The organism is Leisingera sp. UBA4491 (assembly GCF_002388965.1).
Lineage (GTDB): Bacteria > Pseudomonadota > Alphaproteobacteria > Rhodobacterales > Rhodobacteraceae > Leisingera > Leisingera aquaemixtae.
The window spans coordinates 1-218,217 of record NZ_DGNN01000016.1 but is presented as its reverse complement, the minus strand read 5'-3'; the positions used below and the strand labels follow the sequence as shown (position 1 = coordinate 218,217).

Annotated in this window: 226 protein-coding genes, 1 tRNA gene, 1 other RNA gene, 1 pseudogene and 1 riboswitch (1 of these 230 only partly in view); of the genes and pseudogenes, 96 read left to right on the top strand and 133 right to left on the bottom strand. The window is 65.3% G+C overall.

The genetic code is table 11. The features are described from left to right. The 3 genes from B2P87_RS08935 to B2P87_RS08925 all read left to right on the top strand — a co-directional run. Window positions 1-151: the 3' end of an ABC transporter permease gene (locus B2P87_RS08935; RefSeq protein WP_141891039.1), read on the top strand. It extends 815 nt beyond the left edge of the window; the window shows 151 of its 966 coding nt (coding positions 816-966); its start codon lies off the left edge, out of view; it ends in the stop codon at window positions 149-151. Between the two features lie 407 nt (window positions 152-558). Then, on the top strand, window positions 559-1,482 hold the full coding sequence (locus B2P87_RS08930; RefSeq protein WP_141891040.1) for a sulfite exporter TauE/SafE family protein: 924 nt from the start codon (window positions 559-561) through the stop codon (window positions 1,480-1,482). A 2-nt stretch (window positions 1,483-1,484) separates the two neighbouring features. Then, a complete protein-coding gene (locus B2P87_RS08925) occupies window positions 1,485-2,270 on the top strand; it encodes a TIGR02186 family protein (RefSeq protein WP_141891041.1) in 786 nt (261 codons plus the stop codon). 216 nt (window positions 2,271-2,486) lie between these two features. Here B2P87_RS08925 and B2P87_RS08920 read toward each other — a convergent pair whose 3' ends face one another. The 7 genes from B2P87_RS08920 to B2P87_RS08890 all read right to left on the bottom strand — a co-directional run bounded on the left by B2P87_RS08920 (window position 2,487) and on the right by B2P87_RS08890 (window position 10,617). Further along, a complete protein-coding gene (locus B2P87_RS08920) occupies window positions 2,487-3,224 on the bottom strand; it encodes an SDR family oxidoreductase (RefSeq protein WP_141891042.1) in 738 nt (245 codons plus the stop codon). Then, window positions 3,221-4,759, bottom strand: a complete 1,539-nt coding sequence (locus B2P87_RS08915) for an ATP-dependent DNA helicase (protein ID WP_141891043.1) — start codon at window positions 4,757-4,759, stop codon at window positions 3,221-3,223. Before B2P87_RS08915 ends, B2P87_RS08920 begins: the two co-directional genes overlap by 4 nt. A gap of 63 nt (window positions 4,760-4,822) precedes the next feature. Next, window positions 4,823-5,464, bottom strand: a complete 642-nt coding sequence (locus B2P87_RS08910) for an acyl-homoserine-lactone synthase (RefSeq protein ID WP_141891044.1) — start codon at window positions 5,462-5,464, stop codon at window positions 4,823-4,825. A 94-nt stretch (window positions 5,465-5,558) separates the two neighbouring features. Continuing rightward, entirely contained in the window at window positions 5,559-6,278 is a 720-nt protein-coding gene (locus B2P87_RS08905; protein WP_141891045.1) for a helix-turn-helix transcriptional regulator, read from the bottom strand. Between the two features lie 371 nt (window positions 6,279-6,649). Then, window positions 6,650-7,930, bottom strand: a complete 1,281-nt coding sequence (gene ccrA, locus B2P87_RS08900) for a crotonyl-CoA carboxylase/reductase (protein WP_058285208.1) — start codon at window positions 7,928-7,930, stop codon at window positions 6,650-6,652. Window positions 7,931-8,043: 113 nt separating this feature from the next. Continuing rightward, window positions 8,044-9,474 carry a 1-acyl-sn-glycerol-3-phosphate acyltransferase gene (locus B2P87_RS08895; RefSeq protein ID WP_141891046.1) on the bottom strand — a complete coding sequence of 477 codons (1,431 nt, stop codon included), beginning with the start codon at window positions 9,472-9,474 and terminating at the stop codon, window positions 8,044-8,046. A gap of 30 nt (window positions 9,475-9,504) precedes the next feature. Beyond that, window positions 9,505-10,617 carry an acyltransferase family protein gene (locus B2P87_RS08890; protein ID WP_208764492.1) on the bottom strand — a complete coding sequence of 371 codons (1,113 nt, stop codon included), beginning with the start codon at window positions 10,615-10,617 and terminating at the stop codon, window positions 9,505-9,507. A gap of 210 nt (window positions 10,618-10,827) precedes the next feature. Here B2P87_RS08890 and B2P87_RS08885 point away from each other — a divergent pair, with 210 nt between their 5' ends. From B2P87_RS08885 to deoD, 3 genes are all read left to right on the top strand, one after another. Next, complete coding sequence (locus tag B2P87_RS08885) at window positions 10,828-12,795, top strand: protein meaA (protein WP_141891047.1); 1,968 nt, start codon at window positions 10,828-10,830, stop codon at window positions 12,793-12,795. A 121-nt stretch (window positions 12,796-12,916) separates the two neighbouring features. Beyond that, window positions 12,917-13,234 carry an H-NS family nucleoid-associated regulatory protein gene (locus B2P87_RS08880; RefSeq protein WP_058285205.1) on the top strand — a complete coding sequence of 106 codons (318 nt, stop codon included), beginning with the start codon at window positions 12,917-12,919 and terminating at the stop codon, window positions 13,232-13,234. An 18-nt stretch (window positions 13,235-13,252) separates the two neighbouring features. After that, entirely contained in the window at window positions 13,253-13,957 is a 705-nt protein-coding gene (deoD, locus tag B2P87_RS08875) for a purine-nucleoside phosphorylase (protein WP_141891048.1), read from the top strand. Window positions 13,958-14,164: 207 nt separating this feature from the next. Here the strand turns inward: deoD and B2P87_RS08870 are convergent, their stop codons facing one another. From B2P87_RS08870 to B2P87_RS08800, 15 genes are all read right to left on the bottom strand, one after another. Further along, window positions 14,165-15,022 (bottom strand): urea carboxylase-associated family protein, encoded by an 858-nt coding sequence (locus tag B2P87_RS08870; protein ID WP_141891049.1) that lies wholly within the window; start codon window positions 15,020-15,022, stop codon window positions 14,165-14,167. A 102-nt stretch (window positions 15,023-15,124) separates the two neighbouring features. Continuing rightward, complete coding sequence (locus B2P87_RS08865) at window positions 15,125-16,294, bottom strand: type III PLP-dependent enzyme (protein WP_208764493.1); 1,170 nt, start codon at window positions 16,292-16,294, stop codon at window positions 15,125-15,127. Between the two features lie 352 nt (window positions 16,295-16,646). After that, entirely contained in the window at window positions 16,647-16,844 is a 198-nt protein-coding gene (locus B2P87_RS08860) for a hypothetical protein (protein ID WP_141891051.1), read from the bottom strand. Between the two features lie 64 nt (window positions 16,845-16,908). Next, window positions 16,909-17,094 (bottom strand): hypothetical protein, encoded by a 186-nt coding sequence (locus B2P87_RS08855; protein ID WP_141891052.1) that lies wholly within the window; start codon window positions 17,092-17,094, stop codon window positions 16,909-16,911. 105 nt (window positions 17,095-17,199) lie between these two features. Continuing rightward, window positions 17,200-17,910 (bottom strand): ZIP family metal transporter, encoded by a 711-nt coding sequence (locus B2P87_RS08850; protein ID WP_141891053.1) that lies wholly within the window; start codon window positions 17,908-17,910, stop codon window positions 17,200-17,202. 45 nt (window positions 17,911-17,955) lie between these two features. Then, the gene (locus tag B2P87_RS08845) at window positions 17,956-18,225 is read right to left on the bottom strand and encodes a hypothetical protein (RefSeq protein ID WP_141891054.1); all 270 of its coding nucleotides are present in this window, start codon (window positions 18,223-18,225) and stop codon (window positions 17,956-17,958) included. 112 nt (window positions 18,226-18,337) lie between these two features. Beyond that, window positions 18,338-19,117 (bottom strand): succinate dehydrogenase iron-sulfur subunit, encoded by a 780-nt coding sequence (locus B2P87_RS08840; RefSeq protein WP_058285199.1) that lies wholly within the window; start codon window positions 19,115-19,117, stop codon window positions 18,338-18,340. Between the two features lie 11 nt (window positions 19,118-19,128). Then, window positions 19,129-20,934 carry a succinate dehydrogenase flavoprotein subunit gene (sdhA, locus tag B2P87_RS08835; RefSeq protein ID WP_141891055.1) on the bottom strand — a complete coding sequence of 602 codons (1,806 nt, stop codon included), beginning with the start codon at window positions 20,932-20,934 and terminating at the stop codon, window positions 19,129-19,131. Between the two features lie 19 nt (window positions 20,935-20,953). Continuing rightward, the gene (sdhD, locus tag B2P87_RS08830; protein ID WP_058285197.1) at window positions 20,954-21,325 is read right to left on the bottom strand and encodes a succinate dehydrogenase, hydrophobic membrane anchor protein; all 372 of its coding nucleotides are present in this window, start codon (window positions 21,323-21,325) and stop codon (window positions 20,954-20,956) included. A gap of 18 nt (window positions 21,326-21,343) precedes the next feature. Continuing rightward, on the bottom strand, window positions 21,344-21,727 hold the full coding sequence (gene sdhC / locus B2P87_RS08825; protein ID WP_058285196.1) for a succinate dehydrogenase, cytochrome b556 subunit: 384 nt from the start codon (window positions 21,725-21,727) through the stop codon (window positions 21,344-21,346). A 194-nt stretch (window positions 21,728-21,921) separates the two neighbouring features. Next, window positions 21,922-22,623, bottom strand: coding sequence for a DUF1194 domain-containing protein (locus B2P87_RS08820; RefSeq protein ID WP_141891056.1), 702 nt, complete (start codon window positions 22,621-22,623; stop codon window positions 21,922-21,924). A 124-nt stretch (window positions 22,624-22,747) separates the two neighbouring features. Then, window positions 22,748-23,779 (bottom strand): MaoC family dehydratase, encoded by a 1,032-nt coding sequence (locus tag B2P87_RS08815; protein WP_141891057.1) that lies wholly within the window; start codon window positions 23,777-23,779, stop codon window positions 22,748-22,750. Then, the gene (locus tag B2P87_RS08810; RefSeq protein WP_019297062.1) at window positions 23,779-23,982 is read right to left on the bottom strand and encodes a DUF1737 domain-containing protein; all 204 of its coding nucleotides are present in this window, start codon (window positions 23,980-23,982) and stop codon (window positions 23,779-23,781) included. The genes B2P87_RS08815 and B2P87_RS08810 overlap by 1 nt, the downstream gene beginning before the upstream one ends. A gap of 22 nt (window positions 23,983-24,004) precedes the next feature. Next, window positions 24,005-24,553 (bottom strand): NnrU family protein, encoded by a 549-nt coding sequence (locus B2P87_RS08805; RefSeq protein WP_141891058.1) that lies wholly within the window; start codon window positions 24,551-24,553, stop codon window positions 24,005-24,007. Between the two features lie 34 nt (window positions 24,554-24,587). Next, window positions 24,588-25,442, bottom strand: coding sequence for an HpcH/HpaI aldolase/citrate lyase family protein (locus B2P87_RS08800; protein WP_141891059.1), 855 nt, complete (start codon window positions 25,440-25,442; stop codon window positions 24,588-24,590). Between the two features lie 349 nt (window positions 25,443-25,791). Between B2P87_RS08800 and B2P87_RS08795 the strand changes: the two genes are divergently transcribed. Next, complete coding sequence (locus B2P87_RS08795; protein ID WP_058285191.1) at window positions 25,792-26,106, top strand: hypothetical protein; 315 nt, start codon at window positions 25,792-25,794, stop codon at window positions 26,104-26,106. A 77-nt stretch (window positions 26,107-26,183) separates the two neighbouring features. Here B2P87_RS08795 and B2P87_RS08790 read toward each other — a convergent pair whose 3' ends face one another. After that, window positions 26,184-26,939 carry a sulfite exporter TauE/SafE family protein gene (locus B2P87_RS08790; RefSeq protein ID WP_141891060.1) on the bottom strand — a complete coding sequence of 252 codons (756 nt, stop codon included), beginning with the start codon at window positions 26,937-26,939 and terminating at the stop codon, window positions 26,184-26,186. Window positions 26,940-27,097: 158 nt separating this feature from the next. Here B2P87_RS08790 and mdh point away from each other — a divergent pair, with 158 nt between their 5' ends. The 13 genes from mdh (at window position 27,098) to B2P87_RS08725 (ending at window position 40,499) form a co-directional block, all read left to right on the top strand. Further along, window positions 27,098-28,060, top strand: coding sequence for a malate dehydrogenase (gene mdh, locus B2P87_RS08785; protein WP_008557495.1), 963 nt, complete (start codon window positions 27,098-27,100; stop codon window positions 28,058-28,060). Window positions 28,061-28,363: 303 nt separating this feature from the next. Next, entirely contained in the window at window positions 28,364-29,557 is a 1,194-nt protein-coding gene (gene sucC, locus B2P87_RS08780) for an ADP-forming succinate--CoA ligase subunit beta (RefSeq protein ID WP_141891061.1), read from the top strand. A gap of 37 nt (window positions 29,558-29,594) precedes the next feature. Then, the gene (locus B2P87_RS08775; RefSeq protein ID WP_141891062.1) at window positions 29,595-30,125 is read left to right on the top strand and encodes a hypothetical protein; all 531 of its coding nucleotides are present in this window, start codon (window positions 29,595-29,597) and stop codon (window positions 30,123-30,125) included. Then, on the top strand, window positions 30,122-30,949 hold the full coding sequence (locus B2P87_RS08770) for a glycosyltransferase family 25 protein (RefSeq protein WP_141891063.1): 828 nt from the start codon (window positions 30,122-30,124) through the stop codon (window positions 30,947-30,949). The genes B2P87_RS08775 and B2P87_RS08770 overlap by 4 nt, the downstream gene beginning before the upstream one ends. Before the next feature lie 12 nt (window positions 30,950-30,961). Next, window positions 30,962-31,846 carry a succinate--CoA ligase subunit alpha gene (gene sucD, locus B2P87_RS08765; protein ID WP_141891064.1) on the top strand — a complete coding sequence of 295 codons (885 nt, stop codon included), beginning with the start codon at window positions 30,962-30,964 and terminating at the stop codon, window positions 31,844-31,846. A gap of 1 nt (window position 31,847) precedes the next feature. Beyond that, window positions 31,848-32,642, top strand: coding sequence for a hypothetical protein (locus B2P87_RS08760; protein ID WP_141891065.1), 795 nt, complete (start codon window positions 31,848-31,850; stop codon window positions 32,640-32,642). Window positions 32,643-32,673: 31 nt separating this feature from the next. Further along, window positions 32,674-35,625: a 2-oxoglutarate dehydrogenase E1 component gene (locus B2P87_RS08755; RefSeq protein ID WP_141891066.1), complete on the top strand. Its 2,952-nt coding sequence runs from the start codon at window positions 32,674-32,676 to the stop codon at window positions 35,623-35,625. A 12-nt stretch (window positions 35,626-35,637) separates the two neighbouring features. Then, window positions 35,638-37,170, top strand: coding sequence for a 2-oxoglutarate dehydrogenase complex dihydrolipoyllysine-residue succinyltransferase (gene odhB / locus B2P87_RS08750; RefSeq protein WP_141891067.1), 1,533 nt, complete (start codon window positions 35,638-35,640; stop codon window positions 37,168-37,170). Between the two features lie 146 nt (window positions 37,171-37,316). After that, window positions 37,317-37,769: a hypothetical protein gene (locus B2P87_RS08745; RefSeq protein ID WP_286852452.1), complete on the top strand. Its 453-nt coding sequence runs from the start codon at window positions 37,317-37,319 to the stop codon at window positions 37,767-37,769. Continuing rightward, complete coding sequence (locus tag B2P87_RS08740) at window positions 37,766-38,176, top strand: MAPEG family protein (protein ID WP_141891069.1); 411 nt, start codon at window positions 37,766-37,768, stop codon at window positions 38,174-38,176. The genes B2P87_RS08745 and B2P87_RS08740 overlap by 4 nt, the downstream gene beginning before the upstream one ends. 166 nt (window positions 38,177-38,342) lie before the next feature. Then, window positions 38,343-38,612 carry a hypothetical protein gene (locus tag B2P87_RS08735; RefSeq protein WP_058285181.1) on the top strand — a complete coding sequence of 90 codons (270 nt, stop codon included), beginning with the start codon at window positions 38,343-38,345 and terminating at the stop codon, window positions 38,610-38,612. 70 nt (window positions 38,613-38,682) lie between these two features. Next, on the top strand, window positions 38,683-40,074 hold the full coding sequence (gene lpdA / locus B2P87_RS08730) for a dihydrolipoyl dehydrogenase (protein WP_141891070.1): 1,392 nt from the start codon (window positions 38,683-38,685) through the stop codon (window positions 40,072-40,074). Between the two features lie 116 nt (window positions 40,075-40,190). After that, window positions 40,191-40,499: an EthD family reductase gene (locus B2P87_RS08725; RefSeq protein WP_141891071.1), complete on the top strand. Its 309-nt coding sequence runs from the start codon at window positions 40,191-40,193 to the stop codon at window positions 40,497-40,499. A 114-nt stretch (window positions 40,500-40,613) separates the two neighbouring features. Here the strand turns inward: B2P87_RS08725 and B2P87_RS08720 are convergent, their stop codons facing one another. Genes B2P87_RS08720 through B2P87_RS08705 form a run of 4 tightly spaced genes read right to left on the bottom strand, consistent with a single transcriptional unit; the run spans window position 40,614 to window position 43,516 of the window. After that, complete coding sequence (locus B2P87_RS08720) at window positions 40,614-41,219, bottom strand: pyridoxamine 5'-phosphate oxidase family protein (RefSeq protein ID WP_141892103.1); 606 nt, start codon at window positions 41,217-41,219, stop codon at window positions 40,614-40,616. Next, entirely contained in the window at window positions 41,197-41,946 is a 750-nt protein-coding gene (locus tag B2P87_RS08715; protein ID WP_141891072.1) for a lysophospholipid acyltransferase family protein, read from the bottom strand. The genes B2P87_RS08720 and B2P87_RS08715 overlap by 23 nt, the downstream gene beginning before the upstream one ends. Then, entirely contained in the window at window positions 41,943-42,842 is a 900-nt protein-coding gene (locus B2P87_RS08710; RefSeq protein ID WP_058285176.1) for a cell division protein FtsX, read from the bottom strand. The genes B2P87_RS08715 and B2P87_RS08710 overlap by 4 nt, the downstream gene beginning before the upstream one ends. Then, a complete protein-coding gene (locus B2P87_RS08705; RefSeq protein WP_058285256.1) occupies window positions 42,839-43,516 on the bottom strand; it encodes a cell division ATP-binding protein FtsE in 678 nt (225 codons plus the stop codon). Before B2P87_RS08705 ends, B2P87_RS08710 begins: the two co-directional genes overlap by 4 nt. A 220-nt stretch (window positions 43,517-43,736) precedes the next feature. On the opposite strand from B2P87_RS08705, the gene B2P87_RS08700 reads away from it, so the two are divergent. After that, window positions 43,737-44,660, top strand: coding sequence for a zinc-ribbon domain-containing protein (locus B2P87_RS08700; protein ID WP_141891073.1), 924 nt, complete (start codon window positions 43,737-43,739; stop codon window positions 44,658-44,660). A 63-nt stretch (window positions 44,661-44,723) separates the two neighbouring features. On the opposite strand, the gene B2P87_RS08695 is transcribed toward B2P87_RS08700, so the two are convergent. From B2P87_RS08695 to argH, 4 genes are all read right to left on the bottom strand, one after another. Continuing rightward, window positions 44,724-47,336, bottom strand: coding sequence for a TIGR02302 family protein (locus B2P87_RS08695; protein WP_141891074.1), 2,613 nt, complete (start codon window positions 47,334-47,336; stop codon window positions 44,724-44,726). 48 nt (window positions 47,337-47,384) lie between these two features. Beyond that, complete coding sequence (lysA, locus tag B2P87_RS08690) at window positions 47,385-48,650, bottom strand: diaminopimelate decarboxylase (RefSeq protein ID WP_141891075.1); 1,266 nt, start codon at window positions 48,648-48,650, stop codon at window positions 47,385-47,387. Between the two features lie 800 nt (window positions 48,651-49,450). Beyond that, window positions 49,451-49,630 carry a hypothetical protein gene (locus tag B2P87_RS08685; protein WP_141891076.1) on the bottom strand — a complete coding sequence of 60 codons (180 nt, stop codon included), beginning with the start codon at window positions 49,628-49,630 and terminating at the stop codon, window positions 49,451-49,453. 36 nt (window positions 49,631-49,666) lie between these two features. Then, window positions 49,667-51,061 carry an argininosuccinate lyase gene (gene argH / locus B2P87_RS08680; protein WP_208764494.1) on the bottom strand — a complete coding sequence of 465 codons (1,395 nt, stop codon included), beginning with the start codon at window positions 51,059-51,061 and terminating at the stop codon, window positions 49,667-49,669. Window positions 51,062-51,083: 22 nt separating this feature from the next. Between argH and B2P87_RS08675 the strand changes: the two genes are divergently transcribed. The 9 genes from B2P87_RS08675 (at window position 51,084) to B2P87_RS08635 (ending at window position 59,132) form a co-directional block, all read left to right on the top strand. Beyond that, entirely contained in the window at window positions 51,084-51,656 is a 573-nt protein-coding gene (locus tag B2P87_RS08675; RefSeq protein WP_244940731.1) for a TlpA disulfide reductase family protein, read from the top strand. A 167-nt stretch (window positions 51,657-51,823) separates the two neighbouring features. Beyond that, the gene (locus B2P87_RS08670) at window positions 51,824-52,165 is read left to right on the top strand and encodes a hypothetical protein (RefSeq protein WP_141891078.1); all 342 of its coding nucleotides are present in this window, start codon (window positions 51,824-51,826) and stop codon (window positions 52,163-52,165) included. Between the two features lie 75 nt (window positions 52,166-52,240). After that, the gene (locus B2P87_RS08665; RefSeq protein WP_141891079.1) at window positions 52,241-52,639 is read left to right on the top strand and encodes a hypothetical protein; all 399 of its coding nucleotides are present in this window, start codon (window positions 52,241-52,243) and stop codon (window positions 52,637-52,639) included. Beyond that, window positions 52,636-53,568 carry a sterol desaturase family protein gene (locus B2P87_RS08660; protein WP_141891080.1) on the top strand — a complete coding sequence of 311 codons (933 nt, stop codon included), beginning with the start codon at window positions 52,636-52,638 and terminating at the stop codon, window positions 53,566-53,568. The genes B2P87_RS08665 and B2P87_RS08660 overlap by 4 nt, the downstream gene beginning before the upstream one ends. Window positions 53,569-53,706: 138 nt before the next feature. After that, window positions 53,707-54,546 carry an EAL domain-containing protein gene (locus tag B2P87_RS08655; RefSeq protein ID WP_141891081.1) on the top strand — a complete coding sequence of 280 codons (840 nt, stop codon included), beginning with the start codon at window positions 53,707-53,709 and terminating at the stop codon, window positions 54,544-54,546. A 622-nt stretch (window positions 54,547-55,168) separates the two neighbouring features. Then, window positions 55,169-56,344: an acetyl-CoA C-acetyltransferase gene (locus B2P87_RS08650; protein WP_286852451.1), complete on the top strand. Its 1,176-nt coding sequence runs from the start codon at window positions 55,169-55,171 to the stop codon at window positions 56,342-56,344. 193 nt (window positions 56,345-56,537) lie between these two features. After that, window positions 56,538-57,260: an acetoacetyl-CoA reductase gene (gene phbB / locus B2P87_RS08645; protein ID WP_058285166.1), complete on the top strand. Its 723-nt coding sequence runs from the start codon at window positions 56,538-56,540 to the stop codon at window positions 57,258-57,260. A 143-nt stretch (window positions 57,261-57,403) separates the two neighbouring features. Then, window positions 57,404-58,894 (top strand): S8 family peptidase, encoded by a 1,491-nt coding sequence (locus tag B2P87_RS08640; RefSeq protein ID WP_141891083.1) that lies wholly within the window; start codon window positions 57,404-57,406, stop codon window positions 58,892-58,894. Further along, window positions 58,866-59,132 (top strand): hypothetical protein, encoded by a 267-nt coding sequence (locus B2P87_RS08635; protein ID WP_058285164.1) that lies wholly within the window; start codon window positions 58,866-58,868, stop codon window positions 59,130-59,132. The genes B2P87_RS08640 and B2P87_RS08635 overlap by 29 nt, the downstream gene beginning before the upstream one ends. 90 nt (window positions 59,133-59,222) lie before the next feature. On the opposite strand, the gene B2P87_RS08630 is transcribed toward B2P87_RS08635, so the two are convergent. Continuing rightward, a complete protein-coding gene (locus B2P87_RS08630) occupies window positions 59,223-59,372 on the bottom strand; it encodes a hypothetical protein (RefSeq protein ID WP_167510261.1) in 150 nt (49 codons plus the stop codon). A gap of 112 nt (window positions 59,373-59,484) precedes the next feature. Here B2P87_RS08630 and B2P87_RS08625 point away from each other — a divergent pair, with 112 nt between their 5' ends. Together B2P87_RS08625 and B2P87_RS08620 are read left to right on the top strand one after the other, a co-directional pair. After that, the gene (locus B2P87_RS08625) at window positions 59,485-60,432 is read left to right on the top strand and encodes a transcriptional regulator GcvA (RefSeq protein WP_141891085.1); all 948 of its coding nucleotides are present in this window, start codon (window positions 59,485-59,487) and stop codon (window positions 60,430-60,432) included. After that, window positions 60,429-61,307, top strand: coding sequence for a DMT family transporter (locus B2P87_RS08620; protein ID WP_141891086.1), 879 nt, complete (start codon window positions 60,429-60,431; stop codon window positions 61,305-61,307). Before B2P87_RS08625 ends, B2P87_RS08620 begins: the two co-directional genes overlap by 4 nt. 67 nt (window positions 61,308-61,374) lie before the next feature. On the opposite strand, the gene B2P87_RS08615 is transcribed toward B2P87_RS08620, so the two are convergent. The 3 genes from B2P87_RS08615 to B2P87_RS08605 form a co-directional block, all read right to left on the bottom strand. Continuing rightward, the gene (locus tag B2P87_RS08615) at window positions 61,375-61,548 is read right to left on the bottom strand and encodes a YdcH family protein (RefSeq protein ID WP_008557220.1); all 174 of its coding nucleotides are present in this window, start codon (window positions 61,546-61,548) and stop codon (window positions 61,375-61,377) included. A gap of 236 nt (window positions 61,549-61,784) precedes the next feature. Then, window positions 61,785-62,552, bottom strand: a complete 768-nt coding sequence (locus B2P87_RS08610; protein WP_141891087.1) for a tRNA1(Val) (adenine(37)-N6)-methyltransferase — start codon at window positions 62,550-62,552, stop codon at window positions 61,785-61,787. Further along, a complete protein-coding gene (locus B2P87_RS08605) occupies window positions 62,549-62,764 on the bottom strand; it encodes a DUF2007 domain-containing protein (protein WP_141891088.1) in 216 nt (71 codons plus the stop codon). The genes B2P87_RS08610 and B2P87_RS08605 overlap by 4 nt, the downstream gene beginning before the upstream one ends. A 57-nt stretch (window positions 62,765-62,821) precedes the next feature. Here B2P87_RS08605 and B2P87_RS08600 point away from each other — a divergent pair, with 57 nt between their 5' ends. Then, window positions 62,822-63,820, top strand: coding sequence for a polyprenyl synthetase family protein (locus tag B2P87_RS08600; RefSeq protein WP_141891089.1), 999 nt, complete (start codon window positions 62,822-62,824; stop codon window positions 63,818-63,820). A 90-nt stretch (window positions 63,821-63,910) separates the two neighbouring features. Here B2P87_RS08600 and B2P87_RS08595 read toward each other — a convergent pair whose 3' ends face one another. The 4 genes from B2P87_RS08595 to soxR all read right to left on the bottom strand — a co-directional run bounded on the left by B2P87_RS08595 (window position 63,911) and on the right by soxR (window position 68,868). Next, complete coding sequence (locus B2P87_RS08595) at window positions 63,911-64,732, bottom strand: 4-(cytidine 5'-diphospho)-2-C-methyl-D-erythritol kinase (RefSeq protein WP_141891090.1); 822 nt, start codon at window positions 64,730-64,732, stop codon at window positions 63,911-63,913. After that, window positions 64,722-66,434: a tetratricopeptide repeat protein gene (locus B2P87_RS08590; protein ID WP_141891091.1), complete on the bottom strand. Its 1,713-nt coding sequence runs from the start codon at window positions 66,432-66,434 to the stop codon at window positions 64,722-64,724. Before B2P87_RS08590 ends, B2P87_RS08595 begins: the two co-directional genes overlap by 11 nt. Before the next feature lie 136 nt (window positions 66,435-66,570). Then, a complete protein-coding gene (locus tag B2P87_RS08585) occupies window positions 66,571-68,220 on the bottom strand; it encodes an electron transfer flavoprotein-ubiquinone oxidoreductase (protein ID WP_058285157.1) in 1,650 nt (549 codons plus the stop codon). Window positions 68,221-68,388: 168 nt separating this feature from the next. Beyond that, window positions 68,389-68,868 carry a redox-sensitive transcriptional activator SoxR gene (gene soxR / locus B2P87_RS08580; RefSeq protein WP_058285156.1) on the bottom strand — a complete coding sequence of 160 codons (480 nt, stop codon included), beginning with the start codon at window positions 68,866-68,868 and terminating at the stop codon, window positions 68,389-68,391. A gap of 96 nt (window positions 68,869-68,964) precedes the next feature. Here soxR and B2P87_RS08575 point away from each other — a divergent pair, with 96 nt between their 5' ends. The 3 genes from B2P87_RS08575 (at window position 68,965) to B2P87_RS08565 (ending at window position 71,123) form a co-directional block, all read left to right on the top strand. Further along, window positions 68,965-69,345, top strand: coding sequence for a VOC family protein (locus tag B2P87_RS08575; protein ID WP_141891092.1), 381 nt, complete (start codon window positions 68,965-68,967; stop codon window positions 69,343-69,345). Window positions 69,346-69,596: 251 nt separating this feature from the next. Further along, complete coding sequence (greA, locus tag B2P87_RS08570; RefSeq protein ID WP_008555606.1) at window positions 69,597-70,067, top strand: transcription elongation factor GreA; 471 nt, start codon at window positions 69,597-69,599, stop codon at window positions 70,065-70,067. Between the two features lie 21 nt (window positions 70,068-70,088). Continuing rightward, entirely contained in the window at window positions 70,089-71,123 is a 1,035-nt protein-coding gene (locus tag B2P87_RS08565; RefSeq protein ID WP_141891093.1) for a hypothetical protein, read from the top strand. A 147-nt stretch (window positions 71,124-71,270) separates the two neighbouring features. Here B2P87_RS08565 and glp read toward each other — a convergent pair whose 3' ends face one another. The 4 genes from glp to B2P87_RS08545 form a co-directional block, all read right to left on the bottom strand. Then, window positions 71,271-73,403: a gephyrin-like molybdotransferase Glp gene (gene glp / locus B2P87_RS08560; protein WP_141891094.1), complete on the bottom strand. Its 2,133-nt coding sequence runs from the start codon at window positions 73,401-73,403 to the stop codon at window positions 71,271-71,273. Beyond that, window positions 73,400-73,891 (bottom strand): molybdopterin-guanine dinucleotide biosynthesis protein B, encoded by a 492-nt coding sequence (mobB, locus tag B2P87_RS08555; protein WP_141891095.1) that lies wholly within the window; start codon window positions 73,889-73,891, stop codon window positions 73,400-73,402. Before mobB ends, glp begins: the two co-directional genes overlap by 4 nt. After that, window positions 73,888-74,532, bottom strand: a complete 645-nt coding sequence (gene mobA, locus B2P87_RS08550) for a molybdenum cofactor guanylyltransferase MobA (protein ID WP_141891096.1) — start codon at window positions 74,530-74,532, stop codon at window positions 73,888-73,890. The genes mobB and mobA overlap by 4 nt, the downstream gene beginning before the upstream one ends. 61 nt (window positions 74,533-74,593) lie before the next feature. After that, complete coding sequence (locus B2P87_RS08545; protein WP_141891097.1) at window positions 74,594-75,484, bottom strand: formate dehydrogenase accessory sulfurtransferase FdhD; 891 nt, start codon at window positions 75,482-75,484, stop codon at window positions 74,594-74,596. A gap of 49 nt (window positions 75,485-75,533) precedes the next feature. Between B2P87_RS08545 and B2P87_RS08540 the strand changes: the two genes are divergently transcribed. Then, window positions 75,534-76,262, top strand: a complete 729-nt coding sequence (locus tag B2P87_RS08540; protein ID WP_141891098.1) for an AzlC family ABC transporter permease — start codon at window positions 75,534-75,536, stop codon at window positions 76,260-76,262. Then, on the top strand, window positions 76,259-76,588 hold the full coding sequence (locus B2P87_RS08535) for an AzlD domain-containing protein (protein ID WP_141891099.1): 330 nt from the start codon (window positions 76,259-76,261) through the stop codon (window positions 76,586-76,588). The genes B2P87_RS08540 and B2P87_RS08535 overlap by 4 nt, the downstream gene beginning before the upstream one ends. A gap of 22 nt (window positions 76,589-76,610) precedes the next feature. Here B2P87_RS08535 and B2P87_RS08530 read toward each other — a convergent pair whose 3' ends face one another. From B2P87_RS08530 to B2P87_RS08510, 5 genes are all read right to left on the bottom strand, one after another. After that, entirely contained in the window at window positions 76,611-77,231 is a 621-nt protein-coding gene (locus B2P87_RS08530) for a hypothetical protein (protein WP_058285149.1), read from the bottom strand. A gap of 23 nt (window positions 77,232-77,254) precedes the next feature. Then, window positions 77,255-77,389: an aa3-type cytochrome c oxidase subunit IV gene (locus B2P87_RS08525; protein ID WP_008557812.1), complete on the bottom strand. Its 135-nt coding sequence runs from the start codon at window positions 77,387-77,389 to the stop codon at window positions 77,255-77,257. 183 nt (window positions 77,390-77,572) lie between these two features. Next, window positions 77,573-78,025: a DUF6173 family protein gene (locus B2P87_RS08520; protein ID WP_141891100.1), complete on the bottom strand. Its 453-nt coding sequence runs from the start codon at window positions 78,023-78,025 to the stop codon at window positions 77,573-77,575. A gap of 23 nt (window positions 78,026-78,048) precedes the next feature. Next, window positions 78,049-79,116 carry an MBL fold metallo-hydrolase gene (locus B2P87_RS08515; RefSeq protein ID WP_141891101.1) on the bottom strand — a complete coding sequence of 356 codons (1,068 nt, stop codon included), beginning with the start codon at window positions 79,114-79,116 and terminating at the stop codon, window positions 78,049-78,051. After that, window positions 79,100-80,803: an acyl-CoA dehydrogenase gene (locus tag B2P87_RS08510; RefSeq protein ID WP_141891102.1), complete on the bottom strand. Its 1,704-nt coding sequence runs from the start codon at window positions 80,801-80,803 to the stop codon at window positions 79,100-79,102. The genes B2P87_RS08515 and B2P87_RS08510 overlap by 17 nt, the downstream gene beginning before the upstream one ends. Window positions 80,804-80,944: 141 nt before the next feature. On the opposite strand from B2P87_RS08510, the gene B2P87_RS08505 reads away from it, so the two are divergent. Beyond that, a complete protein-coding gene (locus B2P87_RS08505; RefSeq protein ID WP_141891103.1) occupies window positions 80,945-81,895 on the top strand; it encodes an L-threonylcarbamoyladenylate synthase in 951 nt (316 codons plus the stop codon). Window positions 81,896-82,187: 292 nt separating this feature from the next. Here B2P87_RS08505 and B2P87_RS08500 read toward each other — a convergent pair whose 3' ends face one another. Further along, window positions 82,188-82,745, bottom strand: a complete 558-nt coding sequence (locus B2P87_RS08500; RefSeq protein ID WP_141891104.1) for a YqgE/AlgH family protein — start codon at window positions 82,743-82,745, stop codon at window positions 82,188-82,190. 179 nt (window positions 82,746-82,924) lie between these two features. Between B2P87_RS08500 and B2P87_RS08495 the strand changes: the two genes are divergently transcribed. Together B2P87_RS08495 and B2P87_RS08490 are read left to right on the top strand one after the other, a co-directional pair. Next, window positions 82,925-83,746, top strand: coding sequence for a protein-disulfide reductase DsbD domain-containing protein (locus tag B2P87_RS08495; RefSeq protein WP_244940732.1), 822 nt, complete (start codon window positions 82,925-82,927; stop codon window positions 83,744-83,746). Beyond that, on the top strand, window positions 83,743-84,204 hold the full coding sequence (locus tag B2P87_RS08490) for an NUDIX hydrolase (RefSeq protein WP_141891105.1): 462 nt from the start codon (window positions 83,743-83,745) through the stop codon (window positions 84,202-84,204). The genes B2P87_RS08495 and B2P87_RS08490 overlap by 4 nt, the downstream gene beginning before the upstream one ends. Here B2P87_RS08490 and B2P87_RS08485 read toward each other — a convergent pair. From B2P87_RS08485 to B2P87_RS08465, 5 genes are all read right to left on the bottom strand, one after another. Beyond that, window positions 84,174-87,569 (bottom strand): efflux RND transporter permease subunit, encoded by a 3,396-nt coding sequence (locus tag B2P87_RS08485; protein ID WP_141891106.1) that lies wholly within the window; start codon window positions 87,567-87,569, stop codon window positions 84,174-84,176. The two genes, B2P87_RS08490 and B2P87_RS08485, sit on opposite strands and share 31 nt — an antisense overlap. 5 nt (window positions 87,570-87,574) lie before the next feature. Beyond that, complete coding sequence (locus B2P87_RS08480) at window positions 87,575-89,029, bottom strand: efflux RND transporter periplasmic adaptor subunit (protein WP_141891107.1); 1,455 nt, start codon at window positions 89,027-89,029, stop codon at window positions 87,575-87,577. A gap of 129 nt (window positions 89,030-89,158) precedes the next feature. Continuing rightward, the gene (moaB, locus tag B2P87_RS08475; protein ID WP_141891108.1) at window positions 89,159-89,701 is read right to left on the bottom strand and encodes a molybdenum cofactor biosynthesis protein B; all 543 of its coding nucleotides are present in this window, start codon (window positions 89,699-89,701) and stop codon (window positions 89,159-89,161) included. Between the two features lie 92 nt (window positions 89,702-89,793). Further along, window positions 89,794-90,393, bottom strand: a complete 600-nt coding sequence (locus B2P87_RS08470; RefSeq protein ID WP_141891109.1) for a metallophosphoesterase family protein — start codon at window positions 90,391-90,393, stop codon at window positions 89,794-89,796. 9 nt (window positions 90,394-90,402) lie between these two features. Continuing rightward, window positions 90,403-91,167: a uracil-DNA glycosylase gene (locus tag B2P87_RS08465; RefSeq protein ID WP_141891110.1), complete on the bottom strand. Its 765-nt coding sequence runs from the start codon at window positions 91,165-91,167 to the stop codon at window positions 90,403-90,405. A 205-nt stretch (window positions 91,168-91,372) separates the two neighbouring features. On the opposite strand from B2P87_RS08465, the gene B2P87_RS08460 reads away from it, so the two are divergent. The 6 genes from B2P87_RS08460 to B2P87_RS08435 are packed head-to-tail and all read left to right on the top strand — an operon-like array spanning window position 91,373 to window position 95,426. Beyond that, window positions 91,373-92,323, top strand: a complete 951-nt coding sequence (locus B2P87_RS08460; protein WP_058285136.1) for an aspartate carbamoyltransferase catalytic subunit — start codon at window positions 91,373-91,375, stop codon at window positions 92,321-92,323. A gap of 5 nt (window positions 92,324-92,328) precedes the next feature. Beyond that, a complete protein-coding gene (locus tag B2P87_RS08455; protein ID WP_141892106.1) occupies window positions 92,329-92,862 on the top strand; it encodes a hypothetical protein in 534 nt (177 codons plus the stop codon). Continuing rightward, entirely contained in the window at window positions 92,862-93,245 is a 384-nt protein-coding gene (locus B2P87_RS08450) for a hypothetical protein (RefSeq protein ID WP_141891111.1), read from the top strand. The genes B2P87_RS08455 and B2P87_RS08450 overlap by 1 nt, the downstream gene beginning before the upstream one ends. Continuing rightward, the gene (gene pyrC / locus B2P87_RS08445; protein WP_141891112.1) at window positions 93,242-94,552 is read left to right on the top strand and encodes a dihydroorotase; all 1,311 of its coding nucleotides are present in this window, start codon (window positions 93,242-93,244) and stop codon (window positions 94,550-94,552) included. Before B2P87_RS08450 ends, pyrC begins: the two co-directional genes overlap by 4 nt. Further along, entirely contained in the window at window positions 94,552-95,157 is a 606-nt protein-coding gene (plsY, locus tag B2P87_RS08440) for a glycerol-3-phosphate 1-O-acyltransferase PlsY (protein ID WP_141891113.1), read from the top strand. The genes pyrC and plsY overlap by 1 nt, the downstream gene beginning before the upstream one ends. Beyond that, a complete protein-coding gene (locus B2P87_RS08435; protein WP_141891114.1) occupies window positions 95,154-95,426 on the top strand; it encodes a hypothetical protein in 273 nt (90 codons plus the stop codon). The genes plsY and B2P87_RS08435 overlap by 4 nt, the downstream gene beginning before the upstream one ends. Here B2P87_RS08435 and B2P87_RS08430 read toward each other — a convergent pair. Next, complete coding sequence (locus B2P87_RS08430; RefSeq protein ID WP_141891115.1) at window positions 95,416-95,769, bottom strand: hypothetical protein; 354 nt, start codon at window positions 95,767-95,769, stop codon at window positions 95,416-95,418. The genes B2P87_RS08435 and B2P87_RS08430 overlap by 11 nt on opposite strands. Before the next feature lie 240 nt (window positions 95,770-96,009). Here B2P87_RS08430 and B2P87_RS08425 point away from each other — a divergent pair, with 240 nt between their 5' ends. Next, window positions 96,010-96,486 carry a YHS domain-containing (seleno)protein gene (locus tag B2P87_RS08425; RefSeq protein ID WP_141891116.1) on the top strand — a complete coding sequence of 159 codons (477 nt, stop codon included), beginning with the start codon at window positions 96,010-96,012 and terminating at the stop codon, window positions 96,484-96,486. 165 nt (window positions 96,487-96,651) lie between these two features. Continuing rightward, window positions 96,652-97,524 carry a DUF805 domain-containing protein gene (locus B2P87_RS08420; protein WP_286852445.1) on the top strand — a complete coding sequence of 291 codons (873 nt, stop codon included), beginning with the start codon at window positions 96,652-96,654 and terminating at the stop codon, window positions 97,522-97,524. Window positions 97,525-97,575: 51 nt separating this feature from the next. Here the strand turns inward: B2P87_RS08420 and B2P87_RS08415 are convergent, their stop codons facing one another. The 4 genes from B2P87_RS08415 to B2P87_RS08400 all read right to left on the bottom strand — a co-directional run bounded on the left by B2P87_RS08415 (window position 97,576) and on the right by B2P87_RS08400 (window position 101,585). Beyond that, window positions 97,576-98,946 carry a glutamate--cysteine ligase gene (locus B2P87_RS08415; RefSeq protein WP_141891118.1) on the bottom strand — a complete coding sequence of 457 codons (1,371 nt, stop codon included), beginning with the start codon at window positions 98,944-98,946 and terminating at the stop codon, window positions 97,576-97,578. A gap of 65 nt (window positions 98,947-99,011) precedes the next feature. Beyond that, window positions 99,012-99,539, bottom strand: coding sequence for a hypothetical protein (locus tag B2P87_RS08410; RefSeq protein WP_058285127.1), 528 nt, complete (start codon window positions 99,537-99,539; stop codon window positions 99,012-99,014). A 340-nt stretch (window positions 99,540-99,879) separates the two neighbouring features. After that, window positions 99,880-100,860, bottom strand: a complete 981-nt coding sequence (locus B2P87_RS08405) for a hypothetical protein (protein ID WP_141891119.1) — start codon at window positions 100,858-100,860, stop codon at window positions 99,880-99,882. Next, on the bottom strand, window positions 100,860-101,585 hold the full coding sequence (locus B2P87_RS08400; protein WP_141891120.1) for a 16S rRNA (uracil(1498)-N(3))-methyltransferase: 726 nt from the start codon (window positions 101,583-101,585) through the stop codon (window positions 100,860-100,862). The genes B2P87_RS08405 and B2P87_RS08400 overlap by 1 nt, the downstream gene beginning before the upstream one ends. A gap of 12 nt (window positions 101,586-101,597) precedes the next feature. On the opposite strand from B2P87_RS08400, the gene ubiA reads away from it, so the two are divergent. From ubiA to B2P87_RS08385, 3 genes are read left to right on the top strand one after another with little or no spacing between them, the layout of a single operon-like run. Then, complete coding sequence (ubiA, locus tag B2P87_RS08395; protein ID WP_141891121.1) at window positions 101,598-102,560, top strand: 4-hydroxybenzoate octaprenyltransferase; 963 nt, start codon at window positions 101,598-101,600, stop codon at window positions 102,558-102,560. Window positions 102,561-102,620: 60 nt separating this feature from the next. After that, window positions 102,621-104,525, top strand: a complete 1,905-nt coding sequence (locus B2P87_RS08390) for an OmpA family protein (RefSeq protein WP_141891122.1) — start codon at window positions 102,621-102,623, stop codon at window positions 104,523-104,525. Beyond that, a complete protein-coding gene (locus tag B2P87_RS08385; RefSeq protein ID WP_008556394.1) occupies window positions 104,525-104,839 on the top strand; it encodes a hypothetical protein in 315 nt (104 codons plus the stop codon). The genes B2P87_RS08390 and B2P87_RS08385 overlap by 1 nt, the downstream gene beginning before the upstream one ends. Before the next feature lie 332 nt (window positions 104,840-105,171). Here B2P87_RS08385 and B2P87_RS08380 read toward each other — a convergent pair whose 3' ends face one another. From B2P87_RS08380 to B2P87_RS08330, 11 genes are all read right to left on the bottom strand, one after another. Then, entirely contained in the window at window positions 105,172-105,618 is a 447-nt protein-coding gene (locus tag B2P87_RS08380) for a molybdenum cofactor biosynthesis protein MoaE (protein WP_141891123.1), read from the bottom strand. 4 nt (window positions 105,619-105,622) lie between these two features. After that, entirely contained in the window at window positions 105,623-105,868 is a 246-nt protein-coding gene (gene moaD / locus B2P87_RS08375) for a molybdopterin converting factor subunit 1 (RefSeq protein WP_141891124.1), read from the bottom strand. After that, entirely contained in the window at window positions 105,868-106,539 is a 672-nt protein-coding gene (pgsA, locus tag B2P87_RS08370) for a CDP-diacylglycerol--glycerol-3-phosphate 3-phosphatidyltransferase (protein WP_008554844.1), read from the bottom strand. The genes moaD and pgsA overlap by 1 nt, the downstream gene beginning before the upstream one ends. A 137-nt stretch (window positions 106,540-106,676) precedes the next feature. After that, entirely contained in the window at window positions 106,677-108,578 is a 1,902-nt protein-coding gene (gene uvrC / locus B2P87_RS08365; RefSeq protein WP_414671958.1) for an excinuclease ABC subunit UvrC, read from the bottom strand. Window positions 108,579-108,877: 299 nt separating this feature from the next. Next, window positions 108,878-109,705, bottom strand: coding sequence for an SDR family oxidoreductase (locus tag B2P87_RS08360; RefSeq protein ID WP_286852453.1), 828 nt, complete (start codon window positions 109,703-109,705; stop codon window positions 108,878-108,880). After that, window positions 109,686-110,648, bottom strand: coding sequence for a calcium/sodium antiporter (locus B2P87_RS08355; protein WP_141891125.1), 963 nt, complete (start codon window positions 110,646-110,648; stop codon window positions 109,686-109,688). The genes B2P87_RS08360 and B2P87_RS08355 overlap by 20 nt, the downstream gene beginning before the upstream one ends. Next, the gene (locus B2P87_RS08350) at window positions 110,645-110,818 is read right to left on the bottom strand and encodes a hypothetical protein (protein WP_058285119.1); all 174 of its coding nucleotides are present in this window, start codon (window positions 110,816-110,818) and stop codon (window positions 110,645-110,647) included. Before B2P87_RS08350 ends, B2P87_RS08355 begins: the two co-directional genes overlap by 4 nt. A 1-nt stretch (window position 110,819) precedes the next feature. Next, window positions 110,820-111,617, bottom strand: coding sequence for a S49 family peptidase (locus B2P87_RS08345; protein ID WP_141891126.1), 798 nt, complete (start codon window positions 111,615-111,617; stop codon window positions 110,820-110,822). 207 nt (window positions 111,618-111,824) lie between these two features. Then, entirely contained in the window at window positions 111,825-112,586 is a 762-nt protein-coding gene (locus B2P87_RS08340) for an ABC transporter permease (RefSeq protein ID WP_027244650.1), read from the bottom strand. Continuing rightward, the gene (locus tag B2P87_RS08335) at window positions 112,583-113,542 is read right to left on the bottom strand and encodes an ABC transporter ATP-binding protein (RefSeq protein ID WP_141891127.1); all 960 of its coding nucleotides are present in this window, start codon (window positions 113,540-113,542) and stop codon (window positions 112,583-112,585) included. Before B2P87_RS08335 ends, B2P87_RS08340 begins: the two co-directional genes overlap by 4 nt. A gap of 122 nt (window positions 113,543-113,664) precedes the next feature. Then, on the bottom strand, window positions 113,665-114,186 hold the full coding sequence (locus tag B2P87_RS08330) for a CoxG family protein (protein WP_141891128.1): 522 nt from the start codon (window positions 114,184-114,186) through the stop codon (window positions 113,665-113,667). 201 nt (window positions 114,187-114,387) lie between these two features. Here B2P87_RS08330 and B2P87_RS08325 point away from each other — a divergent pair, with 201 nt between their 5' ends. Then, window positions 114,388-115,062 (top strand): NAD(P)-dependent oxidoreductase, encoded by a 675-nt coding sequence (locus B2P87_RS08325; RefSeq protein WP_141891129.1) that lies wholly within the window; start codon window positions 114,388-114,390, stop codon window positions 115,060-115,062. A 204-nt stretch (window positions 115,063-115,266) separates the two neighbouring features. Here the strand turns inward: B2P87_RS08325 and B2P87_RS08320 are convergent, their stop codons facing one another. Together B2P87_RS08320 and pobA are read right to left on the bottom strand one after the other, a co-directional pair. Further along, the gene (locus B2P87_RS08320) at window positions 115,267-116,127 is read right to left on the bottom strand and encodes a crotonase/enoyl-CoA hydratase family protein (protein WP_141891130.1); all 861 of its coding nucleotides are present in this window, start codon (window positions 116,125-116,127) and stop codon (window positions 115,267-115,269) included. Between the two features lie 90 nt (window positions 116,128-116,217). Then, on the bottom strand, window positions 116,218-117,399 hold the full coding sequence (gene pobA / locus B2P87_RS08315) for a 4-hydroxybenzoate 3-monooxygenase (RefSeq protein ID WP_141891131.1): 1,182 nt from the start codon (window positions 117,397-117,399) through the stop codon (window positions 116,218-116,220). Window positions 117,400-117,503: 104 nt separating this feature from the next. Here pobA and B2P87_RS08310 point away from each other — a divergent pair, with 104 nt between their 5' ends. Together B2P87_RS08310 and B2P87_RS08305 are read left to right on the top strand one after the other, a co-directional pair. Further along, window positions 117,504-118,364, top strand: coding sequence for a helix-turn-helix domain-containing protein (locus tag B2P87_RS08310; protein ID WP_141891132.1), 861 nt, complete (start codon window positions 117,504-117,506; stop codon window positions 118,362-118,364). A 46-nt stretch (window positions 118,365-118,410) separates the two neighbouring features. Next, a complete protein-coding gene (locus tag B2P87_RS08305) occupies window positions 118,411-119,496 on the top strand; it encodes a CaiB/BaiF CoA transferase family protein (protein WP_141891133.1) in 1,086 nt (361 codons plus the stop codon). Between the two features lie 2 nt (window positions 119,497-119,498). Here the strand turns inward: B2P87_RS08305 and B2P87_RS08300 are convergent, their stop codons facing one another. Next, window positions 119,499-119,636 carry a hypothetical protein gene (locus tag B2P87_RS08300; RefSeq protein ID WP_008554039.1) on the bottom strand — a complete coding sequence of 46 codons (138 nt, stop codon included), beginning with the start codon at window positions 119,634-119,636 and terminating at the stop codon, window positions 119,499-119,501. A 114-nt stretch (window positions 119,637-119,750) separates the two neighbouring features. Further along, window positions 119,751-120,785, bottom strand: a complete 1,035-nt coding sequence (hemE, locus tag B2P87_RS08295; RefSeq protein ID WP_141891134.1) for a uroporphyrinogen decarboxylase — start codon at window positions 120,783-120,785, stop codon at window positions 119,751-119,753. Window positions 120,786-120,983: 198 nt separating this feature from the next. On the opposite strand from hemE, the gene hemC reads away from it, so the two are divergent. Then, the gene (hemC, locus tag B2P87_RS08290; protein WP_141891135.1) at window positions 120,984-121,943 is read left to right on the top strand and encodes a hydroxymethylbilane synthase; all 960 of its coding nucleotides are present in this window, start codon (window positions 120,984-120,986) and stop codon (window positions 121,941-121,943) included. A 130-nt stretch (window positions 121,944-122,073) separates the two neighbouring features. Here the strand turns inward: hemC and B2P87_RS08285 are convergent, their stop codons facing one another. From B2P87_RS08285 to clpS, 5 genes are all read right to left on the bottom strand, one after another. Next, the gene (locus B2P87_RS08285) at window positions 122,074-122,889 is read right to left on the bottom strand and encodes a GH25 family lysozyme (protein ID WP_141891136.1); all 816 of its coding nucleotides are present in this window, start codon (window positions 122,887-122,889) and stop codon (window positions 122,074-122,076) included. A gap of 177 nt (window positions 122,890-123,066) precedes the next feature. Beyond that, window positions 123,067-123,960 (bottom strand): oxygen-dependent coproporphyrinogen oxidase, encoded by an 894-nt coding sequence (gene hemF, locus B2P87_RS08280; RefSeq protein WP_141891137.1) that lies wholly within the window; start codon window positions 123,958-123,960, stop codon window positions 123,067-123,069. Between the two features lie 15 nt (window positions 123,961-123,975). Then, window positions 123,976-124,779 carry an SDR family NAD(P)-dependent oxidoreductase gene (locus B2P87_RS08275; RefSeq protein WP_058285107.1) on the bottom strand — a complete coding sequence of 268 codons (804 nt, stop codon included), beginning with the start codon at window positions 124,777-124,779 and terminating at the stop codon, window positions 123,976-123,978. A gap of 83 nt (window positions 124,780-124,862) precedes the next feature. After that, window positions 124,863-125,852, bottom strand: coding sequence for a methyltransferase (locus B2P87_RS08270; RefSeq protein WP_141891138.1), 990 nt, complete (start codon window positions 125,850-125,852; stop codon window positions 124,863-124,865). A gap of 12 nt (window positions 125,853-125,864) precedes the next feature. After that, window positions 125,865-126,188 (bottom strand): ATP-dependent Clp protease adapter ClpS, encoded by a 324-nt coding sequence (gene clpS, locus B2P87_RS08265; RefSeq protein WP_036761102.1) that lies wholly within the window; start codon window positions 126,186-126,188, stop codon window positions 125,865-125,867. 106 nt (window positions 126,189-126,294) lie between these two features. Between clpS and B2P87_RS08260 the strand changes: the two genes are divergently transcribed. The 3 genes from B2P87_RS08260 to B2P87_RS08250 all read left to right on the top strand — a co-directional run bounded on the left by B2P87_RS08260 (window position 126,295) and on the right by B2P87_RS08250 (window position 129,313). Further along, window positions 126,295-127,008 carry an HAD family hydrolase gene (locus B2P87_RS08260; protein WP_141891139.1) on the top strand — a complete coding sequence of 238 codons (714 nt, stop codon included), beginning with the start codon at window positions 126,295-126,297 and terminating at the stop codon, window positions 127,006-127,008. 79 nt (window positions 127,009-127,087) lie between these two features. Beyond that, the gene (locus B2P87_RS08255) at window positions 127,088-127,414 is read left to right on the top strand and encodes a hypothetical protein (protein WP_141891140.1); all 327 of its coding nucleotides are present in this window, start codon (window positions 127,088-127,090) and stop codon (window positions 127,412-127,414) included. Window positions 127,415-127,675: 261 nt separating this feature from the next. Next, entirely contained in the window at window positions 127,676-129,313 is a 1,638-nt protein-coding gene (locus B2P87_RS08250) for a D-alanyl-D-alanine carboxypeptidase family protein (protein ID WP_141891141.1), read from the top strand. Between the two features lie 239 nt (window positions 129,314-129,552). Here B2P87_RS08250 and ccoS read toward each other — a convergent pair whose 3' ends face one another. From ccoS to B2P87_RS08225, 5 genes are all read right to left on the bottom strand, one after another. After that, window positions 129,553-129,711 (bottom strand): cbb3-type cytochrome oxidase assembly protein CcoS, encoded by a 159-nt coding sequence (gene ccoS, locus B2P87_RS08245; protein ID WP_027235212.1) that lies wholly within the window; start codon window positions 129,709-129,711, stop codon window positions 129,553-129,555. A 30-nt stretch (window positions 129,712-129,741) separates the two neighbouring features. Next, window positions 129,742-131,919, bottom strand: a complete 2,178-nt coding sequence (locus tag B2P87_RS08240; protein WP_141891142.1) for a heavy metal translocating P-type ATPase — start codon at window positions 131,917-131,919, stop codon at window positions 129,742-129,744. 5 nt (window positions 131,920-131,924) lie between these two features. Beyond that, complete coding sequence (locus B2P87_RS08235; protein ID WP_141891143.1) at window positions 131,925-132,389, bottom strand: FixH family protein; 465 nt, start codon at window positions 132,387-132,389, stop codon at window positions 131,925-131,927. A 3-nt stretch (window positions 132,390-132,392) separates the two neighbouring features. Continuing rightward, entirely contained in the window at window positions 132,393-133,955 is a 1,563-nt protein-coding gene (gene ccoG, locus B2P87_RS08230) for a cytochrome c oxidase accessory protein CcoG (RefSeq protein WP_244940733.1), read from the bottom strand. Window positions 133,956-134,185: 230 nt separating this feature from the next. Next, entirely contained in the window at window positions 134,186-135,061 is an 876-nt protein-coding gene (locus tag B2P87_RS08225) for a LysR family transcriptional regulator (RefSeq protein ID WP_141891144.1), read from the bottom strand. A gap of 98 nt (window positions 135,062-135,159) precedes the next feature. Between B2P87_RS08225 and B2P87_RS08220 the strand changes: the two genes are divergently transcribed. Together B2P87_RS08220 and B2P87_RS08215 are read left to right on the top strand one after the other, a co-directional pair. Further along, on the top strand, window positions 135,160-135,360 hold the full coding sequence (locus B2P87_RS08220; protein ID WP_141891145.1) for a hypothetical protein: 201 nt from the start codon (window positions 135,160-135,162) through the stop codon (window positions 135,358-135,360). Between the two features lie 254 nt (window positions 135,361-135,614). Continuing rightward, window positions 135,615-136,364 carry a DUF2270 domain-containing protein gene (locus tag B2P87_RS08215; protein WP_141891146.1) on the top strand — a complete coding sequence of 250 codons (750 nt, stop codon included), beginning with the start codon at window positions 135,615-135,617 and terminating at the stop codon, window positions 136,362-136,364. Here the strand turns inward: B2P87_RS08215 and B2P87_RS08210 are convergent. Then, window positions 136,334-137,320, bottom strand: a complete 987-nt coding sequence (locus B2P87_RS08210; RefSeq protein ID WP_141891147.1) for a calcium/sodium antiporter — start codon at window positions 137,318-137,320, stop codon at window positions 136,334-136,336. The genes B2P87_RS08215 and B2P87_RS08210 overlap by 31 nt on opposite strands. 394 nt (window positions 137,321-137,714) lie before the next feature. Here B2P87_RS08210 and B2P87_RS08205 point away from each other — a divergent pair, with 394 nt between their 5' ends. Beyond that, complete coding sequence (locus B2P87_RS08205; RefSeq protein ID WP_141891148.1) at window positions 137,715-140,216, top strand: Hint domain-containing protein; 2,502 nt, start codon at window positions 137,715-137,717, stop codon at window positions 140,214-140,216. Between the two features lie 322 nt (window positions 140,217-140,538). On the opposite strand, the gene ccoP is transcribed toward B2P87_RS08205, so the two are convergent. The 4 genes from ccoP to ccoN are packed head-to-tail and all read right to left on the bottom strand — an operon-like array spanning window position 140,539 to window position 144,006. Next, window positions 140,539-141,408 carry a cytochrome-c oxidase, cbb3-type subunit III gene (ccoP, locus tag B2P87_RS08200; RefSeq protein ID WP_141891149.1) on the bottom strand — a complete coding sequence of 290 codons (870 nt, stop codon included), beginning with the start codon at window positions 141,406-141,408 and terminating at the stop codon, window positions 140,539-140,541. Then, window positions 141,405-141,641, bottom strand: a complete 237-nt coding sequence (locus B2P87_RS08195; protein ID WP_141891150.1) for a cbb3-type cytochrome oxidase subunit 3 — start codon at window positions 141,639-141,641, stop codon at window positions 141,405-141,407. Before B2P87_RS08195 ends, ccoP begins: the two co-directional genes overlap by 4 nt. A gap of 11 nt (window positions 141,642-141,652) precedes the next feature. Beyond that, window positions 141,653-142,381: a cytochrome-c oxidase, cbb3-type subunit II gene (gene ccoO / locus B2P87_RS08190; RefSeq protein ID WP_058285092.1), complete on the bottom strand. Its 729-nt coding sequence runs from the start codon at window positions 142,379-142,381 to the stop codon at window positions 141,653-141,655. 14 nt (window positions 142,382-142,395) lie between these two features. Then, entirely contained in the window at window positions 142,396-144,006 is a 1,611-nt protein-coding gene (ccoN, locus tag B2P87_RS08185; RefSeq protein ID WP_141891151.1) for a cytochrome-c oxidase, cbb3-type subunit I, read from the bottom strand. A 204-nt stretch (window positions 144,007-144,210) separates the two neighbouring features. On the opposite strand from ccoN, the gene B2P87_RS08180 reads away from it, so the two are divergent. Then, window positions 144,211-145,050, top strand: a complete 840-nt coding sequence (locus B2P87_RS08180; protein WP_058285090.1) for a universal stress protein — start codon at window positions 144,211-144,213, stop codon at window positions 145,048-145,050. A 79-nt stretch (window positions 145,051-145,129) separates the two neighbouring features. Here the strand turns inward: B2P87_RS08180 and B2P87_RS08175 are convergent, their stop codons facing one another. Next, a complete protein-coding gene (locus B2P87_RS08175) occupies window positions 145,130-145,387 on the bottom strand; it encodes a GlsB/YeaQ/YmgE family stress response membrane protein (RefSeq protein WP_058285089.1) in 258 nt (85 codons plus the stop codon). Between the two features lie 366 nt (window positions 145,388-145,753). Then, window positions 145,754-146,494 (bottom strand): transcriptional regulator FnrL, encoded by a 741-nt coding sequence (gene fnrL, locus B2P87_RS08170; RefSeq protein ID WP_058285088.1) that lies wholly within the window; start codon window positions 146,492-146,494, stop codon window positions 145,754-145,756. A gap of 62 nt (window positions 146,495-146,556) precedes the next feature. Here fnrL and hemN point away from each other — a divergent pair, with 62 nt between their 5' ends. Beyond that, the gene (hemN, locus tag B2P87_RS08165) at window positions 146,557-147,912 is read left to right on the top strand and encodes an oxygen-independent coproporphyrinogen III oxidase (protein WP_141891152.1); all 1,356 of its coding nucleotides are present in this window, start codon (window positions 146,557-146,559) and stop codon (window positions 147,910-147,912) included. A 272-nt stretch (window positions 147,913-148,184) separates the two neighbouring features. Here the strand turns inward: hemN and B2P87_RS08160 are convergent, their stop codons facing one another. The 5 genes from B2P87_RS08160 to B2P87_RS08140 form a co-directional block, all read right to left on the bottom strand. Beyond that, on the bottom strand, window positions 148,185-148,913 hold the full coding sequence (locus tag B2P87_RS08160) for a helix-turn-helix domain-containing protein (protein ID WP_058285086.1): 729 nt from the start codon (window positions 148,911-148,913) through the stop codon (window positions 148,185-148,187). Window positions 148,914-149,029: 116 nt separating this feature from the next. Then, the gene (locus tag B2P87_RS08155; protein WP_141891153.1) at window positions 149,030-150,625 is read right to left on the bottom strand and encodes an ABC transporter ATP-binding protein; all 1,596 of its coding nucleotides are present in this window, start codon (window positions 150,623-150,625) and stop codon (window positions 149,030-149,032) included. A gap of 100 nt (window positions 150,626-150,725) precedes the next feature. After that, window positions 150,726-151,832, bottom strand: coding sequence for an ABC transporter permease (locus B2P87_RS08150; RefSeq protein WP_141891154.1), 1,107 nt, complete (start codon window positions 151,830-151,832; stop codon window positions 150,726-150,728). Between the two features lie 3 nt (window positions 151,833-151,835). After that, window positions 151,836-152,921 carry a microcin C ABC transporter permease YejB gene (locus tag B2P87_RS08145; protein WP_141891155.1) on the bottom strand — a complete coding sequence of 362 codons (1,086 nt, stop codon included), beginning with the start codon at window positions 152,919-152,921 and terminating at the stop codon, window positions 151,836-151,838. A 9-nt stretch (window positions 152,922-152,930) separates the two neighbouring features. Next, window positions 152,931-154,844 (bottom strand): extracellular solute-binding protein, encoded by a 1,914-nt coding sequence (locus B2P87_RS08140; RefSeq protein WP_141891156.1) that lies wholly within the window; start codon window positions 154,842-154,844, stop codon window positions 152,931-152,933. Between the two features lie 229 nt (window positions 154,845-155,073). Between B2P87_RS08140 and B2P87_RS08135 the strand changes: the two genes are divergently transcribed. Continuing rightward, window positions 155,074-155,298, top strand: coding sequence for a DUF333 domain-containing protein (locus B2P87_RS08135; protein WP_244270153.1), 225 nt, complete (start codon window positions 155,074-155,076; stop codon window positions 155,296-155,298). 85 nt (window positions 155,299-155,383) lie between these two features. On the opposite strand, the gene B2P87_RS08130 is transcribed toward B2P87_RS08135, so the two are convergent. Beyond that, window positions 155,384-155,890 (bottom strand): c-type cytochrome, encoded by a 507-nt coding sequence (locus tag B2P87_RS08130; RefSeq protein WP_141891157.1) that lies wholly within the window; start codon window positions 155,888-155,890, stop codon window positions 155,384-155,386. A gap of 118 nt (window positions 155,891-156,008) precedes the next feature. Here B2P87_RS08130 and B2P87_RS08125 point away from each other — a divergent pair, with 118 nt between their 5' ends. Continuing rightward, window positions 156,009-156,842 (top strand): prephenate dehydratase, encoded by an 834-nt coding sequence (locus tag B2P87_RS08125; RefSeq protein ID WP_141891158.1) that lies wholly within the window; start codon window positions 156,009-156,011, stop codon window positions 156,840-156,842. Window positions 156,843-157,034: 192 nt separating this feature from the next. Here the strand turns inward: B2P87_RS08125 and ffs are convergent. Continuing rightward, window positions 157,035-157,133, bottom strand: an RNA gene (gene ffs, locus B2P87_RS08120) — signal recognition particle sRNA small type. 63 nt (window positions 157,134-157,196) lie between these two features. Continuing rightward, window positions 157,197-159,053, bottom strand: coding sequence for a 5'-nucleotidase C-terminal domain-containing protein (locus B2P87_RS08115; RefSeq protein ID WP_141891159.1), 1,857 nt, complete (start codon window positions 159,051-159,053; stop codon window positions 157,197-157,199). A gap of 334 nt (window positions 159,054-159,387) precedes the next feature. On the opposite strand from B2P87_RS08115, the gene nudC reads away from it, so the two are divergent. Together nudC and B2P87_RS08105 are read left to right on the top strand one after the other, a co-directional pair. Then, complete coding sequence (nudC, locus tag B2P87_RS08110) at window positions 159,388-160,374, top strand: NAD(+) diphosphatase (RefSeq protein WP_141891160.1); 987 nt, start codon at window positions 159,388-159,390, stop codon at window positions 160,372-160,374. Between the two features lie 52 nt (window positions 160,375-160,426). Next, the gene (locus B2P87_RS08105) at window positions 160,427-160,894 is read left to right on the top strand and encodes an SRPBCC family protein (protein ID WP_141891161.1); all 468 of its coding nucleotides are present in this window, start codon (window positions 160,427-160,429) and stop codon (window positions 160,892-160,894) included. Between the two features lie 24 nt (window positions 160,895-160,918). On the opposite strand, the gene B2P87_RS08100 is transcribed toward B2P87_RS08105, so the two are convergent. Next, window positions 160,919-161,797, bottom strand: coding sequence for a serine aminopeptidase domain-containing protein (locus B2P87_RS08100; protein ID WP_141891162.1), 879 nt, complete (start codon window positions 161,795-161,797; stop codon window positions 160,919-160,921). A gap of 70 nt (window positions 161,798-161,867) precedes the next feature. Between B2P87_RS08100 and B2P87_RS08095 the strand changes: the two genes are divergently transcribed. Together B2P87_RS08095 and B2P87_RS08090 are read left to right on the top strand one after the other, a co-directional pair. Beyond that, window positions 161,868-162,476, top strand: coding sequence for a TetR/AcrR family transcriptional regulator (locus B2P87_RS08095; protein WP_141891163.1), 609 nt, complete (start codon window positions 161,868-161,870; stop codon window positions 162,474-162,476). 18 nt (window positions 162,477-162,494) lie between these two features. Next, window positions 162,495-162,717, top strand: a riboswitch (cobalamin riboswitch). A 107-nt stretch (window positions 162,718-162,824) separates the two neighbouring features. Next, entirely contained in the window at window positions 162,825-163,229 is a 405-nt protein-coding gene (locus B2P87_RS08090) for a hypothetical protein (RefSeq protein ID WP_141891164.1), read from the top strand. Window positions 163,230-163,359: 130 nt separating this feature from the next. Here the strand turns inward: B2P87_RS08090 and B2P87_RS08085 are convergent, their stop codons facing one another. After that, window positions 163,360-163,902 carry a protein-tyrosine phosphatase family protein gene (locus B2P87_RS08085; protein ID WP_058285072.1) on the bottom strand — a complete coding sequence of 181 codons (543 nt, stop codon included), beginning with the start codon at window positions 163,900-163,902 and terminating at the stop codon, window positions 163,360-163,362. A gap of 193 nt (window positions 163,903-164,095) precedes the next feature. Between B2P87_RS08085 and B2P87_RS08080 the strand changes: the two genes are divergently transcribed. From B2P87_RS08080 to B2P87_RS08070, 3 genes are read left to right on the top strand one after another with little or no spacing between them, the layout of a single operon-like run. After that, the gene (locus B2P87_RS08080; RefSeq protein WP_141891165.1) at window positions 164,096-165,901 is read left to right on the top strand and encodes a DNA polymerase III subunit gamma/tau; all 1,806 of its coding nucleotides are present in this window, start codon (window positions 164,096-164,098) and stop codon (window positions 165,899-165,901) included. Next, complete coding sequence (locus B2P87_RS08075) at window positions 165,877-166,275, top strand: hypothetical protein (RefSeq protein WP_141891166.1); 399 nt, start codon at window positions 165,877-165,879, stop codon at window positions 166,273-166,275. Before B2P87_RS08080 ends, B2P87_RS08075 begins: the two co-directional genes overlap by 25 nt. A gap of 10 nt (window positions 166,276-166,285) precedes the next feature. Beyond that, complete coding sequence (locus B2P87_RS08070) at window positions 166,286-166,630, top strand: YbaB/EbfC family nucleoid-associated protein (protein WP_008556296.1); 345 nt, start codon at window positions 166,286-166,288, stop codon at window positions 166,628-166,630. A 79-nt stretch (window positions 166,631-166,709) separates the two neighbouring features. Here the strand turns inward: B2P87_RS08070 and B2P87_RS08065 are convergent, their stop codons facing one another. Continuing rightward, a complete protein-coding gene (locus tag B2P87_RS08065; RefSeq protein ID WP_141891167.1) occupies window positions 166,710-167,213 on the bottom strand; it encodes a GNAT family N-acetyltransferase in 504 nt (167 codons plus the stop codon). A 134-nt stretch (window positions 167,214-167,347) separates the two neighbouring features. On the opposite strand from B2P87_RS08065, the gene recR reads away from it, so the two are divergent. Further along, complete coding sequence (gene recR, locus B2P87_RS08060) at window positions 167,348-167,947, top strand: recombination mediator RecR (RefSeq protein WP_058285067.1); 600 nt, start codon at window positions 167,348-167,350, stop codon at window positions 167,945-167,947. A gap of 54 nt (window positions 167,948-168,001) precedes the next feature. On the opposite strand, the gene B2P87_RS08055 is transcribed toward recR, so the two are convergent. Further along, window positions 168,002-170,137: an ATP-binding protein gene (locus tag B2P87_RS08055; RefSeq protein ID WP_141891168.1), complete on the bottom strand. Its 2,136-nt coding sequence runs from the start codon at window positions 170,135-170,137 to the stop codon at window positions 168,002-168,004. A gap of 308 nt (window positions 170,138-170,445) precedes the next feature. Then, entirely contained in the window at window positions 170,446-171,213 is a 768-nt protein-coding gene (locus B2P87_RS08050; protein WP_141891169.1) for a DUF1013 domain-containing protein, read from the bottom strand. Between the two features lie 144 nt (window positions 171,214-171,357). On the opposite strand from B2P87_RS08050, the gene B2P87_RS08045 reads away from it, so the two are divergent. After that, window positions 171,358-172,002 (top strand): ribonuclease T2 family protein, encoded by a 645-nt coding sequence (locus B2P87_RS08045; protein WP_058285064.1) that lies wholly within the window; start codon window positions 171,358-171,360, stop codon window positions 172,000-172,002. Window positions 172,003-172,311: 309 nt separating this feature from the next. After that, window positions 172,312-173,169, top strand: coding sequence for a DUF2189 domain-containing protein (locus B2P87_RS08040; RefSeq protein ID WP_141891170.1), 858 nt, complete (start codon window positions 172,312-172,314; stop codon window positions 173,167-173,169). A 62-nt stretch (window positions 173,170-173,231) separates the two neighbouring features. On the opposite strand, the gene B2P87_RS08035 is transcribed toward B2P87_RS08040, so the two are convergent. Together B2P87_RS08035 and B2P87_RS08030 are read right to left on the bottom strand one after the other, a co-directional pair. After that, window positions 173,232-174,215, bottom strand: coding sequence for an NAD(P)H-quinone oxidoreductase (locus B2P87_RS08035; protein WP_141891171.1), 984 nt, complete (start codon window positions 174,213-174,215; stop codon window positions 173,232-173,234). A 124-nt stretch (window positions 174,216-174,339) separates the two neighbouring features. Then, a complete protein-coding gene (locus B2P87_RS08030; protein ID WP_141891172.1) occupies window positions 174,340-175,041 on the bottom strand; it encodes a COQ9 family protein in 702 nt (233 codons plus the stop codon). Between the two features lie 116 nt (window positions 175,042-175,157). Here B2P87_RS08030 and rpsU point away from each other — a divergent pair, with 116 nt between their 5' ends. Both rpsU and B2P87_RS08020 read left to right on the top strand, forming a co-directional pair. After that, window positions 175,158-175,364 carry a 30S ribosomal protein S21 gene (rpsU, locus tag B2P87_RS08025; protein ID WP_005614280.1) on the top strand — a complete coding sequence of 69 codons (207 nt, stop codon included), beginning with the start codon at window positions 175,158-175,160 and terminating at the stop codon, window positions 175,362-175,364. Between the two features lie 713 nt (window positions 175,365-176,077). Then, entirely contained in the window at window positions 176,078-177,121 is a 1,044-nt protein-coding gene (locus B2P87_RS08020) for a CAP domain-containing protein (RefSeq protein WP_141891173.1), read from the top strand. 82 nt (window positions 177,122-177,203) lie between these two features. Here B2P87_RS08020 and ppk2 read toward each other — a convergent pair whose 3' ends face one another. After that, the gene (ppk2, locus tag B2P87_RS08015) at window positions 177,204-178,121 is read right to left on the bottom strand and encodes a polyphosphate kinase 2 (RefSeq protein ID WP_058285059.1); all 918 of its coding nucleotides are present in this window, start codon (window positions 178,119-178,121) and stop codon (window positions 177,204-177,206) included. A gap of 333 nt (window positions 178,122-178,454) precedes the next feature. Continuing rightward, window positions 178,455-178,913 (bottom strand): Lrp/AsnC family transcriptional regulator, encoded by a 459-nt coding sequence (locus B2P87_RS08010; protein ID WP_058285058.1) that lies wholly within the window; start codon window positions 178,911-178,913, stop codon window positions 178,455-178,457. A 139-nt stretch (window positions 178,914-179,052) separates the two neighbouring features. On the opposite strand from B2P87_RS08010, the gene ald reads away from it, so the two are divergent. The 3 genes from ald (at window position 179,053) to B2P87_RS07995 (ending at window position 182,449) form a co-directional block, all read left to right on the top strand. After that, window positions 179,053-180,171, top strand: coding sequence for an alanine dehydrogenase (gene ald, locus B2P87_RS08005; RefSeq protein WP_058285057.1), 1,119 nt, complete (start codon window positions 179,053-179,055; stop codon window positions 180,169-180,171). Between the two features lie 288 nt (window positions 180,172-180,459). Further along, the gene (locus tag B2P87_RS08000) at window positions 180,460-181,344 is read left to right on the top strand and encodes a hypothetical protein (RefSeq protein ID WP_141891174.1); all 885 of its coding nucleotides are present in this window, start codon (window positions 180,460-180,462) and stop codon (window positions 181,342-181,344) included. Window positions 181,345-181,642: 298 nt separating this feature from the next. After that, a complete protein-coding gene (locus tag B2P87_RS07995; protein WP_141891175.1) occupies window positions 181,643-182,449 on the top strand; it encodes a mechanosensitive ion channel family protein in 807 nt (268 codons plus the stop codon). Between the two features lie 96 nt (window positions 182,450-182,545). On the opposite strand, the gene B2P87_RS07990 is transcribed toward B2P87_RS07995, so the two are convergent. From B2P87_RS07990 to B2P87_RS07970, 5 genes are all read right to left on the bottom strand, one after another. After that, window positions 182,546-183,082 (bottom strand): hypothetical protein, encoded by a 537-nt coding sequence (locus B2P87_RS07990; RefSeq protein WP_141891176.1) that lies wholly within the window; start codon window positions 183,080-183,082, stop codon window positions 182,546-182,548. Between the two features lie 244 nt (window positions 183,083-183,326). Further along, window positions 183,327-183,857 carry a GNAT family N-acetyltransferase gene (locus tag B2P87_RS07985; RefSeq protein WP_141891177.1) on the bottom strand — a complete coding sequence of 177 codons (531 nt, stop codon included), beginning with the start codon at window positions 183,855-183,857 and terminating at the stop codon, window positions 183,327-183,329. After that, entirely contained in the window at window positions 183,854-184,303 is a 450-nt protein-coding gene (locus tag B2P87_RS07980) for a YtoQ family protein (RefSeq protein ID WP_141891178.1), read from the bottom strand. The genes B2P87_RS07985 and B2P87_RS07980 overlap by 4 nt, the downstream gene beginning before the upstream one ends. Then, a complete protein-coding gene (locus B2P87_RS07975; RefSeq protein WP_141891179.1) occupies window positions 184,294-184,956 on the bottom strand; it encodes a phosphoribosyltransferase in 663 nt (220 codons plus the stop codon). Before B2P87_RS07975 ends, B2P87_RS07980 begins: the two co-directional genes overlap by 10 nt. 51 nt (window positions 184,957-185,007) lie before the next feature. Continuing rightward, the gene (locus B2P87_RS07970; protein ID WP_141891180.1) at window positions 185,008-185,643 is read right to left on the bottom strand and encodes a class I SAM-dependent methyltransferase; all 636 of its coding nucleotides are present in this window, start codon (window positions 185,641-185,643) and stop codon (window positions 185,008-185,010) included. Between the two features lie 87 nt (window positions 185,644-185,730). On the opposite strand from B2P87_RS07970, the gene B2P87_RS07965 reads away from it, so the two are divergent. After that, on the top strand, window positions 185,731-186,609 hold the full coding sequence (locus B2P87_RS07965; protein ID WP_141891181.1) for a LysR family transcriptional regulator: 879 nt from the start codon (window positions 185,731-185,733) through the stop codon (window positions 186,607-186,609). A gap of 90 nt (window positions 186,610-186,699) precedes the next feature. Here B2P87_RS07965 and pheT read toward each other — a convergent pair whose 3' ends face one another. The 3 genes from pheT to pheS all read right to left on the bottom strand — a co-directional run bounded on the left by pheT (window position 186,700) and on the right by pheS (window position 190,964). Then, a complete protein-coding gene (gene pheT / locus B2P87_RS07960) occupies window positions 186,700-189,096 on the bottom strand; it encodes a phenylalanine--tRNA ligase subunit beta (protein WP_141891182.1) in 2,397 nt (798 codons plus the stop codon). Window positions 189,097-189,466: 370 nt separating this feature from the next. After that, window positions 189,467-189,817 (bottom strand): DUF2513 domain-containing protein, encoded by a 351-nt coding sequence (locus tag B2P87_RS07955; RefSeq protein ID WP_058285047.1) that lies wholly within the window; start codon window positions 189,815-189,817, stop codon window positions 189,467-189,469. A gap of 73 nt (window positions 189,818-189,890) precedes the next feature. Next, on the bottom strand, window positions 189,891-190,964 hold the full coding sequence (pheS, locus tag B2P87_RS07950; protein ID WP_141891183.1) for a phenylalanine--tRNA ligase subunit alpha: 1,074 nt from the start codon (window positions 190,962-190,964) through the stop codon (window positions 189,891-189,893). A gap of 182 nt (window positions 190,965-191,146) precedes the next feature. Between pheS and B2P87_RS07945 the strand changes: the two genes are divergently transcribed. Continuing rightward, entirely contained in the window at window positions 191,147-191,782 is a 636-nt protein-coding gene (locus B2P87_RS07945) for a DUF1326 domain-containing protein (protein ID WP_141891184.1), read from the top strand. 6 nt (window positions 191,783-191,788) lie between these two features. Here the strand turns inward: B2P87_RS07945 and B2P87_RS07940 are convergent, their stop codons facing one another. Beyond that, window positions 191,789-192,553 (bottom strand): MauE/DoxX family redox-associated membrane protein, encoded by a 765-nt coding sequence (locus tag B2P87_RS07940; RefSeq protein WP_141891185.1) that lies wholly within the window; start codon window positions 192,551-192,553, stop codon window positions 191,789-191,791. 311 nt (window positions 192,554-192,864) lie between these two features. Between B2P87_RS07940 and B2P87_RS07935 the strand changes: the two genes are divergently transcribed. Together B2P87_RS07935 and B2P87_RS07930 are read left to right on the top strand one after the other, a co-directional pair. Then, the gene (locus B2P87_RS07935) at window positions 192,865-193,911 is read left to right on the top strand and encodes a PAS domain-containing sensor histidine kinase (RefSeq protein WP_244940734.1); all 1,047 of its coding nucleotides are present in this window, start codon (window positions 192,865-192,867) and stop codon (window positions 193,909-193,911) included. Window positions 193,912-194,056: 145 nt separating this feature from the next. Then, entirely contained in the window at window positions 194,057-195,058 is a 1,002-nt protein-coding gene (locus tag B2P87_RS07930) for a hypothetical protein (protein ID WP_141891186.1), read from the top strand. An 88-nt stretch (window positions 195,059-195,146) separates the two neighbouring features. Here the strand turns inward: B2P87_RS07930 and rplT are convergent, their stop codons facing one another. From rplT to pyk, 3 genes are all read right to left on the bottom strand, one after another. Beyond that, a complete protein-coding gene (gene rplT, locus B2P87_RS07925; RefSeq protein ID WP_008557989.1) occupies window positions 195,147-195,512 on the bottom strand; it encodes a 50S ribosomal protein L20 in 366 nt (121 codons plus the stop codon). Window positions 195,513-195,527: 15 nt separating this feature from the next. Further along, window positions 195,528-195,728, bottom strand: a complete 201-nt coding sequence (gene rpmI / locus B2P87_RS07920) for a 50S ribosomal protein L35 (RefSeq protein WP_008557770.1) — start codon at window positions 195,726-195,728, stop codon at window positions 195,528-195,530. A gap of 285 nt (window positions 195,729-196,013) precedes the next feature. Then, window positions 196,014-197,459: a pyruvate kinase gene (gene pyk / locus B2P87_RS07915; RefSeq protein ID WP_141891187.1), complete on the bottom strand. Its 1,446-nt coding sequence runs from the start codon at window positions 197,457-197,459 to the stop codon at window positions 196,014-196,016. A 119-nt stretch (window positions 197,460-197,578) separates the two neighbouring features. Between pyk and B2P87_RS07910 the strand changes: the two genes are divergently transcribed. The 3 genes from B2P87_RS07910 (at window position 197,579) to B2P87_RS07900 (ending at window position 199,099) form a co-directional block, all read left to right on the top strand. After that, on the top strand, window positions 197,579-198,316 hold the full coding sequence (locus tag B2P87_RS07910; protein WP_141891188.1) for an N-formylglutamate amidohydrolase: 738 nt from the start codon (window positions 197,579-197,581) through the stop codon (window positions 198,314-198,316). Window positions 198,317-198,464: 148 nt separating this feature from the next. Beyond that, the gene (locus B2P87_RS07905; protein ID WP_141891189.1) at window positions 198,465-198,704 is read left to right on the top strand and encodes a DUF6868 family protein; all 240 of its coding nucleotides are present in this window, start codon (window positions 198,465-198,467) and stop codon (window positions 198,702-198,704) included. Between the two features lie 80 nt (window positions 198,705-198,784). Next, window positions 198,785-199,099: a DUF1244 domain-containing protein gene (locus B2P87_RS07900; RefSeq protein ID WP_141891190.1), complete on the top strand. Its 315-nt coding sequence runs from the start codon at window positions 198,785-198,787 to the stop codon at window positions 199,097-199,099. Window positions 199,100-199,191: 92 nt separating this feature from the next. On the opposite strand, the gene B2P87_RS07895 is transcribed toward B2P87_RS07900, so the two are convergent. Further along, window positions 199,192-199,680: a winged helix-turn-helix transcriptional regulator gene (locus tag B2P87_RS07895; protein WP_286852407.1), complete on the bottom strand. Its 489-nt coding sequence runs from the start codon at window positions 199,678-199,680 to the stop codon at window positions 199,192-199,194. 74 nt (window positions 199,681-199,754) lie between these two features. Here B2P87_RS07895 and B2P87_RS07890 point away from each other — a divergent pair, with 74 nt between their 5' ends. Then, window positions 199,755-200,579, top strand: coding sequence for a dienelactone hydrolase family protein (locus B2P87_RS07890; RefSeq protein WP_141891192.1), 825 nt, complete (start codon window positions 199,755-199,757; stop codon window positions 200,577-200,579). Between the two features lie 36 nt (window positions 200,580-200,615). Here the strand turns inward: B2P87_RS07890 and B2P87_RS07885 are convergent, their stop codons facing one another. From B2P87_RS07885 to B2P87_RS07855, 7 genes are all read right to left on the bottom strand, one after another. Then, window positions 200,616-201,452: an alpha/beta hydrolase family esterase gene (locus B2P87_RS07885; protein WP_141891193.1), complete on the bottom strand. Its 837-nt coding sequence runs from the start codon at window positions 201,450-201,452 to the stop codon at window positions 200,616-200,618. 197 nt (window positions 201,453-201,649) lie between these two features. Further along, the gene (locus B2P87_RS07880; protein WP_141891194.1) at window positions 201,650-201,853 is read right to left on the bottom strand and encodes a hypothetical protein; all 204 of its coding nucleotides are present in this window, start codon (window positions 201,851-201,853) and stop codon (window positions 201,650-201,652) included. A gap of 328 nt (window positions 201,854-202,181) precedes the next feature. Beyond that, on the bottom strand, window positions 202,182-202,940 hold the full coding sequence (locus B2P87_RS07875) for a hypothetical protein (RefSeq protein WP_141891195.1): 759 nt from the start codon (window positions 202,938-202,940) through the stop codon (window positions 202,182-202,184). A 186-nt stretch (window positions 202,941-203,126) separates the two neighbouring features. Next, window positions 203,127-203,987 carry a D-amino-acid transaminase gene (locus B2P87_RS07870; RefSeq protein ID WP_141891196.1) on the bottom strand — a complete coding sequence of 287 codons (861 nt, stop codon included), beginning with the start codon at window positions 203,985-203,987 and terminating at the stop codon, window positions 203,127-203,129. A 10-nt stretch (window positions 203,988-203,997) separates the two neighbouring features. Continuing rightward, a complete protein-coding gene (gene dgcA / locus B2P87_RS07865) occupies window positions 203,998-204,963 on the bottom strand; it encodes an N-acetyl-D-Glu racemase DgcA (RefSeq protein WP_141891197.1) in 966 nt (321 codons plus the stop codon). Window positions 204,964-205,115: 152 nt separating this feature from the next. Next, window positions 205,116-206,117 carry an N-acetyltransferase DgcN gene (dgcN, locus tag B2P87_RS07860; protein ID WP_141891198.1) on the bottom strand — a complete coding sequence of 334 codons (1,002 nt, stop codon included), beginning with the start codon at window positions 206,115-206,117 and terminating at the stop codon, window positions 205,116-205,118. 110 nt (window positions 206,118-206,227) lie between these two features. Beyond that, the gene (locus B2P87_RS07855) at window positions 206,228-207,499 is read right to left on the bottom strand and encodes an MFS transporter (protein ID WP_141891199.1); all 1,272 of its coding nucleotides are present in this window, start codon (window positions 207,497-207,499) and stop codon (window positions 206,228-206,230) included. 174 nt (window positions 207,500-207,673) lie between these two features. On the opposite strand from B2P87_RS07855, the gene B2P87_RS07850 reads away from it, so the two are divergent. Both B2P87_RS07850 and B2P87_RS07845 read left to right on the top strand, forming a co-directional pair. Continuing rightward, entirely contained in the window at window positions 207,674-208,633 is a 960-nt protein-coding gene (locus B2P87_RS07850) for an L-malyl-CoA/beta-methylmalyl-CoA lyase (RefSeq protein WP_058285031.1), read from the top strand. Window positions 208,634-208,699: 66 nt separating this feature from the next. Continuing rightward, a complete protein-coding gene (locus tag B2P87_RS07845) occupies window positions 208,700-209,302 on the top strand; it encodes a hypothetical protein (protein ID WP_141891200.1) in 603 nt (200 codons plus the stop codon). Window positions 209,303-209,731: 429 nt separating this feature from the next. Here B2P87_RS07845 and B2P87_RS07840 read toward each other — a convergent pair whose 3' ends face one another. Beyond that, entirely contained in the window at window positions 209,732-210,184 is a 453-nt protein-coding gene (locus tag B2P87_RS07840) for an Lrp/AsnC family transcriptional regulator (RefSeq protein ID WP_058285029.1), read from the bottom strand. A 73-nt stretch (window positions 210,185-210,257) separates the two neighbouring features. On the opposite strand from B2P87_RS07840, the gene B2P87_RS07835 reads away from it, so the two are divergent. From B2P87_RS07835 to B2P87_RS07825, 3 genes are all read left to right on the top strand, one after another. Next, window positions 210,258-210,854, top strand: a complete 597-nt coding sequence (locus B2P87_RS07835) for a LysE family translocator (protein WP_141891201.1) — start codon at window positions 210,258-210,260, stop codon at window positions 210,852-210,854. Window positions 210,855-211,014: 160 nt separating this feature from the next. Continuing rightward, window positions 211,015-211,977 carry an acetyl-CoA carboxylase carboxyltransferase subunit alpha gene (locus tag B2P87_RS07830; protein WP_058285028.1) on the top strand — a complete coding sequence of 321 codons (963 nt, stop codon included), beginning with the start codon at window positions 211,015-211,017 and terminating at the stop codon, window positions 211,975-211,977. A gap of 169 nt (window positions 211,978-212,146) precedes the next feature. Further along, the gene (locus tag B2P87_RS07825) at window positions 212,147-213,019 is read left to right on the top strand and encodes a DUF1206 domain-containing protein (RefSeq protein WP_141891202.1); all 873 of its coding nucleotides are present in this window, start codon (window positions 212,147-212,149) and stop codon (window positions 213,017-213,019) included. A 9-nt stretch (window positions 213,020-213,028) separates the two neighbouring features. Here B2P87_RS07825 and B2P87_RS07820 read toward each other — a convergent pair whose 3' ends face one another. From B2P87_RS07820 to B2P87_RS07810, 3 genes are all read right to left on the bottom strand, one after another. Continuing rightward, window positions 213,029-213,691 carry a GntR family transcriptional regulator gene (locus B2P87_RS07820; RefSeq protein WP_008556941.1) on the bottom strand — a complete coding sequence of 221 codons (663 nt, stop codon included), beginning with the start codon at window positions 213,689-213,691 and terminating at the stop codon, window positions 213,029-213,031. An 81-nt stretch (window positions 213,692-213,772) separates the two neighbouring features. Next, a complete protein-coding gene (locus B2P87_RS07815; protein ID WP_286852397.1) occupies window positions 213,773-215,578 on the bottom strand; it encodes an adenylate/guanylate cyclase domain-containing protein in 1,806 nt (601 codons plus the stop codon). Between the two features lie 124 nt (window positions 215,579-215,702). After that, window positions 215,703-216,389 (bottom strand): M48 family metallopeptidase, encoded by a 687-nt coding sequence (locus B2P87_RS07810; protein WP_141891204.1) that lies wholly within the window; start codon window positions 216,387-216,389, stop codon window positions 215,703-215,705. 100 nt (window positions 216,390-216,489) lie between these two features. On the opposite strand from B2P87_RS07810, the gene B2P87_RS07805 reads away from it, so the two are divergent. Both B2P87_RS07805 and B2P87_RS07800 read left to right on the top strand, forming a co-directional pair. After that, the gene (locus B2P87_RS07805; protein ID WP_058285024.1) at window positions 216,490-216,816 is read left to right on the top strand and encodes a TIGR02300 family protein; all 327 of its coding nucleotides are present in this window, start codon (window positions 216,490-216,492) and stop codon (window positions 216,814-216,816) included. A gap of 185 nt (window positions 216,817-217,001) precedes the next feature. Continuing rightward, window positions 217,002-217,077 (top strand) — tRNA-Ala (locus B2P87_RS07800). A gap of 490 nt (window positions 217,078-217,567) precedes the next feature. Here B2P87_RS07800 and B2P87_RS20050 read toward each other — a convergent pair. Beyond that, window positions 217,568-217,951 (bottom strand): annotated as a pseudogene (locus B2P87_RS20050) (recombinase zinc beta ribbon domain-containing protein); the annotation flags it as partial. Window positions 217,952-218,217 lie beyond the last annotated feature (266 nt).

Here is a 218,217-nt window from a genome sequence, read left to right as displayed (position 1 = left end):
CTTCCAGAACATCGAGCTTGGCGGCATCGTGATCCCGGTTCAGGCCATGGATGCGCTGCCCTATGTGCTGACGGTTGTGATCCTGGCCGGCTTCGTCGGCAAGGCGATCCCGCCCCGCGCCGGCGGCGAGCCTTACGTCAAAGAGCGCTGAGCGCTGCAAGTAACACCCCGAACGCCCGGCCCTGCGCCGGGCGTTTGCTTTTCCCAGCATGCGTTTGTTCCGGGCCAAGGGCCGCGGCAGCGGCCGCGCGCAGGCGCCTTCCCCCCCTCGACGCGGCAAAGACGCAGCTGCACTCAAACGGCCGCCTGAGGGGCAGCCCTGCCGCACTGGGGCCTCCCTCAGCAGAAAGACCTTTGCGCCGCCCGCAGGGCGGCGCCCGGCCCAAGGCCGCCAAGGCAACTGGCGCAGCCAGCCGCCTGCGGGCGCGGGAGCCCCTACGCCTCAGCCAGTGCAGGGCGGCCACAGTTAAGTCCAGTTTGCCGCCTCAAATCAGTCCTGCACGCTGCACAGCGGCATAGATCATTGATTTTCAGGCGGTCTGCGGTCTAACAAAGATCATGCAGATATACCTTCCCATAGCTGAGGTCTCGGTCAATGCCTACCTTCTTCTGGGCCTCGGAGGAATGGTGGGTGTTCTCTCAGGCATGTTCGGAGTCGGCGGCGGCTTCCTGATGACGCCGCTTCTGTTCTTCATCGGCATCCCGCCCGCGGTGGCGGTGGCCACGGAAGCGAACCAGATTGTTGCCTCCTCCTTCTCGGGGGTGCTGGCGCATTTCCGGCGGCGCACGGTCGACATCAAGATGGGGCTGGTGCTGCAGGCCGGCGGCCTGATGGGGGCGGCGCTGGGGGTGGTGGTGTTCAACTATCTCAAGGCGCTGGGGCAGGTCGATCTGCTGGTCAAGCTGTGCTACGTCGTCTTCCTTGGCGTCGTTGGCGGCCTGATGTTCATCGAAAGCCTGAACGCCATCCGCAAGGCCAAGAAGGCAGGCGGTGCCGCGCCCGCCCCGCGCCGCCAGCGCGGCTGGGTGCATGCGCTGCCGTTCAAGATGCGCTTCCGCACCTCCGGCCTCTATATCTCGGTGATCCCGCCCGTTCTGGTTGGCGTGGCCGTGGGGATTCTGGCCGCGATCATGGGCGTCGGCGGCGGTTTCATCATGGTTCCTGCGATGATCTACATCCTCGGCATGCCGACCAAAGTGGTTGTCGGCACCTCGCTGTTCCAGATCATCCTGGTCACCGGTTTCACCACCATGCTGCACGCCACCACCAACTATACCGTGGACATCGTGCTGGCGGTGCTGCTGCTGATCGGCGGCGTGATCGGTGCCCAGATCGGCACCCGGATCGGTGTGTATCTAAAGGCCGAACAGCTCCGCATCCTGCTGGCGCTGATGGTCATCGCGGTCTGCGTCAAACTGGGCCTCGACCTCCTGCTGCAACCCTCCGAGATCTACTCGCTGGGTGAGCCTGGGGGACACTGACCATGCGCAAGCTGCTGTTGTCCGCCCTGAGCGCCGCCGCCCTGGCCCTGCTGCCGCACGCCGCGGCCCAGGCCGGCAAGGAAGAGGTCGTGCTTGGCCTTAGCCAGGACCGGGTGGCGATCACCGCCACCTTCGACGGGTCGGAAATCCTGGTTTTCGGCGCCGTCAAACGCGAAACCCCGATCCCGCAGGACGACCCGCTGGAGGTGGTGGTCGCCGTGTCCGGCCCGGCGCCGTCCGTCATGGTGCGGCGCAAGGAAAAGAAGCTGGGGATCTGGATCAACGTCGACAGCGTTCTGGTCGACTCCGCGCCGGCGTTCTATGCGGTGGCCACCAGTGCCCCGTTCAAACAGGTGCTGACCGACACCGAGGACCTGCGCTACCGGATCTCGATCAAGCGCGCGATCCGCTCGGTCGGCGCCGCGATGCATATCCGCGGCGCCCAGGCCTTTGCCGATGCGGTGATCCGGATCCGCGAGAAGAACGGGCTTTACTCCCTGCGCGAAAACACGGTGGCGGTGGATGAGCAGACCCTGTTCCGCACCGCCATCGAGATGCCCGCTGACCTGACCGAGGGCAGCTATCTGACCCGCATCTTCCTGACCCGCGGCGGCAAAGTTGTGTCAAGCTATGAGACCGCCATCGACGTGCGCAAGGTGGGGCTGGAGAAGTTCCTGTACGCGCTCTCGCGCGAGCAGCCGTTCCTTTACGGCCTGATGTCGCTGGCGATTGCCATTGCGGCCGGCTGGGGCGCGTCCGCAGCCTTCAGCCTGCTCAGGAACCGCTAAGGGGCCAGCGCCTTCTGGCGGAGCGGAAAAGGGGCGCTGCCCCTCTTGGCCTTTCGGCCAATTCACCCCGGAGTATTTTGCGAAAGATGAAGGCCCGCGTTTCGCTGCCCGGCAGGCGGCTGTGCCGCCGGGAGAGCTGGCCCGCTACGCGCCAGCGCAGCGCCACGCCCAACGGGAGCGGCGCATGAGTAATGCGCCTGCGACGGGCGGGAGCGCTTAGCCGCGGCCGATGTAGGGCATCTTGGTGGCCATCACCGTCATGAACTGCACGTTGGCCTCCAACGGCAGGCGGGCCATGTGCAGAACCGATTTCGCCGCGTCCTCCACCGCAAAGGTGTGCATCGGTTCGGCACCGGGATTGGCCTCCGCGTGGCGCTGGCCCAGGTCTTCGACCATCGGGGTGCGGGTGTTGCCGATGTCGATCTGGCCGCAGGCGATGTCAAAGGCGCGGCCGTCCAGCGACAGGCTTTTGGTGAGGCCGGTGATGGCGGCCTTGGTGGCCGCATAGGGCGCTGAATGGGGCCGCGGCACATGGGCGGCGATGGAGCCGTTGTTGATGATCCGGCCGCCCTGCGGCGCCTGCTGGCGCATCTGCCGGAAGGCGGCGCGGGCCGCCAGGTACATGCCGGTGAGATTCACGTTCACCGAGGCAAACCAGTCCTCCAGCGGGATCTCGTCGATGGTGCCCGGCGGGGTGAAGATGCCTGCGTTGTTGAACAGCACATCCAGCCGCCCCGCCGCCATCACAAAGCTGTTCACCGCATGGTCCACCGCCGCGGGGTCGGTCACATCCGCGGGCAGCACATGCGCGTTCGCGTGGCCCTGCGCCGCCTCCTCCAGCTTGTCCGCGCGGCGGGCCAGCAGGCCGACCTGCCAGCCCTCGGCCAGAAACAGCTCCGCCACGGCACGGCCGATGCCGGAGCTGGCGCCGGTGATCAGGATCGAAGAGCTCATGCGGGGGTGTCCTCCTGTGCTTCCAGTGTCAGCGCCGCGGCCGGGATGGCCTTGAGGTCGTCCACCGGCAGCGGGCCGGAAGGTTTGGCCAGCCGGTTCCTGACCACCCAGATCAGCCGTTCCTGGGCGCGGGTGATGGCGACATAGGCAAGCCGCTTCCACAGCGGCTGGCCTGCCTCCACCCGGCCCATGCGGGCGGCGGCATAGATGTCGGGGGCAAAGACCTGGGCGGTGTCCCACTGCGAGCCTTGCGCCTTGTGGATGGTCACGGCCGCCCCATGCAGGAAGGTTGCGCCCATGCGCGCGGCATAGGGAATGAAGGGTTCTTCCTCATCCGGTTTCTCGATCTTCACGATCGAGGCGGCAGAGACCTGCGGATCCTCTGCCCCGATCACATGCAGGCGGGAAAACCCGGGCTTGCGGCCGGCCCCGAGGTAGATCACCTGCGCGCCCTTGATCAGGCCGCGGGCCTCCAGGTCCAGGCGCTTCTTGCGGTGCTTCGCCGGCAGTTCGATACCGTCGCAGATCAGCGGTTCGCCGGCAATCAGCGCATCTTCCGGCGCGCCATGGACGGCGCGGAAGGCGTTGATCAGGCGGATGCGGGTGTTGTTGCGCCAGACCAGCACCGGCGAGCGCGCCATCAGGTCGACCTCCACCCGCTGGCCCCAGACCACCCTGTCGTCGCGCCGGGCGGTGTCCTCCACCATGCGCTCGAAATCCTCAAACCCCAGCTGCGGGTCGGCCAGCGCGTGGGCCAGGTCGAGGATCGGGTTGCCCGCCTCCTGCCGGTGGATGCGGTTGAGGATCAGCTGGCGCGGCTCCGGCAGGGTTTCGAACACCATGGAGCCCGACTGGTTGACCGGCGCCAGCTGCGCCGGGTCGCCGAACAGGACCAGGTTCGGGAAGATCTCCTTCAGATCCTCGAACTGGCGGTCGTCCAGCATCGATGCCTCGTCAATGAAGCCGATGTCGAGAGGATCCTCGCGCCGCTTCCAGCCGGTGATGAAGTCGGAGCCGCGCAGGCCCGCCGCCGCCAGCGCGCCGGGGATCGACTTGTTCCTTTCGTAAAAGGCCGCGGCCCGGGCCAGCGCCTCCTCGCTCAGCCCTTCGATGTCGGGCTGCTCCCCCTGCCCCGCCAGCCATTCGGCGATTTTCTCGAATTCAGGATCGTAAACCGGCGTGTAAAGAATACGGTGGATGGTGGTGGCCGGCACCCCGCGCAGGCGCAGCACGCTGGCGGCCTTGTTGGTGGGCGCCAGAATCGCAAGCGTGCGGCGGTCTTCGCCCTTCTTGCGGCTTTCGTAATCGCCGGAGACAACTTCAACCCCCGCCTGTTCCAGCGCCTTGTAAAGCTCGGCCAGCAGCAGCGTCTTGCCGGATCCGGCCTTGCCGATCACCGCCATCACCCCGGCATCGCCGCGGGGCGGCTGCAAAAGCCCGTCGTCAAGGTCCACCCCCGCCTGGCGCAGGAGTTCGGTCACGCTGTCATAAGCGGCGGCCTGGTCATCGGAAAACTGTACGGGCAGAGCTGTCATGGCGCGACCCTACAGCCGCGGAGCCGGGTCCGCCAGAGGATCCGGCCCCGGTGTGCGCATTGATCAGGCGCTGAGCGCCACCGGACCGGAGGCGCCGGCGCCGCCGAAGGAGCGGTCGAACCACAGCTGCGACAGCTCCGGCGGGATGCCCGCCTTGCGCGACACGCTGTGATAGGTCTCTTCGGCATATTCCCAAAAGCCCATGCAGATGGGATTGCGCCCCTCGCCCTGGGTGCCGGTGATCTCAGGCGCGAAGCCCAGGTTGCGGAAGGCGCGGGCCGTGTGGCGGTAGAACACGCCTGTGTAATGAGGAACGTCGAAGTTGCGCATGATTTCCAGGCTGCCAAGCATCAGCCCTGCTGCGATCCTGCCGTGCGCCTTGCGCGACAGGCAGAACCGGGTGCATTCCCAGATCAGCGGGCTGCAGATGGGGACGCCGCCGCAGAGATCCAGGAAGATCTCGTTCACCATCACCCGGCCGGTGGTCGGCAGAAACCGCATGGAGCCGCCGTGGCTGCCGTCCGGCATTTCCCAGATCATGTAGAGCGGGTCCAGTTCGTCGTATTGGTCCCGCTCTTCGCCGTTGGCGTCCACCTGCACATCCCAGCCGAGCCGCGTCTTGAACTGATCGGCCCGGTCCAGGAACATTGAATGAGCCAGATCGGAATGCGTGTGAAGATCGTGACCGTAAACATACCGCAGCATGATGTATTCCCCCTTTGGTAGAAAAGCAGGGGAATAGTACGACCATTGGGTTCAATGCCCGAGAGAATTTACACGCATTGAGGTATATCTACCGCTAAACCACAATCAAACCGAGACTTACAGCCCGGGCAATGGCGTGCGTGGTGTTGATCGCGCCCAATTTGAACCGGGCGCTTTCGATATAGACCCGCAGGGTGTGCTCCGAGATGGCCAGGGTTTGCGCCACCTGCGCGCGGCTGTAGCCGATCGCCAGCAGCGTCAGGGCATCCACCTCCCGCGGCGACAGCGGCTGCGCTTGCTCCGCCGTCCGGGAGGGCTCCAGCTCCAGCACCTTGCGGTTGAAGTAGTGGGCCACCAGAATGAAATCGCGGTTGTACCGTGCGATAATCTTTTCCCACGCCGCATCGTCGCAATTGTGGCTGAGCGTGAAGAGCGCGAACTGGCCGTTCGGCCCCCGGATGGGGATCGCATAGCCCTGGTTGCCCACACCATGCACCATCGCGTCTCTCAGGAACTCGCGGGCCGGTTTGGGATTCCAGTCCAGCCGCTTCCAGTCGACCGGGTGAAAGCGCTGGTAGCAGCCCACCACCACCGGATCGACCCGCGAGTAGGCCTTGTCCAGATAGCGGTCCGTCCAGGCCTTGGAGTAGGTGCCGAAATAATAGTGGTTCCCGGCGGTTTCGACCCAGAGGTACATGGCATGATCGACGGCGAACACTTCGCAGACCTGCTCAACGATCAGCTGAAGGCCTTCCAAGGTTTCAGTGGCGTCAAGCGCCTCCAGAATGCGGTCGAGTTCTGCTTTGTATGCCATGAATTACGTGCTGCTGCCCTTTAGGTCCGGCCCCGTTCTGAGGGAGGCCCGTGGCAAAACATGCTGCCGCGGGCTGGCCGGTCGTTCATGCTCTTTTGCAGTGGGGACCTCCCGGAGGTCAATGCGAAGGTTCCGCTTTCGTTCATTTTGGGTGAACAGTCGTGCGAAGCCGCAAAAAAACGCCGCAAAAACCGGAGCGTAGAGAGCCGCCTTTTCCTGCCGGCGGCTGGCGCCTCCCCTGAAATAGCGAGGCCGCATCCGGCAACCGGCTGAAATTCTTCGCTGCAATCCGTTAAATCAGCAAAAACCCGCGAACCACCGATGTGATTCGCGGGCTTGGTCTCAGCTTGATAGCGATGCAGCCTGCAGGATCAGGCCTCCAGCACGTCCTGCAGCGTGCGCAGGCCGGTTTTCGGCGCCTGCACCAGAACCGACATGTTGCCGGGCAGGTGCTCGTTGCGCAGCATCTTCATGTGCGCTTCCGGCAGGTCGTTCCAGGTGAAGACCTCGGACATGCAGGGGTCCAGGCGGCGCTCGACCATCAGCTTGTTGGCGGAGGCGGCCTGCTTCAGATGGGCAAAGTGCGAGCCCTGCAGGCGCTTCTGGTGCATCCACATGTAACGCACGTCAAAGGTCAGGTTATAGCCGGTGGTGCCCGCGCAGATCACCACCATGCCGCCCTTCTTGACCACGAAGGTGGAGACCGGGAAGGTCGCCTCGCCCGGATGCTCGAACACCATGTCGACGTTCACGCCCTTGCCGGTGATGTCCCAGATCGCCTTGCCGAACTTGCGGGCTTCCTTGAACCACTCGGCATATTCCGGGGTGTTGACCGTGGGCAGCTGGCCCCAGCAGTTGAAGTCCTTGCGGTTCAGAACGCCCTTGGCGCCGAGGCCCATGACGAAGTCGCGCTTGCTCTCGTCCGAGATCACGCCGATGGCGTTGGCGCCGGCGGTGTTGATCAGCTGGATAGCGTAGGAGCCGAGGCCGCCCGAAGCGCCCCAGACCAGCACGTTCTGGCCCGGCTTCAGGTCGTGCGGCTCATGGCCGAACAGCATCCGGTAGGCGGTGGCGAGCGTCAGCGTGTAGCAGGCGCTTTCTTCCCAGGTCAGGTGCTTGGGGCGCGGCATCAGCTGCTGGGCCTGCACGTTGGTGAACTGAGCGAACGATCCGTCCGGCGTCTCATAGCCCCAGATCCGCTGGCTGGGCGAATACATCGGGTCGCCGCCGTTGCATTCCTCGTCGTCGCCGTCATCCTGGTTGCAGTGGATGACCACCTCGTCGCCGACCTTCCAGCGGGTGACCTTCGAGCCGACCGCCCAGACGATGCCCGAGGCATCGGACCCGGCAATGTGATAGGGTGCCTTGTGGCCGTCAAAGGGCGAGATCGGCTTGCCCAGCGAGGCCCAGACGCCGTTGTAGTTGACGCCGGCCGCCATCACCAGGACGAGCACCTCGTTGCTGTCCAGCTCCGGAACATCGACCACTTCCTGCTGCATCGCAGTATTCGGCTCGCCGTGGCGCTCCTTGCGGATGGCCCATGCGTACATCTTCTTGGGCACATAGCCCATCGGGGGAATTTCCCCCAGCTCATAGAGATCTTTCTCCGGCGCCTCGTACGACATGACGTCAGTCTGGGTATCCAATGCCATGATGGCCTCCTTTGTAGCCTGTGCTTTTGCCGCGGTGCAGAATCGCAGCGGTTATCTGAGGGATAGGATTGGCAGAGTAATATTGCAACCACTTTTGCGCTGTATGGGTAATTTTATGACCCAGCGGATGCAGCATTTCCCTTAGCAGGTGCAGAAAAATCACGGTTTCCACCCGGCTGCGCGCCATCCTGGGGCATCAGGTGGCGGATCGAATTGGCGTAAAACACCAGCAGGTCGCGGCGGTCTTCGACCGGGGCGAACCGGCCGCCGGATTCGGCCACCAGCCCGCGGCGCAGCAGCTGCTGCAGGCCGCCGCCGGCCGCATAGGACAGATTCTCGCGGGGCATATGGGCATGCGCCAGCGGCATCGCCGCGATCAGATCTTCCAGCCGGTGCTCGATGGCGGCCCGGCTGAGGGCGCCGTGGCGCAACAGGAGCGCCGCGATAAGCGGCACCGGCAGCACCGGAACAATGGCGCTGATCCGCTGCATCAGCTCCCGCGCCAGCGGCTTGGTGATGTCGCCCTGCCGCCCCGCCCCGAAACCGGCCAGGCTCAGCGGGCGGCCGAAGTTCACCGCTGCATAGCCCGCGCGGCGGTGGCGCCCGGTCATCCACAGCCACAGCTGCCGCAACAGCCGCAGCGCCACCAGCCCGATCCCGGCCCGGAACCGGCGCTCGCCCGCCTTGGCGGCAGAGGTCAGGATCCGGTCCTCCAGCACCCGGTCATAGTTCAGCGCCACCGGCACAAAAACCACGTCGCGCCCGTCCGGGTCATAGCCCTCGACGATGTATTTCAGCAGCCCCAGCCTGGGCGGGGCCAAGGCGCCGTCCAGGCTGAGGCCGCCCTCGGGGAACATCGCCTGGGTGGAGCCGCCGCGGGTGGCGAGGCGCACATAGGCGGCCAGCACCTTGCGGTAGAGATCATTGCGCGAGCGGCGGCGGATGAAATAGGCGCCCATCGCCCGGATCAGACGGCTGAGCGGCCAGACCCGCGCCCACTCCCCCACCGCATAAGACAGCGCAGAACGCTCTGCCGCCAGATAGGTGACAAGCACATAATCCATGTTGGAGCGGTGGTTCATCACGAAGACCACGGTGGACTTGGGGTCGATGGCCCGCAGCGCCTCCTCGTCCTGGTGGCCCAGCCGCACCCGGTAGACCGCGTTGGACAGGAGCCGGGCGGCGCGGATCGCCAGCCCGAAATAGGCGAAGGCGGAGAACCCGGGCACAATCTCGCGCGCATAACGGCGGACCTGCTCAAACGCCACGTTTTCCGGGATGCCTTCCGCTGCCGCGTGATCCGCTGCCGCCTGCGCCACCTGCGGGTCGTGGATCAGGCGCTGGATCATGTCATGGCGGCGGGCCAGTTTGAACGGCTCGATGGGGCGCTCCAGCCGCTTGTTCAGCCGCGCCACCGCGCGCTCCAGCCGCCGCCGGAAGAACCAGCGCACCGAGGGAAACAGGAAATGCGACGCGAAGGTCACCGCGGCAAAGCCCACGATCAGCACAAAAAGCCACAGCGGCAGTTCCACGGTTTGCGTCATCCCGCAAAGCCTTGCCCAAGCCTGCCCGGTTTACAAGCCTTTTGCCGCGGCTTGCGGCCCTGGCGCGGGTAGCATCTCGCGGCCGCGATCAGCGCGGCGCTCAAGAAGGGACCGGACGGCCTGCTGCGCCGGCAGTTCGACCAGATGATGGACAGCGTTCGACAGCAGCAGAATGCCTGCCATAACCAGGCCCGCGGCCAGCACGTAGATCGCGTCTGCCAGCCCCGGCGGCAGCAGCGACAGCAGGGTCACCCCGATGTAGTTGTGCAGCAGGTAAACCGGATAGCTGATCACCCCCAGCGCCGCCAGCGGCCGCCACGCCAGCACGCTGGCCGCCCGCAGGCGCCAGGCACAGGCGGCAACCGACAGGAAGATCAGGGCAAGGACCACGGCCTCCCCCCAATCCTCTGCGCGGTAGAAGGCGACCGAAAAGCTCCAGAAGATCAGCGCTGCCTGCCGCTTGCTGCGCGCCCCGCCATAGACCGCGGCAAAGGTGATGCCCGCCGCAAACAGATGCGCATAGGCCAGAAAGAGCGTCTCAATCAGCACCTGCGGCACCAGTCCCGGGACCGCGAACTGAACCGCTGCAAACAGGGACTGCATCAGCAGCAGCACCAATGGCGCCACCTCCGCAAAGCGTCCGGCGGGCGCCAGCCAGCAGATCACCGCTGCCAGCAGGTAGAAGCGGATTTCAATGGCGAGGGTCCAATAAACGACATCGACATAGCCATCGAACCCGAAGGCGCTGTGCCAGAAGCGCTGCGACGTGAAGGTCCAGGAGGCGGCAAAGCCGCTCAGCCCGCCCTGCACCTCCCGGCTGAAGCCGCTGTCAAAGCTGTGCACGACGGCAAAAGTGATAATGGAGCAAACCGCCAGCGCAGGCCACAGCCGCGCCAACCGTTTCAGCGCAAACCGCCAAAGCCCGGGCTGGCCGGCAAGCGACAGGGTGATGACAAAGCCGGAAATCACGAAAAACAGCGCAACCCCCAAATCGCCGTATTTCGCCAAAGGCAGCAGGCCCGCGCCATAGGGATAATGCTGGGGATACGCCTGAAAATAGTGGTACAGCACAACCGCCAGCACGGCGACGGCGCGCAGGCCGTCGATCTCGGCAAGGCGCTGCCCGGTTAATGAGGTCTTCAAAGCAGTATTCTTCTAAAAATCGATTCAACTTAAAGGACTTTAGTCCGCATCCAGCTCCATCTCAACCGCGCGCTTGCTGATGGTTAACCGCGCAACCGGGCATCAGCCCTGCAAATGCCGCAACGCAGCGAATTGACACGGGTTGAAAATTGCAGTTTACATCAGCTTGACGAAATAAAATTACCGACACTCTGACTCGCGAGGCCCGACATGCCGCAGATGCAAAAAGACCGCCCCTGGCTGATCCGCACCTACGCCGGCCACTCCACGGCCAAGGCGTCTAACGCGCTTTACCGCGCCAACCTGGCGAAAGGGCAGACCGGGCTTTCGGTCGCCTTCGACCTGCCGACCCAGACCGGCTATGACAGCGACCACGTGCTGGCGCGCGGCGAGGTCGGCAAGGTCGGCGTGCCGGTTTGCCACCTGGGCGATATGCGGGCGCTGTTCGACCAGATCCCGCTGGAGCAGATGAACACCTCGATGACCATCAACGCCACGGCGCCGTGGCTGCTGGCGCTGTATATCGCGGTGGCCGAGGAACAGGGCGCGGATGTGTCCAAGCTGCAGGGCACGGTGCAAAACGACCTGATCAAGGAATACCTCTCCCGCGGCACCTATGTCTGCCCGCCCAAGCCCAGCCTCAAGATGATCGCGGATGTGGCGGAGTATTGCTACACCAACGTGCCCAAGTGGAACCCGATGAACGTGTGTTCCTACCACCTGCAGGAGGCCGGGGCGACGCCGGAGCAGGAGCTGGCCTTTGCCCTGGCGACCGCGCAGGCGGTGCTGGACGAGCTGAAACCGCGCATCGCACCGGAGGATTTCCCGGCCATGGTCGGGCGCATCTCCTTCTTCGTGAATGCGGGCATCCGGTTCGTGACCGAGATGTGCAAGATGCGCGCCTTTGTTGACCTGTGGGACGAGATCTGCCGCGACCGCTATGGCGTCGAAGACCCCAAGTTCCGCCGCTTCCGCTATGGCGTGCAGGTGAACTCGCTGGGCCTGACCGAACAGCAGCCGGAAAACAACGTCTACCGTATTCTGATCGAGATGCTGGCAGTGACTCTGTCGAAGAAAGCCCGCGCCCGCGCCGTGCAGCTGCCCGCCTGGAACGAGGCGCTTGGCCTGCCCCGCCCCTGGGATCAGCAATGGTCGATGCGGATGCAGCAGATCCTGGCCTATGAGACCGACCTCCTGGAATACGGCGACCTGTTCGACGGCAACCCGGCGGTCGATGCCAAGGTCGAGGAGCTGAAGGACGGCGCCCGCGCGGAGCTTGCCAATCTGGAATCGATGGGCGGCGCTGTCGCCTCGATCGAATACATGAAGGGCCGGCTGGTCGAGTCCAATGCCGACCGGCTGAACCGGATCGAGAAGAACGAGACCATCGTGGTGGGCGTCAACAAATGGACCGAGGGCGAGCCTTCGCCGCTGCAGACCGAGGACGGCGGCATTATGGTGGTCGACCCCGCGGTGGAGCAGGAGCAGATCAGCCGCCTGAACGCCTGGCGCAGCGAGCGTGACAATGACGCGGTGCAATCGGCCCTGGCCGCCCTGCGCGCCGCGGCGCAAAGCGGCACAAATGTCATGGAACCGTCGATCGCCGCGGCCAAGGCCGGCGTCACCACCGGTGAATGGGCCGAGGAGATGCGCAAGGTCTATGGCACCTACCGCGGCCCGACCGGCGTGTCGGCCTCGGTGTCGAACAAGACCGAAGGGCTGGACGATCTGCGCGATGCGGTCAATGCGGTCAGCGACGTGCTGGGCCGCCGCATCAAGTTCGTGGTCGGCAAGCCGGGCCTCGACGGCCATTCCAACGGCGCCGAGCAGATCGCCTTCCGCGCCCGCGACTGCGGCATGGACATCACCTATGACGGCATCCGCATGACCCCGGCGGAACTGGTGGAAGCGGCGCAAAAGGATGACGCCCATGTGGTTGGCCTGTCGATCCTGTCGGGCAGCCATCTGCCTTTGGTCGAAGAAATGATGCAGCGCATGCGCGACGCCGGTTTGGCGCATATCCCGGTGGTGGTCGGCGGCATCATCCCGGACGAGGACGCGCAAAAGCTGAAGTCAATGGGTGTGGCTCGCGTCTATACGCCCAAGGATTTCGAGCTCAATTCAATTATGAGCGACATTGTGGACCTGGCAAGGCCACCGGAAATTGCAGCGAATTGACTTTTTACCGGCAGTTTTCTGCAAACCGATAAAAAAGATGCTGAAATGCGTCTGGTATTCAGTCCATAAGGAATGACATACCGGTTTTTCCGGTGTGTCATTTTTATATATGGAGTTCAGAATGACCTTCGACCTTTCGGCAATGAGCAGAAAAGAGCTTCTGCAGCTTCAAAGCAATGTTGAAAAAGCACTGCAGGAAGCAGAACTGCGCGAACGCCAGGAAGCCTTGAAAGCCGCCGAGGAGGCTGCCGCAAAATACGGTTTCTCGCTGGACGAGATCGCCACTGCGTCGCGCCAGGGCGCAAAAAAGGCCAAGGCCGCTCCGAAATACCGCAACCCGGAAAATCCGGAAGAAACCTGGACCGGGCGCGGCCGCAAACCGCATTGGGTCCATGCCGCGCTGACCGCCGGCAAAGATATTTCCGATCTGGAAATCTGATCTGTCTGGAGCTGAGCGATGACCATTCACATCGGCGCCGCCAAGGGCGATATTGCAGAAACCGTGCTGATGCCCGGCGACCCCTACCGGGCGAAATGGGCGGCTGAGACGTTTCTGGAAGATGCCAAGCTGGTCAATGAAGTGCGCGGCATGCTGGGCTATACCGGCACGTGGAAGGGGCACCGGGTGAGCATTCAGGGCAGCGGCATGGGGATGCCCTCGCTGTCGATTTATGCCAACGAGCTGATCCGGGACTATGGCGCCAAGACGCTGATCCGCATCGGCTCTTGCGGCGGCATGCAGGACAAGGTCAAGCTGCGGGACGTGATCCTGGCGATGACCGCCACCACCCTCAACAGCCCGTCCAGCGGTATTTTCCGGGAGCTGAATTTCGCCCCCTGCGCCGACTGGGGCCTGTTGCAGGCGGCTGCCCAGGCGGCTGCTAAGCGCAGCGCCGACACCCATATCGGCGGCATCTACTCCTCGGACGTGTTCTATGACGAACGCCCCGACCTGAACGAGCAGATGGTGCGCCACGGCATTCTCGGCGTGGAGATGGAAGCGGCGGAGCTTTACACGCTGGCGGCCCGTCACGGCTGCCGGGCGCTGGCAGTGCTGACCGTGTCCGATCATCTGGGAACTGGCGAGGCGCTGCCCTCCGATCAGCGCGAGCGCAGCTTTGGCGACATGGTGGAAATTGCCCTTGAAGCCGCGTTCGGCTGAAAGTTTTCATTTTGATAATTAGTAAGGGCAGCGGCTTTCGCCCTGCCCTTTTTTCCGCCTGAAAGACCCGGCTTCATTTTGTACGCTGGGAAAATCCCCCTGCGAATGGCGTTTTTGGACAGAATAAATACGTGACCCTTCTGCCCCTTATGCAGATTTGGTGCCAAATTTGTCCACTTACCGGAATTCCAAACCCTTATTGCCCGCTCAGCCAATGCCGTGGCTGCGGTCATAGCCATTTCGCGGCGGGCTTTTCCAATCGCCTAGGGCGCCTTTGGCCGGGGCAAAGATTTCGACCAGCAGCGGATGGCACGCCGCCGTATCGCTGGAATGCTCCGCCGAGCAGTCCCCGCCCGGGCAAGCGCTGAGCGCCCCCAGCAGGCCGATCTCGGCAAAGAACTCCAGATAATCGCCGGGCCGCACCGGGCTCGCTTTCATGAAATACTGGCCGGTATCGCGGGTAAAACCGGTGCACATAAACACATTCAGCACATCATGCACATGCGGCTCCGCCTCCGCCAGCGGCAGCCCCATATGGCCTGCCAGCGCCCGGGTCAGGTTGGAGTGGCAGCAGTGATGGTACTGGCTGCCCGCCAGCAGGTTGCCGGTGTAGGGGTCGCAGCGGGTGCCGATCACGTCATGCACGGAGCCGCCGTACGGGTCGATGCCGTACCAGCCCAGCGTGTCTTCCGTGATGGTTGCCATCGGGCGCAGATGCGGAAAGCTGGTCCACATCCGCTCTCCCGCGGTGATATGGGTGCCGTGCAGGGCGCGGGTCTTGCCGGAGTAGAACCGCTCGCTGAGGTCGGCCCTGTTCCACAGGTTCAGATCGCCCACCTGCGGCCCCTCCACCGAGGTGATCCGGAAGAAATGCCCGGCGGGCACCTCGAAACAGGCGGCATCGCGAGGCTGCACCAGCACCTCCCCGGTCTTCACCGCCGCTTGCCGCGCTTGCCGGTACAGCGGCAGATCCGGAACCGGCAGGGTGTCGTTGGGGTAGCAGATCACCGGCTTGACCGCGCGGCGGGCGTCCGCGTCGGCGGGGGCTTCGGGGGAGATCGTCATCGGGCAAACCTTCTCGTCCGTTTGCCCCATCAAGACGGCAATGCCGCAGGGTTTCAAGCCCTGCGGCGGCCGGAACAGATCACAAGCGCCGGAAGGCGAAGATCAGATCACCACCACGTCCAGCGGCGGAAAGCCGTTGAAGCCGACCGAGGCATAGGTCGAAGTGTAGGCGCCGCAGGAATGGATCACCACGCGGTCGCCGGCCTTCAGGCCCAGCGGCAGCTGCACCAGCTGCTTTTCGTACAGCACATCGGCGCTGTCGCAGGAGGGGCCTGCCAGCACGCAGGGGCCGGTCGGCTCGTGGTCGCGGCTGGTGGAAATCTGGTAGCGGATCGCCTCGTCCATGGTTTCGGCCAGGCCGGAGAACTTGCCGATGTCCAAATAGACCCAGCGGAACATGTCATCGGCATGCTTACGGGACACCAGCAGCACCTCCGCCGCAATCGCGCCGGCTTCGGCCACCAGGCCGCGGCCCGGCTCTGCCATCACTTCAGCGGCATCGGGGAAGCGCGCGTTCACCTGCTCCATCACCGCGCGGGCATACTCCTCGGCGCCCATCACCTCGGTCTTGTAGGAGGCCGGGAAGCCGCCGCCGATGTTCACCAGCTTCAGGTCGTGGCCGGCCGCGCGGCCCGCGGTCCAGACCTCTGCCACCTGATCCAGCACCGGCGCCCACATCAGCGGGTCGCGGGTTTGCGAGCCGACGTGGAACGACAGGCCATGCACGGTGAGGCCCAGCCCGGCGGCCGCGTCCATCAGGCTCAGCGCCATCGAAGCCGACGATCCGAACTTGCGGCTGAGCGGCCAGTCGGCGCCCGAGGCCTCGACGATCACCCGCAGGCAGACATGCGCGCCCGGTGCGAATTCCGCCAGCTTTTCCAGCTCTTCCTGGGCGTCGGCGGCAAAATGGGTGATGCCGATGTTGTGGGCAAAGGCAATGTCAGAGGGCCGTTTGATGGTGTTGCCGAAGGTGATCTGCTCAGCCCGCGCGCCGGCGGCCAGGCACATCTCGATCTCGGTGCGGCTGGCAGCGTCGAAGTTGGAACCCAGGCGCACCAGGGTTTCCAGCACTTCCGGCGCCGGGTTGGCCTTGACGGCATAGTGGATGCGCGCCCGGCCCAGGCCGCGGTCCAGCGCCTGGTACTGGCGGGCCACCGCCTGGCTGTCGATGACCAGAGTCGGCCGGTCGAAGTGGTTTTGCGCAATGTGCTGCAGGTGACGGGATACAGATACGGAATCGCGAGCAGTCTGCCCGGCTACGTGTACGTTCATGGTCATCTCCAAAAGACCCGGCCATATATGACCGCTCAGTTCAGTCAGAGACGTTACCGTCGCTACGTAACCTTAGGGGAGTAACCCCTTTCGACAGAGGCGCGTGCGTTGGCGTCTTGTCCGCCCATATCGGGCAAAGAGGTGAGTCTTTCAAGCATTATTTTTTGCGGGTCTGCCATGCACGGACCGAAGGGCTCCCGCCTGCTCCGCCGCCTTTTGACAAGGCGTCCCGCAGTTGGGCCCGGCACCGCGCCCGGCGCGGTGCCGGGCCCAAGGCCGCACGGAAGGCGTTCCGGCGCAGCCGGGGCGCCTGCGGGCGCGGGAGATCACCGCTGCGGGCTGCAAGTTCCGGCTAAGGCGCGCGGCGCGGATCGCGGCAGAGGCGCGGGGCGGCCTCTCCCGGTTCCGCGGCGCCGCAATAGCTGCAGCGCCACTGGCCCTGGGCGCGCTGCTGGCGCCAGCGGCAGTTGCGGGTCAGGCTGGTGGCGTGGCGGCGCCAGAGGAAATAGGCGAACACGCCCGCCAAAAGGACAAGCAGCAGAACAGGCATGCCCCTGTCTACGCCGCAGCAGCCTCCGGCTCAACCGGTTTGCCGCCTGCGCATCAGGCTGCCCTCAGGCAGCCTGGTAATACTCGACCACACCGTCCACGGCGCTGGGTTCTGCTGCCGCGGGCAGCGGCTCCGGGGTGTAGTAGGCAAAGGCCTGCTCCAAGGCCTCAAGCGCGGCCTGACGGGCCTTGTCTTTCGGGTCTTGCTGCAAATTCACCGGGTTCATCGGGTTGCCTCCATAGTCTGGCACGATCCTCCCTCAAGCGCCAAACTACCCCCTGCCTGCCGCGGGCGCAGCCGCCGTTTCTGCAAAGGCGCCATGCACTTGCTGCATTGCAGCAACCAAGGGTGCGCGTCACACCGTCAGCAGGTGCCCGGCCAGCCCCAGGGCAAAGCCCGCAACCGCGCCCAGTGCAGGCACGCTGCTGCGGCTGGAATGCGCCTTGGGGGCGATGTCCTGAAACAGCAGATAGAGAATGCCGCCCGCCGCAAAAACCATGATCGCCCCCAGCACCGCGTGGGCCTCTGCCAGCCAGACCAGCCCTGCCAGAGCGCAGACCGGCCCCAGCGCCGCCAGCCCGACAAAGGCCAGCAGCACATGCCAGGCCGGGCTGTCACCGCTCCAGACATCTCGGAAGGCGGCGAACCCCTCCGGCAGGTTCTGCAGGAAGATCATCAGCGCCAGCAGCCAGGCGGTGGCAGCATCCGCCACCAGCATCGCCCCCAGCGCCATCGCTTCGGGCACGTAGTCCAGCAGCATCGCCAGCAAAAGCGCGCCGCTGCCGCCGCGCTTTTGCAGCACGGTATCGGCGAGGTAGAACACGCCGCCGCCCGCGGCGAACAGCAGTACCGCCAGCACGGCAGACAGCGCTTGCGCCCCCTCCGGCACCAGCACCAGCGCCACCGCAGAGGTGAGCGCGCCGCCGCCAAAGGCCGCGACGGCGTGCAGCACCTCGTCGCGCAGCGTCGGGTTGCGGATGTGCTCGCACCAGGCAAGAAACCCGCCCAGCGGCATCGAAAGCCCGGCGAGCCCGGCTAAAAGAATGGCAAAAACATACGGTTGCATACCGGCACCCTATGGCCGCCGCAGCCGCACCTCAACCGCTTTGCGTCAGGTGTTGATACAGCTCGTCGCCTGTGCCGCCTGCGCCTCAGTGACATTCAGTCCCGGCTGCACCATGCGCAGAACCGTCGCCCCAGCCCCATGGCCCAGAAACTCCGTACGCACCCGGTATTCCCCGGTGATGCCCGCAGCCGCGATACAACCGGGGATCTTGGCGTCCGTTGCTGCCAGCTGGCCTCCGATGCGGTCGTGGTCGGTGGCTGTCATACAGCCCGCCAGCACGGTCAGCACGCCCGCGGCAAGTCCCATCAGTTTCATGCCCGAACTCCAATGCCAGCGAAAAACATACCCCCGGTTTCGCAGGAAACCGGGGGCCATGCAAATTTCATTGCGCGGGGCGGCGGATCCTTGCGGATCAGCCCTGCCGCGATCAGACGGTGCGCTCGATCATCATCTTCTTGATATGCGCAATCGCCTTGGCCGGGTTCAGGCCCTTGGGGCAGGTTTTGGCGCAGTTCATAATGGTGTGGCAGCGGTACAGCTTGAACGGGTCTTCCAGCTGGTCCAGACGCTCGGGCGTGGCTTCGTCCCGGCTGTCGATAATCCAGCGATAGGCGTGCAGCAGCGCGGCAGGCCCCAGGTAACGGTCGCCGTTCCACCAGTAGCTCGGGCAAGAGGTCGAACAGCTGGCGCACATCACGCACTCATAAAGCCCATCGAGCTTCTTGCGGTCTTCGATGGACTGCTTCCACTCTTTCGCCGGTCGGTTGGTCTTGGTCTCCAGCCAGGGCATGATCGAGGCGTGCTGCGCATAGAAATGGGTGAGGTCCGGGATCAGGTCCTTGACCACCGGCATATGCGGCAGCGGGTAGATCGCCACATCGCCCTTGATCTCATCCATGCCATAGATACAGGCCAGCGTGTTGATGCCGTCGATGTTCATCGCGCAGGAGCCGCAGATCCCCTCGCGGCAGGAGCGGCGGAAGGTCAGGGTCGGGTCGATCTCGTTCTTGATCTTGATCAGCGCGTCCAGAACCATTGGGCCGCAGCTGTCCATGTCGACGAAATAGGTGTCGACCTGCGGGTTTTTGCCGTCATCCGGGTTCCAGCGGTAGATCTTGAACTTGCGCACATTGCTGGCGCCCTCCGGCTTGGGCCAGGTTTTGCCGGTGGTGATCTTGGAGTTCTTCGGGAGGCTGAATTGAACCATGATCTGTCTCCTTAGAACGTCCGCGCCTTGGGCGCGATTTTGGCGAGGCTGATGCCGCCTTCAGCTTCGGTCGACAGCGGGTCGGTGATCACCGGGCGGTAGGACAGATCAACCTTGTTGCCCTCCACGCGGGACACGGTGTGGACACGCCAGTTCTCGTCGTCGCGGGAGGTGAAGTCCTCATGCGCGTGGGCGCCGCGGCTTTCCTTGCGGGCTTCGGCGCCCACGATGGTGGCCAGCGCGTTCGGCATCAGGTTGGTCAGCTCCAGCGTCTCCATCAGGTCGGAGTTCCAGACCAGCGAGCGGTCGGTCACCTTGAGGTCATCGAGCTTGGCCGCGATCGCGGTCATCTTCTCAACGCCTTCCGCCATGGTCTTGGAGGTGCGGAACACCGCCGCGTCGGCCTGCATGCACTTCTGCATTTCCAGCCGCAGATCCGCGGTCGGGATGCCGCCCTTGGCGTTGCGCAGGGTGTCGAACCGATCGAACGCCTTGTCGACGGAGGCCTGGTTCAGCACCGGGTTTGCCGCCTCCGGGTCCACGACCTTGCCCGCGCGGATGGCGGAGGCACGGCCAAAGACCACCAGGTCGATCAGCGAGTTGGAGCCAAGCCGGTTGGCGCCATGCACAGAGGCGCAGCCCGCCTCGCCCACGGCCATCAGGCCCGGCACCACAGCGGTCGGATCATCCGCAGTCGGGTTCAGCACTTCGCCCCAGTAGTTCGTGGGAATGCCGCCCATGTTGTAGTGCACGGTGGGCAGAACCGGGATCGGCTCCTTGGTGACATCCACGCCGGCAAAGATCTTGGCGCTTTCGGAGATGCCCGGCAGCCGTTCCGCCAGCGCCTCTGCCGGCAGGTGGGAGAGGTTCAGGTGGATATGATCGCCCTCGGCGCCCACACCGCGGCCTTCGCGGATCTCCATGGTCATGGAGCGGCTGACGTAGTCGCGCGGCGCCAGATCCTTGTACTGGGGCGCATAGCGCTCCATGAAGCGTTCGCCTTCGGAGTTGGTGAGGTAGCCGCCCTCGCCCCGCGCGCCCTCGGTGATCAGGCAGCCGGAGCCGTAGATGCCGGTCGGGTGGAACTGCACGAACTCCATGTCCTGCAGCGCCAGGCCTGCCCGCGCCACCATGCCGCCGCCGTCGCCGGTGCAGGTATGCGCCGAGGTGGCAGAGAAATACGCACGGCCGTAACCGCCGGTCGCCAGGACAACCATCTTGGCGTTGAAGACATGCATGGTGCCGTCGTCCAGCTTCCAGCAGACAACGCCCTGGCACTGCCCGTCCTCGGACATGATCAGGTCGATGGCGAAATACTCGATATAGAATTCCGCGTTGTTCTTCAGCGACTGGCCGTAAAGCGTGTGCAGGATCGCGTGGCCGGTCCGGTCAGCGGCGGCGCAGGTGCGCTGCACCGCGGGGCCTTCACCGAACTCGGTGGTGTGGCCGCCGAACGGGCGCTGATAGATCTTGCCCTCTTCGGTGCGCGAGAAGGGCACGCCGTAATGCTCCAGCTCGTAAACCGCCTTGGGAGCCTCGCGCGCGAGGTATTCCATCGCGTCGGTGTCGCCCAGCCAGTCGGAGCCCTTGACGGTGTCATACATGTGCCACTGCCAGCTGTCCGGGCCCATGTTGCCCAGGGACGCAGCGATGCCGCCCTGCGCCGCCACCGTGTGGGAGCGGGTCGGGAACACCTTGGTCACACAGGCGGTGCGCAGACCCTGTTCCGCCATGCCCAGCGTCGCACGGAGGCCAGCCCCGCCGGCGCCAACCACGACCACGTCATATTCATGTGTTTCGTATTCGTAAGCAGCCATTGATGGAAACCTCGGAGCGTTACAGGGCCAGGCGGATCAGCGCATAGGCGCTGGTCGCGGCGACGGCATAAGACAGGCATTTGACCAGGATGATCGCCAGGCGGCCTTTCAGGCCATGGACATAGTCCTCGATCATGATCTGGGCGCCGGATTTAAAGTGCATCATGCCCACCCACATGGTCAGCACGGCCACCAGTGCCGGGAACGGGCGGGAGTAATAGGCGGTGATCTCCTCGTAAGAGCCGCCCAGCGCAGAGCCGAAGGTGAAGACAAACAGCGGCACCAGGATCAGCAGCGCCACTGCGCTCACCTGCATCGACCAATGGTGCGCGGTTCCGGATTTTGCAGCGCCCATGCCAACGGCGCGTTTGCGGTCAGTCAGATATCGCATCGCGTGTGTCCTTTGAGCTTAGACGATGATAATGGTGAGGACGGTCAGAACCGCCGAGCCGATCACCACGATCCAGCCCAGCTTCTCGGCCTGCTCCAGGTCCAGCATCATGCCGTTGTCCCAGATCAGGTGCCGGATGCCGGCCAGCGTGTGATACCACAGGCCCAGCACCGACAGCGTCATCACCAGATCACCGAACCAGCTGGTCAGCAGGCCGTTGGCGGTGGCAAAGTAGTCGGCAGAGGTTGCCGCGGCCAGGAACCACCAGGCGATCAGCAGCGCGGAAACGATCAGCGCGTTGCCGGTGATCCGCGTCAGGATCGACGTCACGGAGGTCAGCTGCGGGCGATAGACCTGCAAATGCGGCGAAAGCGGGCGGTTGCCCCGATTGACATCGGCCATGTTGGCTCCTTTTCAGGTTGGCTGACGACGTTTTAGCCGATTTTTACGGCGTGTCACCCGACCGAACGGTTAAAAACAGCAGGTTTCCGTGCTGTTGGCGCTAAAACGTCACGTGTTGTGATCACAGCAAATATTTAGTGATCACAAAACACCTTTTTGGAAATCTTTTGCAGAATCACAGCCCTTTCTGCAAATCACTGCAAAGCTGCCACGGTCCCGGCATCCCTATGCGGTGCCATGGCCGTCTGCCGCGCCACCTCCCGCACCAGCTTCTTGCGGATGCGCGACGGGTAATCGGCAAAGCTGGCGGCCGTTACCACAAAAGCCCCCTCGCCGCGGATCACGTTTTCAAAGAAATAGGCGGTCAGGTCCGGCTCGCTCTGTTCGATGGCAATGGCGTTCACGGTCACACCCAGCGCAGACAGCGCGCCATGCGCCTCGCGCGGCTCGACCCCCTCGTTGGAAAACCCGTCGCCGGAAATGTCGATCACCCTGCGCGTGCACTCCGGCACCGCGGCAAACTGCTCCACCGCCAGAAACAGCGCCTCGCCCACAGCGGTGGAGTAATTGCGCCAGGGCCGCGGCGCCTGTTCGATCCGCTGCGCCAGCGCCTCGGCATCGGTAAAACTACGCACCTCGGCCCAGGGCAGCGTCACCTCCTGGCGCGACTGGCCGGACCACTGCATCAGCAGCACCCGGGCGCGCGCCTTGACCAGCGCCTCGGACACCACCCCGTCGCGCAGGCCCGCTGCCAGCCCGTCCATCTGAATGCGGTATTCCTCGGCATCGACAGAACCGGAGACGTCTACGGCCAGCACCAATGCCAGATCGCAGGCCGCTGCGCGCAGCGGCCAGAGGGAGAGCGTGGAGAATACCAGAAGCTGCAAAACCCGCATGAAGCCAGCTTAAGCGGCAATCGCACCAAGGGTCATCCCTTTTCTGTCGGCCCCCTGTTCCCCTGGCTGCAAATATCCTGGGGGTGAGCGCCAAGGGCGCGAGGGGGCAAAGCCCCCTTCCCGGTCACTTCGGCATCAAGGCCCAGTAATCCAGATCCAGCAGCACATCCGGCAGGTACTTGCCGTCTTCGCCCTTCAGCTCAAACGGCGCGCCGCCCTTGGCCGCCACCAGCCGCAGCCGGATCGCACCAACGCCCGGCGCGTTTGTGTCGGCCTTGTCCAGCACCTCCGACCAGGCCCGCACGGTCATGCCCGACAGGCAGGGGTTGGCATGCGCCCCGCCGTTCAGGCCGACGATCATCTGCGCGTTGGCGAGGCCATTGAACGACAGCGTCCGCGCCAGGGAGATCACATGACCGCCGTAGATCAGCCTTGTGCCATCGGGGCGCGCGGTATTGTCGAAATGCACCTTGGCGGTGTTCTGCCACAGGCGGGTCGCCATCATATGCTCGGCTTCCTCGATGGTGACGCCGTCCACATGGTCGATAGTCTCGCCCGCCTCGTAATCGCCCCAGCGGTGCGGTTCGCCCGCCAGGGTGAAATCGTAATTGCTGAAATCCAAGCCCGCCGGGATTGCCAGCTGCTCCGCCGGGATCACCTTGTTCAGCTCCGGGATCACCGTCTCCGGCGCCGGCGCCTCCAGGTCGCGTTTGCGCACCATGACCCAGCGCACATATTCCATCACGCATTCATCGCGCTGGTTCAGACCGCGGGTGCGCACATAGACGACGCCAGACTTGCCGTTGGAATTCTGCTTGAGGCCGATCACCTCGGATTCCGAGCGCAGCGTGTCGCCGGGATACACCGGCAACAGCCAGCGCCCCTCGGCATAGCCGAGGTTCGCCAGCGCATTAAGGGAGATGTCCGGCACCGTCTTGCCGAACACAACGTGGAAGGCCGCCAGATCATCCAGCGGCGCCGAGGGCAGACCACAGGCCCGGGCAAATTCATCCGAAGAATAGAGCGTATGGCGCGCCGGGTAGAGCGCATGATACAGCGCGCGCTCGCCGCCCGACACCGTGCGGGGCACTGCATGGCGGATCACTTCGCCGACGGTATAGTCTTCGAAAAACCGGCCCGGATTGGTCTTGGCCATCAGTGTTCTCCCAGTTTGGTCTCAGGGGTGTAGGTTCCGTCCACCTCTTTCACCACCGCCTGGCCGCAGCGCATGATCCCCTTGACGGGATCGAAGGCCTGGGTCGGGCTGCCGTGCAGCTCCCAGCCCTTGTTCAGCGCATCGGTCACCTTGTGGCAGAAGGCAGAGGTGTCGTCCTCGGACAAAAATCGGTACAGTTTCATGGTGTCCTCTCCTGCTGTGGGCTCATCCCGGAAACGGCGACGGCCCGATCAGCCCGTGGACGTAGCCGATCACCGCCAGCAGCACAATCGAGGCCAGGAAGAACATCCCGTCCTTGGCGAGCGTGCCCTTGGGACCCGGCTGCCACTCCGGCTCGGACCGGTTGATCACGATGACCTCAGCCACCGCCCAGGCCAGCAGCCCGCCGAACAGGATGATCGAGGCCAGATCGCCATTGACCAGGAGATGCGCCACCGCCCACAGCTTGAAGCCTGCCAGCATCGGATGGCGCATGCCATTGAGCAGCGCGCCTTTCTTGGGCGCCGGGCTCATCATCCAGATGGCGATCAGCACCAGCAGGTTGTTGATATGCACCATGAAGGAGGGCGGCGCCCACACGTGGATGAAGTCCATCCCGCGGTAGCCCAGCACCATCAGCACGATGCCGGCAATCAGCACCAGCGCCACCGCGCCGCGCCCGGCATTACCCATCGCGGCGCGCATGTCCGGCGCCGCACGTTTGAACAGGTGGCCGCCCCACCACAGCAGAAGTCCCAGGATCAAAAGCGCCATATCAGCCCCTCTTAGATGTTAAACTTGTTAACACCTATGCGGAAAGCGCGGCGATTGCATCCGCTTTTGCCAGGATCTCACGCGCCGTCGCCACATGCAGGTTCTCGACTATCTTGCCGTCGACCACGGCAACACCCTGGCCTGCGGCCTGCGCCTCTTCAAACGCGGCAATCTGGCGGCGGGAGGTGTCGATCTCGCGTTCGGTCGGGGCAAAGGCGGCATTGGCCACCTCCACCTGCGCCGGGTGGATCAGGGTCTTGCCGTCAAAGCCCATGTCGCGGCCCTGTGCGCATTCCGCAGCCAGCCCCTCAACGTCCTTGAAGGCATTATAGACGCCATCGACGATCACCAGCCCCTCGGCCTTGGCCGCCAGCAGGCACAGGCCGAGCCCCGCCATCATCGGCAGCCGGTCCGGGCGGTAACGGGTCTGCAGCTCCTTGGCGAGGTCATTGGTGCCCATCACCATGCCCTGCAGCTTGGGGTGCGCGGCGATGGCAGCGGCATTCAGCATCCCGCGCGGCGTCTCCATCATCGCCCACAGCGGGATGTCCCCGGTGATATCTGCCAGCGCGTCCAGATCGGCAGGGGAGTTCACCTTGGGCAGCAGAATCGCGTCGCAATCCATCTTGGCCGCCGCAACCGCATCCTCGCGGCCCCATTCGGTGTCCAGCCCGTTGATCCGCACGATCTTCATCCGCGCGCCAAAGCCGCCCGCCTCCAGCGCCTGCGCCAGGGTCGCGCGGGCATTGGGCTTTTCATCCACCGACACCGCGTCTTCCAGATCAAAGATCACCGCGTCCACCGGCAGGGTCTTGGCCTTCTCCAGGGCGCGCGGCTTGGAGCCGGGAATATACAAAACCGAACGGTAAGGGCGCGCGCGCGGGTCCATGCAAGCTCTCCTGAAGTTATTTTATTGCGTAAAGCGGTACAGATTCGATTGTATACTTTCAAGTACAATTCCGCCGCAGCGCAGCGTAAACTTCCCCGCAATCGCAGCAAGCCTCTGATAAAGCGTGTGCTTTTACGGCGCACGCTGGGTTAACCACTTATCAGCACCTGACAGGCACAGTTAAGGGTACCACGGCACAGGATCTCCGCCGCCCCTCAGGGCCGCCCCTGCTGCCCGCAGGCATGGGGCCTGCAGCACGAATTGCGTCACACACCGGCCCGCTCAGGGATACGGGGGCTGCCGTCCGGCGCCCTGCTCTGTCCGGCCGTTCCGGAAAGGGTAAAACGGGATGAAAAGGACAACACTTGCACTGCCGGCGGCCCTGGCCGCCCTGACACTGGCCGCAGCCCCCGCTGCCGCGCAAAGCCGCAACTGCGCCCCACGCGACACGGTGGTCAAACGCCTGGCGGAGAAATACGGCGAAAGCCGCCAAAGCATAGGGATGGGCCAGCAGGGCATGGTGATGGAGACCTTTGCGTCGGACGAAACCGGCAGCTGGACCATCACCGTGACCACTCCCAACGGCATGACCTGCCTGGTCGCCTCCGGCCAGTCCTATGAAGTGCTCGCAGAAGCATTGCCAAACACAGACAGCGACGTCTGAGCAGGTATTGAGGCAGGTTTCCAGGCTGCGGTGACAGCGGCCGGGGCCGCCGCGGCGGGCTGCGCCTGAAGGGGGCTTCAGGCCAGCCCGTCCCAGATCAGCTTGCTGCCGGTCACCACAAGCAGCACATAGGTCAGCGCAAAGAACCAGCGCTCCGGAATGCCGTGATGCAGCTTCACCCCCAGCCAGGCGCCGAGCAGCGCAAAGGGCGCCAGCATCAGATCCAGCATCAGCGTTTCACGTGTGAACATCCCCAGCCCGGCATAAGGCACCGCCTTGGCAATGTTGATCGCCCAGAAAATCAGCACCGTGCTGGCCTGGTATTCAGTCTTCCGCAACTTGAGGCTGAGGAGATAGACCGCGGCAGGTGGCCCGCCCGCATGGCTGACAAAGCTGGTGAAGCCCACCGCCAGCCCCGCGGCAAGACCCGCCGCGCGCGGCAGCGGCCGCGCCGCCGCGGCCCGCAGGCCCAGCCGGGCGCGCAGCTGCCACAGCACAAACCCCACCGCCACCGCGCCGATCAGCACCCGCATCGCATCAGCATCAACAAGGGTATAGAGCCACGCCCCCAGCGCCACCCCCGGCAGACCGCCCGCGATCAGCAGCAGCGCGGCGTTCAGATTCCAGCGGCCCCAGTAGGGTTTAAGCGCGGCAACATCGATCAGCATCAAAAGCGGCAGCATCAGCGCCAGCGCCATGCCCGGCTCCACCACCAATGCCAGAATCGCCGCCGATGCAAAGGCCGCGCCGGACCCGAAACCGCCCTTGGAGACGCCCGCAAAAACGACCGCAGGAATGGCAAAAACGAAAAACATCGCATCAAACGCCGCCATAGCCCGCCCCTGAAAGCCCTGAATTAAAGACCGTTTAGCGGTACCACCTCGGCATACGGAAGTATACCGCACCCTATGCCGCAGCGCAGAACCCTTGCACGGCCCGGGTTTACGCCGTAGGCATCAGGAAATTTCAACCGGACCGGAGACATTTTCCAATGGCACGACCCAAAATCGCCCTCATCGGCGCAGGTCAGATCGGCGGCACCCTCGCGCACCTCGCAGCCCTCAAGGAACTGGGCGACGTTGTTCTCTTCGACATCGCCGAAGGCATCCCCGAAGGCAAGGCGCTGGACATCGCCGAATCCGGTCCGTCGGAAGGCTTCGACGCCTCCCTCAAGGGCACCCAGTCCTATGAGGACATCGCAGGCGCCGATGTCTGCATCGTGACCGCAGGCGTGCCGCGCAAGCCGGGCATGAGCCGCGACGACCTGCTGGGCATCAACCTCAAGGTGATGAAATCGGTGGGTGAAGGCATCCGCGACCACGCGCCGGACGCCTTTGTGATCTGCATCACCAACCCGCTGGACGCGATGGTCTGGGCCTTGCGCGAATTCTCCGGCCTGCCCCACAACAAGGTCTGCGGCATGGCCGGCGTGCTGGACTCCGCCCGCTTCCGCCACTTCCTGGCCGAGGAATTCGGCGTCTCCATGAAAGACGTCACCGCCTTCGTGCTGGGCGGCCATGGCGACACCATGGTGCCGTCTGTGCGCTACTCCACCGTGGCCGGCATCCCGCTGCCCGACCTGGTCAAGATGGGCTGGACCACCCAGGACAAGCTCGACGCCATCGTGCAGCGCACCCGTGACGGCGGCGCCGAGATCGTCGGCCTGCTGAAAACCGGCTCCGCCTTCTATGCGCCGGCGACATCGGCGATCGAAATGGCCGAGGCCTACCTGAAAGACCAGAAGCGCGTGCTGCCCTGCGCCGCCTACTGCACCGGCGAAATCGGCGTCAAAGACATGTACGTGGGCGTGCCCACCGTGATCGGCGCCGGCGGCATCGAGAAGATCGTCGACATCCAGCTGACCGAAGAAGAGCAGACCATGTTCGACAACTCGGTCAATGCGGTGAAGGGTCTGGTCGAGGCCTGCAAGGGCATCGACAGCTCGCTGGCGTAAGCGCCGAAGCAACCCGGCATTCAAGGGGCCCGCGTCTGGCGGGCCCTTTTTTATTGCCGCAGCGTCCCCGGTCCGGCGGCTGACGCTTTTGGTCTATGATGCGGCGGGCACAGCCCCTGGGCCCAGCCTCGAATCACCGCCGTTAAGCCTCCGGTAAATTGTGATCACACCCCCAAAACCTGTGATCACAAAACCTGAAAATCTTCCCCATTTCCCTGCTTCCCGTCAAATAAGCCTTTAACACTTGGCTTTAACACGGCCTATTGAACGACAGACAATTGCAGCCAGACGGGACAGTTTCAGATGAACATCCACGAATATCAGGCCAAAGCCCTTCTTCGCAGCTACGGCGCGCCGGTGTCCGACGGACGCGTGGTTCTGCGGGCCGAGGAAGCCAAAACCGCCGCCGGTGAGCTCGACGGCCCGCTGTGGGTCGTGAAGGCACAGATCCATGCAGGCGGCCGCGGCAAAGGCTCCTTCAAGGAAGCCGATGCCGGCGAGAAAGGCGGCGTGCGCCTGACCAAATCGGTGGAGGAAGCTGCCGAAGAAGCCAAGAAGATGCTGGGCCGCACTCTGGTCACCCATCAGACCGGCCCCGCGGGCAAGCAGGTGAACCGCATCTACATCGAGGCCGGCTCCGGCATCGAGCGCGAGCTGTACCTGGCTCTGCTGGTGGACCGCCAGACTTCGCGCATCTCTTTTGTCTGCTCCACCGAGGGCGGCATGGACATCGAGGAAGTGGCCGCTGCGACCCCTGAAAAGATCCTGTCCTTCTCCGTGGACCCGGCCACCGGCTACCAGCCCTACCACGGCCGCCGCATCGCGTTCTCGCTGGGCCTCGAAGGCCAGCAGGTCAAGCAGTGCGTCAAGCTGATGGGCCAGCTCTACAAAGCCTTCGTCGAGAAGGACATGGAGATGCTGGAGATCAACCCGCTGATCATCGCCGATGACGGCAACCTCAAGGTGCTGGACGCCAAGGTCGGCTTTGACGGCAACGCGGTCTACCGCCACGCCGACGTGGCAGAGCTGCGCGACACCACCGAGGAAGACCCCAAAGAGCTGGAAGCCTCCAAGTACGACCTGAACTACATCGCGCTCGACGGTGAGATCGGCTGCATGGTGAACGGTGCGGGCCTGGCGATGGCCACCATGGACATCATCAAGCTCTACGGCGCGGAGCCTGCCAACTTCCTCGACGTGGGCGGCGGCGCCACCAAGGAGAAGGTGACCGAGGCGTTCAAGATCATTACCTCGGACGAAAACGTCAAAGGCATCCTCGTGAACATCTTCGGCGGCATCATGCGCTGCGACGTGATCGCCGAGGGCGTGGTTGCCGCGGTCAAGGAAGTCGGCCTGAAGGTGCCGCTGGTGGTCCGTCTCGAGGGCACCAACGTCGAGAAGGGCAAGGAGATCATCAACACCTCCGGCCTGGACGTGATCGCCGCCGACAACCTGAAAGACGGCGCCGAGAAAATCGTGAAGGCAGTGAAGGGCTAAAGGCGTGAAACCGGCCCTGCTCCTAGCAGCTCTGACGGTGGCACTGGCCGCCGGATGCGGCAGCCAAGGGCTGGGGCCGGATGCCTACGAGCTTGCCAATATCAGGGGTAGCAATATCGTGCCGAAGAGCAGCCCGACAGCCTTTGTCAAAGCTTTTGACAAATTCTGCGCCAAGGGACCGCGCGACCCGCAGTCGGCTGATCGTCTGCTGCGGGCATCCAGCTACGTGCCTTTGCCGCGGAAAGCACGAAATGACGGACGAATCTACGTGGTCGATGACAAACGACCCGCGGTTGGGCTTTCCAGTCAAGGCTGCATGGTTCAAGCCTATTCCAGAACAGGTCAGACAGAACGGGTACGTCGCTACGTCGCCGCGAATTTCCCGTCTGCGACACCGGTCACAGCGAACCTTCTAGCCCGCCACAAGCTTGAACAAGCTTGGGTCATCTCTGGCGATCAGCACGGTATCGTTGCAACCCGCCGGACACTGGATGGTGGCAACCATAGCAGCTACACGCTGCTGCTCTACCGGACTAACGGCCCCGTACAGTGGAATTCGCCCCAATGAAAGCCGCCGTCTACCTCATAGGCTTGCAGCAGGCCACCGGCCGGGCAGCGCTGATGCAGCAGGAGCTGGATCAGGCCGGGCTTTCGGCTGTGCGCATTGATGCGGTAGACAGTACCCAAGTCAGCCGCGAGGAAATGCTCAGGCAGTGCCGGCCTGAGGGCAACTGGGGCTATTTCCAGACCAAGGACATGGCCTGCACCCTCAGCCATGCCAAGGCCTGGGAGGCGTTTCTGAGATCAGATGCCGATGTGGCGCTGATCCTGGAAGATGACGTCTTTTTGTCGCCCGACACCGGTGCCTGGCTGGCGGATCTGTCCTGGTGGCCTGCAGACGCCGGCATCGTCAAGTTTGAACGCTGGCGGGCCAACAGGCTGCAGGTGGCGCTTGGCAAGGATGGTTTCACCCATCTGGGCCGCGAGGTGCGGCAGATGCTGTCCCGCCACGCCGGCGGGGCGGCTTACGTGATCTCGCGCAAGGCTGCACAGCACCTGCTGGACAGCCGCCCGTTCTGCATCACGCTCGACAACCTGCTGTTCAACTTCGACGCCTCGCTGCCTGCACGGGGCATCACCGTCTACCAGGTCCAGCCCGCATTGGCCGAACAGGGCAATGAGGCACCGGGCGAGGTTGGCGTCGGCCCGCCACGCCACCGGCCCAGGGGCTGGCCGCTGATCCGCCAGAAACTCCGGCGCGGAATCTGTGAATTCCGCGGCGGCTTCCGAATACTTCCCCATGTGGTCCTGGGGCGGGCCACCCTCGAAAAAATCCGCTTCGACGGCCAGGCACTGGCCACCCCGCAGACCCAACACACACATACCGCTTGAAGGAACCGAAACATGGCAGTCCTCATCGACGAAAACACCAAGGTCATCTGTCAGGGCTTTACTGGCTCGCAAGGCACTTTCCACTCCGAACAGGCCATCGCCTACGGCACCAAGATGGTTGGCGGCGTGACCCCCGGCAAAGGTGGCCAGACCCACCTGAACCTGCCGGTCTTCAACTCCGTGCACGAAGCCAAGCACGTGACCGAGGCCAATGCCACGGTGATCTACGTGCCGCCGCCGTTTGCCGCCGACTCGATCCTGGAAGCGATCGACGCCGAGATGGAAGTGATCGTGGCCATCACCGAGGGCATCCCGGTTCTGGACATGATGAAGGTGAAACGGGCACTGGAGAACTCCAAGTCGATCTTGATCGGCCCGAACTGCCCCGGCGTGATTACGCCCGATGCCTGCAAGATCGGCATTATGCCCGGCCACATCCACAAGCGCGGCACCGTCGGGGTTGTATCGCGCTCCGGCACGCTTACCTACGAGGCCGTGAAACAGACAACCGACGTTGGCCTGGGCCAGTCCACCTGCGTCGGCATCGGCGGCGACCCGATCAAGGGCACAGAGCATATCGACGTCTTGGAATGGTTCCTGGCGGATGACGAAACCGAGAGCATCATCATGATCGGCGAAATCGGCGGCTCTGCCGAGGAAGAGGCCGCGCAGTTCCTGGCCGATGAGGCCAAGAAGGGCCGCAAGAAGCCGGTTGCAGGCTTCATTGCCGGCCGCACCGCCCCTCCGGGCCGCCGCATGGGCCACGCGGGCGCGATTGTCGCCGGCGGCAAGGGCGGCGCCGAGGACAAGATCGAAGCGATGAAATCCGCAGGCATCGTGGTCGCCGAAAGCCCGGCCGGCCTGGGTGAAGCGGTGCTGAAAGCGATCGGCAAGTAAGATGTCCTGGTTGCGCGTTCCTCAAAAGAAAAACACCCGCCAATCGGCGAGTGAGGAGGAATGCGCACTCCATTCCGCAGGTGACCCTTTTTGGGTCGCAGCATCATTGGCTCGCAGAATAGCAAACTCCCATCCTGCGAGTTCATTCCGCGAATTGCCTGTAGAAGATCTTCAAGAAGCCGGGTTTACGCGTGACGACGACCCCGTTTGGCAGGCAATTATGAGGGACGCGGTCTACTATGCAGACGAGCATTTGCTGCCGAATGTCCGTGGAAGATTGCTAAAGGACATCACCGACGAGAACAATCCCAGCTCACACCGGACGCGGAAGTCGAATCCGACGGAAGGCAATGCAACGTCACGACAGTTCCTCAGTGATTTTGAAGACCCGGGCAGTTCGCTATGGCGGGACAAATGTGGCAAGACACTTGCTCTGTTGAAGCCCAATACTGAGCGAACTGTCTCCGGTGAGGCTTTTGCATGGGTAATTTCTTTGCATGACTATTCCAGTTCGGAAACCCGAAACAATGCTGAGAAACTGGAAACCTTCGGGCTCGCATCCTCTTTGTCAGATACTGAAGCGAACTCAGTTTCGGACTGCATTCTGTTAACGGAGGGCAACTCCTGCCACGGAGAAAAGATGCTGTTTGGGCGAATGACAAAGGGATTACCCCGAGAGCACTCCAATGTTGCAATGAAAGCCGCCGCCTTCGGAGATCCCTCCGGATATTATCAAAGCATCAATTCACTGCCATCATTGTTCGTGTGGGTTGAGCACAACTATATCGCAGCTTGAAAAGACCGCCAGTCTGTAAAGGCCGAATGACATGACCGATCAAAGCCCCAACGACCTCTTCCACGCCTCCTCTTTCATGCAGGGGCACAATGCGGAGTATCTGGAGCAGCTCTATGCCCAGTACGCCAATGATCCGAACGCGGTGGATGCCGCCTGGGCGGAGTTTTTCCGCCAGATGGGCGATGCCGAGCTGGACGTGAAGGCCGAGGCCACCGGCCCCTCCTGGGCGCGCAAGGACTGGCCGCCGGCACTGGATGATGATCTGACCGGCGCGCTGACCGGTGAATGGCCGGCCCCGGCCGAAGCCAAGGGCGCGGGCAAGAAGATCCGCGACAAGGCCGCCGCCAAGGGTGTTGAGCTGACCGACGATCAGGTGCAGCGCGCGGTGCTGGATTCGATCCGCGCCCTGATGCTGATCCGCGCCTACCGGATCCGCGGCCATCTGGCGGCAGACCTCGACCCGCTGGGCATGCGCGCCGCCACCCCGCACCCCGAGCTGGACCCGAAATCCTACGGCTTCACCGGCGCCGACATGGACCGGCCGATCTTCATCGACAACGTGCTGGGCCTGCAGGTCGCGACCATGCGCCAGATCGTCGAGATCGTGAAGCGCACCTACTGCGGAACCTTCGCGCTGCAGTACATGCACATCTCCGACCCCGAGCAATCCGCCTGGCTGAAGGAGCGGATCGAGGGCTACGACAAGGAAATCACCTTCACCCGCGAAGGCCGCAAGGCAATCCTCAACAAGATGGTCGAGGCCGAGGGCTTCGAGAAGTTCCTGCACGTCAAATACACCGGCACCAAGCGGTTCGGCCTGGATGGCGGCGAGAGCCTGATTCCGGCGATGGAGCAGATCATCAAGCGCGGCGGCGCCCTTGGCGTCCGCGACATCGTCATCGGCATGCCGCACCGCGGCCGCCTGTCGGTGCTCGCCAATGTGATGCAGAAGCCCTACCGCGCCATTTTCAACGAATTCCAGGGCGGCAGCTTCAAGCCCGAGGACGTGGACGGCTCCGGCGACGTGAAATACCACCTCGGCGCCTCCTCCGACCGGGAATTCGACGGCAACAGCGTGCACCTCAGCCTGACCGCCAACCCCTCGCACCTGGAGGCGGTGAACCCGGTGGTGCTGGGCAAGGTCCGCGCCAAGCAGGACCAGCTGGGCGACGGCGAGCGCACCCAGGTGCTGCCGATCCTGTTGCACGGCGATGCCGCCTTTGCCGGCCAGGGCGTGGTGGCGGAATGCTTCGCGCTGTCCGGCCTGCGCGGCCACCGCACCGGCGGCACCATGCATATCGTGGTGAACAACCAGATCGGTTTCACCACCGCACCGCATTTCTCGCGCTCCTCCCCCTACCCCACCGACAACGCGCTGGTGGTTGAGGCGCCGATCTTCCACGTGAACGGCGACGACCCGGAGGCAGTGGTGCACGCCGCCAAGGTGGCCACCGAATTCCGCCAGAAGTTCCACAAGGATGTGGTCATCGACATCTTCTGCTACCGCCGCTTCGGTCACAACGAAGGCGACGAGCCGATGTTCACCAACCCTTTGATGTACAAGAAGATCAAGGGCCACAAGACCACCCTGACGCTCTACACCGACCGGCTGGTCAAGGACGGGCTGATCCCCGAGGGCGAGATCGAGGACATGAAGGCCGCCTTCCAGGCCCATCTGAACGAGGAATTCGAGGCCGGCAAGGATTATAAGCCCAACAAGGCCGACTGGCTGGACGGGCGCTGGTCGCACCTCAACAAAAAAGACGCCGACTACCAGCGCGGCAGCACCGCCATTGCGCCGGAAACCATGGCCGAAATCGGCACCTCCCTCAGCCGGGTGCCGGACGGCTTCCCGCTGCACCGCACGGTGGGCCGCTTCCTGGACGCCCGCGGCAAGATGTTCGAGACCGGCGAAGGCTTTGACTGGGCCACCGGCGAGGCGCTGGCCTTCGGCTCGCTGCTGCTGGAAGGCTACCCGGTGCGCCTGGCGGGCCAGGACGCCACCCGCGGCACCTTCTCGCAGCGCCATTCCGGCATCGTCGACCAGGAGACCGAGGAACGCTACTACCCGCTCAACAACATCCGCGCGGGCCAGTCCCAGTACGAGGTGATCGACTCGGCGCTGAGCGAATACGCGGTGCTGGGCTTTGAGTACGGCTACTCGCTGGCCGAACCCAACGCGCTGACCCTGTGGGAAGCCCAGTTCGGCGATTTTGCCAACGGCGCCCAGATCATGTTCGACCAGTTCATTTCGTCCGGCGAGTCCAAATGGCTGCGGATGTCGGGCCTGGTCTGCCTGCTGCCGCACGGGTTCGAGGGCCAGGGGCCGGAGCACTCCTCCGCCCGCCTCGAACGCTTCCTGCAGATGTGCGGCCAGGACAACTGGATCGTCGCCAACTGCACCACGCCGGCGAACTATTTCCACATCCTGCGCCGCCAGCTGCACCGCACCTTCCGCAAGCCGCTGATCCTGGTGACCCCGAAATCGCTGCTGCGCCACAAGCTGGCGGTCAGCAGCACCGAGGACTTCACCACCGGCTCCAGCTTCCACCGGGTGCTGTGGGATGACGCGCAGAAGGGCAACTCCGACACCCAGCTGGTTGCGGACTCCAAGATCAAGCGCGTCGTGATGTGCTCGGGCAAAGTCTATTACGACTTGCTGGAAGAACGCGACGCCCGTGGCATCGACGATATCTACCTGATGCGGGTGGAGCAGTTCTACCCGTTCCCGGCGATCTCGATGGTGAAGGAGCTGGAACGCTTCAAGGGGGCCGAGATGATCTGGTGCCAGGAAGAACCCAAGAACCAGGGGGCCTGGACCTTCATCGAGCCCAACATCGAATGGGTGCTGACCCGGATCGGCGCCAAGCACACAAGGCCGATCTACGTTGGCCGCGCCACCTCGGCCTCGCCTGCAACCGGCCTGGCCAGCGAACACAAAGCCCAACAAGCAGCCCTCGTGAACGAAGCGCTGAGCATCTGAGGATAAAGAGACATGACAACCGAAGTCCGCGTACCCACCCTGGGCGAATCCGTGACCGAGGCCACCGTGGCCACCTGGTTCAAGAAACCCGGCGACTCCGTCAATGCCGATGAAATGCTCTGCGAGCTGGAAACCGACAAGGTGACCGTCGAGGTGCCCTCGCCCGCGGCCGGCACCCTGGGCGAAATCGTGGCCGGCGAAGGCGAAACCGTCGGCGTCGATGCGCTGCTGGCCACCCTGACCGAGGCCAACGGCACCGCCGCAGCCCCGGCCGCAGCGGAAACCAAGGCCGCGGCAGCACCGGCTCCGTCTGATGCGTCCTCCGGCGGCGGCAGCGCCCCGGTGCCGGTCATGGTCCCCGCGCTTGGCGAGTCGGTCTCCGAGGCGACCGTCTCCTCCTGGTTCAAGAAGGTGGGCGACAGCGTCGCGCAGGACGAGATGCTGTGCGAGCTGGAGACCGACAAGGTGTCCGTCGAAGTGCCCGCGCCCGCGGCCGGCGTGCTGACCGAAATCCTGGCCGAAGAAGGCGCAACTGTGAACGCAGGCGGCAAGCTGGCGGTCATGTCGGCGGGTGAAGCCGGCGCTGCGGGCGGCACGGATGCCGGACCCGCCGCAGAAGCTGACGGCGCGACCCGCACCGGACAGGGCACAGGCGCCAAAAACGCCCCCTCGGCGGAAAAGGCAATGGCGGAAGCCGGCATTGACGCCAGCCAGGTCAAGGGCACCGGGCGCGACGGGCGCATCATGAAGGAAGACGTCGCGGCCGCCCTCGCCGCTGCCAAATCCGCACCGGCGTCTGCCCCGGCGCCTGCCCAGGTGCGCGGCCCGGTCACTGCGGATGACGCCGCGCGCGAGGAGCGGGTCAAGATGACCCGCCTGCGCCAGACCATCGCCAAGCGCCTGAAGGACGCCCAGAACACCGCCGCGATCCTGACCACCTACAACGAGGTGGACATGACCGAGGTGATGGCGCTGCGGAACCAGTACAAGGACCAGTTCGAGAAGAAGCACGGCGTCCGCCTAGGCTTCATGTCGTTCTTCACCAAGGCCTGCTGCCACGCGCTGAAGGAAGTGCCCGAGGTCAACGCCGAGATCGACGGCACCGACATCGTCTACAAGAACTTCGTGCATATGGGCGTCGCCGCGGGCACTCCACAGGGCCTGGTGGTGCCGGTGATCCGCGACGCGGATGCGATGTCCTTTGCCGAGATCGAAAAGGCGATCGCCGAGAAGGGCAAGCGCGCCCGTGACGGCAAGCTCAGCATGGCGGAAATGCAGGGCGGCACCTTCACCATCTCCAACGGCGGCGTCTACGGCTCGCTGATGTCATCGCCGATCCTGAACCCGCCGCAGTCAGGTATTCTGGGCATGCACAAGATCCAGGACCGCCCGATGGTGATCAACGGCGAGATCAAGATCCGCCCGATGATGTACCTGGCGCTGAGCTATGACCACCGCATCGTCGACGGCAAAGGCGCCGTGACTTTCCTGGTCCGCGTCAAGGAAGCCCTCGAGGATCCGCGCCGCCTGCTGATGGATCTGTAAGTCAGAACCGGCTTCAGTTAAGTGGTGCAGCTTTGTCTCTAGACGTCTACCAACCATCTGAACACCGCTTCCGGTTCGCTGCTTGGGCAGCGGGCCGGGCAGCGAGCCGTCAGATGCAGGGATTCACTGGCAAAATAGCTGCCTCTTTGCTTCAAGCAACCGGCTTTAAAAATTTTTGCGACGGATCCAGCAGCTTGCCCGAACCGTCGCATTTCGATGCCTGCCACGCCCGCTGGCGGCAGCAGGTGATCGACAGCGCAGAAATAGCTGGCTTGACAGGTTTCTCCCACGGTCGAGCAGCCAAATTGATTAACGTATTTTTGAAGTCGATCTATCTAACCGACTTCCAACGCCCCGTAGAAGGTGTGCATCAAGAGCTTTCTAAGGTTGACGCCATACACCCGCCAATTGACCGAGTGCTGCTTTCTGCTCTGGAGACGTGCGGATCTCCCGGCCTGCAAATCGCCCTGCGCACATGCGGGAAATGCAGTTGGACCAAAATGGGCTCGGATACTTACCAGCACCTCATCGACGCGATCAGGGAAGAGACTGCAGGTCGCCTCTGGACGATTGAGGCTTACTGGCAAGGGTACCAATGACCCCCGAACTCACCGCCCTCACCCTCGCCGCGCTCCTGCAGGTCTTCCAGATCGCCCTGATGGCGGTGCCTGCCAACCTGGAACTTGGCCAGGGCAAGACGCTCGGCCCCCGCGACCGGGACCGGCTGGGCGGCGACTTGCAGGATCAGGTCTCCACCCGCACCGCGCGGCTCTACCGCGCGATGAACAACCACTTCGAAGGGCTGATCCTCTTCACCATCGCCTGCCTCGCGGTCACGCTGGCGGGTAAAAGCTCGCCCCTCACCGCGGCCTGTGCCTATGCCTACCTCGGCGCGCGCCTGCTCTATATTCCGGCCTATGCTTTCGGCTGGGTGCCCTGGCGCAGCCTGATCTGGAGCGTGGGCTATCTCGCCACCGCGCTCATGCTGCTGGCGGCGCTCATATGACCATTCACCTTTGCCCAAATACTCCGGGGGAGGCCCGCCAGGGCCGGGGGCAGCGCCCCCATTTCGCAAACTTCACCGTTGAAGCCGCCCTTATTGAGGGGAATCAAAGCATTCTCCAGCCGCTTCAGGGCATCCTGCCGGCACTGAGATTAAAGGAGTAACACCGATGGCAACCCACGTACTCTGGCAGGCCGATGTGGCCGATTTCGACGCCTGGCTCACCGTGTTCCGGCAGGACAAGCGCAACCGTCAGGCCTCTGGCATCACCGACATGAACGTCTGGAGCGACCCGGACAAGAAGAACCACGCCGTGGCGCTGTTCGCCATCACCGATCTGGACAAGGCCCGCGCCTTCTTCGGTTCGGAGGAACTCGCCATGCATCTTGAACGCGACGGGGTCACCAATATCTCGATCAAGATGTTGACCCCGGTCTGATCATAAAACAACCATCCCCTAGCGCGTGTTCCGGCAAACGGAACCGGGGAGAAAAGAGGAAAACCGACCCATGTCCCAATATGACGTCATCGTAATCGGCGCCGGCCCCGGCGGCTATGTCTGCGCCATCCGCTGCGCCCAGCTGGGACTGAAGACAGCTGTTGTCGAGGGCCGCGAAACCCTCGGCGGCACCTGCCTCAACGTGGGCTGCATCCCCTCCAAAGCGCTCTTGCACTCGACCCACCTGCTGCATGAGGCAGAGCACAACTTTGCCCATATGGGCCTCAAGGGCAAATCGCCATCGGTCGACTGGGACCAGATGAAGGCCTACAAGGACGAGGTGATCGGCCAGAACACCGGCGGCATCGAGTTCCTGTTCAAGAAGAACAAGATCGACTGGATCAAGGGCTGGGCCTCGATCCCGGCAGCGGGCAAGGTGCAGGTCGGCGACGACGTGCATGAGGCCAAAAACATCGTGATTGCCTCCGGCTCGGTGCCGTCCTCCATTCCGGGCGTCGAGATCGACGAGAAGATCGTGGTCTCCTCCACCGGCGCGCTGGAACTGCCGAAGATCCCCAAGAAACTGGCGGTGATCGGCGCCGGCGTGATCGGACTGGAGCTGGGCTCAGTCTATGCCCGCCTCGGCTCGGAAGTCACCGTGGTGGAATACATGGACGCGGTCTGCCCCGGCATGGACAAGGACGTGCAGCGCTCCTTCAAGCGGATCCTGGAAAAGCAGGGCCTCAACATCATCCTGGGCGCCGCGGTGCAGGGGGTCGAGACCTCCAAGACCAAGGCCAAGGTCAGGTACCAGCCCAAGAAGGGCGGCGGCGAGGAGACGCTGGACGCCGATGTGGTGCTGGTCGCGACCGGCCGCAAACCCTATGCCGAAGGGCTGGGGCTGGATGCCCTGGGGATCAAGATGACCGAGCGCGGCCAGATTGCCACCGACACCCACTGGGCCACCAACATCAAGGGCATCTATGCGATTGGCGACGTGATCGAAGGCCCGATGCTGGCGCACAAGGCCGAGGATGAGGGCATGGCGGTCGCCGAGGTGATCGCGGGCAAGCACGGCCATGTGAACTATGGCGTCATTCCGGGTGTTGTTTACACCACGCCGGAAGTGGCCACCGTGGGCGCGACCGAGGACGCGCTGAAGGCCGAGGGCAAGAAGATCAAGGTCGGCAAGTTCATGTTCATGGGCAACGCCCGCGCCAAGGCTGTGCACCAGGCCGAGGGCGGCTTCGTCAAGATCATCGCCGACAAGGAAACCGACCGCATTCTCGGCGCCGCGATCATCGGCCCGGCGGCGGGCGACCTGATCCACGAGCTTTGCGTGGCGATGGAATTCGGCGCCTCTGCCGAAGATGTGGCGCTGACCTGCCACGCGCATCCGACCTACTCCGAAGCCGTGCGCGAAGCGGCTCTGGCCTGCGGCGACGGTCCGATCCACAGCTAAGCTGGGCTGATCAGGGTACGGAAAAGGGCAGCTGGCCGCAGCTGCCCTTTTTCAATTGGCAAGGCACTCCAACCCCGCTCTACTGCCCCAAAGTTTATAACCCGCAGGAGACACCCATGCCCGTCACGTTGCAAGTCATCTACCCCGTCACAGAGGGAACCAAGTTCGACCACGCCTATTACGCAAAGACCCACATGCAGATCGTGGACCAGCACATGGGGCCGCATATCCAGTCCTCTGTGGTGGCCAAGGGACTGGCCGGCGGGCCGCATGTCCCGGCGCCGTTTTACGCCATTGCCACTTTTGTCTTTGCCGATCAGGCGGCGCTGGACGCCGCGATGCAGGCGGCGGGGCCTGCGCTGGAGGACATTCCGAACTTCACCGATGTGCGGCCGCAGATCCTGATTGGCGAGGTCATCAACTGACCGCCGCCGCGGCCCGCCGGCCGGGTTTCCCCGGGCTCAGGCCGCGCGGCGGTGAAAGTCTTCAAAGACTTTTGCCAAGGACGTCTGCACGTCCTTGACCGCCGCGCCGCCCGCTCACCACATGGTTTCGGCGGCGCGGGCGTTCCAGCTTTGATCGTATCCGGCACCGCCCTCCTCGCCTGCTGTCTGCTCCGCCAGGATGTCGCCCAGGGTCGGCAGGCCTGCGCTTTCGTCAGCACCGCTCCAGGTGCCCGCCCGCAGCATCGCGCGCGCGCATTGGGAATAGATCTCGCCGATCGAGACCACGATCACCGTGGCCGGCAGCTTGCCTTTCTTCTCGAAACGCGCGCGCAGATCCGGGTCGGCGGTCAGCCGGGCGGTGCCGTTGACCCGCACCACATTGTTCGATCCCGGCACCAGAAACATCAGTGACACCCGCCCGTCGCGCACGATGTTTCGCAAGGAGTCCAGCCGGTTGTTGCCGCGCCAGTCCGGCAGCGCCAGGGTGCCCGGGTCCAGCTCTTGCACCACCGGGCCGTCATCGCCGCGCGGGCTGTCGTCGGTCCCTTCCGGGCCGACAGAGGCCAGCATGCACAGCTTCGACGCCATGATCCACTTGCGGTAAAGCGGCGTCATCTGCCGCGCCACCTTACGTAAAGAAGGCGCTCCCGGTTCCCCGTAAAGCGCCTCTAAGTCTTCAATGCTGCTGAGGTATTGCATCTGGTTCAAATCCCGCTTCTCTCATCAATTCGTCCGAGCGCCGCTCGACCCGGTTTTCCAATTGCACCATGAATTCGTCGCGGTCCATCCCCGGCAGCATCGGCTCCAGGAACTCCACCACCGCCAGCCCCGGCTTACGGTAGATGCCGGTGCGCGGCCAGAACACGCCCACATTGGTGGCGGCCGGGACGCAGGGCTGGCTCAGGCCCTGGTACAGCACCGCGGTGCCGATCTTGTAGGGCTTGCGGGCGCCGGGCGCCACGCGGGTGCCCTGGGAGTAGATGATCAGCTGGCCCGGCTCACGGCTTTGCAGCGCCACATCCTTGACCATCTTGGCAATCGCCGCGCCGCGCTTGCCGCGGTCCACCGGCACGCAGCCCAGGCGTTTGGCATAAACCCCGATCACCGGCGTCCACATCAGCTCGCGCTTCATGATGAAGCGGGCGGACGGCACCGCGTTGAAGATGATCAGGATGTCCAGGAAGCTCTGGTGCTTGGCCGCGACGATCACCTCGCCGGAGGGCACCTGGCCGCGCACCTCGGAGCGGATGCCGACCATCCAGCGCGCGGTCCACAGCACCCAGCGGGCGTAGGACTTGCAGGCCAGCCGCGCCCCCTTGGGCGAGACTGCGGCCCAGGGGGCGAAGACCACACCCAGCACCAGCATCGCCAGATACATCTGCACCAGAAAGACCGCCGAGCGCAGCCATTGGACCGGGTTCTTCAAGACAGCTCTCCCAAACGTTTGGTGGCGGCACGGGTGGTGGCGGCAAAGGCCACCAGCGCGCCCAGCGGCGGGATCAGCAGCGGCACCAGCCAACCCCAGCCCTGAAAACCGAGGCCGGTCAGGAAACCGCCCTCATCCGAAGCTTCCGGCATCAGCCAGACCCCAATCATGCCCAGAACCACACCCGCCGCGGCGCCGGTCAGCGCCCGCAGGGTGAAGCGGCGGATGAAGGCCTGGGCGATATAGCTGTCAAGCGCGCCGACCAGCCGCAGCACCTCGATCACCTGGGCATTGGCCGCAAGCGCGGCGTTGGCCGCCAGGGTGATCATTGCCGCGGTGGCGCCGCCGATCAGCAGGATCGACACCCAGGCCAGGCGCCGCAGCGAGCGTGCCGCGTCCACCAGCGGCTCGCGCCAGCGGGTGTGATCGTCCAGCACCGCGCCGGGCACCTCGGCCTGCAGCCGCAGCCGCAGCCCCGCCGGGTCATAGCCGGGATCATCCGCGGTGACCTCGATCAGCTGCGGCAGCGGCAGGCTGCCCGCAGGCAGGCTGGAGCCGAACCAGGGCGCCAGCAGCGCCGCCTGCTCCTCGCCGCTCAGGGCTCGGGCGGTTGCGACGCCCGGCGTCTGGCGCAGGATTTCCAGCGCCGCCTCGGTCTGCGCCACGCGCTGCTCTGCCGGGGCGTTGATGCGCAGGGTGGCGGCGCGCGCCAGCTCCGAGGCCCAGCGGTCGGCCAGGCGGCCGGAGGCCATCGACAGTGCCAGGGCAAACACCGCCAGAAACCCCATCGCACCCGCCACAAACAGCGTCAGCTGGGCGGTGAAGCCGGTGGGCGGCACCACCCGGTTGGCCTGGGTGTCGCCCAGGATCAGCTTGTGCAGCTTGCTGTCGGTCATAGGTCCGCCCCCGCCAGCTGCAATTGCCGGTTGGAGATCCGCAGCACCCGCGCCTGCACCTGGTTCTTGGCGGCCCGGATCAGCGACAGGTCATGGGTGGCGACCAGGATCGTCTTGCCCATCCGGTTCAGCTCCACCAGAAGCTGCAGCAGCCGCTGCGACATCTCCCAGTCGACGTTGCCGGTGGGCTCATCCGCGATGATCACATCCGGCGACAGGATCACCGAGCGCGCCAGCGCGGCCCGCTGCCGCTCGCCGCCCGACAGCTCCGGCGGCAGCGCATGGGCGCGCTCGCTGAGGCCGACCCAGTTCAGCAGCTCATGAAGGTTGGCTTCCTCGTGGCCCAGCTCGCGGCCCGACACCAGCAGCGGCAGGGCGATGTTCTCGATCACCGGCAGATGGTCCAGGAACCGGCAGTCCTGATGCACCACGCCGACGCGGCGGCGCAGATAGGCCATCTGGTCGCGGTCCAGCCCGTGCACATCCATATTGAAGGCGCGCACCCGGCCCGAGGTCGGGGTCAGCGCGCCGTAGCAGAGTTTCAGCAGCGTCGTCTTGCCCGCGCCGGACGGCCCGGTCAGGAAGTGGAACGAGCCCGGTGCCAGCTGCACCGACACGGCATCCAGCAGCTCGCCGCCGCCGTAGTTGTAGCCCACATTTTCCAGCTCGATCACTGCCGCCCCCTGAATGCGCCCCGGTTTGGCGCCCCGGTATTTTGCTCCGGTGTTTTGCCCCAAGGGGCCGGCAGTTTCAATGGGGGCTCTGTTGCCGGGAAGCCAAGGGCTGCGGCGTCCGGCCGATTGTCTCTTTCGCCGCCGGACGCGGACCCATATAATCCGTTGAAAAACAACCCGCCCGCCCGCCGGGCGGCGGGATGGTGCCGAGGAGAGCATGATGCGCCTGACCTGCCCGAATTGTGCAGCCGAATACGAAGTGCCGGAGGATGTGATCCCTGCGGAAGGGCGGGATGTGCAATGTTCCGACTGCGGCCAGACTTGGTTCCAGGCCGCCGCTGCGGAAACGGCGGCTGCCCCGTTGGCAGAGGACGCCGCCGCCCCGGCTGAGGCCGCAGAAGAGCCGGAGCAGCACGCAGCGGTCAGCGCCCTGCAGCAGGCCGCTGAAGAAGCCGCCGAAAATGCCGCGGAACCTGCCTCAGAGCGCAGCGGCATCGAAGATGAGGCGGCAGACTTTTTCGCAGGCAGCCGCGCAGACACTCCGGACGGTTTTGCGCAGGACGCAGCCGAGGACACACCGCCTCAGCAGGCCGAACCGCAGCCGCAGCGCGCGCGCGCACTTGATCCGGCCCTGAGCGGCATCCTGCGCGAGGAGGCCGAGCGCGAAGCCTCGCTGCGGGCGGCAGAAAGCCAAAGCCTGGAGACCCAGCCCGACCTGGGGCTGGAGGAGGCCATCGCCCCCGAAGACGAGACCGCCCGCCGCAGCCGTCAGGCCCGCGACCGGATGGCCCGCATCCGCGGCGAGGATCCGCGCCAGCTGGCCGCCGCCGAGAGCGGCTCCCGCAAGGAGCTGCTGCCGGACATCGAAGAGATCAACTCCACCCTGCGCTCTGCCGGCAGCGGCGCGCCGGCCCAGTATGCGGCCACAGAAGAGCTGCCGCTGCGGCGCAAGAACAATTTTGCCCGCGGCTTTTCGCTGTCGCTGATTGCGGCGCTGGTGATGGTGATTGTCTATGACAATGCCAGCCTGATTGCCGAGAAACTGCCGCAGGCGGAGCCCGCGCTCAGCGGCTATGTCAGCTGGGTGGATCAGATGCGGCTGTGGCTGGATGCGCAGGTGAAAACCCTGACAGCCGCGCAGTAACGCAGCCGGCCTCTTATATACCCCTCTTGAACTGACAGATTCTCCGGCGCGCCCGCCCGGCTCTCAGAACCGGTCCAGCAGCCGCTGCAGATAGCTGCGCTCGCGCTCGGTGCGCTCGCGCTCGCCGGCCCGGCGGCGGATATCCTCCAGCAGGTCCCAGGCCCGGCGGTAGGCGTTGCCCTCGCCGACCTTGCCGCCGTCATCGACCGAGCCGTTGCTGCGGCCCAGCGGGTCCAGCCGGTCGCCCTGCGCCGTCGACGACGGCTGCCCCTGGCCGTTGCGCTGGCCGTCGTCGCGCTGCGCCAGCGCCTCGCCCAGACTGCGCATCCCTTCGCGCAGCGCCTCCATGGCGTCCGACTGGCGGTCGATGGCCTCGGCATTGTCGCCGCCGCGCAGCGCGTCCTCGGCGCCCTCCATGGCGCGGCCAGCACGGTCCAGCGCCTCGCGCGCGGCCTCTCCGGCCTCGCCGCTCAGATACGGCAGCCCGTCGCGCTGCTGCTGCAGCTGCTGGCGCAAGGCCTGCTGACGGTCCGCCAGCGAGCCGCCCTGCCCCGGCTGTTCGCGGCCGCTGCCGCCCTGGCCGCCCTGTCCATCCGGGTTGCGGCTGTCCGCCCCCTCGCCGCCTTCACCCGCGCCGCTGTCGCCGCCCTGGCCGCCCTGGTGGCTCTGGCCGCGGCCCAGGCCGCCGTCACGGCCCTCGTTGCCCTGGCTCTCGCCGCTACGGGCGCCGGGGTTGAACTGTTCCTGCAGGTCGCGGAAGGCCTGATCCGACAGGCCTTGCTGCTCGCGCAGGGTCTCCGCCAGCCCCTCCATCGCCTCGCGGCCCTGATCGCCTTGCCCCTGGCCCTGCTGCGAGCGGGTCATCCGCATGTTTTCCATCATTTGCTGGAATTCGCGCAGCGCCTGCTCGGCCTCGGCCATGCGGCCCTGCTCCATCAGCTCCTGGATGCGGTCCATCATCGCCTGCAGATCATCCTGGCTGAGCGTCATCATGTCCTCGGGCATGTCGCCCTGGTCCATCATCTCGCCATTGGATTCCGCCATCCGGCTCAGCTGGCGCAGATAATCCTGGGTCGCCTCGCGCAGCTCCTGCATCAGGCGGGCGATCTCCTGCTCGCTGGCACCGTCGCGCATCGCCTGGCTCAGCCGCTCCTGCGCCCGCCGCATCCGCTCCAGCGCATCGCCCACGTCGCCCTCTTCCAGCTGCATCGCCAGATCCCACAGCGCGGCGGCGATCTCCTCCTGCCGCGGTTCGGGAAGGGAGCCCTGCACGGTGTAGCTTTCCAGCCGCCGCAGGATGGTGCGCAGCCGCAGGTAATCGCCATAATCGCGGAACAGCCCGTCCGGGCGGTGCGACAGGGTGCGCAGGATCTGCGCCACCCGCACCGCATTCGCGCGCGCCCACAGCAGGTCGCGGCGCTGTTCGATCACCGCCGCGGCCAGCGGGTCAAAGAAGCGGCGGGACAAGAGCTCTGTGCCAAAGCCTGCGGCGGCGGAGGACTGCCCGGCCTCATCCATGGCCGACAGGGTGAACACCACCGGCAGGTTGGCCCAGGGATGGCGGGCAAAATCCTCGATCAGCTTTTCGGTGAAGTCCTCGCGCGAGCCGGACAGGGGCAGCGGCAGGTCCAGCACCAGCGCCTCGCGCGGGTCCGGATCGGCGGCCAGCCCGTGCTGCCGCTCCACCGCGGCCAGATCCAGGGTGATCCGCACCTGCCCGCCTGCCACGCCGTAATCATCCCGGGCGCTGAAGGCCAGCGAGGTGAAGCCGTCAGTCTCCAGCTCCGGCGGGCCGGCCACCGCGATGCCGGGCGGGTGATCCGGGACCACCTCCACCCGCCAGCTGCGCCCGCCGTTCCCTTCGATGGCAAAGCCGCCGTTGCGGGTCACATCGAAGGCCATTGCGCCCTCCGGCGCCGGCGGCTGCTCCGCGGCGGGGTCAGAGATGGCTTCCGACAGGGTTAAAGCTCCCGTTTCGCCATAGAACCGCAGGGTGACACGGCTGCCTTCGGGCAGTTTCAGTACCCCCTCGGGCTGATCGTTCAGGTATAGCACCGGCAGGCGGGTATAGGCGGGCGGCTCCGCCCAGCCCTCCCAGGCCGGACCGCTGAGGGCCGCCGGGCCGCCGGTGCCCAGATCCTTGACGGTGGCCACCTGCCAGATCGATCCGAACAGGAGCGCAACCGCCAGGAACAGCATCGCCATATAGCGCAGCGCATAGGGGTCGGCGGACGCGACGTTCAGGTCGGGCGCAGGGGCGCGGGCCTGCGCGGCGGCGGCGGCCATCCGGCGCTGGTGCGCCTGCCACAACGCGACGGAGGCGGCGTCCTCAGCGCCAATGGCCTGTGTGTCCAGCAGGGCGCTGACCGGACGGCCCGGCAAGGCGGCGTCCAGCCGCTCCAGCGCCGCGGCCCGGCTGGGCCAGCGGAACCGCCAGGCGCCCCAGCCGCAGGCGGCCGCGGCGGCTAGCACAGCCGCAATCGCACCCATCCAGACCGCGCTGTCCGGCAGCAGCTGGTGCAGCCCCAGCATCAGCGCCGCCAGCGCCGCCATCAGCACCGAAACCAGCGGCCAGAAGGCGCGCACGGCCCGTTCGGCCACAAGCCCCGCCTGCGTCAAAGCCACAGGCCAGCGCAGTTTCCTCAGGACCGGATCGGCACGTCTGTCAAAGGGCATTCGGGCCTCATGCTGTGATGGCCCGCGCCGGATCGCGTCCGGACCGCTTCAGAGCCACTCCGGGATGGTATCGCGGTTTATCATCTCTTCATAGTCCGGCCGCCGGCGAATAACCGCGAATTGATCCCCGTGCACCAGCACTTCGGGGATCAGCGGGCGGGAGTTGTACTCGCTCGCCATCACCGCGCCGTAGGCGCCGGCGCTGCGGAAGGAGACCAAATCGCCCGCGGCAAGCGGCGGCAGATCGCGCTGCTTGGCAAAGGTGTCGCCGGTCTCGCACACCGGGCCGACGATGTCATAGGGCCGGCTTTCCACGCCCGCTGCGGGCTCCTCGACCGGGATGATGTCGTGATGCGCCTCATACATCGCCGGGCGGATCAGGTCGTTCATCGCCGCATCGAGGATCACGAAATCGCGCCCCTCGCCCGATTTGACATAGATCACTTTCGACACCAACTGGCCTGCGTTGCCCGCGATCAGGCGGCCCGGCTCAATCTCGATCTCGCAACCCAAGTGGCCAAGCGTTTCCTTGACCATTGCGCCGTATTCCACCGGCAAGGGCGGCGCGGAGTTCGAGCGCTCGTAAGGAATGCCCAGGCCGCCGCCGAGGTCGAGGCGGCGGATGTCGTGGCCGTCGGCGCGCAGGGCGTCCGTCAGCTCCGCCACCTTCTGGTAGGCCAGACGGAACGGCTCCAGGTCGGTCAGCTGCGAGCCGATGTGGACGTCGATCCCCACCACCTCCAGTCCCGGCAGCGCGGCGGCGCGGGCATAGACCTCGCGGGCGCGGGCAATCGGGATGCCGAACTTGTTCTCGGATTTGCCGGTGGCGATTTTAGCGTGGGTCTTGGCATCCACATCCGGGTTCACCCGGATGGTGATCGGGGCCTTGGTGCCCAGCTCCTCTGCCACCGCGCTGATCACCTCCATCTCCGGCTCGGATTCGACGTTGAACTGGCGGATGCCGCCAGTGAGCGCCACGCGGATTTCCTCTGCCGTTTTGCCGACACCGGAGAAGACGATCCTGTCGCCCGGAACGCCCGCCGCCCTGGCCCGCAGGTATTCGCCCTGGCTGACCACATCCATGCCCGCGCCGGCCTGCGCCAGCGTCTTCAGGATCGCCTGGTTGGAGGCCGCTTTCATCGCAAAGCAGACCAGGTGATCGGTGCCCTCCAGCGCCTCGTCGAACAGGCGGAAATGACGCAAGAGAGTGGCGGTGGAATAGACATAGAACGGGGTGCCCACCGCCGCGGCGATCTCGGAGATGGGAACGTCTTCGGCGAAAAGCGCGCCGTCGCGGTAGAGAAAATGGTCCATGGCCCAGCGTTTAGGGCAAAAGGGGCAGATGGATCAAATGATTCCGCCCAGCCCTCCGGCGTCCTGCCAGCGGCCGCGCCGGGATTTTTGAGTATTTGGAAGAAAGATGAAAACAGGATGCCGCGCCTTCATCTTTCCCCAAATACTCACTGCGCAACCGCGGCCTCCGGGTGCCGCGGCCCCGGGGGTTGCGCCCCCAGCGCACGCTGCCCTCACCCGATCTTAAGCGGCGTGCGGCATTCTTTTCCCTGATCGCGGTCACTGCCGGGCCTGACACCCCCGGCATCCTGGAACAGGGCCCTTTGGCACGGGCACGCAAAGACGACGTTCAGCGTGCGGGAGGAAGCTCCCGTCCCGCCTCCGCCCCTTGGCGGCGCCGCCATTCCTTACGTCTGACAGCTGCAGAACCGGCAGCAGGTCAGGACAGGCAGAATAAGACTGGCAGATCTAGGCAAGCAGATCAGGGCTGGCAGAACAGCAACGCAGCAAAGCGCACCCGCCCGGGCCGGCTGGCCGGACGGGCAAAAGCCGTGCGCCTAGAAGCTATGAGACACCCCAACCCGGGCCGAGCCGGACACTTTCACACCGGGTTTGGCAGGCGCACTGGACTTGGCGGTGTCATGCTGTTGCGGCCGCCCCGCTGCCGGCGCCCCGGTCTCGCAGGCTGCAAGTGCAAGCAATGCCGCAAACATAACAACAGGCTTCATCGCGCAATCTCCAAAGAAAAACCGCCCCGGCTGTTGCAGAGGGGCGGTTCTCAGATGGTGGCTGAGCGGTTGCGCATCAAGGGCACGGCACCGCTAGAACCCCAGATAGACGCTGACCGGCCCCTTATGCAGCCCGACCGCGCCGCCGACATGAACACCGCCTCCGCCGCCGACACCAACGCCGGCGTTCAGCGTCGGCTGCACCGGCTCGCCGTCGACGCCGCAGGCGGCCAGCACCGCCAGCCCGATCAAGGCAAAAATCACGTTGCGCATTGTCTGCCTCCTTGCAGCAGCCCCGCCCGGACGGCCTCAGCCGCCCAGAACCTCTTTCCAGCGGGCAATCTGCGCGCGCACCTGGGCGGGTGCGGTGCCGCCATAAGACATGCGCGAGTTTACCGAGTTTTCGACGCCAAGCACAGAGAAGATGTCCTCGGTGATGCCGGCATGCACGCCCTGCATATCCGCAAGCGAAAGATCCGGCAGGTCGCAGCCGCGCTTTTCGGCCATCGCCACAAGGGTGCCGGTCACGTGGTGCGCATCGCGGAACGGCACCTTCAGCACCCGCACCAGCCAGTCGGCCAAGTCGGTGGCGGTGGAGAAGCCGGAGCCTGCCGCGGCCGCCAGCGACTCGCGGTTGCCGGTCATGTCCTTCACCATGCCCTCCATCGCCGCCAGCGCCAGCATCCAGTTGTCGGCGGCGTCAAAGACCTGTTCCTTGTCTTCCTGCATGTCCTTGGAATAGGCCAGCGGCAGCCCCTTCATCACCATCATCAGCGCGGTATTGGCGCCAAAGATCCGGCCCACCTTGGCGCGGATCAGCTCAGCCGCGTCCGGGTTCTTCTTCTGCGGCATGATGGACGAGCCGGTGGAGAAGCGGTCGGAGAGCGTCACGAAACGGAACTGGGCTGAGGACCAGATCACCAGCTCCTCGGCAAAGCGGCTGAGGTGCATGGCGCTGATCGAGGCACAGGACAGGAACTCCAGCGCGAAGTCACGGTCAGAGACGGCATCGAGCGAATTTGCCGCCGGACGGTCAAAGCCCAGCGCCTTGGCGGTCATTTCCCGGTCGATCGGGAAGGAGGTACCCGCCAGCGCCGCCGCGCCCAGGGGCGATTCGTTCATTCTTGCGCGGGCGTCGCGCACCCGGCTGAGGTCGCGGCCGAACATCTCCACATAGGCCATCATGTGGTGGCCCCAGGTGACCGGCTGCGCGGTCTGCAGGTGGGTGAAGCCCGGCATCACCCAATCGGCGCCGGCCTCGGCCTGCGACAGAAGCGCGCGGATCAGCGCCAAGAGGCCCGATTCCGCCGCGTCCAGCTGGTCGCGCACCCAGAGTTTGAAATCGGTCGCCACTTGGTCATTGCGCGACCGGCCCGTGTGCAGACGGCCCGCAGGCTCGCCGATGATCTCTTTCAGGCGGGCCTCCACATTCATGTGGATGTCTTCAAGTGCCGTGGAAAACTGGAAGGTTCCGCCCTCGATCTCTGACAAAACGGTGAGCAGCCCTTCCCGAATGGCCTCGGCATCATTATCCGTAATGACGCCTGTTGCGGCCAACATCGCCGCATGGGCCCTGGAACCGGCAATGTCCTGCGCCGCCATCCGCTTGTCGAACCCGATCGAGGCATTGATTGCCTCCATGATCGCGTCCGGGCCAGCGGCAAAGCGGCCGCCCCACATCTGGTTCGAGGATTGATCTGTCATGGTGTGGAACCCCGGAGATAATATGCGTCTGTTTCGTCAGCTTTCCCTTTATATGGCCCTCGCCTTGGGTGCAAATGCCGCTGTTGCGGCGGATCAGGCGCAGCTGGAGGCTCTGCGCGACGGCTCGATGAAGAAGCTGGTGGTGCATGCCGAGCCGCGCGATGTGTCCGCGGCCGCGTTTGACCTGGCCGACGGCGCGGGCACCGCGACCCTGGCCGACTACAGGGGCAAGATCGTGCTCTTGAACTTCTGGGCCACCTGGTGCGCCCCCTGCCGCAAGGAGATGCCGCAGCTGGAAGAACTGCAGCAGGAGTTCGGCGGCGCGGATTTCCAGGTGCTGACCATCGCCACCGGGCGCAACTCGCCCGCGGGCATCCAGAAATTCTTTGATGAAAACGGCATCAACAGCCTGCCCCGCCACCAGGACCCGAAACAGGCGCTGGCCCGCGAAATGGCGGTGATCGGCCTGCCGATCACGGTGCTTTTGGACCGCGACGGCAAGGAGGCCGCGCGGCTTTTGGGCGATGCCGAATGGAACTCGGACAGCGCCAAGGCGATTATCGCGGCGATGATCGCTGATCCGGAAGGCAGCTGAGCGAAGCACCCGGGACGCTTGGGCTGAGGGCTGGCCGGCGCTGCAAACGAGAGAGTTTCTTTGCCGCGCCGCCGCTCACCCCGTGGCCCTGACCCAGCAGAGATTCGCACTATTTCACTCCTGAGGGACGCCCCGGTAAGGCGCCCGCGTTTAGGGTGGAGCGTAATATGAAACCTGTTGTGTTACTGATCGGCAAGCTGCCGAATGTGATCGGCAATGTGGCTGAACAGCTGGACCATCTGCCGATCCAGTGGCTGGGCGCGCATGACCAGCCCGAAGTGGTGCGCCAGCTGGAAACCGAGCCGCGCATCGAATGCGTGATCATGGGCGCGGGGCTGGACGACCAGATCCGCGGCGATCTGATCGGCATCATTGCCGCCCTCAGGCCGGACGTCTGCATCCACCTCAAGGACCGCGCCTCCGGGCCGGAAGGGCTGGTGCCCTTTGTCGAGCGGGTGGTGCAGATGGAGGTTCTGGCCCGCCCGGGCAGCACCGCAATGGCGGGATAGCGGCAGCCGGGCTTGACCCCACGCCACCTTTGACAGCCTTCCGGCGGGCCGCCAGTCTGCCTGCGGGAGGACGTGATGCCGCTGGAACTGCTGCTGGCCCTGGTCGTGGGCGGGATATCCGGAATTGCCGTGCTGCTGCACTTGACGGGGCGGTCCCGGCAGGCTGTTCTGACCGCCGGCAGCGCCCGCTCCGCCTGGCTGCGCCATTTCCCCAACGACTGCGTCACCAAGGTTCTGCCCGCCGCCAGCGGGCAGGCGGCGCTGGTGCTGACCGAGGGCGGCATCGGGCTGCTCTGGGCCTTTGGCGCCGATACGGTGGGCCGCCCTCTGGCCGCGGCCCGGGTTCGCGAAACCGCCAGCGGGCTGCGGTTTGAGTTCAACGACTTTTCCGCCCCCGGACTCTCCCTGTCCTTGCCAGACGGCGAGCGCCGGCAGTGGCTGGAGCTGATCAACACCCCGGCGGAGGCTGCATGACCGGACAGATTTCCTTTCCCGACGTGACCCAGCTGGCGGTGCCGTTTTTCATCGCCGCGATCCTGGCCGAGTTCTTGTGGATCGCCCTGAAAAAGCGCGGCGGGCGGTATGAGACCCGCGATGCCGTCACCTCGCTGATCATGGGCGCGGGCAGCGTCGCCGAGGGGCTGCTGCTGGGCTTCATCGCCTGGGCGCTGCTGATGTTCCTGTGGGAGCTGACGCCGCTGGACATGGGCACCTCGCTCTGGGCGGTGCTGGCCTGTTTCGTGCTGGACGACCTGCGCTATTACTGGGTGCACCGCCTGGGCCACCGGGTGCGCTGGGTCTGGGCCTCCCACGTGAACCACCACTCCAGCCAGCACTACAACCTGACCACCGCGCTGCGGCAGACCTGGACCGGCACCTTCACCTTCATGATGGTGGTCAAGGCGCCGATGGTTCTCTTGGGATTTCACCCGGCGCTGGTGCTGTTCTGCGGCGGTCTGAACCTGATCTACCAGTTCTGGATCCACACCGAGGCGGTTGGCCGCCTGCCGCGCTGGTTCGAGGCGGTGATGAACACCCCCAGCCACCACCGCGCCCACCATGGCCGCAATCCGCGCTATCTGGATTGCAACTATGCCGGGGTGTTCATCATCTGGGACAAGCTGTTTGGCACCTTCGTGCCGGAACAGGACCACGACCGGCCCGATTACGGGCTGGTGCACAACATCGCCAGCTTCAACCCGCTGCGCGTGGCCTTTCATGAATGGGCTGGCATCTTCAAGGATATGGCCCAGCCCGGCCTGACCCTGAAACAACGGCTGCTCTATGCCTTTGCGCCGCCCGGCTACAGCCACGACGGCAGCCGCGAGACCTCTGCCGGGATCAAGGCCGCCCACTTGGCCCGCCACCCCGAAGATGCGGGCACTCCTGGCTTTGGCGGTTGAGCCGGACCTGGGCCGGACCTGGGCCAGCAGCCCGATAGCTCAAATTTGAATTTTAATCCCGGCTCAACCCTTTTGCGCGACGCTGCCGGGAGCATCATATTGAGTCAAATCTTTGCCGGAACAGGGCCCCAGCAGCACATGAACAGACGAAACGCGATGGCAGATCTGCCCGAAGGATCCGATAACCCGCTGAGCGCGGCCGTGGCAGGCCGCGACCGGTCCACTTTGGAAATGGTCGGCGAAGCGGTTAAGCACGGTCAGACCGTATTAGCCTATCAGCCCGTCATGCAGGCGATGGCGCCGCATGGCGTCGCCTTTTACGAGGGTTACATCCGGGTGCTGGACCCGACCGGCCGGGTGATTCCCGCCCGGGAATTCATGCATGTGGTCGAGGATAAGGAAATCGGCCGCGAGATGGACTGCCTGGCGCTGCAGCACGGCTTGCGCGCGCTGGAGAAATTCCCGCAGATCCGCCTGTCCGTCAACATGTCCGCCCGCTCCATCGGCTATCAGCGCTGGACGCAGGTGCTGCACCGGTTTCTGAAAGGCGACGCCACGCTGGGCGAACGCCTGGTGCTGGAACTGACCGAGGCTTCGGTCATGGCCGCGCCGGAGCTGGTGCTGGATTTCATGGGCCGGATGCAGCAGCACGGGATTGCCTTTGCGCTCGACAATTTCGGCGCCGGCACAACGGCGATCGGCCATTTCCGCCAGTTCTTCTTCGACGCGGTGAAAATCGACGGCCAGTTCGTGCGCGGCATCCACGCCAGCCATGACAACCAGTCGGTTGTGCGGGCCCTGATCGGCATTGCCAAACAGTTCGACATGTTCACCGTCGCCGAGTCGGTGGAAAGCCAGGAAGATGCCGCCTTTCTGGTGGATAACGGGGTGGATTGCCTGCAGGGCTACCTGTACGGCGCGCCGTCAGTGTCGCCGCCCTGGATCGAGGACATGAAGCAGCGCCAGCAGGCCGGATAAGAACAGGGGCGCGCACAGGTCCCGCCCGCTGACGCCCTGCCAGCGGAATACGCTCCGCCGCCCGGCGCACGCGCGCGGCTCCCCGGGGGCTGGGCGGCAGCAATCGTTCTGACCGCCGCAGCCGTCAGCGGCCGGCCCCGGCATGCCGCGCCGGTCCAGCGGCCTCCAAGCGTTTACCCGACTCAACCTCGCCTTGTGTCACGAGACAGGCCGGATGCGGATCAAAGGCGGGCCGCGGTCCTGCACGCCGCCGCCTCTGCGGCCCTCCGCGCCGGATGCCGGCGGTGCCGCACCGCAAATCTCCCCGGCCGCAGACCGGCTGCCCCTGCGTTAGCGCGTTGTCTTTGCAGCCGCTTTCCAGCCCGCCCCGCGCCGCGGTCCCGCGTCCGGGTCCGCGGCCCGCAGCCCCCCGCCCCGGCGCTGACGGAAATCCTCCGGCAGAGGACGTTTCTGGCGGTTGACTCTTGCGCTCCGACTGGGACACCCTGTCAATTGCTGCACGCGCAGCAATAGATTATGCCGGGACCCGGAGGATACGGGAAAGATTGTTGCGCAGGCACGGCCCGGCCGTTTGCGCGGCGCTTTTCCGAAGACCAAAATGATGGCAGAGGACCAGAAATCAATGACCAATGTTGTAATCGCATCGGCCGCACGCACCGCCGTCGGCTCCTTTGGCGGCGCGTTCGCCAATACCCCTGCCCATGATCTGGGCGCCGCGGTGCTGGAAGCCGTGGTGGAGCGGGCCGGTGTCGACAAATCCGAGGTGTCGGAAACCATTCTGGGCCAAGTGCTGACCGCCGCCCAGGGCCAGAACCCGGCCCGGCAGGCGCATATCAACGCGGGCCTGCCCAAGGAAAGCGCCGCCTGGAGCATCAACCAGGTCTGCGGCTCCGGCCTGCGCGCCGTGGCGCTTGGCGCCCAGCACATCCAGCTGGGCGACGCCTCCATCGTGGCCGCCGGCGGCCAGGAAAACATGACCCTCAGCCCCCATGCCGCGCACCTGCGCGCGGGCCACAAAATGGGCGACATGCAGTACATCGACACGATGATCCGCGACGGCCTGTGGGACGCTTTCAACGGCTACCACATGGGCCAGACCGCCGAAAACGTGGCCGAGCAGTGGCAGATCTCCCGCGACATGCAGGACGAGTTTGCTGTCGCCTCGCAAAACAAGGCCGAAGCGGCTCAGAAGGCAGGCAAGTTCGCCGATGAGATCGCTGCCTTCACCGTGAAGACCCGCAAGGGCGAAACCGTAGTGGACCAGGACGAATACATCCGCCACGGCGCCACCATGGAAGCGATGCAGAAGCTGCGCCCGGCCTTCACCAGGGACGGATCGGTCACTGCGGCCAACGCTTCCGGCCTGAACGACGGCGCCGCCGCCACCCTTCTCATGAGCGCTGACGAGGCCGAACGCCGCGGCATCGAGCCGCTGGCCCGCATCGCCTCCTACGCCACCGCCGGCCTGGACCCGGCGATCATGGGCGTCGGCCCGGTCTATGCCTCCCGCAAGGCGCTGGAGAAGGCCGGCTGGTCGGTCAATGACCTGGATCTGGTCGAAGCCAACGAAGCCTTTGCCGCCCAGGCCTGCGCGGTGAACAAGGACATGGGCTGGGATCCGGCCATTGTGAACGTGAACGGCGGCGCCATTGCCATCGGCCACCCGATCGGCGCCTCGGGCTGCCGGGTTCTGAACACGCTTCTGTTCGAAATGAAGCGCCGCGGCGCCAAGAAAGGCCTGGCCACGCTGTGCATCGGCGGCGGCATGGGCGTTGCCATGTGCGTGGAGCGCCCGTAAGTGGCGCAAATCCGCTGATATCGCAGGGCGCCCTTTCGGGGCGCCCTTTTTCTTTTACAATTCAGCGGTATTCCGCGGGTGCGACAATTTAATTGCGGCAATGCAGAAATTTCATGACGCAATAATGTTGCGCCCGCATAAGCAAAACTGTAGCAAGATTACCAAAGCAAAAACTCATCTGGAGGATTCTTGAATGGCACGTACTGCACTCGTCACCGGCGGTTCCCGCGGCATCGGCGCAGCAATTTCCCAGGCGCTGAAGGCGCAGGGCTGCAATGTGGCCGCGACCTATGCCGGCAATGACGAAGCCGCGGCGAAATTCACCGACGAAACCGGCATCAAGACCTACAAATGGAATGTTGGCAGCTACGAGGAAAGCGCCGCCGGCATCGCCAAGGTCGAAGAGGAAATGGGCCCGATCGACATCGTTGTGGCCAACGCCGGCATCACCCGCGACGCGCCCTTCCACAAGATGACGCCGCAGCAGTGGCAGGAAGTGATCGACACCAACCTGACCGGCGTGTTCAACACCGTTCACCCGGTCTGGCCGGGCATGCGCGAGCGCAAGTTCGGCCGCGTCATCGTGATCTCCTCGATCAACGGCCAGAAGGGCCAGTTCGCGCAGGTGAACTATGCCGCCACCAAGGCAGGCGACCTGGGCATCGTGAAATCGCTGGCCCAGGAAGGCGCGCGCGCCGGCATCACCGCCAACGCGGTCTGCCCCGGCTATATCGCCACCGAGATGGTGATGGCAGTGCCGGAGAAGGTGCGGGAATCGATCATTGCCCAGATCCCGGCCGGCCGCCTGGGCGAGCCGGAAGAGATCGCCCGCTGCGTGGCCTTCCTGGCGTCTGACGAGTCGGGCTTCATCAACGGCTCGACCATCTCCGCCAACGGCGCGCAGTTCTTCGTCTGACACGCTGAACCGATGACAGCCCGCACCCCGCCCCGGCGGGGTGCGGGCCCCCGCTTAGGCGGCGGCAACCGCCTTGAACCGCAACTGGTTGCGGGCGCGAAAAGCACTACCCTCATACGTGCAGCAAGGAGGGAGTGCAGATCATGCAATTCGTGATGTCCAACCGGCGCGCCGGCAAATTCCAGGACGCCGAAAAGACCGCCTCGCGCGCGGCGCTGGCCGAGGCGCTGACGGTGCTGCCCGCCACCGCCCATATCCGTTCGGAATCCCGCCCTGCCGATGATCTGGCCCGGCGCAGTGTGATCCTCGAAGGCACCCCGGCCGAAATGCTGGCGCTGGATGCGGCCACCTCCAGCGACGTGATCGTCGAGCCGCTGATCCTGCACCAGCGCGAGGGCGCTCTCTCTATGTTCAATCACGCCCGGGTGCCGCTGGCGGGGCTGATGCGGGCCGCGCCCGCAGGTGCTGCGCCGCTCGAATTCCACGTGCGCGGCGGCGGCGCGCCGCTGGCGCAGGCCACCGTCATCCTGTTCCTGCGGCGGCTGGACGGCGAGGTGATGCGGGAGGAGAGCCTGACAGGGGCAGACGGTATCGCCGCTTTCCCCAGCAACCCGGCCTTCCAGCCCCTGGCCGCCATCGTCAAACCCTATGCGGGCTTCTGGGCGCGGTGGGCGCAGGTGTCGGGGCAGAAGACCACGGTGGTCTGCAGCAAGCTGCCGGGGAACCGGCGGCTGGACTGGTGGCACCATGCCAGCGGCATCAGCAGTTTCGCTCCGGACGCAGGCGCAGGCATCAGGGTGGGCGTCATCGACACCGGGCTTGGCCCGCATCCGCATCTTCAGGGCACCGATCATGGCGCCTTTATCCTCGGCATTCACGACCCCGATGGCGGGGCGGATGCGGATGTGCATGGCACCCATGTGGCTGGCACAATCGCCGGGCGCCCGGGGGAGGTGCTGGCGCATGGCGGCATCGCGCCGGGCGTTGAACTTCACACGGCCCGGGTGTTCCCGCCCGGCGAAGGCGCCGCGAATATCGACATTGCCGATGCAATCGACAGCCTCAGCCGCGCGGGCGCGGATCTGATCAACCTGTCGCTGGGCGCGCCGGTCAAGTCAGAGGTGGTCCAGGATGCGGTGCAGGACGCAGCCGAGCGCGGCACGCTGTGCCTGTGCGCCGCTGCCAATTCCTTTGAGTTCGTGCATTTCCCCGCTGCCCTGCCCGAAACCGCCGCGGTTTCCGCCGCGGGCAAGCTGGGCACCGCGCCGGAGGATTCCGTTTCCGGCGGCCAGCTGCCGGATCAGCCGGAGCTGTTCGGCCTTGACGGGTTCTACTTTGCCCGCTTCTCCTGCTTCGGGCCGGAGATTGACGCCATCGCGCCGGGGGTCGGCATCATCGCGCCGGTCCCGGCCCGGCACGGGCTCGCCGTGCCTTATGCGGCGCTCGACGGCACCTCGATGGCGACACCGGTGGCCTGCGGCGTGCTGGCGCGGATGCTGGCGGAAGATGCGTCTTACCTAGCGATGCCGCGCAACATCTTCCGCAGCGACCTCGCCCGCCACCGGCTGCGGGAAATTTGCAGGACGATCGGTCTTGCTGCCATATATGAAGGGCACGGAATGCCCCGAAGCTGAAGCGGAGGCCGGGCCGATGGCCGATTATGTGATCGCGGTAAAACGCACGATGCGGGAGGAGCTGCCGCAGAACTGGCAGAGCCAGCTGGAAGACATTGACGGGCTCACGCTGCTCAGCCCGCCTGCCCGGGAGCGGGTGCTGGTGTCTGCCAGCCCGGACGCCTTGCGCCATCTGGACGCGCAGCTGGGCCGCTACCTCAGGATCGAGCCGCTGATCCGCCACCAGACCTCCCGCTGAAGCGGCTCGTGGCAGAAACGGCAAGGGCCAGCCCCGCAAGGCCGGCCCTCTTCCTATCCCGTAAGAACCTTTTCTCGAATTAGAGCGCGCTCAGGCCCAGCGGGAAACCTTGGGGCGGAGGGACGGCACCGGCTTCTTGCCGAACAGCCATGTCCAGGCCAGTTTCAGCACCTGACCGCGTTCGGCGTGGGCGCGGGCCATGGCAGACCTCACGGCGGCATCAGCAGAATATTCCAGCATCTTCGGCCTCCTTTCGGATCAGTATCCTTTGCCTGCATCCAATATGAGGGTATGTCCGGAAACGCACAAACGAGACTTTTCCAGCGTTCAGTTAAGGTATACTTATGTGGTCATGTCTGACCGCCTGCCCCCCCTCACCGCCTTGCGCGCCTTTGATGCCGCCGCCCGCCACATGTCCTTTGCCAAGGCAGCGGAGGAGCTGAACGTGACCCCTGCGGCGCTGTCGTTTCAGATCAAATCGCTGGAGGAGCATCTGGGCCAGCCGCTGTTCCGGCGCCTGAACCGCGCGGTGGAGCTGACCGAAGCGGGCGAGACGCTGGCGCCCGGCGCCGCCGAGGGCTTCCGGGCGCTGGGCCAAGCCTGGCAGAGCACCCGGCGGCTGCTGGATGAGACCACGCTGACGGTAACTGCCGGGCCTGCGCTGACGGCGAAATGGCTGGCGCCGCGGCTGTTCGAATTCGCCCGCAGCCACCCGGAAATCGAGCTGCGGCTGTCGGCCTCGCTCAAGGTGGTGGACCTGCGCCGCGGCGGTGTGGATGTGGCGATCCGCTTTGGCGTCTCCGACGATGCCGGGCTGGCGTCCTACGGCACGCGCCCCGACTGGCTGACACCTGTGATGACGCCGGAGATGCACGCGCAGTTTCCGACCCCGGAGTCGCTGCGCCGCGCGCCGCTGATCTTCGACGATTCCCTGAGCACCGTTGCGCCGGGCTGCGACTGGCCTGCGTGGTTTCAGGCAGTGGGCGTGGAATTCGCCCCCGGCACCGGCACCCATTTTTCGGCGCCCGATCACGCCATTGACGCCGCTTGCGCGGGCCTGGGCGTGGCGCTGGGGCGGCGGCCGCTGATCATCAAGGACGTCCGGGAGGGGCGGCTGGTGGCGCCGTTCAAGGTGGCGATCCAGACCGATGCGCGGTTCCGCTTCCTGTGCCTGCCGGAAGCCAGGGACCGGCCCCAGATCGCAGCCTTCCGCGACTGGTTCTTTGCAGAAATCGAGAAAACCGCGCATATGTGGGGCGATTTCGACATTATCCCTGTTCAGGATCTGCAACCCCAATGACCAAGACCCGCGCAACCGCCATTGGCTTTATCGCTGTTTTGCTGTGGGCGCTGCTGGCGCTGCTGACCGTCGGCTCTGAACCTGCCCCGCCGCTGCTGCTGAACGCGCTGTGCTTCACCATCGGCGGCACCCTGGGGATCATCTGGACCGCAGCGTCGGGCAAACTGGGCCAGCTGCGCCACGTGCCGGTCAGGGTCTACATCTTCGGCACCCTGGGGCTGTTCGGCTATCACGCGCTGTATTTCTCGGCGCTGCGGCTTGCGCCCGCGGCGGAGGCCGGGCTGATCGCCTATCTGTGGCCCCTGCTGATCGTGCTGCTGTCCGGCCTGCTGCCCGGCGAGCAGCTGAAGGCGGGGCATCTGATCGGCGCCGGCTTGGGGTTTGCCGGGGCGGCGACCATCATCTCAGGCGGCGGCGGCGGGTTTGAGGCGCAGTATCTGCCGGGCTACGGGCTGGCGCTGCTGTGCGCGCTCACATGGTCCGGCTATTCGGTGCTGTCGCGGCTGGTGGGCGGCGCGCCGACCAGTTCGGTCGCGGTGTTCTGCCTGGCGACCGCCGTGGCCTCCTGGGGGCTGCATTTTTTGCTGGAGGAGACGGTGTGGCCCGCAGGCACGCTGGGCTGGGTGTCGACCCTGCTGCTGGGGCTCGGCCCCGTGGGGCTGGCGTTCTACGTGTGGGACATTGGCGTCAAGCAGGGCGATATCCAGATGCTTGGCACCAGCTCCTATGCGGCGCCGCTTTTGTCAACGCTGATCCTGGTGCTGGCGGGGATTGCCGCGGCCTCCTGGGGGCTGGCGCTGGCGGCGGCGCTGATCACCGGCGGCGCGCTGATTGCCGCCCGGGCCAGCACCGGTGCCGCAAAGCCCCGCAACTAAAAAGAGGGCCGCCGCAACCGGGCAGGCCCTCCAAACCTCATGCCGGGCAAGGCCCCGGCAAGCCCCCTCAGACCGCTTCGGCCGTCAGGCGCTCAATCTCTTCCTTCAGTTTGAGCTTCTGCTTTTTCATCGCTGCAATCTGCAGCCCGTCGGTACTGGGTGACCGTTGGGCCTGTTCCACTTCCATGCTCAGGTGCTCGTGCTTCTTCTTAAGTTCGGTCAGATGCGAGCTGAGGCTCATGGCAACCCTCCTTCTTTGAGCTAGATGTGTTTGACGAATATGAGTGGAGCACAAGTTCCCGCATCTGTCACGCTGCAGCCGCAGTATTTTTGTCATGAAATTTTCATATCGGCTATGCGCCGCGCATTTTGCCGCAGACGCCGGCGCATAGCAGCAGAAACCCGCGGATCTGGATTCGCCAAAGGTTGAAACCAGCCGGCCGCGCCCCTAAGTTCGCGCCGCTGGGAAACGGCGCCTCAGCCCGGCCAGGGCAAGGCGGCGCCGTCGCGCAGAACCGCGCGGATTTCCGGCCGGTAGCTCTCGCCATCGCGTTCGTGCCGGTCGCCTTCATGCAGAATCAGCGGTGCATGCAGACGGAAGCCGGCCCGCCCGCCCTTGCGCGCGCGCAGGATCACCAGTTCCGCCGCGCGGGCCTGGCGCGGGGCCAGCGGCAGAACCTCCAGCGAGCCAAGCACACCGGAGCAGCCTGCCAGCATGTCCGGCAGCCGGTCGGCGCGCTGGATCATGTGCAGATAGCCCTTGGGCGCGAGGCGCCGGGCGGCGGCGGCGATCCAGTCTGCCAGCGGCGTGCCCTCCCCCAGGGCAATCTTGCGGCCCGCGTCGCGGGCCTGGCTGTGGGCGCCTGCCCTGTAATAGGGCGGATTGGCGATGACGTGATGAAACTGGCGCTGCTTCAGCGCCTCCGGCATCGCAGCGAGATCGGTCTCATAGACATCAATCGCCTGCCCGCTGGCGGCAGCGTTGCGGCGGGCGAGGTCCGCATAGGGCGCTTGCAGCTCCACGCCCGCCAGGGCCAGCCCCGGCACCCGCGCCGCCAGGCACAGCAGCGCCTGGCCGGCACCGCAGCCCAGCTCCAGCACCGCCTCCCCGGCCCGCGCGGGGACCGCCGCCGCCAGCAGCACCGGATCCACCCCGGCGCGGTAGCCGCGGGCGGGCTGCCACAGCTGCACCCTGCCGCCGAGAAAGCCGTTGCGGGTCAGCTCGTCTTCGCGGAAGCCGCTCATCTGCCCAGCGGGATTTCATTGTCGCGCATCACCACCACGGCGGCGTCGTAATCGTCGGTGCGAACCATCAGACGGCGCGGGAAAATTCCGATCCCGCCTTCCAGGACGCTCATATTTACGTCCATTTGAAAGCAGTCTATATCCTCTCCCTCAAGGAGGGCGGAGGCAAAGGCGATGATCGTCGGATCGGTGCTGCGCAGAAGCTCTTTCATGGATTTGGATCTAAGGGCAAGGCCCGCGCCTTGTCGAGCCTTGCAAGCGGGAAAGTGATGGACCAAGTGATGACCCGGAAGCCGCATGAGATGCTGGCCGCCACGCTGAGCCAGGAGCTGGAGGCGGTGAATGCGCTGATCCGCACCCGGATGGCCTCCGAACACGCCCCGCGCATCCCTGAGGTGACCGCGCATCTGGTTGAGGCGGGCGGCAAGCGGCTGCGGCCGATGCTGACGCTGGCGGCGGCGCGGCTGTGCGGCTACGAGGGCGACCACCATCTGAAGCTGGCCGCCACGGTGGAGTTCATCCACACCGCCACCCTGCTGCATGACGACGTGGTGGACGAAAGCGCCCAGCGGCGCGGGCGGCCCACGGCAAACCTGCTGTGGGACAACAAAAGCTCTGTCCTGGTGGGCGACTACCTGTTTGCCCGCAGCTTCCAGCTGATGGTGGAGACAGAGAGCTTGCGGGTGCTGGACATTCTCGCCAACGCCTCCGCCACCATCGCCGAGGGCGAAGTGCTGCAGATGACCGCGGCGTCGAACCTGAAGACCGATGAGGGCATCTATCTGCAGGTGGTGCGCGGCAAGACCGCGGCGCTGTTCTCGGCCGCGACCGAGGTGGGCGGTGTGATTGCCGGCGCGCCGGAGGCACAGGTGAAGGCACTGTTTGAGTATGGCGATGCGCTGGGGATTGCCTTCCAGATTGCCGATGACCTGCTGGACTACCAGGGCGACAGCAAGGCGACCGGCAAGAACGTCGGCGACGACTTCCGCGAGCGCAAGCTGACCCTGCCGGTGATCAAGGCGGTGGCGCAGGCGACGGACGAGGAGCGCGCCTTCTGGACCCGCACCATCGAGAAGGGCAAGCAGCAGGACGGCGATCTGGAAGAGGCGCTGGCACTGATGGCGAAATACGGCACGCTGGAGGCCACGCGGCAGGATGCGCTGGGGTGGGCGGCCAAGGCCCGCGCGGCGCTGGAGGTGCTGCCCGATCACGAGATCCGCACCATGCTGAGCGATCTGGCCGATTACGTGGTGGCGCGGCTGAACTGATGCCCGGAGGGGCTTTGCCCCTCGCGCCTGCGGCGCTCACCCCAGAGTACTTTTGCAAAGATGAAAAGGCGAGCCCGCGGAGTGCGCCCGTCAGGTCAAAGTGACGGCGCTGCACCACCAGTCGGGATGCTCCGCCCCGATCTCATAGGCCGCCATATGGGCGGCCTTTTTCGTGGGGTAGAGCGCAAAGCAAGTGGCGCCGGAGCCGGACATGCGCGCAAGCATAGCCTGGCGGGAGCTGCGCAGGTCCGAAAGCACCCGTTCGATGTCCGGTGCGGCGGTGATGGCCGGGGCCTCCAGATCGTTGCGCTGTTCGCCAAGCCAGGCGGCGCAGTCTTCGGCAGAGGCGAAGGACGGGATGTCTGGCGGCATCGGCGGGTTGTCACGCGAGGCAAGCGCGGAGAAGACCGCGCCAGTGGGCACATGCACGCCCGGATTGACCAAGAGCGCGTGCAGTTCCGGCAGCGCCACCCGCGTGACCTGCTCGCCGATCCCCTGCATCCGTGAGGCCCGCGCCGCCATGCAGACCGGCACATCGGCGCCAAGCGACAGCGGCAGGTCTTCGGGGATACCGGTGCCCTGTCCGGCCAGTGCGCGCAGGACGGCAGCGGCATCCGATGACCCGCCGCCGATGCCGGCGCCGTGGGGCAGCTGCTTGTCCAGGCTGATGCGCCCGGTCCAGCCCGCTCCGGCAGCGGCCTGCCACACCAGGTTGCGCTGATCGGCGGGCACGCCGTCCGCAAACAGGCCGGAGACCTCCAGCGCCAGCTCCGGGCCGGGCTCAAGCCGCAGCCGGTCGCCGGTGTCCGCAAAGACCACCAGCGAATCCAGCAGGTGATAGCCGTCCGCGCGGCGGCCGGTCACATGCAGGGTCAGGTTGATCTTGGCAGGCGCAAAGACCTCAGCCGCCATTGGCGACCTTCAGGGGTTCTGCGCCCTCTTCGGCCAGAACCGCGTCCAGGCCGATGTCAAGCTTGCGGCGGATGCGCTCAGGGTCGGCCTCGCCGTCGGTGTCTTCCGGGTCGATGAAGGAGAGGGCGCGCTTCCACTGGAACTCCGCCTCGCGCGCGCGTCCCACGGCCCAGTAGACATCGCCCAGATGGTCATTCACCACCGGGTCCACCGGCATCAGTTCCACCGCACGCTCCATATGCGCCACTGCCTCGTCAAAGCGGCCCAGGCGGTACAGCACCCAGCCAAGGGAGTCGACGATATAACCGGAGTCGGGCCGCGCGGCGACCGCGCGCTCGATCATGTTGAGCGCCTCATCCAGCTTGCTGCGCTTTTCTACCAAGGAGTAGCCCAGGTAGTTCAGCACCTGCGGCCGGTCCGGCTCCAGCGCCAGAGAGGCACGGAAGTCCGCCTCTGCCTGCTCCCACTGGTTCAGCCGCTCGTGGCAGATGCCGCGGGCATACAGCAGGAACCAGCGGCTGCCGTCATCCTCCGGCGTGTTTGCCAGCGCCTTGTCATAGGCGCGGGCCGCCCCTGCATAATCCTCCTGCTGGCGTAACAGGTCGCCGAGGCTGACGTAGACGCCGGGCTGGTCCGGGAATTGCCGCGCCAGCTGCTCCAGCACCTCGATTGCCGCATCCGGCTTGGCCGCGCGGCGCAGTGCCTCGGCGCGCCCCAGTTCCGCGGCGTGGTAATCCGGATGGCTGCGCGGCACCTGCTTGTAAGTCGCCACTGACAGCTCGTAGCGGCCCAGCTGGTCCAGCAGACTGGCGCTCAGCAAAATGGCGTCCACGTGGTCGGGCCGCACCGACGCCGCCATGCGGGCATACATCAGCACGTAATCATTGGCGGTATCGCCATTCAGCGCCGCCCCCAGGGTAAAGAAGACCTCGGCAATGCCTTCGCGCGGGCCCGGCGCGATGGTGTAGGCCAGGGTCTTGCCGTCCTGCAGCTGCGCATCCAGCGCTTCCAGCCCGGGGTCAAGGCGGCTGCCGAAAGCCGCCTGCAGCGTCTCGCGGGCCTCTGCGTTGCGGCCCAGCTGCGACAGTATCTGCACCCGCGCCACCGCAGCGCGGCGGCTGAGGCTGGCCAGGCGCCCGTCCTCGGCGGCGAACAGCGCCTCGGCGCCGCCGTAATCGCCGGCGGAGGCCAGCGCCAGCGCCCGGTGATAGAGCACGAAAGGCTTCAGGCTGCTGTCCTTGGCCATCCGGTCAAAAGTCTTGAGCGCGCTGGACACCGACCCGGTGCCGATATGCGCCCAGCCTTCCAGCAGCCCGTCCACCAGCGGGTGGATCGCCTCGCGTTCGAGATCGCGCTCCAGCAGCGCCTGGAAATTCCCGCCGGAAGCATGACCGCCGGCAATGACGATGCTGGCCACCTGGCTGCGCGCGCCGATCTGGCGCAGGCGCTCCGCCACCGGCACGGCGAGTTCCGCCTTGCCCATGGCGAGCTGGGCAAACACCACGTTTTCCATCAGCAGCGGATTTTGAGGGTCGCGCGCCAGCGCCTGGGTGTAATAAAGCGCCGCCGCGGCAAAATCGCTGTCATAGGTCGCGGCGCGCCCGGCCAGGTAGGATCCTGCCAGCCCCTCTGCCTGCACGACAGGGGCGGCGGCGGCCATCAGGGCCGCACAGGTCAAGCTGCGAAGAATGGATACGGGCACGCGGGGACCCCCTTACGATTTACTGCTCTTGCTCTTCTAAGAAAGGGTAGTGCGGCGGCCGTCAACACGCAATGGGGCGGCCCGGCGGCCGCCCCATAAAATCCGGCGAAAGCGCGCCGAAAATTTAAACTTCCCGTTACATGTTGGGGTAGTTCGGGCCGTCGCCGCCCTGGGGTGTGGTCCAGGTGATGTTCTGGGACGGGTCCTTGATGTCGCAGGTCTTGCAGTGGACGCAGTTCTGGAAGTTGATCACGAACTCCGGCTGGCCGTCCTTTTCCACCACTTCGTAGACACCGGCCGGGCAATAGCGCTGCGCCGGTTCGGCGTATTTCGGCAGGTTGACCCGGACCGGGGTGTCCTCGTTGCCCAGGCGCAGGTGGCAGGGCTGGCTTTCCTCGTGGTTGGTCATCGAGAAGCTGACGTTGGTCAGGCGGTCAAACGACAGCACGCCATCGGGCTTGGGATAGTCGATCACCTTGTGCTTGGAGGCTTCCTCGGTCGCCTCGGCATCGTTCTTGCCGTGGCCCAGGGTGCCGAAGAAGGAGAAGCCGAGGAGGTTGTTGGTCCACATGTCGAGGCCGCCCAGCGCCAGCGAGGCAGTGAGGCCCCATTTGGACCACATCGGCTTCACGTTGCGGACCATCTTGAGATCCTTGCCGATGGCGCCGTCGCGCACGTCGGCTTCATAGGCGGTCAGCTCATCACCGGAACGCTCTGCCTTGATCGCGTCAAAGGCGGCTTCGGCTGCGGCCTTGCCCGACAGCATCGCGTTGTGGTTGCCCTTGATGCGCGGCACGTTGACCATGCCCGCGGAGCAGCCCAGCAGCGCCACGCCCGGCGCCACCAGTTTCGGCATCGACTGCCAGCCGCCTTCGGTGATGGCACGGGCGCCATAGGCCACGCGCTTGCCGCCCTTCAGCAGCTCGGCCACCACCGGGTGGTGCTTGAAGCGCTGGAATTCCATGTAGGGGAACAGGTGCGGATTCTTGTAGTTCAGGTGCACCACGAAGCCCACGTAAACCTGGTTGTTGTCCAGGTGGTAGATGAACGAGCCGCCGCCCGCATTGGAGCCCAGCGGCCAGCCCATGGTGTGGGTGACGGTGCCTTCCTTGTGCTTGGCCGGGTCGATCTCCCAGATCTCTTTCATGCCGACGCCGTATTTCTGCGGCTCCTTGCCGTCAGACAGGCCGTATTTGGCGATCACTTCCTTGGACAGCGAGCCGCGCACGCCTTCGCCCAGGAAGACATATTTGCCGTGCAGCTCCATGCCGGGTTCATAGGCCGGGCCGGGGGTGCCGTCGGGGTTTTTGCCGAATTCGCCGGCAACCACGCCCTTCACTTCGCCATTGTCGCCATAGACCAGCTCGGAGCACGCCATGCCCGGGAAGATCTCGACGCCCATTTCCTCGGCCTGCTCCGCCATCCAGCGGCAGACGTTGCCCATGGAGACGATGTAGTTGCCATGGTTGTTCATCAAGGGCGGCATCGGGAAGTTGGGGATGCGGACGTGGCCCGCCTCGCCCAGCATGTAGAAGTTGTCTTCCTTGACTTCCACGTTCAGCGGCGCGCCCTTTTCCTTCCAGTCGGGGATCAGCGCATTCAGGCCGCAGGGATCCAGCACCGCGCCCGACAGAATATGCGCGCCCACCTCTGAGCCCTTTTCCAGGACCACGACCTGCAAGTCGGCGTCCAGCTGTTTCAGGCGGATGGCCGCAGACAGACCAGCAGGGCCGGCCCCGACGATCACCACGTCGTATTCCATCGCTTCGCGTTCAATCTCGGCCATCTGCGGCGCTCCTTGGCTAACTTTTGCTACCGGCCCCGCAACAGACTGCGGGCGCAATATTCTTTCGCGGTTGCTTAGCGTTCGGCGCCCCCATGGGTCAATCCAAACTCCGCGTCAAACACCTGTAAAACAGGCAACTGAGACAAAAAGTGCGTCCATTATCGTCACTCAAGGATCATTTTCCGCCGCCATCTCTGTCTCGGGCCGGTCTCCCATCAGGTACCGGGGTCCCTGCCCCTTCTGTGCCGCCCGGTCCTCGGGGTTGTAAAGCTTGCAGTTCGGCAGCGACAGGCAGCCGCAACCGATACAGCCGTCCAGATTGTCGCGCAGCTTGACCAGGGTCTCGATTCGCTGGTCCAGGTGGCTGCGGAAGTTCTCGGAAATGCGCGCCCAGTCGTCTTTGGTGGGGGTGCGGCTGCCCGGCAGGCTTTTTAGGAAGCCGCGGATTTGCGGCAGGGAAAAACCGAACTGCTGCGCGATCATGATGAAGCTGAGCCGCCGGATGTCGGCCCGCTGGAACCGCCGCTGGCCGCCGGCGTTGCGCCAGGGCTCCACCAGGCCTTGCGCCTCGTAATAGCGGATGGCGGACACCGCGAGGCCGGTGCGTTCGGCCAGATACCCGATGGAAATCCCGGCAGACTGGGGCATGGGGAACTCCCTGAAGAAATCTCTTGAGCTAAAGTTAGGTTTAGGACCTAGGGTGAGTCGCATCAACAGGTTTGCTCAGGCAAAAGGAGATTTCCGATGAGCGCAGTTCTGGAACATGCAAATGTCACCGTCGCAGACCCCCATGGCACCGCGGCCTGGATGGAAAATGTTTTCGGCTGGCATGTGCGCTGGCAGGGCGAGGCCAAGAACGGCGGCTACACTGTGCATGTGGGCGGGGAAAACAGCTATCTGGCGCTCTACACGCCGCGCACCTCTGCAGGCAAAGCGCCGGAAAGCTACGGCATTATCGGCGGGCTGAACCACCTGGCGGTGATCGTGGAGGATCTGGACGCCACCGAGGCCGCGGTGAAGGCTGCAGGCTTCACCCCGATGAACCACGGCGACTACGAGCCGGGCCGCCGGTTTTATTTCCACGATGAAAACGGCATCGAATACGAGGCGGTGCAATATGATTGATCTCCTGTGGCAAGCGGGGCTTCCGCGGCTGCCCGCGCACGGCATTTTCTTGCGCATTCCTGTGGAAAAGCCGGCCAAAGCACGCAGTTAGGCGGATTTGCGGGCCAGCAGCCCCCGCGGCCACTTGAAATCAGGCACCGGATTGGGTCAGGTAATTGTCAACCGGACCGGACGCCCCGCGGCACATGCTGCGGGGCTCCGGCTTTCGTACTGACAAAAACAAAACATAAAGAGCGACCTGGACCAACCACATGGAAAAGATCCCGATGACCCCGGCGGGTCACGCTGCCCTGGAAAGCGAACTGAAAACCCTGAAATCCGTCGAACGCCCGGCCATCATCCAGGCGATCGCCGAAGCGCGCGAGCTGGGCGACCTGTCGGAAAACGCCGAGTACCACTCTGCCCGCGAGAAACAGTCCTTCATCGAGGGCCGCATCAAGGAGCTGGAGGGCATCCTGTCGCTGGCCGATGTGATCAACCCGGCCAAGCTGAACGGGGCGATCAAGTTCGGCGCCAAGGTGACCGTGGTGGACGAGGACACCGACGAGGAAAAGACCTGGCAGATCGTCGGCGAGCATGAGGCCAACATCGAAGCGGGGCTGTTGAATATCAAATCCCCCATCGCGCGCGCCTTGATCGGCAAGGACGAAGGGGACAGTGTCGAAGTGCGCACGCCCGGCGGCGAACGGTCCTACGAGATTCTCAAGATCGTCTATTCCTGATCTGCAAGGCGGTGAATGGTCATGACAGGCTCCAGCAGCAGCCCGGGCTCCAGCCCGACCTCCGCAGGCGGACGCCCGCTGCGCAGCTATGACGCGCCCGCGGGCAGCGGGCTGGGCGGGGCCGAGCTGGTGGCCATCGGGCTGGGGGCGCTGTGGCTGCTGGCGGCAGTGGCGTTCTATGTCTTTGCCCCGGATGGCGCGGGCCTGTCGCAATGGACCGATCTGATCACCGGTGTGCTGGCGGTGGTGCTGCCGCTGGCGATGCTGTGGGTCGCCGCCTCTGCCGCGCGCTCGGCCCGGGTGATGCGGGAGGAGAGCGAACAGCTGCAGGCCGCCATCGACGGGCTGCGGCAGACCTATTTGGCCCAGGCCCAGCAGCATGCCGCGGTGGCCGAGCCGTCGATGGCCAAGCGGCTGGAGGAGATCGCCGAGGCGACCCGCAAGACCGAAACCGCGCTGGCCACCTTCCACACCAGCCGCCGCGCCAATCCGGTGCGCCCGGCAATCCCCGCCGAGGCCGCCGAGATGACTGCCGCCGGCCAGGGTTCGCTGGCGCTTGGCACCCAGGCCACGGACACCGCGCCGCCGCTGCCTGCGGATCAGTTCATCCGCGCCCTGAATTTCCCGGAAACCGCCGAGGATGAAGAAGGCTTTGCCGCGCTGCGCGCCGCGCTCAAGGACCGCAAGGCGGCGCAGGTGATCCAGGCCTCGCAAGACGTGCTGACGCTGCTCAGCCAGGACGGCATCTATATGGACGACCTGCGGCCCGACATGGCCCGGCCCGAGGTCTGGCGCCAGTTCGGACAGGGCGCGCGCGGCCGCGCGGTGGCGGCGCTTGGCGGCGTGCGCGACCGCACCTCGCTGGCGCTGACCGCAGCGCGGATGAAACAGGACCCGATCTTCCGCGACGCGGCGCACCACTTTCTGCGCCGGTTCGACCAGATGTTTGCGGAATTCGAGGCCGAAGCCACCGACGGCGAGATTTCCGCCCTAGGCAACACCCGCACCGCCCGCGCCTTCATGCTGCTGGGCCGGGTGGCCGGGACGTTTGATTGATCGGGCGGCCCTGACGGGCCGCTGCCTGCGGCGCGAGTATTTCTGGAAAGATGAAAGAGCGGAGCGGCGCCGGGCGTCAGCGCGGCGCCGGGCCCAACGGCGGGCAAGCATCTTTGATGCGCCGGGCCGCGGGCGGGAGGGCGCCGTTCACATCGCAAAGCTGCCGTAGGGGAGGAAGCGGACCAGATCGCCCGGCTTGATCTCCGCGGCGCTGTCGCCAAGCTCCACCAGCCCTTCCGCCCAGCTGAGGCCGCTGATGCGGCCGGAGCCTTCGGATTTGAACACCTCGGCGCGCCCGTCCCGCACCCGCGCCCGCAGGTATTCGCGGCGGCCCGGTTTCTTGCGCTTTTCAAAACCGGCCGGGACTTCAAACGCCTGCGGCTCCTGCCAGCCGGCGCCTGCCATCAGCCCCATGGCGGGGCGGGCGAAGATCAGCGTGCAGACCAGCGCCGCCACCGGGTTGCCCGGCAGTCCGAACACCGGCGTGCCCTGCCACATGCCCAGCGCGAGCGGGCGCCCGGGTTTCAGCGCGATGCGCCATTCCTGCAGCGCGCCCGCCTCGCGCAAGAGCGCCGACATATGATCCTCATCCCCCGCCGACGCGCCGCCTGATGTCAGGATCACATCGGTTTGCGCCGCGGCGCCGTCCAGATGCGCCCGCAGCGCCGCGCGGTCGTCTGCGGCTTTGCCCAGATCCACCGGCACAAAGCCCAATTGGCGGATCAGCGCCAGCAGCATCGGGCGGTTGGCGTCGAAGATCTGCCCCTTGCCTGCGGTTTCTCCCGCCTCGACCAGCTCATCGCCGGTGGAGAGCACGCCCACCCGCAGCGGCAGCCGCACCGTCAGCTGCGCCAGCCCGGTGGCGGAGGCCAGGGCCAGATCGGCCGGGGTGATGACCCGGCCTGCGGGCAGGATGCGTTCGCCCGCGCAGACATCCTCGCCCGCCTTGCGGGTGTTCGCCCCCTGTTTCAGCGGGCCGTTGAAGGCGATCCGGGTGCCGTCGGTGTTGACGTCTTCCTCCAGGATCACGGTATCCACGCCATCGGGCAGCGCGGCGCCGGTCAGGACGCGGACGGCGCTGCCTTTGGGAACCGTGCCGCCGAACGGCACGCCGGCGGCGGCGCGCCCCGGCACCAGCGGCAGCTCATGCGGCCCCTCTGCCCTGCCGCCCACAAAGCCGTAGCCATCCACCGCCGTATTCGGCAGCGGCGGGTTGGCGCGTTTGGCCAGCGCATCCTCTGCCAGCACCCGGCCTAGGGCGTCTGCCAGCGGCACGGTTTCAGCACCGGTGACCGGCCCCAGCCTGTCCCGGAGCAGGGCCAGCGCATCATCCACCGGAGTCCAGTCGACGCCTGCGGGCAAGGCAAAACAATCGTTGCTGAGCGGCGGCGGTGTCAGCCCGCCCGGCTTATCCCAGGCCAGCGCGTTCAAGCGGTCATCGTGTCCCGTGCCCAAAATCCAAGCCTCCTCTTGCGCTTCCTCAGGCACTGCGGCCAGCATTTCACTCAGCTCATCCGCCGGCACGCGGCTGAGCGCTTGCGACAACAGCCGCATCTGCACCCGGTCGCGGATTTCCTCCGGGCCGGAAGCAGCCATGGCAGCCTTCACGGCGGGTTCGATCAAACCTGGCCAAATTTCCGCGAACACAATTTGCGCGGCCGCAATGTTTTCGAAAGGCCAGACAGCCGCCTTGTGCCGAAGACGCAGCCGCTGCAGGACCGGCAGCCCCATCAGCACCTGGCTGCCAACCGTCGGATTGAAAAACAGCTGAAAGCAGGAGGAGGCCGCCTTGGCTGCCAGATCCGCGCGGCGCCGTTCCGGCACGTCTTTGTAAGCGATACCGGCCTTGCGGTAGGGAATATCCGGCCAGCGTGTCTGGTGCGGCTTGCCCCAGAACGGGCCGGTGCCGGCAAACAGCCGGTTCATCTCGGAAGCGACGTCAAACCGGTTGTTGCTGCCGTCCTCAGCGTCTTCGATGCGCTCTTCCAGCCAGTGCCAGACGGCGAAGGGGTCATCCGATCCAGTGATCCGGCGCGCGAAACCGCGCGGATAGCCGAAGGGAAAGTCAAAGGCTGCAAGCACCCGCCGCCGCGCGGCCTGCTCTTGCTCCAGGAAGCGGCTGATCCAAGCCTCCGCCTCCTGCCGGCTGCGGCAGTAAATTTGCTGTTCCGCGACGCCGCCGCGTGCCACGCCGAGCCAGATCGCGTCCTTGCTTTCCCGCGGCGGTTTACGCTTGGCGGCAGACCAGTCGACGGCCAGAACGGTGTCGAAAACGCTCACAGATCCAGTTCCGCCTGAATGAAATCAGCTATCGCGGCGGTGCCGTCCAGATCGAAGACAGGGCGGTCCAGCTCTAGCGCCGTGTCGCTGGCAACGGCACGGATGCTGGGATCCTGCGGCGCAATCAGATCGGTGCCGGCAGACTGCCGGTAGGCCTCGATCTTGGGGTGCGGTTCGCGTTTGTAGCCCTCGACCAGCACCAGGTCGACCGGGAGGAGACGGGCCAGCAGCTCCGCCAGCGGCGGTTCTGCTGCGCCGCGCAACTCCTGCATGATGGCCACGCGCCCGGCAGAGGCCAGCACCACCTCCGCCGCGCCGGCCTGGCGGTGGCGGTGGCTGTCGGTGCCGGACTGGTCCACGTCCGTTGCGTGATGGGCGTGCTTGATGGTGGAGACGGTGTATCCGCGGGCGCAGAACTCCGCCACCAGCCGCTCCATCAGCCCGGTCTTGCCGTTGTTCTTCCAGCCGGTGACGCCATAGATCTTCACTTCAAGAGCGCCTCGGCGCGGGCCAGGTCCTCTGGCGTGTTGATGTTGAAGAAGGGGTCGAAGGGATCGGCCTCAAACAGCGCCTCGCGGCCACCGTGCTGGTCGGTCCACAGCACCACCTTGCGCAGCCCGCCGTTCAATGCGGCGCGCAGGTCGTCGCGCAGAGCGACGGGCCAGAGGCCAAAGGCCGGGTGCCGGTTCACTTTGCTCCGCCCGCCGGATTTCAGCGCCTCATCGCCGGTGCGTGGGGTGGTGGCGAGGACCAGAGGGTGCTCCATGCCCTGTGCAGCGGCGGTCAGCCGGGCGACCAGATCCTGCGGGAAGAACGGCGTGTCGGCGGCGGCGGTGACGATGGTTTCAACGCCCTGCTCTGCCGCCCAATCGAGACCTGCCAAGACACCCGCCAGCGGACCTGCAAAGCCCTCGATCGAGTCGGCAATGACCGGCAGGCCCAGGTCGGCGAACCGCTCCGGGTCGCCATTGGCGTTCAGCGCCAGGCCCGCGACCTGAGGGCCGAGCCGGTCGACCACGCGGGAGAGGAGGCTCTGGCCGCCGACCTGCAGCCGCCCCTTGTCGCCGCCGCCCATCCGGGTGGCGAGGCCGCCTGCGAGGATTACGCCCAAAGGCTTCTGTTCTGTCATGCCTTCTCCTCCTGCGGCGGAAAACACGTGTTTTCCGGGCCGGATTTCACGCGAAATCCGGTTACCCGTCCGCACCCTTCCGCCGGTGCTTCTTCTCTTCCACCGGCGCGTCCTTCGGGTCCATGTCCCGCACCAGCCGTTCCTCACCGGACAAGCAGATGAACCGCTGGCCGCGCATCCGGCCGATCAGGGTGAGGCCAACCTCGCGGGCGATCTCCACGCCCCAGGCGGTGAAGCCCGAACGGGACGCCAGCACCGGAATGCCCATCATTGCCGTCTTGATCACCATCTCCGAGGTGAGCCTGCCGGTGGTATAAAGGATCTTGTCCGCGGCCTCCGCCTGCTCCGACAGCATCCACCCGGCGATCTTGTCCACTGCGTTATGGCGGCCGACGTCTTCCATATAGACCAGCGGGCGGTCCTGGCGGCAGAGCACGGTGCCGTGGATGGCGCCGGCCTCCAGATACAGGGACGGCGTACGGTTGATCTTATGGGCCAGCGTATAGAGCCAGGAGGTGCGGACTTTGGCCTCGGGCAGGCGCACGTCCTCCAGCCCCTCCATCATGTCGCCGAAGACGGTGCCGACCGCGCAGCCGGAGGTGCGGGTCTTCTTCTTCAGCTTTTCCTCGTGGCTGGTTTCCACCGCAGTGCGCACCACCACGGTTTCCAGGTCCTCGTCATAATCGACGCGGGTCACCTCGTCCCCGTCGCGCAGCATCCGCTGGTTGCGCAGGAAGCCAAGCGCCAGATATTCCGGGTAATCTCCAATGGTCATCGCAGTGACAATTTCCTGCGAATTCAGGAAAATGGTCAGCGGGCGCTCCTCGACCACGGCGATCTCAGCCGCTTCGCCGTTCTGGTCGGTGCCGGTGACGGCGCGGGTGAGCCGCGGGTCTGCGACGCCGGGGGCGATCAGATATTCTGACGTGATATCAATGCTCACCAATTGCATTCCTTCTGCGTCCGCCTTAGGGCGGTTCAACGCAATCTAGGACGCGCAGATGGCAATCACCACCACCAAATCGGCCTTCTGGAAGGGGTTTCGCGACAGCGCGCCTTTCATTTTCATGGCCTCGCCCTTCGGTTTTCTGTTCGGGGTGCTGGCGGCAGAGGCCGGGCTGATCGTCCCGGAGGCGTTCGCCTTCTCCCTCGCGGTCTTTGCAGGCGCCGCCCAGTTCACCGCGCTGCAGCTGATGCAGGAGAACGCGCCGCTGATCATCATCCTGATCTCGGCCCTGGCGGTGAACCTGCGGATGGCGATGTATTCGGCCTCGCTGACGCCATACCTGGGCGATGCGCCGATGTGGCAGCGGGCGCTGGCGGCCTATTTCGTGGTCGACCAGTCCTATGCGCTGTCGATCGTCAAATTCGAGACCGAGCCGGAAATGCCGCTGGCGCAGCGGGTGGCGTATTTCTTCGGCACCAATGGCATTGTGGCACCGGCCTGGGTGATTGCCACGGCGCTTGGCGCGCTGGTCGGCACCCGCATTCCGGAGAGCTGGGGCGTGGATTTCGTGCTGCCGCTGGCGTTTCTGGCGATGATCGGACCGATGCTGCGCACGCCGGCGCATATCGCCGCCTGTTTCGTGGCGGTGGCCGCATCGCTGCCGGCGGCCGCCCTGCCCTATAACCTGGGGCTTATCGTGGCGGGGATTGCCGGCATGGTGGCCGGCGCCCAGGCGGAACTGTGGCTGGACCGGCAGAAGGTAAAATCGGAGGCCGCGAAATGAGCAGTATTCCCGCACCGCTGCTGTGGACCGTGATCATCGGGCTGGCGCTTGGCAGCTACGCCCTGCGGTTCGCCTTCATCGGCTTCATGGGCGGGCGCGCGATCCCGGAATGGCTGATGCGGCATCTGCGCTATACCGCGGTGGCGATCATTCCGGCGCTGGTGGCGCCGCTGGTGGTCTGGCCTGCCCCCGCCGGAGGCGAGCCCAGCCTGATGCATTTTGCTGCCGCGGCCGCGACCTTTGCTGCGGGCTATCTGACCAGAAACGTGCTGTTTGCCCTGGGCACCGGCGGGCTGTCGCTGCTGCTGTTGTATATCGCCGCCTAGCGCTGCGCGCCGGGCGGCACGATCACTCTGAAGCGGCGCTGAGCGTGGCGTTGCTTTTGGCGAGGCCCGCCTGCAAATCGCCGCTGTCGTTTTCATAATAGCGCTCTGTCACCACCCCCGGCAGCTGGCCGAACTGCTCTGCCAGTTTTTCCGGATAGAAGGTGCGGTCCAGGCTTTCAAACCCCGGAACCTGCTGCAGAATGCCAATCGTCGCCTGCGCGCAGAATGCCCCCGGAACCCGGCCGTTGCTTAGGGCAAGCCGGTAGGCTTTCTCCGCCTGTTCCGGTGTGACCTCAATGCGCTGGATGACAACGTGATAGGTGCTGCGGGCGTGGGCGCCGCGGTAGGCCTTCTCGACAGCGGGCGTGATGCCGTGGATGACATCGTCCCGCTCGGGCACCACGGAGGCATAGAAAGACCCTGCAGGATCGAAAATCACCCGCTCAGAAGCGTTGATCATCAGCGACGTGTGGCCACCCCGCCCGGTGCGGTTGTTGATCATCGTATAGAGGGTGAGCGCGGGCGGTCCGGGGTGGCGGTAGGCCACCCGGGCCAGGGTTTCAGCATCCGCGTTGGGCTGCTGCGGCGCAGCGCAACCCGCGAGCGCGGCCAGGACCGCGCCAAGGCAGAGCAGATTGCGCATCGAAGCAATCCCCGTTCAATAAATCAGGACGCGAAGACCGCCAGGAAAATGGCAAAGATGACCAGCGCAATGCTGAAGCGGGTCACGAAGGTCAGGAAACCGGAATAGGTCTTTTCCTGAACGGTGGTATCCATGGTGCCGTGCTGATGTTCAGCCATGTGAGTTTTCCCTCAATTCACGTGCATTTTTCCGGTGATTACTGGATTTGCGCCGCTCTGTCACCACGTCAATCGGGCGCATCTGACAGAAATGAGACGCGAATCCTGCTGCCGCAGCGGCAATCCGGGCCGCTGCTGCGCTGCGTCCGGTTGCGGCGCCGAATCGGCGCCGGGGCGCGGGCCTCAGTCCTGCTGCAGGTCGGAGGCCAGGCGGAAGCCGATCCGGTTGGCGGGGGCCTCCTGGCGCGCCTTGGGCACCGCGCGCAGCATCACGTTCAGCTGGCTGACATGCTGCACCAGCTGGGTCCGGGAGCCGCTGCCCTCGCTGCCGTAGAAGGTGATGATGTCGGGATCGAAATAGCCCATGCCCTCGATCCGCAGCACCCCGGCATTGCCGCCGGCAAAGCCCATCGCCACCTCGTGTTCGGCATCCAGCTGTTTCTCGAAGTTCTGGATATAGAGGATCAGGCGCTCATAGGCCCAGCGGGCGGGGCTTTTGGAGGCATCGGGTTTCTGCAGTTTCTCGGGCACCTCGGTCAGCCCTGCGCAGGCATCGGGATCGGAGTGAACTTCATGCACGCACGGCAGCACCGCCGCTTCCGCTGCCTCGGCGCTGGTTGAAATCTCGTCGGTCATGCTTCCCCCTTGTCCGGGGTGCGTCACCCCTTGCGCTGGTAGAGCCAGGCGCCGTCTTCGCGCTCCCAGCGCGTCACCTGACCGGTATGGTACAGATGATTTACATGGGCCACCGCCTCCACCAGTGCAAGGCCATACTCGCCTTCGCCGATTGTGCGCTTGAACAGGGGGGCAAAGCAATCTGCGGCCGTGCGCGGCTCTGACAGGTGGTCCATCAGCCGGTCCAGCGCGCCGTGGTGGTTGCCGATCAGCTGCTGCATCCGAAGCGGCAGGCGGGTGAACGGCAGCTTGTGGCCGCCCAGGGCGAGGTGATCGGGGCGCGCCAGCTTCGACAGCCGCTCGCAGGACTCCAGCCATTCGCCCAGCGGGTCCGCCATCGGCTCGGTTGCGTAGACGCCGATATTGGGGCTGATGGTCGACAGGATCTGATCGCCGGAGATCACCAGATTGTCATCGCGGCTCCAGAAGGTAGCGTGCTCCGGCGCGTGGCCGTTGCCGATGTGCACATCCCAGTCGCGCCCGCCCATGCGGATCACGTCGTCCTGCTTGATCCGGGTGAACCCCAGCGGCATCGGGTGCACAGTGTCGGCAAAGTTGAAGGGCCGGTCATTGACGCGCTTTTCATAGAACTCCGGCGCCATGCCCGCGCTGCGGTAATAGGCGAGGGTTTCTTCCGGCCAGACCTCCTGCACGTCCAGCGTCAGCATCCGGGCAAACAGCCAGGCGGTGCGGGTGGTGACCAGCTCAGCCCCATGTGCGCTTTGAAACCAGCCGGCCAGTCCGATGTGATCGGGATGGTGGTGGGTGCCGACGACACGCCGCACCGGCTTGCCCTGCAAGGGGCCGGCCATCAGGCTGTCCCAGATCGCGCGGCTTTTGCGGGTGTTGAAGCCGGTGTCGATCACCGTCCAGCCGTCGCCGTCATCCAGCGCGTAGATGTTGACGTGGTCCAGTTTCATCGGCAGCGGCTGGCGCATCCACAGGACGCCCTCGGCCACCTCGATCGCTTCGCCCTGCGCAGGCGGCTCCTGCCACGGAGTGCGGGGCGAAACGTCGGGGATGTCGGTCACGGCGTCAGCCTGCCAGCTCATCAAGGCTGAGGGCAAAGGTGCCCGCGGCCCCCGCCTGAGCGTGCGCCAGAAGCGAGGCATGTTCCGGCAGCATCCGGGTGATGTAGAAGCGGGCCAGTTTCTCGCGCGCACCGCCCTGGTCCGCCATCGCCGCCGCCAGATGGTAATGGCCGCCCAGCACCCGGGCAAAGGCCCGCAGATACGGCACGGAGCCGGCAAAGCGGTCCTGCATGTCCTCTTGCGCCACCAGCCACTCGGTGGCCTCACGCAGGGATTCGCAGGCCTGCCAGACGGATTCGGCCATGTTGGGATGCGTGGCGCGGGCGCGCTCGGCCTGCTCCTCGATCTCGTCGATGAGGGCAAAGGCGGTCTCGCCGCCGTCCATCATCTTGCGCGCCACCAGGTCCATCGACTGGATGCCGTTGGTGCCCTCGTAGATCGCCGTCACCCGCACGTCGCGGTAATACTGCGCGGCGCCGGTTTCCTCGATAAAGCCCATGCCGCCATGCACCTGCACGCCGGTTTCCGAAACCCGGATGCCGGTGTCGGTGCCAAAGGCCTTGGCAATCGGGGTCAGGAACGCAGCGCGGGCGGCCCAATCCTTTTCGCCGGTTGCGGTCTGCAGGTCGATCGCCTGAGCACAGGCCAGAAGGATCGCGCGGGAGGCGAACAGGTCCGCCTTCATCTCCATCAGCATCCGGCGCACGTCGGCGTGGTCAGCGATGAAACCGCTGGCGGTCTTGCCCTGCTTGCGCTCCAGCGCATAGGCCAGCGCGTGCTGATAGGCACCCTCACCGGCGCCAACACCCTGCCCGCCGACGCCGAGGCGCGCGTTGTTCATCATGGTGAACATGGCCGCCATGCCGCCATGCTCCTTCCCGACCAGCCAGCCGGTGGCGCCGTCATACTGCATCACGCAGGTGGGAGAGCCGTGCAGGCCCATCTTGTGCTCCAGGCTGACGACCTTCAGGCCGTTGGCCTTGCCCGGGTTGCCATCAGCGTCCGGCAGGAACTTCGGCACCAGGAACAGCGAGATCCCCTTGGTGCCCGGTGCCCCGTCCGGCAGCCGCGCCAGCACCAGGTGGCAGATGTTTTCGCAGAAATCATTGTCGCCCCAGGAGATATAAATCTTCTGGCCGGTGACCGCATAGGTGCCATCGCCGTTCGGCTCTGCCTTGGAGCTGAGCGCGCCCACGTCGGAGCCAGCCTGCGGCTCGGTCAGGTTCATGGTGCCGGACCATTCGCCGGAAATCAGCTTGGGCAGGTACAGTTCCTTGATCGCGTCGGAGGCGTGATGCTCCAGCGCCTCGATCTGGCCCTGGCTCATCAACGGGGCCAGCTGCAGCGACAGGCAGGCGCCGGCCATCATTTCGTTCACCGCGGTTGCGACCGTCAGCGGCAGCCCCATGCCACCGTGCTCTTCCGGCGCGCTCATGCCGATCCAGCCGCCTTCGGCGATGGCCTTGAAGCCGTCGGCAAACCCCGGGGAGGTCCGCAGCACGCCGTTCTCCAGGTAAGCGGGCGTCAGGTCGCCGTTGCGCTGCAGCGGCGCCAGCACCTCGTCGCACATTTTGCCCGCCTCGTTCAGGATGGCGCTCACGACATCCGAAGGGGCCTCGGCAAAGCGGTCGGTGGCGGCGATTTCGTCATATCCGGTCACGTTGTTCAGCAGAAACTCGTACTCGGAAACGGGGGCACGGAAGGTCATGGGCGTCCTTTAGCGGTGTTTCGGGGGCGTCCTGGCGCGGGCAGCCTTGGCTTCCCGGCACGGGCCTATTATGGTCAGTGGCTTGACCGATTACCTAATCGCACGCCTGTTCCAATCAACCAAAACGCCGCGTCACCCGGAATGCCCCAGCACAGCACCGAAATCCTTGCCGCAACGGAAGCGGGCATCGCCCGTGCCGCCCAGCTTTTGCGGGAGGGCAAGCTGGTCTCCTTCCCGACCGAAACGGTCTATGGGCTTGGCGCCGATGCCCGCCAGGGCGAAGCGGTGGCAGCGATCTATGAGGCCAAGGGGCGGCCGTCCTTCAACCCGCTGATTGCGCATGTGCATTCGGCGGAGGCCGCGCAGCGCTATGTGGAGTGGAACGGCATGGCGGAGACGCTGGCGCAGGCGTTCTGGCCCGGCCCGCTGACCCTGGTGCTGCCGCTGCGCGAGGGCCACGGCATCTCGCCGCTGGTGACGGCCGGGCTGGACACTTTGGGCGTGCGCGTGCCTGCGCATCCCGCGGCCCAGGCGCTGCTCAGGGCGCTGGACGGCCCGGTGGCGGCGCCCTCGGCCAACCCCTCCGGCAAGATCAGCCCGACCACTGCGGCGCATGTGAAGGCCGGTCTGGACGGGCGCATCGCTGCCATTCTGGACGACGGCGCCTGCGGGGTCGGGCTGGAGTCGACGATTATCGGCCTGGCGGGGCCAGAGCCGGTGCTGCTGCGCCCCGGCGGATTGGCGGCGGAGGAGATCGAGGCGGTGCTGGGCCGCAAGCTGGCGGTGCGCGATGTGCATGATCCGCTGACCGCGCCCGGCCAGCTGCTGTCGCACTACGCCCCCGGCGCGCCTGTCCGCCTTGATGCCGCCGCGCCTGCCGAGGGCGAGCTTTACCTCGGCTTCGGCCCCGGCGCGTGCGACCTGAACCTGTCCGAGCGCGGCGACCTGGCTGAGGCGGCGGCCAATCTGTTCGGCCACCTGCACCGCCTGGACGCGCTCGGCAAGCCGATCGCCGTGGCGCCAATCCCGGAGCACGGGCTGGGCGAGGCCATCAACGACCGCCTCCACCGCGCCGCCGCGCCGCGGGATTGAACGGCGGGTTTGCAGCCCCACGCGGGGCTCCCGCCCCTTTGAGGCCCATCCCAGATGGGCCGCAAAGCGTTGGGCCAAGCGCCGCGCAAGCGCGGCGGGCGTTGCGGCCTGTCCAAGCGTTGCCTCATGGGCTGGAAGGCCGGCCGCCAGTTGGAATTGGAAACCGTCCTTAAGGCTCCGGGACGCCAGCCGCTGCGCCGGGCCCAACCTTTTTCCGGTCATCTTTGATGATTGGAACAAAGGGCGGGAGCACTCCCCCTGCCCTGAAGCACATCGCCCTTTCGACCGCGGGTCAGGCGTGGCCCGCGCTGGCCGACAAGGTCAAGGGATCGACGCCCAGCGTCTTCAGCGCGGCTTCCCATTTGCTGTCATCAGCCAGGCTGAAGACCAGTTCAGGGCTCGCCTCTGCCGTCAGCCAGCCGTTCAACGCAATCTCCGACTCCAGCTGCCCCGGCCCCCAACCGGCATAGCCCAGCAGCACCAGCAGGTCCTTCGGCCCCTTGCCGCCGGCAATATCCTCCAGGATGTCCAGCGTCGCAGTCATCGAAAAGCCGCCCGGCACCTTCAGCGAGCTGACATCCGATTCGTAGTCCGGCGTGTGCAGCACGAAGCCGCGCTGTGTCTCCACCGGGCCGCCAAAGCGCACCGGCAATTCTGCCGCGGCGCTGCCTTCGCCGCCCATGTCCAGCTGTTCCAGCAGATCGCCCAGCGCCACGCCGTCGGCGGGCTTGTTGACGATAAGCCCCATCGCCCCCTCTTCGCCGTGCGAACAGAGGAATACCACTGCGTGCTCGAACCTCGGGTCGCCAATTCCAGGCATTGCAATCAAGAGCTTGCCGGTCAGATCCATGAACTTCCATCTTTCTGCTGCCTGTCCCCACCATGACGCGCAGCCGCCCGGCACGCAAGGGGCGCAAACGCGCAGGGCGGTGAAGCCTCCAGCAAATTTGCCGCAAACACAGGGTGATGAGCGGCGCATGACCGGATCGTGACTTGGCAAACCGCGCTGCCGGGCGCATGTATTTGTGCATGAGGAAGACACTGACCAAAGCGGCTGCCTGCGCGGCCTCCCTTCTGGCCCTTGCCGCTGGCTCCCCGGCCCTGTCCGGCGCCGCCGAAGGCGGCATCGTGGAGATCGAGGTGCTGGACGGCGGCATGACACCGCGCGGCACCTATATGGGCGCGCTGCGGGTCAAGCTGCAGCCCGGCTGGAAGACCTATTGGCGTGCGCCCGGCGATGCCGGTATCCCGCCCAGCTTTTCCTGGCGCGGCGCGCGCAACGTGGGCGCGCTGTCGATCACCTGGCCTGCTCCCGAAGTGTTCCTGACCTCCGGCTACCGCACCATCGGCTATCACGATCAGCTGGTGCTGCCACTGGAGATCACACCGGAGACCCCGGGCAAGCCGGTGCGGCTGAAGGGGCGGATGCAGCTGGGGGTGTGCAAGGATGTCTGCGTGCCGGCTGAGCTGAAATTCGACCATCAGCTGGACGCAAGCGCGGGCCGCAACCCGGCGATTGCCGCCGCGCTCGCGAGCCGCCCTTGGTCGGCCAAGGAGGCTGGCGTGCGCCAGGCGGCTTGCAGCCTGCGCCCGTCTGAGTACGGCATGAAGGTCACCGCCCGCATCTCGATGCCCCCGGCCGGCGGCGAGGAGATCGCGGTGATCGAGCCCGGCAACCCCAAGCTTTACGCCGGCGAAACCACCACCCGCCGCGAGGGCGGGCTGCTGGTGGCGGAAACCGAGTTTCTGCCTGCCGACAACAGCGCCTATGCCATTGACCGCTCGAAACTGCGGATCACCGTGCTGGGGCAGAACCACTCTGTCGACATTCAGGGCTGCAGCGCCGGATGAGCTCAGCTGACAGCCCGCAGCGCCCGGTGCTTGGCACCATTGCCGTGGTCTGCCGTCATTTCGATGGCCAGGACCACGTGATCCTGGTGCAGCGCGGCAAGGAGCCGAACGCAGGCTGGTGGGGCTTTCCCGGCGGCCATGTGGAGATGGGCGAGACCGCCCTCCAGGCCGCCGCGCGCGAACTGATGGAGGAAACCGGCGTCTCCGCCCGGCCGCTGGAATATCTCACCAATGTGGATGTCATCGTCCGCACCGCGGCGGGCGGGGTGGAGCGCCAGTATCTGCTGACCGTGGTCCTGTGCGCGCACGCCAGTGGTGATCCGCTGCCGGATGATGACGCCGAACAGGCGGAATGGATCCCCATCGCGGAGATCGAAAACCGCGGCCTGCAGCTGCTGGATCAGGTGGGCGAGGTCGCCCGGCTGGCTCAGGCCCGCTGGCGGGCGCTGAACCGGTAGGCCGCGCCGCCAGCCAGATAGGCCAGCAGCGCCAGCACCAGCGCCCCGGCCAAACAGGCCAGCAGCCCGGCCCGCACCGGCTCCATCGACGCCAGCGCAGGCACTGCCCGCAGCAGCGGATGCAGCGCCCCCGTGGCCATCGCCCAGCCCAGCGTCAGCACCAGCCAGCCCAGCTGCGCCAGCGCGGTGCCCAGCACCAGCCAGCGCAAACGCCCTGCCCCGCGCCGCAGGGCCCGGCGCAGCGCTGTCATCGGCCGCGACAGGTCCCGCTGCATCGCCACCAGGGCAGGCACCACCAGCAGCACCAGGAACATGCCAAAGCCCAGGCCGTAGACCAGGGTGATCACCGTCGGCTTCAGGAACTGTGCTTGCTGCGCGCGTTCGAACAGCAGCGGCGCCAGTCCCAGCACCGTGGTCATCGTCGTCAGCATCACCGGCCGCAGCCGGTCCGCCGCCGCGTCGATGATCGACGGGATCAGCCCGCGGTCTTTGGCATACTGGTCGATCGTGGTCACCAGCACGATGGAATCGTTGATGATGATGCCGGTCATCCCCAACAGGCCCACCACCGTGAACATGGACAGCGGCACCTCCCAAATGTAGTGGCCCCAGATGGTGCCGACGAGGCCAAAGGGAATGATCGCCATCACAACCAGCGGCCGGGTCCAGCTGGCGAAGATCCAGGCCAGCACCAGGTAAATCCCGGTGAGGCAAAGGATCAGGCCGGTACCCGCCTCCTGCAAAAAAGTCTGCTCCTGCTCCGCCAGCCCCGACAGGCGCCATTCGACCTGCCGCTCGCTGGCGATCTTCGGCAGGATCTCCTCCTGCAGTGCCTGCATCACCGCCTCGGCGCGGGCCGGATCGTCCTCGGAGATGTCGCCGGTCACGCTGATCACCCGGATGCCGTTCTCGCGGCGCACGGTGGAAAACCCGGTGCGCTGCGTGACCGAGACGATATCGGCCAGCGGCACGTAGATCCCGCTGGGCGCCCGCATCAGGGTGCGTTCCAGGAAATCGGCGGTCAGTTCATTTTGCGGCAGCTCCACCCGGATCGCTGCGCTGCGCGGCCCGTCGGGATAGGTTGCTGCCTCAATCCCATTCAGCCGCGCCCTGAGCGCACGGCCCAGGCTGCCGATGGTGAAATTCAACGCCTGGCCGTGCGGGGTGAGGTCCAGGATCACCTCCTCCTTGTCGTAGGCCAGGTTGTCCTCAACCGCGGACACCTCGGGGAAGCGCAGCAGCGCAGTTTTCAGGTCCTCTGAGGCGGTCTTGAGCGTCTGCACGCTGGCGCCCGCGAACTGCACGTCCAGCGCATCGCCGCCCGGGCCAGAGCGCCAGCTGCGGAAGGACACCGTCTCGACCATTGGGTGGCGCGCAACCCGTTCCTGCAATTCCGCCACAAAGGCGAAGCTGGAATAGGGGCGCAGGTCGGCGTCGATCAGCTCGATCGAGATCCCGCCCAGCAGGTCGGCTTCCTTGCCTTCAACCCCCGACAGGCCGCGGCCCGCATTGCCGCCGGTCTCGGCCATCACGAAATCCAGCGGGTTGCGGCCGTAGCGTCCGGCGTATTCGGCGCCCAGCGCCTCTGTCGCGCGCTGCATCTCCCGCATCATCGCAAGGGTATCGGTGCGGGTAGCCCCCTCGGCCATGACGAAATTGCCGGTGATTGAGCCGCGCTCCGGCGCGTTGAAAAAGCGCCATTGCACATCGCCGTTGATGAACAGCGCCGCCTGGCTGGCCAGGATCGCCAACGCCCCGGCCAGCACCGCATAGCGCGCGGTGACGATCAGCCCCATCAGCGGGCGGAACGCATGGTCGCGCAGCCAGCGGAAGCCGCGGTTCACCATCCGGTTCGGCCAGTCGTACCAGTGCCGCGCCTGCGCATGGGTCAGCGCATGGGCCAGGTGGTTGGGCAGGATCAGGAAGCATTCGACCAGCGAGGCCGCCAGCACCGCGATCACGGTGAAGGGGATGTCGCGGATCAGTTCGCCGAACCGCCCGCCCACCAGCGTCAGTCCGAAGAAAGCAATGATCGTGGTCAGGGTCGCCGCAAAGACCGGCATCGCCATCCGCCGGGCGGCATTCTCGGCGGCCTGCACCGGATTTTCGCCGAGTCGGCGCACCCGGAAATCGGCGTGCTCCCCCACCACGATGGCATCATCCACCACGATGCCCAGTGTGATGATCAGGCCGAACAGGCTGACCATATTGAGGGTGATCCCGGCCGCATACATCAGAGCCACCGCGGCAAACATCGAGGCCGGTATCCCCACCGCCACCCAGAACGCAATGCGGGTGTTGAGGAACAGGAACAGAAGGCACAGCACCAGCGCAAGCCCCATCAGCCCGTTGTCGACCAGCAGGTTCAGCCGGTCGGTGATGTGTTCAGCGCGGGTGCGGATCAGCTGCGCTGTGACCCCTTGCGGCAGGCTGGCCTGCATTTCCGCGACCACGTCCTGCACCTGGCCCTGCAGGCGGATTGCATTGCCCTGGTCAGAGCGGTCGACCCGGATCGACATCGCCGGATGGTCACCTACGAAGTAAGAGCGGTTGCGGTCCACCCCCTCGACCCGCACCGAGGCCACATCATCAATGGTCAGGACGGAGCCGTCGGGGTTGGTGCGCAGAACGATGGCTTTCAGCTCATCCGGCTGGCGTTTCTCGCTGCCGGTGCGCACCCGGGCATTGGCGCCGCTCACGTCGCCTGCAGGATCCGCGTCGACCTCGGCGGCAATCGCTTCGGCGATTTCGCGCATGGTGATGTCATGGGTGATCAGCTGGGCGGTCGGCACCTCGACGATGGTTTCCGGCGCCGCCACCCCGCGGATGGTGGTGCGGGTCACACCGGCCTCGAACAGCCGCACCACCAGCTCATCCGCAAAGAGGCCCAGCTGACCAGGCCCCACCGGGCCGGTGATCACCACATCTGTCACCCGGTCGCGCCAGGCGCCGCGCCGCACCTCCGGCTCCTCCGCCTCTTCCGGCAGCGAGGTGATGCCGTCCACGGCGCTTTGCACGTCATCGGTAGCCTGCCCCATGTCGGAGCCCGGCTCGAACTCCAGCGTCAGCGTTGCCAGCCCTTCGCGCGAAATGGAGGACGTCTTCTCCACCCCATCGACCGCCAGCAGCACCGGCTCCAGCACCTGGACGATGGCGTTGTCCACGTCCTCCGGCCCGGCGCCCTCCCATTCAACCGAGACAGTCACCCGCTCGACGATAACATCCGGGAAGAACTGCGCCCGCATATTGGGCATCGCCGCCGCCCCCAGCACCAGCATGATCACCAAGAGCAGGTTTGCAGCGGTGCGGTGGCGGGCGAAGTAACTGAACAGCCCGCGGGCCGGACGGGGGAGCTTGCGGACCACGGCCCTCAGCCTCCCATCCGGGATTCAATGCGGGTGACCAGCTGCGCGGGCACCCGCGCCTCGGCCAGCTGCCGCAGCATCTGCGCCTTCACCTCTGTCGGCATCGCACTGCTGCCCTCGACAAAGGCCACCAGCCGGGCGCGGCGCTCGTCGCTCAGCTCGATCAGCTCGGGCAGCGCCTGCACCCCGGCGCCCTGGCGCAAGGGGCGCACCTTAATGCCAGCGCCCAGCAGCGGCGTGCGGCCGGTAACGACTTCGCGGCCCTCCAGCCCGGCGCCGCGGATCAGCACATCATCGCCCTGGCGGCGCACCAGCTCCACCGGCAGCGCCTCCAGCCGCCCCTCCTCGCCCAGCACCAGCACCTTGCCATCGGCGCCCAGCGCCGAGGCGGGCACACGGGCCACCGCCGCGACCTCTGGCTCAGTTACCTTGACAGTGACAAAATCCCCGGGCTCGAACCCCGGCGCGGTTTCCAGGCGCGCGTAGACCAGCCGCCCGGTTTGCCCGTTGCCCGCCGCGCCGCTGGCGCGGGAGATCCGCCCGGCGGCGCTCAGCCCCGCCCCGTCGGCATCCAGCGACACCCGCACCGGTGCTTGCAGCAGATGCCCTTCGGCGTCCAGCAGCCGGGCGTATTGCGCGGTCGAGACCCGGAAAGCCACCTCCAGCAGGTCCGGATCGACCAGATCCGCGAGCTTCTCATTGGCCGAAACCAGCCGTCCCTGCACCAGGTTCACCGATTGCAGGGTGCCGTCGAAGCGAGCCTTGATCGTGGTGTCGTCCAGATCCCGCTGCGCCTCATCCAGCGCGATCTGCGCCCGTGCCACCCGGGTTGCGGCCTGATCGGCGCGGGCCTCTGCCTGGTTCACCGCCTGCCGGCGCGAAATCACCGCCTGGCGCGCCTGCACCGAAGCCAGTTCTGCCGTTTCCACCGCCGCCGCGGTGCCGACGCCCCGGCTGGCCAGATCCACCTGCCGCTGAAAGGCGCGTTCGCGCAGCTGCGCCTGATCCTGAGTGGCTTGCAGTTCATCCTCGGCCAGAACCAGCGCGCGGCCTGCATCGCGCTCCTCGGCGCGGGCGTCCATCATGTCGGCCTCAGCCCGGTCCAGCGCCGACTGGGCATCCGCCGGGTCAATCTGCACCAGCACCTCGCCCGCGCGGACCGTGCCGCCGTCCTCGAAATCCTCAGAAAGCTGCACCACCCGTCCGCCGACCGCGGTGCGCAATTCCAGCGCGCGGCGGCTCTCAACCCGGCCAAAGGCAGTCAGCTCCGGTGCCACTGTCTGCAGCTCCGCCGTCACCACATTGACCGCGAAAATCCGCTCCCGCGCCGGGGGGGCTGCCTTCTCCGCGTTCAGCTGCGCCTCGATTGCGCCGAAGATCAGCTGCCCGGCATAAAGCAGCAGGGCCGCCGTGACCGCCGCCAGGAAAACCCCTGTCACACTCTGACGCAAAAAGCGCATGTTTCTCCCTTCCGGTGGCGGCTGCTGCCGGGACCGCGCAGGCGGCCTGCCAAAGCGTAAAATGCCTTGTGCCCGCTTGGAAATATATGAATTTCCGCACGGGTTTGCGAGGTTACACGCCGCGCGCGCTTACTTCCGGCGCAGATGTTCCTCCAATCTGGGCATGATTTCCACGAAATTGCAGGGCCGGTGGCGGTAATCGAGCTGTTTTGACAGGATTTCATCCCAGCCGTCCTTGCAGGCGCCGGGGCTGCCGGGCAGCGCAAACAGGTAGGTGCCGCCCGCGACCCCGCCAGTGGCGCGCGACTGCACCGCGCTGGTGCCGATCTTCTGCATCGAGACCCAGGTAAAAACGGTGCCGAAGGCCTCGATCTCTTTCTCATAGACGTCGCGGTGCGCCTCCACCGTCACGTCGCGCCCGGTCAGGCCGGTGCCGCCGGTGGAGATCACCACATCCACTTCCGGATCGGACACCCAGGCGCGCAACTGCGCGGCGATCTCCGCCCGCTCGTCGGGGATTATCTTGCGCGCGGCCAGCACGTGGCCCGCCTCGCCGAGCCGGTCGACCAGCACCTGACCGGAGCGGTCATCCTCCAGCTTGCGGGTGTCCGAGACCGTCAGCACCGCGATGCGGACGGGGATGAAGTCCATGTTTTCGTCAATCCGGGACATTGCCTGTCACGTCCTCTCCGTAATCGCCTGCCGCATGGCCAGCGCTGCAAAAATTCCCGCCGGGGCGCACGCCGGCAAACCTGCACCAGCACTCATGGCGCCACCTCGAACCAGCTTACGCCTGGGCCCAGATTGGCCACCTGCGTCTTGCCTAATGTGCCGCGAAAGCCCCAGCAATCATGCACATGGCCGCAGAGCAGCAGCTGAGGCCGGATCCGCTCCGCCGCGGCCCGGATGGCGGTGGAGCCGACAGACTGCCCGCCGGAGGTCAGATCCCCCAGCCCCTTGGGCGGGGAATGGCAGATCAGGATGTCCGCGCGCTCACAGGCCGCCAGCATCGCTGCCGCCTGCGTCTCGCTCAGGTCGCAGGACCAGCTGCCGAAAGGCGTTTCCGGCACGCCGTAGCCCAGCCCGAACAGGCGCAGGCCTTCGAACACCCCGCCTTCTCCATGCAGCACCGTGGTATCCGGCAAGCCCGCCGCCCGCAGCTCATCCGCGCTTTCGCCGTTTCCGGGCACCGCGGCCATCGGCGCCTGCAAACCGGCCAGCATCGCCACTGCCCGGTCCATCCCCTGCCGGCAATTGCAGAAATCGCCCGCGCCGATCACCAGATCCGCACCGGCGCTGGCCGCCACGATATCCGCCGCATGGGAGGCCGAGAGATGCAGGTCGGAGAACGCCAGGATTTTCATCGCTTTACCTCAGGACAAACTGCCCAGCCGCGCCTTGAGCTCCAGCAGGTCTGCCCAGGCCAGCCGTTTCTGCGCTGGCTGGCGCAGCAGATAGGCGGGGTGGAACATCGGGATCACCGGCCTGTTCCAGGCCTGGTCCCATTTGCCGCGCAGCCGGGTGATGCCGCGCTTGCCCAGCACCGCCTGGCAGCTGATATTGCCCATCAGCACCAGAACTTCCGGTTCCGCCAGCGCCACATGCCGCTCCAGAAAAGGCGTCAGCATGGCAATCTCTGCCGGCAGCGGGTCGCGGTTCTGCGGCGGCCGCCAGGGCAGCACGTTAGAAATATAAACGCTTTCGGCGCGGCTGAGGCCGATCGCCTCCAGCATCCTGTCCAGAAGCTGCCCGGCCCGGCCCACAAACGGCTTGCCCTGCAAATCCTCGTCCCGGCCCGGCGCCTCGCCGATGATCATCACCCGGGCTCCCGGCTGGCCGTCCGAAAACACCAGATTGCGCGCGCCGCGTTTCAGGTCGCAATGATCGAAACCCGCCAGCGCATCCCGCAAGGCGGGCAGCGACGCCGCCCCCTTGGCGGCCCTCTGCGCCACCTCCACGGGATCCGCTTCCTTGGGCTTGGGCGGCGGCGCGGGGGCAGCGCCCGGCTTCGGCTTGGGGGCCGCCTGCTCCAGCGCATAGCGGTCGACCGGCGCGTCGCACAGCGCTTCGGTCGCGCCAAGCTCCGCCTGCCACTCCAACAGCGCCCGCGCGCTCCAGTAATCCAATGCCGATTCCATGCGCCCAAGCTACTCCGCCCAGCCGGCAAGCGGAACACCTCACCGGCCCTGCCCTGCAAATTCAAGCCATTCATCTGTCTGAAAATACTCCGGGGAGCGCGAGGGGCCGGCCCCTCGCCTGCGCGCCGCCAGCCCCGCGGCTACGCCTTGCCGCAACCGCGCACGCCGCCTATAAGAACCTGCAAATCAAGCGGAGCCGCCCCCTATGTCCTTCGAACACCGCCATTTGCTTGGCATCGAACCGCTGAAACCGCATGAGATCACCGCGATCCTCGACCTGGCCGACGACTATGTGGCGCTGAACCGCCGTCCCGAGAAGCACTCCGACGTGCTGGCGGGCCTCACTCAGATCAACATGTTCTTCGAGAACTCGACCCGCACCCAGGCCTCGTTCGAGCTGGCGGGCAAGCGGCTGGGCGCCGATGTGATGAACATGGCGATGCAGGCCTCCTCGATCAAAAAGGGCGAGACCCTGATCGACACCGCGATGACGCTGAATGCGATGCACCCGGATCTGCTGGTTGTGCGCCACCCGCATTCCGGCGCCGTGGACCTCTTGGCGCAGAAGGTGAACTGCGCGGTGCTGAACGCGGGCGACGGCAAGCATGAGCACCCGACCCAGGCGCTGCTGGATGCGCTGACCATCCGCCGCTCCAAAGGCCGGCTGCACAGGCTGAACATCGCGATCTGCGGCGATATCGCCCACAGCCGTGTGGCGCGGTCCAACCTGATCCTGCTCGGCAAGATGGAAAACCGCATCCGCCTGATCGGCCCGCCGACGCTGGTGCCCGGCCAGTTCGCCGAATTCGGCGCCGAAATCTATGACGACATGCGCGAAGGGCTGCAGGACGTCGACGTCGTGATGATGCTGCGCCTGCAGAAGGAGCGGATGGACGGCGGCTTTATCCCGTCGGAGCGCGAGTATTACCACCGCTATGGCCTCGACGCCGAGAAGCTGGCGCTGGCCAAGCCCGACGCCATTGTCATGCACCCCGGCCCGATGAACCGCGGGGTGGAGATCGACGGCACGCTCGCCGACGACATCAACCGCTCGGTCATCCAGGAACAGGTGGAAATGGGCGTCGCGGTGCGGATGGCGGCGATGGACCTGCTGGCCCGCAACCTGCGCGCCGAACGCCAGGCGGAGGCAGGGTGAGCGGCATGGACGGCGTGATCCATATCCCGGCAGGCGAACGCGGCGTGATCCGGCTGTTCGAACTCGCCATGCGGCCGGAGCAGGCGGCCTTCCTGAAGGAACCTGGCGCGCTGGCGCAGGTGCTGGGGGCCGAGACGCTTGACATGGAGCAGGTGGAAATCTTCCCGGTCTCCGATCTGGAGGACATCGGTCTGACCGGTTACCTCACCGAAGGCTGCGGCGTGCCGCGCGCGCAGGTCGAGGCGGACCGGGAGGTTCTGCAGGCCCAGGAGGGCCATGTGCTGCTGATCCGCTCCCGCGCGTTTGACGGCAAGGAGACCCGGCTGACCCCGGCGGATCAGATCAAGCTGATCGGCACCTATGGCGAGCGGCAGACCAATTGGAGCGCGCCGCCCGCAACAGCTGAGAGCGCCAAGCCTTATTCTGCCCCGAAACTGACGCCGCGCGCGGCGCGGGCCCAGTCCCGCCGCATCGGGGCTGTGCTGTTTACCGTTGTCATGCTGCTGATTGCGCTGCTGATCTGGGTGCTTGTGAGCTGATGGCGGCACGCGAATTCAAACCGGACCGCGGCGCCTATGTCCGCGCTCACGCCTGGATGGCGGCCATCGGCATGGGCGGCGCCATGGCGGTGCTGTGGGTGATGGGCAGCCCGCACATCTGGACCGGAGCCATCGGCGGCCTGGCGGCAATCGCCCTGCGCGGCTGGTACATGGCCAGCGAGGAGCTGGCGGTGGTCTGGACCCTGACGGAAGATGCCCTCAGCGGCCCGGCCGGGCGCGGCGTCGCGCTCTCTCAGATCGGCACTGTCCGCACCATGGGCAGCTATGTGCAGGTGGTCACCAAAGGCGGCGACAAGCACCTGATAAAATACCAGGCCGACCCGGCCGCGACTCTCAACGCTATCGAAAGAGCCAAGGCATGAGCACTCTCTTCATCAACGCCCGCCTGATCGACCCGGAGGCAGGCACCGATACGCTGGGCATGGTTCTGGTGCAGAACGGACGGATCGCGGCGGTTGACAGGAATGGCACCGGCGCCGCCGCGCTGCTGAGCGCCCGTAACATCGGCCAGGACGGCGTGACCCAGGTGGACTGCGGCGGCAAATGCCTGGCGCCGGGGATCGTGGACATCGGCGTCAAGGTTTGCGAGCCCGGCGAGCGGCACAAGGAAAGCTATAAATCCGCGGGTCTGGCGGCCGCTGCCGGCGGCGTCACCACCATCGTGACCCGCCCGGACACCGCGCCCGCGATCGACAGCCCGGAAACGCTGGAGTTCGTGACCCGGCGCGCCCAGGCCGACACGCCGGTAAACGTGCTGCCGATGGCGGCGCTCACCAAGGGGCGCGAAGGCCGCGAAATGACCGAGATCCGGTTTCTGATGGATGCGGGCGCGGTGGCGTTTTCCGATTGCGACCACGTGGTGCAAAACACCAAGGTGTTCCAGCGGGCGCTGACCTATGCCCGTTCCTGCGGCGCCCTGGTCATCGCCCATCCGCAAGAGCCGGGCCTGAGCGCCGGTGCGGCCGCCACCAGCGGCAAGCTAGCGGCGCTGTACGGTCTGCCCTCGGTCTCGCCGATGGCAGAGCGGATGGGGCTGGACCGCGACATTGCGCTGCTGGAAATGTCCGGCGCGAAATACCACGCGGACCAAATCACCACCGCCCGCGCCCTGCCCGCGCTGGAGCGCGCCAAGGCCAATGGGCTGGATATCACCGCAGGCACCTCTATCCACCACCTGACTCTGAACGAGCTGGACGTGGCCGGCTACCGCAGCTTTTTCAAGGTGAAGCCGCCCCTGCGCTCTGAGGAGGACCGTCTGGCGGTTGTCGAGGCGGTGCGGACCGGGCTCATTGACGTCATTTCCTCGATGCACACACCGCAGGATGAGGAAAGCAAGCGCCTGCCGTTCGAGGAAGCTGCGGCCGGTGCGGTGGCGCTGGAGACGCTGCTGCCCGCCGCCTTGCGTCTGTACCATGACGGGCTTCTGGATATGCCCGTGCTGTTTCGCGCGATGGCGCTGAACCCGGCGAAACGGCTGGGGCTGGACAGCGGCCGCCTGGCCAAAGGCGCGCCGGCCGACCTGGTGCTGTTCGATCCGGATGTGCCCTTTGTGCTGGACCGCTTCAAACTGCGCTCGAAATCGCAGAACACGCCTTACGACGGCCAGCGGATGCAGGGCCGGGTGGAAGCAACCTATGTGGCCGGTGAGCCGGTTTACCGGAGGACCTGATGCCAGTTATCGACAGTTCCGCCGCCGTTCTGATCCTGTGGGCGGTGATCGGCTACGGCCTTGGTTCCGTGCCGTTCGGGCTGGTGGTCACCAGGGCCTTCGGTCTCGGCAACCTGCGCCAGATCGGGTCCGGCAATATCGGCACCACCAACGTGCTGCGCACCGGCAGCAAGGCCGCCGCGGCACTGACACTGCTTCTGGATGGCGGCAAGGGCGCGGCGGCGGTGCTGCTGGCCCGCTCCCTGGCCGGCGAGGATGCGGCGCAGGCGGCGGGGCTGATGGCCTTCTTGGGCCATTGCTTTCCGGTCTGGCTGGGGTTCAAGGGCGGCAAGGGCGTGGCCACGTTCCTCGGCCTGCTGCTGGCGCTGGCCTGGCCCGCGGGCATTGCCTGCTGCCTGACCTGGCTGGCGGCGGCGGCGGCCAGCCGGATTTCCTCGATGGGGGCGCTGGTCTCGGCCCTGTCAGCGCCGGTTTGGGCGTTTGTGCTGGGGTATCAGGCGGTGATTGGCCTGTCGGTGCTGCTGGCGGCGATTGTCTTTGTCCGCCATTCGGCCAATATCGCCCGGCTGCGCGCAGGCACCGAACCCAGGATCGGGCAGAAGTGACCACCGCAGAGCTGCAAGCCTTCCTTGCAGCTTTTGACGCGCTGCCGCTGGGGGCCTTCACCGGTCTGGCCGGCGGGCGCAAATACGCGGTCATCCGGCAGGATCTGGCCGCGGGCAAAGCGCAGAAACTGGTGGCGCGCGAACTCGGCGGCGGCGATTACATCAGCCTCAACCTCTACCGGCTGGCCTCGGGCGCGCGTCTGAAACCCTGCGAGATGCCCGCGGAGAAGGTGGTCCGCTTCGTTCTTGATCTGAACGTTATGGAATAAGACGCTTCAGCGCCCGGCCGTTGGACCAGGTGCCATGCAGCTCTCCGCTGGGCATCCGCACATAGACCACCGGATAGGTATCGCCCCAGTTCACCCAGACCACATCGCCATTGCGTGTGCCGCTGCCGGCATAGGTCTGGGTGCCGACCTGCCAATGCACCTCGATCATCCCGCCGCTGTCACGGATCTGCACGGTGCCGGAATAGCTGCTGCCGTCCGGGTTGCGGCCCTCGGCACGGTAACTGCCGCTGATGCCTTGGGCGCTGACCGGCACTGCCGCCGCCATCAAGGCCGCGGCCAGCCCGCACAGCAGCGCGCGGCGGGCGGGGAATGGGTGTTTCATGTTTGCCTCCGGTTTGCCTGCCCCTACCCTGCCCGCCGCATCGCGGCCTGTCACCTAGTCTGCGCAGGAATGCACAGCCCGCTGCCGCCCGGTGCACAGTCAAATTGAGTTGTTTTGAACGTGATCGCCCGGGTCTCCACATCGGTGCCGTGACCCGCAGGATTCCTCGGCGCACATGGTGAAACACCGGCCGGGCAAGCATTTGGGAACGCCGCGGCCAGGATTTGAAAGGACGGGACCATGAACAAAGTAAAAGCACTGATCAGCGGTGTGGCATTGTCGGTTGCGATGGCAACCTCAGCCCTGGCGGCGGGGGTTGAGATCAACGCCTCCTCCACCGGTCTGGCGCTGCAGGGCTATGACCCGGTAGCCTATTTCACGGTTGGGGAGCCGACTCCGGGCAACTGGAAAATCACCGCCACGCACAACGACGCGCTGTACCGTTTCGCGTCTGAAGAGAACAAAGCCCAATTTGAAAAGAACCCCGAAGCCTACCTGCCTGAATACGGCGGCTACTGCGCCTTTGGCGCGGCCATGGGCTTCAAATTCGACGGCGACCCGACCCTGTGGAAGATCGTCGACGACAAGCTGTATTTGAACCTCGCCAAGGATATTCAAACCCGCTGGGAAGGCGACATTCCCGGTTTCATCGAAAAAGCCGACTCCAACTGGGACGGCATCGCGGACAAGGATCCGGCGGAACTGCAGACCCAGTGAGGCTAAAGCCACCACTCACAAGCGAGCAGCCGGCGGCAGGACATCCTGCCGCCGGGTTTTTGATGAGCGGCCGCGGCTGATACCACGGGCCTGCCCTGCCCGGGCCCCAATTCCGCCGCAGTTTCCTGCGCAACCCAAGGGAGATTAAAATACAGCAGGTTTCCAATGATTTCCCGTATTCTTCCCGCCTTTGAAAGCTTTGCTTTCAAGTTTCTCGACTTTGACGGCCGCACCACCCGCCTGGAGTACTGGTGCGTTATCCCGCTGGTCTGGCTGTTTATTTTCCTGATGCTGCCTGGTGATGCCTCGGAAGTCTGGGGACACCTCTTGCGCCGCGAAGTACCGCCGCTGAACCCCTTCCACTATGGCTCGCTCGGGTTGTTCCTGTTCACCTTCATTCCGCGGCTGTCGCTGACCGTGCGCAGGCTGCATGATGCCGGGCGCAGCGGCAGATGGGCCAAGCTGCCGTTCACTGCAGTTTCGCTGGGGCTGGTGTTGAGCGTTGGCCTTCTGACAGCAATTCCGATGAGTGATCCAAGCGGCCTTGGCCCCGGGCTGATGGTCGCCGGGGCAGTGACGGCTTCCCTGTCCGGCAGCTTCTGGGAGGCGCTGTTCAATCTGGCAGCCATCGCCAATGCACTGGACTGGGACGCCATTCTGGCCATGCTGCTGGGCGTTGCAGCGCAGGCCGATCCGGGCGGTGTGCTGGATCAGACCGGCGTTATAGCGGCGCATGATCCCGTCCTGGCGTTTCAGTACTTGTTCCACTTCACGCTGATCGCGCTTGGGCCATTCATCGCGCTGTTGCTGCATCTCTATTTCATGCTGCTGCCCTCGGAGCGCGGCGGCAATACACACGGCACCAGCCCGGTGCCCCCCCGCACGCGCGAGGCCCGCGGCGGTGAAGGAAACGCCTATGCGGGCTATGCCTGTCTGGCCAAGCGCACGGAGGAAGAGGAAAGGAAGCTGCAGGCGGCGCGCAAGGCGCAGGTCCGGGAATTGTATCAGCGCCGGGTGCTGGGCAAGCCGGGCAGCTGAGCCCGGCTTTGGAAACCAAAGGACCGCGTCGTGAACGCGGCCCTTGCAGTCTTAATAAGCGAATTCGCTGTAAATGCGGTTGAGGTCCCCGTCCCAGGCGCCGTGATAGCGCTCCAACAGCTCATCTGCCGGGACCTTGCCGCTTTCGAGGCTGTCTTTCAGGGCATTCAGGAAATGGGTCTCATCCGGCACCAGGCCGCCCGCGCCGGGCTTGTGCCGCGCCTTGAGGCCGCTTTCCGAAATCGCCACCACCTCCCGCGCCAGTTCATGCATGCTGATGCCGTTCACCTTGGCCTGCAGCCCTTGCTCGGAGGCCGCCACGCGCAAGCCCTCGCGGGTCTCGGCGTCCCAGCCCTTGACAAGATCCCACGCCGCGTCCAGCGCGCTCTGGTCGTAGGTCAGGCCGACCCAGAAGGCGGGCAGCGCGCACAGGCGGCGCCAGGGGCCGCCGTCGGCACCGCGCATCTCGATGAACTTCTTGATGCGGGCCTCGGGGAAGATGGTGGTCAGGTGGTCCGCCCAATCGCTCAGCGTCGGGGTTTCCCCCGGCAGCGCGGGCAGCTCGCCCTTGAGGAAATCGCGGAAGGACATGCCTAGCGCGTTGATGTACTCGCCGTTGCGGTAGACAAAGTACATCGGCACATCGAGCGCATATTGCACCCAGGCCTCGAACCCGAAGCCGTCCTCGAATACAAACGGCAGCATGCCGGTGCGGTCGGCATCCAGCGAGCGCCAGACGCGGGAGCGCCAGGATTTGTGGCCGTTCGGCTTGCCGTCCAGAAATGGGGAATTGGCGAACAGCGCCGTGGCGACGGGCTGCAACGCCAAGGCCACCCGCAGCTTCTGCACCATGTCGGCCTCGGAGGAGAAGTCGAGGTTCACCTGCACGGTGCAGGTGCGGCGCATCATGGTGGTGCCCATGGTGCCGACTTCCTGCATGTAGGCGTCCATCAGCTTGTAGCGGCCTTTGGGCATCAGCGGCATGTCTTCATGGTGCCAGACCGGAGCAGCGCCCAGTCCGATGAAACCGACGCCGATCTTATCGGCGATGTCCTTGACGTCGCGCAGGTGGGCGTTCACCTCGTCGCAGGTCTCGTGGATGGTTTCCAGCGGTGCGCCCGAGAGTTCCAGCTGGCCGCCCGGCTCCAGGCTGATGTTGGCGCCGCCTTTTGTCAGGCCGATCAGGTTGCCGCCCTCGATCAGCGGCGCCCAGCCGTGGCCGTCGCGCAGGCCTTCCAGCACCGCCTGGATCGAGCGCTCGCCGGCATAGGGCAGCGGCTTCAGCGTGTCCTTGCAATAGCCGAACTTCTCATGCTCGGTGCCAATGCGCCAGGCGTCCTTGGGCTTGCAGCCGTCGGCAAGGTATTCGGCAAGCTGCTCATGACGTTCGATCGGCCCGCCGCCGGACTGGGGAATGGACATGCCTGGCACTCCGTCCTGTTAGGTCTGTGTTGAAGGGTCAGTCGTGGGCGGAATCGCCGCCGGTGTCAATGCAGGCGCAAATGTTCCGGCCGGCTGGATCTGCGCTCCCAGATCACGACCTGGTGAGCACCTTTGCGCCGCAGCTCGGTCAGCATGCGCTCGGTTTTGAGGCCCGGCAGCGCAGCAAAGACGTCAAACAGCGCCTCATAGCCTTCGGCATTCACCGGAATTGCCAGCGGCGGCTGGCCCGGCTGCTCCAGCAGCCAGTGCGGCGGTTTCGAGGAATGGTCGAGCGCCAGCCGCTCCAGCTCGGAGGCCGCCACCGCACCGCCGGTCAGAGGACCGAAATAGGCAATCTGCCCCTCGTCCACCTGCACCACGCCCGGCCCGGCTGTGCCGCGCCGGAACCGCATCCGCTGCGCGCCGATCACTGCGGTCACCAGGCCGGTGGCCACAAGGGCCCAGCCGGTGATGGCTGTGAACCCGGCCGAGGAAAACGCCCATTTCAGCCCGAGCAGGAACATCAGCACGGCGGCCAATACTTCGCGCCATTGCCACAGGGTGGCACGGGCTTCGGGGCGGATGAAACTCATTTGCTTCGCCTTATTCCAACGTCGGGCGGGGCAGCGTCCCGCCACACCCTTCTTATTTGAGCAGCCAAGCCGGCGGATGCAATGGGCAACGCACCGATCGCCGTGCGGTTTTAGCCGCAGCTGCCCGTGACGGGCTCCTGAAACCCGGCAATCCAGTACTCGTCGCAGGCAGTCCTGCCCCTCTGGCCGGCTCGCACCACGCATTTTCGCCCGGCCCGGCACGCTGAACCGGAAGCTGCAGCCGGTATAACAGGATCCGGTTAGCAGAATCTGATCTTGGGGCAGACGAAAGCGATCCGCACGCCATGCAGGAAAATGCGGGGTTCGGGGCTGATGAAAGTCATGCTCTGATTCCAACGCCTCGCCTCAGGTCGTTGAGATAAGCCCGGATTCTGCGGCGCCTCATCTTCATGGGCCGCCCGCGCCTCGGTTTGGTAGAGTACATTCTGAGAAGAGTGAGACCGATAAAGAAAATCAGAACTGTATTGGTTTCGTCCTCTGGCACGCTCGATTGGGCCAGAAACTGCAGCATCTCACTTTGGTCCAGCCCGAATAGCAGCGCGCCGTCTGCGCTCTCGCTCTGGAAGTCTTTGGACACGAGAAATATGGCCGCCTGACGGGACTGGAAGAAGGTGCCGCTGCGATGGATATCGACTGCCGTAACGCCGCCGTCCGGGCGCAGAATCAGGTTGCGGGGGGCGAAGTCGGGATGCCCGGGCGCCCGCGCGGCCGGCTGGCCGTCGAGCAGCGGCAGCAACCGCAGCAGCTCATTGCCTAGCTCGGCCAGCAGCGCGGCGTCCGGGTGCCGGGCACTGGCGCCGAGAATGGTGTGGATTTCAGCTTCGATCAGGTTCGAAGGCAGGGCGGTACGAATGATTTCGCCCTGTCCCGCCCAGCTCTGCCACGCGCAGCATTGCCGCAGGATTTGCGGCCGGTTTGCGGCGGTCTGCTTGAGCAGCTTGTCCACCGGCGTTCCGGCCTCGAAACTTACCACCACAAGGCCCAGATGGCCGGAACTGGCGAAACACCTGTTGACGGAGAAGTCCGGATGGGCGCCAAGGCGCTCAAAGCGGCGGAGCGCTTGCACAGTGCCGCCGACAAAGCCGCGCCGTGCGCTGAGATCCCAGAATTTCTTCACGACCACCGGGTCCTCGCCGCGATAGCCGCGGAAGACCGAGGTCTCTTCGGAGACTTTCAGCGCAGTTTGCAGCCTGATGCCGGCGCCGGGCCATTTCAGCTGCGCCTGAAGTTGCACCCGTGCCATTTGGCGGGCGGCGCCCTTTGGGCGGGCAAAAAACGGCAGCGGTTCAAGATATCCCATTACCAGTCCCCCAGTGCCTGCTGCCACAGCGTCATGGCCGCCACCGCCGCCGTATCGGCCCGCAGGATGCGGGGGCCAAGGCTGACGACGTGGGATTGCGGCAGCGCGTGCAGGCGCTTGCGCTCAGCCTCCGAGAACCCGCCCTCCGGGCCGATCAGGATGGCCCAGGGCGCGTCCTTCTGCGTCTGCGCCGCCAGTTGCAGGGCATTGCCCACCTCAGCCTCGTCGCAGAACATCAGCTGCCGCCCGGCGGGCCACTGGTCCAGGACGCGGGGGAGCTTTTGCAAGTCCGCCACTTCCGGCACATAGGTACCACCGCATTGTTCCGCGGCTTCGACCGCATGGGCCTGCAGCCGGTCCTGGCGGATACGCTCGGAATTGGTGAATTCGGTCTGCACCGGCAGGATGCGGGCAGCGCCCATCTCGGCCGCTTTCTCGACAATGAAATCAGTGCGCGCCTTCTTGATCGGCGCGAACATCAGCCACAGGTCCGGCGGCAGCTGCAAGGGCTTGGTCTGCTCTTGGCAGACCAGCGTGCCGCCGCGTTTGCCGGCCTCGGCCACTTCGGCCAGCCATTCGCCATCCTTGCCGTTGAACAGCGCCACAGCAGCGCCCGCTGCCAGCCGCATCACCCCGAACAGGTAATGCGCCTGATCCCGGTCCAAAGGAACCGTTTGCCCTGCCCCCAAGGGGTGCTCTACATACAGTCTGATTTTTGCACTCATGGGGTCCTACATATGCAAGGCCAGAAGCCAGCGCCAGAGGGTCAGGTCGCGGATGCGGTTACCGGAAACTGGGTCGACACACATGCCCCGGAATGGACGCGCCCCTACCTGCGGCTCTCCCGCGCCGACCGGCCGATCGGCACCTGGCTCTTGCTGATCCCCTGCTGGTGGGGGCTGGCCTTGGCGATACTGGCGGATCAGAGCCTGCGCTGGCAGGATCTGTGGATCGCCATCGGCTGCGCCGCCGGCGCCTGGCTGATGCGCGGCGCGGGCTGCACCTGGAACGACATCACCGACCGCAACTTCGACGGCCAGGTGGAGCGCACCCGGTCGCGCCCCATCCCTTCCGGCCAGGTGACGGTAAAGGGCGCGCTGGCCTGGATGGCGCTGCAATGCTTGGCTGGACTGATGATTCTGCTGACCTTCAACCAGGCGGCCATCGCCATGGGCATCCTGTCGCTGCTGCCGGTCGCGGTCTATCCCTTTGCCAAGCGGTTCACCTGGTGGCCGCAAGTGTTTCTGGGTCTCGCTTTCAACTGGGGCGCCATGCTGGCCTGGGTGGCGCATAGCGGCTCCTTGGGCTGGCCGCCGGTGCTGCTGTATCTGGCCGGGATCGCCTGGACGCTGTTCTATGACACCATCTATGCCCATCAGGACACCGAGGACGACGCGCTGATCGGGGTGAAATCCACGGCCCGCTTGTTCGGGACGCAGACACCGGTGTGGCTGCGCCGCTTCATCGTGGCCTTTGTCAGCCTGATGGCGCTGGCAGTCATCGGAGCGGTGCTGGAGAGCGCTTCGGTGCTGGCCCTGGTGCTGGCGCTGGCCGGGCCTTGGGCGATGGGCTGGCATATGACCTGGCAGCTGCGCGCCTTTGACGCAGAGAACAGCCAGCGGCTTTTGCAGCTGTTCCGGCTCAACCGCGATACCGGCCTGATTCCGCTGATCTTCTTTGTCCTGGCCATGTTCGTGTGATTGAATCGCGGCCGCTCGCGGGGTAAGAGCCTGTAACGCAAACTGGGAATGTGCCGCCATATGCGCTTGTCTAAGCTGATGATCCCGGGCCTGGCCTTTGCCGCCGCAGCCGGGCTGAGCCTTGTTGCCGCCGGATTTGCCGTCACCGCCGTGGAAGAGAGCACTGAGCGCGGCGTGCGCGCGGCGCTGGACGGCGGCCGCTATACCTGGGCGGAGGTGACGGCAGACGGGCTGCAGGTGCTGCTGGAGGGCACCGCCCCGGATGAGGCCACGCGGTTTTCGGTCAAATCGCTGGTGGGCACAGTTGTCGACGCGGCCCGGATCGTGGACGGGATGGAGGTTCCGCCTGCCGATGGCCTCGCGCCGCCGCGGTTCTCGGCGGAAATCCTGCGCAATGACGGCGGCATTTCCATCATTGGACTGATCCCCGCAGGCTCCGGCCGCGCCGCGCTGGTTGAGGAGCTAGAGAGCCTGGCCGGGCCGGAACATGTGGCCGACTTCCTGGAAACCGCGAAATACGGCATTCCCGAAGGCTGGCCGGAGGCGATGGGCTTTGCTGTGGAAGCGCTGAAACTGCTGCCGCGCGCCAAGATTTCCGTTGCGGCGGGAGAGGTCTCGGTGACGGCCATTTCCGGCAGCGAGGAGGCCAAGGCGCAGTTGGAAGAGCGGCTGGGCCGCACCGCGCCGCCGGGACTGCGGCTGGCGCTCGACATCGCCGCACCGCGGCCGGTGATCACCCCGTTCACCCTGCGTTTCCTGCTGGACGGCAACAGCGCGGAATTTGACGCCTGCTCTGCCGAAAGCGAGGAAAGCCGCGACCGTATCCTGGCCGCCGCCCGCAAGGCCGGGCTGCAGGGGGATGCGGATTGCGTGATCGGCATGGGTGTGCCCTCGCCCAACTGGGCCCGGGCGGCAGAGCTGAGCATTGCCGGCCTTGCTGAGCTGGGCGGCGGCTCGGTCACTATCGCCAATGCGGATATCACGCTAGTGGCCGCCGAAGGCACCCCGGAGGCGCGCTTTGATCACGTGGTGGGCGAGCTGGAAGGCGCCCTGCCCCGGGTGTTTGCCCTGCACGCGGTGCTGCCGGTGCCAGAGGCGCAGGATGCCGGCGGCGTGCCGGAATTTACCGCCACCCTCAGCCCCGAGGGGCAGGTGCAGCTGCGCGGCCGCCTGTCCGATGCCGCCCTGCGCAAGGTTGCGGACAGCTACGCAAAGGCGCGGTTCGGCTCCGGCAATGTGCATACAGCGGCGCGGGTCGCCGCCAACCTGCCCGCTGACTGGCCGGTGCGGGTGCTGGCGGGGCTGGAAGCGCTGTCTTATCTGCAGCGCGGCGCGGTCACGGTGACACCCGGCAACCTGGAACTGCGCGGCATGAGCCACCGCAAGGACGCACCGGCGGAAATCGCCCGCTTCCTGTCGGCCAAGCTGGGCGAGGCCGAGACTTATGGCCTCGACATCACCTATGAGAAGCCGCCGGAGCCGACGGACAAGCCGCTGCCGCCGGAACTCTGCGAGGCGCAGCTTGCCAGCGCCCAGAGTGACGGCAAGATCACATTCGAGCCCGGCTCCGCCACCATTGCGGCGGACAGCGCCGGGACAATGGACCGGATCGCGGACATCCTGGGCCGCTGCGGCCCGGTGCGGCTGGAGATCCAGGGCCACACCGACAGCCAGGGCCGCGAGGCGATGAACCAGAACCTGAGCCAGGCGCGGGCGCAATCGGTGCTGAACGAGCTGCGGGCGCGCCGGGTTGTGACCTCGACCTTTGCCGCCAAGGGCTATGGCGAGAGCACCCCGATTGCCGGCAATGACACTGAGGAAGGCCGCGAGGCCAACCGCCGCATTGAATTCAAGCTGATCCGCCCTGCCGCACAGGCGGGGAGCGCAGAAGACAGCACCGGTGACGAGAGCGCCGGCGGCGAGGACGCCGAAGGCGCAGAGGACGCACAGGAGACCACAGAGTAATGAACAGAACCGAGTTCATCATCACCACCGCGATCATCCTGTTTGCGGCCTTTGCCATCGGCTGGTTCGCCAACTGGCTGGTGCACCGCTTCACCCGGGTGCGCCAGAGCGACGTGGCCGACCTCGACCGGATGAGCCAGGAGCTGCATGAGGCAGAGGAGACCCGCGACCAGGCGATCACCTATCTGCAGCAGCGCGAGGCGGAGCTGACCAACCAGCTGACCCAGACCGAAGCCGAGTTGCGCGCGGCAATGGACGGCCTGCGCGAGGCCCGCCGCGAGGCCGAAGAACTGCGCAGCCAAATCCCGCACTAAGGGTCCAAGCGGGGCACTCCCGCGCCTGCAGGCCGTGATGGCTGCGCAATCACAGCCTGAGAAGCCTTGGGCCTGGCGCCGCGCTGACGCGCGGCGTTTTCATTATGCTAAGAAGGCCTGAACGGGCAGGTCTGCCCATCTCGGCCTCATTCGATTGTATTTGAAGGTTGGCGCGTCAAGGTCAAGCCGCTTCGCGGGGCCTGCGGCCTCCTTGACCCGCCGGCTGCTGCAGGCGGCCGCCGCCGCGCGTCAGCGCGGCGCCGGGCCCAACAGGTGGAGATCATCTGTGATGATCGAACAACTGGCGGGAGCTCCCGCCTTGGTTCTGCAGACTACCAGCGCTTCAATGCGTCTTCGTCGGCGTCCTTGGCAGCCACCCAGTCCGAGCCGCCGCCTGCCAGGATTTCCTTCTTCCAGAACGGCGCGCGGGATTTTAGGTAGTCCATCAGGTATTCCGCTGCCTCAAAGGCATTCTTGCGGTGCCGGGCGGCGGTGGCGACCATCATGATCCGCTCGCCAGGGGCCAGGCGGCCGTGGCGGTGGATCACCAGCGCATCGGCCAGCGACCAGCGCTTCATCGCCTCTTCCGCGATGGCGGTCAGGGCTTTTTCGGTCATGCCGGGGTAATGCTCGATTTCCATCGCGGCAAGCCCGCCCTGATCGGCGTCCCGGACAACGCCGGTAAAGGTCACCACCGCGCCGGCCCCCGCAACGCCCGCGGCGAAAGCGTCGCTCTCGGCGCCCAGCTCAAACGGGGCCTCCTGGACGGAAATCCGCATCGCCTCAGCCCCCGGTCATCGGCGGGAAAAAGGCCACCTCGCGCACACCAGCCAGGGGAGCGTCGAACTCCGACAGTTCCTGGTCCAGCGCCACCCGCAAGGCGGAGAGGTCCGCAAAGGCGGCAGCATAGCGTTCTTCCCGCGCGCGCAGTTCATCGACCAGATCCGCCACCGTGGCGGCAGAAGTCTCCACCTGCTCGCGCGGCAGTCCGATACGCTCGCGCACCCAGGCAAAATACAGAATGTCCATCAATGCGCCTCCTTCAGATGCGGCATCGCCTTGCGCAGATAATCCAGTCCGGTGATCGCGGTCAGCGCCGCGGCGATCCACAGCAGCCACAGGCCGATGCGGCCGGTCCAGAACACCCCGGCCTCCTTCCAGCGCAGTCCGAACAGATCCTCCAGCTCGCCTGCAATGACCTGGCTGTAGATCTGATCATCCATGCCAAAGGAGGACATCACCAGGTAATGCTCGAAGATGCCCTGCGAGAACAGCGTGGCAATAGCGAGCATCTGGGCGGTGGTCTTCCACTTGGCCAGTTTGGTGACCTTGAGCGTGCCGGCGGTGTCGCCAAGATATTCGCGCAGGCCGGAGACAAACACTTCGCGGAACAAGATCACGGTCGCGGGCAGCACCAGCCAGGGGGTCCAGTGCTCAGCCGAATAGCCCACCAAAATCATCAGCGCGATCACCACCATCGCCTTGTCGGCAATCGGATCCAGCATCGCGCCAATCTTGGTTTCCTGCTTCCAGGCCCGGGCCAGATAGCCGTCAAACCAGTCGGTCACCGCGGCGGTGATGAACAAAAGCAGCGCAAACCAGTCTGCATAGGGCCGCGAGAAGTAAAGGAACATCACCGCAAGGCCGGGCGCAGCGACAAGCCGCAGCAGGGTGAGGATATTTGGCAGGGTCCATTTCATGCGGGCACATTATCCGGCTGGCTGGCGTGTGGAAAGCAGATGGCAGACAAAAATCCGCCCCCTGGGGGCGGATGCCTCCGGCGGGGATATTTCCGGCCAGATGAACAAGGGAGTGGTCCGGTTTTCAAGGGCTTATTTCACCCGCTGCCGTGGAAGTGGTCATAAATGCGCTCCGCCAGCGCCTCGGAGATGCCCTCCACCGCCTTAAGGTCGGACAGATTTGCGCGGCTTACCGCCTTGGCGCTGCCGAAATGGGACAGCAAAGCGCGTTTGCGCGAGGCCCCAACGCCGGGCACTTCGTCCAGGGGCGTGGCACTGACCGCCTTGGCGCGTTTGGCGCGGTGGGTGCCGATCGCAAACCGGTGCGCCTCATCCCGCATCCGCTGGATGAAATAAAGCACCGGGTCGTTGCGCTGCAGGGCAAAGACCGGCGCGCCAGGGCGGTAGAACTCCTCCTTGCCGTGATCACGGTCGACCCCCTTGGCCACCCCTACCATCGGGATGTCCTGCACGCCGTGCTTCTCCATGATCTCTGTCACGGCTGACACCTGGCCTGCGCCGCCGTCGATCAGCAGCAGATCGGGCCACAGCCCCTTGTCCCGGTCCGGGTCTTCTTTCAGAAGGCGCGAGAAGCGGCGATGCAGCACCTCTTTCATCATGCCGAAGTCATCGCCCGGCACCAGGTCATCCCCCTTGATATTGAACTTGCGGTAGGCGTTTTTCATGAAGCCTTCCGGCCCCATCACGATCATGCCGCCTACGGCATTGGTCCCCTGGATATGGGAGTTGTCGTAAACCTCGATCCGCTGCGGCGGGCCTTCGAGGCCAAAGGCCTCTGCCAGCCCGCGCAAGAGCTTGGCCTGGGTGGCGCTTTCGGCCATCCGGCGGGCCAGGCTTTCGCGGGCGTTGCGCACGGCAAAGGCCACCAGTTCGGTCTTTTCGCCGCGCTGAGGCACCAGCAGTTCAACCTTGCGGCCTGCCGTCCCGCTCAGCGCCGCCTCCATCAGGTCGGCGTTTTCGATGGCGTCGGACAGGATCAGCTGCCGCGGTGGCTCCTTGTTGGCATAGAACTGGCCGAGGAAGGCCTCCATGATCTCTGCCGGGCTGTTGTCGGCATCCACCCGCGGATAGAAATCCTGGTTGCCCCAGTTCTGGTTGGCGCGGATGAAGAACACCTGCACGCAGGCCTGGCCGCCCTCCATGTGCAGGCCGATCACATCGGCCTCGGCGACGCCGCGGGGGTTGATGCCTTGGGAGGACTGCACCTGGGTCAGCGCCTTGATCCGGTCGCGCAAGGCGGCGGCGCGCTCGAATTCCATCGCCTCGGAGGCGGCCATCATCTGCTCTGCCAGCTCCTCCTGCACTTTGGTGGAACGGCCGGACAGGAATCGCTCGGCGTCGCGCACGCTGGCGGCATAGTCCGCTTCAGAAATCAGCCCGGTGCAAGGCGCCGAGCAGCGCTTGATCTGGTACTGCAGGCACGGCCGGGTGCGGGTTTCGAACATCGAATCCGAGCAGTTGCGCAACAGGAACGCCTTTTGCAGCTGGTTCAATGTCCGGTTCACTGCGCCGGCGCTGGCGAAAGGGCCAAAATAGCTGCCCTTCTGCTTGCGGGCGCCGCGGTGCTTCTTGATCTGCGGAAAGGCGTGATCCTTGGCCACCAGAATATTCGGGAAGCTTTTGTCGTCGCGCAGCAGAACGTTGTACTTGGGCTTCAGCTGCTTGATCAGGTTCTGTTCCAGCAGCAGCGCCTCGGTCTCTGTCCGCGTGGTCAGGAACATCATCGAGGCGGTGAGCGCGATCATCCGCTCGATCCGGGGACTGTTGCCGGGGCGGGTATAGTTTGACACCCGCGCCTTGAGATTGCGCGCCTTGCCCACATAGAGCACCCGGCTGTCCGCATCCAGCATCCGGTAAACCCCGGGCGAGGCGTCCAACGTCTTCACGTAATCCTGGATCACGGCATAGCCGGTTCTGGGCTTTGTGGCGGGCGAATCCGGGGATGTTTCGGCAGGCTGGTCGTTCATGTGCTCAGACATATGATTCCCCGCTCCTGGCTGCAATGTTTGCCTGTCCGGATCAAGAGCGGTAAAATCCACGGAAGTTGTGGATAACTACGAAGATATCTTTGGGCTATCCCGCGTTTTTCCTTATTTCGAGATGGTTTCGGACGGATGCCTAAAATTTAGGCACATTGTTAAGGTGCTGATTTGACTATTTATTTTTTAGGCAGCCTGTCAAGGTTCTGAAAAGAAAGGCACTTTTGTAACGCTTCCGTGACGGCAGGCACACCGGTGCAAAACTTGCGGCGAAAGGTATGGTTTCGCCCCTGTTTGCGTCACTCCAGCCCGTCACTGTCGGGTGTTTGCCAGGCCAGGTGCTGGCCGCCGTCCACACAGATCATCTGGCCGGTCACCGCCTTGGCCTGCAGTAGATACGACAAGGCCGCGGTGATGTCCTGCGGGTCGGCGCCGCGCTGCAAAATCGTGGCCTGGCGCTGGCGGGTAAACTGCTCCGCGCTTTGGCGCGGCCCCTGCAGCGTCGGCCCCGGACCGATGCCGTTGACGCGGATCTGCGGCGCCAGCGCCTGGGCCGCGGTGCAGGTCAGGGTCCACAGCGCCGATTTCGCCAGCGTGTAGCTCATGAACTCCGGTGTCAGCTTGCGCACCCGCTGGTCGATCATGTTGACCGCCAGTCCCCAGGCACAGGGCTCGCCCCGGGCGTCTGTCTCCAGCGGCACGTCCTGCGCCGCCATCGCCTGCAGCAGCACGAAAGGCGCCCGCAGGTTGCTGCCCATGTGTCGGTCCCAGCTGTCCCGGGTGGCGCTGGCCAGCGTGTCATGCTCGAAAATGGACGCGTTGTTGACCAGGCAGGTGACGGGCCCGCCCAGCGCCTCAGCCGCCCGGGGCAGCAGCGCCTGGGACTGCGCCTCGTCCAGGAGATCCGCCTGCAACACCGCCGCCCGGCGGCCCTGTGCGCGGATTTCCACGGCAGTTTCCTCGGCATCCTGCGCGGATGTTGCATAGTGGACGGCGACGTCATGGCCGCGCGCGGCCAGTTCCAGGGCCATCGCCCGGCCCAGCCGCCTGCCCGCTCCTGTCACCAATGCCCGCATCTGCGCCTCCCCTGCTGCTGCCGGCCTAGAGTTAGAACAGGACGACCATATAAGCCAGATAGAGCGCGCTGAGAATGACACCCCAGGTCCGGGTGATGTCCTGCTTGAAGAAGACAAAGGGGATCAGCAGCAGCGAGGCCGAGAGCATCACCCAGAGGTCGAACTGCAGGAACTCCGGATCGACGCTGATCGGACCGACAAAGGTGGCAATGCCGATGATGGCCAGGAGGTTGAACATGTTGGAGCCGATCACGTTGCCCAGCGCCACATCCGCCTGGCGGCGCATCGCCGCCATTGTGGTTGTGGCCAGTTCCGGCAGCGAGGTGCCCACCGCCACCAGCGTCAGGCCGATCACGGTTTCGCTGATCCCGTAAAGACGCGCGATGATCGAGGCGTTGTCCACCAGCAGGTCGGCGCCCAGCGGCAGGCCGATCAGGCCCAGCAGCAGGTAAATTCCGACACGCCAATACGGCATGTCTGGGTCGGCCTCTTCGATCTCTTCCAAGTCCGCATCCGTGGCGCAGCCATTGCCTTTGCCATTGCGGCGGTGTTTGCGGGCATCGCGGAAAGCTACACCCAGCACCCCGGCCAGTGCGGTCAGCAGGATCAGGCCGGACCAGACCGTGAAGGTACCGCTGAAAGCCAGACCGATAAACAGCACCGATGCGCCCAGCATGAAGACATAGTTCCTGCGGGTGCTGCATTCGCTGGTGTGCAGCGCCCGCAACAGCGCGGGGATGCCAAGCACCAGCAGGATATTGGCGGTGTTGGACCCGACCACATTGCCCATCGCGATGCCGTCTGCGCCTTCATGCACTGCACTGACGGCAATCAGCAATTCCGGCGCCGAGGTGCCAAAGGCAACGATGGTCAGGCTGACGATCAGCGCAGGCACCCCCAGCCGCAGGCTGAGGTTTACCGCGCCGCGCACCAGCGCATCGCCCGCCAGCAGCAGGATCACCAAACCAAGCGCCGAATACAGCCATGGCATCATTTGCCACGATCTCCTTTTTTACAGGCGCACGGCCCCTTGCCGATCCGGAAGCGGCCGCAGGCCGGGCAGCGCCTGGAATTGATGTGCTTCTGGCCGGGAAACCGCAGCTTGCCGAACATCGCAAGCACAGCCATCACCACCAGAAAGAGGGCAACGATCTTGAACAGCACGTCAGAGCCCGAAACGCGCGTATTCGGCACGTTCCTCGATCCCGGCCAGCGCGTCCTGGGCAACCCGCATGCCGAACCGGCTCCAGAACGGCTTCTTCAGGCCGTAGCGGCGGAAGCGGACCTTCTCGCCGAACCGCTCCTGCATCTTGGGTTTGAGGTGGCCGATACCGTCGATCAGGCCCAGCTCTTCAGCTCTGCGCGCCAGCCAGATCTCGCCGGTGAACAGATTTTCATCGTTCTTCAGCTTGGCGCCGCGCCGTTCTGTGACGTGGTCGATGAAATTGGCGTGGATGTCGTTCAGGATCACCTTGAGGCGCTGCACGTCCTCGGGATTTTCCGGACGAAACGGATCCAGCATGGATTTGCTTTCGCCCGCGGTGTAAACCCTGCGCTCCACACCCTGGCGGGCCAGCAGCACATGGGCGCCGAACCCGGCGGAGATCACCCCGACCGAGCCCAGCACCGAGCTGGCGTCGGCCCAGATCTCATCCGCAGCGGCGGCCAGCCAGTAGCCGCCGGAGGCCGCAACGTCCTCGACAAAAGCATAGACCGGGATGCCCAGTTCCTCCGCCAGGAGGCGGATGCGGGCACCGATCAGCGAGCTTTGCACCGGCGAGCCGCCGGGGGAGTTGATTTCAAGCGCGACGGCGGCCGGCTTGCCCTTGCGGAAGGCGCGCTCCAGCACCGGGGCCAGGGCGGCATCGCTGAGCGAACCGCGCCCCGGCATGCCAATGGCGCCGTTGAGGCGCACCACCGCCACCAGCGGCTGTCTTTTCAGGAAAGGCAGGTGAATTCTCATGGCGCCGATGTAGAGGGCCGCCCGGGGTGAAACAAGATGCACCCCCCGGGGTTTTCCCGCGAAACGCAAAAACCGCCGCCTCCACGGGCATAAATGCAACGCTGATTTGAGCTGGGAAAATGGGTTCCGACGACTGCGGAGGAGGCTCCCGCCGGGCAGAACAGCAGCTTGCAATTGCGGCCGTCCCGCCCTGCTTCCGGCCCCCGATCAGGCCCGGATGCGCCAGCCGGTTTTGAAGATCCACCAGATTACTGCCATGCAGGCCAGGGTAAAGCCGCCAATGGCACACAGGCTCAGCAGCACCGGCACATCCGCCTGACCGAAGAACGCCCAGCGGAAGCCCGACACCAGATAAACCACCGGGTTGAACAGGGTGATGGTCTGCCACACCGGCGGCAGCATGGAGATCGAGTAGAACGACCCGCCTAGGAACACCAGCGGCGTCACTACCAGCAGCGGCACCAGCTGCAGCTGCTCGAAATTCCCGGCCCAGATGCCGATGATGAACCCCATCAGCGAAAAGCTGAGGCAAGTCAGCACCAGGAAGGCGACCATTGCAACGGGATGCTGGATCGGGAGGTCCACAAACAGCGAGGCGGTGCACAGGATCACCACGCCGATGAACAGCGACTTGGTCGCTGCCGCCCCGGCAAAGCCCGCGACCACCTCCAGGAAGTTGATCGGCGCCGACAGGATTTCATAGATATTGCCGATGAATTTCGGGAAATAGATCCCGAAGGAGGCATTGGATATGCTCTGTGTGATCACCGACAGCATCACCAGTCCCGGCACGATGAAGGCACCGTATTCGACCCCGTCGACCTCCTGGATGCGGCTGCCGATGGCGCTGCCGAACACCACGAAATAGAGCGAGGTGGACAGCACCGGCGAGATGAAGCTTTGCAGAAAGGTGCGCCAGAACCGCGCCATTTCAGCCTTGTAGATGGTGGCAACCGCTGTCCAGTTCATGCCGCGTCCCCCTCGGCTGCGCCCTTCGAATCCCCGCCCGTCGAAACGAGGCCGACAAAAATGTCTTCCAGGCTGGATTCGCGCGTCTGCACATCCGACAGCACCAGACCGGCCTGCGCCACATCATTCAGCAGCGTGGTGATGCCGGTCCGTTCCGCCCTTGTGTCATAGGTGTAAAGCAGCCCGCCGCCGCCGTTGACCAGCTGCAGGTTGTGCTGCGACAGCGCCTCCGGAACCGCCTCGACCGGCTTGGCCAATTGCACTTCCAGCTGTTTCTGGCCCATCCGCGCCATCAGCTGCTCCTTCGCTTCGACCAGCAGCAGCTCGCCGCCCGTGATCACCCCCACCCGGTCGGCGATGGCCTCTGCCTCCTCAATATAATGGGTGGTCAGAATGATGGTAACGCCGCCGGCCTTCAGTTCGCGCACGATTTCCCACATGTCCTTGCGCAGTTCGACGTCCACTCCGGCGGTGGGTTCATCCAGGAACAGGATGCGCGGCTCATGCGCCAGCGCCTTGGCGATCAGCACCCGCCGCTTCATGCCGCCTGACAGGTCCATGATGCGGCTGTCGCGCTTCTCCCACAGCGACAGCTTGCGCAGAATGCTCCCGATCAGTTCCGCATTGGCGGGCTTGCCGAACAGGCCGCGCGAGAATGTGACCGTGTCGAGCACCTTGGTGAAGGGCTCCAGGGTGATCTCCTGCGGCACCAGCCCGATCAGCGCCCTGGCTGCGCGGAACTGGGAGACGTTGTCGAAACCGCCCACCCTGATGCTGCCCGAGGTCGCAGTGGTGATGCCGCAAACGGTTGAAATCAGGGTTGTCTTGCCCGCGCCGTTGGGGCCGAGCAGGGCCAGGATTTCGCCCTCTTCGATATCGAGCGAGACGCCTTTCAGCGCCTCGAAACCGCCATCGTACATTTTGCGCAGATCGCGGATGGACAGGATGGCCGCCATGATGCCTCCGGGATGGTCTCAGATCCCGGCTACCCTAGCGGCGGTGTGCCGCGTCTGCCAGCCCCGTGCCGCACATCGGGCCGCAGATTGGCCTGTGCGCTTGCGCAGAGTTCCGGGCAGGCTCAGCCGCGGCCGGTCACCTTGCTGAACCAGCCCTTCTTTTCGCCGTCCTCCGGGGCATCGCCGCCGTCGTCTGCCGCGGCCTCCGGCGCCAGATGCGCCTGCAGGTTGGCAAAGAACTGGTCCGCCATCTTCTTGGCAAAGCCGTCGATGATCCGGCTGCCCAGCTGCGCCAGCTTGCCGCCGACCTTGGCTTCGACATCATAGGACAGCAGCGTGCCGGAGCCCGATGGCGCCAGGGTCACGATGGCGCCGCCCTTGGCAAAGCCGGCCGCCCCGCCCTTGCCCTCGCCGCTGATGGTCAGTTTCTCGTTTTCAACCAGGTCCGACAGGGTCACCTGCCCCTTAAAGGTGGCTTTGACCGGGCCGACCTTCTGGGTGACCGTGGCCTGGAACCCCTCCTCGGGTGTGCCCGTCACGTCCTGCGCGCCGGGCACGCAGGCTTGCAGCACCTCAGGCGTCAGCAGCGCCGCGTAGACGGTTGCCGGATCGGCGGCGATTTCCTTCTGGTCACTCATCTGCATGGGCTGGGCCTCCCTGGCGCTGTGTCGTTGGCTCCCCAAGACCTAGCCGCCCGGCTCCGCCCTGCCAAGTCCGCAGTGGCCCAGAGGGCGGCGGCGGGTACCCCGGGGCAAGGGACCGCCGCAGGAAATCTTGAAATTCATCTTGACGTCAAGATTTATTGTGAACTATCTTCACGTCAAGATAAATGAAAGGACCCACCCATGAGAATCATCCTCTTTGGCGCAACCGGCGATGCAGGCAGCGCAGCCCTGAGGGCCGCGGTAGCGCGCGGCCATCAAGTGACGGCGGTGTCCCGGCAGCCGCAGGCGCTGGCGGGTCTCAGCCCCCTGGTCACCCCGCAGCCCTTGGACTTGATGGCGGACCCCCAGGCAGCGGCAGAGACCGCCCGGGGACACGACCTAGTGATCAGTGCCCTGCGGCCGCTCGCGGGGCGGGAAGCCGATCTGGTGCCGCTGACCCGTGCCGCGCTTGATGCGGCCCGGCTGGCCGGCATTCCGGTGCTGGTGACCGGCGGTGCCGCGACATTGAAGCTGGCCGACGGCAGCGGCTACACAGTGCTGAGCGCGCCGGGTTTCCTCCCGGAAAGCGTCCGCCCGATTGCCGAGGCCTGCGCCGCGCAGGACGCGCTGCTGGAGGCGGAGACCGAGACAGAATGGACCTGCCTGCGCCCGCCTGCGCTGCTGACGGAAGGCCCGCAGACCGGCCGCTACCGGTTCGGCACCGATACGCTGGTAACGGATGCGGATGGCGCTTCGCAGATCTCCTTTGCGGATTTCGGTGCGGCTCTGCTGGATCTGGCGGAGCACCCGCGCGGCAGCCGGCAAAGGCTGACCGTCGCCTGGGGCGCTCCCGCCCCCGCCCTGGCGGCCGGCTGACGCCGGGCCTTGGCCGGCGTTGGGCCGGGCAGCGCGCCTTGCGCGCTGCGGCCGCGCAGCAGCGCATGCGCTGCCCTGTCACACGAAGCGTTACCGTGCCCCAAACGCCCCGGCGCCGCGCGTCAGCGCGGCGCCATGCCCAAGGCTTTGCCTTGCATCTGCGATGCATGGCACAGGCGCGGGAGCCCTCCCGCCTTGCTCCGGTCAGCGGTTGCGCTTGGGGAGCGTCTCATTGGCTGTCCAGTCGAAAGTGCCCTGATCCCGCTCCTGCACCGCTTGCTTCCAGCCCGCCTCCTCCGCTCTCGCCTTGAAGTTCAGCCCCTCGGGCGAATGGCGGCTGATCCCGTCAAAGACCGTGGCCAGCCGCTGGGTCTGCATCAGCCCGGTCTGCTCAATCGCCTGGTTGATCACCAGTTTCTGCATTGCCAGCTGATTGATGGGCACCGAGGCCATCCGCGCCGCCATCTCCTCGACCGCATCGTCCAGCTGCTCCGCCGGCACAGCCTGCAGCACCAGCCCCATCTCCGCCGCCCCCCTGCCGCTGATCCGGTCGCCGGTGAACAGCATCCGCTTGGCCCGCTCCGCGCCCAGACGGTAGACCCACATCGCCGTGGTCGGACAGCCCCAGACACGTGCGGGCATGTAGCCGATCTCCGCATCCTCCGCCATGAACGTCAGGTCCGCGCACAGCGCGATGTCCGACCCGCCCGCCACCGCAAAGCCGTGCACCTTGCAGATCACCGGCTTGGCCGCCCGCCACAGGGACATGAAGGCCTGGGTGTTCTCCCGCATGAAGCGGTAATCCTTGATGGGGTCCCAAGGCATCGGCTGGGTCACCTCGCCGCTGCCGTTGCCCTCGGCGTAATAGGTCAGATCATAGCCCGCGCAAAACCCTTTACCCGCGCCGGACAGGATCATCACATGCACCTGCGGGTCCGCATCCGCCTGCGCCACCGCCGCGGCCAGATCCCGCGGCATTTCGTCATTGATGGCATTCATCACGTCTGGCCGGTTCAGCGTGATCCGCGCGATCCGGCCGTCTTTCTCGTACAGTACCGTGGACATGGGCTCCTCCTCCGCTGCGCAAAGGAGATCACAGGCCGCGCCCCCCGCATAGACGGGCCGACGCAGCGTCAGCCTGCCCAGCTGCGGCGCCTAGTACGGCAACCCGACGTAATTTTCGGCCAGCGACGCCTGCGCCGCATCCGAGGAGAACAGGTAGTCCAGATCTGCACGCTGCAGCCGCAGGTCGGTCTCGCTGCCCTCCGGCGCCCGGTGCAGCAGGTTTGTCATCCACCAGCTGAAGCGCTCCGCCTTCCAAACCCGCGCCAGCGCCTTTTCCGAATAGTCGTCCAGCCCGGCGCTGTCGCCTTTCAGATAGTGATCCAAGAACCCGTGATAGAGGTAATAGATGTCCGAGGCGGCCAGGTTCAGCCCCTTGGCACCGGTGGGCGGCACGATGTGGGCGGCGTCGCCTGCCAGGAACAGGTTGCCATAGCGCATCGGCTCCGCCACGAAACTGCGCAGGGGTGCGATGGATTTCTCGATCGACGGACCGGTCTGCAGGCCAGCCGCAACCTCATCCGGCAACCGGCGCTTCAGCTCTTGCCAGAACGCCGCATCGCTCCAGTCCTCCACCCGGTCCGTGAGCGGCACCTGGATGTAGTACCGGCTCAGCACCCGGCTGCGCAGCGAACACAGGGCAAAGCCGCGCTCATGCCGGGCATAGATCAGCTCCTCAGAGACCGGAGGCGTTTCCGACAAAACCCCAAGCCAGCCAAAGGGATAGACCTTCTCGTATTCCTTCAGCACATCCGAGGGAATCGACTTGCGGCTGACCCCGTGAAAGCCGTCGGCGCCGACGATGAAATCGCACTCGGCCCGCTGCGCCTCGCCGTCCTGCTCCCAGGTCACAAAGGGGCGCGCCTCGGTCAGCGCATGAGGCTGCACGTTCTGCGCTTCGTGGATCACGACACCGCTCATCGCATCGCGCGCTTCATACAGGTCGCGGGTCACTTCGGTCTGGCCGTAGACCATCACCGTGTCGCCGCCGGTGTGCTTCGCCAGGTCGATCCGGTCCAGCTGCCCCTGATGGGCGATGTGGAAGCCTTCGTGGATCTCGCCCTCCCGGTCCATCCGCGCGCCGCAACCCGCCTCGCGCATCAGGTTGACGAAACCATGCTCCAGCACGCCCGCCCGGATCCGGCCCAGCACATGGGCGCGGGTGCGCTTTTCCAGCACGATGGAGCTGATCCCCTTGCGGTGCAAAAGCTGCGACAGCAGCAGCCCGGACGGCCCGCCGCCAATGATAACAACCTGCGTCTGATGCGTGGACATGCGCGCTCCCCTGATCGTTCGGTATATTCGTGCAAGGGGGATTATGCGCCGGGCGCACCTGATTGCGAATGGACCAACCGTGCCATCTCTTGTATATTTCGCACATGCATTCCTCAGCCCGCATCGACAGCTACAACCTGTTCGGCGAGACCGCCGAATTGGCCGATGTGCTGCATGTCGAGACGATTCGCGCCCGATCAGAGCTGCATGACTGGGAATTGCGGCCACACCGGCACGCCAGGCTGCATCAGCTGCTGGTGCTGACCAGCGGCGGGGGAGAGGCGGATCTTGACGGAAACAGACCTAACCTGGCCCCGCCCTGCCTGATCAATGTGCCCCGCGGCGTGGTGCATGGCTTCCGGTTTGGCAATGGCACCGGCGGCTGGGTGATCACCCTGACCTCCGATCTGCTGGACCAGAACCTGGCTCCGGGTGAGGGGATCCGCGCGCCGCTGGACCTGCCTGCCGTGCTGCCGCTGCCAGAGGGGATGCAGGACTTGGCGGAACGGCTGTTCCATGAATACCGCGCCAAGGCGTTCGGGCGGGCGCAGATGCTGCGCGGGCTGGCACTCAGTCTCACCGCGCTGGCCGCCCGCGCCGCGGCGGCCGGGCAGGAACCCAGTGTGCAATCCCAGACCGGCACGCTGTTTGCCCGGTTTGAAGCGCTGGTCGAGCGCGATTTCCGCCTGCGCCGGCCGCTGGCGGACTACGCGGATGAACTGGCGGTGTCAGCGACCCATCTGAACCGGATCGCCCATCAGGCCACGGGCCAGCCGGCCTCGGCGCTGGTCGGCGCCCGGGTGCTGCGGGAGGCGCGGCGGCTGCTTATCTACACAAACATGACCGCGGCGCAGATCGGCTATGAACTGGGCTTCAACGACCCCGCCCATTTCAGCCGCGTCTTTGCCAAGGGCACCGGAATGCCGCCACGGAAATTCCGCCAGCAGCTTGCCGGAAGCGGCTGAGCCGGAGCAGACTGGCCTTTGCAAAGACATCGCAAGGGGAACGCAAATGCTGCAGGGGATCCGCATTCTGGAGGTCGAGGGACTGGGCCCCGGCCCCTTTGCCGCGATGACACTGGCCGACCTCGGGGCGGAGGTGATCTGCGTGCACCGGCCGTACACCGGGCGTACACCGGGGATGCCAGACAACTCGCTGCTGGACCGGGGAAAGCGGTCGATTACGCTGGACCTGAAGGCACCCGAGGACGCCGAAACCTTCCTGAAACTTGCCGAAACCGCACATGGGCTGATCGAAGGATTCCGCCCCGGTGTGATGGAGCGTTTGGGCCTGGGGCCGGCAGAGTGCCACGCGGTCAACCCGGCCCTGGTCTATGGCCGCATGACCGGCTGGGGCCAGGACAGCCCTCTGGCGCATGCGGCGGGGCATGACCTCAATTACATCTCGCTGTCGGGTGCGCTTTGGTATGCCTCAAACCCTGGTGACGTGCCACTGACGCCCGCCACACTGGTCGGCGATATCGGCGGCGGCGCGATGTATCTGGTGGCAGGGATGCTGGCGGGTATTCTCAAGGCCAAGTCCACCGGCGAGGGCTGCGTTGTCGATGCCGCGATCTATGACGGCTCGGCGCATATGATGAACCTCTTGATGAGCATCCGCCAGGCCGGGAACTTCGGCGTCACACGTGGAGCAAATCTGCTCGACGGGCCGCATTGGAGCCGCACCTATGCCTGCGCCGGCGGCGGCTATGTCTCGGTGCAATGCCTGGAGCCGAAGTTCTATGCGCTGTTTCTGGAGAAGCTGGGGCTGGCGGAGGAAGCGGAGTTCCAGCAGCAGTTCAACAAGGCGCTCTGGCCAGCCTTGACCGGCCGCCTTGCGGGAATCTTTGCCAGCCAGCCGCGCGATCACTGGGAGGCGCTGTTCGACGGGAGCGATGCCTGCGTCGCCCCGGTGCTGAACCCGGAGGAGGCCCAGGCGCATGCGATGAACGCCCGCGGCACCTGGGTCGAAGACCAAGGCGTGCTGCAAGCCGCCCCTGCCCCGCGGTTTTCCGGCCAGCCAGAGTGGGTGCCGCCGGAAATCCCGCATCGCGGCCAGCACACAAGGGAAATCCTGGCGGAGCTGGGCCGGAAATAGGGTCAGTCTTCTTTCTTGGCCTTTTCGGCGGCAGCTTTCATCCGCTTAAGCAGCTCAGTCTTGTCCGCCTGCTTGCCAAAGGGGTTCTTCTTGGTGCCCTTGGCGTTATGTTCGGCGTGACGAGGTTTATTCTTGCCCATTTTGGGTGCTCCAGATTTACCGTAATCCACCGTTATGTCCTCTTTCGCGGCGCGTCGTTCTGCGCTGATGCCTGAAACAGCCACCCGGCACAAGGCCGGGCAGCGCGCAGCAGGTCAGCCGCCCCTGACCGTGTCGATCATCAGCTGCACATTGTCCGGGTCCGCGTCCGGCGTGATGCCGTGGCCCAGGTTGAAGATATGCGGGCCGTTCTTGAACGCCTCGACAATGCGGCGGGTGTCATCCACAAGATCCTGCCCGCCTGTCACCATGTGGCGGGAGGCCAGGTTGCCCTGCACGCAGCCGTCCACCTGCACATTGGCGGCGGCCCATTCCGGATCCACCGAGTTATCGAGTGCCACGCAATCCACACCGGTTGCCTTTGCGAAACCCACGTATTTCTCACCCGCCTCGCGCGGGAAGCCGATGACGGGGATGCCCGGGTGGCGTTCCTTCAGCGCCGCGGTGATCTGGCGGCAGGGCTCCAGCGCGTATTTGTCGAAGTCCGCGCCTTTCAGCGAGCCGGCCCAGCTGTCGAAGATCTTCACCACCTCGGCGCCCGCCTCGATCTGCTTGGAGAGATAGTCGATGGTCGCCTCTGTGATCCGTGCCAGCAGCGCCTCGAACAGGGCAGTGTTTTCTTCGCGCAAAGCGTGGGCAGGCCCCTGATCCGGCGTGCCGCGGCCCGCGATCATATAGGTCGCCACGGTCCAGGGCGCACCGGCAAAGCCGATCAGCGTGGTCTCGGACGGCAGTTCGCGCGACAGGATGCGGACCGTTTCATAGATCGGGTTCAGCGTCTCGTGGATATCGGACGCAGGGCCCAGCTTGGCGAAGTCTGCCTCCGTCGTGATGGTGGATAGCCGCGGGCCTTCGCCGGTCACGAACCACAGGTCAGCACCCAAAGCCTGCGGGATCAGCAGGATGTCGGCAAACAGGATGGCCGCATCAAAACCGTAACGGCGGATCGGCTGCAAAGTCACCTCAGCGGCGAGGTCAGAGTTATAGCAGAGCGACAGGAAATCCCCGGCCTCGGCCCGTGTGGCGCGGTATTCCGGCAGGTAGCGGCCCGCCTGGCGCATCATCCAGATCGGCGGCACATCCTGTTTTTCACCCGCCAGTGCGCGCAGCAGCTTCTTTTGTCCGGCCATGATTTTCCTCGCTATCTTTCGCCCACATAGGTCGCCCTCTGAGGTCACGCCTGCGGGGGCGAATGTCAAGAGCAGGGGCGATCTGCCGCGCACTGGCCCTTTGCGCTTTGTCCTATATCAAAGCCCGCGCGCGATGCCCGTGGGAGATGCGCAAAAACCGGTTTCCACCGGGCCGCAAACTGATTTATGGCTTCTTCCATGACACTGACCCTGCCCTCCCCCGCTTCGCCCCTGAAAATCGGCACCCGCGGATCGCCGCTGGCGCTGGCCCAGGCGTATGAGACCCGTGCGCGCCTCGCCGCTGCCTTCGATCTGCCGCTGGAAGCGTTTGAGATCGTGGTGATCAAGACCACCGGCGATAATCAGGCGCTGATCGCGGCGGACAAGCCGCTGAAGGAGCTGGGCGGCAAGGGGCTGTTCACCAAGGAGATCGAAGAGGATCTGCTGTCGGGCGCCATCGACATTGCGGTGCATTCGATGAAGGACATGCCGGTGGCCCAGCCTGAGGGGCTGGCGCTGGACACCTATCTGCCGCGCGAGGATGTGCGCGATGCCTTCATCTCTCCAGCGCTGACATCGCTGCATGAACTGGCCGAGGGCGCGGTGGTCGGCACCTCGTCGCTGCGCCGCCGGGCGCAACTGCTGAACCGCCGACCCGACCTGAACGTGGTGGAGTTCCGCGGCAACGTGCAGACCCGCCTGCGCAAGCTGTCCGAGGGCGTGGCGGACTGCACTTTCCTGGCGATGGCCGGCCTCAACCGTCTGGCGATGGCGGATGTGCCTGCCAATCCGATCGAGACCGGCGACATGCTGCCCGCGGTGGCGCAGGGCGCCATTGGCATAGAGAGGCGCGCGGCTGACGGCCGCGCGGCGGAGATGCTGGCGGCAATCCATGACGGCGAGACCGGTTTGCGGCTGGCGGCGGAACGGGCCTTCCTGGCGGCGCTCGACGGCTCCTGCGAGACTCCGATAGCAGGCCTTGCCGAGTTGCATGGCTCCACCCTGCGCCTGCGCGGCGAGGTGCTGCGTCCCGATGGCTCGGAATCCATCAGCGATGATCAGACCTGCCCGGTCGAAGACGGTGCGGAACTGGGCCGGGAAATGGCGGCAAAGCTCTTGGAGAAGGCCGGCAAGGGCTTCTTTGACTGGAAGTCCTGAGCGAGGCTCTGCCTCGCGCTCCGGGATATTTGGAACCAGATGAATTAAGGATCCTCTCTTCATCTGGCTGAAAATATCCTGGGGGTGAGCGCCGATGGCGCGAGGGGGCAAAGCACCCTTTCAGTCTCCGCTAGATCTGCCCCGACCACCTCAGCCAGCTTTGCGGGCTGCCGCCGAAGGTGTTGAGATCCACATCACCCGCCACCCCCGGCACCTGGCCGGTGCCGGAATACTGCCAGAAGCTCCAGCTTTCACCCGGGTAGACCTTTTGCGGATGGCCCGCGACGGAGCGCAGCCAGAATTCGGTGCCGCCGAGCTGCCCGATGCCGGTGTCGCGGTAGAAATCCACTGTCGTATAGACCACCGGGCGCTTGCCGTAGTGGCGTTCCAGAATGTTCAGGAACTTGCGCGCCTCCGCCCGCACGGTTGCGCCGTCCGGCCGCGTCCGGCAGGTGCGGGAGCGGTGGTTCCATTCCATGTCCAGCACCGGCGGCAGCGCGTTCGGGTCTTTCGGCACGTGGCGGATGAACCAGCGGGCCTGCTCTGCCGCCGGGCGGCAGAAGTAATAATAGTGATAGGCGCCGCGCTTCAGCCCCGCGGCGCCCGCCCCGCGCCAGTTGTCGCGGAACTTGGCGTCGGTGTGATCACCGCCCTCAGTCGCCTTGATATAGGCAAAAGACACGCCGGAGCGGCGCACCTTGAGCCAGTCGATATCCCCCTGATAGCGCGAGACGTCGATGCCATGCACCGGGTAGGACCAGGGCGTGCGCCCGTCCCAATCGTGCGGGTCGCGGTCGCCAAAGCGGGGATAGGTGGACAATCCTGCCAGCCGCGCATTGGCAGGCTCGGTCCGGGTGACCTGCGGCGCGCTCACCTCCCTGTCCGGCGCCCTGCCGCAGCCTGCTGCCAATGCCAGCGCCAATACCCCCAGAACCAGTCTGCGCATGTGATGTGCTCCCTGCCTCAACCTTTGAATACTGCTGTTGTCTTTGCCTGTTCTGTCCCACTCTAGCGCAGCCAGGCGCAAAGTCGCGCGCCCGGAAAGGTTGTCAGCAAAAATCCGCCAAAGGAAAACGCGCCGCTGTGGGGGCGGCGCGCTGGCGGTGTCACGGGTGCGGCAGGGTCAGACCCATTTGGCCAGCGGCGGCAGGCTCATCAGCACCGCATTGGCATCATGGCCGGTTTCCAGCCCGAACTTGGTGCCGCGGTCATAGACCAGGTTGTATTCGGCGTAGAGACCGCGGTGAATCAGCTGGGCGTCCTTGGCGGCCTCATCGAAGTCCTGCACCCGGCGTTTTTCAACCAGCGGCACAAAGGCCGGCAGGAAGGCGCGGCCGATGTCCTGAGTCAGGGCAAAATCCGCGACCCAATCGCCGGAGTTCTGGTCATCCATGAAGATGCCGCCCACCCCGCGGGCGCGTTTGCGGTGAGGAATATAGAAATACTCGTCCGCCCACGCCTTGAGCCGCGGGTACTGGTCTTCACCATGCGGGTCCAAGTGCTGTTTTTGTGTGGCGTGGAAATGCGCGGTGTCCTCGCCGTATTCGATGCAAGGGTTAAGGTCCGAGCCGCCGCCGAACCACCAGGCGTGCGGGGTCCAGAACATGCGGGTGTTCATGTGCACGGCCGGCACATGCGGGTTGCGCATATGGGCGACCAGCGAGATGCCCGAGGCCCAGAACCGCGGGTCGTCTTTCATGCCCGGAATGCCCTTGCGCGCCGCCATGGCGGCTTGCGCGCGGTCGCCCAGGGTGCCGTAGACTTCGGAGATGTTGACGCCGACTTTCTCGAACACCCGGCCGCCGCGCATTACGCTCATCAGTCCGCCGCCGGCATCAGAGCCGTCGTCTGAGGTGCGCTTGGTCTGCGTCACCTCGAACCGGCCCGGCGCCATCTCCGCAAACGGGCCTTCGCTGTGGCTGTCCTCCAGCCCCTCGAACGCCGCAACAATCTCGTCGCGCAACTGGCGGAACCAGGCGGCGGCCCGGGTTTTTTCCTCGATCATCTCTGCGGTCATGCCAAATCTTTCCAATCAGTGCATCGGCGCGGACACCGGGTCCAAGAGGGTGCGGCCGCCGTCCAGCGTCACCACCTGGCCGGTCATGAACCCGGAGGCATCCGAGGCCAGATACTGCGCGGTTTCGGTCAGCTCGGTCGGCGAAGCGACCCGGCCCAGCGGCGTGTGCGCCTCGATATCCTGGCGGAAACTGCGGTTTTCCTTAAGTGTGTCCCGCATCGACGCGCTCATCACCGAGCCGAAGGCGATGGAGTTCACCCGGATCCGGTAGGGCGCCAGCGCAACGGCCAGCGAGCGGGTCGCCTGATCCAGCGCGGCAGAGGCGACCGAATAGGCCATCAGGTCGGGATGGGTGCGCCGCGCGGCAATCGACGACAGGTTGATGATGCTGCCGAGAGGGCTGTCGCTGCCGCGCTCCTCGCCCTGTTTGATCATCCGCCGGGCCACCTGCTGCGACAGGCGCACCGTTGGCAGCAGGCTTTGGTTCAGCAGCTGGTCCAGGGTTTCGTCCTGCGCATCCAGCGCGTCGGTTGCCACCACCTGGCGGGCGCCGTTGACTAGAATGTCGATGTCATCAAAGGCGTCGATGGTGGCCGACAGCAGATTGGCGATGGTCAGACGCTCCCGCAGGTCGCCGGCGAAATAGCGGATGTTGCTTTCGTCGGCCTGCTCGCCCAGCTCGGCAACCAGCTGCGCCTCCTGGGTGTCGGCGAACATGACATTGGCGCCGGCATCGGCGAACTGCTTGCCGATCGCCAGGCCAATGCCGCTGGCGGCGCCGGTCACGATGGCAGTCTTGCCGGAGATGGAAAAGGACATGCGAGATCACTCCCTGGGCCGTTTGGCAGGCACGTTAGACCGGGACTGCCGGATTGGAAACCGGCATTGCGCCCGGAGCGCGGTTACTTGCGCCCGCGCTTTGGTCTGGCCGCGTGCAGAATCTTGAAGCGGTTATCGCCGCCTTCTTCGCGCACCTGGGCAAAGCGGTCCGCCAGCGCGGTTTCATATGGCAGGTGCCGGTTGGCCACCATCCACAGGCTGCCGCCTGGCGCCAGCATCGCGGCCGCGGCGGCGATGAACGCCTGCCCCAGCGACGGCTCCGCCGCGCGGCCGGTGTGGAACGGCGGGTTCATCACCACGGTGTTCACCGGGCCGGGCGCCTTCCAGCTGCGGGCATCGGCCCAGTGAAACTGCGTCCGCGGGTCCGCCGCATTCAGGCGGGCGCAAGCCAGTGCGGCATGGTCCGCCTCAACCAGGTGCAGTTCCTCAACGCCTTCATGCTTCAGCACCTGCGCCGACAGATAGCCCCAGCCGCCGCCCAGATCGGCCACGCAGCGGCCCAGTTTCTTGGGCAGCGCCGCCGCCAGCATGCGGGAGGCCGGGTCGATCCCGTCTGCCGAAAACACTCCGGGGGCGGTGATGAACCCCTCAACCTGCTGCGGGCCTGCGGGCAGCCAACCGGACAAATCGGTGCCGCCCTCGATCCAGAACACCTTGCCATGCGCCTTGGACACCGGCGCAGAAGGCTCGCAGCGCTTGCGCAGGTCCTTCAGGACCGAATCGATGCCTTCGGTCTTGGCGCCGTCGATCAGCACCTGGCCCCGGGTGGCAGCGGCGGCCTGCGCCACCAGCATCCGCGCCAGCGCCTTGGCCCGCGGCAGAAAGACGACGGCGGCTGAATACTCTGCCCCCGCCTCAGGTGCCGGAACGCAGCCGTACCCCTGCGCAGCGAAGTGATCGTGGTCGGGGCGGAACGGCTGAATGATCAGCAGCTGCTCCTTGGGCAGCGCCGACAAGTCGTGTTCGGCGCGCGGGTGGAACACGGCGATGCGGCCCTCGGACGGCACAGCAAAGCCGCCCGATTGGGCGGCCAGGGACAGGCGTACAGACATATAAAGGCCTCTTCAGTCTTCTTTTTCCATGGTGCACTGCAGCGGGTGCTGGTGGCGGCGGGCGAAATCCATCACTTGGCCCACCTTGGTCTCAGCCACCTCATGGCTGAACACGCCGACCACCGCCACGCCTTTTTTGTGCACCGTCAGCATGATCTCGAACGCCTGCGCGTGGGTCATGCCAAAGAACCGTTCCAGCACCATCACCACGAATTCCATCGGGGTGTAGTCGTCATTCAGCAGCAGCACCTTGTAGCGCGGCGGACGCTTGGTCTTGGGGCGCGTCTTGGTCAGGACGCCCGCTTCTGTGTCGTCGTCTGAATGATCCGTCATCATGATGGGCTGCAGCGGCATAAGCAATTTGATCCAGTGATGCATGGAATTTCCTGTGCCGCTTATATAGCCTCTTACCTGTTCAGGAAAAGAGACTGAGACCCGCAGATTGACACGTAATTTGACAACAATCGGCTTTGATGCCGACGATACCCTTTGGCACAACGAACGGTTCTTCCGCGTGACGCAGGAGAGATTCGCCGAATTGCTGATGGATCACACATCGGATGACATCGGCCCGGGAGAGCTGGAGCGGCGGCTGCTGGACGCTGAGAAGCGCAACCTGGGGCGCTATGGCTACGGGGTGAAGGGCTTTACCCTGTCGATGATCGAAACCGCGCTCGACGTGACGGAGGAGCAGGTTCCCGGCGCCGTGATCAAGGAGCTGATCACCGCGGGCCAGATGATGCTGTCCTACCCTATCGAACTGCTGCCCCATGCGCGCGAGGCGGTGGAGGCGGTGGCGGGCCGTTACAAGGTGGTGCTGATCACCAAGGGCGACCTGCTGGATCAGGAGCGCAAGCTGGCGCAATCCGGCCTGGGCGAGCTGTTTGACGGGGTTGAGGTGGTCTCGGAAAAAACGCCCGAGGTCTATCTGGACATCTTTGCCCGCCACGGCGACGGCGCCGCGCGGGCGATGATGGTCGGCAACTCGATGCGCTCGGACGTGGTGCCGGTGATCGAGGCCGGCGGCTGGGGCACTTATGTGCCGCACGGGCTGGTCTGGGAGGTGGAGCACGCCGAAGCCCCGGAGCACAGCCCGCGTTACACCGAGATTACCGACCTCGGCAGGCTGGCGGATCTGGTGGGGCGTCTGGGCTAACCGGCTTACCCGGTGGATGCTGGACGGGCCGCTGCGCGGCCGTTATCCCATTGGCAAACCGCGAAGGAGACACCGGGACATGCCGCACGCCGAGCTGAAATACTCCAGCGATCTGGAGATCGACGCCGCCGCCATCCTCGCCACGATTGAGGCGGTAATTCTGGAGCACGACGCCGGTGCGGGCGCCTGCAAGGGGCGCGCCTATCCGGCGGATCAGTTCCGCCACAGCCATATCGCCGTCAGCGTTGCGCTGCTGAGCAAGCCGCACCGGGACGAGGCGTTTTCCAAGGCGCTGCTGGCCGATCTCGAATCCCGCATCAAGGCGCAGCTGGGCCAGCCTTGCGAATTCTCGCTGGGCCTCAGCTATTCCACGCCCTTTTATGTGACCCATTTTCACCCCGGCTAAGGGCTTTGCAGCCCTTGCAGCCCGTCTTGAGGCCCGCCCCGGGCCGCTTTAGATTGCTCAATTGCAAGTTTTTTTAGTAACCCTTTATTAGCACATCCCGCATCTAGCGGCCCGGCGTACAAAACCCACTACATGCCGGCAGTGCTTAACGGCTGCGCCGAACACGCGCGTTTCGCCGCTGTTTATTCCTCGTAAACCCTGTGTTACGCTTTAACCAACAGGCAGAAACGTCAGCCGGACAACCGGCGGCACGAGGCAAACATGGCAGTGATCACGCAGGACACTCCGGCGTCTGGCCGGTATTTCCGCACCCGTTTCCTCTGGGCAGCGGCAGGTATTCTTCTGGCAGTTCTGGGACTTGGGCTGGGGCTGGCTCCGCAAAGGGCGCAGGCCGCGCCCTATGCGGCGATGGTCATTGATGCCAGGACCGGCGAGGTGCTGCACTCGCGCAATGCCGATACCCGGCTGCACCCGGCCTCGCTGACCAAGATGATGACGCTCTACATCGCGTTCGAAGCTGTGCGGAACGGCGAGATCACGCTGGACACCAAGGTCAAGATCTCGCGTAACGCGGCTGCCGAACCGCCCTCGAAGCTGGGGCTCAAGTCCGGCCAGCGGATTGCCTTCCGCTACCTGATCCGTGCCGCGGCGGTGAAATCCGCCAATGACGCGGCCACCGCCATCGGCGAGACGCTGTCGGGGTCCGAGGCCGCCTTTACCCGCCGGATGAACCGTACTGCCAAGGCGCTGGGGATGACCCGCACCACCTTCAAGAACGCCCATGGGCTGACTGCCAGCGGGCATTTGTCGACCGCCAGCGACATGACCACGCTGGGGCGGCATCTGCTCTATGATTACCCGGAGTACTACAACCTGTTCTCGCGCCGCTCGACCAATGCCGGCATCCGCGAGGTGCCCAACACCAACCGCCGCCTGCTGGCCGCCTACCGCGGCGCCGACGGGATCAAGACCGGCTATACCCGGGCGGCGGGCTTCAACCTGGTGGCCTCCGCCAAGCGCGGCAACGAGCGGATCATCGCCACCGTGTTCGGCGGCAAGTCCACCACCTCGCGCAATGCCAAGGTGGCGGAGCTGCTGGATCTCGGCTTCCGCCGCGCCCCCTCTCGCGCCGCGCTGCGCAAACCGCAGCGGCCCGCCTATCAGGGCGCTGGCAATGTTGTGGTGGCCGAGGCCGATGACGGGCCCGCGCACGCGGTTGCCGGCAAGACCATCCGGGTGAGCGGCCAGGTGGAAACCAGCCTGCGCCCGAAACTGCGCCCCGGCGCCAGCGAGTCGCCGGTGCTGGTGGCCGCGCTTGAGGAAGCGCTTCAGACGCCGCCCGCGGAAGCTGCGGCAGCGGAGGCAGAGACAGGGGCCGCGCCGGAAAAGACGGCTCCAGAGCAGATCGAGAACGTGCAGACTGTCAGCGCAGACGCGGCACTGCAGCGGGATGCCGTGCGCGACAGCATTGCCGTTGCGCTGGCCGAAGCGGAAGCGGAGCCGGCGCCCCTGGAAACAGCTGCGGCCGCCACGGTCATCGCCGCGGTGCAGCGGGTGCCCTTTACCGGCCTTCGGCCCGCCGCCCGCCCGGCCAGCTTGGCGCTGGCAGAGGCCTCGCCGGAGCCGGAACCGGTTGTGGTCACCCGCCTGTCCACCTCCGGCGGGCGCTACTGGGGCATCAATGTCGGTCTCTACAGCAGCCGCTACCAGGCTGAGAAGGTGCTGCTGCGCACCGCGCTGTCGGAGCTGGAGACACTGGACGGCTCCCTGCGCAAGGTGGCCAACACCCGGCGCGGGTTTGAGGCGAACTTCCTCGGCATGAGCCAGGAGCAGGCGGAACTGGCCTGCCGCCGCCTGAACGCCCGCAACGTGACCTGCAACCCGATCGGCCCGTCCTGACGACCGGCGTAGCTTCAGATCAGCAGCAAAGAGGCGCCCCCGCGGCGCCTTTTTCGTGACCTGCGCCCAGTCTCCGCCAGCCGCTCCCGCCCGTCGTCAGGCTTTTCTGACGAAAACCCCTCCTCCCGTTGGGCGTGGCACCGCGCCATGCGCGGTGCCACGCCCAACGCCGCCAAGGGGCTCTGGCCTCAGCCAGGGCACCTGCGGGGGCGGGAGTTTTTTGGGTGCTAAGAACCCGCTCAGGGCTTGGGCTTGTCGTCCCACTCGTCGCTCAGGATGCGGCGGGCGTCGCCTTCGGGGTCGTCATACTGGTTGCTGCGCACCGTGTAGATGAAGGCCGCCAGACCCACCGCACCGAGGATCAGCGAAATCGGGATCAGGTAGGTGAGGACGCTCATAGGGTCGGTTCCATGCTTTCAGGCGCGCCCTCAGCGCAGCCGCAGCGCGTTGAGGGAGACGGTAATGGAAGAGGTAGACATCGCCAGCGCCGCAATCAAGGGCGTGGCCAGCCCGGCAATCGCCAGCGGCACCGCGATCACGTTATAGAGCGTGGCAATGCGGAAGTTCTCGCGGATGCGGCGGGTCGCCTTCTGCGCCACGCCGCAGGCCTCGGCAATCGGGCTGAGGTCCTGGCCCAAGAGCACGATGTCGGAGGCCACCCGCGCCGCATCCAGCGCCGAGGCCGGGGAGATCGACACATGCGCCGCTGCCAGTGCTGCAGTGTCGTTAAGGCCGTCGCCCACCATCAGGACCTTCTTGCCCTGATCCGCCAGCAGGCGCACCCGGGCGGATTTATCGGCAGGCAGCGCCTCTGCCACCCATTTGGCGATGCCCAGCCGCCGGGCCAGATCCTCGACCGCGCCGGTGGTGTCGCCGGAAATCAGCAGTACGTCCTTGCCGACCTCCTTCAGCGCCTGCACAGCCTCTGCCGCGCCGGGGCGCAGCGCATCGGTGAACAGGAAGGGTTTGGCCGACCCCGCCCCGCTGTCCAGCCAGGCCGCGGTCTGGCTGCCTTGTTCAGCGCCGACCCAGGCCGCGCGGCCCAGCCGCACGCGGGCGCCGCGGTACAGGCCTTCGGCGCCATACCCCGGAACCTCGGTGATCTCCTGCACTGCGGCAGGCTTGACCCCGGCCTCACGTGCCGCACGGGCCAGCGCCACTGACAAGGGATGCGAGGAGCCTTCGGCCAGCGCCAGCGCAATCTCCAGATCCGCCCGGGCGTGGCCGCCCAGGTTGGTGACCTCCGGCGTGCCGGCGGTCAGCGTGCCGGTCTTGTCGAACACCACCGTGTCCACCTCTGCCAGCCGCTCCAGTGCGGTTGCGTGTTTGATCAGCATACCCTTCTTGAACAGCCGGCCTGAGGCGGCGGTGGTGACCGCAGGCACCGCAAGGCCCAGCGCGCAGGGGCAGGTGATGATCAGAACCGCGGCGGCGATATTCAGCGCCGTGCGGATGTCGAAGGTGTAAAGATACCAGCCCGCAAAGGCGAGCGCCGACAGGATGTGCACCCCCGGCGCATAGAGCTTGGCCGCGCTGTCCGCCAGCGAGGTGTAGCGCGAGCGGCCCGACTCCGCGATCGCAACCAGATCGGTCATGCGGTGCAGCGAGGTATCCTCGCCCACTGCCGTGGCGCGGATGGTCAGCGGGCCGGTCAGGTTCACTTCACCGGCGGAAACCGCCAGGCCCGGTGCGGCAAACACCGGCAGGGTTTCGCCGGTCAGCAGCGAGCGGTCGAGCTCCGACTGGCCTGCGACGATTTCGCCATCCACCGGCATCCGCCCGCCGGGGCGCACCAGGATCAGATCGCCGATGGCTAGATCCGCCACCGGCACCTCATATTCATCGCCGTCCAGCAGCCGGACCGCCCGGGGCACCTCCAGCGCCGCCAGTTCCTCTGCCGCGGAGCGCGCCACGGCGCGGGTGCGGTAATCCAGGTAGCGGCCCGCCAGCAGGAAAAAGGTCAGGGTCAGGGCAGCGTCGAAATAGGCGTGCTCGCCGGACAGGAAGGTCTCCCACAGCGAGGTCAGCAGCGCCAAGACCAGCGCCAGCACGATCGGCACGTCCATGTTGAGGCGTTTGACCCGCAGGGCGGTCCAGGCATTGGCAAAGAACGGCTGGGCGGAGAAGACGATCGCCGGGAAGGTGATCGCGGCGGAGATCCAGTGGAACATGTCCCGGGTCGCGTCCGAGGCGCCGGACCAGACCGACACCGACAACAGCATCACGTTCATCGAGGCAAAGCCCGCGACCGCCAGCCGCATCAGCAGATCGCGGCCCGCCTTGTCGTTCTGGGTCGCCGCAAGCGCCGCCAGATCCAGCTCATGCGCCTCATAGCCGATGCGTTCCAGCACCGGGATCAGGTCGGCGGCGCGCACGTCCGGGTCCGCCTCGATCAGCGCCCGTTTCAGGGTCAGGTTCACCCGCGCCGAACGGATTCCGGGCTCGGCGTTCAGCTCCCGCTCCACTGCCGAAATGCAGGCCTGGCAGTGAATGCCCGGCAGCGAAAGCGCCAGCCGCGCCTCCGTCGGCGCCTGCTCCGCACTGTCATGCGGGGCGGCGACGCAGGCCGGGCAGGCCGCAAGCGAGGGGCGGAGCTGGGCGGTCATGGCGGTCAGCCTTTCACGTGCAGGATCACCCGCTGGGTGAATTCGGTGCCGTTCTTGGCCCGCGCCACCATGCGGATGTTCCAGTTGCCCGGGCCCAGATCGGCCGGCGCAACATAGGCCTGGCCGTCAAAGGCGAACTCCGGCTGCTGATCGTCCTGCACATGGGTCGCCCGGCCCAGGGTAGCGGTCAGCTTGGCCACCTCCACCGGGTTGCCATCGGCATCGGTGATCTCCAGCTTGACCTGGTCCCCGGCTGAGGAGGCATAGACCGACCAGCCCAGCGCCTCCTGCGCGTTCCGGCGCTTGTCGAATTCCTGGCTGGCGACATAGGAGTTCTTCACCTCCAGCCCCGGAAAGGTCTTCACCGCGCTGACGGCCAGGGCGATATTCACCCCGATGATCACCGCAAAGGCGCCGCCGAACAGCATCAATGCGTGCTTGCCGGTAAATTCCCGTTCGCGCTTGGCCATGGTTCAGTTCCCCTTGCCGTTAAAGCTGGTGTCCTTATGGGCGCGTTCGCCGCTGTCCAGATCTTCCACCCAAATGCGCACCGGAGTCGAGGCCGCTTTGGACGGCGCAGCGTCCTTGGGCGTCACGATATAGACCCGCTGCAAGAGCGCGGTGTCAGCGGGCACTGCCACGGTTGATCCATCGGTGCCCTCCAAGGCGATCTGCATTGCCGGATCGCCCTTGATCGACAGCTGGAATGGGCGTTCTTCGCCATGCTTGTTGCGCAGACGCACGTCGTAGGTGTTGCGGATCGAGCCGTCGGACAGCGTTACATAAGTCGGGTTGCGTTCCGGCGCCACGGTCAGCTCGATGTCAGAGCGGATGAACAGGGCAAACAGCAGCCCCAGGCCAACCAGCGACCACAAGGTGGTGTACATGATGGTGCGCGGGCGCAGGATGTGCTTCCAGATGTTCTTGGGCGGCTTGCCCTCGCGCTCCTCCGCCTCATCCGACAGGGCCATATAGTCGATCAGGCCGCGCGGCTTTCCGATCTTGGCCATCACGTCGTCGCAAGCGTCGATGCACAGCGCGCATGTGATGCATTCCATCTGCTGGCCGTCGCGGATGTCGATCCCCATCGGGCAGACGTTGACGCAGGCCATGCAGTCGATGCAATCGCCGGGCCCTGCGGCCTCGGCAGTGCCGGTTGCGGCGGTAGGGTCCGCGTCCGGGGAGAGGCCGGGATACGGCGTGCCGGCATAAGCCGCCTGGCCGGGACCTGCCGCCTGTGCGGCCTGCTCAGCCGCTTCCGCCTCGGCCTTGCTGCGGCGGCGAACGTTGCCCTTGCCGCGCGGCTCGCCACGCCATTCGCGGTAGCCGACGGTCAGCGTGTCCTCATCCATCATTGCCGCCTGGATGCGCGGCCAGGGGCAGGCGTAGATGCAGATCTGTTCGCGTGCAAAGCCGCCGAACAGGAAGGTTGTCGCGGTCAGCACCAGCATGGTGGTGTAGGCAACCGGATGCGCATTCAGCGTTACCAGATCATAAGCCAGCGTCGGCGCATCGGCGAAATAGAACACCCAGGCGCCGCCGGTGGCCAGCCCGATCAGGAACCAGGCCACCCATTTGGTGACCCGCAGCCGGACCTTGCGGAAATCGAGCTTTTTCTGCCGGTGCAGGCGCAGGCGGGCGTTGCGGTCGCCCTCGATCCATCGCTCCACCAGGATAAACAGATCGGTCCAGACGGTCTGCGGGCAGGCATAGCCGCACCAGACCCGGCCCAAAGCGGAGGTGAACAGGAACAGCCCCAGCCCCGCCATGATCAGCAGGCCAGCGACAAAATAGAATTCGTGCGGCCAGATCTCGATCCAGAAGAAATAGAACCGCCGGTTCGCCAGATCCAGCAGCACCGCCTGATCCGGCAGCGAGGGCCCGCGGTCCCAGCGGATCCAGGGAGTCAGGTAGTAGATCCCCAGCGTCACCGCCATGATGTACCACTTCAGGTTTCGGAAGGGTCCGGAGACGCGCCGGGGAAAAATCGGTTCCCTGGCGGCATACAGGCTCGGGGCTGGGTTGGAATCGCTCACGGACTCTCTCCGTCTTGTGGCTGTCTGGCGCCCTTGTCACAGATGCAAAGTGCCAGAACTTTGACGTGGATCAAAAAGCGTATCGGACAATCATGTTTTCGCGCCCGGTACAGCGTCTTGTGAAGGCAAAAGGCCACCTATGCCTGCGTGCAGCGGCCTGCCAGAGGCAAGTTGCCGCAGCGCAGAGATTACGGCAATGCACAGCCGGTTTCCGTCGGGAAACAGCGGTTTCAGAACGGCTGCCGCTGCCGCCTGAGCCAGGCGATGAACTTGCGCGCCTCCGGGCGCAGCACGCCCGGGCGGGTGGCGATGTGGTAGCCGCGGCCCTCGCCTTCGGTGAACAGTGCCAGCAGCCGGCCTTCTGCCAGCTCCTCCTCGACAAAGGCGCGGACGCTGACCGCAACCCCCTGCCCGGCCTTCACAGCCTGCATCAGCAGGTTGCCCGGCAGCCGGGTGCGCGGTCCGCGCAGGCCTTCGCTGACGCCGCGCGATTGCAGCCAGAGGCCGGCCTCAGACGTGCCCAGCTCCTCCAGCCAAGGGAGGTCCAGCAGATCCTCGGGCGCGCTCACCTGCCGCCCGCCCAAAAGCCCCGGCGCGGCAACCACCACCATCGGCGAGGCCAGCAGCATTTCCGTTTCCAGCCCCGGCCAGCTGCCGTCGCCGTAGCGCAGGGCGATGTCGATGCCGCCGGGCTTCAGCTCAACCAAGCTGCCCGTGGGGTCGAGCACCAGGTCAATCCCGGGATTGTCCGCCTGAAACCCCGGCAGCCGCGGCATCAGCCAGTGCGCGGCAAACATCGGCGTGCAGGTGACATGCAGCGGCCGGGCGGTGCCCGCTTGGGTGATTTCCTGCACAGCCGCCTGGATTGCGCCAAAGCCCAGCTGCAGCGCCCGCGCCAGATGGGCACCTTCTGAGGTCAGCGCCAGCGCCCGGCCGCTGCGGTCCAGCAGCGCCACGCCCAGATGCGACTCCAGCGCCCTCAGCTGCTGGCTGATGGCAGCGTGGCTGACATTCAACGCCGCGCCTGCCTGAACCACATTTCCGGCCTCCGCAAAGGCTGAGAAGGCACGCAGTGACGCAAGCGGCGGCATGTGCAACCAATCCATATGTAATTCCAACTTACACGATGCGATTTTTCTTAACTCGCAGGAATCGCCCGCTCGCGCAAGGATCAGAGACAGACAGCAAGATAGGAGGCTGACCCATGCTGACCGATATCTACGCCCGCTCGATGCTGACCGCGACGCGCCAGGACTGTGTGAAGCTGCGCGATCTGCCTACCGCCAAACCGCTGCCCCGCGCCTATGAGGCACCGCCCCGCCGCAAGGGGCTGCTGAAACGGCTGGCCGGCTGGCTGCGCCGCCGCCCGGTCAAGACGCGCTGCATCCATCCGCAGAACATCTGAGGGATTGATCCTGAAGAGAGAAAGAAAAAGCGCCGGTTTTCCAGGAAACGCGCGAACAGATCGGAAAACCGGCGCATGACCCGTTCGGCCTGCACGTCGGCCTAGCGGGATGTCATGCTGCTTTGGCGGGGATGTCTGCCAGGCAGCAATGTCTTTCACTTGCCTGTGTAGCGCGGTTCGCGGCGGCGCAGTTTGACACGGATCAAACAGCCGCAAAAATTTGCCCGTCTCTAGCAAAAAACTATTCTCATCCCATGGCCAACGGAGAGAACAGACAGGCAGACGCCGGGAACCGCGCTCCGCTGTCGGCGGCCGAGGTCGGCGCTTTGGCGCATTTGTACCGCGGCGAGGTTTACCGCAGCGTGATGTGGCGCACCCGGCTGGACATCACCACCAACTGGGCGGTGGTGACGCTGGGGGTTGCGCTGTCGATTTCCTATTCCTCGCCCGAAGCCTCGCCGCTGCCGCTGATCCTGGTCGGCATCCTGATCATCTTTTTCCTGATGCTGGAGGCGCGGCGCTACCGGTTCTACAACGTGTTCCGCGCCCGCGCGCGCTGGCTGGAGAAACATTTCTACGCACCGATGCTGTATGACGGCGATCTGCATCTGGAGGAAAACTGGCAGAAGGTGCTGGCGCAGGATTACAACCGGCCGGACTATCACATCAACCTGCTGCAATCGATCGGGCGGCGGATCAAGCGCAACTATCTGTGGGTGCTGCTGATCCAATCGCTGGCCTATGCTGGCAAGATCGCGGTCCATCCCCGCCCCATCGAGTCCTTTGATCAGGCGCTGGAGCGGGCGGAGATCGGCCCGCTGCCAGGCGGCGTGGTGATCGCGGCAGGCGTTCTCTATGTGGTGAGCTGGAGCTGCATTGCCATCTGGAGCAGCCTTTACGACCAGCAGGGGCTGGGCATCCACCCGCCGGCATCGGGGCGCAAGCCCAAGACCCTGGCGGCTTCAGCGGCGGCTCAGGCCGCCGGCCAGAGCCACCAGAGATAGGACGCATAGCCTGCCAGCAGCACCGCCCCCTCGCGCCGCGACACCCGCAGGCCGGTCCAGGCCAGCGCCAGGAAGCCCAAGGTCACCAGCACCATCACTGGGTTATCAAAGCCCGCAATCCGCCCCGGTACCTCAGAGGGCGCGATCAGGGCCGTTGCACCGCCGATCCCCATCAGGTTGTATATGTTGGAGCCGATGATGTTGCCGAACGCCATTTCGCCCTGACGCCGCAGCGCCGCGGCGACAGAGGTCGCCAGTTCGGGCGCGGAGGTGCCCACGGCAACGATTGTCAGGCCGATCACCGTTTCGGAGACCGCCATCGAGCGCGCCAGCTCCACCGCGCCATCCACCAGCAGGCCGCCGCCGCCGATCACCAGGGCAAGCCCGGCCAGGGCGGTTGCCAGCGGCCGCCACATTGGCAGCCTGGGCTGGCTTGCAGGCACAATCGCCGGATCGACGCCTTCCAGCGCGGCGGCCTTGTCATACAGCGCGCCGTGGTCTGCGGCGGTTGTCCGCTCCTGCCGGACGGCCAGCCAGATATAAGCTGCCAAAGCCAGGACAAACCCTGCCCCCGCAGCCCGGGTCACCGGCACCGTTGCGGCAAGTACGGCAAAGACCAGCGTCGCGGCCAGCATGACACCGCCGTCGCGCCGCAGCGCTGCCGACTGCACCGCCATCGGGGCAATCAGGGCGGAAACGCCGGCAATCAGCAGGATATTGGCAATGTTGGAGCCTGTGATGTTGCCATAGGCAATCCCCGGCGCCCCGGCCAGCGCTGCCCGCACCGACGTCACCAGCTCCGGCGCCGAGGTGCCGAAACCGACTAGCGTCAGCCCGATCACCAGCGGCGAGACGCCAAAACGCTCTGCCACACGCACGGCACCGCGCACCAGAAACTCGCCGCCCAGGATCAGCAGAACAAGCCCGCTCAAAAGCGGCAGCCAAATATCAAACACGCAAAACCTCTCCGGAAATGCGCCTTTGGAACTGCCAAGGGCGCGCAGACAGCGCCCCTGCTGCCTTCCCTTTGCGGCTCGGCGCAGAAACGTCTAGCGCGGAAGTGAGCGTTCACCGCGTGGCTTTCAAGATGCGGCGGCGGTCATTTCTGCAAGCCTCTCCCGCTTGCGGACCGCAGTGCAGCAGGCAGGCCGCTGGCGCGGTGCAGGCAAGGCCGCCACAGGATCCGGGCGCCTGCCCGGACGCCCAGAACCTGCGCGGAATTTACGTTTCCTTATCGGCACTCGTGTAACGGTTCCCGTCATCACGCCTCTCCCATTGGCGGTGCAACCGCGAAAAATTGTTCCTAACGCGTGCTGACGCCCGCGCCAGATAGAAAGTCAGATACAGCTCATGGCAATCTTGGATTGGGTAAAAGACCTTATCGCCAGCAAGAAAGGCACAAAAGGCGACGATTTGATGGACGGAACCACCGGTGACGACACGATCGACGCGGGTGCGGGCCAGGACACCGTCGCCGGTGAAGAAGGCAGCGACATTATTGATGCCGGCGAGGGCGATGACGTTGTCTATGGGGACATGGGCGACGGATTCGAGCAGGGCGCGGACGCCTCGCCGCTGGTGCTGGACATCAACAACATCCAAACGGTGTCGCACGACGGCTACACCGGGTCGGCGGGCGATTACGCCGTCTTCAGCGATATCGCCGTTCTGGAAGACGGCACCAGTGTCTGGGGCAGGCTGGTTCTGGTCGAAAAGTCCAACGATTACATGTCGGTGCAATTCGGGTACGACGCTGGCGCGGAAATCCTGCTGAACGGCGATTCTCCCGGGGACCGGGCCACGTTCCGGCTGGAGTTCTTCGATCCCGCCACCGGAGAGCCGGTCTACCTGAACTCTACCGCCACCTTCAACGACGTTGATGACAACAGCAGCTATGGCGATGCCGAGGCGGTCATTATCGACGGCAACAGTTTCACCAGCTTCGGGGTAGCGGAGGACACCTCGCTTGGCACGGCAATTGACGGCAGCATGGTCACGGCCACCGGGTCGGAGAAGAATGACTACACGGATCAGGACGCCTGGTTCTCCGCCGCCTTCGAAGACCGGTCCTCGATCGAGTTCACGCTGCAGACGCGCGACGGCCTGGCCGGTTTCACGCTGTCCGGCGATGTGATCGAAGACGCCGTTGTCACGCCCATCGAACAAGGCAACGACACCGTTCTGGCGGGGGATGGCAACGATGTGGTCTACGGCCAGGGGGGCAACGATGTCCTGTATGGCGAAGACGGCGACGACAGCATGGAAGGCGGCGCCGGTGACGACATCCTGGAAGGCGGTGCCGGCGCCGACACGCTGATCGGCGGCGACGGCGGCGACACTCTCTCCGGCGGCGATGGCGACGACTATATCGAAGGCGGCGCCGGCAATGACAGCCTGACCACGGGCCTCGGCAACGACACGCTGATCGGCGGCGAGGGCGACGACACCCTCAGAAACTCTGCCGGCGACGACAGCCTGGTCGGTGGCGTCGGCAATGACAGCATCATCGCGACCGACGGCAATGACACGCTGGAAGGCGGCGACGGCAACGACACCATGTACGGCGGCAATGACAACGACCTCTTGGTTGGCGGCGCCGGCGATGACCTGATGTATGGCGAAGCCGATGCCGACACCTTCAAGATGTCGGACGGGTTCGGCAATGACACGCTGGAAGGCGGGGAGGCGGGGAACGACTACGACACCGTCAACTTGTCCGATGTCACCACCGGCGTGACCGTCACTTACACCGGGGATGAGGCCGGCACGATCACCGATGGCACCGACACGATCACCTTTTCCGAGATCGAGTTGCTGAACCTGACGGATCAGGGCGACATCGTGAATGCCTCGGCTGACAGCGCCGGGGTGACGATCGACGCCGGCAAGGGCGACGACACCATCACTATGGGCGCCGGCGACGACCTGATCACAGGCGGCGAAGGCTATGACCAGCTGATTTTGACCGGCGGCGGCGGCACCGACACCGTCAGCGACTTCAGTGTTGGCGATGACGACGCCGACGGTTTTTACAACGACCAGCTTGATGTGTCCGGGCTGACCGGCGGCACCGGCCCCGGCGGCGCCATCCGCGCCTGGGACGTTTCCGTCACCGACGACGGGTTCGGCAATGCGCTGCTGACCTTCCCCACAGGCGAGAAACTGGTTCTGCAGGGGGTTGCGCCGGCGCAGCTCTCCACCGCGCCGCAGCTTTACTCCGCGGGCATCCCCTGCTTCACACCCAATGTTCTGCTGGCCACCCGGCGCGGTGCGGTTCCTGCCGGGCAGATCCAAGTGGGCGACATGCTGCAGACCGCTGACAACGGGTTCCAGCCGGTCATCTGGACCGGCAAGCGCACCCTCAGCCCGGCGGAACTGGCGCTGCGCCCTCATCTGCGGCCCTATTGCGTCCGCCCGGGCGGCCTGCTGCGCCCGGAGCGGCCGATGCTGCTGTCGCCGCAGCACCGCCTGCTGACGGGGCCGCAGGCCTTTGACCGGGAAACCCCGTTCGGCGAAAGCTTCCTGTCCGCGAAACTGCTGGCGGAGATCGACCCGAACTGCTCCCGGCAGCCGGTTGCGGACAGTCCGGTCACCTATGTGCATCTGATGACAGAGCGGCACGAGGTGATCTTTGCCGAAGGCATCGCAACGGAAACCTTCTGGCCCGGCCCCGAGGCAATGCGCGGGTTGTGCGCTGCGGACAAACGGGAGCTGTTCAGCCTGTTCCCCGAACTGGCGGCAGTTCACGGCCTGACAGGCGAACAGGGCCGGGAGCAGGTGCGCGGTGTCTACGGCGGCCTTGCCCGCCTCCCGCTCAAGCGGCGCGACCTGAAAGATCTGCAGGCCGCCTGATCCCAAGTCATTTGGCTTGCTTAGCCCTCTGCCGGGCCGGGGCACTGTGCCCCGCCCGGCCCTGCCTGCCCCCTGCCCCTTCTGCTTTGCACCCAGCAGCCTGACCTGAGCCAGCGGCCCGAGGCGGCGGCGCCGTCGTGACGGCCGCAGCCGACAAGCGCAGGCGCGAAGATTGCGAAGCCTCACGCGGTTTTGCCGGCCGCCTCTGTGGTGTTTCAGCGGCGCGGCTGCATAGCTCCCCCTTGCGCACAGCCTGCCCCAAAACGGAGAAGGGCCGCCCGCCGGGCAGCCCTTTCCTTGTTCTTCTATTACCCGGTCCGGCTTATTCGCCGCCGCCCAGCTGGTGGACATAGGCCGACACGGCGCGGATCTGCGCTTCGGTCAGGCGGGTGTTCCAGGCCGGCATCACGCCATAGCGCGAATTGGTCACGGTCTCGGTCAGGGTGGCGTAGTCGCCGCCATAAAGCCAGATCGCGTCGGCCAGGTTCGGCGCCCCCTGCGCGCGGTCGCCGGTGCCGTCTTCCATGTGGCAGGAGGCACAGTTGTCAGCGAAGATAACCGACCCGGCCTCAACCTTGGAGGCGTCCTGCGGCTCACCCGACAGCGACATCACGTAGTTGACCACCTGGGAGATTTCTTCCTTCTCCAGAAGCTCATCGCGGCCGAAGGCAGGCATCTCGGAATAGCGCGCTTCATCGCTGTCCTCGTTGCGGATGCCGTGGGCCACCGTGGCGTGGATGTCTTCCACCGAGCCGCCCCAGAGCCAGTCGTCGTCCAAGAGGTTCGGGTAGCCCTTGGCGCCGGCAGCACCGGAGCCGTGGCACTGGGCGCACCAGGTCTTGAACACGGCGGAACCGGCAGAGACGGCATAGGTGTTCAGTTCCGTGTCGTCCGCGATGGCGACCAGCTCAGCCGCTTCCAGCTTGGCGTTGACTGGCGCGTTGGCTTCTTCCACCGACGCGATTTCAGCCGCCACGTCGCCGCGGGTGGACCAGCCCAGAATGCCTGCCGTGGCCGAGTTGACCAGCGGCCAGGCCGGATAGGCGATGGTGTAAAGAACACCCCAGATGATGGTGGCGTAGAAGGTCCACAGCCACCAGCGCGGCATCGGGTTGTCGAATTCCTCGATCCCGTCCCACTCGTGGCCGGTGGTCTTCGGATCGCCCTCGAACTTTTGCGATTTCTTGCTCATACCCTCGCCTCCTTAGTCGCGGCGGGTTTGTCGCCCTTGCGGGGCGCGGCTGTCTCGTCGCCCTTGCGGGGCGCAGGTGCATCGACGTGGCGGAACGGGATGTTTGCGGTATCCTCGTAAGCCTTGGTGCTGCCTGGGCGGAACGCCCAGACAATGATGCCGATGAAGACGGTGAACAGGAACAGCAGCATCCAGCTGTCTGCGAATTCCCTGAGGAGCGTATAGAGTTCCATCCTATCCTCCCTTACCGGCTTGCATCCGGGGTGAAGGTCGAGAAGTCGACCAGCGTGCCCAGCATCTGCAGGTAGGCGATCAGCGCATCGGCCTCGGAGACCCCCGGCTGACCATCGAAGTTGCGCACGTTGACCTTGTCGCCATAGCGCTCCAGCAGCCCGTCATAGTCGCTGTCCGGATCCGCCTGGGCGCGGAAGTCGGCCTGTGCGGTTTCGATCATGTCCTCGCTGTAGGGCGTGCCCAGCAGCGCGTTGGTGGCCATGATGTCGCCGATGTATTTGCCGTCGATCTTCTTGTCTTCGAGGAAGCCGTATTTCGGCATCACCGATTCCGGCACCACGGCCTGCGGGTCGCGCAGGTGGTCGACGTGCCAGTCATCCGAGTAGCGGCCGCCCACCCGGGCCAGATCCGGTCCGGTCCGCTTGGAGCCCCACTGGAACGGACGGTCGTACATTGACTCCGCCGCCAGCGAGTAGTGGCCGTAGCGTTCGACCTCGTCGCGCATCGGCCGGATCATCTGGCTGTGGCAGACATAGCAGCCTTCCCGGATGTAGACCTCGCGGCCCGCCAGTTCGAGCGGGGTGTAGGGACGCATGCCCTCCACCTCCTCGATGGTGTTTTCCAGGTAGAACAGCGGTGCAATCTGCACCAGTCCGCCGATGGTCACGACCAGGAAACTGCAGATCAGCAGGAGGGTCGCGTTGGTCTCGAGGATCTTATGTTTGTCGAGAATAGCCATTGCTCCGGCCCTCCTTATTCAGCCGGGACCTGAACCGACAGGCTGGCCTCTTTGGCCGGGGCCCGGCGGACGGTCATCCACAGGTTGTAGCACATGATGAGGGAGCCCGCGAGGAACATGACCCCGCCCAGACCGCGCACCACATACATCGGGAACTTCGCTGCCACGGTGTCGGCAAAGGAGTTCACCAGGAAGCCGTTGGCGTCCACTTCGCGCCACATCAGGCCTTCCATGATACCGGTCACCCACATCGACGCGGCGTAAAGAACGATGCCGATGGTGGCGAGCCAGAAGTGCCAGGACACGAGGCTGAGCGAGTACAGGCGCTCACGCTTCCACAGCACCGGCACCAGATAGTACAGCGCGCCGAAGGTGATCATGCCGTTCCAGCCGAGCGCGCCGGAGTGCACGTGGCCAATGGTCCAGTCGGTGTAGTGCGACAGCGAGTTCACCGCGCGGATCGACATCATCGGGCCTTCGAAGGTGGACATGCCGTAGAAGCCGACGGAGATCACCATCATCCGGATCACCGGGTCGGTGCGCAGCTTGTCCCAGGCGCCCGAGAGCGTCATCAGGCCGTTGATCATACCGCCCCAGCTGGGCATCCACAGGATCACCGAGAACACCATGCCGAGGGTCGAGGCCCAGTCAGGCAGCGCGGTGTAGTGCAGGTGGTGGGGACCCGCCCAGATGTACAGGAAGATCAGCGCCCAGAAGTGGATGATCGACAGCTTGTAGGAGAACACGGGACGTTCGGCCTGCTTCGGGATGAAATAATACATCATGCCCAGGAAGCCTGCGGTCAGGAAGAAGCCCACGGCGTTGTGGCCGTACCACCACTGCACCATCGCATCTTGCACGCCGGGCCAGACGATCACGGACTTGGAGCCCCAGATCGACACCGGGATGGTCGCGTTGTTGACCAGGTGCAGCATGGCGACGGTGACGATGAAGGACAGGTAGAACCAGTTCGCCACGTAGATGTGGGGTTCCTTGCGCTTGATGATGGTGCCCAGGAAGACGGCCAGATAGGCGACCCAGACAATGGTCAGCCACAGGTCAACGTACCATTCCGGCTCCGCATATTCCTTGGACTGGGTGCCGCCCAGCAGGTAGCCGGTTGCCGCCAGCACGATGAACAGCTGGTAGCCCCAGAACACGAACCACGCGAGGTTGCCGCCCCACAGGCGCGCCGCGGAGGTCCGCTGCACCACGTAGAAGGAGGTTGCGATCAGAGCGTTGCCGCCAAATGCAAAAATCACTGCGGAAGTGTGCAGCGGGCGCAGACGGCCGAAATTGGCAAACCCTTGCGCCCAATCGAAATTCAGCGCCGGAAAGGCCAGCTGGAACGCAATGAAGGTCCCGGCCAGAAACCCGACCACGCCCCAAAGGGCGGTTGCAATTGCACCAGCGCGCACAACGCTGTCGAAATACTCATTTTCCACACCTGCAACTGCCTTTTTCGGCTCATTGGTGTGGCGCAAAGTATAGAGGAACAGCCCGCCAGCCACGATCATCACGATGACCGCATGCACCTGGTAAGCCAGATCCCGCGCGTAATTGGTACCGATCATCGCAAACAGCGTGACCAGACCAAGCGCTATCAGCTTGATATAGTTAGACATCTTGCGTCCCTTTGCCGTGCCCCCGCGAATCCTGCGGATACGGGGACGTTAATAGACCGCGCTCTTCTTGCAAAACGCGCCTCTCTCCTGCCTTGATCTGCATCAAGACGCTTCCCGCCGACATGTGACACTTCTTCCCGTGCTTTGAAAATCCCTTCGCCGGGGCCATGGGGGCCCGCGGCGCAGACCCCGCCGGGAGGTGTCATGTCCTACAAATCCTTGCTTACTGTCCTTACGGCTGCGGAAACCGCAACCGCGCCTCTGGCGCAAGTTGCGGCTTTGGCAGAGGAATTCGGTGCCCATGCCGATGCGCTCTGCCTCGGCGTCGACCGCACCCAGACAGGCTATTACTATGCAGGCGCCAATGCGATGGTGCTGCAGGAAACCCTGGCCCGCGCCCAGGAAGAGGCCGAAGCGATCCAGGCCGGCGCCGTGGAAACGCTGCAGCGCGCAGGCGTGCCTTTTGCCACCGACAGCGGTGTTGCGCAGATCGCGGACCTTGGCCGCCACGTGGCGCGCCACGCGCGGTTCTCCGACCTGGTGGTGCTGGGCAAGCCCTATGGCAAGGAGAAGCGCGCCGAGGCCGAGCCGATTGTCGAATCGGCCCTGTTCGAGGGCCGCGCACCGGTGCTGGTGGTGCCGGACAAGGGCGAGCCCCTGCGCCGGCCCAAGACCGTGCTGGTGGCCTGGAACGAAAGCATCGAAGCGATGACCGCGATCCGCAGGTCGCTGCCCTTCCTGACCGGTGCCGACCTGGTGCGCATTGCGGTCATCGACCCGCCGCAGCACGGGCCGGAACGCTCCGATCCGGGCGGCATGCTGGCGCAGATGCTGTCCCGCCACGGCGTCACCTGCGAGATCGACGTGCTGAGCAAGACGCTGACCCGGGTGTCGGACATCCTGAACCGCCATGCGGCCGATACAGCCGCTGACCTGATCGTGATGGGGGCATACGGCCATTCCCGCTTCCGCGAGGCCATTCTTGGCGGCGCCACCCGCAACATGCTGGAACAGGCGGCGGTCCCGGTGCTGATGGCGCATTGACGCCCTGGCCTTTCCAGCCGGATGCAGCGGCAAAAGGCGCCCCCGCAGGGCGCCTTTTCCAGTTCCGTGCGCCAGCAGCCTAACGGGCCTTGCGGATGAGGCCGATCAGGAAGAGCAGGATCACCGCCCCGATCGTGGCATGGACCAGCGACCAGAAAAATCCGCCTCCCGCCGCAAAGCCCAGCGCCGGAAAGATCATCCCGGCCAGAAAGGCGCCGACCACGCCGACGATGATATTGCCCAGGAGGCCAAACCCCCGCCCCTGCATGATTTTGCCCGACAGCCACCCGGCCAAGGCTCCGATGATCAGCATCCCGATCAGGCTTCCAAACTGCATTGCCGCCTCCGTTTTTGTGGTGCTGCCAGTAGATCACAGTCCTTTTGCCGGGTCACGCCCTGGCTTCAGGTTGCCGGGGTCCGGATTTCTGCCAAACGCCCCCGTGGCTCTCCCGCCCGTCGTCTGCCCTTCCTGTTGGAAGGGCTTCCTCCCGTTGGGCATGGCACCGCTGCGCGGTGCCGGGCCCAAGGCCGCCAGCGGGTCCGGCACAGCCGGGTATGCGCGGGCGCGGGAGATCCCCGCCTGCCCTCTTGCATCAAACGTATTAGGTCACGCGGGTTTGGCCGCAGCGCAGACCCGCGCCGACGGGCCGCCCGCAACCGGCGGCAGGTGAATCAGGGAATGCTCAGAATGCCGCCCGCGCCCTTAGCCCAGGAAGCCGCCGTCGCTGTCGTCGCCGGCCTCTTCCATCAGGCGGCGCATGTCGGGCACGGTCACATGCCGCTTGCCCTCCAGTTCGATGATGCCGTCCTTCTTGAGCGCCGAGATCTGGCGGCTCACGGTTTCCAGCGTCAGGCCCAGGTAATCGGCCATCGCCTCGCGGGTCAGCGGCAGGTCGAACACCATCCGGTTGGTGGCGCCGCCCGGCGTCAGAGTGGCATCGCGCCGCGCAATGATCGCCAGCAGGCTCGCGATCTTTTCGCGCGCGGTCTTGCGGCCCAGCACCAGCATCCACTCCCGCGCCGCGTCCAGCTCGTCCAGCGTCATCTCCAGAAGCCGGTGCGCAATATGCGGCGTGCGCTCCATCAGCTCCTCGAACGGCTTCTTGCGGAAGCAGCACATCACCACATCGGTGGTCGCCGCCACATCGTAGGCCGCGCCTTCACGTCCGGGGCGGCCGACAAAATCGCTGGGCAGCAGCAACCCGACCATCTGGGTGCGCCCGTCCTCCATTGTCTGGGTCAGAGACGCAATGCCTGACACCACCGAGCCGACGAAATTCATCACGTCGCCCGACCAGATAATCGGCTGCCCCGCCTCATAGGTGCGGTAGTATTTGATGGCATCCAGCTCCTCCAGCTCATCCGCATTGCAACGCGCGCAGACGGCACGGTGGCGGATCGGGCAGTCCCCGCATCTGGACTGTGACAGGATAGGAGCGTTCATTTCGGGGGTCCGGTTGATCTGGGTCAAGGATTGGGCTCGCGCGTACCCTTAACGGTAATGGAATGGATCAGAAAGCTCAATTGGCCAAACTCGGATTGTTTGACGCCAGAGTGCCGCGCTATACGAGTTATCCAACAGCGCCGCATTTTGGCAAAGCAACCGATTCCGCCCAATTTTCCAATTGGATATCCAGTGTTCGCGCGGGCAGCAAAATTTCCTTGTATGTGCATGTGCCTTTCTGCCGCAGATTGTGCTGGTTCTGCGCTTGCCGCACCCAGGGCACCCAATCGGACGCGCCTGTAGCGGCCTATGTGGAGGTTCTGAAAGCGGAGATCGCCTTGCTCCGCCGGCAGCTGCCAGAGGGTATCACCCTGTCGCGCCTGCATTGGGGCGGCGGCACCCCGACCCTGCTGAACGCCAGCCAGATCCGGGATCTGGCCGCAGCGATTACCGGCGCATTCCCGCTGGCGCCATATGCCGAGTTCTCGGTCGAGATCGACCCGAACGAGGTCGGCGACCGGCGCCTGGATGCGCTGGCCGGGGCGGGCATGAACCGCGCCTCTGTCGGAGTGCAGGATTTCGACAGCACCATTCAGCAGGCGATCGGCCGGATCCAGAGTTTCGAGACCACCAAGCGGGCCATCGACATGCTGCGGGCACACGGGATCGGCAGCCTCAACGCCGATATCCTGTTCGGGCTGCCGCATCAGACCCCGGAGCGAATGACCGAAAGCGTGCAGAAGCTGCTGTCGCTCACCCCTGACCGGGTGGCCGTCTACGGCTATGCCCATGTGCCCTGGATGGCCGGGCGCCAAAGCATGATCCGCTCCGACACGCTGCCAACGCCGGAGGCGCGGCTGGAACTGTTTGAGACCGCCCGCCAGCTGTTCCTGTGGGACGGCTACCGGGAGATCGGCATCGACCATTTCTCGCGGCCCGCGGACGGGCTGGCCATTGCCCAGCGCAGCGGCCGGTTGCGGCGCAATTTCCAGGGCTATACCGACGATCCCTCAGACGTGCTGATCGGCATCGGCGCCTCCGCCATTTCAAGATTCCCGCAGGGCTACGCCCAGAACGCCCCAGGCACCTCGGATTACATCCGGGCCATCCGCGCAGGCCAGTTTGCCACCGCCCGCGGCCACGTCTTTCAGGGCGAGGATTTGCTGCGGGCGCGTCTGATCGAAGCGCTGATGTGCGATTTCCGGATCTGCCGCCAGGAGATTCTGTCCCGGTTCGATGTTTCCCCGGACCGTCTGGACGCGCTGCTGCGCAGCACCGCAGAGGCGTTTCCCGGCATGCTGGAACTGTCGCCTGCGGGTCTGGCCATCATGCGGGAGGCCCGGCCGCTGACCCGGATGATCGCCCGCAGCCTTGATGCCTATGAGCTGAGCAAAGCAGGGCACAGCCCGGCGATCTGAGCTCCCGGCCAGAGGTCCATATCGGTATCGATAGCTGGCGCAGGCTGCTGTCTGATTGCATACTGGATTTGCGTTCCGGGATTCCCCATCGCAGCGCAAACGCAGGCCTTTCCGCGTTTGCAAGCGTTGTTCCTCCCGGAACGCGACGAGGCTGCAGACGCAGCCGTTTCCAGCGGTCCGTTTCAACCCGCTCTGGTACTCGGGTACGGGACGGGACCGGAATTTCAGAACCGAACCATTTGAGAAAGGCCGGGATGCCAGTCCCGGCCTTTTCAAAAGTCCAGAAGGCCGGACCTGACGGCAATCGCCAGCGCCTCCTCGCGCGTCTTCGCGCCCAGTTTGCGGCGGGCGGACAACAGGGTCTTTCGGACGGTGACCTCAGCGATTCCCAGTTCGTGCGCGATGCGGGTGTTCAGATAACCCGCGGCCAGCAAGGCCAGCATCTGTTTTTCCCGGCTCGACAGAGCGCTGCCTCGATCCTGAGCTGGGAAGGCCGGATACTCTTCCCCAAAGCCCGGCGCGCCGATAAAGGCAGCAACAGCCGTTCCTGCCTGCCGGATCTTCTCAAACTGCTCCGCGGTGAACTCCGATGCTGTTTCGCCAGCACAAAACACGACCGTCTTGCTGGTGCCCGGACAAGCCCCCGCAAACCGCATCGCATACCCCAAGGTGTAGCCCATATCCCAGGTCGTCCAATTGAAGTCCAAATGCCGCTGGCTTGGCGCCGTTGCGCGCTCCAGCGTGCCGGTTACGTGCAGCGACGGGTAGAACGGCAGACCGATTCCCGAAACAAACTGGTCCACTTCGTAGAATTTCTGCTGCGCATATTCGGCAAGGAATGCCCGGGTCATGCTGCTTCTCAGCCAAAGCAGCCTGCGGGTTTTTATTTCAACTTCCGCCACGTTCAGCGCAATAGCTCCGAGCGAGGCCATGACCTCGTTTGCAATACGCCACCTGTCAGCGCTGGTCCGTGCTGACATGAATCTTTCATAAAGATCCATTCCACTCTTTTGCATGGCGGTATTTTTGCATAATTTTACGCAGTTTTAAACTGATTATCATTTATGCACTCTATGCGCGCACCGTTAACGCTCATTATACCCGCAACCCCAAGAGTTTATCCGGCGGCGGCCAAAAGCCTTCTGGTATAGTCCTGCTGCGGGTTGCGGAACAGGGCATCTGCAGGCCCGGCTTCGACCACATCGCCCTGGTTCATCACCAGCACGCTGTGCGACATTGCCCGCACCACATTCAGGTCATGGCTGATGAACAGATACGCCAGCCCGTAGCGTGCCTGCAGATCGCGCAGCAGTTCGACAATCTGCACCTGTACCGTCATGTCCAGCGCCGAGGTCGGCTCATCCAGCACCACCAGCTTGGGCCGCAGCACCATGGCGCGGGCAATGGCGATGCGCTGGCGCTGGCCGCCGGAGAACTCATGCGGGTAACGGTCCATTGCCGCCGGGTCCAGCCCCACCTCGCGCATCACCTCGGCCACCAGTTCGCGGGTGTCGCGGTGCTGGTCCACCTTGTGGATCGCCAGCCCCTCCGCGATGATCTGGGCGCAGGTCATCCGCGGGCTGAGCGAGCCGAACGGATCCTGAAACACAATCTGCATATCCTTGCGCAATTTGCGCAGGTCGCGGGTCGACCATTTACGCAGGTCCTGGCCCTGAAAGGTGACCTGCCCTTCAGAGCCGATCAGCCGCATGATCGCCAGCGCCAGCGTGGTCTTGCCGGAGCCGCTTTCACCCACGATCCCCAGCGTCTCGCCCGCGCGGACAGAAACCGTCACCGGGTTCACCGCCTTCACATGGCCCACAGTGCGTTTCAGCAGCCCCCGCTGGATCGGGAACCAGACCTTGAGATCACGGGTCGCAACCAGCTCTTCGGCGCCCTGCGGCACCGGCGGCGGGGTCCCGGACGGTTCGGCGGCCAGCAGTTTCTGCGTATAGGGGTGTTTTGGGGCGGCAAAGATCTCCGCCGCCGGGCCTTCCTCGACAATCTCGCCGTCTTTCATCACGCAGACCCGGTCGGCAATGCGGCGCACGATGCCAAGGTCGTGGGTGATGAACAGCAGCCCCATGCCCTCGCTTTCCTTCAGCTCCGCCAGGAGGTCGAGGATCTGCGCCTGGATGGTCACGTCCAGCGCCGTGGTCGGCTCGTCCGCAATCAGAATGTCGGGCTTGTTGGCGAGCGCCATGGCGATCATCACCCGCTGCCGCTGTCCGCCCGACAGCTGATGCGGATAGGCGTTGAGCCGGCTTTCCGCATCGCGGATGCCGACCTTGTCCATCAGTTCCAGGATACGCACCCGCGCCGCTTTGCCGGTCAGGCCTTGGTGCAGCGCCAGCGACTCCTCAAGCTGCCGTTCGATGGTGTGCAGCGGGTTGAGAGAGGTCATCGGCTCCTGGAAGATGAAGCTGATGTCATTGCCGCGCACCCGCATCAGGTGCTTTTCACTGGCCCCGACCATCTCGGTGCCGTCATAGGTGACGGAGCCTTCGACGATGGCGCTGTCGCCCAGCAGAGAGACTGTGGACAGCGCCGAGACCGATTTGCCGGAGCCCGACTCGCCCACCAGCGCCACGGTCTCGCCGCGGCCCACCGAGAAGGACACGCCGCGCACGGCCGGGGTGATCTTGCCGTCCTGCCGGAAGGAGACGCGGAGGTCTTTAACGTTCAGGAGGGGGGCTTTGGGTGTGTTGCTCATTATGTTTTGCCTCTGGCACGCCGCTCAAAACCCGGGCCGCTTGCGGCCCGGGTCGCGCCTGCCTGCCCCCCGGCAGGCGCAACCCTGGTATTTTTCTCAATCATGAAAACGTCTTCCTCGGATCGAACGCATCCCGCACGCCCTCAAAGATGAACACCAGCAGCGACAGCATGATCGCGAAGGTGAAGAAGGCGGTGAAGGCCAGCCAGGGTGCCTCCAGGTTCTGCTTGGCCTGCAGCGTCAGCTCGCCCAAGCTGGGCGCCGAGGACGGCAGGCCGAAGCCGAGGAAGTCCAGCCCCGCCAGCGCAGATATGGTGCCGGTCACGATAAACGGCAGCATGGTCAACGTCGCCACCATCGCATTGGGCAGCATGTGGCGGAACATGATGGTCATGTTACCGACCCCCAGCGCCTTGGCCGCGCGGACGTATTCCAGGTTCCGGGCACGCAGGAACTCGGCCCGCACCACCCCCACCAGCGCGGTCCAGCCGAACAGCACCATCAGGAACACCAGCAGCCAGAAACTGCGCCCCAGGATCGCAAACATAATGATGATCACATAAAGCGTCGGAGTGGAGCTCCAGATCTCGATGATGCGCTGGAACACCAGATCCAGCCAGCCGCCGAAATACCCCTGCACCGCGCCGGCGAGGATGCCCAGCACCGTGGCGGCGCCGGTCACGATCAGGGTGAACAGGATCGACAGGCGGAAGCCGTGGATCACCCGCGCCAGCACATCGCGCTTGGTGTCATCTGTGCCCAAAAGGTTCTGGCCATTGGGCGGCAGCGGTGCCGCGCCGGGGCGGTCGACGGTGGTGTTGAAGCTGTAGGGGATCGGCGGCCAGAGGGTCCAGCCTTCCTCGAACCCATCGGCGGCATAGGTGCCTGTAGCAATCTCCTCAAGGATCACTTCAGGCTCATCAAAGCAGTCCTCGATCCCGCCGGAGCGGATCAGGCATTCCACTTCCGGGTCACTGTAAATCGCCTCGGTCCGGAAGTCACCGCCGAATTGGGTCTCCGGGTAGAACTTGAAGACCGGCGTGTAAAGCTCGCCACGGTAGCTTACGAGGATCGGCTTGTCGTTTGCGATGAACTCGGCAAACAGCGATAGCGTGAACAGCACCGAAAAGATGATCAGCGACCAGAAGGCACGCTTGTTTTTGCGGAAATTGTTCCAGCGGCGCTGGTTCAGCGGGGAAAGCGCCATTCCTCAGCCCTCCCGCTTTTCAAAGTCGATGCGCGGATCGACCAGCACATACATCAGGTCGGAGATGATGCCGACCACCAGGCTCATCAGGCCGAAGATGAACAGCGTGCCGAAGATCACCGGGTAATCCCGCGCCACCGCGGCCTCGAACCCCAGCCGCCCCAAGCCGTCGAGCGAGAAGATCGTCTCGATGATCAGCGAGCCGGAGAAGAAGATGCCGATGAACACTGACGGGAAGCCCGCGATCACGATCAGCATCGCGTTGCGGAACACATGGCCGTACAGCACCCGGTTCTCGCTCAGGCCCTTGGCGCGCGCTGTCATCACGTATTGCTTCTTGATCTCATCCAGGAAGGAGTTCTTGGTCAGCAATGTCAGCGTCGCAAAGGCGCCGATGGTCGAGGCCAGCACCGGCAGCGCGATATGCCAGAAGTAATCGCCGATCTTGCTCAGCAGGCTCAGCTGTTCCCAATTGTCCGACGTCAGCCCGCGCAGCGGGAAGATCTGCCAGTAGGAGCCGCCGGCAAACAGCACCAGCAGCATGATGGCAAACAGGAAGGACGGGATCGCATAGGCGGCAATGATCACGCCGCTGGTCCAGGTGTCAAAGCGCGAACCGTCCCCCAGCGCCTTGCGGATGCCCATCGGGATCGAGATCAGATAGGCGATCACCGTCGACCACAGGCCCAGCGAAATCGACACCGGCATCTTTTCCAGCACCAGGTCTGTCACGTCGATCTTGCGGAAATAGCTCTCGCCGAAGTCGAACTGCACATAGTTCCACAGCATCGTCAGAAACCGCTCCAGGGGCGGCTTGTCGAGGCCGAACTGCTGCTCCAGTTCCTTGATCAGCTCCGGCGGCAGGCCCTGGCGGCCGGCATAGTTCTCATTGGCGCTGATCGCCTCGGTGCCAGCGTCGCCGCCGCCGCCGGCAAAGCCCTCAAACACGTCGCCGCCGCCTTCAAGCTGGGCGATGATCTGCTCCACGGGGCCGCCGGGCACAAACTGCACCAGGGCAAAATTCACCAGCAGGATGCCGAACAGCGTCGGTATCACCAAAAGCAGGCGTCGGAAGATATAAGCTGCCATGTCTGTGTCTTACCGCAGAGCGCCAGCGGCCTTAAGTTCGGCCTCCCGGGCGGCGTCGATCCACCACAGATCCAGCATCCCCGTGTTATACGGCGGCAGATTTTCCGGGTGGCGGTACATGTCCCAATAGGCGATCCAATTCACGTCCAGATACCAGGTCGGGACCATGAACCGCTTGGCGCGCAGCACCCGGTCCAGCGCGCGGGCGTTGGCGCGCAGCTCCTCCTGGGTGGTGGCGTTGACGATATTGCCGATCAGCGTATCCACTGCCGGATCGGCCAGACCTGCCGGGTTGAACACGGAATACTCATGCGCCTCGGAGCCGAAGTACTGATAGAGACCAGTCGAGGGCTCCAGCGACATCGGATAGGCATGGGAGATCATGTCGAACTCCTTCTCCCGGCGGCGGCTGGTGTATTGGGCGTAGTCCACCCGGTTCAGCACCGCATCCACCCCCATGGAGCGCAGGTTGCTGATATAGGGCTGCACGATCCGCTCGATGGTCGGGCTGTCGGCCAGGAACTCGACCTTCAGCACTTTGCCTTCGGCGTTGCGGCGCACCCCGTCATCGCCAACCGTCCAGCCGGCCTCTTCCAGCAGCTTCATCGCCCGGCGCAGGTTCTTGCGGTCGCCGGGCCGCGACGCCTTGGAGCTATGCGCCATCACCGGTTCCGAGGTCAGGATCGACGGGTCGATCTGATCTCCCAGCGCCTCCAGAACCTCTTTCTCACGCCCCTCAGGCAGGCCCTTCGCCGCAAGCGGAGAATCCTGCCAGAAGGACGAGCGGTGGCGGAACAGCCCGTATTGCAGGCTATCGTTGGTCCATTCGAAGTTGAACGCCAGCTGCAGCGCCTCGCGCAAGCGGATGTCCTGGAACTTGGGTTTGAGCAGGTTCATCACAAACCCGTTCGCGGCCGGCACGTTGCCGTCGGGGATTTCACCCTTGACCACCTGGCCCTTTTCCACCGCGGCAAAATCATAGGCGGTTGCCCAGCTCTTGGAGTTGTTTTCCGGCCGCAGGGTATAGACCCCCGCCTTGAACCCTTCCATCGCGGCAATCGCGTCGCCGAAATACTCCACCCGGATGCGGTCATAGTTGTGGCGGCCCGCATTCACGTTCAGGTCCGCGCCCCAATAAACGGGGTTCCGCTTGTAGGTGATGCGCTGGTTCACCTCGGCGCTTTCCAGCATGTAGGGGCCGGAGCCGATGCCCGGATCCAGCCGCGGCTCATCCAGGCGGCGGTTCTCCGGGTCGGCCTCGAACCAGGCCTTGGAGAACACCGGCGTGCCGCCCACCTGGGTGATCATCGCCCGGCGCGGGAAGTCCGGGCTGAAATGGAACTTCACCCGGTGCGGGTCCAGGGCCTCGGCCTTGGGAATGCGTTTGCGCACCGCCTCGGCATAGGATTTCAGCCCCTGGTCCAGCAGGATGTTGTGGGAAAACACCACGTCATCGGCAGTGACCGGGGTGCCGTCGGAAAACTTTGCTTCAGGCCGCAGGTTGAAGATCACCCAGTCCTGGCTCTCGGGGTATTCCAGGCTCTCGGCGATCAGCCCGTAGTAGGAGCCCGGCTCATCATAGGATTCCACCAGCAGGCTTTCGAAATGGTCCGAAGACAGCGCCCCGGCCCGCCCCTTGCGGGTGAAGGGGTTCATGCTGTCAAACGTGCCGACGGCAGAGATCGACAGCTCGCCGCCCTTGGGCGCCTCCGGGTTCACGTAATCGAAACGGGCAAAGCCTTCCGGGTATTTCAGCTCACCGAATTCGGCGAAGCCGTGGCTCTTGATGACGGCTTCTTCCGCCTTGGCCAGCGTGGCCGCCGCCAGTGCCAGAACGAACCCCAAGGCCAGCGCCGCCGCGGCCTGCAGCGGGTTCGCCCTGTCTTTCACGCGCACGCGTGCCGCAGCTCGAGCGGTTTTCATCTGCCATGACCTCCTTTGCCCGGAACTTCGGCCCGGATTTCTGCCCTCAAGCTAATGTCCGGGGGCGGTAACATTCAAGTTGAGATTGGGTGATTGGCAAAGTGTTCTGGGCATAAAGCAGCCGAAACAATGACCTGCGCGCGCCCGCGCTTGCGCGAAATAAAATTACCTGCCAGCCTCATATCACAATTGCGTTAAAGAACGAGGGAGTCTGCCGATGCTGAAATCAATGAAATTTGCTGCTCTTGCGGTTGCCGGAGCCGCCGCGCTCAGCGCCTGCGCCCAGCAGGAAGAGGAAGTGGTCTATACCAGCCCGGAAGAGGCCTATTGCGTGCAGGCCGGCGGCCAGTACGTGCTGCGCAGCGGCAAGTCCGGCACGATCGGCGTCTGCATTCTGCCCGACGGCCAGGAGCGCGATGCGCTGGCCTATTACCGGGAAAACAACCCGGCCTGAGCCAGCCCCGCCCTGCCAGGCGCGAAAAAAGCCGCTGCAAATCGCAGCGGCTTCTTTTTGTGGATAGCTGGGACAGCGGTCCGGATCAGTCGTCCAGGCTGTCCAGATAAGCGATAAGATCCACCCGGTCGCTCTGCTTCTTCAGGCCGGAGAACGACATGGTGGTGCCGGAGGCATAGGCCGACGGCTTGGCCAGAAACGCGTCCAGTTCTTCCGGGGTCCAGGCGCCTTCGAGGCTGGTCAGTGCGCCGGAATAGCCAAAGCCCGCCGCGGCGGCGATGTCGCGGCCAACCACGCCGTACAGATACGGGCCGGTTGCGTTGGCGCCATCTGCCAGCTTGTGGCAGGCGGAGCATTTCTTGAACACCTTGGCGCCTTTGGCGGGGTCGGCGGTGGCCATCAGCTCTGCAAAGCTGACTTCCGGCTCATCGCTGCCGGCGCCATCGTCGGTGGCAACTTCGATCACATAGGAAGCCTCACCGTGGCTGTCCATGTGATACAGTACTTCTGCGCCCCATTTGCCCAGAAGGAATACCAGGAACGCGCCGCAGACGCCTGCGGTCGCTTTGGTGAGGGTCATCGTGTCAAACATGATCGCGAGTCCATTTAGCTGTCTGCTGGGGTGTCTAAGGCTTCCCCTTGCAAGTGGCAAGGTATAGACAGCGCGACGAAACGCCCAAATCTTGAAGTTTTGCACGGGGAACACACCCATGAGCCGCAAAATCGCCATTCAGGGGGAGCTTGGCTCCTATAGCCACGAGGCTTGCCGCATTGCCCGCCCCGGCATGGAGGTGCTGCCCTGCCGCACGTTCGAGGACATTCTGGAGGCCGTGCGCAGCGGCGAGGCGGAACAGGCAATGCTGCCGGTGGAGAACTCCACTTATGGCCGTGTCGCCGACAGCCACCGGCTCTTGCCGCACAGCGGGCTGCACATCGTCGACGAGGCGTTTGTGCGGGTGCATATCAACCTGCTGGCAGTGCCGGGGGCCAAGCTGGAAGACATCCGCGAGGCGCATTCGCACCTGGTGCTGCTGCCGCAATGCGCCAGCTTCCTGCGCGAGCATGGCATCCGGGGCCGCGTCAGCCCCGACAATGCCCGCGCCGCCCGTGACGTGGCCGAAGCCGGCGACATCCACTCTGCCGCGCTGGCGAGCGAGCTGGCGGGCGAGATCTACGGGCTGGACGTGCTGGCCCGCCATATCGAGGACAACGGCGACAACACCACCCGCTTCCTGATCATGGCGAAAGATATTGATTACACCCGCCGCGGCGCCCACAACATGATCACCAGCTTTGTCTTTCAGGTGCGCAACATCCCGGCGGCGCTGTATAAGGCGATGGGCGGCTTCGCCACCAATGGCATCAACATGACCAAGCTGGAGAGCTATATGGTCGACGGGTCGTTCACCGCCACCCAGTTCTATGCCGACATCGAAGGCCACCCGGATGATGCCAATGTGCAGCTGGCGATGGATGAGCTAAGCTATTTCACCACCAATGTGGAAATCGTCGGCGTCTACCCCGCCGACAACGGCCGGTTCTGAGCGCAAAAAAGGCTGAGGGGCTTTGCCCCTTTTGGCCTCACGGCCAATTCACCCCAGGATATTTTCAGCCAGATGAAGCAGCGGACCCCGCCGCGCGGCAGCGCGGCGCCGGGCCCAACGGCGGCGGAGCAATCTTTGATTGCTCCGAAGCGGGCGGGAGGCATCCCGTTCTGCATTCTGTGCGGGGGAGTAAAGTGAGAGGCTGGACATCGACCCAAGCGGGGCTCGTTGTGGCTGCTTCCTTCCGGACCTGACCAGGTTGGCGAGGCGCCTGCCCGCGCCAACCTCTCGAATCCCGATATAAGGACCGCCGCCGGGATTGGCAAGGGCCGTGCCCGGCCTGCGGTCACAGGCTCAAAGGTTCAGTTCAATCTCCCAGAAGCCGCCGCTGCCGAAGCCGCGCGGCTCTGCCAGACCGGCGGGCAGCTCGTCCAGGTGAGCAGCCGCGCCCGGCCCGGTCACAGCCACCGCGCTGGTGCCGGGCATCGGCGCCAGCTGCCAGGGATAGGGCGCCTCCGCCAGCGGGTCCGCAGGCAGCTGCCCGGCGATATAGTCGCGCACCGCCTGGCGGATCCGCATCGGCGCCAGCGGCAGCTCCTCCGCCGCGTGCAGCATCCGGAAGCTGCCGCCGCCGCTGACCCGGTAACTGTTGGCGGCAACCGCAAAGCGCTGCTCCGGTGCCACCGAACGGCCGTTCCAGCTGAGATCCAGGATCCGCTGCGCCGAGGGATTGATGCACTCTCCGCTAGCGGAATAGCGCGGCGGCTGCGACAGGCAGATCTGATAGGTCAGCCCGAAGATCACATCGAAGTGGTGCCCCGCCCGCTGCGGATCGGCCAGCAATGTGCCGCGGCTGCCGGGCGCGATCCGGTTGAACAGCCCTGCCGACATCTCCAGCCACTCCCGCAACTGCGCGCCGGTGACCGCAACCACCCGCAGCTCGTTCGGGAACACCTGCAGATCGGCAATATTTCGGGCGCACAGCTCCCCGGCTGCGATGTCGGTATAATAGTGAGGGCCGGAGCGGCCGCCGAACTTGCAGGGTGCCGCCGCAGACAGCAGCGGCAGGGCTTCCGCCGCGGTGCCCCGCAGCAGCGGCCGCACCGCAGCCGCCTGGGCGCTGGCGACCAGCGCGAGCCCCCGGTCGGGCGCAAAGAAGGTGAAATAGGAATGCATCGCTACCGGGCTGTAGCCCGCAGGCTGCCGCATCCGCTCCAGGGTGCGGGCATGATCCGCGGCCAGCGCCCGGGTGAAGCTTGGCTCCTCCTCCGTCAGCGGCACAGCAGCACCGGAGCGCCCCGTCTGCGCCACCGGCCGCAGGCTGGCGCTGCCGCCGGCGGGCCGCCAGCCCGCATCGCCGTACTCCAGCTCCAGGCTGATCACCCCCAGATGCGATCCATGCGCCCCCGGCATCACCACCGGTTTGGCAAAGGCGTGCTCCGGTCCAGGCAGCGTCAGATGGGTATGGCCGCCCACCACCGCGTCAATCCCGGGCAGTGCCGCCAGCTGCTCCAGCGCGTTCTCGCTGCTGTCCGCACCGGTCCCGGCAGCAATCCCGGTGTGCGCCAGCGCCAGCACCAGATCGCAGCCCTGCTCCCTCAGCCGCCGGGCCTCCCCCTCGGCGGTCTCCACGATGCCCGTTGCGGCCAGTTGAACCTCCAGCGCCCGGCCGCACCAGATCAGCGTCTGCGGCGGCAGCACCGACAGCAGCCCGATCCGCACCGGCGGCAGCCCGGGGCAGCCTGGGATCTGCCGCTCCAGCACCGCCGTATTCGCAAAAGGCAGGTCAATTTCCGCCTGCACGGCGGTCAGGTTGGAGCACAGCACCGGGCACGGCATGTCCCGCAGCACCCCCGCCAGCGCCGCAAGGCCAAAGTCAAAGTCGTGATTGCCCAGGCCCGCCGCGTCATATTCCAGCACCTGAAAGGCCCGCGCTAGCGGATGCGGCCCCGGGGCACCGGGCACGATGTCCCCCAGCGGCGACCCCTGCAGACCGTCGCCATTGTCGACCAGGATGCAGGCCGCGCCCTGTTCCGCCGCCTCGGCCCGCGCCCGGCGGATCAGGCTGGCCACCCGGGACAGGCCAATGGCCGGATCCGGACGGTCGGCATAGTAATCGTGGCTCAGCAGGTTGCAGTGCAGGTCCGTGGTCGCCAGCACGCGCAGTACCCCAGCGGGCCGGGTCTCCGGAGCCCCTGCCCCGCCTGTCATGTCCGAATCTCTGCTGACACCGCCTGCCCGCCGCTCCTGTCGCACCATTCGGCGCCATTCTTGATTAGCGGCTATTTGAATCAGCGATTTAAGGATTTGCAATAACTCCTTTAAGCACTCTGTTAACTTTTTCCGCCCGCCCATGCGCTGCGGCTCGGTTGCACCATGGTTTGCTGGCAATAGCCCCCGCGGCGGCCGGGCAGGTGTGGCGGTGCAGCGACAGGCAAGCGCAGATCGCAGCGGAATGCTGGCACCGCCTGCGGCACACTGTCATGGATTGCATCATTTCACCCGGCAGCCACGGCGTCCTGCCGCCAGCCAAAGGAGAGCCGCCATGAAACGCGCAGAACAGGTGACTTTCGGCGGCGGCGGCGGGCTGGACCGCGCCGCGCATCTGCGCACCGACGCGGCAGCGCTGGACGCCGCCTGGACCAGCCCGCAGACCCAGGTGCTGCTGATGTGGCGCGGCAAACCACTGGCCCGGCGCGCAGAAGACGCAAACCTGCCCTGCGGCCTGGCCTGGACCGCGCCGGACCATCCGCTGGCCGCCAGCCGCCGGGACACGGCGCTGTTCCTTGGCCTCACCCCCGGCGGCGCCCCCTGCTTTGCCTGCGATCTCAGCGGCTGGCAGCCCGAAGGACTGGACCCGGACGCGCTCAACAGCTTTGCCGATGCCAGCGAACAGCAGCACCCGGATCTGCCGCCCGCCCATGTGTTTGCCGAGCTGCGCCGGGTGATGACCCGCCTGACGCCGCTGGAGGCCGAGCTGGCCTCCACCGCCAAGGCGATGCTGGCCTGGCACCGCAGCCACCGGTTCTGCGCCTGCTGCGGTGCGCCGAGCGATGTGGCGCAAGCAGGCTGGCAGCGCATCTGCCCGGCCTGCAAGGCACCGCATTTCCCGCGCACCGATCCGGTTGTGATCATGCTGATCACCCATGGCGATTCAGTGCTGATGGGCCGCTCGCCCGGCTGGCCCGAAGGGATGTATTCGCTGCTCGCAGGCTTTGTCGAACCCGGCGAGACGCTGGAGGCCGCGGTGCGCCGCGAGGTGCTGGAGGAAACCGGCGTCAAAGTCGGCCGCGTCAGCTACCTCTCCTCGCAACCCTGGGCCTTTCCGATGTCGCTGATGTTCGGCTGCGCAGGCGAGGCGCTGAGCCGCGGCATCACCATCGACCCGTCCGAGATCGAAGACGCGCTGTGGGTCAGCCGCCAGGAGATGATGACCGTCTTTGCAGGCGAACACCCGGTGCTGAAGCCCGCGCGGGAAGGGGCGATTGCCCATTTCCTGCTGAAGAACTGGCTTGCGGACACGCTGGACTAGGGCGCATATTGCCCCAAACCGCAGCCGGACGGCGCAGCTGAGGCAGGCAGACATGAAGATAAAAAGCAAAGAAGATATCGAAGCCCCGATTGCAGAGGTGTTCGGCGCAATCTCCGATTTTGAGCTGATGGAGCGCTCCGCCCTGCGCCGCGGCGTCGAGCTGCAGCGCACCGGCGACCTCTCACAGCCTGAGAGCGGGCTGGCCTGGGATCTGAATTTCAGCTTCCGCGGCAAGCCGCGCGAGATCCGGCTGACGCTGGCGTCCTATACGCCGGAGACCGGGCTGGCCCTGACCGGCAGCGGCAGCGGCATCGACGGCCGGATGGAGATCGAACTGCTGGCGCTGTCGCCGCAGCGGACGCGGATGGCGGTACAGCTGGAGCTGTCACCCACCAATCTGACCGGCCGCCTGCTGGTGCAGTCGCTGAAGCTTGCGCGCAGCAAGCTGACCAGCCGGTTCAAGCTGCGGCTGGCGGAATTCGCCAAATTCAGCGAAGAGCGGCTGAAACGCACCGCCTAAGCCGCTGCGCCGCGCCGCAACAGGTCAGGGCTGCGGCAGCAGCCGCGGCCACAGCGCGGCATTCTCGCGGGCAAACGCGCCCAGATGGCCGATTGCCTTCAGCCCCAGATCCTGCGGCGCCAGAACCGTGCGGCGCTGGTTTGCGCCGCCAAAAACCTCGCCCAGCCGCCAAACGGCCGGCGGCGGCACGACGTCGTCATCTGCCAGCGCAAACAAATCCACCGGGATGCCGGTCTCTGCCCAGCGGGGCAGCGGCAGGCTTTGGCCGGTCTCCGGCAGATAGCTGCCCCGGGTGGTGCACCAGCGCCGCCATTGCCAGTAAACCCCCGCCGGCAAATCGGCCCCGAACCCCACCGCACGCCCGGGAAGATACCCCAGGGCACGGACCGCCAGCGGCACATGGCCGAACCAGAAAGCCAGTGCCAGCGCACGGTAGGGCCAGGGATGATCGTGGTGATGCACCAAGCCGCCCGCAACCACGATCATGCGGGCGACGTCCTCAAGATCATTCTGCAGGGGCATCAGCATCGCCCCCAGCGAATGGCCGATCACCCACAACGGCACGCCCGCATAGTGCCGCCGCATTTCGGCCCGGGCAGCAGGCTGATCCGCCAGCGCCCAATCGGCCATTGTGATCTTGGACCGGCGCGGATGTCCCCGCGCCGAGTCCCCGGAATCCGTGTAGTCAAAGGTCAGGCAGGCAATCTGCTGCTCCGCTGCCAGCCAGCGCGCAAAATGCCGGTAAAACCGCTGCGGCACCCCGGTTGCGCCGTTCAGCACCACCGCCGCCCGCGCCGTCCCGCCCGGATGGTACAGCCGCCCCGCCAGCACGGCCTCCCCGGACGCAAAGCGCAGCGCTTCCTCCCGGATACCGGCGGTATGTTCTGCGTGTCTGTCCAGCATGGCAGCCTCCTAGACCAATTGGTCCACTTCCTGACTGGACCAATTGGTCTAATGCTGTCAAGCTGCCGCCATGACTGACGTGACGACAGCCAGCCCGCCTGCCAGCAGCCAGGCTCCGGCCCCGACCCGGGACCGGCTGATCCGCGCTGCGGCCGAACTGTTCCGCAACAAGGGCTACAACGGCACCGGGCTGGCGGAGCTTCTGGCCGCAGCCGGGGCGCCCAAGGGCTCGCTCTACCACCATTTCCCCAACGGCAAATCCGACCTTGCGCTGGCGGCGTCCACCTGGGCCTCGGACCAAATGCTGGCACTGATCGACGCCGCCTTCGCCCCGGCGCCCAGCTTTCGGGCCGGGGCCAAGACGGTCTGCTACAAACTGGCAAAACTCTTTGACAAGCAAGGCAAGTGGAGCGGATGCCCGGTCTCTGCAACCCTGTTCGCCGGGCCGGAGAACAACGCCTTCCGCCAGCACGCCGCGGATCTGTTCGAAAGCTGGATCGCCGCCACCGCCCGCCACGCCCAGCGCCTGGGCCTGCCGCAGGAGGAGGCGCGCGCAGCGGCGGAGAATTTCTATATTCTGCTGCAGGGCGGCTGGCAGCTGGCGCGGGTGCGGCGCGACTCGGATGTGATCCGTGCCCTGCACACCCAGATGCAAATGCCGCCGCAGAAAACCGATTGACGACTCACGGAACCAACCGCTACCGCTTGTGGTGATGGTTCCCGTGCCACAGAATCTTGTGTCCGGGATGAAAAGGGAACACGGTGCGGCCCCGCCCCAGGCAAGGCCAATTCCGCGACTGCCCCCGCAACTGTAAGCGGCGAGCGACCCCGATAGAGCCACTGGCCCGTAAAGAGGCCGGGAAGGATCGGGACAGCGACGACCCGCAAGTCAGGAGACCTGCCATCGAATGTGAAACTCGAACCCGGGCGGGGTGTCCGGACAGGGTCTGATGGCACCGCGGGACTCCCGCTTTCTCATCCGGTCTCTTGTCTTCTGCCCCCCGCACCACGCGCGGAGGGCGCAAATATGATGTGGACGGACACAACGCATTTCTATGCGGCAACGGATTGCAAGTATCTGGGGCGCCCCTGCCCCGCCGCAGAGCGGATGATCGGCAAGCTGGCCGAGGCGATGACCAAGGCCAAGCCCCTGACCCAGGAGGATTTCGAGATCACCGGCACCACTGCGCTGGACGGCTGCCCGCGCAATTGCCCGGCGCAGTTCGTGGCCAGCCACGACCGGATCCGCCTGTTCTGCGGCGTTGGCGAGGACGTCCCGCGCGAGGGCCTCGACCGTTTTGCCGATGCCATCCTCAACCGCGACGGCACCGGCTTTGCGGCGTCAAAACTGGACGCCCGCCCCTGCGCGCTGATGGAAGCGCTGCCGAAAACCGCGGAGGCGCGGCAGGCTGAGCAGATGATGGCGTTTTGAGCACAAAATTATCTATGCTCTAAGGGCTGCGCCCAAGCCTGTGAGGGGGCGAATGCGCCCTCCCTTGCGGAAGCCCGGTTGCAGCCCGGCCTATCGGCCGGGCGAAAGTCAATTTGGATGACCCTGCGATCTAACCTGCCACCTGCCCCGCGCAGGCCCAATCCAGCTGCGCCTCGGTCTCCACCGCACAGGGCCTGACCGCCCGCAGCCGCGTTAGCGCCAGCGCTGGATCCTCGCCGCATTCGATCATCAGCCGCAGCACCGCCATGCCGGACCGCCCGCAGCCGCCCCGGCAATGCACCAGCACCCGGCCGCCGCCCGCCAGCGCCTGCCGCGCCGACTGGCTGGCCGCAGGCCATTTCGCCGCCACCGCCGGCGGCGGCACCTGGAAATCCGGCACCGGCAGATGCACCCAGCGGCAGGCCATGCTCTGGATATCCACCCCCAGCCGTGGCGCACCGGCGGCCACGTGCTCGGCCTCGGTGGTCATTGAAAACACCAGCCCCGGCTTCCATTGATAGATCTGGATCAGGTCGCCCCGGTAATCGCCCTCCGCGCCGGGAAGCCGGCACAGCGCCAGAATACCGCCGCCCGCAGACAGCGCGTGGATGGTCAGCCCGACCGGCGCCGCCGTGTCCGGCGCTGCTGGTTCAGAGGTTTCTTCAGATCGCATACCGCCTCCTTAGCCGCTGCGCTCCTGCTGTCCCCCGCGTTGCCCCGCCCCAGCAGCCTAGCCGTTAACCGCGCAATGCCAAAGCCCTTTTGCGGCCCTGGATTGCGCCCTTCTGCGGTGGACGAACGGGCTGCGGTTCAATACCCTGCGCGCAACGCGGGGCGCCCGCAATCCGAATCCGGCACGAGAGATCATGAACGACATCCCCAGCGGCACCACCGGCGGCACCGGCCAATCCCAGTATCAGGTTCTGGCCCGCAAGTACCGGCCCGAGACCTTTGCCGATCTGGTGGGCCAGGACGCCATGGTGCGGACGCTGAAAAACGCCTTCGCCGCCGACCGCATCGCCCAGGCCTTCATCATGACCGGCATCCGCGGCACCGGCAAAACCACCACCGCGCGGATCATCGCCAAGGGCATGAACTGCGTCGGCGAGGACGGCCAGGGCGGCCCCACCACCGATCCTTGCGGCAAATGCGAGCACTGCACGGCGATCATGGAAGGCCGCCATGTGGACGTGATGGAGATGGACGCCGCCAGCCGCACCGGCGTCAACGACATCCGCGAGATCATCGACTCGGTGCAGTACCGCGCCGCCTCCGCCCGCTACAAGATCTACATCATCGACGAGGTCCACATGCTGTCGACCAGCGCATTTAACGCGCTGCTGAAGACGCTGGAGGAGCCGCCTGCGCATGTGAAGTTCATCTTCGCCACAACCGAAATCCGCAAGGTGCCGGTGACAGTGCTGTCCCGCTGCCAGCGCTTCGACCTGCGCCGGATCGAGCCGGAGGTGATGATTGCCCTCTTGCGCAAGATCGCAACGGCTGAGGGCGCCCAGATTGCCGACGACGCGCTGGCGCTCATCACCCGCGCCGCCGAGGGCTCTGCCCGCGATGCGACCTCGCTGTTGGATCAGGCGATTTCCCACGGCGCCGGCGAGACCACCGCCGATCAGGTCCGCGCCATGCTGGGCCTGGCCGACCGCGGCCGGGTGCTGGACCTGATGGACATGATCCTGCGTGGCGATGCGGCGGCGGCGCTGACCGAACTCAGCGCGCAATACGCCGAGGGCGCCGACCCGCTGGCGGTGCTGCGCGATCTGGCGGAGATCACCCATTGGGTGTCGGTCGTCAAAATCACCCCCGATGCGGCAGAAGACCCCACCGTCAGCCCGGATGAGCGTGCCCGCGGGCAGGCGATGGCCGGCGCGCTGCCGATGCGCGTCCTCACCCGCATGTGGCAAATGCTGCTGAAAGCGCTGGAGGAAGTCGCCGCCGCCCCGAACGCGATGATGGCGGCGGAAATGGCGGTGATCCGCATCACCCATGTGGCCGACCTCCCCTCGCCCGAGGAACTGATCCGCAAACTGCAGGACACCCCGCCCCCGCCGCTGCCGCCATCCGGGCCCGGCGGCGGTGCGCCGATGCAGGGCATGGGCGCTCCGGCGCTTGGCGGCACCGCGCCCGCCAGCGCCCAAGGCGGTCCGGCCGACGGCGCACCAATAGCCCGTGGCGGCGGCGGCACGGTGATGGCGCTGGCGCCGCAGGTCAGCTCCGCGCTGGCCCGCTACCCGAGTTTTGAGCATGTGGTCGAACTGATCCGCACCAACCGCGATGTGAAACTGCTGGTCGAGGTCGAAACCGGCGTGCGGCTGGTCTCTTACCAGCCTGGCCGGATCGAATTCACCCCTTCGGCACAGGCGCCGCGGGATCTGGCTGCCCGGCTTGGTTCCGCGCTGCAGAACTGGACCGGCGCCCGCTGGGTGGTCTCCATCGCGCCGGATGGCGACGCCCCCACCATTGCCGAAATCCGCGACGCCGCCGAGAACGCCCTGCGCGAGAAGGCCACCGCGCATCCGCTAGTGCAAGCGGTGCTGGAAAGCTTCCCCAAGGCCAAGATCACCCGCATCCGCACGCCGGAGGAACTGGCCGCCGAAGTTGCCGCCGACGCCCTGCCCGAGGTGGAGGATGAATGGGATCCGTTCGAGGAAGAGTAACGGTTTGCCTGACGGCCCTCTCGCTCACCTTGCCGGCGGCCGCCTTCGCCAACACCTGCTTTGCACCGGACGAAACCATCGACAGCGCGTGGGAAGTGCTTCTGCGGCTCTCGGTCAAGCCTGTTGCATTGACCCTTTTCGCCCTTGCCGGATTCGCGCTGTACAGCAGAAAGCGCCTGCCGTTTGCACTCGCGGGCGCGTTTTGGGGCGTTCTGGCATTCGTCATAGCCGTCGATAATCATGAGCTTTTCTTTGACGATAAGAACGTCCTCGGCATAATCCAGGACTGCACAGCCTCCCCCCACTTGTTCATTGCGCTCGCAATTGCGATATGTGCGGGCATGACTTACGGCGCCCTGCGCCCCCGCACTTAGGAGAACACAGATGCTTAAAGGCCTCGGCGGTCTTGGCGACATGGCCAAGATGATGAAATCGGCACAGGAACTGCAGACCAAGATGGCGCAGATGCAGGAAGACCTGCACAACGTCATGGTGACCGGCGAGGCCGGCGCAGGCCTGGTCAAGGCAACCGCGTCCGCCAAGGGCGACCTGAAAGGCTTGGACATCGACCCGTCGATCTTCAACGGCGACGACAAGGAAGTGGTCGAGGACCTGATCCTGGCCGCGATCAAGGACGCTCAGGCCAAAGCGGCCGAGAAAGCGCAGGAAGAGATGACCAAGCTGACCGAAAGCATGGGCTTGCCCAAGGACATCAAGCTGCCGTTCTAAGCGGCACAGATATCCCTTTGCAAAAGGCGGCCCGGCGACGACCCGGAGCCGCCTTTTCTTTTGCCTGTACAGGCCCGCCTCACCGCGTCTCCAGCCGGAACTTCAGGAACCGCTGCCCCTGGTACTGGACTTCCCCGGTCTGAACCGCGCCCAGCCGCGCCAGCGGGCGCATGTGGCGCCGCGTCGGCGGCAGCAGGAAGGTGACAAAGGGGATACGCGGATCCTGGCGGGCAAACGCCAGCGCCTTGCGGGCAATGGCCGGCCCCAGTCCAAAACAATCCGCCCGCAGCACCAGACCGAAATCCCACTCGGCTCCTTCTTTCTGAAACCCGCCCCAGCCGAGGTAATCCTCGCCGCGCAGAAACGCCCAATGGCCCAGCCCGTCGCGCCGCCAGCAGGATTCCTTCGCGGCCACGAAATCCCTGGCAGCGGCGGCGTCCCAGGCCCCTGTCAGCAGCGGCATATGCTCTGCCATCCGCAGGTCGCTCATATGGCGGGCAATCTCCTGCGGCGGCACCTCCGTCAGCCGGGCAAACCGCAGCTGCCGGACCCCGTTATCCTCCCGCGATACACCGTTTTCCATGCCGCCCCTCCCTCAGTCATGCCAGGGCATAGACCCGGCCCGCGGAAAAACAAACCCCGAACATTTTCCTGCCCGGCCCTTGCGCTTCCCTGCCCCGATCAGCCTATATGGCTGGGAAGAAAAGGGCCCGCGGCATGATCAAGAACTCCACCAGCGAAATCGAAGACCTGATTGCCCTGATGGCCAAGCTGCCGGGGCTGGGGCCGCGCTCGGCCCGGCGCGCGGTGCTGCATCTGATCCGCAAGCGGGCACTGCTGCTGACGCCCCTGGCCGACGTGATGAGCGAGGTGGCGGCAACGGCGCGCGAATGCCTCAACTGCGGCAATGCCGGCACCAGCGAGATCTGCCCGATCTGCACCGACGAACGGCGCGCCAACGGCGAGCTGTGCGTGGTCGAGGATGTCGCCGACCTCTGGGCGATGGAGCGCGCGGGCGTGTTCAAGGGCCGCTACCATGTGCTGGGCGGCACCCTGTCGGCGCTGGATGCGGTGGGGCCGGAGGATCTGCGCATTCCCCGGCTGGTGGACCGGGTCGCCACCGAAGGCGTCAGCGAGGTGATCCTGGCCTTGAATGCCACCATCGACGGCCAGACCACCGCCCATTACATCGCCGACCAGCTGCAGGGGCAGGTGAAACTGACCTCGCTGGCGCAAGGGGTGCCGATCGGCGGCGAGCTGGATTACCTGGACGACGGCACCATCTCCGCGGCTCTCAGCGCGCGCAAGGAAATCTGACGGCGCGGGAGCGTCCTGCCCGCAGCACCACGGCACTGCGGATCAGCCCACCCTTTAACGGAACAGCGCCTTGTACAGCTTTTCCTTGGTGAAGGGCTTGTCCAGCACCTGCACATCCGCAAGGTCCGGAAACCCGGCCGCCGCCGCGCTGATCGCAAAACCGCTCATCATCACAGCCATCAAGCCGGGCTGCGCCGCCCGCAGGCCCGCCAGCGTTTCCCAGCCGCCGCGCCCCGGCATGCTCATGTCGATCACCGCACCGTCAAACGGCCCCTTCGCGTCCAGCAGGGCCAGCGCCGCGTCATACCCGTCTGCCTGCGCCACCTCGCAGCCGCGCAGCTGCAGCAGCCCCGCCACCGCGCGGCGCACGGTGTCCTCGTCATCCACCACCAGAATCCGCCGCACCGCGGCAGCGCGCCCTGCCGCAGCCGGCGGCACCGCCGCCGCTGCCGCCGCACAAGCCGGGAAATAGCAGCGGATGACACTGCCCGCGCCTTCGCGGCTCTCCACCGACAGCCCGCCCTGATGGCGGCCGATGATGCCCAGCGCCACTGCCATGCCCAGGCCGCGGCCGCCGGGCTTGGTGGTATAGAACGGGTCAAAGATCCGGGTGAGCATGTCCGGCCCCATGCCGCCGCCGGTGTCGCTAACCTCCAGCAGCAGGCAGTCGCCCGCCGCCATCCTGCGCCCCTTCAGCAGCCGCCGCCGCTCAGCGGCGTCCAGGCAGGTGCGCCGGGTTTTTACCGTGATGGTGCCCGCGCCTGGGCCGATGGCCTCCGCGGCGTTCAGCACCAGGTTCAGCAGCAGCTCGCGCACCTCCTCCGGGTCCAGATGCGCCGCCTGCACGCCTTCGGCCAGATCCAGCACCACCGCCTTGCCCTTCCGGCACGCCAGGGGCACCAGCTCCATCGCCTCTTGCACGATAGCGTTGAGATCACAGGGCGCAGGCACCGGACCGCTGGCGCCCCTGACAAAGCCTGTCAGCTGCCGCACCAGCCCGGCTGAGGCCCGCAGGCCCTGCTCCACCGCCTGCAGATGCTGCTCCGCCGGATGCGCGGCCTCCAGATTCGCCATCGCCAGCTCAGCCCTGCCCTGCATCCAGGCCAGCAGGTTGTTGTACTCATGCGCGATGGCCCCCGCCAGCCGCCCCAGGCTCTCGGCCTTGTGCCGGACCAGCTGTGCCGCCGCCGCCTGCTGGCGCCGCTGCCGGGCGGCGCAGCGGCGCAGCTCCTGGCCGCAGCGGGCGGCAATCAGCGCCGTCAGATCCGGCTCCAGCGCCTCCGCCCCGATGCCGCGGTCATGCAGCAGCCCAAGCCATCCCGTCACCGCGCCGTCCGCATCCCGCAGCAGATAGCCAAAACAGAATTGCAGGGAACGAGCCCGGTTCTGCGGCTGTTGCGGCAGCGCCTGCCGCAGACCCTCGGGCAGCTGAACGGCCTCCCAGCCATTCGGCAGCCGCGCTCCGGCGGCATCATAGCGCACAGCCCGGCCTTCAGCCGCATCCGCCAGCCGCCCGCCGATGCAGCACGCCGCCACCCGGCCTCGGTCCGGCCTGCCCGCGCTGCATTCAGCAACAAAAGCCCCCCGCACCCGGAGCGCGCCCTGCAACACCTGTGCAATCTGCCGCACGGCCGTCCGCGGACAGCTGCTGCCCGGCCCCGCCGCCAGCGCCGCCAGGGCTGCCAGCCGCCGCAGGCCCGCAATCTCCGCGCCCAGCCGCGGTGCAAACTGCTGCATCACCGCCACCGCCTGCTGCGCCAAACCGTCGCCGATGTTTTCGCGCCAGGCTGCCTGCACCAGGCCGCAGGCCGCGCCGCCCGGGTCCTTCAGGGCCACCCCCGCATAGCTGCGCAGGCCTTCCTCGATGAACATCCCGCCGTCGGGATACAGCTCCGGCACCCGGCCAGGATGTACCTGCGGCGCAGCGCTCAGCACCACGTCGCGGCACGGCGCCCCGCGCATGGCGTATTCGAAATCCCCCAGCGGCAGCCCGTCGAAACTGCTGGCCAGCACCCTGATGCGCCGGCTCTCCCGGACCCTCAGCTCGCCGACGGTCACCAGATCCGCGCCCGTTCCCCGGGCCAGCTGCCCCGCAAATTCCTGGCAGAAATCCAGCCCGTGCAGGCCTGCCAGCGCCCCCAGATTCAAGCCGCAGCTGTCCCCCAGCTGCGGTACCCCCGATGCGTCCATATCCCGTACTCCTGCCATCCCCGTGCAGGCTGGCGTCCTGCACCGGCCCGCTGGCAACACTCGTTAACATTCGTCCCTGACACAGTGGGAAACCGCCCTTCTTGGCGAGGGCGCCCCCAGACTTCACTGACCGCAGGCAACCTGGAACACGATTGCCCCGCAACATCATGCTGCGCAAATCGGCGGCGCATAGTCAACATCTTGTAACTTAGAGACTCGATTCTAACAGAAAAAGCCGCAAATCCGGAGCACCGGATCTGCGGCTTTTTAATGATTTTCCCGAACCGGGGCGCGGAGCCCCCGCAGGATCAGAGACGGGAGTCTTCGTCCTCGTCCTCGTCGTCGCCGCCTGAGGGCAGGTTGAAGAAGCTGTCGGCGTCGCGGATATCCTCTTCCTTCTTCTCGTCCTCATCGGAGGAGCCGCCGCCCAGGGTGAAGGTCTCCAGCCCTTCGATGGCGCTCGGAATCTTTGGTTCCGCGTCCATTTCCAGCGACTGCTCGGTGGACACCAGCTTGCGGCGCTCGTCGTCGCTCATAACGCCGCCTTCGGCTGCTTTCTTGGCCGCCGCCTTCTGCACCGCGGCGTCCAGCTCGGACTGCTTGCACAGGCCCAGCGCCACCGGGTCGATCGGCTGCATGTTGGCGATGTTCCAGTGGGTCCGCTCGCGGATCGACTGGATGGTCGGCTTGGTGGTGCCCACCAGCTTGGCGATCTGACCGTCGCTCAGCTCCGGGTGGAACTTGACCAGCCACAGGATCGAGTTCGGGCGGTCCTGGCGCTTGGACAGCGGAGTATAGCGCGGGCCGCGGCGCTTTTCCTCGCCGGCCGCCGCCGGGTTGAACTTGAGCTTCAGCTTGTGCAGCGGGTTGCCTTGTGCCTTGTCGATCTCGTCCTGGGTCAGCTGGTTGTTGGCCACCGGGTCAAACCCCTTGACGCCCACCGCCACTTCACCGTCGGCGATGCCCTGGATCTCCAGCTCGTGCATGCCCACGAAATCGGCGATCTGCTTGAAGCTGATCGTGGTATTGTCCACCAGCCACACGGCGGTTGCCTTGGCCATCAACGGTTTTGCCATGTGCTCATCTCCTTAAAACACCTTGATCCCCGGATACATCTCTCCCGCCGCCTGAAAGGGCGTCCCCGGCTGGCGGGGCAGGTTTCCGTTGTCGGGGAACTTCTGCCCTATATAGTCAGCTTGATTTCATAAGGAAAGAGGCCAATGCGCAAGTTATTGCTGGGTTTGGCGGCTGTTTTGACCGGTTTTGCCGCCCTTGCGGCGGCAGAGGGCGAGCCGGCGGGAGAGTTCGACTATTACGTGCTGGCGCTCAGCTGGTCGCCGAACTGGTGCGCGCAGGAGGGCGACGCCAAAGGCGCGGACCAATGCGATGCCCGCCACGATCACGGATGGACCCTGCACGGGCTCTGGCCGCAGTACCACCGCGGCTGGCCCAGCTATTGCCGCACGGCTGAGGCGCCGCCGAGCCGCGCCATGAGCCGGGAGATGGCGGACATCATGGGCAGCGCGGGCCTGGCCTGGCATCAGTGGAAGAAACACGGCACCTGCTCGGGCCTCAGCGCGCGGGACTATTACGGCGCGATGCGCGCGGCTTATGCCGCTGTCACCCGCCCCGCCGTGTTCCGCAAGCTGGACAAACCCGTCAGCCTGCCCGCATCGGTGGTTGAAGATGCGTTTCTGAAGGAGAACCCCTCCCTGTCGCGCGACAGCCTGACCATCACCTGCCGGGACGGCGCCATCCAGGAGGCCCGCATCTGCCTGTCCAAAACGCTCTCCCCTGTCCCCTGCGGACGCGATGCGATCAAGGACTGCACTCTGAAAAACGCCCGCTTCGCGCCGGTACGCTGACCCTGCGTGCAGGCCAGGCAGGGGCGCTGCCCCTCTTGGCCTTTCGGCCAATTCACCCCGGAATATTTCGGCGAAAGATGAAGCTGGCGCCGCAGTGCTGCAGGGCACGCGGCCTGAGCCGCCGCCGTTTCATCTTTCCGCAAATACTCCCGCCGGAGGCCGGCGCCGCAAGGCGGCCTTCTTCTCGCGCAGCAGTAAAGGCGCTGTGAAGCGGACTTTGCCGCGTTTCGTGCTACAATAAACCCACGTGCCGCGCCCGGCCCTGCCTGAACGGCACTTCCGTTTTGGTCAGCGAGGAGGAGGAAGCGCATGGCAAAGACAATCGGTAACCCGCTCAGCTGGCTTCTGCAGGGTGCAGAAACCACCGGGCACCATATCAGTGAAACTGTTGGCGAAATGGGCAGCGAGGGCGTCCGGGACCTGCCCCAGGCACGCGACCTGAGCATGGATGACATCATCCATTCTTTGGCCGCGGGTCTGGAGGACTTTGCCGCCTGCCGCAGCGACGCGATGTTCCTGGTGCTGTTTTATCCGCTCATCGGCATCGCGCTGATCGTGATGAGCCTGTCGATGAACTTGCTGCCGCTGATCGTGCCCATGATCATGGGCTTTGCGATCCTCGGTCCGGTCGCAGCAATCGGCCTCTATGAAATGTCCAAGCGCCGCGAAGAAGGTTTGGAGCCACGCTGGGTGGATGCCTTCAGCGTCATCCGTTCACCGGCCTTTGGCGCCATTTTGGTGCTGGGGCTGTATCTGGCGGCGCTGTTCGTCATCTGGCTGGTGGCGGCGGACATGATCTACAGCCGCACCCTGGGGCCGGAGCCGCCGGCCTCGATCGCAAGCTTCGCCACCGACGTGCTGACCACCCGCGCAGGCTGGATCATGGCCATTGCAGGGGGAGTTGTAGGCGCAGTGTTTGCCTTTGCCGCACTGGCGATGAGCATCGTGTCCTTCCCGCTGCTGCTGGACCGCCACGTGGGCCTGCCGGTGGCGGTGGCCACTTCGATCAGGGTGATGCGCAAGAACCCCGTGGTCTGCATGACCTGGGGCGCGCTTGTCGGATCCGCGCTGGTAATCGGCGCGATCCCGTTCCTGGCCGGGCTGATCATCGTGGTGCCGGTGCTGGGCCATGCCACCTGGCACCTGTACCGGCGCGCCGTGCAGTAGCTGCTGCCGCGCAACAAAAAGGGCCGGCGGATCTGCCGGCCCTTTCGCGTGCCCCCAAGGCATCACCCGGCTTTCAAAACGATCTTGCCGATATGGCCGGAGCTTTCCATCCGGGCGTGCGCCGCGGCCGCGTCCTCCAGCGCAAACTCGCTGTCCATCACCGGCGCCACCTTGCCAGCCTCAATGAGCGGCCAGACCGCCTCGCGCAGATCCTGCGCAATCCGCGCCTTGGCCAGGTCGCTTTGCGGCCTGAGCGTCGAGCCGGTCAGCGTCAGCCGCTTCACCATCATCAGGGCAAAGTTCAGCTCCACCTTCGGCCCTTGCAGAAAGGCAATCTGCACCAGCCGCCCGTCCTCGGCCATGGCCTTGACGTTGCGCGGAATGTAATCGCCGCCGACCATGTCCAGCACCAGATCGGCACCGCCCGCGCTTTGCATCACCTTGACGAAATCCTCGTCGCGGTAGTTGATCGCGCGCTCGGCGCCCAGGTCCAGGCAGGCCTGGCACTTTTCATCCGAACCGGCCGTGGCAAACACCCGCGCCCCGAACTCCCGCGCCAGCTGGATCGCGGTGGTGCCGATCCCGGACGAGCCGCCATGCACCAGGAACCGCTCGCCCGCCTTCAGGCCGCCGCGGGTGAAGACATTGGACCAGACGGTAAAGAAGGTCTCCGGCAGGCAGGCCGCCCGTTTCAGGTCCAGCCCCTCCGGGACGGCCAGGCAATGCGCCGCAGGCGTCGCCACATATTCCGCATATCCGCCGCCGGGCAGCAGCGCACAGACCTGATCGCCTTCGCTGATACCGCTAACGCCCGCGCCCACGGCCACCACCTCGCCCGAGGCTTCCAGCCCCGGCAGGTCGCTGGCGCCCTTGGGCGGATCATAGGCGCCCGCGCGCTGCAGCGCGTCGGGGCGGTTCACCCCGGCATAGGCCACCTTGATCACCACCTCGCCATGCCCCGCCTGCGGCACCGGGCGTTCACACAGCTGCAGCACCTCCGGTCCTCCGGGCTTGCTGATCTCCACGGCGCGCATCATCTCTGTCATCGGAAATATCCTCCTGATCCTTGCCCCTTGCCTAGCACCCGCCCGGGCATGCGCAAACAGCAAAGGCGCCGCAGCCGGCGCGCTTTGCGGACAGGTCCGTCCGGCCAGTCAACCTGTGTCCGGCTCAGCGCCGCGGGGTCAGCGACCCCGGCAGATCATCACGGTCTTTCGGCGGCTTGATCTGCTCCGCCAGCCAGTTCGGCCCCACCAGGAACGGCTTCAGCAGCGGGTTCTTCTGCAGCCCCGCTTTAAGCTTCTCGAAATCCATCACATTGTCGATGCGCCGGTCCAGGAAATCCCAGGTTGCCTGGTGGTTCAGGCTGTCGTCGCCCAGCCAGTAGAGCACCGTGGCGGAATAGACCCCGGCCAGCGAGGCGCGCTTGGTGTACCAGTTCAGATCGTCCGAGCCGTCGCCCAGCGCCTCCCAGATCAGGTCGCAGGTGTTCCAGATCGCCTTGACCCCGTCGCCGGCATACTGCGGCAGCGTCAGCAGCGTGGTGCCGCGGCGCACCGCCTCCTTGTCGTCAACCGCCTCCAGCCTGAAGCGCACCGCCGCCGCCACCTTGTCACGGAACCGCAGGCCGGACAGATCCTCGGCCTCCAGCCGTTCCAGCATCCGCGAATCGCCGCGCGCGTGATAGGCCAGCGCCAGATCCACTCCGCCGCGCGGGCAGACCGCATGGGCCAGCACCTCCGGCACATCCGCGTCCTGGCAGGCGGCGCGGAACGTCACCTCCGTCCAGCCGTCAAACGGCACATGCAACAGTGCCGCATCCAGCAGTTTTTCCCTGATATCGCCCTGCGCGTGATCCTGGTCTTCGGTCATCTCACCCTCCAGCTGGCAGTGTTCTGACACCCTACTAGACAAAATAAGCGCGCTTTGCTATACGGCCACTTCCTGCAAATCCTTGCAACTCAACTTAGAAAGGTGGTGAAAACCACATGCAGGTTAGTGTTCGCGACAACAACGTCGATCAGGCGCTTCGTGCCCTGAAGAAAAAGCTGCAGCGTGAAGGCGTCTTCCGCGAAATGAAGCTCAAGCAACATTTCGAGAAGCCGTCCGAGAAAAAAGCGCGCGAGAAAGCTGAAGCGATCCGCCGTGCCCGTAAACTGGCACGCAAGAAAGCCCAGCGCGAAGGTCTGCTGTAAGCATACCTTGCTCTCCAGCTTTGGACAGCACTACGGCGGTCCCCGGACCTGCCGGAACATAAGATCAGACGACCCCCGCGGCCCCGCCCGGGGGTTTGTCATTTGTACCGGCTGCACGCACGGCCCGCGCAATTTGCAGCACACGCAAAAATCGTGAGATATTTTGAATTACATCTTTAGGGTGTATTTCTTCTTTCCGTTCTGCTATACAGGGACTGCGGCCGGGCAAGTCTGATGCGTTTCCCTAACTTTGCTCCCGCCGCCCGGGCCTGGAACACCCGGAACTCTGAAACCCGGGGCAGGCTGCGTCCCCCCCTTAATACCGGCGCCCGTCTTGGTCCCTGCAAACAAGGCACGCCTCTCCGGGTTTCCATAGATGCCGGGCGCCGCCAGCTTCCCCCGCCGGCGCCCGGCCTTCCTGTTCCCTCCGCTGGAAAATCCCCCTCTGCTCGGCCGCCTGGCAGCCATAGGCCGAATCCCTTTCCGCACCCTGCCCCTCCCCGCCCCCGTCCGGCGGCGGGATGGCGCCTGTGGCGGATGCGGACCGCTGGCCAGTGCTTCGCGCGCAGGTTTCCGCGTATCGCGCCCCACGCTTCGGGCAGAGCTTTGCCGCAAACCCGCCTCTGCCCCCTGCCGCCCTTTCAGGCCTCTGGTTTTCCGTTAACCGGTTGGCGCACCGCCGCACAGCCGGCACACTCACGGAGCAGTACACGATGTCACAGGCAAGCGAACTCGAGCGCCAGATGCTCGACCTGATCAACGCTGAGCGCACTTCGCGCGGGCTCAATCCAGTGCAGCTGGAGCTGCGCCTCAACGATTCGTCGGAAGACCACAGCGAGTGGATGCTGCAGCAGGATGTGTTCTCCCACACCGGCGCTGGCGGCTCCAGCGCGGGCGACCGGATGAAGGACGCAGGCTTTGTCTTTTCCGGCAGCTGGACCTGGGCCGAAAACATCGCCTGGCAAAGCGAGCGCGGCGCCGCCGGTCTCGCCGATGACGTTGTCGACCTGCACAATTCGCTGATGAACAGCCCCGGCCACCGCGCCAACATCCTGAATGGCAATGTCGAGGTGATCGGCATCGGCATCGAGCAGGGCAGCTTCAACGGCTGGGACGCCGTCATGGTCACCCAGAACTTCGCCAAGACCAGCGCGCCGCTGCAGCTCGACAGCGGCAATTCCGGCGGCGGGTCCGGCGGCAGCACCGGCACCGGCGCCACCGCCGGCGATGACATCCTGACCCTCAGCAGCGCAGGCAGCCTGGACGGTCTGGGCGGCAATGACACCCTGACCGGCAGCGGCGGCCGCGACAGCCTCAGCGGCAACGACGGCCGCGACAAGCTGCTTGGCCGGGCCGGCAGCGACGGCCTGGACGGCGGTGCCGGCAACGACGTTCTGCGCGGCGGCGGCGGCGCGGACGACCTGAACGGCGGCGGCGGCAGGGACAAGCTGATTGGCGGCAGCGGCTCCGACACTCTGGACGGCGGTTCGGGCAATGACCGGCTGACCGGCAAAAGCGGCGCTGACATCTTTGTCTTCAGCAGCGGCAACGACACGGTCACCGATTTCAACCCGAATGCCAGCGGCGAGCGCATCGACCTGGGCGCGGCGGATGGCATCACCAGCTACTCCGACCTGATGAACAGCCACGCCAAACAGACTGCAAACGGCCTGCTGATCACCGACACCGGCGGCGACAGCATGCTGCTGGCAGGCATCACCTCCCAAGACCTCAGCGCAGGCGACTTCCTGTTCTGATCCCCACCGGGCAAACCGCGAAAGGGCGCGCTGCGGCGCGCCCTTTTTCATGTGCGGGCTGCGGCGCCCGGGGCTTCAAGCCTCAATAGATTTTCGGCACGTACAGCTCATCCGGCAGCACCTGGCGCTCGTAATCCGGATTGTACTTGCGGTCCGGCAGCACCACCTTCTCGCCCGGCACCTCCTCATAAGGGATCTTGGTCAGCAGGTGCTCGATGCAGTTCAGCCGCTCGCGCTTCTTGTCGTTGCCCTCGACGATATACCAGGGCGCCTCGGGGATGTTGGTGCGCTTGAACATCTCCTCCTTGGCCTTGGTGTACTGCTCCCAGCGGATCCGGCTCTCCAGATCCATCGGCGACAGCTTCCACTGTTTCATCGGGTCGTGAATGCGCATCATGAACCGCAGCTGCTGCTCCTCGTCGGTGATCGAGAACCAGTATTTCAGCAGGATGACGCCCGACCGCACCAGCATCCTCTCGAATTCTGGAACGTCCTGAAAGAACTGCTCGACCTGGTCGTCGCTGGCAAAGCCCATCACCCGCTCGACGCCCGCGCGGTTGTACCAGGAGCGGTCGAACAGCACGATCTCGCCGCCCGCAGGCAGATGCGGCACGTAGCGCTGGAAATACCATTGGCTCTGCTCGCGGCGGTTCGGGGCCGGCAGCGCCACCACCCGCGCCACCCGCGGGTCCAGCCGCTGGGTGATCCGCTTGATCACCCCGCCCTTGCCGGCCGCATCGCGGCCCTCGAACAGAATGCAGACCTTGGCGCCGGTGTGCTGCACCCAGTCCTGCACCTTGATCAGCTCCGCCTGCAGCCGCAGGAGGTTACGGAAATAGACCTGCCGGTCGAGCATCTCCGGGTGCTGCTCACGATAAATCTTGCGGATCTCCTGGCTCAGCATCGGCTCGGAGAACTCGATCTCGATATCCTCGTCCAGCGTGTCCTGCAGCTCCGCTTCCAGCCAGTCCAGGGATGCGGTTTCAAATTCGCGGGTCACGGGCAGGGTTCCTTCCTTGTCAGGTGGTGCAAACGCCGCCTTTTACCGGCAGCATGTGAATGTTTGATGTCATCCCGCCGGAACAGCCGCGGAATACCTGGCTGCGCGCAACGGAAAACCATCTGCCGGCTGCGCCCCCGGACCGGAGACCGCGTGCCGGCAGCTTCCTTTAAGGCAACCGGAAATTCCGTCCGGATTCAAGCCCAAAGCCCAGGCGCGCCCGCGCAACCGGCTGGAACAGCTACTGCCGCCGTCCACCGCTGGCGCGGATGGCGCGCTGGGGGTGCACAGAGGGTGTACAGGAGGTGCACGCAAATCACCCCCGCCAGCGCCTCAGACCGGCAGTGCCGTGGTCTTGAACACGGTGCGCAGCGCAAAGCTCGACTGCATCTGCGCCACCCCTGGCAGGCGCGCCAGATGCTGGCGGTGGATGCGGGCGAAATCCTCGGTGTTTTCCGCCACCACCTTCAGGATGTAATCCGCCGTCCCCGCCATCAGATGGCACTCCAGCACATCCGGGATTCTGGACACCGCCTTTTCAAACGCGTCCAGCACCTCATCCGCCTGGCCAGACAGGGTGATCTCGACAAACACCGTCGACGGCACATTCATCTTGCGCGCATCCAGCAGCGCGACATAATCGCGGATATACCCCTCCGCCTCCAGCCGCTGCACCCGCCGGTGGCAGGCCGAAGCAGACAGGTTCACCCGCTCCGACAGGTCCGCGTTGGAGATGCGTCCCTGCTTTTGAAGTACCGAGAGTATGCGACGATCTGTTTCGTCCAGCGGCATTATGCGAAGATCCTTGCTGTGTTCGGCCATATTACGCGAAGAATCTTCGAAAGGCATGTTTTTAATCCGCCCAAAAAAGCAGCACATTCCGGGCTGCCTGCGGCATTATGACCGCAGAGAGTTTTGAGGAGATACTCAGATGAAAATCGGCTGCCCCACCGAAATCAAACCGCAGGAATTCCGCGTCGGCATGACCCCGGACGCCGCCCGCGAGGCCGTCCTGCGCGGCCATGAGGTTGTGATCCAGCAAGGCGCAGGCCTGGGCGCAGGCTTCACCGACGAGGATTATGTCTCTGCCGGTGCGGCGATCCTGGACACCGCCGAGGAAATCTTTGCCACCGCCGACATGATCGTCAAGGTGAAGGAGCCGCAGGCGGTTGAGCGCAAGATGCTGCGCGAAAACCAGCTGCTGTTCACTTACCTGCACCTGGCACCCGATCCGGAGCAGACCAAGGACCTGCTGGAAAGCGGCTGTACTGCAATTGCTTACGAGACCGTCACCGACGACCGCGGCGGCCTGCCGCTGCTGGCGCCGATGTCGGAAGTGGCCGGCCGCCTGGCCCCGCAGGTTGGCGCCTATACCCTGCAAAAGGCCAACGGCGGCCGCGGCGTGCTGATGGGCGGCGTCCCCGGTGTGGCCCCGGCCAAGGTTGTGGTGATCGGCGGCGGCGTCGTCGGCACCCACGCAGCCAAGATTGCGGCCGGCATGGGCGCGGATGTCACCATCCTCGACCGCTCGCTGACCCGCCTGAAGTACCTGGATGACGTCTTCGGCCGCTCCTTCAAGAACCAGTACTCCACCGCCGGCGCCACTGCCGAGCTGGTCCGCGACGCCGATATGGTGATCGGTGCGGTTCTGGTTCCCGGTGCGGCTGCGCCGAAACTGGTGTCCCGCGCACAGCTGTCCGAGATGAAGCCGGGCGCGGTTCTGGTGGACGTTGCCATCGACCAGGGCGGCTGCTTCGAGACCTCCAAGGCGACCACCCACGCCGACCCGATCTATGAGGTCGACGGCATCATGCACTACTGCGTGGCCAACATGCCGGGCGCCGTGGCGCGCACCTCGACCCAGGCCCTGGGCAATGCGACCCTGCCCTTCATGCTGAACCTGGCCAACAAGGGCTGGCGCCAGGCGTGCGAGGACGACCCGCATCTGCTGAACGGCCTGAACGTGCACGCTGGCCAGCTGACCTACTACGCGGTCGGCGAAGCCCTGGGTCTGGACGTGCTGTCGCCGAAACTGGCGCTGAAGCAGTAAGGCCTAGGCCCGCAAGCACTGTGAAAATGGGAAAGCCCCGCCCAACCGGCGGGGCTTTTGCTTATCTGGACGTCCAGCGCGTCACCCGCAGGCAGCCGTGCACCCGGCCCAGCCGCTGTTCACCTATTGGAGACAATCGGTAAAATCTGTTCCCGGCTGAGCGGTTTTTAGCCCCCGCAAATTTTGTTAAAAATAAGGCGAATTTGTGAAAATGCGGCATTTCTGAACAGCAACGGCCGGCAGGGCAAGGCCGCTCAGCCATTTCCGGTCATGAGTGAAAGCACCCCTATGCCTGAAACTTCAAAGATCTTTACCTATGTGGTGGAGGGCCTCTCCTACACCGTCACCGTTTACGAGGAGAACGGTGAATTCTTTGCCGATATCGCGGTCGATGAAGGCGCCATGGACGTGAACGCGGTCTACTTCGGCGATGACGACTTCTCCGGCTCCAGCGAATCCCTGGGCGGCCCGCTGAATATGAACGGCGCCAGACTGGACGGCGAAAAGGTGCAGTGGGACGAAGCCACCGAACTCAGCAGCCCCGGCCTAGGCCCGGAAGGAGAAACCAAGGAAACCTACTTGCAGGCCGGGGATACGATGACGGTTGCCCTGGACATCGAAGACCTGGATGAAATCGACGTTTTCGGCATCCGAGCCACCTCAACGACCACCGGCGCAGGTTCGATCAAGGCCGTCAGCAGCGACCCCGAGGAGCCGGAGGAGCCGGAAGATCCCGTCTATGGGAAGGTTTTCTTCGGGGAGGTGTTTTCCGAAACCGGCGAGCCGCTTGGGGGCACCTACATTCTGGACGAAGAACCCGATCCGAACCCCTACAGCGTGCCTGCGCTTCCCGAGGGAACCGAGCCCACCTTTGAAAACTACCTGTCTTATTACCTGTCGGATGAGATGGGCGGCAATCTGGCCGCGGTGGAGGGCGTCGTCTTTTACGGCCCTGGCGAGGACGGCTCCCAGGGGGAGCTGTTCCGCATTGCAGCGCCGGAGGGCGGCTTCGCGGACGCCGATGCGCTGTTGGCGGCCTATGACGATGCGCTCAGCGGCATCGAAGATCTGTCCGGACAGAACCTGATGGCAGCGCTGAGCCTGGACGATTATGCCATGCCGGAGCCGGAAACCGCTGAGGAAATGGGCGCGGACGAGTTCGACCTGGTCTGACCAGCGCCCGGCCTGTTCCCCGCCCGCCGCTTCTGTTTCCAGACGGGGCATTCTCTGCCGCACCAGAAAGTCCCCGCCCAACCGGCGGGGCTTTTTAATGTGCTTTAGGGCGCAGTCAGGCACCCGCAGAAACCGCCCCCTCCGCCGCCAGCCCTTGCACCGCGCTGGCAGCGCTTCACGCCTCCCGCGTCAGTTGAGCCTTCACCGCCCGAACTTTCCCCGCTGCGCCCTATTGCCACAGCCCGGCTCTTCCTCGACAGTCCGGCGCAATGAATGACAGCGCGGAGGGACAGCGCAGATGGAACAGATGATGCAAGAGGCAGGCGCCTATTGGCCCCTGATGGTGAGCGGCGCCAAGGCGCTGGTGGTGCTGATCCTCGGCTGGATTGCCACCGGCTGGATCAGCAGCGTGGTGCGGCGGCGGATCAACAACACGCCGCAGATCGACCCGACGCTAGGCAATTTTGCCGCCAGCGCGGTGCGCTGGGTGCTGCTGCTGGTGGTGCTGGTCGCCATCCTCAACATCTTCGGGATCGAGGCCACCAGCCTGGTCGCCATGCTGGGCGCCGCCACTTTGGCGATCGGTCTGGCGCTGCAGGGCACGCTCAGCGATCTGGCCGCGGGGGTCATGCTGATCCTGTTCCGCCCCTACAAGATCGGCCAGTTTGTCGACATCGGCGGCACCTCGGGCACCGTGAAGGATCTGAACCTTTTCGTGACCGAGCTGGCGACGCCGGACAACGTGCAGATCATCGTTCCCAACGGCAAGGCCTGGGGCGCGATCATCACCAACTTCTCGCATCACCCCACCCGCCGCGCCGATCTGGTGTTCGGCATCGACTACGGCGACAGCGCCGAGGCGGCCAAGGCGATCATCCTGGAGCAGGCGAACGCCGACGCCCGGGTGCTGCAGGACCCCGCACCCTGGGTCCGGGTCACCAATCTGGGCGACAGCTCCGTCGATCTGACCGCACGGCTCTGGTGCAAGGCCGAGGATTACTGGGAGCTGAAGTTTGCCCTGATGCAGGGCGTGAAAGAGGCGTTTGACGCCAAGGGCATCTCGATCCCCTACCCGCACACAGTGGAAGTCAAAAAGGAAGGCTGAAGCCCTCCCGCCCGTCTTCGGCCCCTGCGGGCCTCATCCCGTTGGGCCCGGCGCCCCGCCTGCGGCGGGGCGTTCTGCGTTGCGGCAGCGGCCGGCTCAGCGCGCCCGGGCGGCGGTGGCGGCACTCGCGGCGGCCTGGCGCGCCCGCGCCGCACGGCCCCGCTCCAGCCGCCTGTCCTGCGGCTGTTCGGGCGGCCAGCCGCAGACCACCGTGCTCCCGTCCAGATCGGTAAAGGCCCATTGCGCGGCCAGCAGCTGGTAGCTCTTGACCTCCCAGCCGGAGGCATCGGGTTCGAACCGCAGCCGCCAGGTGCCGCGCACCTGGACCGGCAGCCGCAGCTGCTGAATACGGACCATCGCGTCATGCCCGGTCATCGCCGCGCGCACCCCCTGCGCCCGCAGTTTCTTCATCCGCTCCACCAGCGCTGCCGCTTCACGCATCCGGCGGCCGGCAAATACCACTTCAATCTCAGTCCCCGGCCGGACGATCCCCGTCACCACCAGATCGCGGCGGTTGTTGCGGCTGAACACCGGCACCAGCTCCACCGGAACGTCGCGCACCTCGCGCTTGAACAGGCCCGCATCCTCAATCTGCGGGGTGATTTGCGAGGGGGGTCTGCGGCGGTTCGTCATGGCATATCCCGGCATCGCCCGGTTAAGCGAGCGGCTGCCCTGTCAACTGTCTGGTGTCTTTTCCATCACCCTAGGCCACCGCGCTTAACGAAGCGTTGAATGACCGCAAAAAGGGAAAACCGCCGTAAAAACCCAGCGGCGCCCGAGCGGGCGGGCCACCGCCGCGCCGCGCAAAGCGCGGCGCCCCGACCAACGCTGCATGGCGCTTCCTTCGAAGCGCCTTCAGGGGCGGGAGACCCCCGCCTCAGACGCGCGCGACCGGCCGTTTCATGACCAGCGCCGGGGCGTCCTTGTACACCGCTTCGCCTGCAGGGGTGTATCCCAGCTTGCGCGCCACCCGCTGGGACGCCGCGTGAGAGGGATCAAGGATACAGGCGGTCTCCGCCCAATCCGTGGCCTCCGCCGCCCACTGATGCATACGGCGCACCGCTTCGGTTGCCAGCCCCCGGCCCTGCATCTGCGGCGCCAGCACCCAGCCCGCTTCGGGGATGCCGTCCAGCGGCGGCTCCATCGCGCGCCGGAAATCGGCAAATCCCGCCTCGCCGATGAACTTGCCACTGCCGCGCAGGGTCACCGCCCAATAGCCATAGCCCAGCGCCTGCCAATGGCCGATGTAGCGCAGCAGCCGGGTCCAGCTTTCCTGCAGGGTCGAGGGCTGGCCTGAAATGAACCTTACCACTTCCGGCTCCGCCCAGAGCGCCGCGACGGCAGCAAAATCCTGCACCCGATGCGGGCGCAGGACCAGCCGCTCCGTCTCCAGAACCGGACAGCTCATCCAGGCAGGGTGCCGGTCAGCACATAGCGCAGGATTTCGACCACCTGGCGCGGCTCCTCTGCCACCGCCAGCGCCGCCGCGTGGACTTCCTTCAGCGCGTGCTGATGCTCCGGGGGGCTCAGCACAATCACGGATTTGCCCAGGGCAGCGGCATAGCCCGCGTCAAAGGCCGCATTCCACTGCTTGTACTTGTCGCCGAACCGCACCACGACCACATCGGCGTCCGAGATCCCCTTGCGGGTGCGGATCGCATTCACCATCGCGCCCTTGTGGTCGTGCCAGTACTTGTTCTCCTCAGACCCAAGGATGGCCACGCCGCAATCGTCGCTGGCATCGTGATCGGTGACCGGCGCGCTGAAGCTCACCTCCAGCCCTTGTGCGCCATCGATGATCTGCTCCCGCCAATCGGTGTGAATCTCGCCCGAAAGATATACCTTCAATACCACGTCTTGTCCTTTCCTGCGCCAGCCTGCGGGGCCGCAGCCAAGGCAGCCGTGACCTCATCATCACTGGTCTGTGCAAAATCCCTGTAATGCGCGCCGACCGCCCAGAATTCCCTGGGGCTCAGCAGGCAGACCACAGTATCCACCAGCGGGCGCAGTTCGTCCACCGCTTCCGGCGGCGCCACCGGCACCGCCAGGATCACCTCTGCAGGCTTGCGTTCCTTGAGCCAGAAATGCGCCGCCATGAAGGTCGCGCCGGTGGCGATGCCGTCATCCACCACGATAACGGTGCGGCCCTCCAGATCCACAGGGTCGCGCCCCTGCAAATAGCTGGCGCGGCGGGCGGCATTTTCCTTGCGCGCCTCGGCAACCTGAGAGACAAAATCCTCCGGCTTCATGCCCATGGCCTGCAGCAGGGCGTCGTTGAAAATGGGTTTGCTGCCCTCCGCCAGCGCGCCGGCCGCCAGCTCCGGGTTGGCGGGCATACCGATCTTGCGGATCAGGATCAGGTCCAGGGGTGCGTTCAGTTTCTGCGCAATGGGCAGCGCCACGGGGACCCCGCCCCGCGGCAGCGCCAGCACCACGGGGTCTTGCATCTCCAGTTCAGCCAGTCTCTCGGCCAGCTGAAGCCCGGCAGTGATCCGGTCCTCAAACATCCGGGACGCCTCCACCCCGTAACCTAGCGCGCCGGCGCAAAAGGCAACGCCTCAGCGGCGCCGCGCCACCAGGTAGCGCCCGGGCGTGTCCGCCGGGTAGTTGCCGGTCTCGATGATCTCAAAGCCTGCGCGCTGCACTGCTGCCTCCAGCGTGCGGATATCCAGGAAATCCACATGGCCGGGCGCCTTGCCTGCCAGCCGCATCAGCGGAATCGCAATGCTGTACATCCAGTACTTCCAGGACCCCCGCGCCTCGCCCAGGCAGGGTGTCTTGGATATGAACAGTCCGCCCGCGGGCAGTTTGGCCGCGATCGAGGCCAGCGCCGCCTCCAGATCCGGCAGCAGATGCAGCAGGTTGAAGGCCATCACCGCATCAAACGGCCCCTCCGGCGCGTCCAGCACGCCGCAGCAGCGGAAATCCACATTTGCTGCCGCCGCATTCCAGGCCCGTTCCCGCCCCACCTTCAGCATCCCCTCAGACAGGTCGGTGGCAGTGATCTCAGCCGCGCTGGCGGCCAGCGCAATCGCGGTGGAGCCAGTGCCGCAGCCCAGCTCCAGCACCCTGTCGCTGCCTTTCAGGTAAGACCGGGTCCGCTCCAGCGTGTAGCGGTAGGCATCGAGGTCCCGGATCGGGGCATTGGCGTATTTCGGGGCGATTCTGTCCCAAAAGCGGGCATCGGCTGTCATGGCGGCTCTCCTTGCTGACCCTGAGCCTATCCATGCAAGGACCACAGAGAAATTGCCGAAATCCGCAAGGTTGTTATACATATTTGCATGGAAAACCCAGACTGGAACCATATTCGCGCGTTTCTGGCCACTGCCGAGACGGGATCGCTGTCCGCAGCCGCGCGCCAGCTTGGCCTCACCCAGCCGACACTCTCGCGCCAGGTCGCGGCGCTGGAGGCGGAACTGGGCGTGCTGCTGTTTGAACGCCTCGGCCGTGCCCTGGCGCTGACCAAAGCCGGGCACGAGCTGCTGTCCCACAGCCGCAAGATGGGCGAGGCCGCGAACGGTCTGACCCTGGCCGCCTCCGGCCAGGCGCAGTCCATCGAGGGCACGGTGCGGATCACCGCCTCGGATGTGATGTCGGCACATGTGCTGCCGCCGGTGCTGCACCAGCTGCGCCAGCGAGCGCCGAAGCTCACCATCGACGTGGTGGCCGCCAACGATATCCGCGACCTGATGCGGCGCGAGGCGGACATTGCCATCCGCCATGTCCGCCCCGATCAGCCCGAGCTGATCGCCCGCCTGGTGCAGGAGGCCACCGGGCATTTCTATGCTGCCAAAAGCTATCTGAACCGGCGCGGCCGACCAGCGTCCTTCGCGGAGCTGGGGACCCATGATTTCGTCGGATTCGGCGATACGGAGCGGATGATTGGTTATCTGGACCCGATGGGTATCCCGGTCACGGCGGAGAACTTCCGCATCGGTTCCAACAGCGGCCTGGTGGCCTGGGAACTGGTCCGGCAGGGGTTCGGCATCACCCCGATGTCGGACGAGGTCGCCGCCGCCGCGCCAGAGGTGGAGCGGCTGCTGCCCGGCAGCGATGCAATCACCTTCCCGGTCTGGCTGACCACCCACCGCGAGCTGCATACCAGCCGCCGGATCCGGCTGGTGTTCGACCTGCTGGCGGAGTTCTTTGCGGCCAGGTGAAACGGAAAAGGCAGCGCCCCAACGGGTGCGCTGCCCAATAGTTTTCCCAAAACTTTTGCCAAGACTTTTCAAAAAGTCTTGGGCCCGCCGTCACCCCCGCAGGGTGCCGCCGGTGGCCTTGGTGACCTTGGCGATGATCTTCTCGCTCACCGCCTCGATATCTTTTTCCTTCAGCGTCTGGTCGCTGGGCTGCAGCCGCACGGTGATCGCCAGTGACTTCTTGCCCTCACCCAGGGAGCCGCCGATGAATTCGTCAAAGACGCGCACATCCTCGATCAGCGCCTTGTCGGCACCGGCAGCGGCATTGACCAGCGTCAGCGCCTCGACATCCGCATCGACCACAAAGGCGAAGTCCCGCTCCACCGCCTGCAGGTCGCTGATCGCCAGCGCCGGGCGGGTGGCGCCGGATTTGCGCGGCAGCGGCACCTCATCCGGGAAGATGGTGAAGGCCACGGCCGCACCCTTGATCCCCATCTCTTTCAGCACCTTCGGATGCAGCTCGCCAAAGACGCCGAGGGTCTTCTTCGGACCCAGGCAGATGCGGCCATGGCGGCCCGGGTGCCACCAGGCAGCACCGTCTCGCAGGATCTGAACCTTGGCCGGAGCGCCGATGGCCGCCAGAACCGCCTCGGCATCCGCCTTGGCATCATAAAGGTCCACCGCCCGCGAGGCACCATGCACGTCTTTGGGTCCGGTGCGCCCGACCAGCAGGCCCGCGATCTGATTGACCTGCTCGCCCGGCTCGCCGCCGGTAAAGGCAGGCCCTGCCTCAAACAGCGCCAGATCCATGAATCCGCGCGCCTGATTGCGGGCCGCAGCCTGCAAGAGGCCCGCCAGCAGGTCCGGACGCATGTGCGACATCTCGGAAGAGATCGGATTGGCCAGCATGGTGGCATCATCGCCGCCGCCGAACAGCGCCGCCGAGGCCTTGTCGATGAAGCTGTAGCTGACGATCTCGTTGTAGCCGAGGCTGGCGCAAGTGCGGCGCGCCATCTGCTGGCGGCGCTGCTGCGGCGTCATCACCGGCTTCGGAATCCCGTCGGTCAGCCGCGGCAGGGGCTTGCCCTGCAGCTTGGTCAGCGAGGCGATGCGGGCGACCTCTTCCACCAGGTCAGCTTCGCCCTGCACATCCGGCCGCCAGCTGGGCACATGCGCCATGTTGCCCTCCAGGCGGAAGCCCAGGCGGGTCAGGGTCTGGCGCTGGTCGCTTTCCGGGATCTCCATCCCCACCAGTGACTGCACCCGGCCGCTGTCCAGCTTATAGGCGCGCGAATGATCCGGCACGTCGCCGGCAATCACCATCTCTGACGGCTCGCCGCCGCAGATATCCAAGATCATCTGGGTCGCCCGGTGCAGGCCCTCAATGGTGTATTCCGGATCCACACCGCGCTCGAACCGGTAGCGCGCGTCGGAGTTGATCTTGAGCGCCCGGCCCGCCATCGCGATCTGCACGTGATCCCAGAACGCGCTCTCCAGGAACACATCCACGGTGTCTTCGGTGCAGCCGGTCGCGGCGCCGCCCATGATGCCGCCGATGCTCTCCACGCCGTTTTCGTCGGAGATCACCATATGGCCCGCGCCCAGGGTGTATTCCTTCTCATCCAGCGCCACCAGCGTCTCGCCGCCCTGGGCGCGGTGCACCCGCAGGCTGCCGGACACTTTGACCGCATCGAACACATGCAGCGGGCGGTTCTGGTCGAAGGTGAAGAAGTTGGTCACGTCCACCAGCGCCGAGATCGGGCGCAGGCCGATCGCCGTCAGCCGGTCCTGCAGCCACTGCGGGCTGGGGCCGTTCTTCACCCCCTTGATCACCCGGCCGGCAAACAGCGGGCAGCCGTCCAGGGTGTCTTCGTCGATGGTGACCTTGATCGGGCTGTCGAAATCGCCCGGGATCGCCTCGAACGCGCGGGTCTTCAGGGTGCCGAGACCGCGCGCCGCCAGATCGCGGGCGATGCCATAGACGCCCAGCGCATCGGGACGGTTCGGAGTGATCGCAATCTCGATCACCGGGTCGACTTTGGCCGGATCGTTCTCCGCCAGCCAGTCCACGAACTTGTCGCCGACCGCGCCCGAGGGCAGCTCAATGATGCCGTCATGCTCCTCCGACAGCTCCAGCTCGCGCTCGGAGGCCATCATGCCAAAGCTCTCGATGCCGCGGATCTTGCCGACGCCGATGGTGATATCCAGGCCCGGAACATACATGCCCGGCTTGCAGACCACCACGGTGATGCCTTCCCGCGCATTCGGCGCGCCGCAGATGATCTGCAGCTCGCCCTCGTCGGTGTCCACCTTGCAGACCCGCAGCTTGTCGGCATCCGGGTGCTTCTCAGCATGTTTCACATAGCCGAGGGTAAAATCCTTCAGCACATCGGCCGGATTGACGACCCCTTCGACCTCAAGGCCCAGATCGGTCAGGGCGTCGGTGATCTCCTCCACCGAGGCGTCGGTGTCGAGGTGGTCTTTCAGCCAGGAAAGCGTGAATTTCATCGGTCGGGGACCCCTTGGCAGACATGCGTGTTTGACCTGAGGCAATGGCAAAGAATGCGCCAAGGTTCAAGGGTTCAGCGCTGGGGGAATCAAGGATGGCGCTCAGTGAGGTGGAAAAGCCCGTACCGGGGGAGCGTGGAGCCGCGCCATCGCCTGACCGCGGGGAGGCGAACGACGGTGGTGTCTGGCAGTTTATGCCGGCCCAGTCCGTAGAACTTCAAGCTGATGTGCCTGCGTCACCAAATCGCCTGCCCGTGCGGGCGGTCAGGCGATGGCGCGGCGGCCTCTCGGCCTTGATTCCGCGCTGGGGGGGGGCGGGTCGGGCGCGATGCGGGGCTGCGCCCTGAGTTTTAAAAATTGGCTCTCGCCTCTAAAAGGTGATGCCCAGCTTTTCTGACGCTTCTTGCTTTAGATATGCAAAAGCCAAATCACGCATCATTCCCAATGTCATGCCGCCAACTTTTGCCGCCCCATCCTTTGTCTTTTGCCAAACCGTATCGCTTCTGATGGCTTCAATATAGTCGTGCCCCATGTTTGTAAGCCTGAAGCCGGTTTCAGAAACTTGCGTAACCAGCCCAGCGTCTGACAGCAAAGACACATGATGGTTCCTCTCGATTTGCTCCTGCGGCATGCTGAGAAACTTCCGAAAATGCAGCACCCCAGATTGATCCGCCTCAAACTCAAATAGCATCTCTCGCAACAAGTCATCATTGCGCTTCATAAGTAACTCCTAAATGCAAAAGGCCCGCCAAAAGAGGCGAGCCTAGCTACTTAGTTTGCAACCTCAAGCAATTTCACCTGCTCAAACCGCCATGCAGCGCCGGCATGTCCAGGCTCTGGAAGCCGTAGTGGCGCAGCCAGCGCAGGTCGCTGTCGAAGAAGGCGCGCAAGTCCGGGATGCCGTATTTCAGCATCGCCAGGCGGTCGATGCCGATGCCGAAGGCAAAGCCCTGGTAGATCTCCGGGTCGATGCCGCCGGCCGCGATCACCTTGGGATGCACCATGCCGGAGCCGAGGATCTCCATCCAGTCGTCGCCTTCGCCGATCTTCAGCGCACCGCCCTCCCAGGAGCAGCGGATGTCCACCTCTGCCGACGGCTCGGTGAAGGGGAAGTGGGAGGCGCGGAAGCGCAGCTCGACGCCGTCCACCTCGAAGAAGGATTTGACGAACTCCTCCAGCACCCACTTGAGGTTCGCCATCGAGATGTCCTTGTCCAGCGCCAGGCCTTCGACCTGGTGGAACATCGGCGTGTGGGTCTGGTCATAGTCGGCGCGGTAGACGCCGCCCGGGCAGATGATGCGCAGCGGCGCGCCCATCTTTTCCATCGAGCGGATCTGAACCGGCGAGGTATGGGTGCGCAGCACATGCGGCGGGCGGTTGTCGCCTTCGGCGCGGTGCATGTAAAACGTGTCCATTTCGGCGCGCGCCGGGTGGTGTCCGGGGATGTTCAGCGCATCGAAATTGTACCAGTCGGTGTCGATCCGCGGCCCTTCGGCGACGGAGAAGCCGAGTTCGGCGAAGATCGCGGTGATCTCTTCCTGCACCTGACTGACCGGATGCAGGCTGCCCTGGCGGGAGGGGCGCGACGGCAGGGTAACATCCAGCCATTCGGTGCGCAGGCGCTCATCCAGCGCGGCATCTTCCAGCCCGGCTTTCTTGGCCGCCAGGGCGGAGTTGATCTCATCCTTCAGCGCGTTCAGCGCCGGGCCGGCCGCCTGGCGCTCCTCCGGGGTCATCTTGCCCAGCTCGCGCATCTTCAGCGCCACTTCGCCCTTCTTGCCGACGGCGGCAAGACGGATCGCCTCCAGCGCCGCCTCGTCGGCGGCCTCTGCAATCTGACCCAGGTATTTGGCTTTAAGATCGTCCATCACGGCCCCTCGAATTCTGCTTGTGTCCTGCTACCACAAGAGCGGCTGAAAGCAAGAGGGCGGCGGCGGAAGGCGCGCGGCTGTGTCGCCGCCCTGCGCCGGGCCGGTTCCCGGCCTGAATTGATGCCCGTTTTGTGATACACTCCGCGCACATCTTATCAGCTGCACCGGAGGACACAGCCATGGCACATGCGGATTGGTACATCGAAGGCCGCAGCTTCGGGAACTGCAACTGCAACTATGGCTGCCCCTGCCAGTTCGAGGATCTGCCCACCCACGGGCATTGCACCGGGTTCGAGGTGATCCATATCGACAAGGGCCATTTCGAGGAAACGGACCTCACAGGCACCCGCGCCACCCTGCTCTACGCCTGGCCCGGGCCGATCTTCGAAGGCAAGGGCGCCTTGCAGGCGATCATTGACGACCGCGCGTCGGACGCTCAGCGCGCGGCGCTTGAGACCGTGCTTCTGGGCGGCGAAACGGAGGAGGAAGCCACCCATTGGTGGGTGTTCCGCGCCATGTGCGACACCGTGCATGAGACGCTGATCAAGCGGATCGACTACGAGGCCGACATCGAAAACCGCACCGCCACGGTGGAGATCGAGGGGCTGCTCAGCGCCTCAGGCCGCCCGATCCAGGCCCCGCATGGCGGCGGCGAGCACCGGGTCCGCATCGACATCCCCGGCGGCATCGAGTTCACCCTGGCCGAGATCGGCAGCGCCTCCAGCAAATCCACCGCGGCGATCAAACTGGATCTGGACGACACCTACGGCCAATGGGCCATCATCCGCCACGGCCCGCACGGGATCGCAGCCTAGGCGCCCTCAGCTCAGCAGCATCCAGGCGCCCATGCCCGCCATCATCAGGTTCTCGGTAAGCGAGACAAAGCCCAGAGGCACCGCGCTGCTGCCGCCCATGCAGGCGCATTTCAGCTCCCGCTTGTCGATATAGACCGCCTTGAAGACCGACACCGCGCCAACCGTGCCGATCACCAGCGCCAGCGGCGCCGCCAGCCAGATCAGCACGCCCGCCAGCATCAGAAGGCCCGCCACCCCTTCGGCAAAGGGGTAGACATAGGCGTAAGGAACAAACCGGCGGGCCAACAGGTCATAGTTCAGGAACATGCTGGAAAAGCTCTCCACATCGCGCAGTTTCTGCAGCGCCAGCAAGCACATGGAAACGGCGACAAACCACTGCAGCGTCCGGCCTGCGCCTAACGCGTCAAAGGCGGCCCACTGCGCTGCCAGTGCGATCCCCAGCGCCATCGCAAACAGCGCAATCACCGGCACATAGGTGGTCTCCCCCTCAGCACGGACCGGAATGCCGAAATGGGCGCGCAGGTCCTCATAACCGCCAATCCGCTCGCCGCCGATATAGGTCTGCGGCGTTGTTTCGACCCCCGCCTGCTCCTGAAAGCGCTCAACCTCCTCGCGGGTGGTCAGCCGGTGGTCCTCGACCTCATACCCCTTCCAGCGCAGCAGCGCCCTGGACTTCAGCCCGTAGGGGCACAGATGGCCCGGCATATCCATCCGGTAGAGTGCTGCTGTCTTCTGTGCGGCATCGCTGTGCGCGGGGTCTGCGGCGGTCATTGCGTGCTCCTGTTCCGGTCCCGGCCAATGGGTTGTCGTCACTGGCTCAACGCCGCACCCCTGCCCCAAAGTTCCGCCTGACCTCCGCTGGCCCGCAAACAGCAGCAGGGCAGCACCTTTGGGCTCCGGCACCGCCTCCCTGCCCCAGCCGGCGCCCGCTTCCGCCCCCTGTGGCACCAGGCCTAGCGGCCAGGCGTGGCAGCGGAGGATCAAAGGCGGCATTTTGGCTGCCAGACCGGCATGTTAGCACTTGCAAGGCGGGGGTTTGCATGCGCACGGTAAACGGCACCTTGCAAAATGGATGTACCGCCATGCCGACGCACCTGGACCGGAGCACCTTGACCTGGAAGGTCACCCCCGACCTTCTCGGCGTCGTTGACGCTTCCGGTGTCTTCACCGACACCAACCCCGCCTGGTTCACCACGCTGGGCCTGCTGCCCGAGGAAATCGAAAGCCGCCAGTTCTTCCACTTCGTGCACCCGGACGACATCTCCCGGACAGAGGCTGCGTTCGAGCGCGTCAAGCACGGCCATCCGGTTCTGCAATTCGAAAACCGCTACCGGCACAAGGACGGCTCCTACCGCTGGCTGTCCTGGAACGCGGTGCCGGAAGGGAGCCGTTATTTCTGCAGCGCCCGTGACATCACCCGCGCCAAGGAGAACGAAGCCAACCTTGCCACCCGCGAGCAGGAGGCCCGTTTCCGCGAGCAGTTCATCGCGGTCCTGGGCCATGACCTGCGCAACCCGCTGTCGGCCGTCGGCGCGGCGCTGCGGCTCTTGGAAAACGAACCGCAATCCGCCAAGGCGCTGGAGATCCTGGCCCTGGGCCGCCAGTCCGTCACCCGCATGTCGTCGCTGATCAACGACATTCTCGATTTTGCCCGCGCCCGCCTGGGCAACGGCATTGAGATCGAGCGCGCCCGCAAGTCAGAGCTGCGGCCGGTGCTGAGCCAGACCGTGGAGGAAATCCGGCTGGCCAATCCGGGCACGCCGCTGCGTGAAGAGTACAGCTTCCAGGATCCGCTCGACTGCGACCCGGAGCGCATGGCCCAGCTGGTTTCGAACCTGCTGTCGAATGCGGTGACGCATGGCACTCCAGGCAAACCGGTGACGGTGGCCGCGCGCGACGACGGCGGCGATTTTCTTCTGTCCGTCACCAACGCCGGCGTGCCGATCCCTGCGGAAACCATGGATCGCTTGTTTGAGCCGTTCACCCGCGCCGAGATGCGGGACTCGCAGAACGGGCTGGGACTGGGGCTGTTCATCGCCCAGCAGATCGCCAAGGGCCACGGCGGCCTGCTGACGGCGCAATCGGACGATGAGCAAACCGTTTTCACCCTGCGCCTGCCCAGAGGCTGACCTGCACCAATCAGTTTTTGACTGAATTTCCACGCGCCCCTAGCCGGTTGCGTGTTTTAAGCAATTTAAAAGCATCATCTTAAAGACGAATCCAGATGGCAATGCGCAATCTCTGATTGTTCACTATTCATTGAAAGGGTTTGCAATGGACGGCGCATTCAGCAAGGAACTTCCGGTTTTTTCCCAGAACGAAATCAAGGAGCTCAAAGAGAGCGGCGGCAAGATCGTCAAGCACCACATGGGCGGCGGCGGCGGCGGCCGGTTCGACCCTGTTTCCCTGCGCGAGTTGCGCCTCAAAACCGGCACTCTGATTGACGCCATTTTCCTCAACGGCGATCGTCACGGCGGCGAGGGTGGTGGTATGGGCGACTCGGTCACTCTGTCGCCAGATATTCTCGTCCAGGATATCGGCTACGACATACGAGACAGCTTTCTCAGCGGGCTCAAGTTCTATTTTACAGACGGCACAACACTTCAAGGCGGCATCCTGAATGACGAAAAACTGCTGTCCGCGGAACTGGGCTGTTCCCGGGAGGACCTGCTTGTGATCGCCCTGGGCGGCAGCAGCGGGAACTTCCTCGATTCACTCGATGCCGTTTGCGTGGTGGGCTACAGCAGCAACACGGTCCTTGCCCGGAACGTCACCGCCATTGTTGGAGCGATCACCCCCGGTATGGAGCTCACCGAATATACCGAAATTGCATCCCGCAAAACGGAATCCTACGAACGCGCGCTGTCCCAGACCCACAGCGTGACAACCAGCGCCTCCGTTTCCGGCACCTATTACGTCACCGCCTCGGTGGAAACCGAATACGCTTACAAGTGGTCCTCCCAAACCACGATCGGCCGGGACTTTGAAGAAGTGCTCGCAAACAAGACAACCCAGAAGATCAGCGTGCCAGAGAACGCCTGGGCCTATCTGGAAGTCACCCGCGGCGACATTATCTCACCCGATGGGAACCCCGAAAAAAGCGTGTTCATTCCGTCCGGCAATAACGCAATCAACTACCGCCTGGTCGACGAGCAATCATTCACCAACCTGGCTGGGTACTATGATCTGAACGGCTATTGCGCAAATCTGCCCGCCGACCGCGTGTCAACACGGCGGGACGAAACCACGGGGCTGATGATCGTGGAATGCAACTGAGACTGCGCCGCCGCTGACAGCGCCCGCCAATAAAAAAGGCCGCTCCAAACCGGAGCGGCCTTTTCTGAATTCAGATCCGTCTGGTGCCTTAGGCTGCCAGCGCGTCCTGTGCCTGGCGCACGATCGCACCGAAGGCTTCGGGCTCGTGCACGGCCAGGTCGGCCAGAACCTTACGGTCCACTTCGATGCCGGCCAGGGTCAGGCCGTTGATGAAGCGGGAGTAGGTCAGCGCTTCGTCGTGCGAACGCACAGCCGCGTTGATCCGCTGGATCCACAGCGCGCGGAAGTTGCGCTTGCGGTTCTTACGGTCGCGGGTTGCGTACTGGTTCGCCTTGTCGACGGCCTGACGGGCAACCTTGAAGGTATTCTTGCGGCGGCCGTAGTAACCTTTGGCTGCCTTGATGACCTTCTTGTGACGGGCGTGAGTCGTGGTACCACCTTTAACGCGGGACATATCTCAGATCTCCTCTTAGCGGTCGTAGGGCATGAAGCCCTTGACGATCTTTGCGTCGGGGGCCGACAGAACCGTGGTGCCGCGGGCGTCACGGATGAATTTCTTGGTGCGTTTGATCATGCCGTGGCGCTTGCCGGCCTGACCTGCGATGACCTTGCCGGTCGCAGTCACCTTAAAGCGCTTCTTGGCGCTCGATTTTGTCTTCATCTTGGGCATTTCCGTCTCCTTCAATGCGGGTTCGCTAGACGCGCGACTCGGCATGCCTCGACGGCCGGCCGCGCGGAACAGAGCTGCCCTTTAAGCAAACCTCACCCGGGGGGCAAGCGGAATCTCTGGAATTAGCGCCGAGGACCCCGGAAAAACGCCCCAGGCCAGTCTTTCCCGGCATCCCAGCCGGGCTTTGCCGCCCAGGCATAGGTGAGCAGTTGGGCGCCGCCCGCGCAAGGCGGCAGCACCGGGGGCGCAACGCCCCCGGCAATCAGCCCGCTAAGCGGGGTGCGGTTACTCCGGGTCGGTGCTGTAAATCAGCCGCTCGTCGCAGGGGGCAATGCGCAGGATGTTGGTGGTGCCCGGCACGTTGAAGGGCACCCCCGCGGTGACCACGATCTGGTCGGTGTCCCCGGCATAGCCGCCCGCCCGGGCCGCGCGCGCCGCATTCACGACCGCGCCCTTAAAGCGGTCCAGCTCCGGCGTCATCACGCATTTGCAGCCCCAGCTGAGGCACAGCCGCCGCGCGGTGGCGCTGACCGGGGTCATCGCGATGATCGGCACGCCGGGACGCTCGCGCGCGGTCAGCAGCGCAGTGGTGCCCGATTGGGTAAAACAGCAGATCGCCTTGATCTCGGTCTTTTCCGCAATCTCCCGCGCCGCAGCGACGATGCCATCGGCCACCGTGGTGCCCTTGGCAGAGCGCGAGGCGGCGATGATCTGGGTATAGGTCGGGTCGGCCTCCACCTCGATCGCCACCTTGTCCATGGTCTGCACCGCCTGCACCGGATACTGGCCAGCCGCGCTTTCGGCGCTCAGCATCACCGCATCGGCGCCCTCATAGATGGCGGTCGCCACGTCGGAGACCTCGGCCCTGGTCGGCATCGGGCTTTCGATCATGCTTTCCAGCATCTGTGTCGCCACGATCACCGGCTTGGCGGCGGCCCGGCACTTGCGCACCAGCCGCTTCTGGATCGGCGGCACCGCTGCCACCGGCAGCTCCACGCCCAGATCGCCCCGCGCCACCATGATCCCGTCGGAGGCGTCCAGGATCGCCTCGAAGTCCTCCACCGCCTGCGGCTTCTCGATCTTCGACAGCACCGCGGCGCGGCCATCGGCCAGCGTGCGCGCCTCATAGACGTCCTTGGCCCGCTGCACGAAAGACAGCGCCAGCCAGTCAACGCCCAGATTGCAGACAAATTCCAGATCCGCCCGGTCCTTCTCCGACAGCGCCGCCAGCGGCAGCACAACATCCGGCACGTTCACCCCCTTGCGGTTGGAAATGGTGCCGCCGGTCTCCACCGTGCAGTCGGCAAAATCCGGGCCGCAGGCGTCCACCACCAGGCGGATCTTGCCGTCATTGACCAAAAGATGCGCGCCCGGCTCCAGCGCCTGAAAGATTTCCGGATGCGGCAGGCAGACGCGGCTGGCATCGCCCTCGGCATTATCCAGATCGAGGCGGAACTTGGCCCCCTCCTCCAGCTCCTCGGCCCCATTGGCAAAGACCCCGACGCGCAGTTTCGGCCCCTGCAGGTCCGCCAGGATCGCAATCGGGCTGTCGAGATCCTGTTCCACCTGCCGGATGATCTTGTGCTTTTCGGCAATCTCCGGGTGGCTGCCGTGCGACATGTTCAGCCGGAACACATCGGCACCGGCCTCATGCAGGGCGCGGATCGTTTCATAGGTTTCCGAAGCCGGCCCCAGGGTGGCGACAATCTTGACATTGCGCGAGCGTTTCATCGGGATCTACTCCTCCGGACCTGAAATATGTTATCGCAAACAGCGTTGAGCTGCTTATCCCCTAATTCCCATTTTCCCGCAACTCCCCTAAACAGCCGTCACCAAAAGATGACAGGCCCATGACATATACACCCTATTTCGTGCACGGCGCCGACCGGCCCGCCCGCTGGCTGATCACCTGCGACCATGCGACAAATGTTGTGCCGCCTTTTGCCGGCGGCGGCGACCTGGGCCTCCCCCGCGAGGATATGGAGCGCCACATCGCCTATGACGTCGGCGCCTATGAGGTGTCGAAACTCTTGGGCGAAATGCTGAATGCGCCGGTGGTGGCGTCGAATTTCTCCCGCCTGGTGATCGACCCCAACCGCGGCGAGGATGATCCGACCCTCTTGATGAAGCTTTATGACGGCACCATCATCCCCGCCAACCGGCACGCCGGCGCGGCAGAGCTGAAGGAGCGGCTGGAGAATTGCTACCGCCCCTACCACCGCGCCTTGGCGCGGCTGGCGGAACGGCCGCGCACGGTGATCGTCTCGGTTCACAGCTTCACCCGCCAGCTGCGCGGCCGCCCGCCGCGGCCCTGGGAGATCGGCATCCTGTTTCCCGAAGGCGAGCGGTTCTCGCCCTTCGTGATTGAGGAACTGAACCGCGAGGACGGCCTGTGTGCCGGCGTCAATGAGCCCTACACCGGCCACCTGCCCGGCGACGCGATCGAGACTCACGCCACCAAGCCGGGCCGCCCCAACACGCTGATCGAGCTGCGCAACGACCTGATTGCCGAGCACGCAGGCCAGCACGCCTGGGCCGAGCGCCTCGCCCGCGTCCTGCCCCGGGCGCTGGACGCCTCTGGTCTCTGACCCGGAATTCGGCGCGAATTCCGGGTCGGAAAACACGTGTTTTCCGGGCCGTTTCCCGCGCCGGAAAACGGCTGCCCGCGTTGCCGAACCGCCCCCGCGCCCCCATATCTGTAACAGAAACGCGGGATTTTCCGGAAAGGGAGCCGTCATGACCCAGGAAGCCCTCTCTGCCTTTTTCGGCTGGCTGACCGTCTTGCACATCGGCCTGTTCACCCTGTCGGCCATTCTGCTGATGCTGATGCAAGACTGGGCCGCCGGGCTGCACGCACGCCTGTTCGGGCTGGCGCCTGCTGATGTCAGCCTCACCTTCTACCGCTGGCTCGGCACCTACAAGATCATGATCTTTGCAACGGCCCTGGGCCCCTGGCTGGCGCTGCAGCTGATCTGACCGCAGCCCGCCATTGCCCGCCCCTGCCGCGGCTGCTAGGCCTGTGCGCAAACCCGCCGAATACCCGAGGATTTTCTGCTATGGACAAGCAAACCGAGATCGAAATCCAGGCCGCCGCCTTCCGCCGCCTGCAAAAGCACCTGATGGAAGACCGCACCGATGTGCAGAACATCGACCTGATGAACCTGGCCGGCTTCTGCCGCAACTGCCTGGCGCGCTGGTACCAGGAGGCTGCCAACGAGCGCGGCATCGACATGGACAAGACCGAGGCGCGCGAGATCTACTACGGCATGACCATGGAAGAGTGGAAAGCCAGCTACCAGACCGAGGCCAGCCCGGAGAAGCAGGCCGAATTCAAGGTGGCCTTCAAGGAAAACGTCACGGACAAGCAGTAAGCGGCAGCAGGGGCGCTGCCCCTCTTGGCCTGACGGCCAATTCACCCCGGAGTATTTGACCAAAGGTGAAAAGAGGTGGTGCGGCCGCGGCCTCAGCGCCTCAGCCGCAAGGCTGCGCGCGCAGGATCGGCCGGCGCGCCCTCCGTATCCACCAATGCCACGCGCAGCGGCGCGCCGGTCTCCCGGTCCACAACCCCGACCGGCGCTGCGCCGCCGGTCACATGCGCCTCCCCCCATTGCGTCAGCGCCAGAAAGGTCAGCGCCAGTCCGCGCCCGGCCTCAGTCAGCACATAGGCCTGGCGCACCCGGTCGCCCGCCTCCTGATAGGGCTGTTTTTCCAGGATCCCCCGAGCCACCAGGCTGTTCAGCCGGTCCGTCAGGGTGGAGCGCGGCGCCTTCAGGTCCTCGCGCATATCGTCATAGCGGCACACCCCGTAAAACGCCTCCCGCAGGATCAGCAGCGTCCAGCGGTCGCCCAGGATTTCGGCGGCCAGCGCCATCGGGCACTGCTCCTTGGGCACCAGGGCGCGGCGGCGGACGGCAGGCGGGGTTTGACGGGAATCAGAGGCTGAGTTTGACATGCGGACCCAGATAGGGGATTTCTATCTGGGTTCAAAATTGAGACTCAGCTTCGAAGGCAGAAAGGACAGCCCCGATGACCCCGCACCCGATGGACCAGGATGACGCGCTTGAGGATTTCGAACCGCGCCGGATCACTCTCAACGATGCGGACAAGACCGTGCATGTTTCCGGCAAGGGCCCGGCGGTGATCGTGATGGCGGAGATGCCGGGGATCAGCCCGCATGTGGCCCGTTTTGCCCGCTGGGTGCGCGATGCGGGGTTCACCGTCTACATGCCCTCGCTGTTCGGGCGTGACGGCGCTGCGGCCACGGCAGAGGACGGCGCCGAAGTGTTCCGCCGCGCCTGCGTCAGCGCCGAGTTCCGCGCCTTTGCGGGCGGCGGCGCCAGTCCCGTAACCCAGTGGCTGCGGGCGCTGGCGCGGTTGGCTCATCGCGAATGCGGCGGTCCCGGCACCGGTGCCATCGGCATGTGCTTCACCGGCAATTTCGCCCTGTCGATGATGCTGGAGCCAGCCATGCTGGCGCCGGTTCTGGCGCAGCCGTCGCTGCCGCTGGACACTCCCGCAGGCCTCGAAAGCCCGCCCGAGGAGCTGGCCGCCGTGCGTGAGCGGCTGGAGCGCGAGGACCTCAGCGTGCTGGCCTACCGGTTCCAGGGCGACGCCTTCTGCCAGGCTCAGCGCTTTGCGGCCTACGCCGAGGCTTTGGGAGACCGCTTTGACGCCCGCACCCTGCCGGACAGCGCCGCCGCGCGGGAGGTGCCGCCGTTCTTTGCAAAACACGTCCCCACCCCGCACAGCGTGGTCACCGCGCATCTGGTGGATGAGGCAGGCCACCCGACCCTGCAGGCGCGGGATGATATCCTGGCGTTCTTCAGGCAGCGGCTAACGCAGGGCGGCTGATCGCACAGCCGGCAGGGCAGCCCCGCCCTGCCCCGCTCAGCGCTCCAGCCCTTCGAACCAGTCGAGCGCCATGGCGCTCCAGCCCTTGGGCAGGCCATGTCCGCCTTGGTGCAGGATCAGCTCCAGCCCGCCGGCCTGGCAGTCCCAGCGCTTGCGCCAGACGCCGTCTGCGGCCTCATGGCCCGCGGCATTGCTAGGGCAGGTGTTCTGCCGCCGCCACAGCTGCAGCCCCTGCCAGATATCGCCCTGCACGATCCCAGCTTCGGAGCCCGGTATCGCGCGGCCTTCCAGCGGCACAACCGTATCGGCAAAGCCATGAATATGCAGCAGCTGCACCGGACCCTTGCACTCCTGCGTCATCGGCAGCCAGAACCCGCCCGACACCGCCGCATAGGCGGCGGCAAAGCCGGGCGCCAGACAGGCCACCTCCCAGACCATCGACCCGCCGCGGGAAAACCCGCTCAGCAGCAGCCGGTCCGGGTCGACGCGGGCATTCGCCGCAGCATCCGCCAGCACCGCGCGCAGAAAGGCCAGGTCGTTGCGGGGATAGGTGTTCCAGCCGTCGCGCACGGACCAGTCCGCGGGCTTGCCCTGCCTCCAGGGCAGGCCGCTCGGGGCAATCACCGCATAGCCCCGAGCAGTGAAAGCCTTGACCAGCCCGGTGTTTGCGATGACCTTGGCGCCGCTGCTGCCATAGCCGTGCAGAAACATCACAGCAGGGCCGCCCTGCCAGCCCGCCGGCAAGGCAATGCGGTATTCGCCGCCCGCAACCGCGCAGGGGATTTCGCCGCCGCACCCTGCCGTTTGGTCCGCTGCCGCCGCGGGCGCGGCAATCAGCACCGCTGCCAGCAGCATCCAAATCCGGCTCAGCATCTGCGCCCCTCCCCGCCTGGTTCACCGCACCAGACTAGCACATTCCGCCGCGGTCACTGCCGCTTGTGCCGTACAGCAGGAAAATTCTCGCGGGCGGCAAAAAAGGCCGCCCGAACCGGGCGGCCTGCATTTGAATTTCCTCAATCAATAACCGGCGGCCGTTCCGCAGCCGGGCGCGCTCCCCCCCGGATGCGCGCCTAGCCGCGGAACCTGCCGACCAGCCGTGCCGCCAGCGACCCGGCAAACCAGCCCCCGCGAGCGGGCGCCTGAGCGTAGCCGGTATGCTCCACCACCTCGGCGGTCAGCACCCGGCGGACGGCTGCAAGAATTTCGGTGTCGCTGGGCTCCGCAGCCTGCGCCGCCGCCATCTGACCCATTTCCGGCTGATAACACTGTTCCATCTGGCCCCTCCGCGGCTTGTTACTCTGGCAGACGGCGCAACTCCCGGCGCCTCTTCAACTGGGTTTCAGACTATCCTATTTCGCCGTTGACGCGCCCATTTTGTATAAAATTAGTTAAAATCCCGGGCCGAAGCAGGGATTTCCCGGGACAGTCATTCGGTCTGGCGCCCCATTGTCGCCGAAGGCTGGAAAATACGCTGTTTCACCGTCCTCAACGACAGGCCCTGCGGCCCTGCCGTACCCGCTCGGAATAGCGGAATAGATTCTCTTTTGAACAAAAGAGACCGCCCAAAAGGGCGGCCTTTGCGATCTTCACAAGTTTGCGCCATCAGTGCCGGCGGAAAATCCGCTCTGCATTGGCACCGAAGGATTTGACGAGAGCCAAGCTGAACCCGGTGCTGTCACCGCCGGAACTAAAATAGCTCCGGCCTGCAGACGCATAAAGATTGTAGCCCTTCGGCATTTTGGCACGCAGCCCCAAGGAGAACCCTTTGTCATCCTCATCCACTGCCCCGTATGCACCCCCTAGAGCATAAAACTCCGTCTGCCCGCCAAGGCCTGCCAGTTTATATTCACCATTCACTCTGAGAAACGGGTCAGAACCGTTGCCAAGGATTTCTGTCACGCCAATTCCCGCCTGCCCCCAATCCGCAAAATGGGAGTAGTCCAGGCTCACAGATTCGCTTTCGCCGATGGTCCGCAGCCCGGGCGCGGCTTGCCACGCAAGTTCGTACCGGTTGTAGAGATAGCCAAGGCTGACCTCATGCGCTCTCCCGATATCCCAGGCAGCCGTGAGGCTGTAGCTTGTTCTGCGGTCAGTCCCATCCCTTCGCTCCTTTTCTTCGAAGAGCCTGCTGAAATCCCGGGACAAGCCTGCCAATAGCCGAAAATTGCTCCCCAGCAGCACGCCCGCCCGAATGCCTGCGCCAGCGCTGCCGGTGTCGAGAAAGAGGTCACTGGTGCGGTGATCCAGGCCGGCAATTGCCTCCACAGCTGTCCGCTCCGGAATTGACTGCGCTCCGGCGGCGGTTACTGCAGCAAAAGCGAAGAAACCGCAGAAAACTGCGGTCGGAAAATGCTGTTTCAAAATCCGGTCCTTAAACGATATCTCTTGCTGCAGACCACATCCCGTAAAACACTCTAAATTGCAAGGCGGCTACTCCACACACGCACACAGCCTGCAAGGCTGAGGCAAGAAGGCAACCGGAGTGCCAAGAAAAACGGGCTGGAAAATCCAGCCCGTTCTGTATGTTCCAGATCTGGAGCAGAAGCCTCAGACGGCTTTCTTGCGGCTTTCTTCCAGATAGATCTCGCGCAGGCGCTTCGCGATGGGGCCTGGGGTGCCGTCGCCCAGCTGCACGCCGTCGATCTCCACCACCGGCATCACAAAGGCGCTGGCGGAGGTGGTGAAAGCCTCATCCGCCTCCTTGGCTTCCTCGATGGTGAACAGGCGCTCCTCGATCTCCATCTGCGCTTCTGCCGCCAGCCGCAGAACCGCGGCGCGGGTGATGCCGTGCAGAATGTCATTGGACAGCGGCCGGGTCACGATCTTGCCGTTCTTGACGTAATAGGCATTGTTGGAGGTCCCTTCGGTCACATAGCCGTCCTCGACCAGCCAGGCGTCATCGCAGCCCGCCTTCTTGGCCATCATCTTGCCCATCGAGGGGTACAGCAGCTGCACCGTCTTGATGTCGCGGCGGCCCCAGCGGATGTCGTCGATCGAAATCACCTTGGCGCCCTTCTGCGCCGCCGGGCTGTCAGCCAGGCCCGGCTTGTTCTGGGTGAACAGCACCAGCGACGGCGGGGTGTCCGCGGAGGGGAACACGAAATCCCGGTCGCCGTCGGAACCGCGGGTCACCTGCAGGTACACCAGGCCCTCTTCGATGCCGTTCAGCTCCACCAGCTTGCGGTGGATTTCCAGCAGCTCCTCCTTGGAGCAAGGCGACGCCATGTCCAGCTCTTTCAGCGAGCGCTCCAGGCGCACGGCGTGGCCGTCGAAGTCGATCAGCTTGCCGTCGAGGACCGAGGTCACCTCATACACCGCATCGGCGAACAGAAAGCCGCGGTCAAAGATTGAAACCTTGGCTTCACCTTCGGGCAGGTATTCGCCATTCACATAAACGGTACGGGTCATTGTTGTCTCCTCAACCCCACAGGGCAGCCTTGGGCGGGTGCACGCCCCCGGCATCAAATGTCAAAGGTTCCTCGCGGTCTTCGGCCAGCAAGAGCGGCCCGTCAAGATCCGTTACCGCCGCACCCTGCGCCACAAGCGTCGCGGGTGCCATCGCCAGCGAGGATCCGACCATGCAGCCGACCATCACCTGATAGCCCTCGGCCAGCGCCGCCTCGCGCAGCTTCAGCGCCTCAGTGAGGCCGCCGGTCTTGTCCAGCTTGATGTTGACCACGTCGTACTTGCCCTTGAGGCCCGGCAGGCTCTCGCGGTCATGGCAGCTCTCATCGGCGCAGACCGGCACCGGGCGCTCCATCCCGATGAGGGCCTCATCCTCGCCCGCGGGCAGCGGCTGCTCCACCAGCTCGACGCCGAGGCGCACAAGATGCGGGGCGAGTTCGGCATAAACCTCCGCCGACCAGCCCTCATTGGCGTCGATGATGATCTTCGCCTCCGGCGCACCGGCCCGCACTGCTTCCAGCCGCGGCATGTCATCGGGCGTGCCGAGCTTGATCTTCAAAAGCGGACGGTGGGCGTTCTCTGCCGCCTGCGCCTGCATCTTCTCTGCTGTGTCCAGCGACAGTGTGTAGGCGGTGATTTCCGCCTTGGGCTCCGGCAAGCCCGCCAGGTCCCAGACGCGCTTACCGGCCTGCTTTGCCTCCAGATCCCACAGCGCGCAATCCACTGCATTGCGGGCGGCACCGGCGGGCAGCAGCGATTGCAGCTCCTGCCGCGTGAAATCGGCGGGCAGGCCCTCGATTTCGGCGGTCACGCTCTCCAGCGTCTCGTTATAGCGGGCATAGGGCACGCATTCGCCCCAGCCGGTGACGCCGTCCTTCTCCACCCGCACGGTCAGCACCTTGGCCTCGGTGCGCGAGCCGCGCGAGATGGTGAAGACCTGCGCCAGTTTGAAGACGTCCGGGGTGACGGTGATTTTCATGAAACTGCCCTTTCCTGCGGCCCTGCGCGCAACGGCAGCGGGCCTTGGCGCGATGCCCGGCAACCGGGGCACCTGCCTTTTCATCTTTCCCAAAATACTCCCGCCGGAGGCATCCCTGGCTGCGCCTGAGCACCTCCGGCGGGGCTGTTAGATCAGACCGCGGCCAGCGCGTCCACCAGACGGCCGGCGCCGTGGCGGTAGGGGTCAACGGCGGGCAGGCCCATCCGTTCTTCGACCTCGGAGAGGTATTTCACCGCCTCGTCCTCGGACAGATGCTGGGTGTTGACCGAGACGCCGACCACCTTGCAGGCCGGGTTGGCGCGCTGTGCCAGCGGCAGGGCCACTTCGCGCAGCTCTTCCAGGGTGGGCACGTCATAGTCCGGCAGGCCGCGCATATGGGTGCGGGTCGGCTCGTGGCACAGGATCAGCGCGTCCGGCTGGCCGCCGTGCACCAGCGCCATGGTGACGCCCGAGTAGGAGATGTGGAACAGCGAGCCCTGGCCCTCGATCAGGTCCCAGTGGTCGTCATCATTGTCCGGGGTCAGATATTCGATCGACCCCGCCATGAAGTCGGCGATAACCGCGTCCAGCGGCACGCCGTGGCCGGTGATCAGGATGCCGGTCTGGCCGGTGGCGCGGAAGGTCGACTTCATGCCGCGCTTCTGCATCTCGGCGTCCATCGCCAGGGCGGTGTACATCTTGCCGACCGAGCAGTCGGTGCCCACCGCCAGGCAGCGCTTGCCCTTGCGCGGTTTGCCGTTGGCGATCGGATAGCCGACGGTGGGCACACGCACGTCGTGCAGGGTGCCGCCATGGGTCTGGGCCGCGGCCACCAGGTCGCCTTCGTCGCGCAGCAGGTTGTGCAGGCCGGACGCCAGGTCATAACCCATCTCCAGCGCTTCGATCAGCACCTTCTTCCACGCGGGCGAGATCACGCCGCCGCGGTTGGCAACGCCGATCACCAGGGTCTTGGCGCCGGCTTCCTTGGCCTCGGCCAGGGTCATTTCGGTCAGCCCCAGGTCCGCGCCGCAGCCCGGCAGGGTGATCTGGCCGATGGCGTGGTCGGGGCGCCAGTCACGGATGCCGATGGCAACTTTGGCGGCCAGCATGTCGGGCGCGTCGCCCAGGAACAGCAGATAAGGGGTTTCGATCATGGCGGGTTTCCTCTTCACTCTTGCCGGTGAGTTTGCGGAGATTCCTGCACAAGTTCATACCTTTTCCGCCGCGCGCCGCCTTTAAGACGCAAGATTATCCTGCTGTTTTGTCATTTTGCAGGAGATTCCCGCGTTATGTCACCCTTGCTGACATTATTTTCCTCCTCCAGCCAGGATTCGGCCTGAAGCACCCCGGTTTGGGGCGCGCCAAGCACTGCAATCGCCTGCTGAGAGCCGGTTTCCTCTGGCGCATCGGCCTGACTGCGCCGCAGCGCGGCAACGCCTGCAACCATAAAACACAAGGTCGCGAGCAGGATCAGCAATCCATTTCCGTCAGCAATGCTGACCATATTTGGGGCGGCCAGCGTGCCGGTGAACTGGCCGACGTTCAAAAGGAACACCATGGTGCCGCTGGCAGGCACGATCTGTGCCGGTTTCAGCTGGTCGTTGGCATGGGCCGAACAGACCGCATACATCGGCAGGCTGGCGCCTGCGAGCACCGCAAAGCCGATCACCAGCGCCTGCGGCGCGGGGGTGGCCAGCATCCACAGGCAGGCAGCGCCGCCGATCACGCCCAGCCCCATCAGCACCAGCCGCCGGTCGGTCTTGTCGCTGATCCAGCCGGCCGGATACTGCACCACTGCGCCGACAACCATCGCCACCACCAGCACGCCGGAAGCCTCTGCCGCACTCATGCCGCGCGACAGCGCATAAAGCGGCAGCGCGATGAACCAGCCCGCTACAGCGGCGGCGCTGACCAGATTGCCGAGCACCGCCATCGGCGACACCCGGTATAGCTTGCGCACCGGCATACGGTCCGGCACCTGGTACTCCGGCGCCTTATTGCCCGACAGGAGCAGCGGCACGATCGACAGCGAGATCAGGATCGACACCACCCCGAACAACAGATTGCCGCCGGGGTCCGGCACCGCCACCAGCGCGGTGCCGATGGCCGGGCCTGCCATCCAGATCATGAAATAAATCGACAGGATCTGCGCCCGGTTGCTGTTTTCCGACTTCGCCTGCAGCCAGCTTTCGGTGATCACATACATGCCGGGATAGCAGAACCCCGCCAGAAAACGCATCGCCGACCAGGAATAGGGGTCCGAGGTCAGCAGATGCAGGATCGCCGAGATCGACACCAGCGAAGCCAGCGCCGAAAACGCCCGGATGTGGCCGACCTTGGCCACCATCCCCGGCGCCATCACCGTGCCCAGCAGGGCGCCGGCCGGATAGGCAGCCTGCATGATCGAGATGGTAAGGTCGGAGAAGCCCAGCCCCGCGCCCCGGATTGTCAGCAGCGTGACCAGCAGGCCGTTGGCCACCATCAGCATCAGCATGCCCAGAAACAGGGCCCAGTTTTCAATGAATGCGCGTCTCATGCCCGGTTGCTCGCACGGACGGCCTGCCCCTGCGCGCCTGTTTGCGGCAATGTTTGCGGCGCCGCAGCGCAGCGGCGCTTTCTGCATGTGCAAAATTCCCTTGCACATGCCAGCGCAACTTTCTAACACTTCACCCCAGCAGAATTGAAATGTCATTACCTGGAGGATTGCCCCATGAGCTTCCGCATCCAGCCCGCCGCCCCGGCGCGCCCCAACCGCTGCCAGCTGTTCGGCCCCGGCTCCAAAGTGAAGCTGTTCGAGAAGATGGCGGCTTCCGCGGCGGATGTCATCAACCTCGACCTGGAGGATTCGGTGGCGCCCAGCGACAAGGACCAGGCCCGCGCCAATGTGATCGAAGCGATCAACAGCGTCGACTGGGGCAGCAAATACCTGTCGGTGCGGATCAACGGGCTCGACACCCCCTACTGGTACCGCGACGTGGTGGACATTTTGGAGCAGGCGGGCGATCGGCTCGACCAGATCATGATCCCAAAGGTGGGCTGCGCCGAGGATGTCTATGCGGTGGACGCGCTGGTCACTGCCATCGAGCGCGCCAAGGGCCGGACCAAGCCGGTGTCCTTTGAAGTGATCATCGAATCCGCAGCGGGCATCGCCCATGTGGAAGAGATCGCAAAATCCTCGCCCCGCCTGCAGGCGATGAGCCTGGGCGCTGCGGATTTTGCCGCCTCGATGGGGATGCAGACCACCGGCATCGGCGGCACGCAAGAGAATTACTACATGATCCGCGAGGGCCAGAAGCACTGGTCCGACCCCTGGCACTGGGCGCAGGCCGCGATCGTTGCCGCCTGCCGCACTCATGGCATCCTGCCGGTGGACGGGCCGTTCGGGGACTTCTCCGACGAGGAGGGCTATATCGCCCAGGCAAAACGCTCCGCGACGCTGGGCATGGTCGGCAAATGGGCGATCCACCCCAGCCAGATCGCGCTGGCCAATCAGGTGTTCACCCCGTCCGAGGAGGCGGTGGCAGAAGCCCGCGAGATCCTGGCGGCGATGGAAGAGGCCAAGGCGTCGGGTGCCGGCGCCACCGTCTACAAGGGCCGTCTTGTCGACATCGCGTCGATCAAGCAGGCTGAGGTGATTGTGGCGCAGGCCGAGCTGATCGCGGGCAGCTGACGCCGGTCCGCGCGTGAAGGTTTCAAGGGCGTCCCGCGGGGGCGCCCTTTTTGGTTGGAGAGAAGAATGCCGGATTTGACCTTGCTGCATACGGCTGCGGTGCATGTGGAAACCTTTCGCACTTTGGCGCCGGGGGCGGATCTGGACCAGCAGGTGCGCGCTGACTGGCTGGACAGGGCGCAGGATGGGATTGATGCCGCCCTCGGGGCAGAGATTGCCGCGGCGGTTGCCGCAGTTGACGGGCCGGTCCTATGCACCTGCACCACCCTTGGCCCGGCGGCGGAGGCAGCCGGCGCCACCCGCATCGACTGGCCGATGATGCAAGAGGCGGCGCGGATCGGCGGGCCGGTGCTGATGGCCCATTGCCTGCAGAGCACGGCAGAACCCTCGGAGGCGCTGCTGCGGCGGGCGTTCGGGGCGCACGATCCGCAGCTGACACCCCTGTTTCTGGGCCTGCATTGGCCGCTGTTCGAGGCCGGGGACAGCGCCGGTTTTGCCGCGGCTGTTGCCAGGGATGTTTCCCAATCGCTGGCGGCGATGGATTTTGCCTGCGTGGTGCTGGCGCAAGCCTCGATGTCCGGGGCGGCAGAACTGCTGCGGGTGAAGACAGAGGTGCCGGTTCTGGCCTCGCCGGAGATTGCGATGCGGGCGCTGCTGCAGGACGGGTAACGCCCCCAAGGCGGGGCACGCAAAAACCGCCGGCCAAGGCCCCTGCCCTGCCGGTGCGTCTGTTCCGTTTCATCCTGTATCCACGTTCCGGTTCAGCGAAGGCGGTTAAGGACTGGCGGCGCCGCCAGAATGGCGGAGATGGACGGGCGTATCCGCCCGCGTGCTAAACGTTGTCTCTGCACGGCCCCGCTGCCAGGCGGGAGTCCGGTTCCAAGGGTGCCGGGGAGCCAAGCCCCGGCGGGTGATCGCGACCGGGGCCAAGACTGCCACCGGCGGCCTAAGATCCCGTGAGAGCGGCGTACGCAGGGTGCGCAACACCTGCAGCCGCGCGTCTGAAGCCAACGCAGCGCAGTGAGTATTTGGGGAAAGATGAAGCGCATCAGTCTTTCATCTTTCCCCAAATACTCAATATCCAGCCTCAGCCAGAGTTCACGCCCGCAGATCCTTGGGCGAGCCCATCACCACATAGGTGGTGATCGCGGTGACATAAGGCGAGGTGCCGAGGATATCGGTGTGGAACCGCTTGTAGCTCGGCAGGTCGGCGCATTCGACGCGCAGCAGATATTCAATGGTGCCGGTGATATTGTGGCATTCGACCACTTCCGGCGCCGCCTGCATGGCGCGCTCGAAAGCTTCCTGGGCTTCCTTGGTGTGCTCCCCCAGCCCGACGCCGATATAGGTGGCAAACCCTACCCCCAGCTTCTGCCGGTCCAGCACCGCGCGGTAGCCGGTGATGACGCCTGCGCGCTCCAGTTCCTGCACCCGGCGCAGGCAGGCGGAGGGGGAGAGGCCCACGCGCTCTGCCAGCTCAAGATTGCTGATCCGGCCGTCGCGGCTGAGCTCCTGCAATATCTGCTGGTTTATCTTGTCATTCTTCGCCATTGATTGCGAAAATAGGCGCAGAACACAGCAAAACGCAATTTCATTTGGCGGGTTTGGCGCAATGATTTTGCGCATGACCTACGAACTCCTCACCGCGCTGGCGCTGTTTGCCTTTGTCTCCTCGATCACGCCGGGGCCGAACAACCTGATGCTGATGGCCTCCGGCGCCAATTTCGGCTTCCGCCGCACCATCCCGCATATGCTGGGGGTGGCGCTGGGGTTTGTGTTCATGGTGCTCCTGGTCGGTGCCGGGCTGGTGCAGGTATTTGATGCCTTCCCGGTCAGCTACACGGTTCTGAAGGTGGTGTCGGTCGCCTATCTGCTGTGGCTCGCATGGAAAATTGCAAATGCCGCGCCGGTGCAGGCGAAGGGGGCGGAGGGCCGCCCGATGACCTTTCTGCAGGCGGCGGCGTTTCAGTGGGTGAACCCCAAGGCCTGGGCGATGGCCCTCACGGCGATCAGCGTCTACACGCCGGATCAGACCCTGGCGGCGATCCTGCTGGTGGGGGTGATTTTCGGCGCCATCAACCTGCCCTCTGTCGGCTCCTGGACGGTGCTGGGCCAGCAGATGGCGCGGTTCCTGACCAGCCCGCGCCGCCTGGTGCTGTTCAACTGGACCATGGCGTTGCTGCTGGTGGCCTCGCTTTATCCGGTGATCTGGCCGCAATAAGGCGGGGCGCTCCCTCTGTACGGGCTTAGCGCTTGGCGGCACCTGCCGCTGCCGCGCGGTGGCTGCCTGTGGCGCCCAAGCCCATGATCCCGGATCTTGCCGAGTTGCATCTTGCGGCGCAGAAGGCCATATAGCTGCAAACCTGCAGAGCAGAGGCAACATGACCCAGTATCTGGAATTCGAAAAACCGCTGGCCGAAATCGAGGGCAAGGCGGAAGAGCTGCGGGCGCTGGCGCGCGCGAATGAGGAAATGGATGTGGCGGATGAGGCCAAGGCGCTGGACGCCAAGGCGGCGCAGCTGCTGAAGGACCTCTACAAGAGCCTGACGCCCTGGCGCAAATGCCAAGTGGCGCGCCATCCCGAACGCCCTCATTGCAAGGATTACATCGAGGCGCTGTTCACCGAGTACACGCCGCTGGCCGGCGACCGGAACTTTGCCGATGACCTGGCGGTGATGGGCGGGCTGGCCCGGTTCAACGACCAGCCGGTGGTGGTGATCGGCCATGAGAAAGGCAGCGACACCAAATCCCGGATCGAGCGCAACTTCGGCATGGCGCGGCCCGAGGGCTACCGCAAGGCGGTGCGGCTGATGGAGATGGCCAGCCGGTTCAAGCTGCCAGTGATCACCCTGGTGGATACGGCCGGCGCCTATCCCGGCAAGGGCGCCGAGGAGCGCGGCCAGTCGGAAGCGATCGCGCGATCGACCGAGATGTGCCTCAAGATCGGCGTGCCGCTGATTTCGGTGATCATCGGCGAAGGCGGGTCTGGCGGCGCGGTGGCCTTTGCCACCGCCAACCGGGTGGCGATGCTGGAGCACTCGATTTACTCGGTGATCTCGCCGGAGGGCTGTGCCTCGATCCTGTGGAAGGATGCAGAGAAGATGCGCGAAGCGGCGGAAGCGCTGCGGCTGACGGCGCAGGACCTGAACAAGCTGGGCGTCAATGACCGGATCATCCCGGAGCCGCTGGGCGGTGCGCACCGGGATCCGAAGGCGGCAATCAAGGCCGTGGGCGGCGCCATCCAGGAGATGCTGGACGAGCTCATGGACAAGGACGCCGCCGAGCTGGTCAAGGACCGGCGCCAGAAGTTTCTGGACATCGGCTCCAAGGGGCTGGCGGCATAACAGCCCGGACAGTCTGGTGAATTTGAAAGCCCGGCCGCTGTGCCGGGCTTTGCCGTTTCAGGGCCGGGCCGCCGCGGCGGCCCGGGCGCGGTAACAAACGGGAACAAAACCGGGTTTGGCGCATTGAGTTAGAGAGAGCCCTCTCTTTGCCCAGCCGGGATTTGATGCCATGACCTCTGACAGCTTTTTCACCGATGCCCGCCGCAAGCGTCTGCAGGATGTGGATCCGGCGGATTTTGCTTGGGCGGTGCCGGTGATGCGAACCGGATATGCGGGCCGCGCCCTGGTCTATCTGGCGGTGGCCGGCGTGTCGCTGCGCTCGATCTGGGAGGGCGGCGAGGCCAAGGGCACGGCGGCGGCGCTGGAATGGCTGCAAGGCGGCTGGGGCACGGCGGTCATCATCCTTATCACCATCGGGCTGTTTGCCTATGCGGTGTGGCGCATGGTGGACAGTTTCTGGGACCTGGAGGCCTATGGCAGCGGCGCGAAAGGGCTGATCGCGCGCGCCGGCATGATTGTGACCGGGCTGATCCACCTGGGCCTTGGCATTCTGGCCCTGTCGGTGCTGACCGGATCCGGCGAGGCGGCGGAAGGCGGCGGCGGCTTGAGCGGCTATTTCAACAGTGCGGCCGGACAGGCCGCGCTGGGGATTGCGGGGATCCTGACCATCGGGGCCGGCGGGTATTACATCCGCAAGGCCTGGAAGGAAACATACCGCAACCACCTGCGGGCCAATCCTGTCACCCTGCACCTGAACACCGCGCTGAAGGCCGGGCTGGCGGCGCATGGGGTGGTGATTGCCATTATCGGGTTCCTGATCGGGCAAGCAGCCCTGTCTGCCTCCGGCACGCCTGAGGCCGGTATCGGAACCGCGTTCGACTGGCTGCATGACAAGGTGTATGGCCGCATTCTGGTGACCGTGCTTTGCGTCGGCCTGCTGGGGTTCGCCCTGTTCTGCCTGGTCAATGCGCTGTACCGGATTGTTCCGAAAGCCTCGGACAGCGCGACCGAAACCTTGCGCGCGGCGCTGGACAAAAGCTGAGGCCCGCGGCTAGCCCGCCAGCAGCCGCAATCCCTGGGTCACATCGGAGCGCACGGCCAGCCGCAGGCCCGGCTCATCCCCTGCCTTGAGCGCCGCGATGATCAGCCGGTGGTTTTGCGGCGGGTCGGTGCGGCGCAAGCGGCCGTACAGCGCCCGCATGGTGGGGCCAAGCTGCAGCCAGACGGTTTCCGCCATCGCCAGCATCGCCGGCGCCTGGGCGCGCAGGTAGAGGGTGCGGTGAAACTCCAGGTTGGTGCGGATGTAGCCGACCGCATCGCGTTTGGAGACCATTTCGGCCACCGTTGTGTTGATCATCTGCAGCCGGTCGATCAGGGCGATATGGGCGCGCGGCAGGGCGCGGCTGGCCAGCTCCACCTCCAGCAGGGCCCGCAGGGCGGCGAGCTCCTCGATCCGCTCGTTGCTGAGTTCCGGCGTCGACACCCGGCCCGAGGAGGACAGGAACAGCGCGCCTTCGGCAGCCAGCCGCCGCACCGCTTCGCGCGCGGGCGTCATCGAGACCTCGAACTCGCGGCCGATGCCACGCAGGGTGAGCGCGGCACCGGGTGTGATTTCGCCGTGCATGATGCGGGTTCGCAAGGACCGGTAGACACGGTCATGCGCCGGAACGGAGGCAGAGGCGGCATCCTGGGAGGAGCGGGCAGTCAGATTCATGCCCTCATGTGATCACAAACCACGCCCCGGTCAAGCGGACAGTTCCGCGCGCAGTGACGCACCCTGTAACCGTGCAACCGGTCAGGGGCGGCCGGACAGCCCGGCCAGGCTGAGACCGGTGCGCAGCCGCCGCAGCGGCGCCTGCGCCGTGTAGGGAAAGCCTGCGGCTGCCTGATCCAGCGTCAGCGGCGCGCCGGCAAGCCTGCCGCAGGCCGCTGCTGCCTCCTCGAAGCTGCCGAGGGCGGCCAGGCTGGCACAATGCAGAACCAGTGCATGCTGAGCCTCGGGCACCAGCGCCAGGGCTTCGGCGGCAGCGGCGGCAGCCTCCGCCTCCTGCCCGGCAGCCAGCCGGATGGCGGCCTGCACGGTCAGAACGGCCGGCTGCGGGACCGGGTCAAGGCGGCGGAGCTGATCCAACACCTTCTGCGCCGCACCGCCCTGCCCCGCCAGATGCAGCAGCCAGGCGCGCGTCAGCTGGCCCGAAGCGTCATTGGGGTAGTCCTCCGCCAGGGTTTCGGCGCGTTGCAACGCCTCGGCGGATTGGCCCGCGAATTGCGCCGCCAGCGCCCGCAGCTGCAGCACGGCGGCCCCTTGCGGCAAGCCCGCGGTCATCTGTGCGGCCTCAGCAGCACGCTGCGGCAGACCCGCCAGCGAGCCGGACAGCGGGTCCAGGTGCCACAGCGCGGCAAGCGCCTGCGCCTCCGGCCAGTCCGGTGCCAGCTGCAGTGCCCGGTGCAGGGCCTGCTTGGCGCCGCTGCGGTCGCCCTGCTGCATCAGGCTGCGGGCTGTGAAGAGCTGCAAGACGGCGTCATCTACGGTAGCGCCCGAGGGGGCAAGTTCCGGCAGCGCCTTGCCGAAATACCGGACAACACTGGCCGCCAGCGCCGGGGCAAGCCCGGAGACCGCATCCTGCGGCTGCGGCGGCAGGATGCTGAGCGGCTCCGCCCCGGTGCCGGCCTGGAGGATCTCCAGCCTGACCCCATCCTGCAGACGGCCCGGCAGATGGCCGGTGACCACAAAATCCGCGTCCAGAAGGGCGGCCGCTTCGGCGGGCAGCAGGCCCTCGGCGGCGCGGGTGCTGCCCGGTGCGATGACGCGGATCCCCCCGGCCGGCGCCAGGCTGCGGATCACCTCCTCTGACAGCATACGGGCAACAGCGGGCTGCAGCTGGCCTGCGGTGAAGGGCAGGACAGCGATCACCGGGCGGCCCTCGAAGGCGGCGGCAGCCGGGCTGCCGGGCGCCACCGCCGCGGCGCTGTTCTGCTGCGCCGCCTGCTGCCAGCCCCAGAGGCCGGCCGCAGCGGCGGCGGCCGCGAGGCTCCCTGCCAGAACCAGCACCGCGGGCCGCATGGCCTTGTGCGGTCTGGCAGCCCTGGGTTTGGGCGGCGGCGGTCTGCTGCGCAGGCAAGGCAGCGAGGTCAGCTCCTGCCCCAGCACATAGACATGCACCGGCTGCGGAATGTTCTTGACCTCATGCAGGCCCAGATCCTCAAACGCATAGGGGATGCGGCCCTGCACCTGCGCGTAAGCCGCAGCCGACAGCGCCACCCCGCCCAGCGGTGCCAGCGCCTCCAGCCGGGCGGCGATATTGACGTCATCGCCGTAGACATCGCCCTGGGCAATCAGCACCTCGCCCAGGGTAATGCCGATCCGCAGTTGCAGATGACGGTTGCGGGCGGCGCCGGCCTGCACCTCCGCCGCGGCCTCCACCGCCGAGATCACACTGGGAAAGATGGCCAGCACCCCGTCGCCCATCAGCTTGACGATCCGGCCCTGACGGCCGCGGATCGCCGGGGCGATCAGGCTTTGCTGCTGCGCCAGAACCTGGTTCAGCGTGCCGGCGTCATCCTCGGCCATCAGGCGGCTGAAGCCGGCGATATCCAGCACGAAGATGGCAGCAAGGCGTCTTTGCGGTTTGTCTGACACGGGCTGGCCTCAGGAACCGGGGCAACTGGGAACGGAAACATGATGCGAGCTTAGCCCGCGCGGCCCGGCCCGCAAAGCACTGCGTTCATTCGCCGAACCGGTAGCGGTGCAGGCTGGCGCCGTTTTCCCGCAGCCAGGCGCGGGGGGCTTGCCAGCGCCCGTGGATCCGCTCCACCGTGTCCCAGAACGCCTGCGAGTGGTTCATTTCCGCAAGATGCGCGACCTCATGGGCGGCCACGTAGCGCAGCACCGCAGGCGGTGCCAGGATCAGCCGCCAGGAATACATCAGCGCGCCGTCCGCCGTGCAGGAGCCCCAGCGCGAACGGGTGTCGCGCAGGGTCAAGCGGCTGTAGCCCTTACCGAGCCGCGCGGCATAGAAATCGGAGGCCTCTGCCAGACGGTTGCGCGCCAGCTCCTTCAGGTAGCGCTGCAGCGGCCGTGCCGGGCGGTCCCCCGGCACAGCAATCCGCCCCGCCTCCAGCTGGATCCGCCGCCCTTTGGCACGCTCGACCACCCGGTCCTGGCCGTCGATTGGCAGCAGCGCGCCAAACTCCGCCTGCACCGCCTCGGGGTGCTTTTGCAGATGGCCGCGGATCCAGTCGGCCTTTTCCTCGGCGAAGGCCAGCGCGGCGCGTTCCGGCAGGCTTTTGGGCAGGGTCAGCGTCACCCGCCCGTCGAGCGAGGAAATCCGCAGGCTAATCCGCCGCGCCCGCCCCGACCGGCGCAGGGTCAGCGGCACCGGCGGATCTCCGGGCAGGTGATAATCGGCCATGCACGCCCCCTTCCAGGCAAAGGCTTTGACAGTGCCCCCCCTCATATGGCAAGGCACCGGAATCGTCGATACGACTCACCAGTAAATCAAGGGGATCCACATGCCCAAGGAAGAATGGGGTGTAAAGCGCGTCTGCCCTACCACTGGAAAGCGCTTTTATGACCTGAACAAGAACCCGATCGTCAGCCCCTACACCGGCGAGGTCGTGGAGCTGGATACCGGTAAGACCCGGATGATCGAGGCGGATGCCGAAGACGCGGCAACCCTGAAGGCCAAAGAGAACATGGACACGGATGACGTGGTCCTGGATGATGACGACGACGTTGATGTCGATCTGGGCGATGATGTCCTGGATGATGACGATGATGACGACAACGTCTCGCTGGACGATATTGCCGACATGTCGTCGCCGGACGACGATTCCTGAGGCAATTCAAGCTGTTCGGGGAAGCGTTTGGCCTTCCCCGGACCGCGCTCCGGGGAGGGGCGGAAAAAAATCAGACACCGGCGCATTTTCCGCTTGCAGCCCGCGCCGCCGTCCCGTAAACGACGCTCACACCGCAAGACGGGCCGCACCGGCAACGGAACGGACACTGAAAAGCGGACAGGTTTGGGGCCTTAGCTCAGTTGGGAGAGCGCTTGCATGGCATGCAAGAGGTCAGGGGTTCGACTCCCCTAGGCTCCACCAAAACTTCATTCAGAGAATATCTGTCACTTAAGACTTTGAATGGAAACGACAATTCGCCGGTTCGAAGCCCTGCTTTAGACGAGTAACTTGCTTCCTGAACAAACAGCATTCTAAGCAGCGCCTTCTTACCCCTGCAGTCACTATTTTTCCATACTTTCCAAGGCCTTGACAGGATTTCGGCGACCGGTTCGAACATCTCCTCAAAATTCCTTTGCGGAACTTCGAAGTCCTCCAACTTCCGCTTGAGCTCTTCCTGCTTCATCGTCTGCTTGGCCAAGCGCTTTTCATACGCTTCGATAACTCTTGTGTCGCTCGCAGAGATAATTCTGTCCAACATTGCTTCACTGTCGCGCTCCAGTTCAGCAATCTGGTTTTCAATTTCCTTTTGGGACTGAGCCACCTGCCCTTGGCGGTTGTCCCAGATATCCTTCAACATGCACCTTGCGACATCCAACACCTCTTGAGACGGCTCCAGCTGTTTCAACGCCTCGGAAAATTCCCCCTCCACCTTTTCCTTGCGGATAGACTTACGTCTGTCGGGGCACGCTTTGTTATGACAAGCGTAGTAGCCATACATTTTTGACCGACCCTTTGACCACGCCGCCGTAAGATGGTGACCGCAAGAGTCACACTGCAGGAACCCCCTTAGCGGAAAATCGTATTTGATGTCCTTCCTGATCGGAGATATGGCCCGGCCAGACAACCTGTCTTGAATTCGGTTGTACATTTCCATGGAAATCAGAGGTTCATGTTGACCGCGCATGAACCGAACCTCCCATTTGGGATACTCAAAGAAGCCCGTATAGATCCGATTGGTTAGTAGAGACACTGGGTCCTTGAACGGGTACTTTTTGCCCTGGATCTTTGGCTGCATCAACGGATGCCCCCTAAGAAAACTTGAAACCTCAGCAGGGGTTTGAAACCTCCCAACCGCGTAGCCTTCGAGAGCTTCCTTGACGATACTGGCGTAAGGTTCATCGGGAACAAACATTTTCCCATGGCCTTTGACCTTTTTTCTCTTGTAACCGATTGGCGGCTTAAAGTGCCAATAGCCCATCTGCAGGCGGGCCGTCATACGATCGACGACCTGTTCGGCATTTTTCTCCCGAGCATATTGCGCGTGACCTGCCCCCCGCTGGT

Bases quoted from the DNA above. Each gene is read 5' to 3' on its own strand.
- B2P87_RS08325 (WP_141891129.1), top strand. From the start codon at position 114,388: ATGAGAATCATCCTCTTTGGCGCAACCGGCGATGCAGGCAGCGCAGCC.
- B2P87_RS07995 (WP_141891175.1), top strand. From the start codon at position 181,643: ATGGAACAGATGATGCAAGAGGCAGGCGCCTATTGGCCCCTGATGGTG.
- B2P87_RS08040 (WP_141891170.1), top strand. From the start codon at position 172,312: ATGGCAAAGACAATCGGTAACCCGCTCAGCTGGCTTCTGCAGGGTGCA.
- B2P87_RS08740 (WP_141891069.1), top strand. From the start codon at position 37,766: ATGACCCCCGAACTCACCGCCCTCACCCTCGCCGCGCTCCTGCAGGTC.
- B2P87_RS07900 (WP_141891190.1), top strand. From the start codon at position 198,785: ATGGACAAGCAAACCGAGATCGAAATCCAGGCCGCCGCCTTCCGCCGC.
- ccoS (WP_027235212.1), bottom strand. From the start codon at position 129,711: ATGAGCGTCCTCACCTACCTGATCCCGATTTCGCTGATCCTCGGTGCG.
- B2P87_RS08605 (WP_141891088.1), bottom strand. From the start codon at position 62,764: ATGAAAGAGCTTCTGCGCAGCACCGATCCGACGATCATCGCCTTTGCC.
- B2P87_RS08240 (WP_141891142.1), bottom strand. From the start codon at position 131,919: ATGACCGCCCAGCTCCGCCCCTCGCTTGCGGCCTGCCCGGCCTGCGTC.
- B2P87_RS08335 (WP_141891127.1), bottom strand. From the start codon at position 113,542: ATGGCGGCCATCCTGTCCATCCGCGATCTGCGCAAAATGTACGATGGC.
- rplT (WP_008557989.1), bottom strand. From the start codon at position 195,512: ATGTCCCGCGTTAAAGGTGGTACCACGACTCACGCCCGTCACAAGAAG.
- B2P87_RS08905 (WP_141891045.1), bottom strand. From the start codon at position 6,278: ATGGCATACAAAGCAGAACTCGACCGCATTCTGGAGGCGCTTGACGCC.
- rpsU (WP_005614280.1), top strand. From the start codon at position 175,158: ATGCAGGTTAGTGTTCGCGACAACAACGTCGATCAGGCGCTTCGTGCC.
- B2P87_RS08205 (WP_141891148.1), top strand. From the start codon at position 137,715: ATGGCAATCTTGGATTGGGTAAAAGACCTTATCGCCAGCAAGAAAGGC.
- B2P87_RS07940 (WP_141891185.1), bottom strand. From the start codon at position 192,553: ATGACCGCCGCAGACCCCGCGCACAGCGATGCCGCACAGAAGACAGCA.
- B2P87_RS08695 (WP_141891074.1), bottom strand. From the start codon at position 47,336: ATGCCCTTTGACAGACGTGCCGATCCGGTCCTGAGGAAACTGCGCTGG.
- hemN (WP_141891152.1), top strand. From the start codon at position 146,557: ATGGATCAGAAAGCTCAATTGGCCAAACTCGGATTGTTTGACGCCAGA.
- B2P87_RS08090 (WP_141891164.1), top strand. From the start codon at position 162,825: ATGATGTGGACGGACACAACGCATTTCTATGCGGCAACGGATTGCAAG.
- B2P87_RS08415 (WP_141891118.1), bottom strand. From the start codon at position 98,946: ATGTCCATTCCCCAGTCCGGCGGCGGGCCGATCGAACGTCATGAGCAG.
- B2P87_RS07820 (WP_008556941.1), bottom strand. From the start codon at position 213,691: ATGAATCTGACTGCCCGCTCCTCCCAGGATGCCGCCTCTGCCTCCGTT.
- B2P87_RS07870 (WP_141891196.1), bottom strand. From the start codon at position 203,987: ATGACCCGTACCGTTTATGTGAATGGCGAATACCTGCCCGAAGGTGAA.
- B2P87_RS08530 (WP_058285149.1), bottom strand. From the start codon at position 77,231: ATGCGCAATCTGCTCTGCCTTGGCGCGGTCCTGGCCGCGCTCGCGGGT.
- moaD (WP_141891124.1), bottom strand. From the start codon at position 105,868: ATGGACATTCTGTATTTTGCCTGGGTGCGCGAGCGTATCGGACTGCCG.
- B2P87_RS08815 (WP_141891057.1), bottom strand. From the start codon at position 23,779: ATGGCCAAGACCAATCCGGGCCGGTTTTTCGAAGACTATACCGTCGGC.
- B2P87_RS07930 (WP_141891186.1), top strand. From the start codon at position 194,057: ATGGACGGCGCATTCAGCAAGGAACTTCCGGTTTTTTCCCAGAACGAA.
- B2P87_RS08565 (WP_141891093.1), top strand. From the start codon at position 70,089: ATGACAGGCTCCAGCAGCAGCCCGGGCTCCAGCCCGACCTCCGCAGGC.
- B2P87_RS08540 (WP_141891098.1), top strand. From the start codon at position 75,534: ATGGCAATCACCACCACCAAATCGGCCTTCTGGAAGGGGTTTCGCGAC.
- B2P87_RS07810 (WP_141891204.1), bottom strand. From the start codon at position 216,389: ATGGCCGATTATCACCTGCCCGGAGATCCGCCGGTGCCGCTGACCCTG.
- B2P87_RS08650 (WP_286852451.1), top strand. From the start codon at position 55,169: ATGACCAATGTTGTAATCGCATCGGCCGCACGCACCGCCGTCGGCTCC.
- B2P87_RS08840 (WP_058285199.1), bottom strand. From the start codon at position 19,117: ATGGTTCAATTCAGCCTCCCGAAGAACTCCAAGATCACCACCGGCAAA.
- B2P87_RS08455 (WP_141892106.1), top strand. From the start codon at position 92,329: ATGGACGGCGTGATCCATATCCCGGCAGGCGAACGCGGCGTGATCCGG.
- B2P87_RS08275 (WP_058285107.1), bottom strand. From the start codon at position 124,779: ATGTCCTTTTCCATCTCCGGCAAGACTGCCATCGTGACCGGCGCCGCC.
- B2P87_RS08405 (WP_141891119.1), bottom strand. From the start codon at position 100,860: ATGGGATATCTTGAACCGCTGCCGTTTTTTGCCCGCCCAAAGGGCGCC.
- B2P87_RS08895 (WP_141891046.1), bottom strand. From the start codon at position 9,474: ATGACGCAAACCGTGGAACTGCCGCTGTGGCTTTTTGTGCTGATCGTG.
- B2P87_RS08510 (WP_141891102.1), bottom strand. From the start codon at position 80,803: ATGACCTTCCGTGCCCCCGTTTCCGAGTACGAGTTTCTGCTGAACAAC.
- B2P87_RS08845 (WP_141891054.1), bottom strand. From the start codon at position 18,225: ATGAAACTGATGGGACTTGCCGCGGGCGTGCTGACCGTGCTGGCGGGC.
- pheT (WP_141891182.1), bottom strand. From the start codon at position 189,096: ATGAAATTCACGCTTTCCTGGCTGAAAGACCACCTCGACACCGACGCC.
- B2P87_RS07890 (WP_141891192.1), top strand. From the start codon at position 199,755: ATGACCCCGCACCCGATGGACCAGGATGACGCGCTTGAGGATTTCGAA.
- B2P87_RS08760 (WP_141891065.1), top strand. From the start codon at position 31,848: ATGTCCTGGTTGCGCGTTCCTCAAAAGAAAAACACCCGCCAATCGGCG.
- B2P87_RS08545 (WP_141891097.1), bottom strand. From the start codon at position 75,484: ATGCAATTGGTGAGCATTGATATCACGTCAGAATATCTGATCGCCCCC.
- B2P87_RS08180 (WP_058285090.1), top strand. From the start codon at position 144,211: ATGTCCTACAAATCCTTGCTTACTGTCCTTACGGCTGCGGAAACCGCA.
- B2P87_RS07935 (WP_244940734.1), top strand. From the start codon at position 192,865: ATGCCGACGCACCTGGACCGGAGCACCTTGACCTGGAAGGTCACCCCC.
- B2P87_RS08080 (WP_141891165.1), top strand. From the start codon at position 164,096: ATGAACGACATCCCCAGCGGCACCACCGGCGGCACCGGCCAATCCCAG.
- B2P87_RS08390 (WP_141891122.1), top strand. From the start codon at position 102,621: ATGCGCTTGTCTAAGCTGATGATCCCGGGCCTGGCCTTTGCCGCCGCA.
- pyk (WP_141891187.1), bottom strand. From the start codon at position 197,459: ATGAAACGCTCGCGCAATGTCAAGATTGTCGCCACCCTGGGGCCGGCT.
- hemE (WP_141891134.1), bottom strand. From the start codon at position 120,785: ATGGCCGGACAAAAGAAGCTGCTGCGCGCACTGGCGGGTGAAAAACAG.
- B2P87_RS08225 (WP_141891144.1), bottom strand. From the start codon at position 135,061: ATGGATTGGTTGCACATGCCGCCGCTTGCGTCACTGCGTGCCTTCTCA.
- B2P87_RS07985 (WP_141891177.1), bottom strand. From the start codon at position 183,857: ATGAGCTGTCCGGTTCTGGAGACGGAGCGGCTGGTCCTGCGCCCGCAT.
- B2P87_RS08095 (WP_141891163.1), top strand. From the start codon at position 161,868: ATGACTGACGTGACGACAGCCAGCCCGCCTGCCAGCAGCCAGGCTCCG.
- B2P87_RS08505 (WP_141891103.1), top strand. From the start codon at position 80,945: ATGCCCCAGCACAGCACCGAAATCCTTGCCGCAACGGAAGCGGGCATC.
- B2P87_RS08285 (WP_141891136.1), bottom strand. From the start codon at position 122,889: ATGCGCAGACTGGTTCTGGGGGTATTGGCGCTGGCATTGGCAGCAGGC.
- B2P87_RS08300 (WP_008554039.1), bottom strand. From the start codon at position 119,636: ATGGGCAAGAATAAACCTCGTCACGCCGAACATAACGCCAAGGGCACC.
- B2P87_RS08155 (WP_141891153.1), bottom strand. From the start codon at position 150,625: ATGAGCAACACACCCAAAGCCCCCCTCCTGAACGTTAAAGACCTCCGC.
- lysA (WP_141891075.1), bottom strand. From the start codon at position 48,650: ATGGACCATTTTCTCTACCGCGACGGCGCGCTTTTCGCCGAAGACGTT.
- B2P87_RS08910 (WP_141891044.1), bottom strand. From the start codon at position 5,464: ATGCTGCGGTATGTTTACGGTCACGATCTTCACACGCATTCCGATCTG.
- pgsA (WP_008554844.1), bottom strand. From the start codon at position 106,539: ATGAAATGGACCCTGCCAAATATCCTCACCCTGCTGCGGCTTGTCGCT.
- rpmI (WP_008557770.1), bottom strand. From the start codon at position 195,728: ATGCCCAAGATGAAGACAAAATCGAGCGCCAAGAAGCGCTTTAAGGTG.
- ccrA (WP_058285208.1), bottom strand. From the start codon at position 7,930: ATGGCATTGGATACCCAGACTGACGTCATGTCGTACGAGGCGCCGGAG.
- pheS (WP_141891183.1), bottom strand. From the start codon at position 190,964: ATGGACGATCTTAAAGCCAAATACCTGGGTCAGATTGCAGAGGCCGCC.
- B2P87_RS07945 (WP_141891184.1), top strand. From the start codon at position 191,147: ATGGCACATGCGGATTGGTACATCGAAGGCCGCAGCTTCGGGAACTGC.
- B2P87_RS07880 (WP_141891194.1), bottom strand. From the start codon at position 201,853: ATGGAACAGTGTTATCAGCCGGAAATGGGTCAGATGGCGGCGGCGCAG.
- B2P87_RS08055 (WP_141891168.1), bottom strand. From the start codon at position 170,137: ATGGACGCATCGGGGGTACCGCAGCTGGGGGACAGCTGCGGCTTGAAT.
- B2P87_RS08920 (WP_141891042.1), bottom strand. From the start codon at position 3,224: ATGAGCTCTTCGATCCTGATCACCGGCGCCAGCTCCGGCATCGGCCGT.
- B2P87_RS08480 (WP_141891107.1), bottom strand. From the start codon at position 89,029: ATGCGCTTTTTGCGTCAGAGTGTGACAGGGGTTTTCCTGGCGGCGGTC.
- sdhC (WP_058285196.1), bottom strand. From the start codon at position 21,727: ATGGCCGATGTCAATCGGGGCAACCGCCCGCTTTCGCCGCATTTGCAG.
- B2P87_RS08465 (WP_141891110.1), bottom strand. From the start codon at position 91,167: ATGGAATCGGCATTGGATTACTGGAGCGCGCGGGCGCTGTTGGAGTGG.
- B2P87_RS07965 (WP_141891181.1), top strand. From the start codon at position 185,731: ATGGAAAACCCAGACTGGAACCATATTCGCGCGTTTCTGGCCACTGCC.
- B2P87_RS08710 (WP_058285176.1), bottom strand. From the start codon at position 42,842: ATGACCGACAGCAAGCTGCACAAGCTGATCCTGGGCGACACCCAGGCC.
- ald (WP_058285057.1), top strand. From the start codon at position 179,053: ATGAAAATCGGCTGCCCCACCGAAATCAAACCGCAGGAATTCCGCGTC.
- B2P87_RS08720 (WP_141892103.1), bottom strand. From the start codon at position 41,219: ATGCAATACCTCAGCAGCATTGAAGACTTAGAGGCGCTTTACGGGGAA.
- dgcA (WP_141891197.1), bottom strand. From the start codon at position 204,963: ATGAAAATCACCGTCACCCCGGACGTCTTCAAACTGGCGCAGGTCTTC.
- B2P87_RS07955 (WP_058285047.1), bottom strand. From the start codon at position 189,817: ATGAAGCGCAATGATGACTTGTTGCGAGAGATGCTATTTGAGTTTGAG.
- B2P87_RS08220 (WP_141891145.1), top strand. From the start codon at position 135,160: ATGCTGACCGATATCTACGCCCGCTCGATGCTGACCGCGACGCGCCAG.
- B2P87_RS07835 (WP_141891201.1), top strand. From the start codon at position 210,258: ATGACCTACGAACTCCTCACCGCGCTGGCGCTGTTTGCCTTTGTCTCC.
- B2P87_RS08525 (WP_008557812.1), bottom strand. From the start codon at position 77,389: ATGGCTGAACATCAGCACGGCACCATGGATACCACCGTTCAGGAAAAG.
- B2P87_RS07905 (WP_141891189.1), top strand. From the start codon at position 198,465: ATGACCCAGGAAGCCCTCTCTGCCTTTTTCGGCTGGCTGACCGTCTTG.
- moaB (WP_141891108.1), bottom strand. From the start codon at position 89,701: ATGTCCCGGATTGACGAAAACATGGACTTCATCCCCGTCCGCATCGCG.
- B2P87_RS08725 (WP_141891071.1), top strand. From the start codon at position 40,191: ATGCCCGTCACGTTGCAAGTCATCTACCCCGTCACAGAGGGAACCAAG.
- B2P87_RS08575 (WP_141891092.1), top strand. From the start codon at position 68,965: ATGAGCGCAGTTCTGGAACATGCAAATGTCACCGTCGCAGACCCCCAT.
- B2P87_RS08310 (WP_141891132.1), top strand. From the start codon at position 117,504: ATGCATTCCTCAGCCCGCATCGACAGCTACAACCTGTTCGGCGAGACC.
- lpdA (WP_141891070.1), top strand. From the start codon at position 38,683: ATGTCCCAATATGACGTCATCGTAATCGGCGCCGGCCCCGGCGGCTAT.
- B2P87_RS08430 (WP_141891115.1), bottom strand. From the start codon at position 95,769: ATGAAACACCCATTCCCCGCCCGCCGCGCGCTGCTGTGCGGGCTGGCC.
- B2P87_RS08330 (WP_141891128.1), bottom strand. From the start codon at position 114,186: ATGCAGATGAGTGACCAGAAGGAAATCGCCGCCGATCCGGCAACCGTC.
- B2P87_RS08770 (WP_141891063.1), top strand. From the start codon at position 30,122: ATGAAAGCCGCCGTCTACCTCATAGGCTTGCAGCAGGCCACCGGCCGG.
- B2P87_RS07970 (WP_141891180.1), bottom strand. From the start codon at position 185,643: ATGACAGCCGATGCCCGCTTTTGGGACAGAATCGCCCCGAAATACGCC.
- B2P87_RS08385 (WP_008556394.1), top strand. From the start codon at position 104,525: ATGAACAGAACCGAGTTCATCATCACCACCGCGATCATCCTGTTTGCG.
- B2P87_RS08820 (WP_141891056.1), bottom strand. From the start codon at position 22,623: ATGCGGGTTTTGCAGCTTCTGGTATTCTCCACGCTCTCCCTCTGGCCG.
- B2P87_RS08425 (WP_141891116.1), top strand. From the start codon at position 96,010: ATGAACAAAGTAAAAGCACTGATCAGCGGTGTGGCATTGTCGGTTGCG.
- B2P87_RS08930 (WP_141891040.1), top strand. From the start codon at position 559: ATGCAGATATACCTTCCCATAGCTGAGGTCTCGGTCAATGCCTACCTT.
- B2P87_RS08115 (WP_141891159.1), bottom strand. From the start codon at position 159,053: ATGACAGGCGGGGCAGGGGCTCCGGAGACCCGGCCCGCTGGGGTACTG.
- ccoN (WP_141891151.1), bottom strand. From the start codon at position 144,006: ATGTCTAACTATATCAAGCTGATAGCGCTTGGTCTGGTCACGCTGTTT.
- mobA (WP_141891096.1), bottom strand. From the start codon at position 74,532: ATGACAGAACAGAAGCCTTTGGGCGTAATCCTCGCAGGCGGCCTCGCC.
- B2P87_RS08345 (WP_141891126.1), bottom strand. From the start codon at position 111,617: ATGAGAATTCACCTGCCTTTCCTGAAAAGACAGCCGCTGGTGGCGGTG.
- B2P87_RS08630 (WP_167510261.1), bottom strand. From the start codon at position 59,372: ATGCTGGAATATTCTGCTGATGCCGCCGTGAGGTCTGCCATGGCCCGC.
- B2P87_RS08860 (WP_141891051.1), bottom strand. From the start codon at position 16,844: ATGCCTGTTCTGCTGCTTGTCCTTTTGGCGGGCGTGTTCGCCTATTTC.
- sdhA (WP_141891055.1), bottom strand. From the start codon at position 20,934: ATGGCTGCTTACGAATACGAAACACATGAATATGACGTGGTCGTGGTT.
- B2P87_RS08675 (WP_244940731.1), top strand. From the start codon at position 51,084: ATGCGTCTGTTTCGTCAGCTTTCCCTTTATATGGCCCTCGCCTTGGGT.
- nudC (WP_141891160.1), top strand. From the start codon at position 159,388: ATGAAACGCGCAGAACAGGTGACTTTCGGCGGCGGCGGCGGGCTGGAC.
- B2P87_RS08130 (WP_141891157.1), bottom strand. From the start codon at position 155,890: ATGTTTGACACGATGACCCTCACCAAAGCGACCGCAGGCGTCTGCGGC.
- B2P87_RS08865 (WP_208764493.1), bottom strand. From the start codon at position 16,294: ATGAACGTACACGTAGCCGGGCAGACTGCTCGCGATTCCGTATCTGTA.
- B2P87_RS08410 (WP_058285127.1), bottom strand. From the start codon at position 99,539: ATGAGTTTCATCCGCCCCGAAGCCCGTGCCACCCTGTGGCAATGGCGC.
- B2P87_RS07855 (WP_141891199.1), bottom strand. From the start codon at position 207,499: ATGAGACGCGCATTCATTGAAAACTGGGCCCTGTTTCTGGGCATGCTG.
- odhB (WP_141891067.1), top strand. From the start codon at position 35,638: ATGACAACCGAAGTCCGCGTACCCACCCTGGGCGAATCCGTGACCGAG.
- B2P87_RS08670 (WP_141891078.1), top strand. From the start codon at position 51,824: ATGAAACCTGTTGTGTTACTGATCGGCAAGCTGCCGAATGTGATCGGC.
- B2P87_RS08010 (WP_058285058.1), bottom strand. From the start codon at position 178,913: ATGCCGCTGGACGAAACAGATCGTCGCATACTCTCGGTACTTCAAAAG.
- B2P87_RS08215 (WP_141891146.1), top strand. From the start codon at position 135,615: ATGGCCAACGGAGAGAACAGACAGGCAGACGCCGGGAACCGCGCTCCG.
- B2P87_RS07805 (WP_058285024.1), top strand. From the start codon at position 216,490: ATGCCCAAGGAAGAATGGGGTGTAAAGCGCGTCTGCCCTACCACTGGA.
- B2P87_RS08160 (WP_058285086.1), bottom strand. From the start codon at position 148,913: ATGGATCTTTATGAAAGATTCATGTCAGCACGGACCAGCGCTGACAGG.
- B2P87_RS08140 (WP_141891156.1), bottom strand. From the start codon at position 154,844: ATGAAAACCGCTCGAGCTGCGGCACGCGTGCGCGTGAAAGACAGGGCG.
- B2P87_RS08870 (WP_141891049.1), bottom strand. From the start codon at position 15,022: ATGACGATCTCCCCCGAAGCCCCCGCCGACGCGGACGCCCGCCGCGCG.
- B2P87_RS07895 (WP_286852407.1), bottom strand. From the start codon at position 199,680: ATGTCAAACTCAGCCTCTGATTCCCGTCAAACCCCGCCTGCCGTCCGC.
- dgcN (WP_141891198.1), bottom strand. From the start codon at position 206,117: ATGATCGAAACCCCTTATCTGCTGTTCCTGGGCGACGCGCCCGACATG.
- B2P87_RS08660 (WP_141891080.1), top strand. From the start codon at position 52,636: ATGACCGGACAGATTTCCTTTCCCGACGTGACCCAGCTGGCGGTGCCG.
- B2P87_RS08790 (WP_141891060.1), bottom strand. From the start codon at position 26,939: ATGGCGGCGTTTGATGCGATGTTTTTCGTTTTTGCCATTCCTGCGGTC.
- B2P87_RS08235 (WP_141891143.1), bottom strand. From the start codon at position 132,389: ATGGCCAAGCGCGAACGGGAATTTACCGGCAAGCACGCATTGATGCTG.
- B2P87_RS08625 (WP_141891085.1), top strand. From the start codon at position 59,485: ATGTCTGACCGCCTGCCCCCCCTCACCGCCTTGCGCGCCTTTGATGCC.
- hemC (WP_141891135.1), top strand. From the start codon at position 120,984: ATGACACTGACCCTGCCCTCCCCCGCTTCGCCCCTGAAAATCGGCACC.
- ccoO (WP_058285092.1), bottom strand. From the start codon at position 142,381: ATGGCTATTCTCGACAAACATAAGATCCTCGAGACCAACGCGACCCTC.
- B2P87_RS08795 (WP_058285191.1), top strand. From the start codon at position 25,792: ATGAAAAGGACAACACTTGCACTGCCGGCGGCCCTGGCCGCCCTGACA.
- recR (WP_058285067.1), top strand. From the start codon at position 167,348: ATGATCAAGAACTCCACCAGCGAAATCGAAGACCTGATTGCCCTGATG.
- B2P87_RS08020 (WP_141891173.1), top strand. From the start codon at position 176,078: ATGTCACAGGCAAGCGAACTCGAGCGCCAGATGCTCGACCTGATCAAC.
- B2P87_RS08050 (WP_141891169.1), bottom strand. From the start codon at position 171,213: ATGGCAAAACCGTTGATGGCCAAGGCAACCGCCGTGTGGCTGGTGGAC.
- B2P87_RS08500 (WP_141891104.1), bottom strand. From the start codon at position 82,745: ATGGATCTGACCGGCAAGCTCTTGATTGCAATGCCTGGAATTGGCGAC.
- B2P87_RS08585 (WP_058285157.1), bottom strand. From the start codon at position 68,220: ATGGCCGAGATTGAACGCGAAGCGATGGAATACGACGTGGTGATCGTC.
- B2P87_RS08000 (WP_141891174.1), top strand. From the start codon at position 180,460: ATGCCTGAAACTTCAAAGATCTTTACCTATGTGGTGGAGGGCCTCTCC.
- B2P87_RS08915 (WP_141891043.1), bottom strand. From the start codon at position 4,759: ATGACAGCTCTGCCCGTACAGTTTTCCGATGACCAGGCCGCCGCTTAT.
- argH (WP_208764494.1), bottom strand. From the start codon at position 51,061: ATGACAGATCAATCCTCGAACCAGATGTGGGGCGGCCGCTTTGCCGCT.
- B2P87_RS07885 (WP_141891193.1), bottom strand. From the start codon at position 201,452: ATGCTGAGCCGGATTTGGATGCTGCTGGCAGCGGTGCTGATTGCCGCG.
- fnrL (WP_058285088.1), bottom strand. From the start codon at position 146,494: ATGAACGCTCCTATCCTGTCACAGTCCAGATGCGGGGACTGCCCGATC.
- B2P87_RS08270 (WP_141891138.1), bottom strand. From the start codon at position 125,852: ATGTCTGTACGCCTGTCCCTGGCCGCCCAATCGGGCGGCTTTGCTGTG.
- B2P87_RS08150 (WP_141891154.1), bottom strand. From the start codon at position 151,832: ATGGCGCTTTCCCCGCTGAACCAGCGCCGCTGGAACAATTTCCGCAAA.
- B2P87_RS08175 (WP_058285089.1), bottom strand. From the start codon at position 145,387: ATGCAGTTTGGAAGCCTGATCGGGATGCTGATCATCGGAGCCTTGGCC.
- B2P87_RS08065 (WP_141891167.1), bottom strand. From the start codon at position 167,213: ATGGAAAACGGTGTATCGCGGGAGGATAACGGGGTCCGGCAGCTGCGG.
- B2P87_RS08610 (WP_141891087.1), bottom strand. From the start codon at position 62,552: ATGAGCGGCTTCCGCGAAGACGAGCTGACCCGCAACGGCTTTCTCGGC.
- deoD (WP_141891048.1), top strand. From the start codon at position 13,253: ATGACCATTCACATCGGCGCCGCCAAGGGCGATATTGCAGAAACCGTG.
- B2P87_RS08640 (WP_141891083.1), top strand. From the start codon at position 57,404: ATGCAATTCGTGATGTCCAACCGGCGCGCCGGCAAATTCCAGGACGCC.
- B2P87_RS08195 (WP_141891150.1), bottom strand. From the start codon at position 141,641: ATGGAACTCTATACGCTCCTCAGGGAATTCGCAGACAGCTGGATGCTG.
- clpS (WP_036761102.1), bottom strand. From the start codon at position 126,188: ATGATGACGGATCATTCAGACGACGACACAGAAGCGGGCGTCCTGACC.
- B2P87_RS08420 (WP_286852445.1), top strand. From the start codon at position 96,652: ATGATTTCCCGTATTCTTCCCGCCTTTGAAAGCTTTGCTTTCAAGTTT.
- B2P87_RS08850 (WP_141891053.1), bottom strand. From the start codon at position 17,910: ATGCAACCGTATGTTTTTGCCATTCTTTTAGCCGGGCTCGCCGGGCTT.
- B2P87_RS08355 (WP_141891125.1), bottom strand. From the start codon at position 110,648: ATGATGCCATGGCTGTATTCGGCGCTTGGTTTGGTGATCCTGCTGCTG.
- B2P87_RS08045 (WP_058285064.1), top strand. From the start codon at position 171,358: ATGCGCAAGTTATTGCTGGGTTTGGCGGCTGTTTTGACCGGTTTTGCC.
- B2P87_RS08340 (WP_027244650.1), bottom strand. From the start codon at position 112,586: ATGAACTGGACAGCGGTTGCCACCATCTACAAGGCTGAAATGGCGCGG.
- B2P87_RS08515 (WP_141891101.1), bottom strand. From the start codon at position 79,116: ATGAGCTGGCAGGCTGACGCCGTGACCGACATCCCCGACGTTTCGCCC.
- phbB (WP_058285166.1), top strand. From the start codon at position 56,538: ATGGCACGTACTGCACTCGTCACCGGCGGTTCCCGCGGCATCGGCGCA.
- B2P87_RS08035 (WP_141891171.1), bottom strand. From the start codon at position 174,215: ATGACAGAGATGATGCGCGCCGTGGAGATCAGCAAGCCCGGAGGACCG.
- B2P87_RS08255 (WP_141891140.1), top strand. From the start codon at position 127,088: ATGCCGCACGCCGAGCTGAAATACTCCAGCGATCTGGAGATCGACGCC.
- B2P87_RS08880 (WP_058285205.1), top strand. From the start codon at position 12,917: ATGACCTTCGACCTTTCGGCAATGAGCAGAAAAGAGCTTCTGCAGCTT.
- B2P87_RS07910 (WP_141891188.1), top strand. From the start codon at position 197,579: ATGACATATACACCCTATTTCGTGCACGGCGCCGACCGGCCCGCCCGC.
- B2P87_RS07990 (WP_141891176.1), bottom strand. From the start codon at position 183,082: ATGACGAACCGCCGCAGACCCCCCTCGCAAATCACCCCGCAGATTGAG.
- B2P87_RS07840 (WP_058285029.1), bottom strand. From the start codon at position 210,184: ATGGCGAAGAATGACAAGATAAACCAGCAGATATTGCAGGAGCTCAGC.
- B2P87_RS08520 (WP_141891100.1), bottom strand. From the start codon at position 78,025: ATGACCGACGAGATTTCAACCAGCGCCGAGGCAGCGGAAGCGGCGGTG.
- B2P87_RS08135 (WP_244270153.1), top strand. From the start codon at position 155,074: ATGAAATTTGCTGCTCTTGCGGTTGCCGGAGCCGCCGCGCTCAGCGCC.
- B2P87_RS08105 (WP_141891161.1), top strand. From the start codon at position 160,427: ATGAAGATAAAAAGCAAAGAAGATATCGAAGCCCCGATTGCAGAGGTG.
- B2P87_RS08470 (WP_141891109.1), bottom strand. From the start codon at position 90,393: ATGAAAATCCTGGCGTTCTCCGACCTGCATCTCTCGGCCTCCCATGCG.
- sucD (WP_141891064.1), top strand. From the start codon at position 30,962: ATGGCAGTCCTCATCGACGAAAACACCAAGGTCATCTGTCAGGGCTTT.
- B2P87_RS08320 (WP_141891130.1), bottom strand. From the start codon at position 116,127: ATGTCCACGGTACTGTACGAGAAAGACGGCCGGATCGCGCGGATCACG.
- B2P87_RS08805 (WP_141891058.1), bottom strand. From the start codon at position 24,553: ATGGCGCTTTTGATCCTGGGACTTCTGCTGTGGTGGGGCGGCCACCTG.
- soxR (WP_058285156.1), bottom strand. From the start codon at position 68,868: ATGCCCCAGTCTGCCGGGATTTCCATCGGGTATCTGGCCGAACGCACC.
- B2P87_RS08490 (WP_141891105.1), top strand. From the start codon at position 83,743: ATGAGCTCAGCTGACAGCCCGCAGCGCCCGGTGCTTGGCACCATTGCC.
- plsY (WP_141891113.1), top strand. From the start codon at position 94,552: ATGCCAGTTATCGACAGTTCCGCCGCCGTTCTGATCCTGTGGGCGGTG.
- B2P87_RS07830 (WP_058285028.1), top strand. From the start codon at position 211,015: ATGACCCAGTATCTGGAATTCGAAAAACCGCTGGCCGAAATCGAGGGC.
- B2P87_RS08685 (WP_141891076.1), bottom strand. From the start codon at position 49,630: ATGCGCAACGTGATTTTTGCCTTGATCGGGCTGGCGGTGCTGGCCGCC.
- B2P87_RS08700 (WP_141891073.1), top strand. From the start codon at position 43,737: ATGCGCCTGACCTGCCCGAATTGTGCAGCCGAATACGAAGTGCCGGAG.
- ccoP (WP_141891149.1), bottom strand. From the start codon at position 141,408: ATGAGCAAGAAATCGCAAAAGTTCGAGGGCGATCCGAAGACCACCGGC.
- uvrC (WP_414671958.1), bottom strand. From the start codon at position 108,578: ATGTCTGAGCACATGAACGACCAGCCTGCCGAAACATCCCCGGATTCG.
- greA (WP_008555606.1), top strand. From the start codon at position 69,597: ATGGAAAAGATCCCGATGACCCCGGCGGGTCACGCTGCCCTGGAAAGC.
- ubiA (WP_141891121.1), top strand. From the start codon at position 101,598: ATGCAAGGCCAGAAGCCAGCGCCAGAGGGTCAGGTCGCGGATGCGGTT.
- B2P87_RS08075 (WP_141891166.1), top strand. From the start codon at position 165,877: ATGGGATCCGTTCGAGGAAGAGTAACGGTTTGCCTGACGGCCCTCTCG.
- B2P87_RS07845 (WP_141891200.1), top strand. From the start codon at position 208,700: ATGCCGGATTTGACCTTGCTGCATACGGCTGCGGTGCATGTGGAAACC.
- B2P87_RS08070 (WP_008556296.1), top strand. From the start codon at position 166,286: ATGCTTAAAGGCCTCGGCGGTCTTGGCGACATGGCCAAGATGATGAAA.
- sdhD (WP_058285197.1), bottom strand. From the start codon at position 21,325: ATGCGATATCTGACTGACCGCAAACGCGCCGTTGGCATGGGCGCTGCA.
- B2P87_RS08305 (WP_141891133.1), top strand. From the start codon at position 118,411: ATGCTGCAGGGGATCCGCATTCTGGAGGTCGAGGGACTGGGCCCCGGC.
- B2P87_RS08380 (WP_141891123.1), bottom strand. From the start codon at position 105,618: ATGCGGATTTCCGTCCAGGAGGCCCCGTTTGAGCTGGGCGCCGAGAGC.
- B2P87_RS08885 (WP_141891047.1), top strand. From the start codon at position 10,828: ATGCCGCAGATGCAAAAAGACCGCCCCTGGCTGATCCGCACCTACGCC.
- B2P87_RS08620 (WP_141891086.1), top strand. From the start codon at position 60,429: ATGACCAAGACCCGCGCAACCGCCATTGGCTTTATCGCTGTTTTGCTG.
- B2P87_RS07850 (WP_058285031.1), top strand. From the start codon at position 207,674: ATGAGCTTCCGCATCCAGCCCGCCGCCCCGGCGCGCCCCAACCGCTGC.
- B2P87_RS08735 (WP_058285181.1), top strand. From the start codon at position 38,343: ATGGCAACCCACGTACTCTGGCAGGCCGATGTGGCCGATTTCGACGCC.
- B2P87_RS08495 (WP_244940732.1), top strand. From the start codon at position 82,925: ATGAGGAAGACACTGACCAAAGCGGCTGCCTGCGCGGCCTCCCTTCTG.
- B2P87_RS07975 (WP_141891179.1), bottom strand. From the start codon at position 184,956: ATGTTTGAGGACCGGATCACTGCCGGGCTTCAGCTGGCCGAGAGACTG.
- B2P87_RS08100 (WP_141891162.1), bottom strand. From the start codon at position 161,797: ATGCTGGACAGACACGCAGAACATACCGCCGGTATCCGGGAGGAAGCG.
- hemF (WP_141891137.1), bottom strand. From the start codon at position 123,960: ATGACCGCAGAGATGATCGAGGAAAAAACCCGGGCCGCCGCCTGGTTC.
- B2P87_RS08460 (WP_058285136.1), top strand. From the start codon at position 91,373: ATGTCCTTCGAACACCGCCATTTGCTTGGCATCGAACCGCTGAAACCG.
- B2P87_RS08085 (WP_058285072.1), bottom strand. From the start codon at position 163,902: ATGCGATCTGAAGAAACCTCTGAACCAGCAGCGCCGGACACGGCGGCG.
- B2P87_RS08600 (WP_141891089.1), top strand. From the start codon at position 62,822: ATGGACCAAGTGATGACCCGGAAGCCGCATGAGATGCTGGCCGCCACG.
- mdh (WP_008557495.1), top strand. From the start codon at position 27,098: ATGGCACGACCCAAAATCGCCCTCATCGGCGCAGGTCAGATCGGCGGC.
- B2P87_RS08145 (WP_141891155.1), bottom strand. From the start codon at position 152,921: ATGGCAGCTTATATCTTCCGACGCCTGCTTTTGGTGATACCGACGCTG.
- B2P87_RS08400 (WP_141891120.1), bottom strand. From the start codon at position 101,585: ATGAGTGCAAAAATCAGACTGTATGTAGAGCACCCCTTGGGGGCAGGG.
- pobA (WP_141891131.1), bottom strand. From the start codon at position 117,399: ATGTCCACGCATCAGACGCAGGTTGTTATCATTGGCGGCGGGCCGTCC.
- B2P87_RS08030 (WP_141891172.1), bottom strand. From the start codon at position 175,041: ATGACCGAAGACCAGGATCACGCGCAGGGCGATATCAGGGAAAAACTG.
- B2P87_RS08635 (WP_058285164.1), top strand. From the start codon at position 58,866: ATGAAGGGCACGGAATGCCCCGAAGCTGAAGCGGAGGCCGGGCCGATG.
- B2P87_RS07825 (WP_141891202.1), top strand. From the start codon at position 212,147: ATGACCTCTGACAGCTTTTTCACCGATGCCCGCCGCAAGCGTCTGCAG.
- sucC (WP_141891061.1), top strand. From the start codon at position 28,364: ATGAACATCCACGAATATCAGGCCAAAGCCCTTCTTCGCAGCTACGGC.
- B2P87_RS08250 (WP_141891141.1), top strand. From the start codon at position 127,676: ATGGCAGTGATCACGCAGGACACTCCGGCGTCTGGCCGGTATTTCCGC.
- B2P87_RS08755 (WP_141891066.1), top strand. From the start codon at position 32,674: ATGACCGATCAAAGCCCCAACGACCTCTTCCACGCCTCCTCTTTCATG.
- B2P87_RS08125 (WP_141891158.1), top strand. From the start codon at position 156,009: ATGAGCCGCAAAATCGCCATTCAGGGGGAGCTTGGCTCCTATAGCCAC.
- B2P87_RS08655 (WP_141891081.1), top strand. From the start codon at position 53,707: ATGAACAGACGAAACGCGATGGCAGATCTGCCCGAAGGATCCGATAAC.
- B2P87_RS08450 (WP_141891111.1), top strand. From the start codon at position 92,862: ATGGCGGCACGCGAATTCAAACCGGACCGCGGCGCCTATGTCCGCGCT.
- B2P87_RS08810 (WP_019297062.1), bottom strand. From the start codon at position 23,982: ATGAAACTGTACCGATTTTTGTCCGAGGACGACACCTCTGCCTTCTGC.
- B2P87_RS08800 (WP_141891059.1), bottom strand. From the start codon at position 25,442: ATGGACCCGCGCGCGCGCCCTTACCGTTCGGTTTTGTATATTCCCGGC.
- B2P87_RS08595 (WP_141891090.1), bottom strand. From the start codon at position 64,732: ATGGCGGCTGAGGTCTTTGCGCCTGCCAAGATCAACCTGACCCTGCAT.
- B2P87_RS08535 (WP_141891099.1), top strand. From the start codon at position 76,259: ATGAGCAGTATTCCCGCACCGCTGCTGTGGACCGTGATCATCGGGCTG.
- pyrC (WP_141891112.1), top strand. From the start codon at position 93,242: ATGAGCACTCTCTTCATCAACGCCCGCCTGATCGACCCGGAGGCAGGC.
- B2P87_RS08925 (WP_141891041.1), top strand. From the start codon at position 1,485: ATGCGCAAGCTGCTGTTGTCCGCCCTGAGCGCCGCCGCCCTGGCCCTG.
- B2P87_RS08615 (WP_008557220.1), bottom strand. From the start codon at position 61,548: ATGAGCCTCAGCTCGCATCTGACCGAACTTAAGAAGAAGCACGAGCAC.
- B2P87_RS08665 (WP_141891079.1), top strand. From the start codon at position 52,241: ATGCCGCTGGAACTGCTGCTGGCCCTGGTCGTGGGCGGGATATCCGGA.